185 protein-coding genes, 2 tRNA genes, 1 pseudogene and 1 CRISPR repeat array (2 of these 189 cut by a window edge) are annotated in these 230,686 nt (G+C 70.8%); of the genes and pseudogenes, 73 read left to right on the top strand and 115 right to left on the bottom strand.

The window, feature by feature from the left end; all coding sequences use genetic code 11:
* Positions 1 to 1,472, top strand: the 3' portion of a protein-coding gene (locus PYR91_RS14355; protein WP_279780256.1) for an MDR family MFS transporter. The gene continues 49 nt to the left of window position 1, outside the view; 1,472 of the gene's 1,521 nt are visible here — the last part of the coding sequence; its start codon lies off the left edge, out of view; its stop codon occupies positions 1,470 to 1,472.
* A gap of 13 nt (positions 1,473 to 1,485) precedes the next feature.
* Here PYR91_RS14355 and PYR91_RS14350 read toward each other — a convergent pair whose 3' ends face one another.
* The 5 genes from PYR91_RS14350 to PYR91_RS14330 all read right to left on the bottom strand — a co-directional run bounded on the left by PYR91_RS14350 (position 1,486) and on the right by PYR91_RS14330 (position 8,072).
* The gene (locus PYR91_RS14350) at positions 1,486 to 2,199 is read right to left on the bottom strand and encodes a TetR/AcrR family transcriptional regulator (RefSeq protein ID WP_279780255.1); all 714 of its coding nucleotides are present in this window, start codon (positions 2,197 to 2,199) and stop codon (positions 1,486 to 1,488) included.
* Between the two features lie 117 nt (positions 2,200 to 2,316).
* A complete protein-coding gene (gene nrfD / locus PYR91_RS14345) occupies positions 2,317 to 3,285 on the bottom strand; it encodes an NrfD/PsrC family molybdoenzyme membrane anchor subunit (RefSeq protein ID WP_279780254.1) in 969 nt (322 codons plus the stop codon).
* Positions 3,282 to 4,070, bottom strand: a complete 789-nt coding sequence (locus tag PYR91_RS14340; RefSeq protein ID WP_279780380.1) for a 4Fe-4S dicluster domain-containing protein — start codon at positions 4,068 to 4,070, stop codon at positions 3,282 to 3,284. Before PYR91_RS14340 ends, nrfD begins: the two co-directional genes overlap by 4 nt.
* An 86-nt stretch (positions 4,071 to 4,156) precedes the next feature.
* Positions 4,157 to 7,378: a formate dehydrogenase gene (fdh, locus tag PYR91_RS14335; RefSeq protein ID WP_279780253.1), complete on the bottom strand. Its 3,222-nt coding sequence runs from the start codon at positions 7,376 to 7,378 to the stop codon at positions 4,157 to 4,159.
* A 187-nt stretch (positions 7,379 to 7,565) separates the two neighbouring features.
* Positions 7,566 to 8,072, bottom strand: coding sequence for a carboxymuconolactone decarboxylase family protein (locus PYR91_RS14330; RefSeq protein ID WP_279780252.1), 507 nt, complete (start codon positions 8,070 to 8,072; stop codon positions 7,566 to 7,568).
* A gap of 135 nt (positions 8,073 to 8,207) precedes the next feature.
* Here PYR91_RS14330 and PYR91_RS14325 point away from each other — a divergent pair, with 135 nt between their 5' ends.
* On the top strand, positions 8,208 to 9,665 hold the full coding sequence (locus PYR91_RS14325; RefSeq protein ID WP_279780251.1) for a PLP-dependent aminotransferase family protein: 1,458 nt from the start codon (positions 8,208 to 8,210) through the stop codon (positions 9,663 to 9,665).
* 872 nt (positions 9,666 to 10,537) lie between these two features.
* Here PYR91_RS14325 and PYR91_RS14320 read toward each other — a convergent pair.
* Entirely contained in the window at positions 10,538 to 12,043 is a 1,506-nt protein-coding gene (locus PYR91_RS14320; protein WP_279780379.1) for a flotillin family protein, read from the bottom strand.
* A 46-nt stretch (positions 12,044 to 12,089) separates the two neighbouring features.
* A complete protein-coding gene (locus PYR91_RS14315; protein WP_279780249.1) occupies positions 12,090 to 12,269 on the bottom strand; it encodes a hypothetical protein in 180 nt (59 codons plus the stop codon).
* A 370-nt stretch (positions 12,270 to 12,639) separates the two neighbouring features.
* Between PYR91_RS14315 and PYR91_RS14310 the strand changes: the two genes are divergently transcribed.
* Positions 12,640 to 14,529, top strand: a complete 1,890-nt coding sequence (locus PYR91_RS14310; RefSeq protein WP_279780248.1) for an NAD(P)-binding protein — start codon at positions 12,640 to 12,642, stop codon at positions 14,527 to 14,529.
* 7 nt (positions 14,530 to 14,536) lie between these two features.
* Here the strand turns inward: PYR91_RS14310 and PYR91_RS14305 are convergent, their stop codons facing one another.
* The gene (locus tag PYR91_RS14305) at positions 14,537 to 15,766 is read right to left on the bottom strand and encodes an acyltransferase family protein (protein ID WP_279780246.1); all 1,230 of its coding nucleotides are present in this window, start codon (positions 15,764 to 15,766) and stop codon (positions 14,537 to 14,539) included.
* Positions 15,767 to 15,934: 168 nt separating this feature from the next.
* Entirely contained in the window at positions 15,935 to 16,771 is an 837-nt protein-coding gene (locus tag PYR91_RS14300; RefSeq protein ID WP_279780245.1) for an SDR family NAD(P)-dependent oxidoreductase, read from the bottom strand.
* Positions 16,772 to 16,922: 151 nt separating this feature from the next.
* Between PYR91_RS14300 and PYR91_RS14295 the strand changes: the two genes are divergently transcribed.
* The 4 genes from PYR91_RS14295 to PYR91_RS14280 are packed head-to-tail and all read left to right on the top strand — an operon-like array spanning position 16,923 to position 20,950.
* Positions 16,923 to 19,622 (top strand): nitrate- and nitrite sensing domain-containing protein, encoded by a 2,700-nt coding sequence (locus PYR91_RS14295; RefSeq protein ID WP_279780243.1) that lies wholly within the window; start codon positions 16,923 to 16,925, stop codon positions 19,620 to 19,622.
* Positions 19,619 to 20,023, top strand: coding sequence for a roadblock/LC7 domain-containing protein (locus PYR91_RS14290; RefSeq protein WP_279780242.1), 405 nt, complete (start codon positions 19,619 to 19,621; stop codon positions 20,021 to 20,023). The genes PYR91_RS14295 and PYR91_RS14290 overlap by 4 nt, the downstream gene beginning before the upstream one ends.
* Positions 20,020 to 20,394 carry a DUF742 domain-containing protein gene (locus tag PYR91_RS14285; RefSeq protein WP_279780241.1) on the top strand — a complete coding sequence of 125 codons (375 nt, stop codon included), beginning with the start codon at positions 20,020 to 20,022 and terminating at the stop codon, positions 20,392 to 20,394. The genes PYR91_RS14290 and PYR91_RS14285 overlap by 4 nt, the downstream gene beginning before the upstream one ends.
* Positions 20,375 to 20,950, top strand: a complete 576-nt coding sequence (locus PYR91_RS14280) for an ATP/GTP-binding protein (RefSeq protein ID WP_279780240.1) — start codon at positions 20,375 to 20,377, stop codon at positions 20,948 to 20,950. The genes PYR91_RS14285 and PYR91_RS14280 overlap by 20 nt, the downstream gene beginning before the upstream one ends.
* A gap of 27 nt (positions 20,951 to 20,977) precedes the next feature.
* Here PYR91_RS14280 and PYR91_RS14275 read toward each other — a convergent pair whose 3' ends face one another.
* The 4 genes from PYR91_RS14275 to PYR91_RS14260 form a co-directional block, all read right to left on the bottom strand.
* Positions 20,978 to 21,538, bottom strand: coding sequence for a hypothetical protein (locus PYR91_RS14275; RefSeq protein WP_279780239.1), 561 nt, complete (start codon positions 21,536 to 21,538; stop codon positions 20,978 to 20,980).
* A gap of 1 nt (position 21,539) precedes the next feature.
* Positions 21,540 to 21,860, bottom strand: a complete 321-nt coding sequence (locus PYR91_RS14270) for a PadR family transcriptional regulator (protein ID WP_279780238.1) — start codon at positions 21,858 to 21,860, stop codon at positions 21,540 to 21,542.
* A 106-nt stretch (positions 21,861 to 21,966) separates the two neighbouring features.
* Positions 21,967 to 22,149 (bottom strand): DUF397 domain-containing protein, encoded by a 183-nt coding sequence (locus tag PYR91_RS14265; protein ID WP_347943124.1) that lies wholly within the window; start codon positions 22,147 to 22,149, stop codon positions 21,967 to 21,969.
* Positions 22,146 to 22,949 carry a helix-turn-helix transcriptional regulator gene (locus tag PYR91_RS14260; RefSeq protein WP_279780236.1) on the bottom strand — a complete coding sequence of 268 codons (804 nt, stop codon included), beginning with the start codon at positions 22,947 to 22,949 and terminating at the stop codon, positions 22,146 to 22,148. Before PYR91_RS14260 ends, PYR91_RS14265 begins: the two co-directional genes overlap by 4 nt.
* A 255-nt stretch (positions 22,950 to 23,204) precedes the next feature.
* On the opposite strand from PYR91_RS14260, the gene PYR91_RS14255 reads away from it, so the two are divergent.
* Together PYR91_RS14255 and PYR91_RS14250 are read left to right on the top strand one after the other, a co-directional pair.
* On the top strand, positions 23,205 to 23,651 hold the full coding sequence (locus PYR91_RS14255) for an ATP-binding protein (RefSeq protein WP_279780235.1): 447 nt from the start codon (positions 23,205 to 23,207) through the stop codon (positions 23,649 to 23,651).
* A 482-nt stretch (positions 23,652 to 24,133) separates the two neighbouring features.
* A complete protein-coding gene (locus PYR91_RS14250) occupies positions 24,134 to 25,795 on the top strand; it encodes a TROVE domain-containing protein (protein WP_279780234.1) in 1,662 nt (553 codons plus the stop codon).
* Positions 25,796 to 25,895: 100 nt separating this feature from the next.
* Here the strand turns inward: PYR91_RS14250 and PYR91_RS14245 are convergent, their stop codons facing one another.
* Both PYR91_RS14245 and PYR91_RS14240 read right to left on the bottom strand, forming a co-directional pair.
* Positions 25,896 to 26,693, bottom strand: a complete 798-nt coding sequence (locus tag PYR91_RS14245; protein WP_279780233.1) for a DUF998 domain-containing protein — start codon at positions 26,691 to 26,693, stop codon at positions 25,896 to 25,898.
* A 173-nt stretch (positions 26,694 to 26,866) separates the two neighbouring features.
* A complete protein-coding gene (locus PYR91_RS14240; protein ID WP_279780232.1) occupies positions 26,867 to 27,544 on the bottom strand; it encodes a helix-turn-helix domain containing protein in 678 nt (225 codons plus the stop codon).
* Positions 27,545 to 27,695: 151 nt separating this feature from the next.
* Here PYR91_RS14240 and PYR91_RS14235 point away from each other — a divergent pair, with 151 nt between their 5' ends.
* Positions 27,696 to 28,658: an NAD(P)-dependent alcohol dehydrogenase gene (locus tag PYR91_RS14235; RefSeq protein WP_279780378.1), complete on the top strand. Its 963-nt coding sequence runs from the start codon at positions 27,696 to 27,698 to the stop codon at positions 28,656 to 28,658.
* A gap of 339 nt (positions 28,659 to 28,997) precedes the next feature.
* Here the strand turns inward: PYR91_RS14235 and xylB are convergent, their stop codons facing one another.
* On the bottom strand, positions 28,998 to 30,440 hold the full coding sequence (gene xylB / locus PYR91_RS14230; RefSeq protein WP_279780231.1) for a xylulokinase: 1,443 nt from the start codon (positions 30,438 to 30,440) through the stop codon (positions 28,998 to 29,000).
* Entirely contained in the window at positions 30,437 to 31,588 is a 1,152-nt protein-coding gene (gene xylA, locus PYR91_RS14225) for a xylose isomerase (RefSeq protein WP_279780230.1), read from the bottom strand. Before xylA ends, xylB begins: the two co-directional genes overlap by 4 nt.
* Positions 31,589 to 31,721: 133 nt before the next feature.
* Here xylA and PYR91_RS14220 point away from each other — a divergent pair, with 133 nt between their 5' ends.
* On the top strand, positions 31,722 to 32,909 hold the full coding sequence (locus PYR91_RS14220) for an ROK family transcriptional regulator (protein WP_279780229.1): 1,188 nt from the start codon (positions 31,722 to 31,724) through the stop codon (positions 32,907 to 32,909).
* A gap of 45 nt (positions 32,910 to 32,954) precedes the next feature.
* Entirely contained in the window at positions 32,955 to 33,491 is a 537-nt protein-coding gene (locus PYR91_RS14215; RefSeq protein WP_279780228.1) for a VOC family protein, read from the top strand.
* 48 nt (positions 33,492 to 33,539) lie between these two features.
* On the opposite strand, the gene PYR91_RS14210 is transcribed toward PYR91_RS14215, so the two are convergent.
* The 4 genes from PYR91_RS14210 to PYR91_RS14195 all read right to left on the bottom strand — a co-directional run bounded on the left by PYR91_RS14210 (position 33,540) and on the right by PYR91_RS14195 (position 36,654).
* Positions 33,540 to 33,911, bottom strand: a complete 372-nt coding sequence (locus PYR91_RS14210; RefSeq protein ID WP_279780227.1) for an STAS domain-containing protein — start codon at positions 33,909 to 33,911, stop codon at positions 33,540 to 33,542.
* Between the two features lie 229 nt (positions 33,912 to 34,140).
* Positions 34,141 to 34,722, bottom strand: coding sequence for a thioredoxin domain-containing protein (locus PYR91_RS14205; RefSeq protein ID WP_279780226.1), 582 nt, complete (start codon positions 34,720 to 34,722; stop codon positions 34,141 to 34,143).
* A 139-nt stretch (positions 34,723 to 34,861) separates the two neighbouring features.
* The gene (locus PYR91_RS14200; RefSeq protein WP_279780225.1) at positions 34,862 to 35,527 is read right to left on the bottom strand and encodes a response regulator transcription factor; all 666 of its coding nucleotides are present in this window, start codon (positions 35,525 to 35,527) and stop codon (positions 34,862 to 34,864) included.
* Positions 35,524 to 36,654 (bottom strand): histidine kinase, encoded by a 1,131-nt coding sequence (locus tag PYR91_RS14195; RefSeq protein WP_279780224.1) that lies wholly within the window; start codon positions 36,652 to 36,654, stop codon positions 35,524 to 35,526. Before PYR91_RS14195 ends, PYR91_RS14200 begins: the two co-directional genes overlap by 4 nt.
* Before the next feature lie 354 nt (positions 36,655 to 37,008).
* Here PYR91_RS14195 and PYR91_RS14190 point away from each other — a divergent pair, with 354 nt between their 5' ends.
* Complete coding sequence (locus PYR91_RS14190; RefSeq protein WP_279780223.1) at positions 37,009 to 37,569, top strand: DUF2269 family protein; 561 nt, start codon at positions 37,009 to 37,011, stop codon at positions 37,567 to 37,569.
* A gap of 153 nt (positions 37,570 to 37,722) precedes the next feature.
* On the opposite strand, the gene PYR91_RS14185 is transcribed toward PYR91_RS14190, so the two are convergent.
* Positions 37,723 to 38,310, bottom strand: coding sequence for a disulfide bond formation protein DsbA (locus tag PYR91_RS14185; RefSeq protein ID WP_279780377.1), 588 nt, complete (start codon positions 38,308 to 38,310; stop codon positions 37,723 to 37,725).
* 240 nt (positions 38,311 to 38,550) lie between these two features.
* On the opposite strand from PYR91_RS14185, the gene PYR91_RS14180 reads away from it, so the two are divergent.
* Positions 38,551 to 39,057, top strand: a complete 507-nt coding sequence (locus tag PYR91_RS14180) for a helix-turn-helix transcriptional regulator (protein WP_279780222.1) — start codon at positions 38,551 to 38,553, stop codon at positions 39,055 to 39,057.
* A gap of 39 nt (positions 39,058 to 39,096) precedes the next feature.
* Here the strand turns inward: PYR91_RS14180 and PYR91_RS14175 are convergent, their stop codons facing one another.
* Positions 39,097 to 40,560, bottom strand: a complete 1,464-nt coding sequence (locus PYR91_RS14175) for a DUF1996 domain-containing protein (RefSeq protein ID WP_279780221.1) — start codon at positions 40,558 to 40,560, stop codon at positions 39,097 to 39,099.
* A gap of 259 nt (positions 40,561 to 40,819) precedes the next feature.
* Here PYR91_RS14175 and PYR91_RS14170 point away from each other — a divergent pair, with 259 nt between their 5' ends.
* Together PYR91_RS14170 and PYR91_RS14165 are read left to right on the top strand one after the other, a co-directional pair.
* Complete coding sequence (locus PYR91_RS14170; protein ID WP_279780376.1) at positions 40,820 to 42,721, top strand: sigma-70 family RNA polymerase sigma factor; 1,902 nt, start codon at positions 40,820 to 40,822, stop codon at positions 42,719 to 42,721.
* Between the two features lie 83 nt (positions 42,722 to 42,804).
* Positions 42,805 to 43,869: a cobalamin-independent methionine synthase II family protein gene (locus tag PYR91_RS14165; RefSeq protein ID WP_279780220.1), complete on the top strand. Its 1,065-nt coding sequence runs from the start codon at positions 42,805 to 42,807 to the stop codon at positions 43,867 to 43,869.
* Positions 43,870 to 43,989: 120 nt separating this feature from the next.
* Here PYR91_RS14165 and PYR91_RS14160 read toward each other — a convergent pair whose 3' ends face one another.
* Positions 43,990 to 44,445, bottom strand: coding sequence for a hypothetical protein (locus PYR91_RS14160; protein WP_279780219.1), 456 nt, complete (start codon positions 44,443 to 44,445; stop codon positions 43,990 to 43,992).
* A 283-nt stretch (positions 44,446 to 44,728) separates the two neighbouring features.
* Between PYR91_RS14160 and PYR91_RS14155 the strand changes: the two genes are divergently transcribed.
* Complete coding sequence (locus PYR91_RS14155) at positions 44,729 to 45,871, top strand: M20/M25/M40 family metallo-hydrolase (protein ID WP_279780218.1); 1,143 nt, start codon at positions 44,729 to 44,731, stop codon at positions 45,869 to 45,871.
* Between the two features lie 118 nt (positions 45,872 to 45,989).
* On the opposite strand, the gene PYR91_RS14150 is transcribed toward PYR91_RS14155, so the two are convergent.
* Both PYR91_RS14150 and PYR91_RS14145 read right to left on the bottom strand, forming a co-directional pair.
* A complete protein-coding gene (locus tag PYR91_RS14150; protein WP_279780375.1) occupies positions 45,990 to 46,649 on the bottom strand; it encodes a response regulator transcription factor in 660 nt (219 codons plus the stop codon).
* A 320-nt stretch (positions 46,650 to 46,969) separates the two neighbouring features.
* Positions 46,970 to 48,274 carry a histidine kinase gene (locus tag PYR91_RS14145; RefSeq protein WP_279780216.1) on the bottom strand — a complete coding sequence of 435 codons (1,305 nt, stop codon included), beginning with the start codon at positions 48,272 to 48,274 and terminating at the stop codon, positions 46,970 to 46,972.
* 176 nt (positions 48,275 to 48,450) lie between these two features.
* On the opposite strand from PYR91_RS14145, the gene PYR91_RS14140 reads away from it, so the two are divergent.
* From PYR91_RS14140 to PYR91_RS14125, 4 genes are all read left to right on the top strand, one after another.
* Positions 48,451 to 48,957, top strand: a complete 507-nt coding sequence (locus tag PYR91_RS14140) for a DUF1772 domain-containing protein (RefSeq protein ID WP_279780214.1) — start codon at positions 48,451 to 48,453, stop codon at positions 48,955 to 48,957.
* 39 nt (positions 48,958 to 48,996) lie between these two features.
* Positions 48,997 to 50,019, top strand: a complete 1,023-nt coding sequence (locus PYR91_RS14135) for a LacI family DNA-binding transcriptional regulator (protein ID WP_279780213.1) — start codon at positions 48,997 to 48,999, stop codon at positions 50,017 to 50,019.
* 234 nt (positions 50,020 to 50,253) lie between these two features.
* Positions 50,254 to 52,143: a ricin-type beta-trefoil lectin domain protein gene (locus PYR91_RS14130; protein ID WP_279780212.1), complete on the top strand. Its 1,890-nt coding sequence runs from the start codon at positions 50,254 to 50,256 to the stop codon at positions 52,141 to 52,143.
* A gap of 143 nt (positions 52,144 to 52,286) precedes the next feature.
* The gene (locus PYR91_RS14125) at positions 52,287 to 53,054 is read left to right on the top strand and encodes an endonuclease/exonuclease/phosphatase family protein (protein ID WP_279780211.1); all 768 of its coding nucleotides are present in this window, start codon (positions 52,287 to 52,289) and stop codon (positions 53,052 to 53,054) included.
* A gap of 63 nt (positions 53,055 to 53,117) precedes the next feature.
* Here PYR91_RS14125 and PYR91_RS14120 read toward each other — a convergent pair whose 3' ends face one another.
* Entirely contained in the window at positions 53,118 to 54,479 is a 1,362-nt protein-coding gene (locus tag PYR91_RS14120; protein WP_279780210.1) for a carbohydrate-binding domain-containing protein, read from the bottom strand.
* A 228-nt stretch (positions 54,480 to 54,707) separates the two neighbouring features.
* Here PYR91_RS14120 and PYR91_RS14115 point away from each other — a divergent pair, with 228 nt between their 5' ends.
* The 4 genes from PYR91_RS14115 (at position 54,708) to PYR91_RS14100 (ending at position 57,951) form a co-directional block, all read left to right on the top strand.
* Complete coding sequence (locus tag PYR91_RS14115) at positions 54,708 to 55,493, top strand: maleylpyruvate isomerase family mycothiol-dependent enzyme (protein ID WP_279780209.1); 786 nt, start codon at positions 54,708 to 54,710, stop codon at positions 55,491 to 55,493.
* Between the two features lie 142 nt (positions 55,494 to 55,635).
* Positions 55,636 to 55,971: a PadR family transcriptional regulator gene (locus tag PYR91_RS14110; protein WP_279780207.1), complete on the top strand. Its 336-nt coding sequence runs from the start codon at positions 55,636 to 55,638 to the stop codon at positions 55,969 to 55,971.
* Positions 55,968 to 57,020: a hypothetical protein gene (locus PYR91_RS14105; protein WP_279780206.1), complete on the top strand. Its 1,053-nt coding sequence runs from the start codon at positions 55,968 to 55,970 to the stop codon at positions 57,018 to 57,020. The genes PYR91_RS14110 and PYR91_RS14105 overlap by 4 nt, the downstream gene beginning before the upstream one ends.
* Positions 57,021 to 57,081: 61 nt before the next feature.
* The gene (locus tag PYR91_RS14100) at positions 57,082 to 57,951 is read left to right on the top strand and encodes an LLM class F420-dependent oxidoreductase (RefSeq protein ID WP_279780205.1); all 870 of its coding nucleotides are present in this window, start codon (positions 57,082 to 57,084) and stop codon (positions 57,949 to 57,951) included.
* A gap of 188 nt (positions 57,952 to 58,139) precedes the next feature.
* On the opposite strand, the gene PYR91_RS14095 is transcribed toward PYR91_RS14100, so the two are convergent.
* The 4 genes from PYR91_RS14095 to PYR91_RS14080 all read right to left on the bottom strand — a co-directional run bounded on the left by PYR91_RS14095 (position 58,140) and on the right by PYR91_RS14080 (position 65,033).
* A complete protein-coding gene (locus tag PYR91_RS14095) occupies positions 58,140 to 58,319 on the bottom strand; it encodes a transposase (RefSeq protein WP_279780203.1) in 180 nt (59 codons plus the stop codon).
* Positions 58,320 to 58,704: 385 nt separating this feature from the next.
* Complete coding sequence (locus tag PYR91_RS14090) at positions 58,705 to 62,340, bottom strand: CARDB domain-containing protein (RefSeq protein ID WP_279780201.1); 3,636 nt, start codon at positions 62,338 to 62,340, stop codon at positions 58,705 to 58,707.
* 318 nt (positions 62,341 to 62,658) lie between these two features.
* Positions 62,659 to 64,218 (bottom strand): FAD-dependent monooxygenase, encoded by a 1,560-nt coding sequence (locus tag PYR91_RS14085; protein ID WP_279780199.1) that lies wholly within the window; start codon positions 64,216 to 64,218, stop codon positions 62,659 to 62,661.
* A 185-nt stretch (positions 64,219 to 64,403) separates the two neighbouring features.
* A complete protein-coding gene (locus PYR91_RS14080; RefSeq protein WP_279780197.1) occupies positions 64,404 to 65,033 on the bottom strand; it encodes a TetR family transcriptional regulator in 630 nt (209 codons plus the stop codon).
* 166 nt (positions 65,034 to 65,199) lie between these two features.
* On the opposite strand from PYR91_RS14080, the gene PYR91_RS14075 reads away from it, so the two are divergent.
* The 4 genes from PYR91_RS14075 to PYR91_RS14060 all read left to right on the top strand — a co-directional run bounded on the left by PYR91_RS14075 (position 65,200) and on the right by PYR91_RS14060 (position 69,132).
* Positions 65,200 to 65,580, top strand: coding sequence for a VOC family protein (locus tag PYR91_RS14075; RefSeq protein ID WP_279780195.1), 381 nt, complete (start codon positions 65,200 to 65,202; stop codon positions 65,578 to 65,580).
* A gap of 184 nt (positions 65,581 to 65,764) precedes the next feature.
* Positions 65,765 to 67,687, top strand: coding sequence for a TRAP transporter fused permease subunit (locus PYR91_RS14070; RefSeq protein ID WP_279780194.1), 1,923 nt, complete (start codon positions 65,765 to 65,767; stop codon positions 67,685 to 67,687).
* Entirely contained in the window at positions 67,684 to 68,655 is a 972-nt protein-coding gene (locus PYR91_RS14065) for a TAXI family TRAP transporter solute-binding subunit (RefSeq protein WP_279780192.1), read from the top strand. The genes PYR91_RS14070 and PYR91_RS14065 overlap by 4 nt, the downstream gene beginning before the upstream one ends.
* An 81-nt stretch (positions 68,656 to 68,736) precedes the next feature.
* Complete coding sequence (locus PYR91_RS14060; RefSeq protein WP_279780190.1) at positions 68,737 to 69,132, top strand: GNAT family N-acetyltransferase; 396 nt, start codon at positions 68,737 to 68,739, stop codon at positions 69,130 to 69,132.
* A 181-nt stretch (positions 69,133 to 69,313) separates the two neighbouring features.
* Here PYR91_RS14060 and PYR91_RS14055 read toward each other — a convergent pair whose 3' ends face one another.
* The 16 genes from PYR91_RS14055 to PYR91_RS13980 form a co-directional block, all read right to left on the bottom strand.
* Positions 69,314 to 69,769, bottom strand: a complete 456-nt coding sequence (locus tag PYR91_RS14055) for a GNAT family N-acetyltransferase (RefSeq protein WP_279780188.1) — start codon at positions 69,767 to 69,769, stop codon at positions 69,314 to 69,316.
* Positions 69,770 to 69,847: 78 nt separating this feature from the next.
* The gene (locus tag PYR91_RS14050; RefSeq protein WP_279780187.1) at positions 69,848 to 71,107 is read right to left on the bottom strand and encodes a GTP-binding protein; all 1,260 of its coding nucleotides are present in this window, start codon (positions 71,105 to 71,107) and stop codon (positions 69,848 to 69,850) included.
* Positions 71,108 to 71,109: 2 nt separating this feature from the next.
* The gene (gene cysD / locus PYR91_RS14045; RefSeq protein WP_279780186.1) at positions 71,110 to 72,021 is read right to left on the bottom strand and encodes a sulfate adenylyltransferase subunit CysD; all 912 of its coding nucleotides are present in this window, start codon (positions 72,019 to 72,021) and stop codon (positions 71,110 to 71,112) included.
* Positions 72,022 to 72,032: 11 nt separating this feature from the next.
* Complete coding sequence (locus PYR91_RS14040) at positions 72,033 to 73,244, bottom strand: MFS transporter (RefSeq protein WP_279780185.1); 1,212 nt, start codon at positions 73,242 to 73,244, stop codon at positions 72,033 to 72,035.
* A 9-nt stretch (positions 73,245 to 73,253) separates the two neighbouring features.
* Complete coding sequence (locus PYR91_RS14035) at positions 73,254 to 74,510, bottom strand: FAD-binding protein (protein WP_279780184.1); 1,257 nt, start codon at positions 74,508 to 74,510, stop codon at positions 73,254 to 73,256.
* Positions 74,507 to 76,084 carry an alpha-amylase family glycosyl hydrolase gene (locus PYR91_RS14030; protein ID WP_279780182.1) on the bottom strand — a complete coding sequence of 526 codons (1,578 nt, stop codon included), beginning with the start codon at positions 76,082 to 76,084 and terminating at the stop codon, positions 74,507 to 74,509. The genes PYR91_RS14035 and PYR91_RS14030 overlap by 4 nt, the downstream gene beginning before the upstream one ends.
* An 11-nt stretch (positions 76,085 to 76,095) precedes the next feature.
* Positions 76,096 to 77,073, bottom strand: coding sequence for an aldo/keto reductase (locus tag PYR91_RS14025; protein ID WP_279780180.1), 978 nt, complete (start codon positions 77,071 to 77,073; stop codon positions 76,096 to 76,098).
* Entirely contained in the window at positions 77,070 to 78,479 is a 1,410-nt protein-coding gene (locus PYR91_RS14020) for a glycosyltransferase (RefSeq protein ID WP_279780178.1), read from the bottom strand. The genes PYR91_RS14025 and PYR91_RS14020 overlap by 4 nt, the downstream gene beginning before the upstream one ends.
* Positions 78,472 to 81,903: a DUF4915 domain-containing protein gene (locus PYR91_RS14015; RefSeq protein WP_279780176.1), complete on the bottom strand. Its 3,432-nt coding sequence runs from the start codon at positions 81,901 to 81,903 to the stop codon at positions 78,472 to 78,474. Before PYR91_RS14015 ends, PYR91_RS14020 begins: the two co-directional genes overlap by 8 nt.
* Positions 81,893 to 83,761, bottom strand: coding sequence for a class II aldolase/adducin family protein (locus PYR91_RS14010; protein WP_279780175.1), 1,869 nt, complete (start codon positions 83,759 to 83,761; stop codon positions 81,893 to 81,895). Before PYR91_RS14010 ends, PYR91_RS14015 begins: the two co-directional genes overlap by 11 nt.
* A gap of 28 nt (positions 83,762 to 83,789) precedes the next feature.
* Positions 83,790 to 84,497 carry an HAD family phosphatase gene (locus PYR91_RS14005; RefSeq protein ID WP_279780174.1) on the bottom strand — a complete coding sequence of 236 codons (708 nt, stop codon included), beginning with the start codon at positions 84,495 to 84,497 and terminating at the stop codon, positions 83,790 to 83,792.
* Between the two features lies 1 nt (position 84,498).
* The gene (locus PYR91_RS14000; RefSeq protein ID WP_279780173.1) at positions 84,499 to 85,134 is read right to left on the bottom strand and encodes a transaldolase family protein; all 636 of its coding nucleotides are present in this window, start codon (positions 85,132 to 85,134) and stop codon (positions 84,499 to 84,501) included.
* A gap of 120 nt (positions 85,135 to 85,254) precedes the next feature.
* On the bottom strand, positions 85,255 to 85,914 hold the full coding sequence (locus tag PYR91_RS13995; RefSeq protein WP_279780172.1) for a response regulator transcription factor: 660 nt from the start codon (positions 85,912 to 85,914) through the stop codon (positions 85,255 to 85,257).
* A complete protein-coding gene (locus PYR91_RS13990) occupies positions 85,911 to 86,579 on the bottom strand; it encodes a histidine kinase (protein ID WP_279780170.1) in 669 nt (222 codons plus the stop codon). Before PYR91_RS13990 ends, PYR91_RS13995 begins: the two co-directional genes overlap by 4 nt.
* 65 nt (positions 86,580 to 86,644) lie before the next feature.
* Complete coding sequence (locus PYR91_RS13985; RefSeq protein WP_279780168.1) at positions 86,645 to 87,280, bottom strand: TetR/AcrR family transcriptional regulator; 636 nt, start codon at positions 87,278 to 87,280, stop codon at positions 86,645 to 86,647.
* A gap of 43 nt (positions 87,281 to 87,323) precedes the next feature.
* Positions 87,324 to 90,317, bottom strand: a complete 2,994-nt coding sequence (locus tag PYR91_RS13980) for an acyltransferase domain-containing protein (RefSeq protein ID WP_279780166.1) — start codon at positions 90,315 to 90,317, stop codon at positions 87,324 to 87,326.
* A gap of 462 nt (positions 90,318 to 90,779) precedes the next feature.
* Here PYR91_RS13980 and PYR91_RS13975 point away from each other — a divergent pair, with 462 nt between their 5' ends.
* Positions 90,780 to 91,370 (top strand): DsbA family protein, encoded by a 591-nt coding sequence (locus tag PYR91_RS13975; protein WP_279780164.1) that lies wholly within the window; start codon positions 90,780 to 90,782, stop codon positions 91,368 to 91,370.
* Positions 91,371 to 91,612: 242 nt separating this feature from the next.
* On the opposite strand, the gene PYR91_RS13970 is transcribed toward PYR91_RS13975, so the two are convergent.
* From PYR91_RS13970 to PYR91_RS13955, 4 genes are all read right to left on the bottom strand, one after another.
* Positions 91,613 to 92,851 (bottom strand): MFS transporter, encoded by a 1,239-nt coding sequence (locus PYR91_RS13970; RefSeq protein ID WP_279780163.1) that lies wholly within the window; start codon positions 92,849 to 92,851, stop codon positions 91,613 to 91,615.
* A gap of 400 nt (positions 92,852 to 93,251) precedes the next feature.
* The gene (locus PYR91_RS13965; protein WP_279780161.1) at positions 93,252 to 94,457 is read right to left on the bottom strand and encodes a peptidogalycan biosysnthesis protein; all 1,206 of its coding nucleotides are present in this window, start codon (positions 94,455 to 94,457) and stop codon (positions 93,252 to 93,254) included.
* A complete protein-coding gene (locus tag PYR91_RS13960) occupies positions 94,454 to 95,812 on the bottom strand; it encodes an ATP-grasp domain-containing protein (RefSeq protein WP_279780159.1) in 1,359 nt (452 codons plus the stop codon). Before PYR91_RS13960 ends, PYR91_RS13965 begins: the two co-directional genes overlap by 4 nt.
* Complete coding sequence (locus PYR91_RS13955) at positions 95,805 to 96,140, bottom strand: hypothetical protein (protein WP_279780158.1); 336 nt, start codon at positions 96,138 to 96,140, stop codon at positions 95,805 to 95,807. The genes PYR91_RS13960 and PYR91_RS13955 overlap by 8 nt, the downstream gene beginning before the upstream one ends.
* Before the next feature lie 206 nt (positions 96,141 to 96,346).
* On the opposite strand from PYR91_RS13955, the gene PYR91_RS13950 reads away from it, so the two are divergent.
* On the top strand, positions 96,347 to 97,396 hold the full coding sequence (locus tag PYR91_RS13950; protein ID WP_279780157.1) for a questin oxidase family protein: 1,050 nt from the start codon (positions 96,347 to 96,349) through the stop codon (positions 97,394 to 97,396).
* Between the two features lie 327 nt (positions 97,397 to 97,723).
* Positions 97,724 to 99,688: an FAD/NAD(P)-binding protein gene (locus PYR91_RS13945; RefSeq protein WP_279780156.1), complete on the top strand. Its 1,965-nt coding sequence runs from the start codon at positions 97,724 to 97,726 to the stop codon at positions 99,686 to 99,688.
* A 63-nt stretch (positions 99,689 to 99,751) separates the two neighbouring features.
* Here the strand turns inward: PYR91_RS13945 and PYR91_RS13940 are convergent, their stop codons facing one another.
* The 5 genes from PYR91_RS13940 to PYR91_RS13920 all read right to left on the bottom strand — a co-directional run bounded on the left by PYR91_RS13940 (position 99,752) and on the right by PYR91_RS13920 (position 105,736).
* Positions 99,752 to 100,726, bottom strand: coding sequence for a TauD/TfdA family dioxygenase (locus tag PYR91_RS13940; RefSeq protein WP_279780155.1), 975 nt, complete (start codon positions 100,724 to 100,726; stop codon positions 99,752 to 99,754).
* A gap of 42 nt (positions 100,727 to 100,768) precedes the next feature.
* Positions 100,769 to 102,394: a class I tRNA ligase family protein gene (locus PYR91_RS13935; RefSeq protein ID WP_279780154.1), complete on the bottom strand. Its 1,626-nt coding sequence runs from the start codon at positions 102,392 to 102,394 to the stop codon at positions 100,769 to 100,771.
* 4 nt (positions 102,395 to 102,398) lie between these two features.
* On the bottom strand, positions 102,399 to 102,782 hold the full coding sequence (locus PYR91_RS13930; protein WP_279780153.1) for a cupin domain-containing protein: 384 nt from the start codon (positions 102,780 to 102,782) through the stop codon (positions 102,399 to 102,401).
* A gap of 18 nt (positions 102,783 to 102,800) precedes the next feature.
* On the bottom strand, positions 102,801 to 104,153 hold the full coding sequence (locus PYR91_RS13925; protein WP_279780152.1) for a SidA/IucD/PvdA family monooxygenase: 1,353 nt from the start codon (positions 104,151 to 104,153) through the stop codon (positions 102,801 to 102,803).
* 728 nt (positions 104,154 to 104,881) lie between these two features.
* On the bottom strand, positions 104,882 to 105,736 hold the full coding sequence (locus PYR91_RS13920; RefSeq protein ID WP_279780150.1) for a cellulose-binding domain-containing protein: 855 nt from the start codon (positions 105,734 to 105,736) through the stop codon (positions 104,882 to 104,884).
* A 597-nt stretch (positions 105,737 to 106,333) separates the two neighbouring features.
* On the opposite strand from PYR91_RS13920, the gene PYR91_RS13915 reads away from it, so the two are divergent.
* The 3 genes from PYR91_RS13915 (at position 106,334) to PYR91_RS13905 (ending at position 112,352) form a co-directional block, all read left to right on the top strand.
* Positions 106,334 to 106,762 carry a hypothetical protein gene (locus tag PYR91_RS13915; protein WP_279780148.1) on the top strand — a complete coding sequence of 143 codons (429 nt, stop codon included), beginning with the start codon at positions 106,334 to 106,336 and terminating at the stop codon, positions 106,760 to 106,762.
* A gap of 197 nt (positions 106,763 to 106,959) precedes the next feature.
* Positions 106,960 to 110,985 carry a Pls/PosA family non-ribosomal peptide synthetase gene (locus PYR91_RS13910; RefSeq protein WP_279780147.1) on the top strand — a complete coding sequence of 1,342 codons (4,026 nt, stop codon included), beginning with the start codon at positions 106,960 to 106,962 and terminating at the stop codon, positions 110,983 to 110,985.
* A gap of 20 nt (positions 110,986 to 111,005) precedes the next feature.
* Complete coding sequence (locus PYR91_RS13905; protein ID WP_279780146.1) at positions 111,006 to 112,352, top strand: M1 family metallopeptidase; 1,347 nt, start codon at positions 111,006 to 111,008, stop codon at positions 112,350 to 112,352.
* Positions 112,353 to 112,389: 37 nt separating this feature from the next.
* Here PYR91_RS13905 and PYR91_RS13900 read toward each other — a convergent pair whose 3' ends face one another.
* Positions 112,390 to 112,989, bottom strand: coding sequence for a helix-turn-helix domain containing protein (locus PYR91_RS13900; protein ID WP_279780145.1), 600 nt, complete (start codon positions 112,987 to 112,989; stop codon positions 112,390 to 112,392).
* A gap of 90 nt (positions 112,990 to 113,079) precedes the next feature.
* Between PYR91_RS13900 and PYR91_RS13895 the strand changes: the two genes are divergently transcribed.
* Entirely contained in the window at positions 113,080 to 114,048 is a 969-nt protein-coding gene (locus PYR91_RS13895; protein WP_279780144.1) for an NADP-dependent oxidoreductase, read from the top strand.
* Positions 114,049 to 114,199: 151 nt separating this feature from the next.
* Here the strand turns inward: PYR91_RS13895 and cpt are convergent, their stop codons facing one another.
* Positions 114,200 to 114,736, bottom strand: a complete 537-nt coding sequence (gene cpt, locus PYR91_RS13890; RefSeq protein ID WP_279780143.1) for a chloramphenicol phosphotransferase CPT — start codon at positions 114,734 to 114,736, stop codon at positions 114,200 to 114,202.
* A gap of 192 nt (positions 114,737 to 114,928) precedes the next feature.
* Between cpt and PYR91_RS13885 the strand changes: the two genes are divergently transcribed.
* Entirely contained in the window at positions 114,929 to 116,128 is a 1,200-nt protein-coding gene (locus tag PYR91_RS13885; RefSeq protein ID WP_279780142.1) for a histidine kinase, read from the top strand.
* Positions 116,125 to 116,940 carry a response regulator transcription factor gene (locus PYR91_RS13880; protein WP_279780140.1) on the top strand — a complete coding sequence of 272 codons (816 nt, stop codon included), beginning with the start codon at positions 116,125 to 116,127 and terminating at the stop codon, positions 116,938 to 116,940. The genes PYR91_RS13885 and PYR91_RS13880 overlap by 4 nt, the downstream gene beginning before the upstream one ends.
* Before the next feature lie 6 nt (positions 116,941 to 116,946).
* Here PYR91_RS13880 and PYR91_RS13875 read toward each other — a convergent pair whose 3' ends face one another.
* On the bottom strand, positions 116,947 to 117,786 hold the full coding sequence (locus tag PYR91_RS13875; RefSeq protein ID WP_279780138.1) for an LLM class flavin-dependent oxidoreductase: 840 nt from the start codon (positions 117,784 to 117,786) through the stop codon (positions 116,947 to 116,949).
* Positions 117,787 to 117,873: 87 nt separating this feature from the next.
* On the opposite strand from PYR91_RS13875, the gene PYR91_RS13870 reads away from it, so the two are divergent.
* From PYR91_RS13870 to PYR91_RS13860, 3 genes are all read left to right on the top strand, one after another.
* Positions 117,874 to 118,773, top strand: a complete 900-nt coding sequence (locus tag PYR91_RS13870; RefSeq protein WP_279780137.1) for a LysR family transcriptional regulator — start codon at positions 117,874 to 117,876, stop codon at positions 118,771 to 118,773.
* A gap of 124 nt (positions 118,774 to 118,897) precedes the next feature.
* A complete protein-coding gene (locus PYR91_RS13865; RefSeq protein ID WP_279780136.1) occupies positions 118,898 to 119,542 on the top strand; it encodes a dihydrofolate reductase family protein in 645 nt (214 codons plus the stop codon).
* Positions 119,543 to 119,687: 145 nt separating this feature from the next.
* Complete coding sequence (locus PYR91_RS13860; RefSeq protein WP_279780135.1) at positions 119,688 to 120,701, top strand: LacI family DNA-binding transcriptional regulator; 1,014 nt, start codon at positions 119,688 to 119,690, stop codon at positions 120,699 to 120,701.
* Here PYR91_RS13860 and PYR91_RS13855 read toward each other — a convergent pair.
* The 4 genes from PYR91_RS13855 to PYR91_RS13840 all read right to left on the bottom strand — a co-directional run bounded on the left by PYR91_RS13855 (position 120,698) and on the right by PYR91_RS13840 (position 126,075).
* Positions 120,698 to 122,872, bottom strand: coding sequence for a discoidin domain-containing protein (locus PYR91_RS13855; protein WP_279780134.1), 2,175 nt, complete (start codon positions 122,870 to 122,872; stop codon positions 120,698 to 120,700). The two genes, PYR91_RS13860 and PYR91_RS13855, sit on opposite strands and share 4 nt — an antisense overlap.
* A gap of 117 nt (positions 122,873 to 122,989) precedes the next feature.
* Complete coding sequence (locus PYR91_RS13850) at positions 122,990 to 123,844, bottom strand: DUF1996 domain-containing protein (RefSeq protein WP_279780133.1); 855 nt, start codon at positions 123,842 to 123,844, stop codon at positions 122,990 to 122,992.
* A 339-nt stretch (positions 123,845 to 124,183) separates the two neighbouring features.
* Positions 124,184 to 124,852 (bottom strand): response regulator transcription factor, encoded by a 669-nt coding sequence (locus tag PYR91_RS13845; protein WP_279780131.1) that lies wholly within the window; start codon positions 124,850 to 124,852, stop codon positions 124,184 to 124,186.
* The gene (locus PYR91_RS13840; RefSeq protein WP_279780130.1) at positions 124,849 to 126,075 is read right to left on the bottom strand and encodes a histidine kinase; all 1,227 of its coding nucleotides are present in this window, start codon (positions 126,073 to 126,075) and stop codon (positions 124,849 to 124,851) included. The genes PYR91_RS13845 and PYR91_RS13840 overlap by 4 nt, the downstream gene beginning before the upstream one ends.
* 265 nt (positions 126,076 to 126,340) lie before the next feature.
* Here PYR91_RS13840 and PYR91_RS13835 point away from each other — a divergent pair, with 265 nt between their 5' ends.
* Positions 126,341 to 127,345 carry a hypothetical protein gene (locus PYR91_RS13835; RefSeq protein ID WP_279780129.1) on the top strand — a complete coding sequence of 335 codons (1,005 nt, stop codon included), beginning with the start codon at positions 126,341 to 126,343 and terminating at the stop codon, positions 127,343 to 127,345.
* A 98-nt stretch (positions 127,346 to 127,443) separates the two neighbouring features.
* On the top strand, positions 127,444 to 128,082 hold the full coding sequence (locus PYR91_RS13830) for a DUF1707 domain-containing protein (protein ID WP_279780127.1): 639 nt from the start codon (positions 127,444 to 127,446) through the stop codon (positions 128,080 to 128,082).
* Positions 128,083 to 128,216: 134 nt separating this feature from the next.
* Here the strand turns inward: PYR91_RS13830 and PYR91_RS13825 are convergent, their stop codons facing one another.
* From PYR91_RS13825 to PYR91_RS13800, 6 genes are all read right to left on the bottom strand, one after another.
* Positions 128,217 to 129,068, bottom strand: coding sequence for a helix-turn-helix transcriptional regulator (locus tag PYR91_RS13825; protein WP_279780125.1), 852 nt, complete (start codon positions 129,066 to 129,068; stop codon positions 128,217 to 128,219).
* A 226-nt stretch (positions 129,069 to 129,294) separates the two neighbouring features.
* Positions 129,295 to 133,071, bottom strand: coding sequence for a beta-ketoacyl synthase N-terminal-like domain-containing protein (locus tag PYR91_RS13820; protein ID WP_279780123.1), 3,777 nt, complete (start codon positions 133,069 to 133,071; stop codon positions 129,295 to 129,297).
* 48 nt (positions 133,072 to 133,119) lie between these two features.
* Positions 133,120 to 134,163, bottom strand: coding sequence for a ketoacyl-ACP synthase III family protein (locus tag PYR91_RS13815; RefSeq protein ID WP_279780121.1), 1,044 nt, complete (start codon positions 134,161 to 134,163; stop codon positions 133,120 to 133,122).
* Positions 134,164 to 134,182: 19 nt separating this feature from the next.
* The gene (locus PYR91_RS13810; RefSeq protein WP_279780119.1) at positions 134,183 to 134,434 is read right to left on the bottom strand and encodes an acyl carrier protein; all 252 of its coding nucleotides are present in this window, start codon (positions 134,432 to 134,434) and stop codon (positions 134,183 to 134,185) included.
* On the bottom strand, positions 134,431 to 135,441 hold the full coding sequence (locus PYR91_RS13805; protein WP_279780117.1) for a ketoacyl-ACP synthase III family protein: 1,011 nt from the start codon (positions 135,439 to 135,441) through the stop codon (positions 134,431 to 134,433). Before PYR91_RS13805 ends, PYR91_RS13810 begins: the two co-directional genes overlap by 4 nt.
* Before the next feature lie 398 nt (positions 135,442 to 135,839).
* Positions 135,840 to 137,156 (bottom strand): cellulose binding domain-containing protein, encoded by a 1,317-nt coding sequence (locus PYR91_RS13800; RefSeq protein WP_279780115.1) that lies wholly within the window; start codon positions 137,154 to 137,156, stop codon positions 135,840 to 135,842.
* Between the two features lie 544 nt (positions 137,157 to 137,700).
* Between PYR91_RS13800 and PYR91_RS13795 the strand changes: the two genes are divergently transcribed.
* Together PYR91_RS13795 and PYR91_RS36395 are read left to right on the top strand one after the other, a co-directional pair.
* Positions 137,701 to 137,919: a hypothetical protein gene (locus tag PYR91_RS13795; RefSeq protein ID WP_279780114.1), complete on the top strand. Its 219-nt coding sequence runs from the start codon at positions 137,701 to 137,703 to the stop codon at positions 137,917 to 137,919.
* A gap of 30 nt (positions 137,920 to 137,949) precedes the next feature.
* Complete coding sequence (locus PYR91_RS36395) at positions 137,950 to 138,264, top strand: methyltransferase domain-containing protein (RefSeq protein ID WP_347943123.1); 315 nt, start codon at positions 137,950 to 137,952, stop codon at positions 138,262 to 138,264.
* 64 nt (positions 138,265 to 138,328) lie between these two features.
* On the opposite strand, the gene PYR91_RS13785 is transcribed toward PYR91_RS36395, so the two are convergent.
* Together PYR91_RS13785 and PYR91_RS13780 are read right to left on the bottom strand one after the other, a co-directional pair.
* Entirely contained in the window at positions 138,329 to 138,820 is a 492-nt protein-coding gene (locus PYR91_RS13785) for an SRPBCC family protein (RefSeq protein WP_279780113.1), read from the bottom strand.
* A gap of 125 nt (positions 138,821 to 138,945) precedes the next feature.
* Complete coding sequence (locus PYR91_RS13780) at positions 138,946 to 139,590, bottom strand: SRPBCC domain-containing protein (protein WP_279780112.1); 645 nt, start codon at positions 139,588 to 139,590, stop codon at positions 138,946 to 138,948.
* A gap of 909 nt (positions 139,591 to 140,499) precedes the next feature.
* On the opposite strand from PYR91_RS13780, the gene PYR91_RS13775 reads away from it, so the two are divergent.
* The 3 genes from PYR91_RS13775 to PYR91_RS13765 all read left to right on the top strand — a co-directional run bounded on the left by PYR91_RS13775 (position 140,500) and on the right by PYR91_RS13765 (position 145,616).
* Positions 140,500 to 142,101 (top strand): FG-GAP-like repeat-containing protein, encoded by a 1,602-nt coding sequence (locus tag PYR91_RS13775; protein ID WP_279780373.1) that lies wholly within the window; start codon positions 140,500 to 140,502, stop codon positions 142,099 to 142,101.
* A gap of 128 nt (positions 142,102 to 142,229) precedes the next feature.
* On the top strand, positions 142,230 to 143,837 hold the full coding sequence (locus tag PYR91_RS13770; protein WP_279780111.1) for an FG-GAP-like repeat-containing protein: 1,608 nt from the start codon (positions 142,230 to 142,232) through the stop codon (positions 143,835 to 143,837).
* Positions 143,838 to 144,458: 621 nt separating this feature from the next.
* Positions 144,459 to 145,616 carry a hypothetical protein gene (locus PYR91_RS13765; protein ID WP_279780110.1) on the top strand — a complete coding sequence of 386 codons (1,158 nt, stop codon included), beginning with the start codon at positions 144,459 to 144,461 and terminating at the stop codon, positions 145,614 to 145,616.
* Between the two features lie 1,217 nt (positions 145,617 to 146,833).
* Here PYR91_RS13765 and PYR91_RS13755 read toward each other — a convergent pair.
* Both PYR91_RS13755 and PYR91_RS13750 read right to left on the bottom strand, forming a co-directional pair.
* Positions 146,834 to 147,244 carry an organic hydroperoxide resistance protein gene (locus tag PYR91_RS13755; protein WP_279780109.1) on the bottom strand — a complete coding sequence of 137 codons (411 nt, stop codon included), beginning with the start codon at positions 147,242 to 147,244 and terminating at the stop codon, positions 146,834 to 146,836.
* Between the two features lie 77 nt (positions 147,245 to 147,321).
* Complete coding sequence (locus tag PYR91_RS13750; protein ID WP_279780108.1) at positions 147,322 to 147,465, bottom strand: hypothetical protein; 144 nt, start codon at positions 147,463 to 147,465, stop codon at positions 147,322 to 147,324.
* Positions 147,466 to 148,109: 644 nt separating this feature from the next.
* On the opposite strand from PYR91_RS13750, the gene PYR91_RS13745 reads away from it, so the two are divergent.
* Positions 148,110 to 148,703, top strand: a complete 594-nt coding sequence (locus tag PYR91_RS13745; RefSeq protein ID WP_279780106.1) for a TetR/AcrR family transcriptional regulator — start codon at positions 148,110 to 148,112, stop codon at positions 148,701 to 148,703.
* A gap of 63 nt (positions 148,704 to 148,766) precedes the next feature.
* Complete coding sequence (locus PYR91_RS13740; protein WP_279780104.1) at positions 148,767 to 149,090, top strand: SDR family oxidoreductase; 324 nt, start codon at positions 148,767 to 148,769, stop codon at positions 149,088 to 149,090.
* A gap of 2,097 nt (positions 149,091 to 151,187) precedes the next feature.
* On the opposite strand, the gene PYR91_RS13735 is transcribed toward PYR91_RS13740, so the two are convergent.
* From PYR91_RS13735 to tmk, 5 genes are all read right to left on the bottom strand, one after another.
* A tRNA-Thr gene (locus PYR91_RS13735) sits at positions 151,188 to 151,264 on the bottom strand.
* A gap of 82 nt (positions 151,265 to 151,346) precedes the next feature.
* Entirely contained in the window at positions 151,347 to 152,924 is a 1,578-nt protein-coding gene (locus PYR91_RS13730; RefSeq protein ID WP_279780103.1) for an alpha/beta fold hydrolase, read from the bottom strand.
* A 104-nt stretch (positions 152,925 to 153,028) separates the two neighbouring features.
* Entirely contained in the window at positions 153,029 to 153,865 is an 837-nt protein-coding gene (ricT, locus tag PYR91_RS13725) for a regulatory iron-sulfur-containing complex subunit RicT (RefSeq protein ID WP_279780371.1), read from the bottom strand.
* A gap of 118 nt (positions 153,866 to 153,983) precedes the next feature.
* Positions 153,984 to 155,165: a DNA polymerase III subunit delta' gene (locus PYR91_RS13720; protein WP_279780102.1), complete on the bottom strand. Its 1,182-nt coding sequence runs from the start codon at positions 155,163 to 155,165 to the stop codon at positions 153,984 to 153,986.
* 30 nt (positions 155,166 to 155,195) lie between these two features.
* The gene (gene tmk / locus PYR91_RS13715) at positions 155,196 to 157,256 is read right to left on the bottom strand and encodes a dTMP kinase (RefSeq protein ID WP_279780101.1); all 2,061 of its coding nucleotides are present in this window, start codon (positions 157,254 to 157,256) and stop codon (positions 155,196 to 155,198) included.
* A 303-nt stretch (positions 157,257 to 157,559) separates the two neighbouring features.
* On the opposite strand from tmk, the gene efeU reads away from it, so the two are divergent.
* The 3 genes from efeU to efeB are packed head-to-tail and all read left to right on the top strand — an operon-like array spanning position 157,560 to position 160,850.
* The gene (gene efeU, locus PYR91_RS13710) at positions 157,560 to 158,411 is read left to right on the top strand and encodes an iron uptake transporter permease EfeU (RefSeq protein WP_279780100.1); all 852 of its coding nucleotides are present in this window, start codon (positions 157,560 to 157,562) and stop codon (positions 158,409 to 158,411) included.
* 29 nt (positions 158,412 to 158,440) lie between these two features.
* On the top strand, positions 158,441 to 159,577 hold the full coding sequence (gene efeO, locus PYR91_RS13705; protein WP_279780099.1) for an iron uptake system protein EfeO: 1,137 nt from the start codon (positions 158,441 to 158,443) through the stop codon (positions 159,575 to 159,577).
* A gap of 22 nt (positions 159,578 to 159,599) precedes the next feature.
* Positions 159,600 to 160,850, top strand: coding sequence for an iron uptake transporter deferrochelatase/peroxidase subunit (efeB, locus tag PYR91_RS13700; protein WP_279780097.1), 1,251 nt, complete (start codon positions 159,600 to 159,602; stop codon positions 160,848 to 160,850).
* Positions 160,851 to 161,172: 322 nt separating this feature from the next.
* On the opposite strand, the gene topA is transcribed toward efeB, so the two are convergent.
* Positions 161,173 to 163,818: a type I DNA topoisomerase gene (gene topA, locus PYR91_RS13695; protein ID WP_279780096.1), complete on the bottom strand. Its 2,646-nt coding sequence runs from the start codon at positions 163,816 to 163,818 to the stop codon at positions 161,173 to 161,175.
* 242 nt (positions 163,819 to 164,060) lie between these two features.
* On the opposite strand from topA, the gene PYR91_RS13690 reads away from it, so the two are divergent.
* Positions 164,061 to 164,246, top strand: a complete 186-nt coding sequence (locus tag PYR91_RS13690; RefSeq protein WP_279780095.1) for a DUF5703 family protein — start codon at positions 164,061 to 164,063, stop codon at positions 164,244 to 164,246.
* A gap of 969 nt (positions 164,247 to 165,215) precedes the next feature.
* On the opposite strand, the gene PYR91_RS13685 is transcribed toward PYR91_RS13690, so the two are convergent.
* The 3 genes from PYR91_RS13685 to PYR91_RS13675 all read right to left on the bottom strand — a co-directional run bounded on the left by PYR91_RS13685 (position 165,216) and on the right by PYR91_RS13675 (position 169,716).
* Positions 165,216 to 166,928: a chaplin family protein gene (locus tag PYR91_RS13685; RefSeq protein WP_279780094.1), complete on the bottom strand. Its 1,713-nt coding sequence runs from the start codon at positions 166,926 to 166,928 to the stop codon at positions 165,216 to 165,218.
* A gap of 672 nt (positions 166,929 to 167,600) precedes the next feature.
* Positions 167,601 to 168,239, bottom strand: a complete 639-nt coding sequence (locus tag PYR91_RS13680) for a hypothetical protein (RefSeq protein ID WP_279780093.1) — start codon at positions 168,237 to 168,239, stop codon at positions 167,601 to 167,603.
* A 178-nt stretch (positions 168,240 to 168,417) separates the two neighbouring features.
* Positions 168,418 to 169,716, bottom strand: coding sequence for a M20/M25/M40 family metallo-hydrolase (locus tag PYR91_RS13675; RefSeq protein WP_279780092.1), 1,299 nt, complete (start codon positions 169,714 to 169,716; stop codon positions 168,418 to 168,420).
* Positions 169,717 to 169,893: 177 nt separating this feature from the next.
* Between PYR91_RS13675 and PYR91_RS13670 the strand changes: the two genes are divergently transcribed.
* A tRNA-Leu gene (locus tag PYR91_RS13670) sits at positions 169,894 to 169,979 on the top strand.
* Here PYR91_RS13670 and PYR91_RS13665 read toward each other — a convergent pair.
* From PYR91_RS13665 to PYR91_RS13655, 3 genes are all read right to left on the bottom strand, one after another.
* Positions 169,944 to 171,611: a recombinase family protein gene (locus PYR91_RS13665; RefSeq protein ID WP_279780091.1), complete on the bottom strand. Its 1,668-nt coding sequence runs from the start codon at positions 171,609 to 171,611 to the stop codon at positions 169,944 to 169,946. The two genes, PYR91_RS13670 and PYR91_RS13665, sit on opposite strands and share 36 nt — an antisense overlap.
* Positions 171,612 to 171,817: 206 nt before the next feature.
* On the bottom strand, positions 171,818 to 172,846 hold the full coding sequence (locus tag PYR91_RS13660) for a site-specific DNA-methyltransferase (protein ID WP_279780090.1): 1,029 nt from the start codon (positions 172,844 to 172,846) through the stop codon (positions 171,818 to 171,820).
* Positions 172,843 to 173,727 (bottom strand): hypothetical protein, encoded by an 885-nt coding sequence (locus tag PYR91_RS13655; RefSeq protein WP_279780088.1) that lies wholly within the window; start codon positions 173,725 to 173,727, stop codon positions 172,843 to 172,845. The genes PYR91_RS13660 and PYR91_RS13655 overlap by 4 nt, the downstream gene beginning before the upstream one ends.
* A gap of 498 nt (positions 173,728 to 174,225) precedes the next feature.
* Here PYR91_RS13655 and PYR91_RS36390 point away from each other — a divergent pair, with 498 nt between their 5' ends.
* The 5 genes from PYR91_RS36390 (at position 174,226) to PYR91_RS13630 (ending at position 179,437) form a co-directional block, all read left to right on the top strand.
* Positions 174,226 to 175,080 (top strand): pilin, encoded by an 855-nt coding sequence (locus PYR91_RS36390; RefSeq protein ID WP_347943077.1) that lies wholly within the window; start codon positions 174,226 to 174,228, stop codon positions 175,078 to 175,080.
* 5 nt (positions 175,081 to 175,085) lie between these two features.
* A complete protein-coding gene (locus PYR91_RS13645) occupies positions 175,086 to 176,765 on the top strand; it encodes a conjugal transfer protein TrbL family protein (protein WP_279780085.1) in 1,680 nt (559 codons plus the stop codon).
* Positions 176,762 to 177,700 carry a PrgI family protein gene (locus PYR91_RS13640; protein WP_279780084.1) on the top strand — a complete coding sequence of 313 codons (939 nt, stop codon included), beginning with the start codon at positions 176,762 to 176,764 and terminating at the stop codon, positions 177,698 to 177,700. Before PYR91_RS13645 ends, PYR91_RS13640 begins: the two co-directional genes overlap by 4 nt.
* 478 nt (positions 177,701 to 178,178) lie before the next feature.
* A complete protein-coding gene (locus PYR91_RS13635) occupies positions 178,179 to 179,189 on the top strand; it encodes a hypothetical protein (RefSeq protein WP_279780082.1) in 1,011 nt (336 codons plus the stop codon).
* On the top strand, positions 179,087 to 179,437 hold the full coding sequence (locus PYR91_RS13630; protein ID WP_279780370.1) for a hypothetical protein: 351 nt from the start codon (positions 179,087 to 179,089) through the stop codon (positions 179,435 to 179,437). Before PYR91_RS13635 ends, PYR91_RS13630 begins: the two co-directional genes overlap by 103 nt.
* Positions 179,438 to 179,574: 137 nt before the next feature.
* Here the strand turns inward: PYR91_RS13630 and PYR91_RS13625 are convergent, their stop codons facing one another.
* Positions 179,575 to 180,006 carry a hypothetical protein gene (locus tag PYR91_RS13625; RefSeq protein WP_279780081.1) on the bottom strand — a complete coding sequence of 144 codons (432 nt, stop codon included), beginning with the start codon at positions 180,004 to 180,006 and terminating at the stop codon, positions 179,575 to 179,577.
* 139 nt (positions 180,007 to 180,145) lie between these two features.
* On the opposite strand from PYR91_RS13625, the gene PYR91_RS13620 reads away from it, so the two are divergent.
* The 3 genes from PYR91_RS13620 to PYR91_RS13610 all read left to right on the top strand — a co-directional run bounded on the left by PYR91_RS13620 (position 180,146) and on the right by PYR91_RS13610 (position 184,093).
* Positions 180,146 to 182,707, top strand: a complete 2,562-nt coding sequence (locus tag PYR91_RS13620; RefSeq protein WP_279780079.1) for a replication-relaxation family protein — start codon at positions 180,146 to 180,148, stop codon at positions 182,705 to 182,707.
* A 560-nt stretch (positions 182,708 to 183,267) separates the two neighbouring features.
* Positions 183,268 to 183,675 carry a C40 family peptidase gene (locus PYR91_RS13615; RefSeq protein ID WP_279780077.1) on the top strand — a complete coding sequence of 136 codons (408 nt, stop codon included), beginning with the start codon at positions 183,268 to 183,270 and terminating at the stop codon, positions 183,673 to 183,675.
* Between the two features lie 61 nt (positions 183,676 to 183,736).
* Positions 183,737 to 184,093, top strand: a complete 357-nt coding sequence (locus PYR91_RS13610) for a hypothetical protein (RefSeq protein ID WP_279780076.1) — start codon at positions 183,737 to 183,739, stop codon at positions 184,091 to 184,093.
* A 151-nt stretch (positions 184,094 to 184,244) separates the two neighbouring features.
* On the opposite strand, the gene PYR91_RS13605 is transcribed toward PYR91_RS13610, so the two are convergent.
* Entirely contained in the window at positions 184,245 to 184,730 is a 486-nt protein-coding gene (locus tag PYR91_RS13605) for a hypothetical protein (protein ID WP_279780074.1), read from the bottom strand.
* Between the two features lie 159 nt (positions 184,731 to 184,889).
* On the opposite strand from PYR91_RS13605, the pseudogene PYR91_RS13600 reads away from it, so the two are divergent.
* Positions 184,890 to 185,240: pseudogene (locus PYR91_RS13600) on the top strand (IS5/IS1182 family transposase); the annotation flags it as partial.
* 1,392 nt (positions 185,241 to 186,632) lie between these two features.
* Here PYR91_RS13600 and PYR91_RS13595 read toward each other — a convergent pair.
* The 8 genes from PYR91_RS13595 to PYR91_RS13560 form a co-directional block, all read right to left on the bottom strand.
* The gene (locus tag PYR91_RS13595) at positions 186,633 to 186,785 is read right to left on the bottom strand and encodes a GntR family transcriptional regulator (RefSeq protein ID WP_279780072.1); all 153 of its coding nucleotides are present in this window, start codon (positions 186,783 to 186,785) and stop codon (positions 186,633 to 186,635) included.
* Positions 186,786 to 187,364: 579 nt separating this feature from the next.
* Positions 187,365 to 188,372, bottom strand: a complete 1,008-nt coding sequence (locus PYR91_RS13590) for a DUF932 domain-containing protein (protein ID WP_279780070.1) — start codon at positions 188,370 to 188,372, stop codon at positions 187,365 to 187,367.
* A gap of 89 nt (positions 188,373 to 188,461) precedes the next feature.
* Positions 188,462 to 189,937: an ATP-binding protein gene (locus PYR91_RS13585; RefSeq protein WP_279780069.1), complete on the bottom strand. Its 1,476-nt coding sequence runs from the start codon at positions 189,935 to 189,937 to the stop codon at positions 188,462 to 188,464.
* A gap of 20 nt (positions 189,938 to 189,957) precedes the next feature.
* Complete coding sequence (locus tag PYR91_RS13580; protein WP_279780068.1) at positions 189,958 to 191,037, bottom strand: DUF4192 domain-containing protein; 1,080 nt, start codon at positions 191,035 to 191,037, stop codon at positions 189,958 to 189,960.
* Between the two features lie 142 nt (positions 191,038 to 191,179).
* The gene (locus tag PYR91_RS13575) at positions 191,180 to 191,608 is read right to left on the bottom strand and encodes a hypothetical protein (RefSeq protein WP_279780066.1); all 429 of its coding nucleotides are present in this window, start codon (positions 191,606 to 191,608) and stop codon (positions 191,180 to 191,182) included.
* Between the two features lie 206 nt (positions 191,609 to 191,814).
* On the bottom strand, positions 191,815 to 192,765 hold the full coding sequence (locus PYR91_RS13570) for a hypothetical protein (RefSeq protein ID WP_279780065.1): 951 nt from the start codon (positions 192,763 to 192,765) through the stop codon (positions 191,815 to 191,817).
* Between the two features lie 513 nt (positions 192,766 to 193,278).
* Positions 193,279 to 193,735: a CRISPR direct-repeat array (repeat unit 29 nt; unit sequence CGGCTCACCCCCACGGGCGTGGGGAGGAC).
* A 563-nt stretch (positions 193,736 to 194,298) separates the two neighbouring features.
* Positions 194,299 to 195,483: an XRE family transcriptional regulator gene (locus PYR91_RS13565; protein WP_279780063.1), complete on the bottom strand. Its 1,185-nt coding sequence runs from the start codon at positions 195,481 to 195,483 to the stop codon at positions 194,299 to 194,301.
* A 29-nt stretch (positions 195,484 to 195,512) separates the two neighbouring features.
* Complete coding sequence (locus PYR91_RS13560) at positions 195,513 to 196,316, bottom strand: hypothetical protein (protein WP_279780062.1); 804 nt, start codon at positions 196,314 to 196,316, stop codon at positions 195,513 to 195,515.
* Between the two features lie 259 nt (positions 196,317 to 196,575).
* On the opposite strand from PYR91_RS13560, the gene PYR91_RS13555 reads away from it, so the two are divergent.
* Positions 196,576 to 200,232, top strand: a complete 3,657-nt coding sequence (locus tag PYR91_RS13555; RefSeq protein ID WP_279780061.1) for a hypothetical protein — start codon at positions 196,576 to 196,578, stop codon at positions 200,230 to 200,232.
* 88 nt (positions 200,233 to 200,320) lie between these two features.
* Here PYR91_RS13555 and PYR91_RS13550 read toward each other — a convergent pair whose 3' ends face one another.
* The gene (locus PYR91_RS13550) at positions 200,321 to 203,227 is read right to left on the bottom strand and encodes a hypothetical protein (protein WP_279780060.1); all 2,907 of its coding nucleotides are present in this window, start codon (positions 203,225 to 203,227) and stop codon (positions 200,321 to 200,323) included.
* Positions 203,228 to 203,459: 232 nt separating this feature from the next.
* Between PYR91_RS13550 and PYR91_RS13545 the strand changes: the two genes are divergently transcribed.
* From PYR91_RS13545 to PYR91_RS13535, 3 genes are all read left to right on the top strand, one after another.
* On the top strand, positions 203,460 to 203,846 hold the full coding sequence (locus PYR91_RS13545; protein ID WP_279780059.1) for a hypothetical protein: 387 nt from the start codon (positions 203,460 to 203,462) through the stop codon (positions 203,844 to 203,846).
* A 160-nt stretch (positions 203,847 to 204,006) separates the two neighbouring features.
* A complete protein-coding gene (locus PYR91_RS13540) occupies positions 204,007 to 204,534 on the top strand; it encodes a hypothetical protein (protein WP_279780058.1) in 528 nt (175 codons plus the stop codon).
* A 193-nt stretch (positions 204,535 to 204,727) separates the two neighbouring features.
* On the top strand, positions 204,728 to 208,510 hold the full coding sequence (locus PYR91_RS13535) for a tetratricopeptide repeat protein (RefSeq protein WP_279780057.1): 3,783 nt from the start codon (positions 204,728 to 204,730) through the stop codon (positions 208,508 to 208,510).
* 23 nt (positions 208,511 to 208,533) lie between these two features.
* Here PYR91_RS13535 and PYR91_RS13530 read toward each other — a convergent pair whose 3' ends face one another.
* The gene (locus PYR91_RS13530) at positions 208,534 to 208,704 is read right to left on the bottom strand and encodes a hypothetical protein (RefSeq protein ID WP_279780056.1); all 171 of its coding nucleotides are present in this window, start codon (positions 208,702 to 208,704) and stop codon (positions 208,534 to 208,536) included.
* Positions 208,705 to 208,860: 156 nt separating this feature from the next.
* Here PYR91_RS13530 and PYR91_RS13525 point away from each other — a divergent pair, with 156 nt between their 5' ends.
* Positions 208,861 to 209,421 (top strand): hypothetical protein, encoded by a 561-nt coding sequence (locus tag PYR91_RS13525; protein ID WP_279780055.1) that lies wholly within the window; start codon positions 208,861 to 208,863, stop codon positions 209,419 to 209,421.
* A 54-nt stretch (positions 209,422 to 209,475) separates the two neighbouring features.
* On the opposite strand, the gene PYR91_RS13520 is transcribed toward PYR91_RS13525, so the two are convergent.
* The 8 genes from PYR91_RS13520 to PYR91_RS13485 form a co-directional block, all read right to left on the bottom strand.
* Entirely contained in the window at positions 209,476 to 211,203 is a 1,728-nt protein-coding gene (locus PYR91_RS13520) for an NB-ARC domain-containing protein (protein ID WP_279780054.1), read from the bottom strand.
* Entirely contained in the window at positions 211,193 to 211,537 is a 345-nt protein-coding gene (locus PYR91_RS13515; protein ID WP_279780053.1) for a hypothetical protein, read from the bottom strand. The genes PYR91_RS13520 and PYR91_RS13515 overlap by 11 nt, the downstream gene beginning before the upstream one ends.
* A gap of 38 nt (positions 211,538 to 211,575) precedes the next feature.
* Positions 211,576 to 211,764: a hypothetical protein gene (locus PYR91_RS13510; protein ID WP_279780052.1), complete on the bottom strand. Its 189-nt coding sequence runs from the start codon at positions 211,762 to 211,764 to the stop codon at positions 211,576 to 211,578.
* A 1,267-nt stretch (positions 211,765 to 213,031) separates the two neighbouring features.
* Entirely contained in the window at positions 213,032 to 213,700 is a 669-nt protein-coding gene (locus tag PYR91_RS13505) for a DUF2637 domain-containing protein (RefSeq protein WP_279780051.1), read from the bottom strand.
* An 18-nt stretch (positions 213,701 to 213,718) separates the two neighbouring features.
* On the bottom strand, positions 213,719 to 215,065 hold the full coding sequence (locus tag PYR91_RS13500) for a recombinase family protein (RefSeq protein WP_279780050.1): 1,347 nt from the start codon (positions 215,063 to 215,065) through the stop codon (positions 213,719 to 213,721).
* A gap of 1,328 nt (positions 215,066 to 216,393) precedes the next feature.
* The gene (locus PYR91_RS13495) at positions 216,394 to 216,810 is read right to left on the bottom strand and encodes a hypothetical protein (protein ID WP_279780049.1); all 417 of its coding nucleotides are present in this window, start codon (positions 216,808 to 216,810) and stop codon (positions 216,394 to 216,396) included.
* Complete coding sequence (locus PYR91_RS13490; RefSeq protein ID WP_279780048.1) at positions 216,807 to 218,882, bottom strand: hypothetical protein; 2,076 nt, start codon at positions 218,880 to 218,882, stop codon at positions 216,807 to 216,809. Before PYR91_RS13490 ends, PYR91_RS13495 begins: the two co-directional genes overlap by 4 nt.
* A 343-nt stretch (positions 218,883 to 219,225) precedes the next feature.
* Positions 219,226 to 219,666 carry a hypothetical protein gene (locus PYR91_RS13485; protein WP_279780047.1) on the bottom strand — a complete coding sequence of 147 codons (441 nt, stop codon included), beginning with the start codon at positions 219,664 to 219,666 and terminating at the stop codon, positions 219,226 to 219,228.
* 127 nt (positions 219,667 to 219,793) lie between these two features.
* On the opposite strand from PYR91_RS13485, the gene PYR91_RS13480 reads away from it, so the two are divergent.
* Positions 219,794 to 220,267: a hypothetical protein gene (locus PYR91_RS13480; RefSeq protein WP_279780046.1), complete on the top strand. Its 474-nt coding sequence runs from the start codon at positions 219,794 to 219,796 to the stop codon at positions 220,265 to 220,267.
* Between the two features lie 90 nt (positions 220,268 to 220,357).
* Here the strand turns inward: PYR91_RS13480 and PYR91_RS13475 are convergent, their stop codons facing one another.
* Positions 220,358 to 221,266: a hypothetical protein gene (locus PYR91_RS13475; protein ID WP_279780045.1), complete on the bottom strand. Its 909-nt coding sequence runs from the start codon at positions 221,264 to 221,266 to the stop codon at positions 220,358 to 220,360.
* A gap of 330 nt (positions 221,267 to 221,596) precedes the next feature.
* On the opposite strand from PYR91_RS13475, the gene PYR91_RS13470 reads away from it, so the two are divergent.
* Positions 221,597 to 221,836: a hypothetical protein gene (locus PYR91_RS13470; RefSeq protein WP_279780044.1), complete on the top strand. Its 240-nt coding sequence runs from the start codon at positions 221,597 to 221,599 to the stop codon at positions 221,834 to 221,836.
* A 50-nt stretch (positions 221,837 to 221,886) separates the two neighbouring features.
* On the top strand, positions 221,887 to 222,630 hold the full coding sequence (locus PYR91_RS13465; protein WP_279780043.1) for a zeta toxin family protein: 744 nt from the start codon (positions 221,887 to 221,889) through the stop codon (positions 222,628 to 222,630).
* A gap of 237 nt (positions 222,631 to 222,867) precedes the next feature.
* Here the strand turns inward: PYR91_RS13465 and PYR91_RS13460 are convergent, their stop codons facing one another.
* Positions 222,868 to 222,990, bottom strand: coding sequence for a hypothetical protein (locus tag PYR91_RS13460; RefSeq protein ID WP_279780042.1), 123 nt, complete (start codon positions 222,988 to 222,990; stop codon positions 222,868 to 222,870).
* Positions 222,991 to 223,877: 887 nt separating this feature from the next.
* Here PYR91_RS13460 and PYR91_RS13455 point away from each other — a divergent pair.
* The gene (locus tag PYR91_RS13455; protein WP_279780041.1) at positions 223,878 to 225,257 is read left to right on the top strand and encodes a hypothetical protein; all 1,380 of its coding nucleotides are present in this window, start codon (positions 223,878 to 223,880) and stop codon (positions 225,255 to 225,257) included.
* A gap of 1,259 nt (positions 225,258 to 226,516) precedes the next feature.
* Here the strand turns inward: PYR91_RS13455 and PYR91_RS13450 are convergent.
* The 8 genes from PYR91_RS13450 to PYR91_RS13415 all read right to left on the bottom strand — a co-directional run.
* Complete coding sequence (locus PYR91_RS13450) at positions 226,517 to 227,326, bottom strand: hypothetical protein (RefSeq protein WP_279780040.1); 810 nt, start codon at positions 227,324 to 227,326, stop codon at positions 226,517 to 226,519.
* The gene (locus tag PYR91_RS13445) at positions 227,323 to 227,841 is read right to left on the bottom strand and encodes a sigma-70 family RNA polymerase sigma factor (protein WP_279780039.1); all 519 of its coding nucleotides are present in this window, start codon (positions 227,839 to 227,841) and stop codon (positions 227,323 to 227,325) included. The genes PYR91_RS13450 and PYR91_RS13445 overlap by 4 nt, the downstream gene beginning before the upstream one ends.
* Complete coding sequence (locus PYR91_RS13440) at positions 227,838 to 228,176, bottom strand: hypothetical protein (protein ID WP_279780038.1); 339 nt, start codon at positions 228,174 to 228,176, stop codon at positions 227,838 to 227,840. Before PYR91_RS13440 ends, PYR91_RS13445 begins: the two co-directional genes overlap by 4 nt.
* Before the next feature lie 183 nt (positions 228,177 to 228,359).
* Complete coding sequence (locus PYR91_RS13435; protein ID WP_279780037.1) at positions 228,360 to 228,620, bottom strand: hypothetical protein; 261 nt, start codon at positions 228,618 to 228,620, stop codon at positions 228,360 to 228,362.
* Positions 228,617 to 229,261 carry a hypothetical protein gene (locus PYR91_RS13430; protein ID WP_279780036.1) on the bottom strand — a complete coding sequence of 215 codons (645 nt, stop codon included), beginning with the start codon at positions 229,259 to 229,261 and terminating at the stop codon, positions 228,617 to 228,619. Before PYR91_RS13430 ends, PYR91_RS13435 begins: the two co-directional genes overlap by 4 nt.
* Positions 229,258 to 229,554 carry a hypothetical protein gene (locus tag PYR91_RS13425; RefSeq protein WP_279780035.1) on the bottom strand — a complete coding sequence of 99 codons (297 nt, stop codon included), beginning with the start codon at positions 229,552 to 229,554 and terminating at the stop codon, positions 229,258 to 229,260. The genes PYR91_RS13430 and PYR91_RS13425 overlap by 4 nt, the downstream gene beginning before the upstream one ends.
* 404 nt (positions 229,555 to 229,958) lie before the next feature.
* Complete coding sequence (locus PYR91_RS13420) at positions 229,959 to 230,546, bottom strand: DUF2637 domain-containing protein (protein ID WP_279780034.1); 588 nt, start codon at positions 230,544 to 230,546, stop codon at positions 229,959 to 229,961.
* On the bottom strand, positions 230,528 to 230,686 hold the 3' portion of the coding sequence (locus PYR91_RS13415; RefSeq protein WP_279780033.1) for a hypothetical protein. Its footprint extends 582 nt past the window's final position; 159 of the gene's 741 nt are visible here — the last part of the coding sequence; the start codon falls outside the window, past its right edge — the gene reads right to left on this strand; its stop codon occupies positions 230,528 to 230,530. The genes PYR91_RS13420 and PYR91_RS13415 overlap by 19 nt, the downstream gene beginning before the upstream one ends.

Below are 230,686 nucleotides of genomic sequence, written 5' to 3'. Positions count from 1 at the left end.
GGCCGGTCCTGGCGGCGATCATGCTCTGCACCAGCCTGGTGGCGCTCGACAGCACGATCATCGCGACGGCGGTGCCGTCGATCGTCAGCGACCTCGGCGGCTTCTCGCAGTTCCCGTGGCTGTTCTCCGTCTACCTGCTCACCCAGGCCGTCACCGTCCCGCTGTACGGCAAGTTCGCCGACCTGTTCGGGCGCAAGCCGGTCATGTTCTTCGGCATCGCGGCCTTCCTGCTCGGGTCGATCCTGTGCGGCTTCGCCTGGAGCATGCCCGCGCTGATCGTCGCGCGCGCCATCCAGGGCATCGGCGCCGGCGCCGTCCAGCCCATGAGCATCACGATGGTCGGCGACCTGTACTCGGTGGAGGAGCGCGCCCGCGTGCAGGGCTACGTCGCCAGCGTGTGGGGCATCTCCGCCGTCATCGGCCCCACCCTGGGCGGCCTGTTCTCCGAGTACCTGAGCTGGCGGTGGATCTTCTACATCAACCTGCCGCTCGGCGCGCTGGCCGCCTGGATGCTGGCCCGCCGCTTCAAGGAGCGGGTGGAGCCCAGCAAGCACCACATCGACTACACCGGGGCCGTGCTGCTCACCGGCGGCTCCAGCCTGCTCATCCTCGGCCTGCTCGAAGGCGGCGTCGCCTGGGCGTGGGACTCCGTGCCCAGCTTGGCGATCTTCGCCGTCGGCGTCGTGCTCATCGTGGCGTTCGTGCTCGTCGAACGCAGGGCCGCCGAGCCCATCCTGCCGCTGTGGGTCTTCCGGCACCGCACGCTCACCGGCGGCAACCTGGTCGGCCTCACCGTCGGCGCGCTCATGATCGGCCTCAGCTCGTACGTGCCGACGTACGCCCAGGGCGTGCTCGGCACCGGCGCCCTGGTGGCCGGCTTCGCCCTGGCCGCCCTCACCATCGGCTGGCCCATCGCCGCGACGCTCTCCGGCCGCGTCTACATGCGCATCGGCTTCCGCGACACCGCCCTCATCGGCGGCGTGCTGGTGGTGGCGGGCGCCCTGATGGGCTTCCTGCTCACCCAGCAGGCGAACGTCTGGCAGGTCGCGGGCGCCTGCTTCGTCGTCGGCGCGGGCCTGGGCCTGGCGTCCAGCCCGACGATGGTCGCCATCCAGTCGGTGGTGGGCTGGGAGCGCCGCGGCGTCGTCACCGCGACCAACATGTTCTCCCGCTCCATCGGCAGCGCCGTGGGCGCGGCCGTCCTCGGCGCCATCTCCAACGCCACCCTCGCCGACCGCTTCGCCCACCCGCCGGCCCAGCTCGCCGGGCAGCTCCCCACCACCCTCGACGCCACCAGCCTCGTCCTCGGCGCCCAGGGCGCCGCCGCCCACACGCCCGCCGCCACCTACATCCGCGGAGCCCTCTACGAGGCCACCCACCACGTCTTCCTGGCCCTGCTGGTCGTCGCCGTCCTCAGCGTCGCCGCCATGCTCCTGATGCCCCGCCACACCAGAGAACTCACGTTCGACTGACCGTCCCCGTCGGCTAGGTGAGGGAGAAGGTGTCGGCGAGGGTGTGGAGTTCGGTTTCCATGAGGGTGGCGGGGTCGTGGCCCATGCCGGCGAACTGGCCTTCCACCTCCAGGGTGAGGACGCCGTGCAGGCGGGTCCAGGCCTGGAGGGCGCCCGCCAGGGCCACTCCGGCGGTGTCGTCGCCGGTGGGGGTGGTGTGCTCGGCCACCCACGCGGCGACCTGGGGTTCGCGGGCGGCCCAGGCGCGCATCTGCTCGACCAGGGACTGGACGGCGGGGGCGGGCTTGCCCTCGGCGAAGATGCGGACGAAGGGGCCCAGGGCGGCGCGTGCGCTGGTGACGGTGTCCGGCGGGGCGGCGTAGCCGGGGAGCGGGGAGCCGAACAGGAGCAGGTAACGGTGCGGCTGGGTCACGGCCCAGGTTCGGTAGGCGCCGGCCAGCTCCCGGAGCCGCTCGCGGGCAGGCCGCGCGGCCGACCGCCCGGCCGCGGCGCGCAGGATGGTGGCGATGTCGTCGTAGGCGTCGAGGATCAGCGCGCTCAGCAGATCGTCGCGGCTCGCGAAGTAGCGGTAGAGGGCCGGGCCGGACAGGCCCAGGTCCTTGGCGATGCGGGTGAGCGCGATGGCGCCGATGCCGCCCTCGGCGAGCTGGCGGAGCGCGATCTCCTTGATCTCCCCGCGCGTCTGCTCCCGGTAGCGGGCCCGAGGGCCTCCCGCCGTCTGCGCCACAGTCGTGTCCTTCCTTCCGCCCTGCCGTCGATCCCAACGGCGCGACCTACCCTAGCGAAAGTTAGACGATATAACCTTCCGGCCGGACTCGCTGTCCGGCGGACGGCCCGGTGGGCCTCAGCCCGGGTGGTGGGGCGGGGCCGAGGCGCGGGCGCGCTGGGGGACGACGGTGTAGCGCGGGTCCTCGGTGGAGGCCACGCCCGCCGCGAAGACGCCGAAGCGCACGAAGGCGGAGGCGGCCATCAGGGCGGCTCCCGAGGCGACGGCCAGAGCCCGCCTGCGGCGCGACAGGAGCGTACCGGCGGCGCCGGCGACGGCCAGGGTCTCGGCGGCGCGCATCAGGGCGCCCGCGCTGCCCAGCTCGTAGGCATCGGCGATCATGCCCATCCGGCGGCGCATCAGCCGTCCGGCGACCAGCTCCACCGCGGTGCCGGCCAGCGCGGCGCGGCGCGCGGGACCGTTCTCCGCCAGGGGCGTCGCGATCAGGGCGAAGCCCGCCGCCGTGGCCGCGGCCGAGCCGGCGAACAGGAACGGCAGCTCGCGGTGCCCCTCGTGCCAGGCCGGCACGGCGGTGTCGCTGAGCAGCGCCGCCGTGTACGTCGTGACGGCCGGCCCGAGCAGCGCGGCGCCGTAGCCCGCCGCCCGGCCCAGCGCGGGGCAGCGGCCGGTGAGGTCGGAGGCCAGGCCCGCCACCGCCAGCGGGGTGTACGCGGAGAGCAGCCAGGTGCCGACGCTCATCGGCGAGGTGGGCTTGAACGTGCGCAGCATGTTCACGAAGCGCTCCGGCCGGCCCAGGTCCTCGATGAGGGCGGCGAGCGACAGGGAGACGCCGGCGACCGCCGCGACCCTGCTCGCCCGGGCCAGGCGCGGCCGTCCGGTGAGCTCACCGCCCGCCGCGAGCACCGAGGAGGCGCCCGCCAGGCCGCCGAGGTAGAGGTAGCCGGCGATGTTGGAGGCCTTCCACGTCGGCGGCTTCAGGATGGGCCGGTCGTAGTAGGAGGCGAACTCCTTCTCCGCCACCACGCCGTGCCCGCCGGCCCGGCCGTCGGCGCGCCCGTTCCCGGCGGCCGGGTACGGGGTGTTCATCGGCGCTCCAGGGCGAAGGCCGCGGCGACGCCGGCGGCGAGGGTCAGGGCGGCGGCGGCCGCGTGCCGCCAGATCGAGGGCAGGTCGCGGGTCGTGTCCATGGGGGCGGGCGGCAGGCCGTAGACCTCGGGCCTGTCCAGGAGCAGGAAGAAGGCGCCGTTGCCCCGGACGCCGTCGGCGGGGTCGTGGCCGTACAGGCGGGCGTCGGTGACGCCGTCCTCGTGCAGGTCGCGCACGCGGGCGGCGGCGCGTTCGAGCAGCTCGTCCAGCGGGCCGTACTGGATCGACTCGGTGGGGCACGCCTTGGCGCACGCCGGGGTGAGGTCGTCGACCAGGCGGTCGTAGCAGAGGGTGCACTTCCACACGCGGCCGTCGCGCTCACGCTTGTCCAGGACGCCGTACGGGCAGGCCGACACGCAGTAGCCGCAGCCGTTGCACACGTCCTCCTGCACCACCACGGTGCCGAACTCCGTGCGCAGCAGCGAGCCGGTGGGGCAGACGTCCAGGCAGGCCGCGTCGGTGCAGTGCTTGCACACGTCCGACGCCATCAGCAGCCGCAGGTCACCCGCGCCGTCGTCGCCCGCGCCGGTCGGCGCGCGCATGGGCTTGCGCTGCTCGATGAAGGCCACGTGCCGCCACGTGGACGCCGAGAGCTGCCCGGTGTTGTCGAAGGACATGCCGGTGAACTCCAGCGGGTCGTCGGCCGGGAGCTGGTTCCACTCCTTGCACGCGACCTCGCACGCTTTGCAGCCGATGCACACCGAGGTGTCGGTGAAGAACCCCATGCGCGGCGGATGGTCGGCGTAACCGGTCTCCTCCTGCACCTGCGGCAGCCGGGTGGCCGCCTCTGCCGTGCGTTCCGACATCGGTGTCAGACCTCCAGTCCGGTGCGCTCGCCGATGCCGGCCCTGCGCCGGAAGGTCTCCACCAGGCGCACCAGGCCCGGCCCGCGCGGACGGCGGCCCGGCTGGATGTCGGCGGTGGTCGCCTTGCTCTCCTGGATGTCGGCGTTGGGGTCCAGGACGATGGACGTCAGCTCGTTGGCCGGGTCGCCGATCGTGAGGCCGTTCGGGCCCCAGTGGTACGGCAGCCCGATCTGGTGGATGACGCGGCCGTTCATGCGTAGGGGCGGCACGCGGTCGGTGACCATCACCCTGGCCTCGATCGCCCCGCGCGCGGTGACGATGGTGGCCCAGCCGCCGTGCTCCAGCAGCCGTTCGTCGGCGAGCTGCGGGGAGACCTCGCAGAACATCTCCGGCTGCAGCTCGGCGAGGTAGGGCAGCCAGCGGCTCATCCCCCCGGCGGTGAAGTGCTCGGTGAGCCGGTAGGTGGTGACCACGTACGGGTACACCTCGTTGCCCGGCGGGTGGTAGAGGTTGCCCGGGTGCGAGTAGAGCAGCCGCGCCGGGTTGCTGCGGTGCGCCCGGTACAGCGGGTTCTCGCACGGCGTGTCCTGCGGCTCGTAGTGCGTGGGCAGCGGCCCGTCCATCAGCCCCGCGGGCGCGAACAGCCACGCCTTGCCGTCGCCCTGCATGATGAACGGGTCGATGCCGGACAGCGCGTCGACGCCCGACGCGTCGTCCGGGGGGCGGTAGTCCGGCGGCCGGTCGTCGACGAAGTCGGGGATGTCGTGCCCGGTCCACCTCCCCTGCTCGGCGTCCCACCAGACGTACGCCTTGCGCTCGCTCCACGGCCGGCCGTCCGGGTCGGCCGAGGCGCGGTTGTACAGCGTGCGCCGGTTCATCGGCCACGCCCAGCCCCATTCGGGCGACACCCAGCTCTGCTCGGTGTGCGGCCTGCGCCGCGCCGCCTGGTTCACCCCGTCGGCGAAGACGCCGCAGTAGATCCAGCAGCCGCAGGAGGTGGAGCCGTCGCCGCGCAGCTCGGTGTAGCCGCCCAGCAGGCGGCCGCCGGGCCCGTACCCGTTGACCTCCCGCAGGACGGCGTCCGCGCTCGGCTCGCGAAGCTCGCCCTCCTCGGGATAGTCCCAGGTCAGGTCGAGGATCGGCCGGTCGGCCGGGTCGGTGGAGCCGGCCAGGCGCTCCCTGATCTTCCGTCCCAGGTGGTAGACGAACCACAGGTCGCTGCGCCGGTCGCCGGCGGGCTCGACGGCCGCGTGGTGCCACTGGAGCAGCCGGTTGGTGTTGGTGAACGTGCCGCTCTTCTCGGTGTGCGAGGCGGCGGGGAAGAAGAACACCTCGGTGCCGATGTCGGCGGTGCGCATCTCGCCGGTGCGGATCTCCCGGCCGTCCTTCCACCAGGTGGCCGACTCGATCAGCGAGAGGTCGCGCACCACCAGCCATTCGAGGTTGGCCATCCCCTTGCGCTGCAGGGCGGCGTTGGCGTGGCCGACGGCCGGGTTCTCGCCGAACAGGAACATGCCCTTGCACTCGCCGGCGAGCTGCGCCATCACCGTGTCGTAGGTGCTGTGCGTGCCGGTCAGCCGGGGCAGGTGGCCGAAGCAGAACTCGTTGTCCGGCGTCGCCGCGCCCCCGTAGTAGGCCTTGAGCAGGCTGACCACGTAGTGCCGGGCGTCTGCCCAGAAGCCCTTGTGGGTGCTGACGACGTCGACGAAGGTGTCCAGGTTCTCGTCGGTGTGCGCGAACGGCATGGGGATGTACCCCGGCAGCAGGTTGTACAGGGTCGGGATGTCGCTGGAGCCCTGGATGCTCGCGTGGCCGCGCAGCGCCATGATGCCGCCGCCCGGGCGGCCGATGTTGCCGAGCAGCGACTGCAGGATGCTCGCCGTGCGGATGTACTGGGTGCCGACGGTGTGCTGCGTCCAGCCGACCGCGTAGGCGAAGGCGGTGGTGCGGTCGCGCCCGGAGTTGGACGTCACCGCGTCGCACACCCGGGCGAACAGCTCCGGCGGGATTCCGCACGTCTCCTCGACCAACGCGGGGGTGTAGCGCGCGAAGTGCCGCTTGAGTATCTGGTAGACGCACCGCGGGTGGGTGAGCGTCGGGTCCGACTCCGGCAGGCGGGTCACCGGCGCCCCGCCCGAGCCGTGCGACTCGCCGCGGCCGGGCGTGTGGTACTCGCCGATCCTGATGCGGTGCCCTGAGGCGGCCTGGACCTCCGGGCCCTTGTAGTGCCAGGTGGTGACGTCGTAGCCGCGCGTCTCGGGGTCGAAGCCGGAGAAGACGCCGTCGAGGTCCTCGGTGTCCTTGTAGTCGTCGTTCACGATGGTGGCGGCGTTGGTGTAGTTCAGGACGTACTCGCGGAAGTCCTTGCCCTCGCTCAGCACGTGGTTGACGATCGCGCCGAGGAAGGCGATGTCGGTGCCCGCGCGGATCGGCACGTACAGGTCGGCCATGGCGCTGGTGCGGCTGAAGCGCGGGTCGACGTGGATGATCGTCGCTCCGCGCAGCTTGGCCTCCACCACCCACTGGTAGCCGACCGGATGCGCCTCGGCGAAGTTGGAGCCCTCGATGACGATGCAGTCGGAGTGCTGCAGGTCCTGCAGGAACGTGGTGGAGCCGCCCCGGCCGAACGAGGTGCCGAGGCCGGTCACCGTCGAGCTGTGGCAGACCCGCGCCTGGTTCTCCACCTGCACCACGCCGAGGCCGGTCATCAGCTTCTTGATCAGGTAGTTCTCCTCGTTGTCCAGCGTCGCGCCGCCCAGGCTCGCGATGCCGAGCGTGCGGGCCACCCGTTTGCCCTGGTGGTGCTCCTGCCAGGTCGCGCGCCGGGTGCGCACCACGCGCTCGGCGACCATCTCCATCGCCGTCTCCAGCTCCAGCGGCTCCCACTCGGTGCCGTACGGCCGGCGGTACAGCACCATGCGCTCGCGGGCGTCCCCGGTGGTGAGCTGGAGGGTCGCCGAGCCCTTGGGGCAGAGCCTGCCCCGGCTGATCGGCGAGTCGGGGTCGCCCTCGATCTGCACGACCTCGCCGCCGGAGACGTAGACGTTCTGCCCGCAGCCCACCGCGCAGTACGGGCAGATGGACTTGACCACGCGGTCGGCCGTGGCCACGCGCCCGCGCAGCGTGTCGGTGCGGGGCGAGCGGACGGCGACGCCCAGCCCGTGCCGGTCGGGGCCGGTGAGCTGCCGGACGACCGGCCATCTGCCCAGCAGGCCACGCAAGCCCATAATCTCGCCCCCACCCTCTGCGACCGGACGAATCCGGACGGTCACCGCCGGGGGGCGCAACGCACTACCTCCCCCGAAGGGGACGCTCCCAATCTTTGCGGTCTCCGGCCCCCCGCGCCGGAACGGCGTGGCGTGCTCGCGCCGGGCGTACCGGGTGACCGCCATGCGGGACGGCGTCCGGGAACCCTCAGCCGGCGGGGCGCACGTAGGTGCCGGGGACCAGCCGGGCGGCGCCCGCGACCCGGTTCCACGCGTTGATCACCACGATGGCCCAGATGAGCTTGACCAGGTCACCCTCGGAGAAGTGCCGGGCGGTCCGCTCGTAGAGCTCGTCGCTCACGCCGTTCGCCGGGAGCAGGGTGGCGGCCTCGGTGAGCTCCAGCGCCGCGCGCTCGCGCGGGGTGAAGAACGGGGTCTCGTGCCAGGCCGTCAACGCGTAGACGCGCTGCTCGCTCTCACCGCCCGCGCGGGCGTCCCGGGTGTGCATGTCGATGCAGTACGCGCAGCCGTTGAGCTGCGACGCGCGGATCTTGACCAGCTCGATCAGCGAGGGTTCCAGCCCGGACCCCTCGACGGCGGCGTCCAGTGCCCGCATGGCCTGGTAGATCTCGGGTGCGGTGTCGCGCAGGGAGAACCGGGGCTTCATCGGCCCGGCGGCCTCGGCCGTCGCGCCGTCGGTCATCGTGTTCGTCATGGCCACGACGCTAGGGGGGCGGGTGGCCCAAGGTAAGGTCCATTTCCGCGCCGGGAGACTGGGCCACTTCCGGGGGCGGCCCGCCCGGAGAACTCCGCTGCCGCGCGGACCGGCGCGAAGGTAAGGTCCCTTTCCGTGTCGGGACACCGGGCCACTTTCGGGATCGACCTGCATGTGGAGCTGGACTCCGGCGCGGGCCGGCGCATCGGCCTGGAGCGCGCGCTGCGGGACGCCGTCCGCGACGGGCGGCTCGCGCCCGGCACCCGGCTGCCGTCCACGCGTGTCCTGGCCGCCGAGGCGGGCCTGTCGCGCAACACGGTCAGCGCGGCCTACGACCAGCTCGTCGCCGAGGGGTATCTGACCGCGCGCCGGGGGTCGGGGACGTCGGTGGCCGAGGTCGCGGCCCGTCGCCCGGACACCGCTCCCGCCGGGCGCGAGCCGGCCTCGCCGCGGCACGACCTGCGGCCCGGCCGCCCGGACGTCACCGCGTTCCCGAGGGCGGCGTGGCTGCGCTCCACCCGCCGGGTGCTGGCCACCACGCCGGCCGCGGCGTACGACTACGGGGCCGCGCAGGGCGCCGGGGAGCTGCGGCACGCGATCGCCGGCCACCTCGGGCGGACCCGCGGCGTGCTGGTCGCCCCCGGCCGCGTGGTGATCGTCTCCGGCTTCACCCAGGCCCTTTCCCTGCTCGCCCAGGTGGTGTCCGCCGGCCCCGCGCCCGCTATCGCGACCGAGGACCCGGGGTTCGCGTTCCACCGTGACGTGGTGCGCCGCGCGGGCGGGCGGGTGGCGCCGCTGCCGGTTGACGAGCGCGGCGCCCGCACCGACCTGCTGGCCGGGCCCGCGTACGAGGGGGTGGGCGCGGTGGTCGTCACGCCCGCCCACCAGTCCCCCACCGGGGTGACCATGCACCCGTCGCGCCGGCACGCCCTGGTCGAGTGGGCGCGCGCGACCGGCGGCCTGGTCGTCGAGGACGACTACGACGGGGAGTTCCGCTACGACCGCCAGCCCGTGGGGGCCGTCCAGGGCATGGCGCCCGACCACGTGGCCTACGTGGGAACCGCCTCCAAGACGCTGGGCCCGGGGCTGCGGCTGGCCTGGATGGCGCTGCCCGACCGGCTCGTCGGGCCCGTCGTGGACGCCAAGCTGCACGCCGACCACCACACCGAGACGCTCGGCCAGCTCGTGCTGGCCGACCTCATCGTGGGCCACGCGTACGACCGCCACGTGCGCGCCTGCCGCCTGCGCTACCGCCGCCGCCGCGACCTGCTGGTCGCCACGATCGGCCCGGGGCCGGGACGGCCGCGCGGCCCGGTCGTGCGGGGCATCGCCGCCGGTCTGCACGTTCTGATCGGCCTGCCGCCGGACGGCCCCGCCGAGCCCGAGGTGCTCGCCCGCGCCGCCGAGCACGGCCTGGCCCTCAGCGGCCTGGGCCCTTCCTGGCACCACCCCGGCGACCACCCCCAGGGTCTCGTCGTCGGCTACGCCACCCCACCCGAACACGCCTACCCGGCCGCCCTCGACGCCCTGACCGAAGTCCTGACCGAAGTCCTGGAAGCCGTCCACCCCCACCCACCCGCACGCCACCGATAGCGCCTCACGGCCCGGGGCCCCGGCGAGCCGCCGTACACGGCGCCGTCTTCGCCACACAAGCAAGCACCGCGTCGGCGCCGGATGAGCACAGCACTGCGGCCGAACGAACAAGACGACCGCCCACGGCACTCATGCCGCGCCCACTACCAACCGGCCACCGACCATGGAGCCGAAACCAGCCAACCGCCGTACACGGCGCCGTCTTCGCCATCCGGGGCAAGCCCCGTATCGGCGCCGGAACGAGCACTACCACCGCGCCCGTTCCGACAAGAACCGCTGCCTTCCCACAGGTCCCATCCCGCTGCCGACCACCAACCGGCCACCGTCTCGAAACGGTGTCTTCGGCGCAGCCTTCCCCAGGGCGACCCTCGGTCGCTCACTCCGCACCGTCGCGCACAGCAACCGCTCTCAGCCGATGAGGACCCGCGTCAGCACGACCCGGCCGGGTCGCCCTCCCTCCACCTGCCTAGTGCCCGATCCCGGCGCCGTGTCGGCCGGGAGTCGTACGGCGAAGGCGGCGCGGCCGTACGGCGCGCGGCGCGGTGAAGCTCGCGGACACCGCGCCGGCCTGTCGGCGTCATGACGCCGCCCCGGCCGACCCACAGCCAATCCCCGGCCACGGTCTGGCCGACGCGTTTCTCCGGGCCCGGGGTGGTTGTCCGCGCGACGGAGAGAGGTGACCGGCGGAGGGTCGCCCCTGATGAGGCTGTGCCGAAGGCGCCGTTTCGGAGACGGCCGCCGATCGGGGAGGGACACGGCGGCCGGTCAGAGGGGCGAGCGACGCGGTAGGGCGGGGGCATTGGCTGAAACAGGCCTTGGGCCTCCGGCGCCCCGCGACCCGGGCACCGGAGGCTGATCATGGGACGGCGGGGTCAGCCGCCGTCGGTGACGCGGGGCTTCGGGTGGTCGACGCCGTTCAGGACCGGGGCCGGAGCCGGGGCCGCGGCCGGGGGCGTGGCGCCGTTCAGCAGCGAGCGGGCCAGGCCCAGCCCGGTGCCGCCGAGCGTGAGCGCCTTGGCGAGCATCTCCTCGATGCCCTGGGCGCCGTTCAGCACGACCATGTGGTCGACGTTGCCGAACGCCTTGGACCCCGCCTCGACGATCGCGGGCCAGTTCTGCGCGAGCTGCTGCGCGATGACGGCCTCCTGGTTCTCGGCCAGAGCCTCGGAGCGGGCGCGGATGGCGTCGGCCTCGGCCAGGCCCTTCGCCTTGGCCGCCTCCGCCTCCGCCAGGCCCTTGGCCTTGGCGCCCTCGGCGTCGGCCAGCGCGCGCGCCTTGGCCGCCGCGGCCTCGCCCTCACCGGTCGCCCGGGAGGCCGCACCGGCGGCCTCGCCGCGCAGCCGCACCGACTCGGCCTCCGCGACCGCGGCCTGCTTCACCTGGGACGCCTGGGCGACGGCCCGCAGCTCGGTCTCCTTCGCCTCGGCCTGGGCCTGGGCGATGCGCGCGTCCCGCTCGGCCTGCGACAGCGTCACCGTCTCGTACGCCCGCGCGTCGGCGGGCTTGCGCACCTGCGACTGCAGCCGCTGCTCGGCGAGGTTGGCCTCCAGCTCGGCGGCCCGGGTCTCCTGGACGACGACCTCCTGCCGCGCGGTCGCCTCGGAAAGCGGCCCAGCCTGCCGCGACCTGGCGGCGGCCTCGTCCATCTCGGCCTGGTAGCCGGCCTGCTGGATCTGCGAGTCGCGGACGGCCGCCGCCTTCTTGGCCGCGGCGATCTGCTCGGCCTCGGTGGCCTCCTGGTCGCGCTGCGCCTCGGCGATGCGGGCGGAGGCGGCGATCCTGGCGGCGTGCGGCTTGCCGAGGTTGAGGATGTAGCCGGTCTCGTCGTCGATCTCCTGGATCTGCAGGGAGTCGACGACCAGCCCGAGCTTGCTCATCTCGTCGGCCGCGCTGCTGCGGGTCTCGCCGGTCAGCCGCTCGCGGTTGAGGATGAGGTCCTCGACGGTGAGGTTGCCGATGATCGAGCGCAGGTGGCCGGTGAACAGCTCGTGGATGGCCCCGTTCATGCTGTCCTGCTGGTCGAGGAAGCGCCGGGCGGCGTTGGCGATCGAGGCGAAGTCGTCGCCGACCTTGTAGATGATCACGCCGCGCACCTGCACCGGGATGCCCTGCTGGGTCACGCAGTTGACCTGGAGGTTGGTGGCGCGGCTGTCGAGCCGCAGCCGCCGCGCCGTCTGGAACCCGGGCAGCACGGCGGCGCCCTTACCAGTAATGATCTTGAAACCGAGGCTCTCGGCGAGCTCGTTCTTCGTGCGCGCGCCCAGGCCGGAGATGATCAGGGCCTCGTTGGGCTCGGCGACCCGCCAGACGGCCTTGAACAGCAGAACGGCGATGACGAGGAGGATGACGGCGCCGCCGGCCCAGACGGCCAGCTCCATGGTGGTCAATGCGACCTCCGCAAAAGAGGGGGGTGGGAGAGAGAGTTCAGACGGCCGCGCGGGCCACATACACCGTGCGGGGCGGGTAGTACTCGACGACGACGATGATCGACCCCACCAGGATCTCCTCGTCGGGAATCGACGGGTGGGCGTAGAAGGCCTCAACGCCCCCGCGTATCGGCACCATCACCTCGCCCACAAGGCCCGGCCCGATTCTGCCGGTCACCCTGCCCTGCCTGCCGACCACCGCACACCCCGTCGCCTCATACAACTGCAAACGCGAACGTTACCCCGTTTATCCCAGCACATCGATACTTCGGAAGAAACGGCAACTTCCCCGTGGCCGTCACCTTCGCGCGATACGCCTTCTCCCGGGCCAACGAGCGACCCGAAGGCCGCGTTCCCGTACCGGCATGAAAAAACGGCGAGAAGCCGGACACGTTCCCTGTACGGCGGGCGCAATAAACCCCAAAAGACTTGCTCCCCGCTCCCCGACACGCCCCATTCCGCTTGTGACCGGGGGTGATGATCGCGGAATGACCGCTCATTTCCCGCTTGGCGAAGATCATTACGGAAGTCGGGCACACGAGCTGGGAATGGACCGGCCGATCAGCCGCCGGGACTTCTTCGACGGGGTCACGATGGTGGCCGCCACCACGGCGCTCGGCTCCCTGGCCGGTCGCGGCGCGCCGTCCACGCCGCTCGAAGGCCCGGGGCGTACCCGCTCGGCGGCGCACCCCGCCGCGGCCCAGGGGCTGCGCGGGAACACGCCGGACGCGCTCGCCGTCCCGCACGCCCTGCGCGACGGCCGGTTCTGGGAGCGCGCCGGGGAGCCGGAGCCGACCGGCGAGCGTTACGACCTCGTCGTGGTCGGCGCCGGCGTCAGCGGCGTCACCGCGGCCTACGCCTGGACGCGGCGGCACCCCCGGGCGCGGGTGCTGGTGCTGGACAACCACGACGACATCGGCGGCCAGGCCCGGCGCAACGAGTTCCACCCGGCGGGCCGCGCGGGCCCGCTCGTCTCCCACGGCGGCTCCGGCGGCCTGTACGCGCCGTCGGAGTGGTCGCGGGACGGCAGGGAGCTGCTCGCCGACCTCGGCGTCGAGGTGAGCGGGGCGGGCGGGGCGGGCGGCGCCGACCCGGCCCTGTACCCCGGCCTCGGCATGCACGAGGCGGTGTTCTGCGACCGCGAGAGCTTCGGCGCCGACCGGCTGGTGCGGCTGGCGCCCGGGCGGGCCACGGCCGACTGGGTGGCGGAGCTGCCCGTCGCCGCCCGGGCGCGCGAGGAGCTGGCACTGCTCTACGACCATCCCCCCGACTGGTTCCCGGGCCTGTCCGGCGAGGAGAAGAAGCGGCGGCTGGCCGCGCTGACGTACACCCGGTTCCTGCGCGAGGTGTGCGGGGCGCATCCGGACGTCGTCCGCTTCTGCCAGACGATGCCGAGCGCCACGTGGGCGCACGGCGCCGACGCGCTCGGCGCGCTGGACGCGTGGCTGCTCGCCGGCCGCTTCACCTACCCCGGGTTCGCCGGGCTCGGCCTGGACGCCTCCCACCCCTCCCCGCTCGCCTCCACCAGGGCGGCGCGCGGCCGGGCCGCGGACGCCCACCCGTTCCCCGAGGGCAACCAGGCGCTGGTGCGCATGATGGTCGCCCGCATGGTGCCCGGCTTCGCCGGCGCCGCCTCGGCCGGGGAGATCACCACGACCCGGCTCGACCGCGGCGCGCTCGACCGGGCGGGCAACCGGGTGCGGGTGCGCCTGTCGAGCCCGGTGGTCCTGGTGCGCGCGGACGGCACCGTGGGCTACTTCGACGGCGCCCGCGTGCGCACGGTGCGCGGCGGCGCGGTGGTCATGGCCTGCGGGCACACGATGATCCCCTACCTCGTCCAGGACCTCCCGGCCGAGCAGAAGGACGCCATGCGCCAGGCGGTGCGCATGCCGCTGGTGCACGCGACGGTACAGCTGCGCGACTGGCGCGCCTGGCACGCGGCGGGCGTCCACCGCGTGCGCTTCACCGGCGCGTACTGGGCGTCGGCCGAGCTGGCCGTCCCGGTGAGCACCGGCTCCTACCGGTGCCCGCGCGAGCCGGGCGAGCCCGTCACCGCGCACCTGGTGCACGCCCCCGCCCCGCCGGGGGTCTCCCCCCGCGACGCCGCGGCGGCCGGGCGCCGCGCCCTGGCTGCCACGCCGTACAGCGCGCTGGAGTACGGCGTGCGGCAGCAGCTCGCGCGGCTGCTCGGCCCGTGGGGCTTCGACCCGGCCCGCGACGTCGAGGGCCTGACGGTCAACCGCTGGGGCCACGGCCACGCCCGCGAGTACACCCGGCCGTGGGACGCGTTCCACCCCGCCGGGCCGCTCCCGTCCGACACGGCGCGACGGCGCTTCGGGCGGGTGGCCATGGCCGGCGCGGACGCCGTGCCCGGCGGCGACGTCGACGCCGCCGTCACCGCCGCCTGCCAGGCCGTGCGCGACCTGGAAGACGCCTGACCGCCGGTCACCGCGACGGGCGCGACCGGGGCCGGCGGATCTTGGTGAAGGCCCAGGAGGTGTCGGGCTCGACCGCCCACCCGGTGAGGCGGCGGACCGCCGGCGAGCAGAGCAGCACGGTCAGCCCCACGCCCAGCACGATCACCAGCGCGACGCCCGCCGGGGTGCGCAGGCCGCCGTAGTACGGCTCGACGGCCTTCACGACGAAGCCGTGCAGCAGGTAGGCGTACATCGTCGCCGCACCGAGGCCGGAGTACCACGTGCGCCGCGACGGCGTGACGGCCAGGAACGCGAGCACGAGCGCGGCCCCGGCCGTCAGCAGGCCCAGGCGGATCGCGCTGCCGGCGAGGTCGTTCACCCCGATCGCGGTGTTGCTGCTCCGCCAGCGGATCCACTCGGTCGCGATGTCGGCGTGGAACCGGAACGCCAGCGCCAGGCCCGCCGCCAGCACCGCGGCGCCGGCCAGGCGGACCCACCGGCCCTTGAGGAACTCCAGGTCGGCCGGGCGGAGCATGAGGCCGAGGACGTAGAACGGCAGCAGGCCGAGCGTCCTGTTCATCGACAGCTCGTCGGGCAGGTCGCTCATGCCCGACAGCAGCGACAGCCCGACCGCGACCGCCAGCGGCCAGCGGAGCTGCTGCCACACCGGGGTCGACAGCCGCCACATGAACAGCGACATCAGGAACCACGTCAGGTAGTACGGTTCGAGCAGGCTGAACTCCAGCGTGCCGGTGGTGAGCCACCGCGACAGCGAGTAGGCCGCCTCGAAGACGGCGTACGGCACCGCGAGGCCGCTGATCAGCTTCCTGGCCTTGCCGGGCGAGAACGTCCAGTTCCGCGACAGGTAGCCGCTGAGCAGGATGAACAGCGGCATGTGGAACAGGTAGCCGAAGAAGTAGAGCGCGTGCGCGGCCGGCACGTCCCGCAGGTCCTCGATGAGGTGGCCGGTGACCACGAGGGTGATCGCCAGGAACTTCGCGTTGTCCAGGAACGGGTCCCTGACCCGCTCGCCGGAGCGCGGCGCGATGGGCTTCGGGGGCGCGGTGGCCCGCGTGCCGGCGTTCCTCGGGGCGGGGGCGGCGTCCGTGGGCGCGGCGACCCGCGGGGGCGCGGCGGTCTCCGGCGCCTGGGGCGGCGCGACATCCCGGGGCACGTCAGGCGGGGCGGCGGGCACCGGCGGGCGGGGAGCCGAAGGCGAGGGCACCGAGCCGGGGGACGCCGGAGTGGCGGAGGTCACGAGCCCGGGACCCTAACGCCGGGCGCTGGGAACCAGGGGAACGCCCGATGTCGGCGAGGCGAACATCACCGGACGAGCGCCCACCACACGCCCCGGCCGTGCCCCAAGATGGGTCCGCCCCGGACGGAGATCCGCCCACCGGGGCGCCCCGGCGGCTCGGGCGAGGGCTCAGGACTCCTCGCGGGACGGCTTCTCGGTGGACAGGCCGGTGAGGGCCGCGGTGGCCTCCCAAAGCGTCTCGGCCAGGCCGGGGTCGGTCATCAGCCGCGTGGCGGGGGCCGGCACGCCTCCGGCGAAGTAGCGCCCGGCGTGCCGGGTGCCGTCGATCGTGGTGGCGAGGTGCACAAGCGGGCGCGCGGCCTGCTCCGGCGGGATCGCCAGGCCGGGCACGGCCATCAGCAGCTTCATGTACAGACTGCCGGGCGCGAACGCCGTACGCACCACGCCGGGGTGGAAGCAGGTGGCCGCCACGCCGCGCCGAGCAAGGGCGGCGGTGATGAGCGTATTGGCCTGCTTGGTGTCGCAGTACTGCAACCAGGCCATCCAGCGCCTGCGCGACCGGTCGAGGTCGGCGGGGTCCAGCCGGCCGCTCCTCGCGGCGCCGGAGGCCGTCGTCACCACCCGGCCCTCGGACGCCTTGACGCGGTCGAGCAGCAGGCTGGTCAGCAGGAACGGCGACAGGTGGTTCACCTGCATCATCGTCTCGTGGCCGTCGGCGGTCATCCGCTTCTTGGTGCACATGACGCCGGCGTTGTTGGCGAGCACGTCGATGCGCTCGTAGCGGTCGAGCAGGTCGGCCGCGAGCCGGGTGACCTCCTCGAACGAGGTGAAGTCGGCGGTCGCGACGGCGGGGTGCCGGCCCGACGCGTGCGCGATGCGCTCGGCCACCGCGTCGAGCCGGGCACGGGCCCGGCCGACCAGGACGACCTCGTGCCCGTCGCGCGCCAGCCGCTCGGCCGCGGCGGCGCCGATCCCGGCACTGGCCCCCGTAATCACAGCAATCATCTGTCCTCCAGTACGCCGGAACTCTATCGGTGCTAGCCTTCTGTGCGATCTTCCGGAGGTGCATTCCGCTCAAATGCCACAAGAGCCTCCGAGCGCTGCAGGAGTGTCCATGGGTTCTCGAAAGCGGTCCATCCGCTTCAAGATCTTTACCTTGCTACTCCTGCCTCTGCTGTCTCTGAGCGCTCTGTGGGGATTCGTTCTTAACCTCACCATCGGTGATGGAATATCACTCCTGCGGGCCAACACGATCTACCAGAGCCTCGGCGTCACCTCCACCGACCTCGGCCTCAAGATCCAGGCCGAGCGCTCGCTCTCCGTCGCCGTCCTCAGCACCGGCACCGGCGACCCTGCGGCGCTGGCCACCCAGCGGGCCGCCACCGACACCTCCCTCGGGAAGTTCCGCGCCTCGGCCGAGTCCGGCGACACCCTCAGCGCGCTCAACGAGCCCATGAAGACCTCGCTGACCGGCCTGCTCAACGAGATCGAGCAGCTGCCCGGCATCCGCGCCAACGTCGACACCCGGCAGGCCGGCCGCCTGGAGACCGCCCAGGCCTACACCCGCGTCATGGACGCCCTCTTCCGCCTCTACGACCGCATGGTGTCGGTGCCCGACCTGTCGATCTACGAGCAGGCCGGCGCCATGCAGGCGATGGGCAACGCGAGAGAGATCATTTCCCGGCAGAACGCGCTGGTCAGCGGAGCCCTCACCAGCCAGGGCCTGTCGGACGCCGAGTACACCGCCTTCGCCGAGTGGGCGGCCAACCGGCGCTTCCAGTACTCCAAGGGCATGGCCATGCTCGACCCGGAGCTGCGCAGGCCGTACGAGGAGGTCTTCGCCTCCCCGACCTTCCGGCGCTTCGCGGCCATGGAGCAGGACCTGATCTCCAACGCCCGCTTGAGCGGCCCGCTGCCCGACTCGCTCGGCCGGTGGAAGGCGATCACCGACAACCTCTCGGCGACGCTCGACCAGGTCGGCGCCAAGGACTCCTCCCTGCTGGCCGACCGTGCCCGGACGGTGGCCACCGGCATCCTGGTCCGCATCGGCCTCGCCGGCGGGCTCGGCCTCGTCGCGGTGGTGGCCTCGATCGTCATCTCGGTGCGCTTCGGCCGCCGCCTCATCCGCGAGCTGGCCGGGCTGCGCAACTCCGCCCGCGAGCTGGCCGATGTCCGGCTGCCGCACGTCGTCGACCGCCTGCGCAAGGGGGAGCCGGTCGACGTCGCCGCCGAGGCGCCGGAGATCACCGCCGGGGAGTCCACCGAGATCGAGGACGTCGCGCGGGCGTTCGGCTCCGTGCAGCACACCGCCGTCCAGGCCGCCGTCGAGCAGGCCGACCTGCGCAGGGGCGTCAGCCAGGTGTTCCTCAACCTGGCCCGCAGGAAGCAGGGGCTGCTGCACCGGCAGCTCACGCTGCTGGACGCCATGCAGCGCCGCGCGGCCGAGCCCGAGGCGCTGGAGGACCTGTTCCACCTGGACCACCTCACCACCCGCATGCGCCGCCACGCGGAGAGCCTGATCATCCTGTCCGGCTCCGCGCCCGGCCGCGTCTGGCGCAAGCCGGTGCCCGCCGTCGACATCATCCGGGCCGCCGTCGCGGAGGTGGAGGGCTACACGCGGGTCAACGTGCTGCCCGTGCCGAACGCCTACCTGTCGGGCGCGGCGGTCGCCGACCTCATCCACCTGATCGCCGAGCTGGTCGAGAACGCGACGGTCTTCTCGCCGCCGCAGACCCGGGTGCTGGTGCGGGGCGAGTCGGTCGCCAACGGCTTCGTCGTCGAGATCGAGGACCGCGGGCTCGGCCTGCTGCCCGAGGAGTACGAGGCGGTCAACGACCGGCTCGCCCACCCGCCGGAGTTCGACCTGGCCGACAGCGACCGGCTCGGCCTGTTCGTCGTGAGCCAGCTCGCCGCGCGCAACGGCGTCAGCGTGCTGCTGCGCGGGTCGCCCTACGGGGGCACCACGGCCATCGTGCTCATCCCGAAGGCCCTGGTCGTCGACGACGGCTCCCCGTCCCCCATCCCGGGCTCGCTCGCGGACGACGTGCCGCACCGGCCGCGCGGGTCGCTGGCACGGGTCGCGCTCCAGCAGGGCGGCGGGGGCCACGAGCACCCGCCGGTGCCGCCCGAGGAGGACGACGACGACCCCCGCTTCACCACCTCGCCGTTCTTCACCCCCACGAACCCGCGGGGCGACGCGCCGTCGCTGACCGTGGTGCCGGCCATCCCGCACTCCGACGACCCGCCCGGCACCGACGTCCCCGACGCGGCCGGCAGCGCCTCCGACGACGGCGGGCCGGCGGCGACCGCCCCGCCCAGGCCGGCGGGGGCGGTGCCGTCCCCGCGCGGGCCGCTGACCGGCGGCACCCACAACGGCCTGCCGCGCCGCGTCCGCCAGGCCAACATGGCGCCGCAGCTGCGCGAGACCACCGGCCCGCTGGCCGCCCCCACCCCGCCCTACCCCGGCGAGCCCGGCGCGCCGGAAGCGGGCATGGCGCCGGCGGGGCCGGCGACCGGACCTGCCGGGCCGACGACCGGCTCCGGCCGCCCGGAGCGCTCGCCCGACGAGGCGCGCGCGATGTTCTCCGCCTTCCAGCAGGGCTCGCGCCGGGGCCGCGAGGACTCAGGCCCGGAGGACGGCGATCCGCCCGGCGACCCCGAGGGCGCGCGAGATTCCTCCAAGGAGACCCGAGATCCGTCCGAGGGGCGTCTGAGCAGGTCCCGAGGCGAGCACGACCCGTCCGGCGGGGGCGAGGACGGCGACGTCCGGCCCGACGAGGATGACCAACAGCCCGACCTGCGCGACCATAGTGAGGGTTACGTACATCTGACGACTGGCGAGAAGGGTGACGAATGACCGGCAAAGTCTCGTCAAACGGCGAACTCAACTGGCTTCTCGACGATCTCATCAGCAGGGTCGCCGCCGTACGCCAGGCGGTCATCCTGTCCACCGACGGCCTGGTCGTCGGTGCCTCCATGGGGTTCAGCCGTGAGGACGCCGAACACCTGTCCGCCGTCGCGTCCGGCTTCCAGAGCCTCGCCCGGGGTGCCGGACGGCACTTCGGCGGCGGCGAGGTCCGGCAGACCATCGTCGAGATGGAGAACGCCTTCCTGTTCGTCACGGCGGCGGGCACCGGCACCTGTCTCGCGGTGCTGAGCAGCGCGGACGCCGACGTGGGCCACATCGCGTACGAGATGGCGATGCTGGTCAAGCGGGTCGGCCAGCACATCTCCACCAACCCCCGGCGGTCGCCATGACGATTCGCGGCGAGCAGTGGCTCGATGAGGAGGCCGGGCCGATCGTCCGGCCGTACGCGCTCATCCGTGGCCGCACACGTTCGTCCGGTGACGATCTCGACCTGATCGCCATGGTGTCGGCGACCGGGTCTCCGTACACTGGCGAGGCCGGTCTCGGCCCCGAGGAGCAGCGCATCCTGGAGCTCGCCGACCGGCCGATGTCGGTCGCGGACATCGCCTCAGAGCTCGACCTGCCGCTCGGCGTGGTCCGCGTTCTACTTGGCGATCTCCAGGATCAGGGCATGATCAGCGTCCGGGCTCCCGCCCAACGTGGACCGCGCCCGAATGAGCGCCTTCTCAAGGAAGTGATCAATGGCCTACGAGCACTCTGAGGAGCCCGTCGCCCTCAAGATCTTGGTGGCGGGTGGCTTCGGCGTGGGCAAGACCACGCTGGTGGGCGCGATCAGCGAGATCCGGCCACTGCGCACCGAAGAGGTCCTCTCCGACCGTGGCATCGGCGTCGACGACCTCGACGGCGTGGAGGCCAAGACCACCACGACGGTCGCCATGGACTTCGGCCGCATCACCATCCGCGAGGGCCTGGTGGTGTACCTCTTCGGCACGCCCGGCCAGGAGCGCTTCTGGTTCATGTGGGACGAGCTGTCGTACGGCGCCCTCGGCGCGGTCGTCCTGGCCGACACCAGGCGCCTGACCGACTGCTTCCCCAGCATCGACTACTTCGAGCAGCGCGGCACCCCCTTCATCGTCGCCGTCAACTGCTTCGACGGCGCCGACCGGCACGAGGCCGAGGACGTCAGGATCGCGCTCGACCTGGACCCCGACATCCCGGTCATCATGTGCGACGTCCGCCGCCGAGCCTCGGCCAAGGTGGTCCTGGTGACCCTCGTGGAACACGCCCTCCGCACCCTCACCCCGGCCGCCGGCTAGGAGCCGTGATCCGGCTACGGCCGGTGTTCAGACGGTGTGGGTGACGGAGTCGGGGCGCCTGATTCGAGAGGTCAGCAGGCGCCAGAGCCGGCCCACGACGATGGTGCCGCCGATCCACAGCAGGTAGGTCAGCACGGTCCACGTGCCGGTCAGCTGGGTGGCGTAGCCGTCGGCGAAGGTGAACGTGGTGGGGGTCTGCAGATAGCTGACGCCGGGCCAGACGAAGGTGCCGTCGGCATGCGGATCGACGGCGAGGACGCCCTGCCGGTACGCGTCGGCCGCCTCGCCGAACACGAAGTTGAGCACGAACGGGGTCAGGCTTCCGAACCAGAAGGCGGCCACCCAGGAGTGGCGAGGACCTTCACCCAGCTGGGCAACCAGATACCGCTGGGCGAGCTGCCCGCTCCCACCGACGCGGCGCAGCGCCTCGGTGGTGCCGACGTCCGCGGCGGCCTCCAGCAGGTTGGCCCTGACCTCCCGGCGGATGGCGACTCGCGATCGTGTGGGCAGGTCGTACAGGCGCTGATCCAGCGTCCACACGAGACGCTCGATGCGTACCCGGTCCCACCAGCCGATGGTGTGCGACATGTCAGCTTCCCTCCTCGGGTGCCGTGGGCAGAGGCCGTGCCAGGACGGCGTCGACGCTGCTCGTGTGCCGGGCCCACGCGGTGGACCCCGCTCGCAGCGCATGCCATCCGGCCGGAGTCAGTCGGTAGTACTTGCGCGCGGGCCCGCTCGGCGAGGGCACCAGCCGGGTGGCGATCCGCTCCTCGCGCTCCAGGCGCGCCAGCGCCGGATAGACGCTGCCTTCGAGCACGTCAGCGAACCCGGCCTCCTGCAGACGCCGCACCACTTCGTACCCGTACGACTCCCGCTCGGCCAGCAGATGCAACAGCAGAAGCGACAACACGCCCTTCAGCAGCTGCGGATCATGGCTCGACGTCACACTCCTAGACTGTGCCCAGTACTAGTGACTGTCAAGTACCTCCCCCGAAGACGCCCCGAACCAACCGCCGTCACCGCCCGGCCTTCACCCCACCGACAAACGCCGACCACGCCCCCGAACTGACCGTCAACACGGGGCCGGAAGGGTTCTTACTGTCCCGAACAGCGACTCCGGCCGAAAAAGAGGCGATCTCCACACAGTCGCCACCGTTGCCGCTGCTGTACGAGGACTTGCGCCAGTGCAGCTCTGTCATATCCATGTCTCCGCCACCTTTGCCATCAACTCGATCGATTGCTTCATCGGCAGCGCCTCCGCCCGCAGAGACTCCCAAAGGCGTTTTAGGGTCGCCACGTCGGGTGCGTGCTCGATGACGTCTCCGCTCAGCGCATTATCGACATAGACCACTTCCCTTCCGGCCATATCGGCCACGACGAAGGGCCCCGCCAAGCCAGAATAAGCACCGGCTTCCAGCGGCACAATCTGTATGACGACCTCTGGACGCCTTACGGTGTCGAGCAAATGCAGTATCTGATCGTGCATGACCTGCGCCCCGCCGACGGGTCGGCGCAGGACGCACTCATCGAGGACGACGACCAGCATCGGCCTTCTGTCGCCGTCCAGGATGGACTGGCGTGCCAGACGAGCCGTCACCTGATCGTCGACATCGAAAGGTCTACCCGATGTGCCGATGACCTCTCGCGCGTACGACTCCGTCTGAAGTAGTCCAGGTACCAGGAGCGGCTGGTACGAAAGCAGTGCGGTCGCCGTGCTCTCTATCTGCAGCCATTTACCCAGCCACTCCGGGGGCATGGCTCGGCAGACCAGGTCTTCTGTCAGGCGGGCGAGGATGCCGCCGGTGTTCAGTGTGCGGTCGCAGCGTTCGGCGAAGTCGGGCTTGGGGAACCTTCGGCCGGTCTCGACCATGGCGACGAAGGACGGGGAGTAGCCGACGACGGCGGTGGCGAGCTGGGCCTGGCTCAGACCGGCCGCCTCGCGGGCCTGGCGCAGTTCCCTGGCGAAGAATTCGAGCGGTGTCATACCGGTGCCGTTCACGATCCCTCACAGACGCTCACGGGGTGAATGCCGCGCGCACAATCACCGGTGCACGCGGCGCGTTACGCCGGAGCCTACGACGATGGCTCTGAACGCCGGAAGCGTGAAATAAGAACTGTGGAATGCGGTCGGACACAGAGCAGCGAACAGATTCGACTCCAACCCACGGCGGCCACGCAGTGCCCTATATGCACTGACTCATACACATTTCCACTTCCGGGATATCGCCGCACGCGCCTATTCCCAGGAGAACCGATGCCCGAGACCCCGGACGGCATTCGCACCGTCCGATGGAACCTCCCCCACCACCTCGCCATGATCCCCAGAGCCCGGGCCACGACCGCCAGGCTTCTCACCGACTGGGGCCTTCACGACCTCCAGGACGACGTGATCCTGACCGTCGACGAACTACTGGCGAACGCGGTCAACTACGGGGACCCCCCGATCACCCTCGCGATGCAGGCCACCACCGAAGCTCTAACCGTCGAGGTAACCGACCACAGCCCCGGAAAGGTCCGCCACCTCGACCTAGGCCCGGAAGCCCTACACGGCCGAGGCCTGACCATAGTGACCGCCCTAACCCACGACCACGGCGTAACCCCACTCACCCCAGGCCCAGGCAAGACCGTATGGGCCCACTGGAAGCTCACACCCCCTGCCACTCCCCCGGGTGCGGCGCGCCTTGAAGCAGCGATCGGATGACGTTCCCAACGCGTGCCCGCGTTTTCCGAAATGGGAATGCGTCGGATGAAATCGCTCGGTAGCGTTGTATGCGGTTCACAGGGCTTGGAGTGGGCACCCGAGACGCCGGGGGCGACGCCACATCCGTGTCGGCTCCAGACCTGGTCGTTCGTCAGCACTGCCGGTGGTACGGGTCGAATCCGGCTGGTTATCACTGGTGATTCATTACAGGTTCGAGTCCTGTCGGGTCGTCTGGCGACCTGATGCTCCGGTCGGTACACCACATCCGTGCCGCCGGCAGAGCTGACGAGCATGGGGAGAGCGGGTCGAAGTACGTCGGTTATGGGGTGCCGGTCACGCGGGTTCGAATCCCGCCGCCCCTCGGGGTGTCGTCCAGCGGCCCAGGACGCCGGCTTAACCGGCGCACACACCACCACATCCGCTCTCCCCACCCCCCTCACACATCCGCCACCCGGCGGGTCGAACGGCACACGGAGGCCGACATGGCTCGTGACCCCCTGGCGTCCATCTCCACCGTCGCGACCCCGCAGAACCAGCCCATCCCCGGCCGCGCCGACCAGGTGAAGAACGCCGCCGGCGGCTACGTCCACGCCAAGGACACCTGGAACCGCCTGGAGGACTTCCTCCTTCTCGGCACCTCCGGCGGTACCTACTACGTCGGCCAGGACAAGCTGACCTCGGAGAACGCCGACGTGCTGTTCGAGGCCATCGCCGAGGACGGCCCGCGGGTCGTCGCCCTGCTCACCGACATCTCGACGGCGCGGCCGCCCCGCGCGCCCAAGAACCGGCCCGCGCTGTTCGCCCTCGCCGCCGCCTACGCCAAGGGAGACCCCGGCACCCGTCAGGCCGCCAAGCTCGCCCTGCCCAAGGTCGCCCGCACCACCGACCACCTGGCGACGTTCTTCGGCTACCACAAGAACCTGGGCGGCAAGTCCACGGGGCGGGGTACGGCGCCGGTAGTCGGCCGCAGCCTGCGCACCGCGCTCGGGTCGTGGTTCCTGGAGGGCGCTCCGGACGACGTCGCGTTCCGCGTGTGCAAGGCGGCCCAGCGCAGGACCCCGGCCAGGGAGGCGTTCGCGCTGCGCGACGTGCTCCGCATCGCCCACCCCTCCGCCGACACCCCCCAGCGCCGGACGCTGTTCGGATGGATCGCGGGGAACGTCTCCGACGACGAGGCCCGCGACGAGCTGCCCGCCGTCGACCGGTTCCTCACCGCCAAGGCCGTCACCACCCCCGCCGAGGCGGCCCGCGTGGTCGGCGAGGCGCGGGTGCCGTGGGAGTTCCTCCCCGACGCCATGCTCCGCGAGCCGTCCGTGTGGGAAGCCCTGGTCGACACCATCGGCATGACGGCGCTCATCCGCAACCTGGCTCGGATGACCCGCATCGGCACCCTCACTCCGATGGGGGACGCCACCGCGCGCGCCGCCGCCCGGCTCCGCGACCCCGCCGCCGTCGTCAGGGCACGCGTCCACCCCATGGACGCGTGGCTCGCGATGCGCGTCTACGCCTCCGGCCGCTCCCTGCCCAACCGGCGCGCCGAAGTCCAGAGGTGGAAGCCGCTGCCCGCGATCCTCGACGCCCTGGAGGAGACCTACGAGCACGCCTTCGGCACCGTGCGGCCGTCCGGCAGGCGGCTCCTGGTCGCGGTCGACTCCTCCGGCTCCATGGGGCACTCCCCTCTCACCGTCGGCGGCTCGCCCCTCGGCACCGCGTACGAGGTCGCGAGCGCGATGGCCGTCATGCTGGCCCGGATCGAGCGCGAGAACGTCCACCTCATCGACGTCGACACCAGCGTCCACGCCTCGCGCGTCACCCCGCGCACCAACCTGCGGGAGATCGCGACGTGGCGCCCCTCGGGCGGCGGCACCGACCTGTCGCTCCCGTTCACGTGGGCGAAGGACGTCAAGCTGAACGTGGACGGCATCGTGGTGTTCACCGACAACGAGACCTGGGCCGGCCGCTCGCACCCCTCCCAGGCGCTCACCGCCTACCGGCACGCGGTCAACCCCGCCACGCGGGTGGTCGTGTCGGCCATGACGGCGGCCGGCTACACGATCGCCGACCCGGGCGACCTCGGCGTGCTCAACGTCGTCGGCCTGGACGCGTCGCTGCCGCTCGTCGTCAACGGGTTCCTGCGCGGCTGACACCCCCACGCGTCAGACCCGGGCGCCCCGCCGACAGCGGGGCGCCCGGGCCTCCGCCCGAACGGAGTGGCAGATCGTTCCGGCCTGGGACGTGGATGCGTCAGTAGCGGGTGAGGAGGGCGGGGCCCCGGGTGTGGGCGAGGTGGGCGTCCTCGGGGTGGCTGGCGCTCATGGCCATGGTCATGGTGGGCAGGGCGTGGGGGGTGCGCAGGGCGGTCATCATGGCGGCGTTCGCGAGGGGGGCGGGGGCGCGCATACCCGTGTTCCGGAGCGGGAGGGCGGGGGTGGGCGCCGGCGCGGGCTGGGTGTCGGCGTCCTCGGAGGTCCAGGCGATACGGGTGAGCTGGGCGGTGATGACGCCGAGGACGGCGATCGCGATGCCGAGGAGCGTCCACTCGACGACGCCGACCATGACGCCGCGGCCGGGCAGGAGCACGTAGATCAGCGCGGCGATGGCGCCGCCCGCCGCCAGGGCGAGCCACTCCAGGGGGCGCGCCACCGGCCTCCAGCGCTCGTCGTCGCCGAAGAGACGGGCCAGCAGCGCCGCCGCCCCGGCCAGGGCCGCCATGGCGGTCACCATCAGGAACTCACCCACCCGGGTGCCCGGCAACATCGCCGCCCCGACGGCCGACCCCGCCCACACCAGCACAAGCCTCTCGGGCCACCCCTCCACGGGCGCACCCACCACCCGCATGCCCGCCAGCACCCCGAGCGACGACAGGCCGAGCAGCGCCAACGCGAGCTGAGTGGCTCCCCCAAGCTCCAGCGCCGCGTACTGACCGATGGTCAGCCCGACCCTGTCGTGACCGACACCGATCTGACCGGCGGCCACCATGACCAACGCGGCGAGCAATCCGGCGACGGCGAGGAGCGGATAAAGCCTTCTCAGGGGAAGCATGGATCAAGACTGCCTCCAAACGGCGCCTTCCAACATCCGTGTCACCCCTGACCCGTCCCTGATCCGCCCTACGGGTCCCTCAGGGTGGATCAGGGATGTCGACCCCTCGCACTCGGGCCGGAAGGTGCTCAGTCCATGGGAGATGCGTCCTTGAGCGCACCGGCCCCGCCACTTCAGCCGGTCGGGGGGCGGTGGATGTGGTGGAGGGTGAGTGGGGGGCTTGGGGGGAGGGGGGTGGCGGTGGCGGCGCGGAGGGCCTGGAGTTGGTAGGCGACGAAGCGTCTTGAGGCGGCCTGGGTGAGGTGGGGGGTGTCGGTGACGATGCCGGCGTTGGCCATGAGGAGCAGGATGAGGTCGGCCGGGACGAAGTCGGGGCGTAGCTTGCCGGCCTCCTGGGCGCGACGGGCCAGGTCGGCGAAGACCTTCTCCGCACGTACGCGTTCGCCCTCGTGGTCGAGGTTGTCGGGGTAGGCCGAGAGGAACGCGGCGGTGAACGCCCTGTCGTGGGCGTGCATGGCGCACAGGCGCTCGATCACCGTGCAGAAGCCGCGCCACGGGTCGGGGTCGCGGGCGGCGTCGTGGACGACGGCCGCGCAGGCCGCGACCTGGTCGGCGAAGGCCTCGGTGACCAGCGCCTCCTTGGTGGGGAAGCGGCGGTAGAGCGTCGCGGCGCCGACGCCCGCGCGCCGGGCGATCTCCGACATCGGCACGCCCAGGCCCAGCTCGGAGAACGTCTCGCGGGCGGCGTCCACGATTCGGTTGCGGTTGTGCCGCGCGTCGGCCCGCAGCGACGGAGCTTCACCCGGGGCGTCGCGCACCGGGACGGTCTTCCGAGAGGCCTCGACGGACATGTCTCTCACTTTACCCCTAAGTGGAAGACCTCCTTCACTTACCGCGTTGCGGTGGACGTAAGTGGAAGACCTCGTTCACTTAGACCCGGTGGGGCGGCGGTGCCGTCGTACGAACCCGCCGACGAACCGATGGAGGAATCCGATGAGTCAGATGCGCGCAGCCATGTACGACCGGTATGGGCCGCCCGACGTGCTGTACGTGGGAACGGCGGCCGTCCCCGTCCCCCGCCCCGGCGAGGTCCTCGTCCGCGTGCACGCCGTGAGCGTGAACGGAGGCGAGCTGCACCTGCGTTCGGGCGGGCTGCGGCTGATGTCGGGCCGCTCCTTCCCCAAGCGCATGGGCATCGACTTCGTGGGCGAGGTCGCCGAGGTGGGCGCCGAGGTGCGGGGACTGGCCGTCGGTGACCGGGTCTGGGGGATCCTGTCGCGCAAGGACAACTACCGCGGCAAAGCGGGCAGCGCGGCGGAGTTCGTGACCGTGCAGGCGCACCTGATGTCCCACACCCCGAAGGGTCTCGATCTCGTCCAGGCCGCGGCGCTGCCCGTCGGCACCACCGCCATCACCGCCCTGCGCGACAAGGCCCGCCTCCAGGCGGGTGAGCGGCTGCTGGTGCGCGGGGCCGCCGGCGGAGTCGGCAGCGTCGCCGTCCAGCTCGGCAAGGCCTTCGGCGCGCACGTCACCGCGCTGGCCGGCGGCAAGAACCTCGACCTCGTCCGGGAGTTGGGGGCCGACGAGGCCTTCGACTACGCGGTCACCGGCCCTGGCCACCTGGGAAGGTTCGACGTCGTCTTCGACACCGTCGGCAGCCGGCTCCCCGCCTACCGTCGTCTCCTCACCCCTCGGGGCAGGATGGTCACCATCGCCCCCGACACCGGCAACCTCGTCGGCTCGCTGTCGTACATCCTGGTGTCCACCGTGTACGGTCGCCGCCGCGTGCAGTTCTTCTCGGGCGCCCCGACCCGCGACCTCTTCTCCGACCTCACCGCCTACGTGGAGAGCGGCGCCATCCGCCCGGTCGTCGACACCGTGCACCCGCTGACCGCCATCGCCGAAGCCCACCGCGCCCTGGAAGCCGGCGGCGTCCGAGGCAAGCACGTCATCCAGATCGTGTGACCGCGCTTCCGCCTATCCGTGTCCAGGCCGATCGCGCTACGGACGGACGAACCCACCCGGCCGCCGCGCACGGCGCGATGCCTCCAGCACCGTGACAGGCGAGGTTCCCGGCCGAGACTCGATTCTCGTGGCGCCGCGGGGACGCGGTGGGGTTGTGGGGCGAAGCCCCTGGTCGGGGGTCGAAGGGGGCTTGCCACCTGGAAAACGGTCCGGAGCGAAGCGGAGCCCATTTGAGGGATCTGGGCGGGGATTCCTCCCATTTGCAGGGCGGGTATTCCCTCTCGTTCTTCGACGAAAAGGCCCCTGGCGCTGGGCGTCAGGGGCCTTTCGGGCGAGGGGTCAGGCTGACTTGGCCGCCACTTCCGCGTAACGGGGGCGGAGGCCGGGGGTTGCGGGGGCTTCGTAGGGTTCGGGGGTGGTGGCCTGCCAGGGCGGGGGGTCGGGGGTTTCCGACAGGAGCCAGGCCGCCTGGCGGGCGGCGCCGTCGGCCACGTACTCGCCCGGGTCGGGGACGAGGACGGGGTGGCCGAAGACGGTGGGGGCGATGCGCCGGACGGCCTCGGATCTGGCGCCGCCGCCGATCAGCAGGAGCCTCTCGGGGGTCAGGCCCATGGCGTCCAGGCCGTCGGCCAGGCCGCAGAGCATGCCCTCGACGGCCGCTCTCGCCAGGTGGGGCGCGGTCGAGTTGGCCAGGCGGAGGCCGTGCAGCGAGCCGGTGGCGTCCGGGCGGTTGGGGGTGCGCTCGCCTTCCAGGTACGGCACCAGGACGAGGCCGTCGGCTCCGGGCGGAGCCTGGAGGGCCAGGTCGGAGAGCTGGGCCGGGGTGACGCCCAGCATCGCCGCCGCCGCGTCGAGCACCCGCGCCGCGTTCAGCGTCGCCACCAGCGGCAGGAAGCGGCCGGTGGCGTCGGCGAAGCCGGCCACGGTGCCCGAGGCGTCGCGGCTGGGCTCGGCGGCGACGGCGAAGACGGTGCCCGAGGTGCCGATGGAGACGATCACGTCCCCCGGCAGGGCGCCGACCCCCAGGGCCGCGGCCATGTTGTCACCCGTGCCCGGCGCCAGCCGGGCACGGGTGACGGGGCCGCCCCGCCCCGCCGAGGACGACCCGGCTGGATCCGCCCCCCCGGGGCCCCAGGGGCGCAGGAGGCCCGCCTGGCCCGTGGGGGTCAGGACTTCCGGGAGGAGCGGGGTGTGGCCGAGGGCTTGTTTGAGCAGGTCGGTGCGGTAGGAGCCGGCGGACGGGGACCAGTAGCCGGTTCCCGAGGCGTCGCCACGGTCGGTGGTGAGCGCCGTGATGCCGGGGGAACCGGCCAGCCGCCAGGTCAGCCAGTCGTGCGGCAGGCAGACCGCCGCCGTGCGGGCCGCGCTCGAAGGCTCGTGCTCGGCCAGCCAGCGGAGCTTGGTGACGGTGAAGGACGCCACGGGGACGCTGCCGACGGCCTCGGCCCACGCGCCGGGGCCGCCCAGCTCGGCGATCAGGTCGGTGGCGGCCCGAGCCGAGCGGGTGTCGTTCCACAGCAGGGCCTCGCGCACCACGGCGCCGTTCTCGTCCAGGCACACCATGCCGTGCTGCTGCGCGCCCACCGAGACCGCCGCGACGTCGTCCAGCCCCCCGGCGGCCTCGACGGCCTGCCGGAGGGCGGTCCACCAGTGGTCGGGGTGGACCTCGGTGCCGGGCGGGTGCGGCGCCCGGCCCTCGCGGACCAGGGCGCCGGTGGCGGCGTCGCGGATGACGACCTTGCAGCTCTGCGTCGAGGAGTCGACCCCCGCGACCAGCGTCATCCCCGAACCCCGAGGAGGTGTTCGAGCGCGAGCTGGTTGAGGCGGGTGAAGTGGAACCCCCGCTCGGCGGCCTTGTCGGGGTTGAAGTCGTCGCGGGCCAGGTCCTCGAAGGTCTCCCCCGGGGCGAGCGTCGGCACGGCCAGCTCGGTGACGCGGGAGTCCTCCAGGGCTTGCTGAACCTCCGGGTCGGCGCGGAACGCCGCCGACTTGGCCTTGAGGATCAGGTACGTGCGCATGTTGGCCGCGGCCGACACCCAGACGTCCTCGGAGTCCTCGGTGCGCAGCGGCTTGTAGTCGAAGTGGCGCGGGCCGTCGTAGCCGCCGTTCTCCAGCAGGTCGACCAGGAAGAACGCGCTCTTCAGGTCGCCGTGGCCGAAGACCAGGTCCTGGTCGTACTTGGGGCCGTGCTGGCCGTTGAGGTCGATGTGGAAGAGCTTGCCGTGCCACAGCGCCTGCGCGATGCCGTGCACGAAGTTGAGCCCGGCCATCTGCTCGTGCCCGACCTCGGGGTTGAGCCCGACCATCTCGGGGTGCTCCAGCTCGCCGATCAGCGCCAGCGCGTGGCCGATCGTCGGCAGCAGGATGTCGCCGCGCGGCTCGTTGGGCTTGGGCTCCAGGGCGAACCTGATGTCGTAGCCCTTCTCGCGCACATAGGAGCACAGGATGTCCAGGCTCTCCTTGTACCGGTCGAGCGCGGCCCGGACGTCCTTGGCGGCGTCGGACTCGGCGCCCTCGCGCCCGCCCCAGCAGACGTACGTCGTCGCGCCCAGCTCGGCGGCGAGGTCGACGTTGCGCATGACCTTGCGCAGGGCGTACCTGCGGACGTCGCGGTCGTTGCTGGTGAAGCCGCCGTCCTTGAAGACGGGGTGGGTGAACAGGTTCGTGGTCGCCATCGGGACCTTCAGGCCCGTCTCGCTGAGCGCCTGCTTGAACGCGGCGACGGCCTTGTCGCGGTCGGGCTCGGTGGCGAGCAGGTCGTCGTCGTGGAAGGTGACGCCGTAGGCGCCGAGCTCGGCGAGGCGGTGCACCGACTCGACCGGGTCGAGCGGAGCGCGGCTGGCGTCGCCGAAGGGGTCCCTGGCTTGCCATCCGACCGTCCACAGGCCGAAGGTGAACCGGTCTTCTCTTTTGGGTGCGTACGCGTCCACCGCTGGTCTCTCCCGATTTAGTCTAAGTTGTGGACTAAATATCGAACGGTACGCGCCCCAGGTCAAGGGGGACGCGTCCGTGACTTCACCGGAAAGGTCTGACTGCTGTGATCGAGCCCGGGAACGGCCCCTGATGTCACCGGCGGTGCGGCACGGCGCCATGCGCGCGGGCAACCTCGCCGCCGTGCTGGGAGAGCTGGACCGCCGCGGCCCGCTGACCCGCGCCGCGCTGGCCGAGTTCACCGGCCTCACCAAGACCACGGTGTCGAAGCTGGTGGCGTACCTCATCGACGCCGGCATGGCCGTGGAGTCGGGCACGGTGCGCGACGGCGAGCGGGGCCGGCCGGGCGTCGTGGTGCGCCTGAGCGGGCACCGGGTGGCCGCGCTCGGCCTGGAGATCAACGTCGACTACCTGGCCGGATGCGTGGTCGACCTCAGCCGGACGGTGCGCCTGCTGCGCACACAGCCTGTGGACAACCGGGCGGCGACGCCCGAGGACGTGATCGCGCGGCTGCGGGAGCTGGCGTCCGCGCTGCTGGTCGACGCCGGTGAGCTGGGGCTGTCGGTGGCGGGCGGCATGGTGGCCCTTCCGGGCCCGGTCGACCGCGCGACGGGCGCGGTGCACCGCGCGCCCAACCTCGGGTGGCGGGACGTCGCCGTCACCGAGACGCTCGACCTGCCATTGCCGGTGGTGGTCGACAACGAGGCGAACCTCGCGGCCCTGGGCGAGCTGTGGTTCGGGTCGGGCGCCTCGCTCGGGGACTTCCTGCACGTCTCCGGGGAGATCGGCATCGGCGCGGGCCTGGTCGTCCAGGGCGAGCTGTTCCGCGGCGCGCACGGCTTCGCGGGCGAGCTGGGCCACGTCGTCGTCTCCCCCGAGGGGCCCGCGTGCCGGTGCGGCGGGTCCGGCTGCCTGGAGCGCTACGCCGGCCAGGACGCGCTGCTGGCGCCCGGGGAGGACCTCGCCGGCCTGGTGGCGCGACTGCGGGGCGGGGACGCGGCGGCGGCCGCGGCGTGCGAGCGCGCCGGCTCCGCGCTCGGGGTCGCGCTCACCTCCGCCGTCAACCTGATCGACCCCGACACGATCGTGCTTGGCGGCATCTTCGCGCCCCTGTACGGCTGGGTCTCCGCCCCCGCCGGGCGCGCCATGCGCGAGCGGCTCGGGCAGATGCGCCGGCGCGTCCCCACGCTGGTGGTGTCGCGGGTCGGCGCGGACGCCGCGACGCTGGGCGGCGCCGGGCAGGTCATCCAGCGGATCATCGCCGATCCCGGCGCCCACCTGGTCATGCTGGACGCCACGCCGTCGAGCCCGGCCCGCTGACCCCGCACGCGCGCGACACCGGAAAGAGAGCTAAGCTGGAAATAGTTGAGCATTCAACCTTTGGAGGACCCCATGCCCGTCCGCCGCCTCAACCACGCCGTGCTGTACGTCCGCGACGTCGAGCGTAGCGTCGCGTTCTACCGCGAGGCCCTCGGCTTCCGCGTCGTCATGTCCATGCCCGGCGCCGCCTTCCTGCAGGCGCCGGCGTCGTCCAACGACCACGACCTCGGGCTGTTCCAGATCGGGACCGGCGCCGGGCCGTCCCAGGCGGGGCGCGCCACCGTCGGCCTGTACCACCTGGCGTGGGAGGTGGAGACGCTGGACGACCTGGAGCAGGCGGCCGGGAAGCTGGCCGCGCTCGGCGCCCTGGCCGGTTCCTCCGACCACTCCACCACCAAGGCCCTGTACGCCAAGGACCCCGACGGCATCGAGTTCGAGGTGTCCTGGCTGGTGCCCGCGAGCCTGCTCACCGAGGAGACGCTGGCGGGACGCGCCCGCATCGAGCCGCTGGACATCGCCCGCGAGAAGCGGCGGTACGGCGCCGGGACCCCGGGCGGCGTGGGCGTCTCCATCCCGGGCTGACGGCCGCTCGGGCCGGCGGGGCGGGCGGGCCGACCGGCCCGGTACGGGTCAGGCGGCCCGGACGGCGACGACGGCCTCTTCGATGGTGTCGTGGAACTCGAAGTGGCTCTCCAGGCCGCTGATGCGCATGCGCCGCCGCAGATGGTCGGGGATCGCGACCAGGACGAGCCGCCCCCCGGCGTTCTTGGCCTTGTTGAAGATGTGGACGAGCGCCCCCAGGCCTGCGGAGTCGCAGAACCGGATGCCTGCCAGATCGATCACGAGCCTGAGAGCCGCGCCGTCACCCCACACCCGCTCGACATGCGCGTACAAGACGGGCGTACCGCGGAAGTCCAGCTCGCCGCCGACATGCAGCACGGTGCAGTCTTCGAGCTGTTCGTCGATGATTTCCACATTCTGGCCGTGCTGCGACGCGGACATGGGTATGCACCCCTTTACTGACTTACTTGTTGCCAGGAAGGCTATGCCCCGCGCGTCCCATCAGGCCAGCGACGCCGGTTACCGCCCCCTGCCCTCCACGTCCCGCTTGTACCAGCCGCCGCTGTAGAACTCCCACGTCGGCGCGGCGCCGGGCAGCGGGGACCGCCCCCCGCCCGGGCGCAGGCCGGCGAGGGCCAGGGCCGGCAGCCGCCGGCCGACCGCTCTCCGGCTAGCGCGGGCCGGGGCTCAGGGACGCGACGGCGGCGACGATCATCTGGGTGTTCGCCGGAACGGAGACGCCCTCCACGTAGACGGTCGGGGTGGCGTTCACGCCCTGGCGGATGGCGACGGCCGTCACGTAGGCCGCCCAGTCCAGGTAGGTGTGCCGGCGCACGCAGATGCCGAAGGCCGGTTCTGTCACGCCCACCGACTCGCCCAGCCGCGCCAGCTCGTCGTCGGGCAGGCCCGGGCCGCCCTCGGGGGGCTGGGCGGCGAACAGGGCGTAGGTGTACTCGGCGAACCTGCCCTGGTCGGCGGCGCATCCCGAGGCCGACGACGCCCGCGAGGAGTAGCGGTCGGTGGACGCGGCGTCCAGGAAGGCCACGGGATGGTGCACCAGGGTGATCATCCGGTCCTCGACCAGCCCGTCCAGGGTCGGGCCCGTCGTCAGCTCGAACTGCTTGCAGAACGGGCACTGGTAGTCGAAGTAGACGTCCACGCCGACCGGGCCGCCGCCGCGGGCGATGCCGTCGCCCAGCTCGGTGACGCCGTCCGGCACATGGGCCGGCATGATGCCTGGACCTGCTCGCATACTCATACGATCACCCCCGGAGGCCGGAGCCTCGACGTCCCGGAAGGGCGGCACGGCCGCACGCTGCCACTCCTCGCCAAATGGGGACGAACTCCCCTAAACCGTCATGCCCGCAGAACGCGGGTGGCACGCCCGGCGGTCACCAGGCGACCAGCCCCGACTGGTAGGCGAAGACCACGAGCTGCGCCCGGTCGCGCGCCCCCAGCTTGCTGATGGCCCGGCTGACGTGCGTGCGCGCCGTGGCCGGGCTGATCACCAGCCGGGCGGCGATCTCGTCGTTGGCCAGGCCCTCCGCCACCAGGGCCACGATCTCGCGCTCGCGTTCGGTGAGCGCCTCCAGGCGGGGGTGCGGCCGCGGCGTCCGGCTCGGGCGGCCGGCGAACGCGCGGACCACCCGCCTGGTCACCGAGGGGGACAGCAGCGCGTCGCCGCCCGCGACCACGCGCACGGCGCGCAGCAGTTCGGCGGGTTTGGTGTCCTTGATGAGGAAGCCGCTCGCGCCGACGCTCAGCGCCTCGAAGACGTACTCGTCGATCTCGAAGGTGGTGAGCACGATGATCCGGGTGGCTTCCGGGCCGCCGAGCGAGGGGTCGGCGACGATGCGCCGGGTCGCCTCGATGCCGTCGACGCCCGGCATCCGGACGTCCATCAGGATCACGTCCGGGCGCAGCCGCCGGGCCAGCTCCACCGCGCGCAGGCCGTCGGCCGCCTCGCCGACGGTCTCCAGGTCGTCCTCGCTGTCCAGCAGCGCCCGCAGCCCGATGCGCACCAGCTCCTGGTCGTCGGCGAGCAGTACCCGGATCATCGCGGCACCTCGGCCATCGGGAGGCGGGCGTGGACGCGGAAGCCGGCGCCCGGGCGCGGACCGGCCTCGAACCGGCCGCCCAGGGCGGTGACCCGTTCCCGCATGCCCGATATGCCCGACCCGCTTCCGGAGCCGGCGCCGCCCCGGCCCGCGTCGGTGACCTCCACCGTCAGCTCGGAGGCCCCGTAGGCCAGCCGCACGGAGGCGGCGTCGGTGCCGGCGTGGCGCATCACGTTCGTGAGCGACTCCTGCACCACGCGGTACGCCGCCAGGTCCACGGCCGGGGGCAGCTCGCGCGGAGCGCCCTGCGTGGTGACGGCGACCCGCACACCCGCGGCGGCCATGCGGGCGGCCAGGTCGTCCAGGCGCGCGAGGCCGGGGACGGGCCCTCGCCCGCCGGCGTCGGCGCCCTGACGGACCACCGCCAGGGTGGCCCGCAACTCGTCCAGGGCCTCCTTGCTGGTGCGGCTGATCGCCACGAGCGCGGTCTCGGCCTGGCCGGGGCGCCTGGCCAGCAGGTGCAGCGCGATCTCCGCCTGCATGTGGATCGCCGCGAGCCCGTGGCCGACAACGTCGTGCACCTCCTGCGCGACCCGCAGCCGCTCCTGGTAGGTGTGGCGCTCCACCTCCTCGGCGCGGGTGCGTGCCGCCGTCTCGCGCGACAGCAGGACCGTCCTGCCGAGCGCGTACGGGACGATCACCCAGGCCGAACCGGGGACCACGCCCACCAGCGCCTCCGCGCCGGCCGGGCCCGCCATCCGCACGACGATGTGCGCCAGCAGCACCCCCAGCGCCACCGCGCACGCGGCGGTCGCCTCGCGGGCCGGCAGCCGGGAGGCCGCCGTGTACACCGCGATCATCAGCGCCAGGAGGATCGGCCCGTACGGGTAGCTCAGCACCAGGTAGGCGGAGGTGGCCGCCGTCGTGAGCGCCAGCGTCACCAGCGGCCGCGCCCGGCGCGCCGCCAGCGGCAGGGCCGCCGCCACGATCAGCGCGAACCCCGGCGCGCCGATCGCGGACGTCCCCTGCTGCCAGTACCCGATGCGCGGGGTGACCACCACGCCCAGCACGGCCAGCGCCAGCGCCAGCCCCGCGTCGGCGAGCACCGCGCGCGCCCACGGCCGCACCGCCCCCCCGGGGGGCCCGGCCGGGCGCGGGGACGCAGGCGGGCCGGACGGGCCGGGCGCGGGCCCCGGCGAGGAGGGCGCCGGTCGCGGCGGATGCGGAGAGGGCACAGGTGGCGAGGGTGGACGCACCCTTCGATGGTGCCCCCCGGACGCCTTGATCGCCTCCCCCGCGGCCCGGATCACGGCGTACGGCGCGGAGCGTACGCCCCGGCCCTCGCGTACGGCGAGACGCGCACGGGGGTACCGGCGCGCCGGTACGCCGGCCGCCGCCCACGGCCCGACGACCCCGCCGGGCCGCGCGACCAGGATGAACCCAGACAGGTCGCCGCCACGAGCGACGGAAGGAAGGGCCCGATGGTGACGGTACAGAGACCAGGCACGGCACGGCCGGCCACGCCCGGGCGTGCCCGGAGCCGCCCCGGGTGGTTCACCCTGCCCCGGCGCGCCCGCCGCGCCCTGGTGGTGCTGCACGTGGCGGTGTCGGTGGCCTGGCTGGGGGTCTCGCTCGGCCTGCTGACGTTCTCGCTCACCGCCCGGCTGACGGACGACGCCGGCACGGTGGCCGTGGCCTACCGCGCCATGTCGATCCTCGCCGAGACGATCCTGGTGCCGATCGCGCTGACGGCGCTGGTCAGCGGTGTCGTGCTGGCCGCGGCCCGCCCGTGGGGGCTGACGCACCACTACTGGATCCTCGTGAAGCTCGTGCTCACCACCGTCACCGCCGGTTTGACGGTCTTCTCGCTCCGCCCCGCGATCTCCGGCGCCGTCGACGCGCTGGCCACCGGCGGCCCCGGCCCCGAGCTGGTCAACTCCCTCACGGCGGCGCCGATCGTGTCCACGGTGACGTACGCCTCGCTCGTCGCCGTCTCGGTGCTCAAGCCCTGGGGCCGCGTCCGCCGCGTCCGCCGCCGCTGACCGGCGCGCCGGGGCGCGCCCTTGGCGCGCAAGCGGGGGCCCCGGCGCGCCACCGGTCAGCGCGTGCGCCCGGCCCCGCGGGTCAGGGACGGGACGGCGGCCCCGCTCCCCGGCTTCGACCCGGTCTGAGTCGCGCGAGCGGCCCGTCCCGCCTCAGGCCACGTCCTCGGTGGTGGGCTCCTCCGGCGGGACGCCCTTGAGCTCGTGGAAGCCCGGCACTCCCGCCACCAGCAGCGTCCCGTCCCACAGCCGGCCCGCCCGCTCGCCGCGCGGGACGCGCGAGATGACGGGGCCGAAGAACGCGACCCGGCGGCCGTCCGGGTCGTCGGCGGCGATGATCGGGGTGCCGACGTGCGTGCCCACGAGGCCGATCCCCGCCTCGTGGGAGGCGCGCACCGCGTCGTCGTACTCGGCCGACCAGGCGAGCCCGGCCATCTCCGGCGGCAGGCCGGCGTCGGCCAGCGAGCCGGGCAGCACGTCCCAGTCCTCCGGGACACGATCGTGCACCCGGCGGCCGATGGCGGTGTAGAGCCGGAACAGCCCTTCGGGGCCGTACTCGCGCTCCACCGCGACGCAGACGCGCACGGGCCCCCACAGGTACCCCTCCGGGTCGCCCTCGGGATCGTCGTCACGGCCCTCGTTGAGCACCGACAGGCTCATCACGTGCCAGCGCACCCGCACCGGCCGGACCTTCTCCACTTCGAGCATCCACCGGGACGTGATCCAGGTGTACGGGCACATCGGGTCGAACCAGAAGTCGGCCGTGCTCTCCACCGGGCACACCCCTCAGCGGTTCCGCGGTCGCGATCTTCCTAGCGTAACGCCGCAGAACGGCGAAAAAGGGCGGAGAACGGCCGGAAACCGCGACGCGGGCGCCTGTTCTGGCACGGTGAAACGGTTTTACTTCGTCACTCCCGGGACAGGAAAAGGTGGCCGGTCCCGCTCTGGGGCGGCCCTCCGGCGGTTCGTACGGTCAGGGGGATGGCGAGGAGAGTGAGGGTCCGAGGTCACGTGCGCAGACTCGGCAGTGGCAGGCTGGTGGCGGTCAGGGAGCACGTGCGAAACCTGCCCACCCGCACCCTGGTCACGGCGACCGGGATCGCGGCGGTGCTGGCGGTGGTGCTGGTCGCCCTCGCCATCCTGCTCCCCAGCGGCGACGAGAGCACCCCCGCCGCCCCGGCGGCCACGACCGTCCCGGCGACCGATCCGCCGCCCGAGGCGGAGCCGCTCGTCGAGCCGCCCGCCGGCGAGGCGCTGCCCGCCACGCGGGCCGCGCTCACCCGGGCGCTGCGGCAGGCGCGGCTGGCCGCGGGCGTCACCCGCACCGACGCCGCGCGGCGGGCGGGCCTGGCGACGACCAGGATGGCCACGATCGAGGCCGGCCGCGTGACGCCGACGGCCAAGGAGGTCGACGCCCTCTGCGAGGTCTACCGGCTCACCCCGGAGCGGCGCAACGACGTCATGGAGATCCAGTGGACCATCGGGTGACGCCGCTCCGGGGCGGCCGCGCGGCTCAGGCGCGTGGCGTCACGGCTTGCCGTCCGGGCCGCACTTGACGACCGGCCGGATGCAGTCGCGCACCCGCCGCTCCAGCTCGGCGACAGGCCAGGCGTTGAAGAAGTCGCCGTGCATCGTGTACCCGGGCCCGGACGACAGGCGGAACCGGGAGGGGTCGCCGCTCACCGGGTAGCGCAGCACCATGCGCAGCTTGGGCACGGCCACCGGGTGCGTGGACGGGCAGGCGTTGCCCACGGGGTACGACATGTGGCTCTTGTGGTCGGCGGAGTCCAGGTCCTCGCCGTTCCAGCACTGCGGGAAGTCCAGGTAGGTCTCCAGCTTCGTGCCGGACGGGCACTCGACGAAGTTCTTGGACGCGCCCACGTGCCCGGCGTGCAGGCACGACCAGCGCGCGCGGCTGGTGTTGTCGGCCCCGGTGGCCTTGGCGTTGCCGGCGATGTACCGCAGCCCCAGCGGGAACGCCCGCGTCTTCGCCACCACGTCGTCCCGGACGCCCTCGCCCAGGTAGTAGAAGGTGGTGCCGGTCGGCTCGACCGGCTTGTCACCGTCGTACAGGGTCGGCACCCAGTACGACGACAGGTCCACCCTCGGGCTGCACGTGCTGTCGCCCTTCAGCAGGCTCGCCGCGGTGGAGGCGGCGTCGGTCGTGGTGTTGCCGAAGAAGCTGTGCATGTGCGACGCGCCCGGCAGGCCCGGGAACACGATCGGGTCGTCGGGCAGGCGGTGCGTGAACGGGCACTCGGCGACGAACTCCGCCACCCGCACCGCGCCGGGCGGAACCGGGCCCTTGCTCGGGGTGCCGCTGGGCTCGGGATCGGGGTCGGTGGTGCCGCTGGGCTGCGGCTTGGTCGGCGACGCGCTCGGCTGCGGCTTGGTCGGGCTCGCGCTGGGCTGGGGCTTGGTCGGGGACGCGCTGGGCGCCGGCTTGGTCGGCGACGCGCTGGGCGCGGGCCGGCCGTTCCGCTTGCCGTACACCTCGAACTCCCACAGCGAGACGCCCCACCGCGTGGCTCGCTCGGTGGCGTGCAGGCGCACGTACCGGCCGGTGGTTGAGACGTCGAGCTCCTGGAGGCCCTCCTCGCCCTGCGCGGTGCGGACCGTCTTCCACTGGCCGCCGCCGTCGGAGACGCGGATCGTGAAGGCGGACGCGTACGCGTTCTCCCAGTTCAGCACGACCTTGCTGATGGTGCTGGTGACGCCGAGGTCGACCTGGATCCACTGGGGGTCGGCGAACCTGCTCGACCAGCGGGTGCTCTCCTTGCCGTCGACCGCGGCCGAGGGCGCGAGGTCCGCGCGCTCGGACGACGAGGCGGTCACCGGGCGGCCCTGCGACAGCGGCGCCTCGGCGGCGCCGGCGGGGACGGCGCCGTTCACCAGGGAGGCTCCCAGAACGGCTGCGAGGGCGCCCGCCAGCACCACGCGGCGGGCAGCGCTGTGACCTGGCACGACGGCGCGCGGAACAGTCTGACTCATGATCGATGAAGTTCCTTAGTGCGGAGGAGCCGGGATTCGTCACGTCCGGCCGGACGCGTGCGCTCCTGAACAGGAGACCCGCGGGCCGGATCCGGACAACGAAAACCTCGGAAACCGGGCCGCGGATTTCCGTTGTCCGAGGCCGGCGCCGCCGGTCTCCTCTCAGAGAAGGGCTCATCAGACCGCCGATTTCGAGAGAATCGTCCCCGAACGACCCATATGGACGGCGGTGCAGGGCGGCGGAGAGGAGCGGAGCGTGATGTCCGGAACCGGCAGGGAGGGCCCCGACGCGGCGATGGTCACCGCCGCGCGCGACGGCGACCGGCGGGCGCTGGACGCCCTGGTGGCCGACTCCCTCCCGCTCGTCTACAACATCATCGGCCGCGCCCTGAACGGCCACACCGACGTGGACGACGTGGTCCAGGAGACGCTGCTCCGCGTCGTGCGCGCCCTGCCCGGCCTGCGGGACCCGAAGTCCTACCGCTCGTGGCTCGTGGCCATCGCCGTCCGCCAGGTGCGCGACCACGAGCAGGACCGCCGCAGCACGCAGCACCGCAGGGCCGACCTGGACGTCGCCGCCGAGATGCCCGACCCCGCCTCCGACTTCGCCGGAGTCACCATCCTGCGCCTCGGCCTGACCGACCAGCGCCGCGAGGTCGCCGAGGCCACCCGCTGGCTGGACGACGACGACCGCTCGCTGCTGGCGCTGTGGTGGCTGGAGGAGACCGGCGGGCTCGACCGCGCCGACCTCACCAGCGCCCTCGGCCTGTCGGGCCGGCACGCCGCCGTGCGCGTCCAGCGCATGAAGGAGCAGGTGCAGACCGCCCGCACCGTCGTACGGGCGCTCCGCGCCGACTCCGGCTGCTCCGAGCTGCGCACGCTCACGTGGAACTGGGACGGCGCGCCCAGCCCGCTGTGGCGCAAGCGCTTCGCCCGGCACGTCCGCGGCTGCGCCGTCTGCGGCCGCCGCACCGCCGGCATGCTGCCCATCGACCGCCTGCTCGGCGGGCTGCCGCTGCTGCCGGTGCCCGCCGGCTTCGCCCTGCCCGACCTGCCGTCGGTGGGCTCGGCCGCCGCCGAGGGGGTGCGGCAGGTCGTGTCGTCCCTGCCCTTCGGTGGCGGGGCGCACCGGGGAGCCCACGCCCTGCCGCCCCAGCCGCGCGGGCTGCTCACCGCCGTGTCCAGACACCCGGTCGCCGGGTCGCTCGCCGGCGCGGGGGTGGCGGCCATCGTGGTCGCCGTCCTGGTGACCGGCCCCTTCGCCACGCCTCCCGCCCCGGCGCCCGAGCGCACCGCCGGGCCGCTGGCCGCCTCGGCCGCGCCGTCGCCGTCCCCGCCGAGCGCCTCCCCCTCCCCCTCGCCCTCCACGCTCAGGCCGTCACGCACCCCGCGCCCCACCCGCTCGGCCGCGGCACCGGTGGTGACCTCGGCGAAGAAGGGCGTGAGCGCGTGGCGGGCGCCCGGCGCGAGCACGGCGCTCGCCAAGTCGGGCGCGAGCTGGTACTACACCTGGGCCGCGCACCGCGAGGGCATCACCGCGCCCCGGTCGGTGGAGTTCGTCCCGATGATCTGGGGGGCCGACAGCGTCACCTCCCGCAACCTCGCCCAGGCCAGGAGCGCGGGGCCCTACCTGCTCGGCTTCAACGAGCCGGACATGCCCGAGCAGGCCAACATGACGGTGGAGAAGGCGCTCTCGCTGTGGCCGAAGCTCATGTCGGCCGGGCGCGTGCTCGGCAGCCCCGGCGTCGCGTTCGGCGCGGACACCCCCGGCGGCTGGCTCGACCGCTTCATGGCGGGCGCGAAGGAGCGCGGCTACCGCGTCGACTTCGTCGCCCTGCACTGGTACGGCGCCGACTTCCGCACCGGGCCGGCGGTGAACCAGCTCAGGTCCTACATCGAGGCCGTGCACAAGCGCTACCGCAAGCCGATCTGGCTCACCGAGTACGCCCTGATCGACTTCTCGGACGGCACCCGGTACGCCTCCGACGCCCAGCAGGCCGCCTTCGTCACCGCGTCGTCGCGGATGCTGGCGTCCCTGCCGTACGTGCGCCGTTACGCGTGGTTCGGCCTGCCGTCCTCCGGCACCGAGCCGAACAGCGGCCTGTTCCGGGCCGACGGACGTCCCACGCTGACCGGCCGCGCCTTCCAGAAGGCCCGCTGAGCGCCGACGGTACCCGCCGCACACCAGGGGATGGCCACGATCGGATGATTGATCGCACACGGATCGTTATCTAGGCTTTCGGCATGGGCATCCCCACCGAACCTATCGGAAGCATCCCCCGACCCCCCGCTCTGCTCGCTCTGCTCGCCGACCACGCGGCGGGCAAGGCCGGCGCCGACGAGTTGGCCGCGGCGCAGGCCGAGGCGGTCGCCGACACGATCACCCGGCTGGAGGCGACCGGCTCCCCGGTCCTCGTCGACGGGGAGCAGTCGAAACCGAGCTTCGCCACCTATCCGATCGCCGGGCTGGCGGGCCTCGCGCCCGACGGCGCGGTCATCCCGTTCGCCGACGGGCACACCCGGCAGCTCCCGCGCCTCACGAGCGGCCCGTTCCGCTACCAGGTGCACGCCGAGACCTACCTGCGCGCCGCCCGCGAGCACACCGGGGCCCCCGTCAAGCAGGCCGTCATCGCCCCCTCGGCGCTGTCGCTGCTGTACCCGGCGGACGGCATCGACGACTACCCGCGCAAGGCGTTCCTGGACGACCTGGTCGCCGAGGCCGAGGCCGACATCCGCGGCTGCCTGGACGCCGGCGCGCACGTCGTCCAGCTCGACTTCACCGAGGGGCGGCTGTCGCTCAAGCTCGACCCCAGCGGCGGGCTGCTGGACGACTTCATCGCCCTCAACAACCAGGTGCTGGAGCGGTTCAGCGAGCGGGAGCGCGCCCGCATCGGCGTGCACACCTGCCCCGGCGGCGACCAGGACTCCACGCACAGCCTGGACGTCGACTACGCGGCGCTGCTGCCCAAGCTCTTCGGCCTGCGCGCGGGCAACTTCTACATCCAACTCGCCAGCGAGCCCGAGCCCGGCCGGGTGCTCGACGTCATCGGCACCCACCTGCCCGCGGACGCGCGGGTGTTCATCGGCGTCACCGACCCGATCGACCCGCGGGTGGAGACGCCCGAGCAGGTGCGCGACCGCGTGCTGGAGGCCGCCCGCCACATCCCCGCCGAGCGTCTCGGCACCTGTGACGACTGCGGCTTCTCCCCGTTCGCCGACGACACCTCCACCTCCCGCGACACCGCCTTCGCCAAGATCACCTCGCGCGTCCGGGGCACCGCCCTGGCCGCCGAGTCCCTGGGCGTCTGACCCCCACCCCGGCGGCGGGCCCGGCCGGCGGCACGCGACCCGAGACGGATCGTGTGCCCGCCGAGCCGCGGCCCGGCGTCGGCCCGCTGCCGGCTCGGCGCCTGGGCCGGCGCTCCCTGTTCAGTCGGCCCTGCGGGTGGACTCCATGATCCAGTTGGTCTCCCAGGTCTTCTCGCCGTCCACGGAGAACGCCTGCTCCCACCGGGCGGTCGTGGCGGTGATCCCGGACCACACGAAGCGCACCCTGACCGGCGTGCCCTCGTGGGTGTCGTCGCAGTAGAAGAGCCCGACGCCGCCGTGGAACCGGCCGACCACCGCGGGCTCGATGACCGTCGAGCGGCTGCTCGACCAGTACAGCGACCACTCCTCGCGCTCCGGGTCGTACAGCCGCAGCGTCAGGCCCGCGAAGCCGCGCGTGGGGAAGTCGATCTCGTCCATGTTGCCCGCGCCGCCGAAGATGCTCCTGGCGACCGAGACGCCGGGAAACTCATCCCATTCCGTGCACCCGGTGAGCCGCTCGCGAAGCCGGCGGTTCACGACGTCCCAGGTACCGGTGTAGAAGTCGAAATCGTTCATGCCCGCACACTAGGGGCGTACCACTGACATCCCCCGTCAGCGACCTCCACCGTCCCGTCCCGCCTCCACCGTCCCGTCCCGCCTCCACCGTCCCGTCCCGCCTCCGCCGCCCCGGCACGCCTCCGTCCTCCCGGCACGTCTCGACCGCCCGGCGACCGCCGGGCAGGCGGTCGGCTCGGATGACTGGACGAACGGAGCGGCCACGCTTCGGCGGACCGGACGAACACCGCGGCCCCCGCCTGTCATACGGTCGCGGTGAACCACCGATCGGAGGGGTGCCCCGGTGAAGCTCGACGCCATGCTCGAGGACCTGGAGGAGCTCGTCGTCTGCGAGTCGTTCTCCGCCGACCACCCGGCGGTGGCCCGCAGCGCCGCGGTGGTGGCCGGCCAGGGCGCCAGACGGCTCGGCGCCGTCCCCGAGACGATCGTGATCGACGGCGTCACCCATCTGCGCTGGAGCTTCGGCACCCCCCGCGTGCTGCTGCTGGGCCACCACGACACGGTGTGGCCGACCGGAACCCTGCGGGCCCGTCCGTGGTCGCTCGACGGCGGCGTCGCCCGGGGGCCGGGCGTGTTCGACATGAAGGCCGGGCTGGTCCAGATGTTCCACGCGCTGGCGGCCCTGCCGTCGCTCGACGGCGTGTGCGTTCTGGTCACCGGGGACGAGGAGCTGGGGTCGCGGACCTCGCGCGCGCTGGTCGAGACGACGGCACGCGACCTCGCGGCCACGTTCGTGCTGGAGGCGAGCGCCGACGGCGGCGCGCTCAAGACCGCGCGCAAGGGCATCTCGTCCTACGAGCTCGTGGTGCACGGCCGCGCCGCGCACGCCGGCCTGGACCCGGCCAAGGGCGTTAACGCCGGCGTCGAACTGGCCCACCAGGTGCTCGCCGTCACCGCGATCGCCGCCCAGGTCGAGACCGAGCGGCCGGACACCGGCCAGGCACCGCCCACCACCTCGCCCTCGGGGCTGGGGCCGACCACCGTCACGCCGACGGTGCTGTCCGCCGGGACCACGGTGAACACGGTGCCCGCGCTGGCGCGCCTGGCCGTGGACGTCCGGGTGCCCACCCTCACCGCCCAGCGGCGGGTGGACGAGCTGATCCGGGCGCTGTCCCCCCGGCTGGCGGGGGCGCGGCTTGAGGTTCTGGGCGGCCCGAACCGGCCTCCCATGGAGCACGCCTCGTCGGTCGCCCTGTTCGCCCTCGCCCAGCGGGTCGCCGCCGGCCTGGGCCTGGCCCCCCTGTCAGAGGCGGCCGTCGGCGGCGCGTCCGACGGCAACTTCACCGCCGGCGCCGGCTGCCCCACGCTCGACGGGCTTGGCGCCGTCGGCGGCGGCGCCCACGCCGACGGCGAGCACGTGGTCGTGGCCGAGATGCCCGCCCGCGCCGCGCTGTTGGCCGCGCTCGTCCAGGCGGTGCGCGAATGACCGGCCCGCTTCAGGCTCCGCGCGTCGCGAGGCGGATGTGCGGCCGGCTCTCGTCGGACCCGCGGCCGGCGGTCGTGCTTCCCGTCACCGACCGAGCACGGCTCGACGGATCACGGGATCAGGTGGCGCCGGGACGGACCAGGCCGCTCTCGTAGGCGATGACCACGAGCTGGGCGCGGTCGCGGGCGTCGAGCTTGGTGAGCAGCCGGCTGACGTAGGTGCGGGCCGTGGCCGGGCTGATGAACAACGCGGATCCGATCTCCTTGTTCGACCGGCCCGCCGCGATCTGGGCGAGCACCTCGCGTTCGCGCTCGGTCAGCCCCGCGACGCGGCCGGGGTCGAGCCGTCCCGACGCCGCCGCGACGGCGTTCAGGACCCGCCGGGTCACCGCCGGCGACAGCAGCGCGTCGCCCGACGCGACGGTGCGCACGGCGTCGCGCAGCTCGCCGGGCCGCGCGTCCTTCAGCAGGAACCCGGTGGCGCCCGCGCGGATCGCGTCGAACAGGTACTCGTCGGTGTCGAACGTCGTCAGCATGACCACCCGCACCTGGCGCAGCCGCTCGTCGGCGACGATCCGCCTGGTGGCCTCGATGCCGTCGACGCCCGGCATCCGCACGTCCATCAGCACGACGTCGGGCCGCTCGGCCCGGACCAGCGCCACCCCGGTCTCCCCGTCGGCCGCCTCCCCGGCGACGGTGATGTCGGGCGCGCGCTCCAGCAGCGCCCGCATCCCCGCGCGGACGAGGTGCTGGTCGTCCACGAGCACCACCCTGACCACCGTCTCCGGAGCGGTCGGGACCGCCTCGCCGCCCTCCGCCGCCTGGCCCGCGTCCAAGCGGCCGCCTTCCCCCACCGCCTCGCCCGCTCCCACCCGATCGCCGCCGCCCACCGGCTCAGCCCCGCCCACACGATCGCCGCCGCCCAGTTCATCGACGCCGCTCACAGCGCCGCCGCCCGGCGAATCGCCTTGGCCCACCGCCTCACCCGCGCCCACCCGGTCACCGCCGTCCACCGCCTTGACGCCGCTCACGGCGCCGCCGCCCGCAGGATCGCCTTCGCCCCCGCGATCGCCTCCGTGCCGCGCCGAGCGTCCGGCGCTCATCGGGCCGCCCCGCCCTCGCCGGTGAGGGCGCCGTTCGGCCGTGCCGTTCCGGAGCGGCCGGTGACCGCGCCGACCGGCGCCGTCATCGGGGCGTCGCCGTGCATCGCGCTCCTCTGCACCGCGAGCGGCAGCACGACGTCCACCCGGAAGCCGCCGGACGAGCCGTTCCCGGCCCATACGCCGCCCCCGAGCAGCGCCACCCGCTCGGCCATGCCCCGAAGGCCGTACCCGGCTTCCGGGGCGGCGTCGCCTGTGCCGTTCACGCCGCCGCCGGGCCCGTCGTCCCGGTCGACGGCGCCGCCCCGGCCGTCGTCGTTCACGGTGATCCGCAGATCGGCGCCGTACGTGAGAACGACCTCGGCCGTGGTGGCGCCGGCGTGGCGCAGCGTGTTGGTCAGCGCCTCCTGCACGACGCGGTAGGCCGTCGAGTCGACGACGTGCGGCAGCGCCACCGGCTCGCCCAGGACGGTGACCGTGACCGGCAGCCCGCTGCCGCCCATCGTGCGGGCCAGGCGCTCCAGATCGCTCAGCCCGCCGACCGGCGCGAGCGACGGCCGCCCCGCCTCGCCGTGGCGCAGCAGCCCGAGGGTCGCCCGCAGCTCCTTCATCGCGTCGGCGCCGGCCTGCCGGATCACCTCCAGCGCGGCCCCGGCCGCGGGCGGGTCGGCGGGGAGGGCCTCGGCGGCGACCGAGGCCTGCACCGAGATCACCGTGACGGTGTGGGCCAGCACGTCGTGCAGCTCACGCGCGATGCGCATCCGCTCCTCCTCGGTCCTGCGCGCCGCCTCCTGCTCCCGCTCGGCGGCGGCCCGCTCCTCGCGGCGGCGCATCTCGGCGCGCAGCAGCCGGCGGGCGCGGAGGCCGTCCCCGAGCGCGATCATGGCCACCATCAGCGCCACGGCCGACGTCAGCTCCAGCCCGAACAGGAACGAGGGGTCGTCCCCGTCGCGGAACCGGAAGACGCTGGACACCGTGATCATCATTCCGGCCACCCCGGCCGCCCAGCGCACCCGGCCGGCCTCCGCGGCGGAGTACAGGGCTCCGGACAGCGGGATCGCCAGGCCGATCGGGGGGAACCGCGCGGCGTAGTACGCCATCAGCCCCAGGGCCGTGGCCAGCAGCACGAGCACGGGAAACCGCCGGCGGACCGCCATCAGGGCGCCGAAGCACAGCGCGAACAGGTAGGCCCCCGGCGGGGGCGGCGCCCCGCCCCCGATGTCGGCCGCGACCGCCACGGCGGTCACCGTGGTGACGGCCGCTCCGATGCCGGCGTCGACCACTCCGGCGCGCACGCTTCGCATCCCGGCAGTCTACGAACGGCGTCCGGCCCGGCACCGTCGCCTGACGACGTACTTCACGAGAGCGGCGATACGTCCCGAGGCGACCCCGGCTCACGACCACGACCGGAAGACCGGCCCCCGGCCCGCGCCTAACGTCGTCCCCGGCCGCCACCTTCGATCCCCGACGGAGCACCCACATGATCCGCGAGTCCCGCATCACGACGGCGACACTGGTCGTGCTCGTCTGGACCTCGATGATCTCGCTGGGCGGTGTGCTGGCCGAGACCGTCATGCTCTACCCGAACATCTTCCGCGACCCGCCCGCCTCGCTGGCCCAGGCCCGCGAGTTCATCGTCGCCGGCGGGCCGTCCGACTTCTTCCCGCCGCTCGGGCTGAGCATCATCGTCTGCTCCGCGCTGGCCACGCTGCTCACCTGGCGGACGCCGGCGGTGCGCTGGTGGGCCGCCGGGGCCACCGTCGTGTTCATCTGCGCGGAGTTCCTGTTCTCCGCCGCCTTCTTCTGGCCGCGCAACACCGTCATGTTCGTGGACCCGGTCGGCACCCACCCCGCCGCCTACCTCCGCGCCGTCGCGGCGGAGTTCGAGACGGGCCACTGGGTGCGCGTCGCGGGCGGCGCGGCCACCGCCGCCCTGGCCTTCACCGGCCTGCTCCGCTGGCTCCGCGAACGGCCGCCGCGCCGGTAGTTATGCTGACGCCAGGGACACGGCGACCAGGGGGCACAGATGGCGAGGCCCGGGACGCGCGCGACCGTGCGCGACGTCGCGGCGGAGACGGGGCTGTCGATCGCCACCGTCTCGCGGGTCCTGAACGGGCAGGCCAACGTCGCGCCGCACACCCGGGAGCTGGTCCTGCGGGCCGTCGGCCGCCTCGGCGACCAGGCCCCACGCCCGCGCACCGGGGAGGGGCTGGCGCGCGGCGCCGTCTACGTGCGCTGCCCCTACCTGCTGACCGACTATTTCGGGCTCATCGTCTCCTCGGTCGGCGAGACCATCGAGCTGCACGGCGGGCAGATGATCCTCGGCACCGGCGAGTCGGCCCAGCACACGCCCGTGCTCGCCGGCCTTCCCGACCGGCCCGGAATCGCGGGGGCGATCCTGATCCTGCCGCCCGAGCCGGCCGGCGAGCTGGTGCGGCTGCGCGACCGGCAGTTCCCGTTCGTGGTGATCGACCCCAGCACCTCGCCGCCCAAGGACATCGTGGCGGTGTCGGCGGCGCACTTCGCGGGCGCGCGCAAGCTGATGGCGCACGTCGTCGAGCTGGGGCACCGCCGGGTCGGCATCATGGGCGGCCCGCCGGAGTGGCTGCCGAGCGAGGCCCGGCTGGCCGGGTACACCGCGTCGCTGGCCGACGCCGGCGTGCTGCCGTCGGCCGAGCTGCTGCGCAGCGCGCCGGAGCCCAACACCGAGCACGGCTACCGCGCGGCGTGCGAGCTGCTCGACCTGCCCGAGCGGCCGACCGCCCTGGTGGCGTTCAACGACAAGATGGCGGTCGGCGCGCTGTGGGCGGCGGCGGAGCGCGGCCTGAGCGTGCCCGGCGACCTGTCGGTGGCGGGCTTCGACGACATCGACCTCAGCCGGGCGACCCTGCCGATGCTGACCACGGTTCGCCAGCCGCTGCAGGAGATGGGCCGCATGGGCGTCACGCTGCTCATGCGGCTGCTCAGCCGGCACCGCCTGGAGGCGCTGCACGTCTCCCTGGGCACCGAGCTGATCGTCCGCGGCTCCACGGGGCCCGCCCCGCACTGAGCGTTTGTTTCATTTGTTTCAGCCAGCGGCGCAACCGGGCACGACCCGGACGACTGCCGTCATTTTCAGGTCTTGACAATGGATTTCCACCCGTGTTGTCCTGTCCTGAAACCGATAAGTTTCTTACCTGTTACATCGGTTACAGCAACGCTTCCCCGGGCGGCTCGTGTCGCCGGTGTTCGAGGAGCCCGGGGCGTCGCGGGCCCAATCGCGCCCCCCCGAAAGGACTCCGCCGTGTCTCGACCCCCTCGCCGGGCCCTCACCCTCGCCCTGGCCTTCGTCGCCGCCCTATGGATGTCGGGGCCCGTCGTCGCCCCGCCCGCCCTCGCCGCCGACGAGCCGGTGAACATCTGGCTCACCACCACCTCCGACGCGGGCGGCCGCAACGTCACGCGGGGGCTCCAGCAGCAGTCCCCGATCGCCTTCGGCACCGCCGGCGGCAGCGCGAACCACACCATCACCGTCAACGAGGGCACCACCTACCAGCAGTTCGAAGGCGGCGGGGCGTCGATCACCGACACCACGGCGCACCTGCTGCGCGGCGGCGCGGTCAGCGCCGCCACCCGCGACGCCGTGATGCGCAGGCTCTTCCACCCCACCGACGGCATCGGCCTGTCGTTCGTGCGCAACCCGATCGGCGCCTCCGACCTCTCCCGGCCCGGCCACGTCTCGCTGGACGACACCTGCTGCGACCTCAACGACTTCGGCGCCAACGGGTACGACACCAACGTGCGCCTGCTCACCCAGCAGGCGAAGTCGCTCAACCCGGCGCTGCGCGTGAAGGGCGTGCCGTGGAGCGCCCCCGGCTGGATGAAGGACAACGGCCGCATGGACCAGATGGGGTGGCTCAAGTTCGAGTACTACCCCATGTACGCCCAGTACCTGGTGAAGTACATCCAGAGCTACCAGGCCGCCGGCGTCCCGGTGAACTACATCTCGGTGCAGAACGAGCCCAACTGCTGCCAGGCGGGCAACCCGACCGCCATGAACTACCCCGGCATGAGCTGGAACTCCTCCGGGCTGGCCGAGTTCACCAAGAACCACGTCTACCCGGCGTTCCGGGCCGCCGGCATCACCACCAAGGTGCTCGTGCACGACTGGAACTACGGCGACTACGCCGGCATGGGCGCGGGCGTGCTGAACGACGCGGGCGTGCGCAACGACCCGCTGTTCGGCGGCATCGCGTGGCACGGCTACGGCGGCGACCCGGCGATCGGCACGCAGGTGCACAACCAGTACCCGTCGGTGCGCCAGTTCAGCACCGAGCACTCGGGCGGCACCTGGATCAGCAACCAGCACAACGAGGACCTCTCCGACATCGTCAACTACACGCGCAACTGGAGCGGCAGCGTCGTCAAGTGGAGCCTCGCCCTCAACCAGTACATGGGCCCGCACAACGGCGGCTGTGACGTCTGCACGGGCCTGGTCACCGTGCAGGAGGGCGGCGCCCGCGCCGGCCAGGTGGACAACACCATCGAGTACTACACGACCGGCCACCTCACGAAGTTCGTGAAGCCCGGCGCGTACCGCATCGACTCCACGGCCAACGGCACCATCCAGAACGTCGCCTGGCGCAACCCCGACGGCTCCAAGGCCCTGATCGCCCACAACCGCGGCACCTCGGCCCAGTCCGTCCGGGTCAACTGGGGCAACCAGTCGTTCGTCTACTCCCTCCCGGCCCGCACCACCGCGACCTTCACCTGGAGCGGCACCCCGGGCAGCGGCAACCCCGGCGGCGGCGACCCTGGCGCCATCACCGGCCTGGCCGGCAAGTGCGTGGACGTCGCGGGCGCCGGCAGCGCCGACGGCACCGCCGTCCAGCTCTACGCCTGCAACGGCACCGCCGCCCAGCAGTGGACCCGCCCCGGCGACGGCACCCTGCGCGTCCTCGGCAAGTGCCTGGACGTCGTGAACAACGGCACGGCCAACGGCAGCCAGCTCCAGTTGTGGACGTGCTTCGGCGGCGCCAACCAGCAGTGGAGCTACAACGCGACCACCAGGGACCTGGTCAACCCGGCCACGAACAGGTGCGTCGACGTGACCGGCAACAACAGCGCCGACGGCACCCGCCTGCAGCTGTGGGACTGCACCGGCGCCGCCAACCAGAAGTGGACGATGTCGTGACCTGACCAGATCTTCCGCTACCGCGGACGCGGGCCTTTTGAGGGGAGGCCCGCGTCCGCGTCTTCTTGCCAACGGGCCGGTGCCGTGGTGAGAAGGGAGGGACGAGACCGCAGACCGGCGCCGGACCACCGTTAGGAGAGCCCATGCGTCTCTTGCCGCCCCTCCGTCTCCTGCTCACCGTCCTGCTGGCCGCCGCCGGCCCGGCGGCGGCCGCCTCCCCCGCGAGCGCCGCGCAGGAGTACCGCGTCCTGCAGCTCAACCTGTGCCACAGCGGCGTCAACACCTCGTGTTACAACGGGGACGCCACCATGCGGGAGGCGCGTGACGTCATCGCCGCGCGACAGCCCCAGGTCGTCTCGCTCAACGAGATCTGCCGGAACGACGTGCCCGCGCTGGCCGCCGCCATGGGCGACGGTTTCTCCGCCTTCGCGCCGGCCCGGCGCCCCGACGGCACGCCCGTGCGCTGCACCAACGGCGACGAGTACGGCAACGGCCTGATCTTCCGGTCGGCGGCGGCGGGGAACGTCTTCTCGGGTCAGTACACCGCCCAGGACGGCGGGAGCGAGAAGCGGGTCTACGTGTGCGTGGACTTCGCCGACCTGACCGGGTGCGCCACGCACCTGTCGACCACCGGCGGCGTCGCCATGTCGCAGTGCAAGGCGGCCATCGCCCTGCTGCGCGACCGCGCGGCGTCCGGCAAGGCGACCTTCCTGGCCGGCGACCTCAACCTCAGGTACGCCCCGCTGTTCGGCCACAACGTGCAGGACTGCAACGTGGCGCCCTTCTTCCGCAAGGGGGACGGCTCCGTCCAGCACGTCTTCGCGGCCAACCTGGGCTTCACCCGCACCGAGGTGATCGGCATGAGGTACACCGACCATCCCGGCCTCCTGGTCGTGCTGACCCGGCCGTGACGCCCGTCGCGGCGCGAAGGCCCCCGCCGCGACGGCGGGGGCCTGCGGGGCGGCGGGTGACCGTCAGCGCACCAGGCCGAGGTCGCCGATCGAGCGGTCGTACTGGGTGTAGGACTCGTTGGTGTACGGCGCGTAGATCCAGGTGCGCAGCGCGTCGGCCGCGGTGTCGATCTCCACCAGGCGCACCGGGTTGGTGGTGCTGGAGTGGAACGTCTGCAGGAACGTGTAGATCTTGTTCCCGTGCACGCCGGTGTCCACCCGGTTGCCCGCGATGCCGACGTGTCCGGAGAAGACGAACTTGACGTTGGCGTACTGCTTGATCAGGTTGTCGAACAGGTACTGCGGGCTGGTGGCCCCGTACCCGGCGCTCCGCTCGATGTTGCCGTTCCCGTCGATGTAGTCGTGCGTGACGACGACGACGTTGTGGTCGGGGTGGGAGGCGACGACCTCCTTGGCCCAGTCGACGGCCTCGACCCGCGGCCACAGTTCGAGGGTCATCACCAGCCACCGCGTGCCGCCGGCCTCGTACGTCGAGAACGAGTTGTCCACCTTGCCGTCCTCGAACCACCCCTCCACGGCGCCGTACCGCTCCCGGGTGAAGTACCGGTTGAAGACGGTCGTGTCCCGCACCAGCTCACGGGTGCGGGAGGGGTCGCGCGCCGAGCCGCCGACGCCCGTCGCCTGGGTGTCGTGGTTGCCGATCGCCAGCGAGTACGGCACCTTCGCCTCTTCGAGCGGCCGCATCGCGTCCTGGGCGATCGCGTACTGGGAGTGGTCGGGGGTGTCCCAGTTGACGACGTCGCCGGAGTGCGTGACGAACCGCAGGTCCAGCTCCGACCTGTTGGCGGCCAGCCACTCGGAGCGGTGGCGGAAGCGGGTGTCGCGCGCGTTCAGCACCTCCTGCTGGGTGTCGGGCATGACGGCGAAGCTGAAGGTCGTGTCGTCGTCGGAGGTGGACGGCGACTCCATCCGCGCGTAGGCGAGGTGCACGTTGCGGTCGCACGCCGAGGTCTGCAGGTCGTTGATGAACTCGATCTTCACGGTGTGCCGGCCCTCGTCGAGCGCCGGGCCCACCGGGTAGGTGCCGTAGCTGGTGGGGCTGACGATCGTGCTGGCGCCGGCCACCTCGCCGTCCACCGTCACGCGGATCGTCGGCCGCGCCTCGCAGGTCTCGGCGATCGCGCCGATCAGCACCCGGCCGGAGCCGCTGATCGTCGTGGTGGCGTAGCTGGCGTTGCCCCACAGCGAGGCCTGCGTTCCCGACTCCGGAACCGGGGTGCCGGTCGCCGGGAGGATCGCGCCGTTCACCACGCTGAACTGCGACGGCGCGTCGGCGTTCGCGCTCGCGGCCGTGCCGGCCGCTCCCGCGACCGCCACCGCCGCGAGTACCGCGAGGATCGCGGATCTGGTTCTCCTCAGGCGCATTGCCGGTTTCCTCCGTGCGTGTCACATCTCGCCGCTGGATCTTATGGATGGTAGGCAACACCGGGGTCGTCAATGCAAATAGCGAAAACACATGACCGATACGGCCCGTGCACTTTCCCGGAAACCGACAAAACACCCGAACTACCACCCGTGCCGGCCCTTGGGCTGGTTGAGGCCCGTTTTCCGGCGAGGAGTACTGTCGGCGTCCTCTGCGGACAGGAGAGCATGATGACCGAACGAACGGATCAAACGATCAAGGTGCTCCGCTCGGAGCTCGACGGGCTCGGAGCGCTGGTGCGCAAGTTGACCGCCGACGACCTGGCACGGGTCTCGGGCGCCTCGGAATGGGACGTCTCCCAGGTGCTGAGCCACCTGGGCAGCGGCGCGGAGATCAACCTCGCCGCGCTGAACGGGGCGCTGGACGACTCCGGTCCGCCCTCTTTCGAGGCCATCAAGGGCATCTGGGCGCGGTGGGACGCCATGTCGCGCACCGACCGGGCCGAGGGTTTCGCCGTGGCGAACGAGGCACTCGTGAGCCGCTTCGAAAACCTGGAGCCCCAGGTGCGGAACGAGCTCCGGATCGCACTCTGGTTCCCCAGCGAGCCGTTGGACGTCGCGGGCCTGGGCGCCATGCGGCTCAGCGAGTTCGCCCTCCACAGGTGGGACGTCGAGGTCGCCTTCGACCCGTCGGCGACGCTCACCCCCGAGGCCGTCGAGCTGCTGGTCGACCGGGTGGCCGGTCTCGTCGGCTTCGCCGGCAAGCCCGGTGAGCGCGAGGCGACCGTCGCCGTGCGCGTCACCTCCCCCGAGCGGTCGCTCGGGCTCCGGATCGGCGAGGCGGTCGCCGTCGCCGACGACCCCGCCTCCCCGGACGCCGTGCTCACCGCTCCCGCGGAATGGTGGCTGCGCCTGGTCTCCGGCCGGCACGCCCCCGCGCACACCCCGGCCGGGGTCGAGCTCACCGGAGACTCCCTCACCCTGGACGACCTGCGCCGCACCTTCCCCGGCTTCTGACCCCCGGGCGCCCGCGCCCGCACACGACACGAGCCCCGGCCGCCGTCCCCACGGCCGCCGGGGCTCGCGCGTGGGGCCGCCTCCGCGCCGCGAAGGCGGACAGGTATGGCCAATATCCTGTCTAACAGTATATCTTGGCTGCGTGAGCCGAACCATGACGGAACCCGCGTTCCTCGTCCTCACGGCCCTGGTCGACCAGTCCCGGCACGGCTACGGCATCGTGCAGGAGGTCGAGAAGCTGTCGGGCGGGCGCGTGGCACTCAAGATCGGCACCCTCTACGGCGTGCTCGACCGCCTGGCCGCCGAGGAGCTGGTGTCGCTCGACCGCGAAGAGGTGTGGCAGGGGCGGCTGCGCCGTTACTACCGGCTCACCGAGGCCGGAGCCCTCGCCCTGGACGCCGAAGCCGCCCGGCTGGCCGAGAACGCGGAACACGCGCGCGAGCGGCTGCGCGCCCGGCACGCGGGAGGTCTGGCGTGAGTCTCCTGGAGGACCGCTACCGGTACGTCCTGCGCCTGCTGCCCGCCCCCTACCGCGCCGAGCGGGAGGAGGAGATGGTCAGCGCCTTCCTGGAGGGCGCGGGCGACCCCTCCGACGCGCAGAGCCCCCGGCCGCGCTGGTCGGAGGTCGCCAGCGTGGCCGCGCTGTCGGTGCGCGTGCGCCTGGGCGGGGCCGGCGCGGCGCCGAGGCCGTCCGCCTGGGGCCGGGCCGTGCGCCTGGTGGCCGTGCTCGGGCTCTTCTACCACGCGATGATGGGATGCGTCTGGTTCGCGGGCTTCGTGGAGACCTACGGCCTCTTCGGCGCGCCGTTCCCCGACTACCAGACCCGCCTGGCCCCGGCCGGCTCGCCGGAACGGCTGTGGGACATCGCGTTGGGCTTCGCCGGCCTGCCGTGGCTCGCGGCGTTCGTCGCCCTGGTGCGAGGCCGCCCGCGCGCCGCCAAGATCCTGGTGTCGTTCGCCCTGGTGGCACACTTCGGCTTCGCGCTCGAACTGGTGCGCGCCGTCCCCGAGGAGGCGCTACTGATCACGCTGCAGCGCGGCGTGCTGGCGGCGCTTCCGGCGCTGGCGCTGGCGGCCGGCTTCCACCGCGACGCGCCCCGCACGCGCCACCCCCTGTGGGTCGCCGCCCTCCCGGCCGGCGCGGGCGCCCTGGTCCACGTGATCCTCGGCCTGCTCGCCACCCGGTCGCCGCAGACGCCCGCCTGGTCGTGGATCTGGCCCTGGTTCGACGAGACCGGCCTGGCCTGCCTCGCGCTCCTGCTCGCCACCGCCTGGGCCGTCACCCGCCCGCGCCCCGGCGACGGGCCGGCCCCCGTCCTGCCGCTGGCGCTGGCCGTCCTCGTCGTCCCGGTGGCCCTTGGCCGCCTGCTCCGGCTGAACCTCCGGGCCGCCGACCCCATGTCGCAGGTCATGACGGCCGTGAACGTCGGCCAGCTCGTCGCCCTCCTGCTGTGCGGCGTCTCCCTGGCCGTCCTGGGCGCCAGAACCCTGCCCGCCCGTACGACCCTCGCCTCCCGGCAGGATTGAGCGGCTCCGGTACGCGGAATGACTCCCGACAAAATGATCTTCCGCTCGACAGGAGACTGAGATGCAGGTCGGGGCCCTGTTTCCGCAGACCGAGATCGGCCCGGACGCGGGCGCGGTGCGCGCCTACGGGCAGGGGGTGCAGGAGCTCGGTTTCCGGCACGTGATGGCCTACGAACACGTGCTCGGCGCGGATCCTGCGGTGCACGAGAACTGGCAGGGCCTCTACGACGTGCGCTCGGCGTTCCACGAGCCGATGGTGCTGTTCGGCTACCTGGCCGGGATCACCACGCTGGAGATGGTCTCGGCCATCGTCATCCTGCCCCAGCGGCAGACGGCGCTGGTGGCCAAACAGGCGGCCGAGGTCGACCTGCTCACCGGCGGCCACTTCCGGCTGGGCGTGGGGCTTGGGTGGAACGCGGTCGAGTACGAAGCCCTCGGCCAGGACTTCAGCACCCGAGGCAGACGCATCGAGGAGCAGGTGGAGCTGCTGCGCCGGCTGTGGACCGAGCCGTCGCTCACCTTCGAGGGCACCTACGACCGGGTGACCGGAGCCGGGCTGGCGCCCCTGCCCGTGCAGCGGCCGATCCCCGTCTGGTTCGGCGCCTGGTCACCCCCGGCGTACCGCCGCGCCGGGCGGCTGGCCGACGGCTGGTTCCCCGACGTCCCCCCGGGCCCGAAGCTGGAGGAGGCCAAGGCGATGGTCGAGCGGGCCGCCGTGGAGGCGGGACGCGACCCCGCCCATCTCGGCATGGAGGGCCGCGTCGCCTGGACCGGCGACGCCGAGGCGCTGGCCGGCCAGGCCCGTCGGTGGCGCGAGGCCGGCGCCACCCACCTGGCCGTCGACACCATGAAAGCGGGCCTGACCGGCGCGGACGAGCACCTGGCCGCCCTGGCGGTCGCGGCCGAGACCCTGGGACTGCGCGAGAACTGACCGGCGGACACCCCGGCCGCCGGGACCTCCCGGCCGAGACCCTGGGTTCGCGGGGGAACCGACCGGCGGCCACCTCGGCCGCCGGGACTTCGGCCGGGGGGGCCGCGCGTGAGACCGGACGCGAGGCCGGCCACGCCGGGGCGACAGGCAGAGCCTGGCCTCCGGTCGAACCGGACCGGAGATCTCGGTCACCGCTCCGGCAGTTCGATGACCTCCACGAGGTCGGCGAGGTCCACCAGCTCGGCCAGGCGGTGGATGCTGTGGCAGTACTCCACGAGGTAGCCCCGTCGCGTCACCTTGAACACGCGCCGCCCGTCCAGCATGACCTGCCGCACTTCGAGCCGCCCCGGCCCCACCCACTTCGCCACGCTAGGAAGGGTAAGAAACCGCAGGTCAAGGCGGTACAAAGCCCGTCACGCCCAAGCGCGAAGCCCGCCCGGGGCCCGCGAACCGGCCGCCACGCACCACGCGCCGCGCGCCGCGGACGATCACCGGCGGCGCGGGGACCGCGAACCCCTGGAACCGGACGAGGTGGAGGTGAGACCGGGGCCCCACCCGGCACGGGGGCCGCACGACGTCCGGAACGCGCGAGGCCGCACGACGTCGGGAACGCGCCAGAACCGCACGACTTCAGGAACGCGGAGGACCAGCCATGGGCGTGCTCCCCGTTCTCACGGGGAGCGCGCCACAGGGCTGGTCGTCGTTTCTCACGTCCTCGATCAGGGGATCACGCCGGAGCGCTCACCCCGGGCACTATCCTCCGTTGATCACGAAGGACGTTCCCGGCTGACGCACGATGTCTCCGTCGGCCGAGTTGGTGATGGTCACGTTGGTCAGCGTCGCGCTGCCGCGAGCGCCGCTCATGGCCAGGATGCCCGCACCGTTGTTCGATCTGTCGATGCGCACGTTGGTGATCGCGACCCCCGGGGTGGAGCCGCCGCCGTTCTTGAACTGGATTCCGTCGTAGGTCGAGTCGACGATGTCGGTGTCCCGGATCGTCACGCCGGGGATGTCCACCGTCGCCGCGAACAGCGTGATGGCTCCGAACTCCTGGTCCTCGTTCCAGAAGGCGCCGCCCGTGCGGTAGAGCCCGTTGTTCGCCAGCAGGGTCTGACCCGAGAACGGCAGCGGGTCGTGGTCGGTCGCCAGCATGATGCCGGGGTAGTTCATGGTGTCGTAGACGAGGTTGTTCTCGGCCCTGTTGCCGTAGCCGCCGTAGATCGCGATGCCGTTCGCGCGCCACGGGAGCTGGATGGTGTTGTTGACGAAGGCGTTGCTGTGCGCGATGTCCACCGACGGGTCCTTGACGTACCGGTTGGCCCAGACCGCCAGGGAGTCGTCGCCGGTGTAGCGGAACGAGGAGTTGAACACCCGCGAGTTACGCGTGCCGTTGGTGAAGTTGATGCCGTCCGCGTAGGTGTTGCGGATCCGCATGCCGGTGAACTCCAGGCCGTCACCCGGGCCCCACAGGGCCTGGATGTTGTCGTAGTCGCGGCCGACCCAGACGCCCACGTTGGCGTGCTCGATCCAGACGTTGCTGATCTTGGTGTCCTTGCCGAACCGGCCGTTCAGGCCGACTCCGCCTTCGGCGCCGCCCTCTCCGCCGCGGATCCGGCCGGATCCGAAGATCGCGATGTCCGAGATCTGCACGTTGTCGTCGATGTCGAAGCCGAAGTTGCCCTCGTGCGGGTGGTTGATGCTCCCCGTGGCCAGGTGCGGCTCGGTCAGCGTGTAGAGCTGGGAGTGCCACATGCCCGCGCCGCGGATGGTGACGTCGCTGATCCCGACCTGGTTGTACTGACCCCGGTTCAGCGGGTCGTCGGTGAGGATCTTCTTCTCCTGGCGCCACTGCCCCGCCGGGATCCACACGCAGCTGATGACGCCGTTCTGGTCGTCGGTCACCGCGCGCTGGATCGCCGCCGTGTCGTCGTTGCCGTCGTTGGGCACCGCGCCGTAGGTGGTGATCGAGGTGCATCCGGCGGGCTGGCTCGCCGGGGGCGCTACCTGCTCGAGGTCGATCAGGTCGATGATGTAGAACGAGGCCGTGTCGGTCGCGTCCCGCTGCAGCTTGAACCGCGTGCCCGCCGGGTAGCTCGACGCGAGCAGCGCGTGCGACTCGTCGAACATGCGCCGGGCGTCGGCCTGCGGGGTGTTCGACAGCGCCTCGGGGCCGTCGGTGTTGCCGTACAGCCAGCTGTGGCGTGACGACAGGGTCAGCTTCCTGGAGAAGGTGTCGTTGATGTAGAGGCTGATGGTGGCCTCGATGCCGCCGCCGCCGGGCGCGTCCGGGATGGAGTTGCGCACGACGATCGAGTTCGAGGGGGCGGTCGAGGTGAACTCGACGAACTGGCCCGTGCTGTTCAGCCGCACCGACTGCCGCCCGGAGGACTCGGTGGCGAAGTTGGTGTGCCCGAACGTGCGCAGCGGGTCGGTCGTGAGCAGGGTGCCCTGGTACCTGGCGGCCTCGGCCTCGTGCTCGACGTACGGGACCGCCGCCCCGCGCCCGACCACGATGGCGCGCGAGAAGGTGTTGTTGGTCTCGTTGGTCTCGGCGACGGTGTTGGTGGCGTCGGCGGTGGCGGTGATGGTCGCCCCGCCGCTGGTGGCGGTCCAGGTGCCGCTGACCGCCACGTTGACCGTGGCGCCCGCGGCGATCGAGGCGGTGGTGCCGTTGAGCGTGGTGCCGCCCACCGTCACGCGGGTCACCGAGGTCGTGCCCGAGGCGCTGATGCCGCGGTTGTTCACCGCGACGGTGAACGAGACCGCCGCGCCGACGGCCGGGTTCGGCGGGTTGGAGGTGACGCCGACGACCTGCAGGTCGGGGCCGGGAGCCTGCCCGACCACCAGCTGTGAGGACGCGGTGAGGGTGTTGTTGCCTTCGTTCTGCTCGAAGACCGTGTTGTCGGCGTCCACCGTGGCGCTGACCACGTAGCTGCCCGCGCCGCGGGTGCCGATGTTGTGGGTCACCGTGGCGGTGGCGTTGACGGCCAGGGCCGGGATCGCGACGGTGCCGGCCACCGAGCCCCCGACGTTGAGGTTGACGCTGTCCGCGGCGGAGGCGGCGGTGCCGGAGTTCCTGACCGTGGCCGACAGCGTGATCGCGCTGGTCTCGGTGGGCGAGGCCGGGGTCCACGACAGGTTGGTCACCGTTAGGTCGGGGTTCGGCGCGGGGACGCCGAAGACCTGGAACTCGGCCACCTGGCCGCCGGGCGCGCCGGTGTTGCTGGTGAACCTGAGCTGGACGTCGGCGACGCTCCCGGAGACCGGGATCGTGACCGTGTTGCCGCTCGCCGGGTTGAAGGTGTGGTTGGCCGCCGCCGCCAGGCTCTGGAAGGTCGTGGCGCTCTGCTCACGGCCCAGGACCTGGATGTTCTGCGTGCGGGTGCCCCACGCGGAGTCGGGGTTGAGCTTCACCACGACCGAGCTGACGCTGGAGTTGGCGCCGAGCTTGACGGTCAGCGTGTTCGGGAACGCGCCGGAGTTGGCCTCCCAGTAGGTGGCCAGGTTGCCGTCGTTCGCGTTGGCTGCGACGAACGAGTGCACGTGGCCGGAGGCGGTGATCTCCTTGCCGGTGGCGAGGTTCGTGCCGGGCTCGCCGGTGCCGGTGCGGGTCACCGAGTTGCTGTTGGACGACAGGTTGCCCGCCGCGTCCTTGGCACGCACGAAGTACGTGACGGTCGCCGAGGCCGGCTGGGTGTCGGTGTAGGTGGTGACGTTGCCGACGCTCGCCCGCAGCTGGTTGTTGGCGTAGACGTCGTACCCGGTAACGCCCGTGTTGTCGGTCGAGGCGTTCCAGGTCAGCCTGATCTGGCCGGAGGCCGGCTGCGTGTAGGCGAGGTTGGCGGGCGCCGAGGGGGCCGTGACGTCGCCGCCCGAGCTCGCGCCGTACACCTCGAACTCGGAGATCTGCGCGGCGGGCCAGCCGGTGTTGGCGGTGATGTTCACCCGCCAGTAGCGGTGGGTGGCGGCGCCGAAGTTGATGGTGACCGTGTTGCCGCTCGCCGGGTTGAACGTGTGGTTCGCCGACGCGACGACGGTGCTGTAGTTGGAGCCGTCCGCTCCGCCCTGCACCGAGAGCGTCTGGGTGCGGGTCTGCCAGGCGGAGGCCGGGGGAACCTTCAGGACGATCTGGTTGACGCTCGTGGCGGCGCCGAGGTCGATCCGCGCCCACTGCGGGAAGGCGTTGTTGGCGCTCTCCCAGTAGGTGTTCGGGTCGCCGTCGTTGAGCCGTGACACCACGTGCTCGGCGTTGGAGCTGCTGGCCTGGGTGGCCTTGCCCGGCGACAGGTTGGGTCCGGCGGCGGAGGCCGGGGCGACCATCCCCACGACGAACAGGCCGGCGGCGAGCATGGTCGCCACCAGCCGTAACGGTCCGTGCGGTTTTCTCATTCGTGTTCTTCTATCTCTCGTCAGGCACGACAGGGTCGGGCCGTGAAGGCGTGCGCCTTCACCGCACACGGATGGGGGGCAGGTGCACGGACGCAGTGCATCCCTGAAGAGTTGCGAGGAACAGCGAGAAAATGACATTGCTTTGCAAGATTCTTGCAGAGCGCTTGCCAAATGTTACATACGTGCTACGGACCCGTCAACGGGTGAGTAACCGGCTTTCTCCCCTGCGCGACCCCCGGCTGTGACAGAAGGTCAGGTCGGCCGTGAACGGCGCGCTCGCCGGGCCCCGCGCCCGGCGAGCGCTTCAGGACGAGCGCTTCAGGACGCGGCCCCGAACCACCGGGCCAGGGCGGCGCGAAGCTCGGCCAGCTCCGCCTCGTCCGGGCGGGGCGAGGCCGACGCCCACGCGACGTAGCAGTCCGGCCGCAGGAGCAGCGCGGTCGCCGGCGCGCCGGGATCGCCCGCTCGCGCGGTGACGGCGCGAACGCGGTCGTCCCATCCGGACGCCTCCTTGGCCGCCGACGCGTCCATCGTCAGGTCGAGCAGCAGCGGCCGGGCGTCCCTGGTCAGGTCGGCGAGCCGCGCGGGGCCGGCGTCGGTGTCCAGCGACAGGTCGGGGGCCCACCGGCCGACCAGCGGGTGCGCGGCGGCGACGTCCATGGGGTAGCGGACGTCGGCGCCGGCGATCATCTCGGCGACGTGCCGGGCGTTCCGCCGGTCCCCCAGCAGCTCGGAGAACAGCTCGCGCAGCGCGGTGACCTCGCGTCCGGGGGCGATCAGCGCGGACTGCGCCTGGGTGTGCATGACCACCCGCTCGGCCGCCGGGCGCCGCTCGGCCTCGTAGCTGTCCAGCAGCGTCGCCGGAACCCGGGCCTGGACCACGGCGGCGAGCTTCCAGCCCAGGTTCACCGCGTCCTGCAGCCCCAGGTTGAGCCCGGGGCCGCCGATCGCGCTGTGCACGTGGGCGGCGTCCCCGGCGAGCAGCACGCGCCCATCACGGAAGCGTTCCGCGAGCCGCGTGTTGCCGCCGGTCAGCCGGCGCAGCAGGTGCGGCCCCTCCCCCTCGGGCGGGCCGAGCGGCACATCGACCCCCAGCACCCGGCGTGCGCTCTCGCGCACCTCCTCCACGGTGAGCGGCGGCAGGTCGCCCGCGGCGCCCCACTCCGCGGTGCTCACCAGCGGCGGGCGGGAGGGGAAGGGGGCGTAGACGAACAACCCGTTCTCGGTGCGGTGGTGCATGAACGGCGGGATGTGCCCGTAACCGGGGACGTTCAGCCCGCCGGTGACGGGGTCGGCCAGCTCGGCCGGCACGGTGACGTGCGCCGTGCGGGAGACCATGTCGTCCCTCGTCACGCCGGGGAAGCCGATGCCGCGGAGCTTGCGCGTCAGGCTGTGCCCGCCGTCCGCCCCGACGAGATAGCCGGCCCGCAGACGGTAGGGGCCGGCGGGTCCCTCGACGTCGACGGTGACGGCGTCCTCGTCCTGGGCGAGGCCGGTGAGCGTGTGGCCGCGGCGGAGGTCGACGCCGAGCTCGCGGGCGCGCTCCTCCAGGACTTCCTCGACACGGTGTTGCGGGATCGGCAGCAGGTAGAGCGGGTTGTCGTCCACCTGCCCGAGGTCGAGCGGCAGCGCGCCGAACACGAACGACGGCGCGGGCCGCGGCGGCTCGGCGCCGCCGGTCAGGCGCTCGTGCAGGCCGCGGCGGTCGAGCATCCGGACCACCTGGCCGACCAGCCCGTTGGCCCGGTTCTCCCCGGTGCGCCCGGGCAGGCGCTCCAGCACCACCGGCCGCACCCCGGCCAGGCTCAGCTCGCAGGCCAGCATCAGCCCGTTGGGGCCGCCTCCGGCGATGACGACATCGGTCGACGTGACAGACATGGGATTCCTCCTGAGAAAACGGCATGACGGATCACCCTGCGGCGCGGGGGGCGCTCAGGGACGGAGATGGGGAATACGGATCACCCTGCGGCGCGGAGGCGCTCAGGGACGGAGATGGGATGGGAAGGGGGAGGGAAGCCGGCGGGCCGGGCGATCAGGGAGTGGGGAGGCCGGTGAACCGGGGGTCAGGGAGTGGGCAGGCCCGCGGCGAGCTGGCGCAGGGCGTCACGCAGCAGGGGCTCGAACGGGACGGGCGGCTCGGCGCGCAGCCAGTGCTCCATGGCGACGTCGAGGGCGCTCCCGACGGCGCCGGCGACCAGGCCGGGATACAGGTCGGCGGTGGGGTCGGTGCCGGTGCGCTCGGCGACCGCCCTGGCGAACTCGGCCTGGACGGCCGCGTTCACCTTGAGGAACTCGCCCTGCAGCGCGGGTTCGCTCAGCATCAGGCGCAGGCCGGTGATCCACTCACGCGTGCCCGTGCCGGACTCGTCCGTGCTCTGCCCCAGCGCGAAGCGGGCCACCACGGCGTTGGTGATCGCCTCCCACAGCGGCTCGGACGCCGGACGGGCGCGCAGCTCGGCCGCGATCTGCCGCGCCCGGTCGAGGTGCCGGGCGGTGATCGCCTCCGCCTTGCTGGAGAAGTAGTTGTTGAACGTGCGGGGCGAGACGCCGACCTCGGCGGCGATGTCCTCCACCCGGACGTCGTCGAACCCCCGCTCCACGGCGAGCCGGATCGCCGCCCAGCTCAGGGCGATGCGCGTCTCCTGCTTCTTGCGCTCGCGCAGCCCCGGGCGCCCGTCCCCCACACCTGCCATACGGCCAGCGTACCGAAAAGTGCGGGACAGGAAAAGATGCGTGCCCCGTAATTTTTGAGGCCGGCCCTCAGCGGACGTCGCCGGGCCGTCACCCGCCTACGTGGGTGCCCCGCTCGCCCCTGATCACGAGCCCGCGAACGCCTACGGCCCGGATAATGTGCCGCGCATGCACCGAAGCCGGCTGTACGCCATTCTGATCGACACCCCCGAAGCCGAGGCCGCCGAGGCCGCGGCCTTCTGGTCCGCCGCCCTCGGCGCCACCGCCAGGCCCGACCCCGGGGAGCCGCAGTACATCTCGCTGCACGGGGCCCTGCCCGGCCTGGTCGCCGCCGTCCAGGCGGTCGACGACGCCCCCCGCTACCACCTGGACATCGAGACCGACGACGTCGAGGCCGAGACCGCGCGCCTGATCGGCCTCGGCGCCACGGAGGTCTCACAGTGGCGGGAGTGCCACGTGCTGCGCGCCCCCGGCGGCCACCTGGTCTGCGTCCTGCCCGTGGAGAGCGACCCCGAGCTCTTCGCCGCCGAGGCCGACACCTGGCCGTGAGCCGCGCCTCCTCGGCCGCGAGCCGCGCCTCCTCGCCGTGGGCCGCCACCGAGGGCGGGCACGAACCGCAGGTGAGGACGCCGCACGGGAATCGCGACGAGAATGTGATCTCTTTCTGACGGGACACCGTCACCCGTCTGGGTAACGATCGGTCAGGGGCGGCGACTCACCCGTGGAGACGCGTTTGACCGAGACCAAGGCGCCTGAAGAGCTGATCGCGCGCTTCGACGCCGAGCGGCCGGCCCGGCGGCTGTCCGGCCCGGTGGCCGCGGCCGTCACCGTGGTCGCGCTCGGGCTCTCGGTCTACGTTCTCTACTCGGCGTTCCGCCCCGGCCCCGTGCTGCCGTACCGGATGATCTTTCTCGCGGTGGTGCTGCCGCTCACGTTCGTCTGCTACAAACCCGGCCGCCGCGGCGGCGACCGCCCCGGGGCCGTCGACTGGGCGCTGGCGGGGCTGTCGCTGGCGGTGTGCCTGTACCCGCTGACCGTCTTCGACGACTTCATCCGGCGGGCGTTCGACCCGGCGACCCTCGACGTCGTGGCGGGCGCGGCGATCGTACTGCTGGTGCTGGAGGCCTGCCGGCGCACCGTCGGCTGGATCCTGCCCGCCGTCTGCCTGGCCTTCCTCGCCTACGCCTACTACGGCGGCTACCTGCCCTTCGACTGGGTCCTCGGGCACCGCGGCTACGACGCCGAGCGCATCATCGCCTCGTCCGTGATGGGCACCGACGGCGTCTACGGTGTGCCGCTCGACGTGGCGGCCACCTACATCATCCTGTTCACCGTCTACGGCGCGGTCCTCGACCACTCCGGGGCGGGCAGGTTCTTCGTGGACATCTCCATGGCGGCCTTCCGCCGCTCGCGCTCGGCGCCCGGCCGCACGGTCACGCTCGCCGGGTTCCTGCTCGGCACGGTGAGCGGCTCGGGCGTCGCCACGACGGTCAGCGTGGGCAGCGTCGCCTGGCCGATCCTGCGCAGGGCGGGCTACCCGCCCGAGCAGGGCGGCGGCGTGCTCGCCGCGGCGGGCATCGGCGCGATCCTGTCGCCGCCCACGCTGGGCGCGGCGGCGTTCATCATCGCCGAGTACCTGCGGGTGAGCTACCTCACCGTGCTGGTCTACGCCGCCATCCCGACGGTGCTGTACTACCTCGGCATCTTCCTCGCCATCGAGATCGACGCCCGCAAGTACGGCACGCGCGAGGTCGAGGTGGACGCGCCCAGGTTCTGGCCGCTGCTGCGGCGGTTCGGGTACCACTTCAGCTCGCTCTTCGTGATCGTCATCCTGATGGCGCTCGGCCAGTCGCCGTTCCGGGCGGTGGTGTACGCCACGCTGCTGGCCTTCGCGCTCTCCTTCCTCGACCGCGACCACCGGCTCACCCCGCGCCGGGCGGCCCACGCGCTGGCGGCGGGCACGACGGGGGTGTTGCCGGTCGCGGCCACGTGCGCCGCCGCCGGTCTGATCGTCGCCGTCGTCACCCTGACCGGGCTGGGCCTGAAGGCCAGCTCGCTGATCGTCGGCGTCTCCGGCGGCATCCTCGCCGTCACCGCGGTGCTGTGCGCGGCGGCGGTGCTCGTGCTCGGCCTCGCCGTCCCGGTGACCGCGTCGTTCGTCATCGCGGCGATCATCATCGGGCCCGCGCTCATCGACCTCGGGGTCACCCCGGTCGAGACCTACATGTTCGTCTTCTACTACGCCGTGCTGTCGGAGGTCAGCCCACCCACGGCGCTGTCGGCCTTCGCGGCCTCGGCCATCACCGGCGGCAACGCCTACCGCACCATGATGGCCACCTGGAAGTACACGCTGCCGGCCTTCCTGGTGCCCTTCGCCTTCGTGCTGACCCCGGCGGGGTCGGCGCTGCTGGCCCAGGGGACGGCGGGCGAGATCCTCACGGCCGTCGCGGTGTCGGCGATCGCGGTGGCGGCCCTGGCCGCCGCCACCGGCGGGTGGCTGGCCGGCCCCGCCGGTCCCGTCGAGCGGGCACTGTGCGGGGCGGCGGCCGTCCTGCTGCTGTTCCTGTCGCCCGTCCCGGTGCTCGCCGGCGTGGGCGCCCTGCTCCTGGCCGTCGCACTGCATCTGGTCATCCGCAAACGGGAGGCAAGATCATGAAGATCGGACGCGTGACCGCCCTGCTGGTCATCGGCGCGCTGGCGCTCGGCGGCTGCGGCGGCGACCGGTCCGCCGACCGCGCCAGGGTCGGGGAGACGACCGCGGGCCAACGCCTGTCGATCGCCACCGGCAACACCACCGGCGTGTACTACGTCCTCGGCGGCGGCCTGGCCGACCAGATCGGCAAGAACATCCCCGGCTACCAGGCGACGGCCGAGGCGACCGGCGCCTCGGTGGAGAACATCCAGCGGGTGGTCCGGGGTGACTCCGACATCGCCTTCACGCTCGCCGACTCCGCGGCCGACGCCGTCACCGGCAAGGGCGCGTTCACCTCGGCCCAGCCGATCCGCGCCATCGCCCGCCTGTACGACAACTACACCCAGGTGGTCGCCACCACCGGCTCAGGCGTGAAGTCGATCGCCGACCTCAAGGGCAAGCGGGTCTCCACCGGATCGCCCAACTCCGGCACCGAGGTCATCGCCCTGCGCATGCTGAAGGCCGCGGGCCTCGACCCCGAGAAGGACGTCACCCGCCAGTCCCTGGGCCTGCCCGAGAGCGTGCAGGGCATCAAGGACGGCAACCTCGACGCCCTGATCTGGTCGGGAGGCCTGCCCACCCCCGGCATCACCGATCTGATCACCAGCCTGAAGGACGACGTCACGCTCGTCCCGCTGGACGGCGTCCTGGCGGCGATGCAGGCCGAGCACGGCCAGGTGTACGCCGCGGGCGAGATCACCAAGGACGTCTACACCACCAAGACCGACGTCCCCACCATCGCCGTCCCCAACCTGCTGGTCGTCAACGAGAAGATGCCCCCCGCCCTGGCCGAGAGCCTCACCAGACTCCTCTTCGACCACAAGCCCGACCTGGAGAAGGTCCACCCCGCCGCCAAGAACATCACCCGAGAGAACGCCGTGAAGACCGACCCCGTCCCCCTCCACGACGGCGCCACCAAGTACTACGGCTGACCCCGCCGCACCTGCCAACCGACGTCCTGCGCCGACGTAAACACGTTGCCGATGGTGTGTGGCTCTTCCTACGGTCGCTCCGTGACAGTCGCGTACGAGTGGCGAGGCCGCTTCGACAATACGGTGATCAACGCACTACACGCGGAGGGCTTCGGCCATGCGCCCATGGAGGACGACTGGTGGGCTCGGGTCAACCGGCACAGTCTCGGGTGGGTCTGCGCCACGGAGAACGGCGAACTCGTCGGCTTCGTCAACGTGGCGTGGGACGGCGCCGTCCACGCCTTCATCCTCGACACCCTCGTGACGAGGAGAGCCCGGCGGCACGGTGTCGGGACCGAACTCATCGCCGTCGCCGTCAGAGAGGCCCGCGCGGCCGACTGTGAATGGCTCCACGTCGACTTCGACGATGACATGAAGGACTTCTACCTCGGGGCCTGCGGGTTTCAGCCGACACACGCCGGCATCATCGCTCTGTAGCCATCCAGCCGGTCCCCTGCCCCAGTGCGTGAGCTCGATGACGAGTGTCTTTTCTGCGACCGAGGACGATAGCCCGCGCGACGGCGGTGGTGGGCCGGGTGAGGGTCGCCCTTGGAAGGCTGCGCCGAAGGCACCATTTGGGGGCGGCAGCGGCAAAGAGCGAGCTGAGCGCGGCAGCCGGTCAGAGGGTTCGTGTCATGTAGACGCTGTGCGGGTCGTGACGGTAGTCGGCGAAGGGTTCGCAGTAGGCGAAGCCGTGGCGCTCGTAGAGGGTTCTGGCGGGCAGGAAGAAGTCGGTCGAGCCGGTCTCCAGGCTCAGGCGGGTGCAACCCATCGTCGTCGCCTCGTTGATCATGTGCTTCAGCAGCATGGACGCGACGCCGCTGCGCTTGCGTGCCGGCGCGGTGCGCATGGACTTCACCTCGCCGTGGGCCGCGTCCAGCCTCTTGACGGCCCCGCACCCCACCAGGACGCCCCCGTCCATGACCGACCAGAACGTGACCTCCGGCCTGCGCAGGCCGTCGAGGTCAAGGGCGTGCACACTCTCGGGAGGCGTGATGGCTCGCATCTCCTGCAGATGCTCCTCCAGGAACGCGACGATCCGCGACCCCGAGAGGTCGTCCACGACGATCCGCACCCTGATCCCCTCTCGGCCGTGGGCGCCACCGATGTGCTGGCAGCATAGGCCGCGCCCGGACGGCCGATCACGCGGGTCTCAGGGGGTGGGATCGGTGATCATGCCGGCGGCGACCGTGGCGTTGGTGGTCTCGTCTACGAGGATGAAGCCGCCGGTCATGCGGTTGCGGGTGTAGGGGTCCACGAACAGGGGGCGGCTTGTTCGGAGGGTGACGCCGCCGATCTCGTTGAGGTGCAGGGTCTCCGGGTGTTCGTCGCGGTGCAGGGTGGTGACGTCCACGCGGTGGCGCAGGTGCTCGACGACGGCCGTGGCGGTGCGGGTGGTGTGTTTGATCAGCAGCTTCGTGCCCGGGGACAGGGGGCGGTCGGCGGTCATCCAGCAGATCGTGGCGGTGAGGTCCCGCGTGGTGCCGGGGCGGTCGGCGGGGTGGGCGATCATGTCGCCTCGGGAGACGTCGAGGTCGGCGGCGAGGCGGAGGACGACGGACATCGGGGGGAACGCCTCGCGCACCGGGCCGTCCGGGCCGTCGATGTGGGTGATCGTGGTGGTTCGACCGGACGGGAGGTGGATCACCTCGTCGCCGGGCCTGAGCGTGCCGCCCGCGACCTGGCCCGCGTAGCCGAGGTAGTCGTGCGACCGGTCGGGGCGGATCACGTGCTGTACGGGGAGGCGGGGGTCGGTGAGGTTGTGGTCGGAGGTCAGGGGGACGTGTTCCAGGTGGTGGAGGAGGGACGGGCCCTCGTACCAGGGCATGGTGGGGGTGCGTTCCACCACGTTGTCGCCGTGCAGGGCGGAGATGGGGATGAACGTCGGGGCGGTGATGTCGAGCTTGGCGGCGAAGGCGGTGAACTCGTCGCGGACGCGTTCGTAGGCGGCCCGGTCGTAGCCCACCAAATCCATCTTGTTGACCGCTACGACCAGGTGGGGCACGCGGAGCAGGGTGGCGAGGAAGGCGTGGCGGCGCGACTGCTCGACGACGCCCTTGCGCGCGTCGACGAGGATGACGGCCAGGGCGGCGGTGGAGGCGCCGGTCACCATGTTGCGGGTGTACTGGATGTGGCCCGGGGTGTCGGCGATGATGAACGCGCGGCGGGGCGTGGCGAAGTAGCGGTAGGCCACGTCGATGGTGATGCCCTGTTCGCGCTCGGCGCGCAGCCCGTCGGTGAGCAGCGCCAGGTTGGTCTGCTGTTCTCCTCGGTCGGCGCTGGCCCGCTCGATGGCTTCGAGCTGGTCCTCGAAGATCGATTTGGAGTCGTACAGCAGGCGGCCGATCAGCGTGGACTTGCCGTCGTCGACCGAGCCGGCGGTCGCGAGACGCAGGATGTCCGGGGAGGTCATGGCTAGAAGTACCCCTCTTTCTTACGGTCCTCCATCGCGGCCTCGCTGGTGCGGTCGTCGGCCCGGGTCTGGCCGCGTTCGGTGACCCGGGTGGCCTTGATCTCCTCGATGACCTCGTCCAGAGTGGCGGCGGCGGACTCGACGGCGCCGGTGCACGAGGCGTCTCCGACGGTGCGGTAGCGGACCGTCGTCTCGAAGGCCGGCTCGTGGTCCTCGCGGCGGGTGTGCGGGTTGTCGTCCAGCAGCATCCCCGCCCGCTCGAACACCCTGCGGCGGTGCGCGAAGTAGATGGAGGGCAGCTCCAGCCCCTCCCGCAGGACGTACTGCCAGATGTCGACCTCCGTCCAGTTCGACAGGGGGAACACCCGCACGTGCTCGCCCTCGTGGATCCGGGTGTTGTACAGGTTCCACAGCTCCGGCCGCTGGTTCTTCGGATCCCACTGGCCGAAGTCGTCGCGGAAGGACACCACGCGCTCCTTGGCGCGGGCCTTCTCCTCATCGCGCCGCGCGCCGCCGAAGGCCGCGTCGAACCGGTGCGCGTCGATGGCGTCCAGCAGCGTGGTGGTCTGCAGCCGGTTGCGGGACGCCCACCGGCCGGTGTCCTGCGCCACCCGGCCCGTGTCGATCGACTCCTGCACCGAGGCGACGATCAGCTCAAGGCCGCTCGCCGCCATGCGGCGGTCGCGAAAGTCGATCACTTCGGGGAAGTTGTGCCCGGTGTCCACGTGCATCACCGGGAACGGCGGCGGGGCCGGTTGGAACGCCTTCTCCGCCAGCCGCAGCAGGACCACGCTGTCCTTGCCGCCGGAGAACAGCAGGACCGGCCGCTCGAACTCGGCCGCGATCTCACGGATGATCTGGATGGACTCGGCCTGAAGGATCTCGATCTGGGAGAGCGATGTGGATGTCGGCATGAGGGCTCCGGTCACGTACGCAGGGGAAGTCGCTCCGCTCGCGGCCTGATCGCGTAGGCGATCGCGGCGGCCACGGCCGCCGACAGCGGGATCAGGGTCAGCGCGGACGGCAGACCGACGACGTCGGCCAGCAGGCCGATGGACGGGGGCGCGGCCAGGATGCCGCAGTAGCCGAGGGTCGCCGCCAGGGCGATCCCGCCCGGCCCGCCGGCGGCCCCGGCCTGCGCCATCGCGATGGGGAAGATGTTGGCCAGGCCGACCCCGGTGGCGACCAGGCCGGCGAACACCAGCGGTACGGACGGCGCCAGCGCGGCCGTCAGCCCGCCCGCGCAGGCGATCACGCCGCCGAAGACCGTCACGCGCGTGGCGCCCAGCCGTTCCACCAGGGCGATGCCGGACAGCCGCATCAGGCCCATGGTGAGCTGGACGAGCGCGTACCCGGTGGCGGCCAGGGTCTCGCCGCTGCCCAGGTCCTCCTTGATGTGCAGCGGGACCCAGTTGTCGAGCGCGCCCTGGCAGTAGGCGGCGCACAGGCCGATGAGCCCGAAGAACAGCACGGTGCCCCACAGGCCGCGCCGGGGCGCCGACCCGGGGGCCCGCTCCGTCGCCGCCCCCGCGCCCGGCAGCGGGTACGCCAGCAGCATCCGCGCGCCGACCGCGCTGGCGGCCAGGCCGGCGGGCACCATCAGGAGCATGTGCTGGGCGGGTGAGAGCTGCGCCGCGAGCAGCCCGCCGAGGGCGGCGCCGGCGAGGCTGCCGAAGCTGTTGGCGGCGTGGAAGCTCGGCATGACCGGGCGCCGCAGCACGGCGATCAGGTCGACGGCGAGGCTGTTGACCGCGACGTCGATGCCGCCGAACGCGACGCCGAAGGCGATCAGCGTCAGGCCGAGCGCGAGAGCGGAGTCGGTGAGTGTCGGGGGCACGACGGCGACCGAGAGCAGGACGGCCGCGACGATCGTCACCTGGCGGCTGCCGAACCGTTCACAGAGCCGCCCGGTCACGGCCATGGTGAGCACGGCCGAGCCGGTCAGGCACAGCAGCGCCAGCCCCAGCGACCCGGGCGACGCGTCGACCTGCTGTTTCAGGGCCGGGATGCGGACGGCCCACCCGGCGAACAGGAAGCCGCCGAGCGCGAAGAACAGCGTGACCGCGACGCGCAGCCGGACCAGCGCGGCGGCGGACAGCCCGCTGTCCGGGACCCCCATGTTCTTGATCACCGACACGGGTCTCTCCTAACTCAGATAGCGGTCCACGAACGCGTTGCCGAACGTGCCGGCGGGGTCGTACTCGCGTACGAGCCGGGCGAAGTCCGGCGAGCGCGGGTAACGCGACCGCAGGGTTTCCGGAGGGGTGGTGAACACCTTGGCCCAGTGCGGCGTGGCCCGGGACGGCTCCAGCCGCTCCTCCACCAGCCGGACGACCGGGAGCACGGCCTCGGTGTCCGCGATCCAGGTGAAGTGGATGCTCACCGAGTCCTCCCGGTAGAAGGGGCTCATCCAGAGCTCGTCGGCGGCGACGGTGCGCACCTCGCAGATCTGCAGCACCGGCTGGATCAGCGCGCGGATCCGGTCGAGCGAGCGCAGCGCGTTCACCGCTTCCCCGGCGGGCACCATGTATTCGGAGTGCAGCTCGTCCCCGGCGCTGCTGGGCTCGAAGTCGGGCCGGAAGTGCGGCAGCCGTTCGAACCAGCGGCCGGGGAGGCCGAGCTGCGGGGTGCAGGAGGCCGCGGAGAAGCCGGACACCGGGTGCAGCTCGACCGTCGCCGGCTCGGCGGTGAACCAGGGCTCCTTCACCACCGTGGTCTCCGCCTCGTCGGTGCGCTCGTTGATCCACACCTGGGTGAACCGCGGCGCCCGCCAGTCGGTGAACAGGCACACGCTGTAGGCGGCGGCGGTCAGCTCGGCGAAGTGCTCGTCCAGCGCCTCCAGCGGCAGCCCCTCGTAGACACGCTGCCGCGTCTCGAAGGCCGGCACCAGGTCGAGGGTCAGGGCGGTGACGACGCCGAGCGCGCCGAGCCCGACGACCATCCCGTCGAAGTGCCCGGTGCGGCGGTCCACGGTGACGAGGTCACCGTCCGCGGTGACCATCTCCAGCCCGGACACCGCCGTGGCCAGACACCCGTTGCGCACGCCCGACCCGTGGGTGGCCGTGGCGCAGGCGCCGGCGACCGAGATGTGCGGAAGCGAGCCCAGGTTGGGCAGGGCGTACCCCTCCCGGTCGAGGCGGGGGGCCAGCTCGGCGTACCGCATGCCCGCCGCGACGCGGACGGTGCGCGCGGCCGAGTCCACCTCGGTCTCCGGCGGCAGACCGGCCAGGGACACCAGCACCCCGGGCGTGTCGGCGAGGTCGTTGAACGAGTGCCGGGTGCCGATCGCGCGGACCCGCCTCTCGCGCGCCACCAGGCGCTGGAGCTCGGCGACGGACGACGGCGTCTCCATGCGCGCGCACCCGAAGGCGATGTTGCCCGCCCAGTTCCGCGGCGCCGTCATGGCGTGCCCCCGATCCGCACGATCACGCCCTCGTCGGGCGCGAGGGACAGCGAGCGCGGGTCCACCGGGGAGCCCGCCTCCCCCGTGCCGGTGGACAGCTCCAGCCGGCCGTGCGGCGGCAGCTCGGGCAGCGCGACCTCGGTGCGGTGCGGCGCGAAGTTCAGCGCGACGAGCAGGCGTTCGCCGGGGACCGACCGCAGGTAGGCGAAGACGTCGCCGCCGCAGTCCAGCGACCGGTACTCCCCCCGGCGCAAAGCCGGTGAGTCGCGCCGGAAGGCGATCAGGCGCCGGTACAGGCTGAGCAGTGAGTCGGGGTCGTCCAGCTGCTTGACGACGTTGACGTCGTGCTGGTCGCTCGCGAACGGCAGCCAGGGCGCCGCGCGTGAGAAGCCGGCCCCGGTCTCGTCCCACTGCATGGGGACGCGGGTGCCGTCCCTGCCGTCGACGTCGAGCAGCCCGTCGAGCGGGGGCGGGGCGTCGGCCATGCCGATCTCCTCGCCGTAGTAGACGCAGGGGATGCCGCGCAGGGTCGTCATCATCGCCGCGGCCACCCTCGGGCGCCCGCCGCCGCCGTACCGGGTGACGGTGCGGGAGATGTCGTGCGTGGCCAGCGCGTACGTGGGCAGCGCGCCCGGGCGCGCGTACGCGGCCAGCCGGTCGACGGTCTCGCGGAACGCCGCCGCGCGCCACGGCTGCTCCCAGAACGCGATGTGGAAGGCCGTGTGCATGCCGTCGCCGCCGAAGTACTCGGCCAGGCGCCTGTCGTCGCTGATCGGCACCTCGCCGAGGGCGAACGTGCCCTCGTAGGAGTCGAGGGTGCGCCGCAGGTCGCGCAGGACGTCGAACGTCTCGGGCAGGTCGAGGTGGCGCTGGCGCCCCAGGGGGTGCGACACGTGCCGCCTGGCGTGCGCCAGCTCGGCGATGTTGTCGCGCAGCTCGGCGTCCTTCATCAGGCGGTGCGCCACGTCCACGCGGAAGCCGTCGACGCCGCGGTCGAGCCAGAAGCGCCACACCTCCCGCATCGCGGCGCGGACCTCGGGGTTGCGCCAGTTCAGATCGGGTTGGCCCGGGGTGAAGCTGTGCAGGTAGCACTGGCCGGTCGGCTCGTCGAACGTCCAGGCCGGGCCGCACTTCTCGAAGGCGCTGAGCCAGTTGTTGGGCGGGCCGCCGTCGGGGCGGGAGTCGGCCCAGATGTACCAGTCGCGCTTCGGGCTGGTGCGGCTGGACCGGGACTCGGCGAACCAGGGGTGCTCGACCGAGGTGTGGTTCATGATCAGGTCGACCACCACGCGTATGCCGTGCTCGTGCGCCCGGCGCAGCAGCTCGTCGAAGTCCTCCAGCGTTCCGTACGACGGGTCCACCGCCTGGAAGTCGCTGACGTCGTACCCGAAGTCGGCCAGCGGGGAGGGGTAGAACGGCGACAGCCAGACGGCGTCGACGCCCAGCTCGGCGAGGTAGCCGAGCCGGTCGATGACTCCGGGCAGGTCGCCGACGCCGTCGCCGTCGGAGTCGGCGAAGCTTCGCGGGTAGATCTGGTAGAGGACGGCCTCTCGCCACCACTCGTCATGTTTCATGTCCGCCTCACCTATACGTCGACCCCGGACATGTCGGGGTAGCGGTCTCCGGCGGCGCATCCCGGCGGCGCCAGCTCCTCCAGTGCCGCCAGGTCCGACGGCGTCAGCTCCAGGCGGCGGGCCGCGAGGTTCTCCTCCAGCCGGGCCAGGCTCTTGGTGCCGGGGATCGGCACGACGTCGTCGCCCTGCGCCAGCACCCAGGCCAGCGCGAGCTGCGTGGGGGTGGCCCCGAACGACGCGGCGAGCCCGGCCACCCGTTCCGCCAGCTCGGCGTTGCGCCGCAGGTTGACCGGCTGGAATCGGGGCAGCGTGCGGCGGAAGTCGTCCCCGCCCAGGTCGCCGGGTGCGGCGATCCGGCCGGTCAGCAGCCCCCGGCCGAGCGGGGCGTAGGCGATGAACCCGATGCCGAGGGAGCGCAGCAACGGCAGCAGCTTCTCCTCGGGATCCCGGCTGACCAGCGAGTATTCGGTCTGCACGGCGCACACGGGGTGGACGGCGTGGGCGCGCCTCACGGTGTCGGGCGCGGCCTCGGAGATCGCCAGGTACCGCACCTTGCCCTGCCGCACCAGCTCGGCCATGGCCGTCCAGGTCTCCTCGACGGGCACCGAGCGGTCCACGCGGTGCTGGCAGTAGACGTCGATGGTCTCGACGCCCAGCCGGCGCAGCGACCCCTCGCAGGACCTCCGCACGTACGTAGGGCTGCCGTCGACGCCGATGACCCGCCCGTCCGGCCCCTTGACGTTGCCGAACTTGGTCGCGATCAGCACCTGGTCGCGACGGCCCCTGACCGCCCGGCCGATCAGCTCCTCGTTGGTGTACGGCCCGTACATGTCGGCGGTGTCCAGGAGGTGGACCCCGAGGTCGAGGGCGCGGTGGATCGTCCGGATCGACTCGGCGTCGTCCCAGGCGCCGTAGAACTGCGACATCCCCATGCAGCCCAGGCCGACGTCGAAGACCCGCGGCCCGTCTCGTCCCAGTGTGCGGGTCATGCCGCCCTCACCCCCGCGAGGCTCTCGATGAGCCGCGCCCAGTCGAGCAGCTGCCGGTCGGGCAGGTACTGGTCGTGAACCCGACGCCGGGCCGCCGCGCCCAGCCGTCCGGCCAGGGCGCGGTCGGTGGACAGCATCCGGATGCCGGTGGCGGCGGCCGCGAGGTCCGCCGGGTCCCCCAGCAGGAGGCCGGTCTCACCGTCGCGCACCTGGTCGCGCAGGCCGCCGGCCGCGGCGGCGAGCAGGGGGCGCGCCTTCCACATCGCCTCGGTGGCGGTGAGCCCGAACCCCTCGGCCAGGCTCTTCTGCACGACGACGGACGCGTGCCGCTGCAGCGCGTTGACGACGACGGCGTTCTCGCGCAGGTCGGCCATGGGCAGGCACACCAGCTGGCAGCGGCGGCGGTGCTCGGGCGGGAGGTCCTCCCAGGCCCGGCGGCATCGCTCGTACACCTCCGCGGCCTCGGGGTCGTCGGTCACGCCCGAAAGGTCGGCGCCGGCGAGGGTGAGGTAGCCGTCCACGCCCGAGTCGACGAACGCGCGCATGACGCCGCCCATGTCCTTGAGCCGGTCCCAGCGGGACACCTGGACCACCATCGGCACGTCGGCGGGCGGCGGGGGGCCGTCCCTGAGCACCTGGGCGGGCCGTCGCACCTCGACGTCGGGGCCGATCGGGACGGGCACCGTCAGCGGCCGGTGGCCGCCGGCCAGGATGCCGGTGGCACCCAGGACGGCGGCGACCTGCCCGGCGCTGAGCGCCATGTTCTTCGGCCCGCAGGGGTCGATCGACGGCGCGATGATCTGCGGCCGCGGCGCCCACCCGGTCACGTGCGCCGGGGTGGAGAACACCGTGGCGTCCGCCTGCGCGACGTACGGGCTCACGAACGCGCCGCCCTCCCGGGTGAACCGGTTGGGGGTGTCGCTTCCGATGTGGCTGCGCCACACCACGCTCGCCCCCAGGGCCCGGGCGGCCTCGATGAGCCCGGCCGGCTGCGCCTCGTGCACGATGACGACGTCGCCCGGGCGGACGTACTCGGCGAGCGCCTCGGCGTTGGAGTCCATCGCGCGCCGGTAGTGCCGCCGTTCCTCGGCGCCCAGGGCGCCGCCGTCGCCGGCGATGCCGTACAGCATGGACACCAGGCGCTTGGCGACGGTGTAGAACTCCGGGTCTCCGTCGACCACCAGCCACCGCGTGTTCAGGCCGGCGGCGCGGGCCAGCGGCCCGAGCGTGTGCAGCAGCTCAGCGACGCCGCCGCCCGCCGCGGTCGAGTTGACGTTCCAGACGGCGCCGTCGCCGAGCAGCCGGCCGGTGCGGCCGAGCTCGACCCTCAGCCGCGCGGTCCGCCGCTCGCCGAGCACCTGCTCGTAGGGGGCCAGGGGCACCTGGCGGAACGGCACCTCACGCATCGTGCCCACCCGCCTTCGCCGGCTCGCGCGCCTCGAACGGCTTCTCGAAGCCCTGGTTGATCCAGACCCCGGTCCAGAACTCGGGGTCGGCGGGCAGCACGAGCTCGATCAGCGTGGGCCCGGAGCCGTCCACCATGGCGTCCAGGGTGCGGGCGAACATCTCCAGCCGCATCGCGGCGTGGTCGCGGTCGAGCCAGCCGCTCAGGTCGACCCGCCGGCTGCGCACGCCCAGCGCCTCGGCGATCTGGACGTAGTCCATGCCCGCGGCGTTGTCGAGGTAGCGGTGGTGGCCGCCGTCCAGCCAGCCGGACGGGCCCGACTGCTTGCGCAGCGACACGCTGCCGCCGTTGTTGCAGACCAGGAAGGTGACGGGCGCCGACTCCTGCACGGCCGCGACCAGGCCCTGCATGCTGTTGGTGAAGCCCTGGTCGCCCAGGGAGCAGAGCACCTTCACCGAGGGCTCGCCGAGGGCCAGGCCGGTGGCCAGGGTGATGCCGCTGCCGACGAAGCCGCCGTGGCCGCCGGCCACCCGCAGCCCGGGCGGGAACTCGTCGTACTCCTCGGCGAGCATGCCGCCGAACATCTGGCTGTCGTCGACCAGTACGACCCGCCGGTTCAGCCGGCCCGCCACCTCGCCGACGCGGCGGGCGATGCCGTTGCGCAGCGCGGCGGCCTCCTCGGGCACCCGCGGTCCCGGGGTCTTCTCACCGGACGCGACGCCGGCGTACCAGGGGACCGAGGAGCCGGGGCGGGGGCGTGCCGCGTCCGTCAGCTCGCGCAGGGCCGCCACCACGTCGCCGCCCACCAGGACGTCCCCGGTGGTCAGGTAGCCGTTCTTCTCCGTCGCGCCCGGGTTGGACGTCAGCGCGATCTTCGGGCAGCCGGGCAGCGGGCCGACCACGCGCGGGTACATGTTCCGGTCCTCCACGGTGACCAGGAGGTCGGCGGCCTCCAGCACCGCGCGGTGCTCGGGGTTCGCCGGGTCGTACCAGCCGAGGAACGCGGGGACGTCGCTCCTGTCGAGCCGCTCGAACAGCATGGGGCCGCGCCGGTACTTCACCTGGAGCACCGGGGCGCCGGCCCTGGCGGAGAACGCGGCGAGCGCCTCGCGGGCGCCCTCGTGCGGCAGCGCGTAGTCGTCGATGAGGATCACGGGCCTGCGCGCCTGCCCCAGGAACGACGCCGCCGCGGCCAGCGCGTCGCCGTCACGGTCGAGCCCGGCCGGTGCGCCGCCGGCCTTCGGCAGCGCGTCCAGCGGCACCCACGCGGCCTCGGCCACGTCCTGCGGCACGGCGACCAGCACCGGGCCGTACGGCGGCAGCGCCGCCTCCCTCGTCGCCTCCTGGACGGCGGTGACCAGGGCCTCCACGGCGGCCCGCCGCTCGGCCGGCTCCTCCGGCACCGCGCCCAGCTCGTGCCAGGCCTTGGCGAAGGCGCCGGAGACCGGGATCAGGTCCGGCTCGGCGTGCGGCGGCAGGAACGGCTGCGATCCCGTGGACGGCAGCCCGACGAGCGCGACCGTCCCCAGCTCGTTGCGGCGCAGGTCGGCCAGCGCGCCGAGCGCGTTGGTGAGCCCGCGCGCCCCGTGCAGGATGGCCGCCCCGTTGCCGGGCCGCAGGCGGCTCGCGCCGCCGGCCTGGAAGAGCGACTCGCGGTCCCCGCGCCCGTTCACCAGCAGCCCGAGCCGGGCCATCGCGTCGCACAGGGCCAGCTCCGAGGTGCCCGCGTAGGTGAAGGCGACCGTGACGCCGGCGCGCCGCAGGGCCAGCGCGACGGCTTCGGCGCCGGTGAGCAGCACGTCCCCCGCGTCGGGCACGACCTCGTTCACGACGTGCTCCAGCGAGGACGCCGAGCAGCGCAGCGCGGCGGCGAGCGCGGTGACGAACGCCTGCCTGCCGGCGTCCTCGATCAGGCCGACGACCAACCCGTTCACCCCGCCGGCCGGCCGGTTCAGCATGGCGCGCACCATGTCGTGCACGGTGCCGCCGGCTGTGCGGGCGGCACCGACCTCCGAGGGGTAGAGGCCGAACTCCCGCAGCGCCTCGTGGGACGCCCCGGCGGTCACCACCGTGACCGCGATGTCGGCGGCGCACGACTCGTCCAGCTCGTCGAACGGCACGCCGCCGTCCTGGAGCAGCGTGACGCGTAATCGGTAGTCACCGGCCTCGGCGGGGACACGCGCCCGCACGGGCACCCGGGCGACCGCCTCCGGCGGCAGCGACCGCGGCAGGGCCGCCTTGATCGGCTGGGTGACGACCTCCCGGCCGTCCAGGTCGTACCACCGGTGCAGCACCCGCACCGGGTACGGCGGGGCGGGGGTGAGCAGGCCGGCCCCGGTGTTGCGCACCAGGCACTCCACCGTCAGCAGGCTCTCGGCCTCGACCTCCCCCGCCACCGGCTCGGCCACGGTGACACGGGCCCGGCAGTCCTCCCTGGCCAGCGGGTCGCCGAGCGCCCACAGCCGGTTCGGCCGGTGGCCCAGGCGGTCGAACATCTGCCGCTGGCCCTGCTCGTGCGCCCGGGTGTGGTTGGCGTCGAACCCCTGCCGGGCGCCGTCGGCCAGCGGGGAGGGGGCGAGGGCCAACGCGTACACCTCGCGCGCGGGCAGCTCCACCAGCCCGACCACGCGCCATTCCGCGCGGTCGACCACGGCCACCCCGGCGGTCTCGACGGAGGTGGCCATGTGCCGGTGCGGGCTGACCCCGATGAACAGGTGGTCGTCGGTCACGGCCAGGCCGCGCGGCCATCCGGGCATGCCGAGCCGCCTGGTCTCCTGACGCGTGTCGTCGGAGATCTCCACCAGGTCGCCCGCCGCGGAGTCGCACACCAGCCAGTGGCCGTCGCCGTACCAGGGGTTGTGCGGGGCGCGCAGGCCTTGGAGCACCGGTTCGCCGGTCTCCAGGCTCACCACGCGGCCGGTGGTCGGCTTGCCGCTCTCGTCCCAGCCTCTGCGGCGCAGGAACGGCCCGAACCCGCACACCACGACCTGGTCGCCGGCGAGGGCCAGGCTGTTCAGGTGCCAGCTGTCCACCTCGCCGGGGGCGCGCCACCGCCACACGATCTCGCCGTCGGGCGCCACGCACTGCACCTCGTTCTGCGTGGTCGCCACCACCAGCACCCGGCCGTCCACGACGAGGATGTCGTGCGGCGTGGAGACGTCGTCGAGCCGGTGGTAGCGGCGGACCCCGGTCGCGTCGTAGGCGACGAGCTCGGCGGGGCTGCCCTCGGCACTCCACAGACATCGGAAGAGCATCCCGTCGGCCGTGGTCAGGCCGGTGCTGGACACCCGGTCGATCTCCTCGACCGAGCCGTTGATGGCGAACAGTCCGCCGCCGATCGTGTGGTGCGCGTCGAAGCAGGAGGCCAGCAGGTGCTGGCCCTTCGGTACGAATCTGTCCAGGCTGGCGAGTTTCTCAACGTTCATTGAGGATCACCTTCATGTCGGGATGGTCGTTGCCGGTTGCCCGGGCCCGTCTCGGGCGCAGCACGGTGCCCTTGTAGACGCCGTCGGAGCCGGTCAGGCAGGCGTGGAAGGCCGCGACCCTGGCCACCGCGCCCGGGCTCGACGCGGCGACGGCCTGCACGGACGCGCCGGACCCCCGGGTCTCCAGCGCGGCGACCTCCAGCCCCAGGCGGCCGGCGAGCCAGCCGTCGTTGGCGAGGAGTACCGAGCCTGGGGTGCCCTGGCGCGCGAAGACGGGCAGCGCGGCGAGGGCGAGGCCGCCGGAGCGGGTCATGTCGACCACGGCGTCGAACCCGCCGTAGGCGAGCACCGCGTCGCGCACGGCGCCGGGCGCGTCCGAGGCGGCGGACGAAAGCGCGACCGCGCGCCGTTCGCCGTACCGCCCGGAGATGTCCGCCGCCTCGGCGGCGAGTCCGGCCCGGTCGCCCGCGCGCTCCGGGCTGAGGGCCACGTGCGCCCCCGCGGCGGCGAGCAGATCGGCCACCTCGCCGGTACGCGTGTCGTCGCGGCCGGCGAGCAGGAAGACCTTGCCCGCCAGCGGGCCGTCGGGCGGCCGCAGCTGGGGCTTCAGCCGCATCAGCGGCCAGTACTCGTCGAGGGCTCCCTGGGCCTCGGTGAGCGACCGGTACCCGCCCGCGGCGTCGGCGGCGCGGATCACGGTCATGGTCTGGGCGATGTGGTCGGCGCACAGCCTGGCCTTGGCGGCGTCGGTCCCGCAGGACACGACCCCGAGGCCGGGCAGGACGATCGCGTGCGGCGCGTTGCTCCGCCTTCCCAGCGCGCGGGCGGACTCGGGCACGTGCCGCTCGTAGTAGTCGTCGTACCAGGCGCGGTAGCCCTCGATGGCGGAGAGCACGTCGGCGGCGCCGGTGGGCACGCCGTCGAGCACGAGCGGGCGGTACCCGACCGTGACCACGTGGTCGGGGCAGCTCGGCCCGTCCTGGCTCCACCGGGGGCCGCGGACCGAGGAGGCGAACCACAGGGCCTCGGCGCCGCGGTCCAGGTGGAGGACGAGCCCCTGCGTCCCGGCCGACAGGGCGGCGCGGGTCGCGGGCAGGATCTCGGCGAGCAGGTCGTGCGCGGTCTCCGCCTGCGGCGGGGTGACGGCCGGGCCGCCCAGGTCGGCCGCGCGGACGACCGCCTTGTTCACCGCCCGCGTGGCGCGCTCGACGGCCTCCAGCGAGTTCTCGTAGCACTCCCTGCTGGTGTCGGCCCAGGTGAACAGGCCGTGGTTGGCCAGCAGCACGAACCGGCAGCGCGGGTTCGCGGCGATGCGGGCCGCCAGCTCCCTGGCGACGCCGACGTCGAACTGGCGGTAGTCGAACCAGATCGCCTCGTCGCCGAACTCGGCGTCGGCCACCTCGCGTCCTCGCGGGAACGAGGTCATCGCGATCACCGCGTCGGGGTGGCAGTGGTCGACGTGCGCGGCCGGGATGAAGGCGTGGGTGAGGGTCTCGATGCCCGGCCGGCGCTGCTCGCCGTGCAGGCCGGAGCCGACCAGATGGCCGATCATGTCTATCTCGCTCATCGGCCCGGAGTCACGCAGCGGCAGCAGGTCGTCCAGGCGCAGGACGGGGAAGTCGTCGGGTGTGGTGGTCGCGCCGTCGCAGCCCCACGAGCTCATCCACAGCACCCTGGCGGGCCGCCCGAGGTGGTCGACGGTGACGCCCTTGGCGGAGAAGTTGCCCCCGCCCTCCTTGGTGAGCGCCGGATCGGATCCGACGAGGTGGGACCGGTAGAGAACCTCGTCCCTGCCCGAGGGGCCGCCCGCCTTCCCGGGCTCCCATCGGTCGATCGGTGGTACGAAGAACTGGTCCATGTCGGTGGACCTTTCGACTCGTTGCCGATCAGTAGGCCGGGAGGCGGTCGCCGCCCGGAACCGGCGCGAAGAGAAGCTCCTCGCGGCCGGCGCTCATGGTGCGCTCGCGCGGATCGAAGACGACCTCCGTGAAGTCGCGCACGACCGTCAGGGCCCCGGCGTCCAGCACCTGGCGGGCACGGTGCGGCGGGGCGAGGCCCACGCAGGCCGCGCCGGCGGCCACCGCGGAGGTCACGCCGCTCACCGCGTCCTCGAAGACCAGGCACCGCTCGATGTCGACGCACAGGCGTTCGGCGGCCAGCAGGTAGCAGGCGGGGTGCGGCTTCCCCAGCGCCGTGTCGTCCGCGCAGATCTGCGTGTCGAAGGTCTCGGTCAGCCCCAGCTGGCCGAGGACCGCGGCCGCCTTCCAGTCCTGCGCGCCGGTCACCAGGGCGACCGGGACCACCGCCTGACCGAGCCCCTCCAGCAGGGTGTGGACCCCGGGAACGGCGGCGTACAACAGGCTTTCCTGGTTCCTTCTCAGCCGCCCGTAGATCTCACCGTAACGGTCGGGGGATATGCGCGGGAACAGCTCGCGGAGCGTGTGGTCGGCGCGATTTCCGTACACGTGCCTTTCGAGGTCGGCGGTGCTCAGCGAGAATCCTTCCGACGCGGCGAGCTGCCGCCAGAATTCGGTGACGGAATGCTCGGTGTCGACGATCACGCCGTCCATGTCGAACAATACGGCCTCGTACATCTCACGCCCCTCCCGCGTACCGCTCGGCGAAATCCCGTTCGGCTTCCAGAGCCGCCGGGTGGTTCAGCACCTGCGCGAGGACGTCGAGCGGCGCGGTGACCGCGTCGGCCCCGTCGGTGAACGCCTTCGTGAACTGGCCGGCGTTCTTCACCGAGGCCGCGACGATGCGGGTGGTGCCGCGCCTCACCCGTGCGAGGCCGGCCACGAGCTCGCTGTCGACCCGGGGGTCGCGCCAGGCGCGGTCGACGTAGGGGATGACCGCGACGCACCCGACGGCCTCCGCGACGATCATCGCGTTCGGGGTCTGGGCCGCGGTCAGCGCGACCGGGACGCCGCGCGAGGTGAGGCTCTTGGCCAGGGCCGCTCCTGCGGTGGTGGCCGGCACCTTCACGATGACGCGGTCGGGGGCGAGGGACCAGGCCGACTCCGCCTCCTCCCGCAGGCCGGCGTAGGCCCCGGTGGGCTGGTAGTAGAACTCGGCGGGGGCCTCGTCGGCGAGAAGCTGTTTCGCGTGCTGGAGCGGATCGTCGGTCACGGTTCGCATCAGGGACGGATTCGTGGTGACGCCGGTCACGAAACCGAGTTGTGCCGCCGCGCGAATTTCCTTCCGGTCGGCGGAGTCCACGTATACGGTCATTTCCCCATCCGATTCAGGTCGCCTGCGCGTTGACATCTGTCAATTTAGGCGGCCGGTTGTCCCGGATTCATGGGAGTGCGGTCCCGATCGTGTCCCTGCCACCGGATATCGGCGCGGAATCTATGCCGGATCCAGGCCCAGTCCCGCGTTTCTCGCGCGCATCGCCGCCGTGGTCCTGTCGGTGACGTCCAGTTTCATGAAGATGTGCGTGATGTGATTCCGGATGGTCTTCTCCGCCAGCAGGAGCTGCCGGGAGATGCTCTGGTTGTTCCAGCCGCGGGCGAGCAGGTCGAGGATCTCCCGCTCCCGCTCGGTGAGGCCGGGGAACGCCATGCGGTCGGGCACCTCGCGTATGGCCGAGAAATAGGTGCTCAGCCTCACCGCGACGTTCGGGCTGAGCACCGCGCAGCCCTTCGCCACCAGGCTGACGCCGCACAGCAGGTCCTCCCGGGAGGTCGCCTTGTCGATGAAGCCGCTCGCGCCCGCGCGCAGCGCCCCGACCACGACGTCGTCGTCCTCGGCCGTGGAGATCACGAGCACGCGAGGCGCCCCGGCGCCGCGGGTGATCAGGCGGGTGGCCTCGATTCCCGAGCAACCGGGCAGCCTGATGTCCATGAGCACGACGTCGGCGCCCGGACGCGACTCGGCGAGCGCCCGGACCGCCTCCTCACCGCTTGAGCTCTCGCCGACGACCCTCATCCCGGGAGCCGACTCCAGCGCCACGCGCAGCCCGTCCCGGAACGTCGGGTGGTCGTCGACGAGAAACACGTGGATGGTCATCTCACCCTCCCGGGAAGCACGGCACGCACCTCGGTTCCCTGCCGTCCGTCACGGCGGGACAGCACCTCCAGGCGGCCGCCGGCCTCCCGGGCGCGCCTGGTCATGGACGGCAGGCCGCGTCCCTGGCGCCGCACGCCGGGCAGGCCCACGCCGTCGTCGGTCACCCGCAGGACGACCACGTCGCCCTCGTGCGCCAGCCGCAGGGTCACCCGGCTCGCCGCGGCGTGCCTGACGGTGTTGGTCAGGCACTCGGCGGCGATGCGGTAGACGGCCGACTCCACCACGGGGGGCAGCGGCGGCGGGCCCTCGGGCACGTCGAGCGTGATCGTGAGCCGGCCGCCGTCGCCGAGGCGGGCCGCCAGGCGGCGCAGCGCCCCGGGCAGGCCGGCGTGCAGGTCGACGGGCCCGAGATCGTCGATGAGCCGGCGCATCTCGGCCACGGCGCGGACCGTCTCCTCGGCGGCGTCCGCGACCAGCCTGCGGGCCTCCGGTTCGTGGGCCAGCAGCGCCGCGGCGGTGTCGAGCCTCAGCCTGATGCCGGCCAGCGCCGGGCCGAGGGTGTCGTGCAGGTCGCTCGACAGGCGGCAGCGCTCTTCGTGCCTGACCTGGCGGACGTCGTCCGACGGCTCTCCCGCCGACCGTTCGATCAGCTCACTGAGGCTCATGGCGCCCCCGGTCTCAGACTGTTCGTGAACTCCAGTCTAAGTTCGTACTGAGGACCATGTCCAGACTAGCGTCCAACGTTCGCCATGGGCGGCGACTCCGCGAGCATGCCGACGAAGGCCATGCGCAGCGCGTCGGCGAGGGCGTCCTGCAGGGAGAAGGGCGGCTGCTCGCTCGTGCCGACCCAGCGGTACAGGGTGCCCAGGTAGATGTCGCGCAGCAGGTAACCGGCCGTCAGCGGGTGCACCTCCGGCCGCACCTCGCCGTGCGCCTTACCCACGGTGAGGATCTCGGCGAAGATGTAGGCGCTGTGGGGCTCCTCCCGTACGGGAGCGCCGGTCTGCACCCACGCCAGCAAAAGCTCCCGCATGAGGGGCCGCTCCTGGGTGGTGATCTCGCCGAGGACGCGCATGCAGCGCACGAGCTGGTCTCGCACGTCGGTCGCGCGGGCGCTCTCCTGGATGAGGATGGTGTCCAGCCGCCGGCGACGTTCGTCGCCCCAGGCCTTGAGGAACTCCTCCTTGCGCTTGAAGTGGTTGAAGACCGTGGCGCGGGCGACATCGGCCAGCGCCGCGATGTCGTCGAAGGACGTCGCGGCGTAACCCTTCTCGGCGAACAGGGAGATCGCCGCCTCGTAGACGCGGCGGCGCATGATCTCGCGGTTGCGCTCCCGCCGCCCGGCGGTCTGGTTCAGAGGTGCCACGGTTAACACTTCCCCCGTCGCAGGTGTGAGCTTAGACTTGAGTCTACACTTCGGGGGCTGCGCCGGAAGAGACCCGGTCGAGGATATCGCCGAGCGGCAGGCCGCCCAGCAGAAGACTCGGCGAGACCACGACGCCGGGGTCGTCGCGCAGGCGGCCGCAGAGCTTGGCGGCCATCAGCGAGTCGAGCCCCATCGCGCCCAGCGGCCTGCGCAGGTTCAGCCTGCCGACCGGCAGACGGAGCTCCTGGGCGATCTGCTGGACGACCCGCAGCCCGACCTCGCCGGTGAGCCCGGCTTCGGCGACGAGCCCGGCCCGGGCGACGAGCTCGCGCCGTTCCCGCGTGCCGGCGGGCCCGGCGGGCCCGGCGGGGGAGGCCGCGGGCGGGGCGGCGGACTCGGTGAACCAGTAACGCTCGCGCTGCCAGGGATACGACGGCAACCGCACCGACCGACCGCTCGGGTAGTGCCGCCGCCAGTCGACCCGTCCGCCGGCGACGTGGACCGAAGCCAGCGCCCGGCGCAACGACGGCCAGGCGGCCTCCCCCCGCCGCATGGAAGCCGTCACCGTGCCGCGCAGGCCCCGGTCGCTCAGGCACTCGCGCATCGCACCCGTGAGGACGGCGTGCGGGCTGACCTCCACGAACACCGTGGGCGCGGCGTCGGCCACCCGGGTGACCGCGGACGCGAACCGCACGCGGTCGCGCAGGTTCCTGACCCAGTAGCCGGCGTCGAAGCCGGCGCCGTCGGTGAGCTCGTCCAGCACCGTCGACCAGATCGGGACCCGCGCGGCGGCGGGCCGCACCTCGCGCAGGGCCAGGCGGAGATCGTCCTTGAGCTCGTCCACCTGCGGGCTGTGCGAGGCGAAGACGACCGGGACCGCGCGGTGGAAGACGCCGCGCCGGTCGAACTCGCGCCCGATCTCGCGCAGCGCCGCCGGGTCGCCGGACAGGACGGTCGAGCTCGGACCATTGACCGCGCCCACGGCGACCCGATCCTCGTAGCCGTCCAGCGCCGACTCGGCCGCCGCCTCCCCGAGCCCCACGGACACCATGGCGCCCCTGCCGCCGATGCGCTGGGCCAGCCCGCTGCGACGGCAGATCACCGCGGCGGCGTCCGCCGGCTCCAGGGCGCCCGCCACGCAGGCCGCCGCCACCTCGCCCATGCTGTGCCCGATCATCAGGTCGGGCTCGACGCCGAGCGACCGCCACAGCGCCGCGAGCGCCACCTGCACCGCCCACAGAGCCGGCTGGATCTCGTCGACGCGGTCGGTCAGCGGAGCTCCCGTCTCCAGCCTCCGCAGCACCGACCAGCCGGTCTCGGCCTCGACCGCCTCCGAGCAGCGCCGCAGCGCCTCGCGGTAGACCTCGGAGGACGACAGCAGGTCGCGGGTCATGCCCGGCCACTGCGACCCCTGCCCGGGGAAGACGAAGGCGACGCGGGCCGGGACGCCCCGCTCCTCGTCGTCGCCGACGACGTCGGCGCAGGCCCCGGCCCGGCCGAACTCGCGCAGCGCGACGGCCAGGTCGTCGTGGGTGGAGCCGAGGGCGACCAGCCGGTTCTCGTGGTGCTTGCGGCGAAGCGCCGCCGTGTGGCAGATGTCGGAGAGGTCGGACTGCCGGCCGGCGCCGCCCGGCGACAGGAACCCGGCCGCCGCCGCCGCGGCTTCGCGCAGCGCCTCCGCCGACCGCGCCGAGAGCGTGAGCAGGTGCTCCCCGCCGGCGGGAAGACCCTGGTGAGACGCGGTCTCCCGCGGGCCCGCGTACTCCTCGAGCACGACGTGGACGTTCGTCCCCGAGATCCCGAACGAGCTGACCCCGGCCACGACCGGGCCGCGGTCGGTGAGCGGCCGTGGTTCGGTGGGAAGCCGCAGGGCCGAACGGGCGGACGCGACGGTCGGGTTGGGCTCGCGCACGTGCAGCGTCGGCGGCACGAGCCGGTGCTGGACGCAGAGCGCCGCCTTGATCAGCCCGGCGATGCCGGCGGCGGCCTCGGTGTGCCCGATGTTCGACTTCACCGACCCCACCAGGCAGGGACGGCCGGGGGGCCGCCTCTCGCCGAGGACGTTGCCGAGGGCGGTGAGCTCCACGTGGTCGCCCACCTTCGTGCCCGTGCCGTGCGCCTCGACGTAGTCGACCTCGGCCCCATCGACCTCGGCCGCCCGCAGCGCCTCGCGGAGCATGTGCTCCTGGCCGGCGACGCTCGGCGTCATCAGCAGCCCGTTGCTGCGCCCGTCGTTGTTCACCGCGCTGCCGCGGATGACCGCGTACACCGGGTCGCCGTCGGCGAGGGCGGCCTGCAGCGGCCTCAGGACGACGACGCCGACCCCGTCGGAGCGCACGAAGCCGTCGGCACCGGCGTCCCCGAACTTGCAGCGCCCGTCCGGCGCGAGCATGCCCGCCTCGGAGAACGCCGCTCCCTCGTGCGGCAGGAGCGCCAGGTTGACCCCGCCGACCAGGGCCGTGGTCGACTCTCCGAGCCGGATGCTCTGGCAGGCCAGGTGGACGGCGGTCAGCGAGGCGGAGCAGGCGGTGTCCACCGAGACGCTCGGGCCGCGCAGGTCGAGGTGGAAGGACACGCGGCCGGGCAGCGAGGCGCGGAACTCGCTGCCGACCAGTCCGTAGATGTCAGGATCGGCGTGCCGGCAGAGCAACTCCCAGTAGTTCGAGGTCGCCTGCCCGACGAACACGCCCGTGCGGCTGCCCGCGAGCCGCGAGGGGCTCAGGCCGGCGTCCTCGACGGCCTCCCAGGCGACCTCCAGGAAGAGCCTGAGCTGGGGGTCGGTCAGCCGCGCCTCCCGGGGCGCCATGTCGAAGAACGCGGCGTCGAATCCGTCGATCGGGCCGAGAAGCCCGCCGTGCCGGGCGGTCGCGGCGCCCGTGCCGGGAAGACGCTCGCCGGGGACCTCGCCGACGGCGTCCGTGCGCTCCATCAGCAGCCGCCAGAACTGTTCGGGGCCGTCGGCCCCCGGATACCTGCACGCGATGCCGGTGATCGCGATCGCCGGCGACTTCCGGGATCTTTCGTTGAGCCTTTCCATGGATACCCTCCCGTCGGCTCAACCCCTATTCCTTACGTCAAAAGTAAACTGGAGTCCAGAAGTGTGGCAAGCATTCACCCGCTGGCGCCGGCGCACCGATTTCGGGAAGAATTCCGCTGCGAGCTGGGATTATGTCGAAAGGCAGGGGCGCCGCCGCTCACGGAAAGCTAACCTTCCAGGCTTCCGATCATTCTGGACTCCAGTATGTTTCTGGATTGCGGGACACACTCCCGTAACAGAGCTTCACACGGACGCCGCGCCGCCGCCGGCCGGACGTGCCGTCCCGTCCCCACCGGCCGGGCGGCGTGAGTTCGCAGGTGGGCGGCATTCTGGAATAAGACAGGGGGGCGCACGGGTGGGACGATGAGGCCCGGGGTACCTCGCCGGGCCAGCCTGCGCCTGAGCCGGGCCGCGGCTGTGGTCGCCGACATCGACGGAACGCCGACGACAGGATGTGAAGCCGTGAGCATCACCCTCTGGTTCGACCCCATCTGCCCCTTCACCTGGCGCACCTCGCGATGGGTGCGTGACGTCGCCACCCGCCGCGGCGAGTCGGTGACCTGGCGGTTCATGAGCCTCGCCATCCTCAACGAGGGCAAGGACATCCCCGAGCGGCTGCACAAGGCGCACCAGAAGTCGACCGCGGCGCTGCGTGTGCTCGCCGCCGCCGAGCAGCGGTTCGGCCAGCCGGCCGTCGACCGCCTGTACTCCGCGATCGGGCACCGCGTGCACGTCCTGGACGACGACCTCACGACCGACACGCTCGCCGGCGCGCTCGGCGACGCCGGGCTGCCGGCCGACCTGCTGCGGGCCGCGGACGACGACGCCTACGACACGGTGCTCAGCGAGAGCCACCACCTCGGGCAGTCGCGGGTCGGCACCGAGAGCGGCAGCCCGGTGACCGCGATCGACGACGGACCCGGCTTCTTCGGCCCGGTGGTCGCGAGCGTTCCGGCGGCCGACGAGGCCGACCGGCTCATCGACGCCATGCGCCTGCTCTCCACGGTGCCGGTGTTCAGCGAGCTGAAGCGCGAGCGCGCCCCGCTGAGCTGAACGGCGCCGGACGGAACTCATGGAACCGGAGCCCCGCCGGATTCACCAGGACCGCAGCCCGTCCGGACACACGAGGAAACGCCGCGGGGGCGGAAGGATCTCCCTTCCGCCCCCGCGGCGTTTCCCTGCTCGGTTCCCGGTTTCCGTCCTCCTTCGCCGGATCCCCGGGATGTCGGGGTTCTTCCTGGTGGGTCTCTTCCTTTTCCGGGGGTCATCACCCTCCTGAGGGTCGTCGGCGGGGGTCAGACGGGCTGCGGCTCGTTCCGGGCGGCCTCGGCGGCGCGCTCGGACTCCTCGAACCGGCTGAGCGCGCTGGGCAGGAACCTGGCGAAGACGAGCCAGCCGGCGGCCAGCGCGATGATGCAGAAGAACATGGCGGGGCGCAGGCCGAGCCAGTCGCCCGCCAGGCCGCCGACGATGCCGCCGACGCCGATCGCGCCGAAGGCGAGGAACCGGTAGGTCGCCGAGACCCGGGCGAGCATGCCGTCGGGGGTGGCGCGCTGGCGCAGCGAGATGCCGTAGATGTTGAACACCGTCATGCCGACGCCGTAGATGGTGAAGGACAGCGTGGTGAGGACGATCAGCACGGCCTGCGAGCCGGCGGCGAAGGGGATGATGACCGGGGCGAGCGACGCCACGCCCATGCCGAGGATGAGCACGCGGGTCGTGCCGAGCTTGTCGCCGATGAGCCGGGCCACGGCCGAGCCGCTCAGCACGCCGATCGCGCCGAGGGACATCGTCAGACCGACGAGCTGGGGCGAGAAGCCGAGCACGCGGATGCCGTACAGCAGGTAGAGGGTGAGCACCGCCTGCTCGAAGAGGTTGAACCAGGCGCCCTGGAGGGTCAGCACCCGCAGCAGGGGCATCTTGGCGGTGAACTTCATGCCCTCGGCGATGCGCTTGAACGTGCCCTCGCCGCCGCGTGCCGGGAGCCGTACGTGCTTCTCGCGGGCCCGGATCGTCAGCACGCCGAGCGCGGCGAGCACGTACGCGACGACGGCCGCGACCATGGCGGTGGACCCGCCGAACGCGCCGATCAGCAGTCCGCCCAGGCCGGGGGCGCTCACCATGGCCAGCGAGAACGCGATCTCCAGCCGGCTGTTCGCCTGGACGAGCTGGTCGTTGCGCACGAGATTCGGTATGTAGGCCTGGTAGGCGACGTCGGAGAAGGCGATCAGCGATCCCATGCCGAAAGCGACGAAGAACAGCACGTATATGTGCACGAGGCCGAGCGAGGTGGCCAGCGGCAGGCTGGCGGCGAGTATCGCGTTGCCGATGTAGGCGGCGATGAGCGCGGGCCTGCGCGGGCGGCTGTCCAGCCACGCGCCGGCGAAGAGGGTGACGACGAAGACGGGGAAGAACTGCGCGGCGCTCAGCAGGCCGACCTGCGTCGGGGTGGCGGCGAAGGTGATGACCGCCATGAGCGGCAGCACGACGGCGAGGCTTTTCGAGGCGAACTGCGCGACGATCTGGGAGAGCAAAAATTTCGTGAAGTCCTGATTTATCAGAAGCTTGGACGCCCTATTCTCACGTGGCAGGGCCGCGGAATCGGCGTGGCGTTCCGGCGCTTCCAGGGTGGAAACCGTCATTGAAATAGTTCCTTTCGAATCGTGGCGGCCGGCCCCCGATGGGGTTGTCGGCCGGAGTTGTTCTGGTAGGAACAACTCTGCGCTTTCCACGATCCGCGGAACAGAAGAATCGAATGCAGCAAGCTGCCCCGCCGCTGCAGCTTCCTGCCATGCGCCGAAAAACGGGAACCCCGCGGCGGCGCGTGTGCGCCGCCCGGCACGCCCCCCGGACGCGAAGAAGTCCCACGGCCGCCCGGGCCATGGGACTTCCTCGACAAACGCGGTTCCCCGCGTCGTCAGCGACGCGAGGGGATCAGCAGAACGGATCCCACAGGTCGCGCACCAGCGCCTTGGCGACCGCCGGGGACGACTCGCCCCAGCCCGCCACGACGCTCGTGTTGTACGCGCGCACGTCGTCGTCGCGACCGGCGAGCACGCTGTCGCGCGACAGGTCCAGCATCCACAGCGGGCGCAGCTCGGCGCCGCGCAGCACCTTGGCCTCGGCGGCCTCGATGCCGGCGTGCAGCCAGCGCATGCCGTTCTCGGCGGCGATGATCACCGGGATGTAGTACACGAGGTTGAAGTACTCCGCGGCCCCGGCGAGCCGGTCGTAGTCGAACCCCGCCGCGCGCAGGTACAGGGTCTCGCCCCACATGTAGTAGAGGCAGTACCCGACCGGCTCCTCCCCCGGGCGGCCCAGCAGCAGCACGCGGGCGTTGTCGCCCAGCGCCTCCGACTGGATGCGGATGGACTCCGCGAGGTCGTCGACGTCGGCGTCGTGGCCGTACCGGCGCTCGGTGCACGCCAGCAGGCGGGCGGCCTGCCGGTAGCACTCGCCGAGCGTGGTGTGGACGACCTCGTAGCCGACCTCCAGGAAGTTCCTGCGGTCCCTGCGGACGATGTCGCGCCGCCGCTTGGAGGGCAGCGCGCGCATCCACTCGTCCCAGCCGCCCTCCTCGGGCAGCGGGATCCAGGCGTCCGGCTGGAGCGCCACCGGCATGGCCTGCACCCCGGCGGCGCGCAGCGCGACGACGTCCGGCGTGGACAGGAACATCGCCACGGCGGGGACGGCGTCCCGGCCGCCGGAGGCGCCGGCGGGCATGAGGCCCTCGTCGCCCGCGCGGGCCAGCTCGCCGGCGAGGTCCTCCACACCGGCCAGCAGCTCCTTGGCGGCCTGCTCACGCGAGATGCCGGGCGAGGCGAGGACGTTCGTCTGGTATCCCCGGTGCGCGCCGACGAGCAGCCCGCTCTGTCCCGGCGACGGCAGCCCGCCCTCGCCCAGGATGCGCTCCCACTGGTAGAAGGGGTTGCCGATCGAGCGCACGGCGGTCACCGGGACGCCGACCGTTCCGCCCGGCACGTCCAGGTGCAGGCCGCCGGTGGTGATGCCCCGGTCGCCCGCGCAGAAGCGCAGCCAGTCGACCGAGGAGTAGAACTGGTCCCGGGCGAGCGCGTCCCAGCGGGCGGGGTCCATGCCGCCCGTCACTCCCGCGAAGGCCGCGACCGAGGAGTCGCTCACGAACGGCTCCCGGCGTCGGCGAGCACCCGGCCGGCCTCGGCCTCGTCGGCGGCGGTCTCCTCCGCCACGCTGATCGTCACCGCGGCGGTGAACCGCTCGGCGAGGCCCTCCACCGGCGCGTCCAGGGGGGTGTCGAAGATGACGGAGACCGAACGCGCCTCGGAGTCGGTCTGCGGGCCGAGCACCGTTCCGGGCCGCTGGGTGACCAGGACGGCGTGGTCGCGCGGGGGCGCGTCGGCGGCGACCGGCTCGAAGACCGGCCAGTTGTTGTCGACCGACACCCAGGACGCCGGGGCGCCCGTGCTCGTCACGTCGCGCAGGCTGCCGTACGGGTGCTCCAGGTAGACCTGGTACGCCCGGCGGCGCGGGGCCGGGTAGGAGGTCGGCTCGCCGAGGGCGAGGTCGATCATGACGGGCTCCAGCGGCTGCCCGGTGGCGAGGTGCCACAGGAAGGTGATGCCGTCGCCGGGCAGGCGCGTGGCCACCTCCATCAGCACCGCGCGGCCCTCCGAGAGCCGGAACTCCGCGTGGGTGATGCCGTCGCCGAAGCCGATGCGGCGCAGCACCTCGGCGTTGGCGTCGAGCAGGGCCTTGACGCTCTCCTCCGGCAGCAGCGCGGGCGAGGAGTGGCCCATCTCGGTGAAGAAGATGCCGGTGGACTCGTTGGTCGCCTTGCCGGTGACGCCCGCCCAGATGACCTCGCCGTTCTGGGTGAGGGCCTCGACGGAGAACTCCGGCCCGACCACCCGGCTCTCGACGAGGACGGTCTCGTCCTCGGGGTAGGTCGCGAGGATCGCGGGAAGCTCCTCGGGGGTCTTCACCTGGCGCACGCCGAGGCTGGAGAAGCGCCCGACCGGCTTGACGACGACGGGGAACGAGATGCCGTCGGTGGAGAAGCCCGGGCGCTCCTCGGGGGTGACCACGCGGAAGTCCGGCGACAGGTGCGGCACGGTCGTGCGCTGCAGCAGCTTGTTGCGGCTGGTGCGGCTGGCGCCCGCCCCCGCGCCCGGCAGGTTGAGGCAGGCGGCGACCATGCCCACGGGCTCCACGAAGAAGTCGCCGATGCACAGCACGCCGCGCACGTCGTAGCGCCGCAGGAGCGGCTGGATGGCGGGCACCACCAGGTCGACCTTGGGCTCGGCGACGTTGACGACGTCCGCCAGCAGCGACAGGGGGTGCGCGGCGTCGGCGCGGCAGGCCGCGAGCTCGCCGGGGTCGGTGTCGGGCGTGACGACCAGCAGCGGGGCGTACCCCCGGCGGTGCGCCTCGGTGATCAGCCGGAGCTGCCTCGCGACGATCACCATGTCGCCCATGAACAGGATGGCGCGCGGGCGGGACGAATTCGTATCAGTCATGATGTCCGATTCCCTGAACAGGTGTCAGCCGGTGGTGGATGGTGCTCAGGGAGAGGGAATGTGCCGGTGATCGTCCCACGCCGATCCCGCCGGTCGTGTGCGACGGCCGGCGTAACGCACCGGTGCTCCGGCAGGAGAATTCCCCGGACGCGACCGGGACCAGAACCGGAAACGGAAAGGCGGGCGCGCACGCCGCGATACGAGGTCCGTGGTTCGCGGGCCCCCGCCACACGGAAATGAACGCGCCAATGGCGTGGCCGGCCTCGACGAATGGCGCCACCGAACGGGCCTCGCGAAATTCGATGCCATCGGTCACGCTGTCGAGCATCAAACCATCTCCTCTGCCCTACGCCCAGTCAATACGCTCCGGTCGCGGGTGTCTTCTTCGATTGTGCGGTGGTGGCCGCGGCGGGCCTCGGGAACATGCGTGTGAGTGGGGCCGCGCCAATGCGGCCGGGGTTAGGCTTTCCAGCGAACCGGGGCCGAGCGGCGCACTCCCGGTGGCGGCCCCGCACCATCCCTGGGGAGACGATGATGAGCAGCGGAATCCTGAACGAGGCCTACGAGCGCTTCCAGGGCACCGGCCCTGAATGGGGGGAGAGCAAGCTCACCAACCACGGGCCGATGGCCGTCGAGGTGCTGGTCAGGCGCGGCCACGAGGACGACGTGCACCGCTGGGTCGACGCCTACGCCCGCCGCCTGGACGACCTGCCGTCCGCCCGTCGGCCGATCGACGAGACCAACTGGCGCGAGGCGCTCGGCGACGGCGACCGCGTGGGCGACTGGGCCGAGTACTTCACCCGCCAGGTCGCCGAGCGGCCGTGGCGCGAGGTGCTGGCGGTCTGGTGGCCCCGGCTGCTCCCCGGCATCCTGGCGGGCGTCACCCACGCCGTCATCAGGGTCAGCCACGCCGTCCGCACCCTGCTGGCCGACGAGCACAACGCGACCGCCGCGGCCGAGCTGGCGCAGGGCCTGGCCTTCTGGGGGGCGCGCTCGCTCGGCATGCCGGTGACCGCCGAGCCGGGGGGCGACCTCGACCCCGGCGAGGCCATGGAGCGCGTCCCGCGGGTCCCCTCCCAGGACGGGCCGGTCAGGGTGCGCCTCGGCCAGCTTCCCGGCCTGCCCGGCTGGACGGGGTCGGTCGCCGCGCTGCGGCCCGCGCTCACCGCCGACGACGTCCCGGCGCGGCTGGAAGCCCTGGTGGACGCCGCCACGCTGCGGTATCTCACCCACGGGCACGCGAGCCCGGTGATCCTCGTGCACACCGCGACCGCGCCGAACGCCGTGCTGCACACGCTGCCCGCCCTGCCCCGCGAGCTGTGGGTGCCCAGCCTGTCGGCCATCTGGGCCGCCTGCGCCGGGGTCCAGGCCGCGTTCGAACCGGTGCTGGGCGCGCCGCGCGAGGCCCTGCCGGTCGCTCCGGCCGGGCCCGACGCCCTGAACGACGTGATGGAGGCGGCGATCGCCCACGGCGACGAGCACGTCATCAAGTTCACCGACACCGCGGCCGAGGTCTTCACCCGCACCGGCCACCCCGACGCGCTCGCCGCGGCGGTCCGCGTCCGGCTGTTGCTCACCGGCTGACCGTCCGCGCCCTCCGCCGGCGCGCCCCGCTTCCTGGCGACGCCGGAGGGACGCGCAATTGGGCGGGCCTTTCCCGCCCCACGTCATTACGCCCCCGCCGGGCCTCCGCAAAGGTGCCGGCGGGGGCTTTCCTCGTTCTGGGCTCCCTTTCCCCCTTTCCGCGCGCCGTGGCAGGAAGCTGTCGGCGCGGGGCAACTTGATGACTTTCACATCCCTGGCCCGCGGACCCCGCGGCGAGCAATGTTGTGAGCGGAACGAATTCACGTCCCGGTTTCCCGGGGCCGTGCGCCGCCATTACCCATTGCCTGTCGGAAAAGGGATGCATAAATGAGAGACACGCAGAACGATCCGCTTGTCGTCGTCATCGTGGGTGCGGGCCCCCGGGGGACGGGGGTGCTGGAGCGCCTGCTGGCCAACGCCGCCGAGACGCCGCCGTCCCGGCCGCTGTCCATCGAGCTCGTCGACCCCCACCCACCGGGCGCCGGGCGGGTGTGGCGCGAGCGGCAGTCGCCGTTGATGTGGATGAACGCCACCGCCGAGAACGTCACCATGTTCCCCGACGAGACGGTCACCTTCGAGGGGCCGATCCGGCCGGGGCCGTCCCTGAGCGAGTGGGCCGCCGCCGACGGCGCGTGCGCCGATGTCGGGTGCACGACGTTCGCCACCCGCCAGGTGCAGAGCCGCTATCTGCGCTGGGTCTTCGACAAGATCGTCGCCGAGCGCCCGCCGAACGTCTCCGTGCGCGTGCACACCACCCGTGCCACCCAGATCGAAGGGGGCACCCGCACCCGCCAGCGGGTGTGGCTGGAGGGGCGCGACGAGCCGCTGCGGGCGGACGCGGTGATCCTCGCCATGGGCCACCTGGACGCCGTCCCCGGCAAGGACCACCGGCTGCTCGCCGACTTCGCCGACCGTCACGACCTGCGTTACCTGCCGTGCGAGTACTCCGCCGACACCGACCTGTCGAGGTTCAGACCCGGCGAGGACGTGATCATGCGCGGCATGGGCGCCGCGTTCATCGACCTGATGGTGCTGCTGACCGAGGGTCGCGGCGGCCGCTACCTCGAACGCGACGACGGCCGCCTGCGTTACGTCCCCTCGGGCCAGGAACCCCGGCTGCACGTCGGCTCGCGACGCGGGGTGCCGTACCGCTCGAAGATCTCCTACCGGCTCGCGGGCGATCCCACGCCGCTGCCGCGCTTCTTCACGGCGTCCGACGTGGACGAACGGTTCGCCGACCGTGAACGCATCGAGTTCTGGCCCGACCTGTGGCCGCTGATGGCCAAGGAGATCGCCTACGGCTACTACCACGAGCTCTTCACGGCCCATCCGGACCGTGTCGCGATCCCCTGGGAACGGTTCGACGCCGCCTACGCCGGGCTCGACTGGGGCGGTGAGCCGATGCGCGAGCTGATCGAGGCGTCCGTCCCGGCCGAGGAGGACCGCCTGGACCTCGCCGCGCTCGACAAACCGCTGCGCGGGCTCGACTTCGACGACCCCGAACAGCTGCAGGAGAAGGTGCGCGACCACGTCAGGGCGGACATCGACCGGCGCTCGGACAGCCGGTACAGCGCCGACCTCGGGGCGTTCCTCGCCCTGCTCTCGGTGTACGGGCAGATGCCGCTGCTGAGGTCCGTCGCGAAACTGCCCGCCCGATCCCGTGTCGCGGACCTCAACGGCTGGTGGCAGGGCTTCTTCGAGTACTACGGCAGCGGCTCGCCCGGCGAGCGCACCCGGCAGCTCCTCGCGCTCGCGGAGGCCGGCGTCATCCGGTTCGTCGGCGCCGACATGTGGGTCGGCATCGACGAGGAGAAGGGGGTGTACCGAGCGGGCGGCACGAGCACGCCGCACGTCGTCGAGGCGACCGCCATGATCGAGGCACGGCTGCCCGACGCCAACCTGCACACCTGCACCGAGCCCCTGCTGCGGTCGTTGTACCGCCGCGGTGACGCGTCCGAGCACGTCCTGGTCGACGAGGACGGGTTCGTGCACCGCACCGGGCTGCTGAACGTCTCCCCCGAGGACTTCCGCGTCGTGTCCCGGAACGGGACCCCGCATCCTCGCCGTTTCGCGCTCGGCCCCTTCACCAACGTCCGGCAGTTCGCGACGTTCGCCCGGCCCCGCAGCAACGCGGTGTCGTTCCGGCAGAACGACCGGCTGGCCAGGGACGTGCTCAGCCTGCTCGACGCGCAGCGAAGCGTGCCGCGCCTGGTGCCCGACTACGAACGCGCCCCCGCACGCGGGTACGCGGCCGGTGAACGCGAGTACGCGGCCGGTGAACGCGCGGCGTAGGCCGGTCTCCTCGGGAGACCGGCCCTGCCGGACCGTCCCGGGCGGCGCCCGGGACGGCGGCGGCTAGCGCGACAGGACGTGACCGTCGGCGGGACGGTGGTCGCGCGACCGGCGCAGGTTGACGGCGACGAAGGTGCGCTGGAGCCAGCGGTCCTGGCCGTCGTAGCGCGGCCGGAAGGCGGTGCGCCCGTGCACGGTGACACGGTTGTCCACGATGGCGAGGTCCCCGGTGACCAGCCGCGCGCTGCGCGCGGTCCGGTCGAACACCTCGCCCAGCTCGGCCAGCGCCAGCTTGGCCCGCTGCGTCAGCGGCGTCGTGGCGGCGAGGTCGACCCGCATGTCGGGGTCCTCGGGGGCGCCGGACAGCACGCCGTGCGGGGTGGTGGCGTCGCCGTTCGCGCCGAACGAGGGAGGGGCCTCGGTGACGAACTCGGGCAGGAACAGCGTCCGCCGCGTCTCGACCGTCAGCAGGGGGAGCACCTCGCGCGAGCACGCCGTGCGCAGTCCCGCGACCCGCTCGTGGTCGGGCCGCAGGCACAGCAGCATGACGTAGTCGGGCCGGTGCTCGTGGAAGGCGTTCTCGTTGTGGAACGACAGCATGACCGACCCGGCGTTGCCCTGGAACTCCTCCTTGCCGGGCACGGGGACGACGTCCTGCACCAGCGCGCCCGACTTCTCGGCGCGGAACGCGATCGGGTCGCCCAACGCGCTCGCGACGAGCATGAGCACCGCGGCGGGGCCGGTCAGCGAGTGCTGAACGGAGCCGTCCACGGAGGGGGTCGCGGGCAGCAGGTCCTCCTCGACGGGCATGCCGCGCAGCAGCAGCGAGCCCGTGGGGCCCGAGTGCCTGCGGAACTCGCGCAGCGCCCGGCGCAGCGCGAGGGGCAGCGTGTCAGAGGCGTTCCGGGCCGCGGCCACCGTCGCGGGGTCGTTGACGATCTGGTCGCCGGACGTGCGCACCGCGAGCACCGCCCTGCGGACCGCGGCGGTGTCCGCCGCGTCCATCGCGATGTGGGACGCGGGCGTCTGCGTGATCATCGATAGCAATGTCTTCACCGTTCACTCGAGATCGGGCGGGTTTCAGCGCGCGTCCGCCGCGTCGCCGGGGGTGTCCAGCAGTGGCAGGGCGAAGGGTGCGATCCGCGCGGGACGGAACTCGCCGGCGTCCAGGCGGCTCGCGAACCCGCCCGCCTCGCCCGCGGCCCGCGCCAGGTCGATGAGGATCGGCGACGCGCAGGCCATCAGGACGCGCACGTCGAGGAAGAGGTCGCCGAGCCTGGCACGGTCGCCGCCCGCGCCCTCGTGGACGAGCCGCGCCTCGCGGACCATGCGGTCGAGCTGGCCGACGATCAGGTTGGCGGCGCGGGTGAGGCTGTAGCCGGACAGCTCGTAGCAGGCGCGGAACCGGGCCAGCACGGCCTCGGCGCGCCGGCGTCCCTCGTCGGACACCGGCAGCGACGTGTCCTCGGCGCCCGCGTCGGCGACGGCCTTGCCCAGCAGCCCGGCCAGCCGGTTCCACGGCCGCACCAGGCGGTCGCCGGCCACCTTGTTCAGCGCGTCGCGGCTGAAGTTGGTCTGCTGGTGCTCGGGGCAGCTGATCGCGAGGTAGAACCGCACCAGGTCCCTCGGCACCTCCCGCAGCAGGTCCTTGGTGTAGAGCACGTGGCCGAGGCTGGTGGAGAACTTGGCGTTCTCCAGCTCGTAGAACTCGTTGGAGATGAAGGTCTCCGGCAGCGCGTACCTGCCCTCGTGCGCCATCAGCGCCGCGATGTGGGTGAATCCCCAGAAGTAGACGTTGTCGAAGCCGATGAAGTAGACGATCTCCGGGTCGTGCTCGGCGCGCCACAGCTCGTCGTCGTCCGCGTGCCGCTCGCCGAGGCGCTCGGCGGCGTACGCGGTGGTGTACATGACGGCGGGCATGCCCTCGGCCCAGGCGTTGATCCGCTGGCCCGGGGTCTCGGGGAACGGCGCGGGGATGCCCCAGCCGATGGGGTAGGTGATCGGGAAGTCGGGCAGCGGCCGGGCCAGCACCTCGCGCACGAGCTGCATGGTGTGCGGCCGCAGCCGCGGCTCGCGCTCGCGGTAGTAGGCGGTGAGCCGCTCGCGGTACTCCTCCATCGGCAGCACCAGGATGCGGGCCTCGCGGTGCGTCACCACGTCATCGGGGTCGACGGTGGAGCGCGGGTCGACCAGCTCGTCGAAGTTGTTCTGGTGGCCGCAGGTCTCGCACAGCCCGCCCCGGCTCTCCACCATGCAGATCGGGCAGTAGCCGCAGACCAGGCCCTCGACGAGGTACTCGCCCGTGCGCTCGGAGTACGGCAGCCTGACCGTCTTCTCCCGGAACCTGCCGGCGAGGTGCAGCCTGGTCCAGAACTTCAGCACCGACGCCCGGTAGCGGTCGTCGTACGGCGCGAACCCGTCGAGCGAGACGCCCATGCCGGCGAGCGTGCTCCGGATCTCGTGCCAGGACCGGCCGCTCAGCTCCTCCGGCGTGAGCCCCTTGCGCCGGGCGCTGGCCAGCACGTACGTCTGGCTGTCGTCGGTGCCGCTGGAGAACACCACGGGGCGCCCGTTCGAGCGCAGGTAGCGTGCGTACACGTCGGCGGCCATGAACGGGCCCGCCAGGTGCCCCACGTGCAGGTCGCCGTTGGAGGTCGGCGGGGTGTCGATGATGATGGCCCGGCGGGCGGCGTCGCGCTCGTTCACGGGGTCAGCCTCCGTTCCGCGGGTCGAGGCTCGGGTCGCGGTCGCGGGCGACGAAGTTCTCGCTCATGGGGACGTCCCACCACACGGCGTACATCTGGAAGTCCTCGTCACCGTCGTTGACGACCTGGTGGTCGACGTGCGGCGGGAAGTGGACGATGTCGCCGGGCCTGAACGGGGTGCGCTCGCCCTTGGACGACAGGACGGCCTCGCCGGAGACCGCGATGAAGATCTCGTACTCGTGGTGGGCGTGCGCGGTGGTCGCCGTGCCCGCCTTGACGACGCACCAGGCGCCCTCGAAGGGGGCGTTGAGCGCGGCCCACGGCACGAGCCGCTGGGAGTGGTTGTTGGCGGGACCCAGCAGGTCCCGGTCCAGTCGGCGAACTTCCACGATGGCTCCTTCGCGCTCTCAGTTGGCGGAGACGGGGACGGGGACGGCCGGCACCGGCGCGTCGTCGGCCGGCTCGACCGGCACGCCCTCGCCGGACGCCTCGGGCCTGCCGGCCGCGCGGGCGGCCAGGACGTCGTTGGTGATCTCCCAGGCGCGCACGGCCTGCATGCTCAGCAGCGAGTCGGCGATGCCGTGCGTCGCCTCGTTCAGGCCCTGCAGGTAGCAGCCCGCGGTGGCGGGGCCGGGGATGTCGAGCTTGTAGGTGCGGTTCACCGTGACGCGCTCCAGGCCGAGCGCGTCGGCCATGCCGCGCACCAGGGCCGGCATGGCGCGCACGAAGCCCGTGCCGAGCAGCACCAGGTCACAGCGCAGCTCCTCGACCTCGCCCGTCCTGCGGTCGGTCAGCTCCAGGACGACCTCGTCGCTGTCCTCGCGCGCCGAGGTCACGTCGTGCATCGTGACCACGCGCAGCCGTCCCTTGCCGGTCAGCCGGTCGAGGTACAGCGAGTTGTACAGCTTCTCCAGCGTCGCCGGGTTGAGGCCGGAGTAGTTGGTGATGTGCATCTCCTTGAGGATCTGCTCGCGCGCCTCGGGCCGTGCGTCGAAGAAGCCGTCCACCGCCTTCGGGAAGTACAGCTCGTTGGTGAACTTGCTGTTCTCGTACGTCTTCAGGCCGATCGACCGCATCACCATGGTCGGCTGGCAGCCCGGCAGGTCGCTCTGGACGGCGTCGAACATCTCGGCCGCGCTCTGCGCGCCGCCGACCACCACCACCCGGTAGGGCACCGCCTTGGGCAGCTCGGCGATGCGCTGGATGTACTTCGTGCTGTGGATGACCCGCCGTGCCGGCAGGTTCGCGAACTCCTCGGGGACGTAGGCATCCCTGCCGATGCCCATGACGAGGTGGCGGCTGCCGATCGTCGAGCCGTCCGCCAGGCGGGTGAGCCAGCCGGTGAGCGTTCCGTCGGCGTCCCGCAGCGGCTCGATCGCCGTGCAGCGGCGGGCGTACTCCAGGCGCACCCTGGTCAGGGAGTCCGCGACCCACTTGAAGTAGTCGGAGATCTCGATGCGGTACGGCCAGAGGCTGCCCATGTTGATGAACTCGCTGAGCCGGCCGACCGAGTGCAGGTAGTTCACGAAGGAGAACCGGCTGCGTGGGTTGCGCAGGGTGACGAGGTCCTTGAGGAAGGAGACCTGGCTCTGTGCCTCCGGCAGCAGCATCCCCGGCTGCCAGGCCACGGTGTCGGCCTGTTCGATCACCAGCGATCCGGCCGCCAGGCCCGCGGGCGCCAGCTCTTCGAGGGCCACGGCCAGCGCCAGGTTCGCAGGCCCGGCACCGATCGCGAGCAGTTCCACATCCCTGTGTTTCATCGGATTCCTCGGGTTTCTGTCGGCTTGTCCGTGGCACGGTGGGGCGACCGCGTGTCACGTGGTCGCGTGACACGGCGTCGCGTAGGGCCTGCGGCTTGTTGGCGTTCGGCCACGTGGTCGGGGGGTCGAAGGCTTGGGGCGACGACCGGTGGCGCCGTCCCCGGGCCACCGCGCCCGCCGAGGGACCTGCGAGCAGACGACGTTCGCGGTCCGGATCCGCGGGGCCGGACCTAGGGGGTTCTCGCTTCGGCTGGGTGGCCGGGAGGCGAGCCATCCGGTCCCGGCCACTTCGCAGGCTGCCCGCAGGCGCTATCGAAGCCCTTTCACCCGCCTATTCACAGGGGTCACCCGAGACGGCGGGGAGCAGGCGCGCCGACTGTCCGCGCGGCCTCTCACCAGGGGCTGCCGGACGATTTCCGGCCGATAGATCCGGGGTCGCACGACCCCGACGGGGGTGCGCCGCGCCCGGCAGGAGCGGGGCGTCGACCCCTGAAACGGAAGAAGGTCACCGGTGACGGGCATGCCGGTGAGACCCGGCCGAGGTCACCGGCGAGGGGCGACCGGCGGCACCGAGGCACGCCGGTACGGCCCGGCTCAGGAGGTCACCGGCGACGGGCGACCGGCGGTGTCGAGAGGCATGCGGGTGCGGCCCGGCTCAGGAGGTCACCGGTGACGGGCGACCGGTGCGGTCGCGGGCATGCCGGTGAGACCCGGGGCCCGCGCGGGGGTCAGCCGCAGGTGGCGCCGTTCAGCTGGAAGACCGACGGGGTGGGGTTGGCGCCCTCGTGCGTGCCCCTGAACCCGATGGCGACGGTCGCGCCGGGGGCGATGTTCTGGTTCCACGACAGTGGCGTGGCCGTCACCACTGAACCGGTCTGCGTCCAGTTCGCCGACCACCCGGAGGTCAGCCGCTGCCCCGGGTCGGGATAGGTGAAGGTGAGCCGCCACCCGGCGATCGCGGTCGCGCCGGTGTTCTTGATCGACACCGACGCCGTCATGCCGCCGGGCCACCAGTGGGAGTCGTACGTCACCTGGCAGGCGCCCCGCGTCGGCGTGGGCGACGGCGTCACGACGTCGTTGTAGACCGTGACCTCGACCGTCTCCGAGGGCGGGCTGTCCGCGCCCCAGCGGTCGACGGCCACGACGTACAGGCGTGCGACGCGCGTCGCCGTCCCGTACGGCGGGTAGTCCACGTAGAGGTAGCCCTCCGTGACGCCGGGCCCGAACGTGGCGACCTTGATCCTGACCCCGTTGCGCTCCTCGTACACCTGGTAGCAGGCGAGCCCGTCCGCGTCGGTGGAGGCGCCCCACCGCAGGTGCACCATGTTGTTGGCGACCGTCCCCGCCTGCGGCGTCCCGGGTGCGGTCGGCGGCGTCAGCGGAGGCCGGCTGGGCGGCGGGGTCCGGGGGTCGTGACACGGCCACAGCAACGAGGGCGTCGGCCCCGGCGTGCGCGGCGGCAACGTGTCCATACCGGCCACGCCGCTCGTGACCTCGCCGGAGGCGCTTCCGACCGCCGGTACCAGGAAGACCGCGCCGGCCAGCGCCGCGACGGCCCACGACACAGCCCATCGTCCCTTCATGGCCCCGCCCTTCAACACGCCTCGATGCACTCCGAGCACGAGCATGGAAGCGGCCCGGCGCCCGGTCAACGGAAGGGCGCGCCCGGCGGGCGGAGCCGGCCGGGCTGACCAGGTGGCAGGGCACGGCGAGAGCGCCGCCCCCCGCGGCGCGATGAAAATTTCATCACGAGCGCGATACAAAATGCCTGATATGTAGCTGTCGCAATGCGCGGGGAAGCATCCTTCTTCTCGGAAACGACGCCGGATACCCGTCGCGGCCGGTCCGCTGCCTCCACCGGTATGGCGAATGAAATTTCCACGGGTCCCCAGCGTGTGCCCGAGAGTCGAGTATGCAGCATCGTCCCTGGTCAGAGGCAATTAGAAAAGGCATCGTCTTACCTCGTGGGATGCGCGGCGCCTGAAATCCCCCGCGACGGGAGATCACACTCGACAGCCTTCGACGGCCGACAATAATCTCCCGGTGCGGGCCGCTCCGGGTTCCGCGGCGGGCGAATACCCGGCGCGCGCATTTCGCGCCGTCGAGTCGAAGGAGATGGCGAGTTGCTGAAAGACAGTCGATGGCTTCGGGCGGCGAGATCTCTGGCCATCGCTCTTCTGATGGCGGTCGCGGCCCTCCTGCCGCTCACGCCGGCGAACGCCGCCTACGGCGCCCCCATCCCGGTGTCCATGGCCGTGTACGGCGGCGCCGGGGGCACCCAGCTGCTGGCCAGGGTGGACGGGACGCTGGCGTTCGACGACGCGAACACCAGGTACACCTACAGCCTGTCGCTGTGCCGCGTGTCCAGCTTCGTCTCGCCGCACGTCAAGGTCCTCGTCAACGGCGTGTACAAGGACTCGCTGTACTGGAACGGCGGCTCCTCGACGGCCCTGTGCCCGAGCTTCTACACCGCCACCGCGCTGAGCGCCGAGGTGGAGAACGGCGGCACGGTCGCCAACGTGACGCTCACCCTGGTGGGCTCCGACTTCAACAACAACGTCTACCGCGAGCGCACCAGGACCGGGACCTACGACAACCCGTTCAACTGAGCGCGACCCCGCCTTCACCGTCGCGGGAAGGGGAATAGGCGGCCGGGTGACCGGAGTTATGATCGGTCGATGTCCAAGGCGTCAGTCGGGCTGATTCGGGGCAGTAGAGCCGCACAAGGGTGACCCCCGCACGGCGGGTCACCCGATGCCCCTGACGAAGACCCAGGCGACCGTCCGGGCACGCACCAGGAGCCTTCTTGCGCCCATCACCGGTGGAGACCGAGCAGAGCCACCCTTCGCCGAACGGCGCGCTCACCGGCGCGCGACCCGAACCCGCCGGCGACCACCGTCACCCGGGCGCCTCCGGCCCCCGCCCGGCCGACCCCCGCCGCGCCACCGGCTCCGACGCCTCCGCGACGGAGCCGGCCGTCTTCCTGGCCGGGCCGGCCGCCGCGCCGGCCCGCACGCTGGTCGACATCCTCGCCGAGACCACCCGCCGCCACCCCCACGACCTCGCGCTCGACGACGGGGTGACCCGCCTGGACTACCAGGGCTTGGGCGAAGAGGTGGAGAGCCTGGCCCGGGAGCTGCGGGCGGCGGGCGTGCGCGCCGGCGCCCGCGTGGGCGTCCGCGTTCCGTCCGGCACCGCCGACCTCTACGTCGCGATCCTGGCCGTTCTGACGGCCGGCGCGGCGTACGTCCCGGTCGACGCCGACGATCCCGACGAACGGGCCGAGCTGGTCTTCGCCGAGGCCGCCGTCCGCGCGGTCGTCGGCGAGGGCCGCACGATCACCCCGCGCGGCGCCGGCGCCGGGCAGGAGGGCGACGCGGAACGGGACGGGCGGCCCGGGGTGGGGGACGACGCCTGGATCATCTTCACGTCGGGGTCCACGGGCAAGCCCAAGGGCGTGGCGGTGACGCATCGCGCCGCCGCCGCGTTCGTCGACGCCGAGGCCCGGCTCTTCCTCGCCGACGAGCCGATCGGCCCCGGCGACCGCGTCCTGGCCGGCCTGTCGGTGGCGTTCGACGCCTCGTGCGAGGAGATGTGGCTGGCGTGGCGGCACGGCGCGTGCCTGGTCCCGGCTCCGCGCGCGCTCGTGCGCACCGGCATGGACCTCGGCCCCTGGCTGGCCGACAAGGCCATCACGATCGTGTCGACGGTGCCCACCCTGGCGTCGCTGTGGCCGGTCGAGACCCTGGACGACGTCCGCCTGCTGATCTTCGGCGGCGAGGCGTGCCCGCCCGAGCTGGCCGAACGGCTGGCCGTGCCCGGGCGTGAGGTGTGGAACACCTACGGCCCGACCGAGGCCACCGTCGTCGCCTGCGCCGCCCCGCTGACCGGCCAGGGGCGGGTGCGCATCGGCCTGCCGCTCGCCGGCTGGGACCTCGCGGTGGTGGACGACGCGGGCGAGCCGGTCGCCATGGGCGAGACCGGCCAGCTCGTCATCGGCGGCGCCGGCCTGGCGCGCTACCTCGACGCGGCCAAGGACGCCGAGAAGTACGCCCCGCTGCCCTCCCTCGGCTGGGAGCGCGCCTACCGCAGCGGCGACCTGGTCAAGGCCGAGCGGCAGGGCCTGGTCTTCGTCGGGCGGGCGGACGAGCAGGTCAAGCTGGGTGGTCGCCGCATCGAGCTGGGAGAGGTCGACGCCGCGATGCAGGCCCTCGACGGCGTGCTCGGCGCGGCGGCCGCGGTCCGCGCGACCGCCTCCGGGCACCAGCTGCTGGTCGGCTACGTCGTCCCCGGCGAGGGCTTCGACCCCGAGGCCGCGCGCGAACGCCTCGCCGAGGCGCTGCCGGCCGCGCTGGTGCCGCGCATCGCGCTCGTCGAGCACCTGCCGACACGCACGTCCGGCAAGATCGACCGCAACGCCCTGCCGTGGCCCCTGCCCGGCGGCGCGTCCTCGGGCGCGCCCGGCGCGTCCGCCGGGCTGTCGGACGCCGAGCGGTGGGTGGCGGAGCGATGGGCCGAAATCCTCGGCGTGGACACCGCCGACCCCGACGCCGACTTCTTCGCCCTGGGCGGCACGAGCCTGGGCGCCGCCCTGCTGGTGTCGGCGCTGCGCACGCGCTACCCGGCGGTCGCGGTGGGCGACGTCTACGAGTATCCGACGCTGGGCGGCCTGGCGGCACGCCTGACCGCGCTGGCCGTCCCCGAGGTGACGGCCGCCGAGCGCGCCGTGACGCCGGTGCCGCGCCGTGCCGCGCTGACGCAGGCGGCGCTGATGGTGCCGCTGCTCACCGTCGGCGGCATGCGGTGGATCGTCGGCCTGGCCACGCTGAACAACGTCGTGTCGCTTCCCTGGGCTCCGGCCGTCTCGTGGTGGTGGGTGCTGGCCGGCTGGCTGCTGTTCATCGCGCCCTGGAGCCGCATCGGCGCCGCCGCCGCGGTCGCCCGGCTGCTGCTGCGCGGGCTGCGGCCCGGCGTCTACCCTCGCGGCGGCGGCACGCACCTGCGGCTGTGGTTCGCCGAGCAGTTCGCCCTCCAGATCGGGGTGGGGCAGCTGTCGGGCGCCCCGTGGATCACCCGCTACGCCCGGTTGCTCGGGGCGCAGGTCGGCGAGGACACCGACCTGCACACGCTGCCCCCGGTCACCGGCATGCTCAGGCTGGGGAAGAACGCCGCGATCGAGCCCGAGGTCGACCTGCACGGGTACTGGCTCGACGGCGACCTGCTGCGCGTCGGCGAGATCCGCGTCGGCGCCGCCGCCACGGTCGGCGCCCGCGCCACCCTGCTCCCCGGCACGCGCATCGGCAAGAACGCCCAGGTGGCCCCGGGCACCGTGGTCGAGGGCTCCGTCCCCTCGGGCGAGCGCTGGGCGGGCGCGCCCGCGACCCGGCAGGGCAAGGCGCGGCGGTTCCCGCCGTCCGAACGGCCGCCGCGGTCGCGCCGCTGGGAGGCGATGTACGGGCTGTCGGCGATGTTCTTCAGCCTGGTGCCGATCGTGGCCGCGCTGTGCGGCCTCGTCGTGCTCAGCACCTTCCTGCGCGGCGCGGCCACCCTCGCGGAGGCGCTGCCCGCCGCGCTCTACGGCGTCGCGCCCGCCACGGTGACCTCGCTGGCCGCCTTCGCGCTGATCGTCGTGGTGTGCGTGCGGCTGCTCGGCCTGGGCCTGCGCCCGGGACGCCACCCGGTGCACAGCCGCCAGGCGTGGCAGGCCTGGGCCACCGGCCGCCTGATGGCGGCGGCCCGCGTCTGGCTGTTCCCCCTGTACGCCAGCATCCTCACCCCCGCGTGGCTGCGCGCCCTCGGCATGAAGGTCGGCCGCGACGTCGAGCTGTCCACGGTGCTGGCCCTGCCCACGATGACCACCGTGGGCGACGGGGCCTTCCTGGCCGACGACACGATGGTCGCCCCGTACGAGCTGGTCAACGGCAGCCTGCGGGTCGACCAGGTGCGCATCGGCAAGCGCGCCTTCCTCGGTAACTCCGGGATGACGGCGCCCGGCCGCAAGGTGCCCAAGGACGGCCTGGTCGGCGTGCTGTCGGCCGCGCCGAAGAAGGCCAAGGCGGGGTCTTCCTACCTCGGCATGCCCCCCGTCGAGCTGCGCAGGACGGCCGAGGCCGGCGACCGGAGCCGCACCTACGACCCGCCGCGCCGGCTCAAGGCGGCGCGGGCCGTCGTGGAGATCTGCCGCGTCATCCCGGCGATGTCCACGGTGGCGCTCGCCGTGCTGGTCGCCGCGACGCTGGAGTTCCTCGCGGGCTCCTACGGCTTCGCCGTCGCCGCGCTGCTGGTGGGGTTCGTGCTCGCGGGCGCCGGGGCGGTGGCCGCCGCGGTCGCCACCGCGGCCAAGTGGGCGCTCGTCGGCAGGATCACCGCGGGCAGTCGTCCCCTGTGGAGCTCGTTCGTGTGGCGCAACGAGCTGGCCGACAACTTCGTCGAGGTGCTCGCCGCGCCGTGGTTCGCCGAGGGATGGCTCGGCACCGCCCCGCTCAACCTGTGGCTGCGGTCGCTGGGCGCGCGCATCGGCCGCGGGGTCTGGTGCGACACCTACTGGCTGCCCGAGGCCGACCTCGTCGAGGTGGGCGACGGCGCCAGCGTCAACCGCGGGTGCGTGTTGCAGACCCACCTGTTCCACGATCGGGTGATGAGCATCGATAAGGTCGTCCTGCGGAACGGGGCGACGCTCGGGCCGCACGGAGTCGTCCTTCCCGCGGCGACGATCGGGCGGGACACCACGATCGGACCGGCGTCCCTGGTGATGCGCGGCGAGACGGTGCCCGAGCGCACCCGCTGGTTCGGCAACCCGATCAGGCCGTGGGCCCCGCCCTCGTCGAAATGATCTGGAAGGCTAGACCGCACGTGAGCGTGGCACCCGGCACCTCCCGCCACCCCTACTTTCCGGAACGGGGCAACGAGGGCTACTGGGCCGAGCACTACGAGCTGACGCTCGACTACCGGGTGGGCGCCAACCGGCTGCGCGCGTCGGCCGTCGTCTCGGCGTTCGCCACCGCGCGCCTGGAGGCGTTCACGCTCGACCTGGCCGACGCCCTGCGCGTCACCGCGGTGACGGTCGACGGCGTGCCCGCGCGGTTCACGCACGGCCGTGACAAGCTGCGCGTCGTCCCGGCGCGGGGTCTGCACGAGGGCACGCTGTTCGTCGTGGAGGTCAGGTACGGCGGCAACCCGAGCCCGGTGCCGAGCCGCTGGGGCGGGCTGGGCTGGGAGCAGCTCACCGACGGCGTGATCGTCGCGAGCCAGCCGACCGGGGCGCCGTCGTGGTTCCCGTGCAACGACCATCCGGGCGACAAGTCGACCTACCGCGTGACGGTCACCACCGGGTCGGCGTACGCGGTCGCGGCCAACGGCCGCCTGGCCGCCCGCCGCCGCGGCGCGTCCACGACCACCTGGGTGTACGAGCAGGCCGAGCCGATGGCGACGTACCTGGCGAGTGTGCAGATCGGCCGCTACCAGGTGACGGAGGTCGCCGGCCCGGTGCCGCAGCGGCTGCTCCACCCCGCCCGGCTCGCGTCGCGTGTCCGGGCCGACTTCGCCCGCCAAGGCCAGATGATCGCCCTGTTCACCGAGCTCTTCGGCCCCTACCCGTTCGCGTCGTACACCGCGGTGGTGGCCGACGACGACCTGGAGATCCCGGTCGAGGCGCAGGGCATGTCGATCTTCGGCCGCAACCACGTGGACGGCCGCCGCGGCGAGGAGCGCCTGGTCGCGCACGAGCTGGCACACCAGTGGTTCGGCAACAGCCTGACGCTGGGGAGCTGGAGCGAGATCTGGCTGCACGAGGGGTTCGCCGCGTATGCGGAGTGGCTGTGGTCGGAGGCCTCGGGCGGCGAGACGGCCGACACGCTCGCCGGCCGCTGGCACCGCAGGCTGGCCGAGCTCCCCCAGGACTTCCCGCTGGCCGACCCCGGCCCCCGCCGCCTCTTCGACGACCGCGTGTACAAGCGCGGCGCCCTGACCCTGCACGCCCTCCGGCGCACCCTCGGCGACGACGCGTTCTTCGCCCTCCTGCGCGAGTGGACCACCACCTACCAGCACGGCACCGTCAGCACCGCCCAGTTCACCCGCCTGGCCGCCCGCCACGCCGCCACGCCGCTGACCCCCCTCTTCACCGCCTGGCTGCACGCCGACCGCCTGCCGCCCCTCCCCGCCCGGCGAGCCGGCGGCGGAGCCCGCCGCACCCGGCCCTGAACCGCACCCGGCCCGCACGCGGAACGGTCGCGCGGCGTCAGGGAGCCGGCGGCGGCGGGTGGGGCAGCGCGTGTGCGCCCTCCGGGCGCAGGCCGTCGAAGATGATGGCGAGGTAGCGCCGCCACAGGTCGGGCGGGGCGTCCGGCACGTAGCCGGCGACGTAGTTGGGCGCGCACATCAGCAGGATGACGTCCGCGCCGGTGACGTCGGCCCGCACGGCGCCGTGCTCGCGGGCCCGGTCGACCAGCGTGCGCACGATGTGGAACATGCGCGAGCGGACCCTGGTGACCTCCGGGCTCAGCTCGCCGGCCTCCTGCAGGAACGACAGGTCGCGCTGCTGCCGCTGATGCGCGGCGGCGGTGAGGAACTCCAGCAGCGCCGCGCCCGGATCGGCCGCGTCGAGCAGTCTCTCGCCGACCGCGTTGAGTGCCTCGACGCGGTCGAGCACGATCGCGGCGAGCAGGTCGTCCTTGGTGGCGAAGTGGCGGAAGACGGTGCCCTTGCCGACACCCGCCCGGCGGGCGATGTCGGCGACCGAGGCGTCCAGACCGCGCTCGGCGAACTCGTCCGCCGCCGCCGCCAGCAGCAGTTCGCGGTTGCGGGCGGCGTCGGCGCGCAGGGGCCGGGTCGGGGTCACGTCGTCACCCTAGCAAGTTGACCGCCCGGTCCGTTTATTGCTAGCTTGACGGCCCAGAACCTGACCACGCGGTCCGTTTTGGAGGACACCATGAAGGCAGTCGTCGCGACCGGCTACGGGCCCCCCGAGCAGTACACGGTGGCCGACGTGCCGGCGCCCCGGCCCGGTCCGGGGCAGATCCAGGTCCGCGTCGCCGCCGCCTCGATCAACCCGGCGGACGTCCGGCTGCCCAGCGGCGACTTCCGCGACGTCGTGCCGCTGGAGTTCCCGCACGTGCCCGGCAACGACTTCGCCGGAACCGTCAGCGAGGCCGGCCCCGGCGTGACGGCGTACCGGGTGGGCGACGAGATCTTCGGCCAGGCCGTCCCCCGTGCGCTGCGCGCGATGGCGGGCGCCACCCGCCCGTCCCTGAGCACCGGCTCGCTGGCCGAGTACGCGGTCTTCGAGGCCGACACGCCCTTCCTGGCGCACCGCCCGCCCCGCCTCGCCCTGGAGCACGCGGCGGCCCTGCCCACCACGGGCCTGACCGCCCGGGCCCTGATGACCACCGCCAGGGTGCGGCCCGGCGAGACCGTCCTGGTCATCGGCGCCACCGGCGGCGTCGGCACCGCGGTGATCCCGCTGCTCGCCGCCGCGAAGGCCCGCATCATCGCCACCGCGACCGAAGCCGACGCCGGCGTCCTGCGCCGCCTCGGCGCCCACGAGACCATCGGCTACCCGGAGGCGGAGTACCCCTCCGGCGTCGACGTCGCCCTCAACCTCACCCTGCCCAGCGACCACCTGACCGGCGTCGCGACCGCCGTCCGCCCCGGCGGGCGCCTGCTCACGATCACCTACCCCGTCCCCCGGCAGGAGTGGATCGGCCGCGACGACGTCGCCCTCCACTTCGTCCTGGACATGGACGGCGCCCTCGGCGGCATGCGCGAGGTGGCCGAGCTGGCGGCGACCGGCGGACTGCCGGCCACCATCGGCCGCCGCTACACCCTCGACGAGGGCCCCCGGGCCTGCGTCGACTTCGCCCGCCTCCACACCACCGGCAAGCTGGTCGTCACGATGTGACGCGCCCCTTCGTCACATCCCGCGAGTGCGTCACCACCCGGCCGGCGGAACCACCGCGCGACAGGCCGAGCGCGAGCTGCTGCTCGCCGCGGCATCGGCCGCAGGCGTCACGGAACCACGCGCGACAGGCCTAGCGCGAGGCGGCCGGCGGCTATCGCAGGACGTGGGCGGCGATGGCCCGCGCGCACACCAGGGACTCGGTGTGCGTGGTGTCCACCACCAGGTCGTAGACCACGCCCTGGTGGACCACCTCCGCCTGCAGCGCGGCCATCCCCGGGACCCGGTCTCCCCGGGCGAGCTCACGGCCCACGGCGACCGCGCTCTCGCACCTGACGCCGACCCACAGCACGCCCAGCCCGGTGAGGGCCTTCTGCCACCGTCGCTGGGATGCCGCTCCGCCGAGGAACACGTCGTCGATGATCACCCGAGCGCCCGCGTGGGCCATCGCCGCGACCCCCGCCGTCCACGCCGCGTCGAGCGCCTGGAACTGCGGCCCGACGCTCACCCCGCCGTCCGCGGCGAACTCGACCCCCGCGTCCGACGCCCGCAGGGACGCGGGCATCGCCTCGATCAGCGTGTCGACCCCGAGGGCGAGCCAGGCGTCCGGCAGGACCGCCTGCAGACACCGGGCGATCCCGGACTTGCCCGAGCTGGACCCGCCGTTCAGCACGATCACCTGAGTCGTCACCGCACCACAGTAGAGACGCCCCCCGCCCGCCCCCAACGCATTTCCGGCCGCCCCTCCCCGCCCGCGCGCCGAGCATGGCGTCTGCCCGTCGGCCAAGGGCATGCACCACGCGGGTGGTACGACCCCGGGCGGACGCGGATGTCTGACCGTGGGCAGATGCCGGACGATCCGGCGGAGCGGTAACTTCTGGGCATGAAGTGGGCTCGGCGACTCAGTAGGGGAGGCGTCGCCGACGCGGCGGTGGCGGTCGTGGTGGCGCTGATCGTCGGGTACGCCATCGTCGACCCACCGGGGCGGTCGTCGTGGTGGCCCGCGTGGTCGGCGTGGCCGGTGGCGGCGGTCGTGAGCTTCCCGGTCGCCGTCAGGCGGCACCGGCCGCGGGCCATGCTCGCCCTGGCGTGCGCCGTGGGCGTGCTGGTCACCGTGGCCGGCGCCGTCGCGGCGGGCGCGATCTGGCTGACGTTCGTGCCGACCGTGCTCGTGCTGTACCTGGTGGCCACCACCACCTCGATCAGGTGGTCGGCGGCGAGCCTGGCGGCCTGCCTGTCGGCCGCGACCACCGCGATCCTGATCTTCTACGCCCAGGTGTTCCCCGGCCTCACCCCCGCGGCCACGCCCAGCGAGCTGCCACCGGCCTGGCCGATCGAGATCGGCGTCATCACCGTGCTGCTGACCACCGGATGGGCCGTCGGGACGGCCGTGCGCTGGAAGCGGGACACGACCGCCCGCCTCGTCCACCACCTCTCCGAGGCCGCGGTGGCCGACGAACGCAGGCGCATCGCCCGGGAGCTGCACGACGTCATCGGCCACAGCATGAGCCTGATCGCCGTCAAGGCCACCGTCGCCAACCATGTCGCCGACGCCCGCCCGCAGGAGGTGCGCGCCGCGCTGGCCGTCATCGAGCAGACCAGCCGCAGCACGCTCACCGAGATCCACCGGGTGCTCGGCCTCCTGCGCTCGGACGAGGATCCCCAGCAGGCCCACCGGCCCGTTCCCGGCATGGCCGACCTGCCCGAACTTGCTGCCCACGCCCGCTCGGCCGGGGTCGAGGTCGACCTGACCGTCCGCGAGGAGGCCGCGCCGCCTCCCGCGGTAGCGCTCTCGGTGTACCGGATCGTGCAACAGGCCCTGACCAACGTCGTCACCCACGCCGGCCCCACCCGCTGCGCGGTCACCGTGGACACCGACGCCCGGCAAGCCGTGATCGAGGTCGTCGACGACGGCCCCCGCCACGGCCGTCCGCCGCGCCCGGGCCCCGGAGGTCACGGCCTCGTCGGCATGCGCGAACGGGCGAAGATGTACGCGGGCACGTTCAGCGCGGGCCCCCGGCCCGAGGGCGGCTTCCGCGTGTCGGCCCGCCTGCCCTACCACCCGAACGGCCGCACCCCATGAACCCCGCCCCCCCACCGAACACCGACGCCGCCCCGAACAACGACCCCACTGCGAACACCGACGCCGGCGTGGAGACCGACGCCACCCTGAACAACGACGTCACCTCGCAGGACCCGCCCCCGCCCATCCGGGTCCTGCTCGCCGAGGACGAGGTCCTGCTGCGCGACAGCCTCAAAGTCCTCATCGACGCCACCCCGGGCCTGACCACCGTCGGCGAGGCGGGCACCGGCGCCGAAGCCGTGCTCCTGGCCCGCAGGCAACGCCCCGACGTCGTCCTCATGGACGTCCGCATGCCCGACATGGACGGCATCGAGGCGACAAGACGCATCTGCGCCGACCCCGCCACCACCGGCACCCGCATCCTGATCCTCACCACCTTCGACCAGGACGAGTACGTCTACGCGTCCCTCAAGGCGGGCGCCAGCGGCTTCCTCATCAAGTCCGCGACGGCCACCGAACTCCTGGCCGCCATCCGAGTGGTCGCCTCCGGCGAAGCCCTGCTGGCCCCCACCGTCACCCGCCGCCTGATCACCCACTTCCTCCAACGCCCCCACCCCGCCCCGGCCCAGCGCCCCCTCGACAACATCACCCCCCGCGAACAGGAAGTCCTCACCCTCATCGCCAGGGGAATGTCCAACACCGAGATCGCCGCCCACCTCCACCTCACCGTAGGCACCGTCAAAACCCACATCAGCCGCCTCCTGTCCAAACTCCAAGCCCGCGACCGAGCCCAACTGGTGATCGCCGCGTACGCCGGCGCCCCCTTCACCCCTCCGGACGCCGGCAGCCACAGGCCGGGCCCCGACGGGTGACCCGGTTCACGAGGTGACCTCCTGCGCGGCCGGGAGGGCGGGGCCGTCCTGGAGTACTCCGCGTATGTGGTCGAGCGTCATCGCGTCCGGGTCGAACTCCGTCAGGCACCAGGTGGCGCCGGCGGCGGCGTACGCGGTGGGGTCGGTGCCGGGGGGTAGGGGCACGGCGAGGTCGTAGGGGGCCGTGGGGTCGGGGCGGAGGGCGTGGATCGTCTCGCCGATCTCCGCGAGCTGGTCGGGGTGCCGTAGCTCGACCGGGAAGAACCCGTCGAGGGTCGCCGCCCGGCGCAGCGGTCCGCGGCGGCCCGCGTAGCCCGCGGCCCAGATCGGCACGCGCGGCTGGACGGGCGTGGGCAGGAACGTGAGATCGTCGATCACGTAGTGCGGTCCGCGGTGGCGCACGGGCCGGCCCGACCAGGCGGACGTGAGGACGCCCAGCGCCTCGTCCAGCATCTCCGCCCTGACGCGGTCGTCGACCTGCTCTCCGGTGCGCGCGAGCTCCGCGCCGTAGAGGTCGCCGCCCAGCCCCACGCCCAGCGTCAGCCGGCCGCCGCTGAGCCGGTCCAGTGAGGCGGTCTCCCGGGCCAGCTTGGCGGGCCGGCGGCGCGCGACCGGCGTGACCATCGGGCCCAGCCGCAGTGACTCGGTCGCCGTCGCCGCCGCCGCCAGCGAGATCCACGGGTCGGCGATGCGCTCGACCGGCGCGGGCCAGGTGAGCCTGTCCCACACGAAGAACCCGTCCCAGCCCGCCTCCTCGGCCTCGGCCGCGAGCCGTGCCACCGCAAGAGGATCGGCCAGCTCGTCGAAGAGCGGGAACCACAACGCGGATCGGGGATTCTCAGCCATGTCTCCGACCCTAGGTTTCCTGACTCATCGTGAAAAGCGATGATCTACGATGGTGACGATCGGGCCTGACGATGTACCGTGGTCGGCGTGGCACACGCGGAGCTCCGGCATCTGGCCACCCTCACCGCCGTCGTCGTTGAGGGTTCGTTCGGCCGGGCGGCCTCGCGGCTCGGGTACACCCAGTCCACCGTCAGCCAGCACGTCGCCGCCCTTGAGCGCGCGGTCGGCGGCCGCCTCTTCGACCGTCCGGGCGGCCCGCGCCGGGTGCGGCTCACGCCGCTGGGCGAGGTGACGCTGGCCCACGCCGCGGAGCTGCTCGCCAAGGCCGACGCCATGCACACCGCCATCGAGAGGTTCAAAGCCGGCGAGGGCCGCATCACGATCGGCACCTTCCAGAGCGTGTCCACCACGCTCCTCCCGGTTCTCATCCGCCGGCTCCGCGACGAGTTCCCCGGCTGCGACATCCGGCTCTCCGAGGACGAGGTGGGGTTTGCGGACCCGTCAGCGGTCGACCTGCTCTTCTACGACCACCGGGTCCCCGGCGACGACGTCGAGTACCTCAAACTGCTCGACGACCCGTACCACCTGGTGGCACCCCGCGGGCGCTTTCCCGACGGGCCCGTCGACCTGGCACGGCTCGACGGGGCCCCGATGGTCGCCTGGCCACCCGACTGCGCACAGCCGGCGCTGGAGGAGGCCCTCGCCGCCGACGGCGTCCATCCCGAGATCGTCTTCCGCGCCGCCGGCAACGAGGTCGTGCTCTCGATGGTCCGCGCCGGTCTCGGCTCGGCGATCCTCCCCCGGCTCGTCCTTCACACCGCCGGCGCCATGGCCGACGAGGCGCTGAGCGTCCACGCGTTGCGACCGCCGATCGCCCCCCGGGAGATCTACCTGGTGCGCCGCGCCCACCGCACCCCCTCGCCCCTCGCCGCCCGCGCCGCACGGCTGGCCCAAGAGATCGCCGGCGAGCTCGAAAGCGATCGGTGAAGCGGCCTGAAAAGCCGACCGTGCGCCCGCGGCAAGAATCGCCTTCCTGTTCCGACCACCTCCCGAAGGGGCGCCCGCCTGGGCGTCCCGCTGGAAGTCGCCGGTCAGCTCCCAAGGAGGACGCATGTCGCAGTTGTTGAGGGTGCAGTGCTTCACCGTGTCGCGTGACGGGTTCGGCGCCGGTGAGGGGCAGAGCCTGGAGCGGCCCTTCGGCCACGCGGACCCAGCCGCCTTCGCGTCCTGGGCGGGCGCCACCGCCGGCTGGGTGAACCGCACCGACCCCGGCGGCACCCGCGGCCTGGACGACTACCTGACCCGCGACTTCCGCAACAACATGGGCGCGGAGATCATGGGGCGCAACAAGTTCGGCCCGCAGCGCGGCCCCTGGGAGAACCACGAGTGGCGGGGATGGTGGGGGGACACCCCGCCGTTCCGCACGCCGGTCTTCGTGCTCACCCACCACGAACGCCCGTCGTTCACCCTGGCCGACACCACCTTCCACTTCCTCGACGCGACACCGGCCGAGGCCCTCGCACGCGCGAAGCGGGCCGCCGACGGCCGGGACGTGCGCCTCGGCGGCGGAGTCGCCACCGTCCGCGAGTTCCTGGAGGCCGACCTGGTCGACACGATGCACATCGCCGTCGCCCCCGTCGACCTCGGCCGAGGCGAACGCCTGTGGAACAGCCACACCGACCTGCTCGACCGCTTCCACCTCGAAACCGTCCCCAGCCCCAGCGGGGTCACCCACCTGCTGTTCTGGAGACGCTGACCACCGCCCTCGCACGACGGCACGCACAGGCCGCGATGAGCGCGTCCCCGCCGTGGGACGCCGCTCATCGCCGCCCTCGCGAGCGCCTGACAGTCGAGGGCGGCAAACGGTTGCCATTCCTGTCATGCCGTGTTTTCGTCCGTGTATGGACAGTCGCGACAACGTGCAGCGATCACGTGTCACGATCAACGACATCGCGGAGGCGACGGGCTTCGCCGCGTCCACCGTGTCCCGCGCGCTGTCGCGGCCCGAGCGGGTGAACGCGGCCACCCGCGAGCGCATCGTCGCGATGGCCCGCGAGCTGTCCTACGTGCCCAACACCCACGCCCGCGCGCTGACCTCGGGACGCACCGAGACCGTCGCGGTGCTGGTGTCCGACGTGACCAACCCGTTCTACTTCGGGCTGATCCGGGGCACACAGCACCAGCTCAGAGCCGCGGGCTACACCCACCTGCTCATCGACACCGAGAACTCCGGCGAACTGGAGTCGCACACGCTGTCCAAGATGCGGCAGTCGATCGACGGGGCGATCATGGCCACCTCGCGGCTGTCCCGCCGTCTGCTCGCGGAGCTGGCCGCCGAGCTGCCGCTGGTGGCCGTCAACCGCATGGTGCGCGGTGTCGAGAGCGTGGTGCTCGACTCCCCGTCCGGTGTGGCGCAGGCGGCCGAGCACCTGATCTCACTGGGGCACAGGGAGATCGTCTACCTGTCCGGCCCGCAGAACTCCTGGGCCAACGAGGCCCGATGGCGTTCGCTGGTCACGACGGCGGCCCGGCACGGGCTGCCGGTACACCGTCTCGGCCCGTTCCCGGCCGGCCGGATGTCCGGATCGGCCGCCGCCGACGCGCTGATCAACACCCGCGCCACGGCGTGCATCGCCTTCAACGACCTGCTCGCCATCGGGATGCTCACCCGCCTGCGTGAGCGCGGCATCGGCGTGCCGGAGGAGATCAGCGTCGTCGGCTGTGACGACATGTTCGGAGCGGACTTCTGCCACCCCACCCTCACCACACTCGCCGCCCCGATCGAGCAGGCCGGGCGGGTGGCGGTGTCGATGCTGCTGGCCCGCCTCAACGACGGTGCGCCGGCGGCACGGCAGTCGGCCGTGCTGCCGACGCACCTGATCGTGCGCGAGTCGACGGGTCCCGCCCCGCGCTAGGGGTAGCTGACGATGTTCACCGGCTTGACGGTGGTACCGGTCGACGCGCCGGTGTCGTTGATGACGTGCTCGATCGAGCCCTTGCCCAGCGAGATGGTCAGGATGTTGTGGAACTTGACGTTCGCCCTGACGGGGGCCTCGAAGGCGCGTTCCGCCACGATGCTCGGATCGGCGGTGAACACGCAGTAGCTGCCCATGCCCCACGCCTCGTGCGACGTCACCGAGTCGGCCACCTTGTACGCGGCGTACCCGCGCCCGTCACTGCGCCACGCCGCCTGGCTCGGCGGGTCGTAGGGCATCTCGTTCTGGAAGAAGATCGTGCGCCCGCCCTGGCCGTTCCAGATCACCTCGTACTTGTTGAAGTGCTCCACGAACAGCCCGTACGCGGAGACGCGGGCGCCGTTGACGATCAGGCCCGTGTCGGCCGGATTGACCGTCCACCCGACGCCGCTGCCGTGGTCGGCGCGCCACGCCCAGATGTGGTCGATGATCGTGTCGGCGCTGTTCACGATCAGCGCCGTGGTCACCTTCCCCGGCCCGGCCCCGCCGACGCGGAAGAACACGTCCTGCAGCGTGGTCGGGTTCGCGGCGTGACTGGTGGTCGCGCCGCTCGGCCCGACCTGCAACAGGGACGGCGAGTTCACCGTGCCCGCGTCGAACAGCAGCCCGGCGAGCTTGACGCCGTCGACGTCGGCGACGGTCATCGCGGTGACGCCGTTGTCCGGGATCAGCGTCGGGTAGCCGACGCCCAGCACGACGGTGTCCGGCCGGGTCACCTTCAGCGTCTGGCTCAGATGGTAGACACCCGGGGTGAACAGCAGGTTCATGCCGCAGGCCAGGGCGTTGTTGAGGGTGGCCGCCGAGTCGGCCGGCCGTGCCACGTAGAACCGGGTGAGCGGCACGGGGGTGCCCGGCGTCGACCCGCCCGACCAGCTCGTGCCGGAGGCGTTGGTCCGCAGGCTGGGCACGAACACGTGGTAGGCGCCGCCGTCGAGGTACAGGTAGGGCTTGTCCCGCACGACCGGGGTGGTCGCCAGGGTCGTGTACGGCGGGCTGGGGAAGCTGTTGGCCGGGGCGCCCTTCACCCCGGAGAACACCATGTTCCACACGCCGTTGACCCAGCCGCCGATCTGGCTGTCGCGGGTGTACCACTGCTGCTGGGAGTAGGGGCCGACCCTCCCGTCGATCCTGCTGTCGGCGATGTAACCGCCGCTGGCCCAGCCGTACCCGTTGGGGGCCAGGTTGAGGTCGCCGCGGATGTGCACCCGGCGCATCGGCGCGGCCTGCGACACCGCCCACCGGTTGGTGCCGTTGCTGGGCACGATCGCCAGGTTCTCGACCGAGCGCCAGAAGTTCTGGGTGGCGTTGCCGCCGAACCAGCCGGCGTCCACCGTCACGTCGCCGTTGATCGTGACGTCGTCGGGGTTGCGGCCCAGGCCCAGCACGGAGGTGTAGAAGCCGGTGTTGGCGTTGATGCCGCTGTAGGTGCCCGGCTTGAACATCACCGCGTAGCGCTGGCTGCCGAACTGGGCGCTCTCGCTCTGGGCGAAGATGGCGTTCAGCCTGCTCTGGATGCTCGAACCGGACATCGACGGATCGAAGACGACCACGTTGGGCCCGAGGTCCTGGGACACCGGCGGCGGCGTCTGACACTCGCCGCCACCCGAGCCGGCGCCGTGGACGGTCAGCTCCTTGACGGAGTACCCGTATCCGGTGGCACGCTGCGTGCCGTACACGCGCAGGTAGCGGCCGGTGCCGGCGGCGTCGATGGTCTGCGTGCCGCCGGCGCCGGTGGTGGTGGAGTAGATCGTCGTCCAGTTCACGCCGTCGCCGGACAGCTCCAGGCGGAAGGCCCTGGCGTACGACGTCTGCCAGTCGACGACCACCTGGCAGACCGTGGTACCCGCCCCGAGGTCGACCTGGATCCACTGCGGATCGCTGAACTGGCTCGACCATCGGGTGGCGGCGTCGCCGTCGACGGCCCTGGCGGGCAGGTAGCCGTTGCCCTGCACGGAGGAGGCGGTCGCGGGCTTGTCGAGAGCGAGGTTCGTGGCGGTGTCGCACGCGGCCGCGCTCGCGGGGGCGGCGCTCGGCGTGACGGCCATGCCGGTGACGGCCAGCGCCATGGCGGCGATGCCGGCCGGCAAGCGGCGTAGGGGTGAGGCACGCATGGTTTCTCCTGGCGGGGGCCGCCGCGGGGAGCGGCGGCATGCTTGTACGGGCGGCGCCCGGGACGGGCGCCGCCGACGAACCACATGCGAGGTGAGGACCGGGGGTGTGGCCGGGTGTTACGGCTTGTGCGGGTCCTGCCCGTAGCCGTTGCACTGGCGTCCGCCGTTGATGCAGTAGCTCACGAGATACGCCTGGCGCGGCGCGTTCCACCCGTTCATGAAGTCGTAGTGGAAGGTGTACGCGGCGCCCGAGGACAGGGACAGGCCGCTGGTGTTCCCGCCGGGCAGCGGATACGGCACCTTGATCTCGAGCATGGGCAGAGGCACCGGGTGGCTCGCCGGGCAGACGCCGCGGTCCGGCCACGCCATGTGCGACTTGTGGTCGGCGCTGTCCAGGTGCACGCTGTCCCAGCAGCTCGGCGCCTTCAGCCGGGCGACCAGGGAGCTGCCGCTCGGGCACGAGCCAGGGAAGACGGTGCCCGTGTAACCGGGGCACTTCCAGGTGCCCTGGTAGGCGGCGGCGTCCGGCGTGCGGGCGTCGCCGACGACGAGCCGGAACCCGGGCGGGAACGGCCGGACGGTGCGGTAGTCCTTGACGCCGGCCTTGTAGTAGATCGTCGGCTTGTCCGGCAGCCGTACGGTGCCGTTCTGCAGCAACGTCGGGAACCAGTATCCCGACGCGTCGAGCTGGTCCTCGCAGGACGTCGCCCCACCGACCAGCGCCTGCGGGGTCGAGCTCGCGTTGGTGGCGGGGTTGCCGACGAAGGTGTGGTTGTGCGACGCGCCCGGCAGCCCCGGGAAGATGATCGGGTCGTCGCTGAGCCGATGGGTGACGGTGCAGTTCGCGTGCATCTCCTGGTACTGCGCGAACGGCGGATCGTCGGCCACTCGTACGCCGCCGGCCGCCTGCGCGGTGCCTGTGGCGGCGAGGACGAGCGCGGCCGTCATGGCCACGAGGGTGCGAATACTCATGACGCCTCCTGGGCGATTGAGCATCGGAAACGGGGGGTGGAGTTCGGACTTTATTACGGCGGTGTTGCGGCGGAAAGCGCTTGCCAAAAGTTGCCACCGGACACCCGGCCGGCCCCGGATGATCGCATCAAGGCAGGTCAGCGGGTGCGTCCACGGCTCGGCGACGGACCGTCACCAGCGGGAGAGCCGCGCACGGACGCAACAGGCGCGAAACACGCCGTGGGCGCCTGGCCGTGCTCCGTCAGGCCCGTCGACGGCCGCCGCGGCGCGACGGTCTCGCCGTCCGGCCCGAGCCCGGCTCGATCTCGGCCGCGCGGAGGGCCGTCCCGTGCCGCGGGGTCACGGCGTTTCCGGGCGGACCAGCCCGACCTCGTAGGCCATGATCACGGCGTGCACGCGGTCGCGCAGGTACAGCTTCGACAGGACGTTGCTCACGTGCGTCTTCACCGTCTGCTCGCCGATCACCAGGGTGGCCGCGATCTCGGCGTTCGACTGACCCCTGGCGATGAGGGACAGCACCTCGCGTTCCCGCGCGGTGAGCGAGCCGAGGGACGGCGGCGCACTCCGCGGCGGGCGCGGGCGGCGGGCGAACTCGCCGATGAGCCGCTTGGTGATCGAGGGGGCGAGCAGCGCCTCGCCGGCGGCCACCACGCGCACGGCGTTGACCAGCTCCTCGCGGCGCAGGTCCTTGAGCAGGAAGCCGCTGGCGCCGGCGCGCAGCGCCTCGTACACGTAGTCGTCGAGGTCGAACGTGGTCAGGACCAGCACCTTCACCGGGTCGGCCACATCAGGGCCGGCCAGCCGCCGGGTGGCCTGCAAGCCGTCCACACGCGGCATGCGGATGTCCATGAGCACGACGTCCGGCCGCAGCTCGCGGGCGAGGGACACCGCCTCGGCGCCGTCGGCCGCCTCGGCGATCACCTCCATGTCCGGCTGCGCGTCCAGGATCATGTGGAAGCCCGCCCGCAGCAGCTCCTGGTCGTCGGCGACCATGACCCTGATGCTCATCGCAGGCCTCCCACCGGCAGCCGCACCGCCACGGTGAAGCCCCCGTCCGGCCCCGGCCCCGCGGTCAGCTCTCCGCCGAACAACTGCACCCTCTCCCGCATGCCGATGAGCCCGTGCCCCGGCCGCCCGCCCGCGGCGGCGTCCACGGCCGTATCCGCGTTCCCGGACGCGCCCGCGTTCCCGGCCGGAGCCGGGGACCCGGGACGACCCGTTCGCGCCGCGCCATGGTCGCACACCTCGACGCGCACGTCCCGGTCCCCGTACCGGACCCGCACCCGCACCGCCACTTGGCCCGCGTGCTTGAGCACGTTGGTCAGCGCCTCCTGGACGATGCGGTACACCGACAGGTCGACGCCGGGCGGCAGCGGGACGGGCTCGCCCTCGACCTCCAGGCTCGCCCGCAGCCCGGCCTCGCGGACCTGTTCGACCAGCGCGGGCAACTGCGCCACGCCGGGTTGCGGCGCGAGGCTCGCCTCCGTACGGCCGGCCTCCTCGCGCAGCACCCCCAGCAGGCGGCGCATCTCGACGAGAGCCTGCCGTCCGATGCCGGAGATCGTGTCGAACGTCCGCACCACCCCGGCCCCGTCGCGCTCCGCCACCGCCGAACCCGCCTCCGCCTGCACCACCATCATGCTGACGTGGTGGGCGACCACGTCGTGCAGCTCGCGCGCGATGCGTGCCCGCTCGGCGGTCACGGCCCGCTGTGCCTCCAGCTCCCGCTCGCGCGCCAGCCACGACGCCCGTCTCTCCAGCTCGGCGGTGTACGCGCGACGAATCCGGGCGCTGTCGCCGAGCACCCAGGCGCCGCCCAGCAGCAGCGCGGTGAAGGTGAAGTCGAGCACGTCCGTCCTGGTCGCGGGCAGCGAGGCCAGGACCACCAGCGCGACCCCCGTGACGACGCCGACGACCACCGCCCGGCGGCGGCCGGACCACGCGACGAGGCCGTACATGGCGGCCACGCCGCCGAGGGGCACGGGGGTCACCAGGTCGGGAAAGGACGTCGCCCCGTAGACGGCGGACGCCGCGCCGACCCCGAGGTTGATCCAGAACGGGTGGCGCCGCCGCCAGGCGAGCGGCAGGCTGACCGCCAGCACGAGCGCCACCGCCGGGAGGCCCGGCGGCGGCATGTGCTCATTGCGCGCCTGGATGACGAGCGCGAGCGACGACACCAGGGCCAGCACTCCGGCGAGCACCCCGTCGACGGCCATCGGGCGATCTCTCACCCACGTCACCGGCCCCGACGACCGCCCCGTTCCCATGGCCCCCAGTATCCGGCCGCCGCCTCCGCGAGACCTCCCCCGCCGGAGGGATCACCGCCGCCTCTCTCCCCGGCACGTGCGGCGTCCCTCCCTAGAGGGACGCCGCTCGCCGGCTCCCCACCGCGGGTGAGCCGGACTTCGGGAAGCGCGGGGGATCCGTCCGTGACGGGCCGCGGCTTACGTTCATGGCACTGGAACGACCGACCGCACCTCTCCTTCGGAGGCACCGATGTCCGGCACGACCGCAGTACCGGCGCGTCCGCGACACGCGCCGCGATCCGCTCCCGCCTCCGGCCCGGCGAGGCCGGCGCCCGGCGGCGGACGAGGCGCGCTGAAACGTCACTGGGACCGGGCGCCGGGATACCAGCGCCTGGCGTATCTCGCCGGCGCGGCACTGATCGTCGTCGGCCTGGCGCACGCCGCGATCTGGGCGGTGGTCGGCGGATCGGCGGCGGGGCCGCTGTCGTGGCGCAAGCCGACGACCTTCGGGCTCTCGTTCGGCATGACCACCGTGACCCTGGCCTGGGTCGCCACCTACCTGCCGGTGCGGCGGTGGGTCGGCTGGGGCGCGTCCGTCCTCCTGTCCGCCTCGACCACCGCGGAGGTGGCGTGGGTCACGGTGCAGCACGCGCGCGGGGTCGCCTCCCACTTCAACGACACCACGCGGCTGGACGACGACCTGTTCACGCTGGGAGGGGCGTCCATCGGCTTCACCATCCTCGTCAGCACGGTCATGACGTTCGCCGCGTTCGCCCGCTGCACGGCACCGGCGCCGATGGCCTGGGCGATCCGCGCCGGACTGGTGGCGCTGCTGGCGGCGCAGGCCGTGGGCGCGTGGATGATCACGCACGGCCTGGCGCTGACGGAGGCCGGCGCCACCCCGCTCACCCGGTCGCTGAGCACGTACGGCGCCGAGGGCGCCATGAAGTTCGCCCACTCCGTCCCCATGCACGCGATCCAGGTGTTCGTCATCCAGGCCGGACTGCTGGCGGCGACCACCCTGACCCGGCGCACCCAGCTCCGGCTGGTCGTGTCGGCCATCGCCGGCTACGCCGCCCTGTCGGCGATCGTGGTGGCCCGCACCGCGTCCGGCCTCCCGCCCGCCGACCTCGGTGTCTCGACCCTGGCCTACCTGCCCCCCGGCGTCCTGCTGACCGCCTCCGCGGTCGTCACCCTGATCCACGCTCACCGCGCCGTCACCCGCGTCGACCGCCGCCGCACTGAACCCGCCTGATCTGCGACGACGCGTACCTGTTCCGTTCGTTGATTAGGCTTCTCCTCGCGACGCCGCCCGCGTCGCGCGGAGAGGTTCGACGGCACCAGGACGGAAGCATGTCGGGAGAGATCTCGCCCACCGAAAAGAGCTCCGGCCCCGGCTCGTCACCCGAGCTGCGAGCCTCTCACGCGAACCGCGACCGGGTGGTGGACATACTGCGCGTCGCGGCGGGTGACGGCCTGCTGACCGCGGAGGAGCTGGACGAACGCGTGGAGGCCGCCCTGTCGGCGCGGACCCTCAGCGACCTGACCGCGCTCACCGCCGACCTTCCCCCCGTCTCGGCCACGGCCGGCGCCATCGGAGCGGAGGTCAAGGACACGGTCCGCATCGAACGGGTCTTCAGCGGCGCGGTCGAGCGTGTGGGGCGCTGGGTGGTACCGCGGAGGCTGGAGCTCGCGGTGACGTACTGCGACGTGACGCTCGACTTCACCGACGCGGTGATCACGCACGACACCCTGCGGATCGACGTGGCCATGGCGGGAAAGACCCTGACGCTGGTCACGAGGCCGGGCATCGTGATCGACACCGACGGCCTCCAGTTGGTGCACAGCAGGGTCAAGCACCGTCACACTCCGGCGGACCCCGGCGCCCCGGTCACCCTGCGAGTGGAACTGGTCGGCCAGAAGGCACACGGCCGCGTGGTGGTGCGCCCCCCGCGCCGGACGCTCGGCCAGTGGCTGCTGGGAAAGCCCTAGTCCCTTTCCACCGGCGGTTGACTCGGTACACCACCGGCTCGCGAACGAGGTGACCTGGCCGCCGGGCCGGGCTGCGACCGGTGGGCTCCATCGTGATCATGCTCGACACGGGCGGGATCCTCCGCCCCGGCTCCTCACCCCCGGCCCGGTGAGCACGTCCCGACGCCGCTGGTCTGGTGGCGGGTGCCCGCGAGCCGGGTCAGAGCCTGTTCGGAGGCGCTGCCGGGCTCGGCCTGCCCTATGACGATGTACCGGCCCGGGGAACTGCTGACGGGGAGCGTCTCATAGTGCAGTGTGAGCTCGCCGACGTCGGGGTTGCGGTAGCGAATGGTCATGTGAGCGCGGAGCTGCACTTCGTGCATCGCCCAGAACCGGCGGAAGTCATCACTCTCGCGCGAGAGGTCCTTGACGAGTTCGCAGGCGAACGGGTCCCTGCCGCTTCCCTCCACCACGGCGCGCAGGTGGGCGACGAAGGCCCTGGCCTCTCGCTCCCAGTCCACGTAGAACTCGCGTGCCGCCGGATCGAGGAAGACCATCCGCAGCACGTTGTCGTTGTGGTCCAGCCCGTCGAAGTGAGCCAGCGCCAGCGGGTTCCTGACCAGCACGTCCATCCGGTGGTTGATCAGGAAGGCCACCACGTGGTCGCAGCCCTCCACCAGTCGCAGCACGCTCGGGCAGACCTGGTAGCCGTCCCCGAACCGCCCGCGCCTGGACGACCGGGGGTGGGCGAGTTCGTGAAGGTGCTCGGTGGCCTCGGGGCCGAGCTGGAAGACCCGCGCCAGCGCGTCGAGCACCTGCCCAGAGGGGTGATGATCCCTGCCCTGCTCCAACCGGGTGTAGTAGTCGACGCTGACCCCCGCCAGCACGGCCACCTCCTCCCGGCGAAGTCCCGGCGTCCGCCGGTCGCGGGATCCCACGAGCCCCACCTGCTCGATGGTCGTGACCTGACGCCGAGCGCGAAGGAACTCACCAAGTGGGCTCTTCATGCGAAGCAGGGTACAAAATCGCAGGTAAACGAGGCACAAAACCGTCGTAGCTGGACGCTTTCCGCATCTCCGGCGCAGCTGGATCGCGGTCCCGATGAACGTCCGCATCTCGGCGAGCGACTCGGACAGCCGTTCGTCCGGCACGCGGCGGGCGGTGCGGCCGGCTCCGGCCGGACGCGACCCGGGCGGCCCGGGGGATCACCCCCGGGCCGCCCGGGCGGCGGCCTCAGCCCCCGATCGCGGGCATGCTCTCGGGAGCGGTCACCGCCGCGTCCGGCCTCGGAGTCGCGAGAAGCCCCGCCAGGTGGTCCGCGATGGCGGAGATGGTGGGCTGCTGCCACAGCAGGGTCGCGGGGAGACGGCGGCCGAAGCGCTTCTCCAGGCGCCGCCGGACCATCACGGTCATCACCGAGTCCAGCCCTTGCTCGACGAGGGGACGCCGGATCGCCAGGTCCTCGGGGGCCAGCCTCATCACGGCCGCGATCTCCGCGCGGATCTCGGGCAGGACGCGCTCGCGCAGCTCCTCGGGCGCCACGCCGGCGAACGACTCCGCGGGCCCCCGCAGATCCTCCTCGGCCGGGGCCGGCGCGTCGATCACCGGGTAGCGGAGTCCGGTGAGGTGTCCCACCACCCTGCCGTCCACGTCGGCCAGGAGAGCCTGGACGGTGTCGTCGACGGCCGGGTCCACGGCCGCGTCGATGATCACCGTCGAGGGCGGGGAGCCGGTCAGCACCACCTCGTCGATGTGCACGACCATGCGCAGCACCGGATCGCCGGGGAACACGCAGGGGGCTATGGACATCACCGCGTCCAGCGCCGGCGCCCAGCTCTCCGGGTCCGCGGTGCGGACCGTGGCCCGCAGCTCGCCGTCCGCGCCCAGCAGCGTCTCGATCGTCCAGTCGAAGCCCGTCGAGGGCACGCCGACGGCGGCCAGCCGCTTGTGCACGAACCCGGGATCGATCGGGGCCAGAGCGCCGGCGTCCGGCAGCACGTCGGGCTTGACCTGGCCCGGAGCGGCCACGTCCGCGGTGACGTGCACCAGCCAGGCGGGTTCCGGCTCGCCGGGCCCCGCCGGTGTACGGGCCGCGAGCCGTACCGCCGGAGGTTCGTGCACGACCTGGATCTGCCTGCGTTGCGCGGTCATCAGCGGATGCGACATCTCCACGTCGGTGAGCGTGACGTCCTCCTCCTCGGCCGCCCGCAGGAACGTGTTGACCAGCACGGCGGCGGGCACGATCTCGACCCCGTTGAGGGTGTGGCTGCCCGGGTAGGGCCGGTTGGCGTCCTCCAGGCTGGTCCGCCACACCCGGGTCCGGCTGCCCGCCAGGCCGGTCCCGGCTCCGAGCAGGGTGTGGGAGCCCACGTCGTGTCCTCGGTTGCCGTCCTCGGTGTACACCTCGCGCCAGTGGCGGCGGTGCTGCCAGGCGTACGGCGGCAGATCGGCCAGGCCGCCGGACGGCTGCAGCCGGCTCCAGTCCACGTCGACGCCGTGACAGTGCGCCGTGCCCAGCGCGACGAGGAAGGTCCGCGGCTCCGGCTGGTTCCGGCGCAGCGACGTGCCGACGAACACGTCCTCGAACCCGTTCTCCGAGAGCGTCTCGGTCACCGAGTGCGCTACCACGGGGTGCGGGGAGATCTCCAGGAACACGCGGTGGCCGTCCTGCGCCGCGGCCGTCGTCGCCGCGACCAGCCGTACGGGGGCCCGGAGGTTCGCCGCCCAGTAGGCGCCGTCCAGGACGGGCGTCGACCGGGGGTCCGCCAGCGCGGTCGTGTACATGGGGATGCGAGGCGCCCCGAACGAGAGATCGGCGGTGGCGGCGGCCAGTTCGACGGCCAGGGGGTCCATGTGGGGGCTGTGGAAGGCGACGTCCGACGCCACCCGCCGCACCACGATGCCCTCGACCGGCCACTCGTTCACCACCTCCTCGACCGCGGCGACGTCGCCGGACAGCACGGTCGAGCCGGGTGCCGACGAGATCGCCGCCACGAGGTCGGTACGGCCGGCCAGCCTCTGCGCCGCCTCCTCGAAGGACATGTCGACCATCACCATGGCTCCCTTGCCCTCGGCCTGGCGCAGCAGCCGGGAGCGGCGGCAGATCAGGCGGGCGCCGTCGGCGACGGTCATCGCGCCGGCCGTCACCGCCGCCGCGATCTCGCCGACGGAGTGGCCGATGACGGCCTTCGGAGCGACCCCGTAGGCGTTCCAGAGCCGGGCGAGGCCCAGCTGCATCACGAAGATCATGGTCTGCACGCGGTCGATGGTGTCGAGATCGCCGTCGGCCAGGACCTGCCGGGGGCTGAAGCCGATCTCCTCCACGAAGATCGGCTCCACCTCGTCGACCAGGGACGCGAACTCCGGCACGGCGAGCAGCTCCCGCCCCATCCCGCGCCACTGGCAGCCCTGCCCGGAGAAGACCCAGACCGGTCCGGGGCCGGGCTCGGGCAGCACGTCACCGGTGAGGACGGCCTCGGCCGGCACGTCCTGCGCGAGCCTGCGCAGGCCGGCCGCCAGCTCGGCCTCGTCCGCCGCGACCACGACGGCGCGACGGGCCAGATGGGTGCGCCGGAGCGCCAGCGTGTGCCCCGCCGACGCCAGGTCCAGCCCGTCGCCGAGGTGATCGGCGAGCGTGCCCGCGTACTGCCGCAGAGCCCGCTCCGACGCGGCCGACAGCGGGAACAGCCGCTCCCCCGTCCCCCGGCCCCGGGGCGTCTCCGGGGCCGCGGGAGCCTGCTCGAGCACGATGTGCGCGACCGTGCCGCCGTACCCGAAGCTGGAGACGCCCGCCCTGCGGGGGTGGTCGCGCTCCGGCCAGGCCGATCGGCCGGTCACCACGCGCAGGCCCGAGGTCTCCCACGGGACGGCCGGGTTGAGGGTGGTCAGCACGGTCGGAGGGATCTCACCGCGGTCGAGGGCGAGCACCGCCTTGATGACGCCGGCGATGCCGGCGGCGCCTTCGAGGTGACCGATGTTGGACTTGACCGAGCCGATGAGGCACGGGTCGCCGGCGGGTCGCCGCGCGCCGTACACGGAGGAGAGTGCCCCCGCCTCAAGCGGGTCGCCGAGCCGGGTGCCGGTGCCGTGCGCCTCGATGTAGTCGACGGTGGACGGCGCGACGCCCGCCTGCCGGCAGGCCCGTGCCATCACGTGTGCCTGGGCCTCGCCGCACGGGGCCATGATGCCGTTGGTGTGCCCGTCCTGGTTCACGGCGCTGCCGATGACGAGCGCGAGGATCCGGTCGCCGTCACGCCGCGCGTCGGACAGCCGCTTGAGCACGACCACGCCGCAGCCCTCGCCGCGTCCGTAGCCGTCGGCCGACGCGTCGAACGACTTGGACCGGCCGTCGGGGGCCAGGGCTCCGGCCGTGCCGAGCGTGAGGGTCTGGCCCGGGGTGACCAGCAGGTTGACGCCGCCGGCGAGGGCGACGTCGCTCTCGCCGAGCCGCAGGCTCTGCGCGGCCAGGTGCAGCGCGACCAGCGACGCCGAGCAGGCCGTGTCGATCGCCATGCTGGGGCCGCGCAGGTCCAGGGAGTAGGAGATGCGGTTGGCGACGGCGCAGGTCGCCGCCCCGATCCCGGTCCACGCCTCGATCTGGGGCAGGTCCTCCAGGAGGCTGCCTCCGTAGTCGGCGGTGCAGACCCCCATGAACACCCCGGCGTCGGTGCCGGCCAGCTCGTGCGGCGGCAGGCCGGCGTTCTCCAGGGCCTCCCACGTGGTCTCCATCAGGATCCGCTGCTGCGGGTCCATCAGCTCGGCCTCGCGGGGCGACAGGCCGAAGAACTCCGCGTCGAAGCCCTCGATGTCGCTCAGGAAGCTGCCGTGACGCACGGCGTCGCGCAGCGCGGCGGCGTGTTCCGGGCTCCGGTTCTCGTACTGGCGCCAGCGTTCGGCGGGCAGCGGCCGGGTCGTGTTCCGGCCGGCGCGCAGCAGGTCCCAGAACTCGTCCGGTGAGCGGACGTCACCGGGAAGGCGGCATCCGACCCCGATCACCGCCACTGGTTCCACCCGGACTCCGCGCGGACTGTCGACCATCTGCGTTCGTTTCCCTTCGGTTCAGGCCCACTGAGGATTGTCGATGATCTTGATCACGGCGCTGGAGACGGTCACTCCCGGCCCGGTGCCGAGCATCAGCATGTGGTCGCCGGGACCCAGTTGCCCGGTCATGAGCAGGTGGTCGAGGGAAAGGACCTGGTCGCTGGCCCCGCAGTGGCCGATGGTGCGGCCGTAGGCCCAGGTCGAGCGGGACATGGGCAGGTCGAGCATGGCCATGCACCGCTGTTCGACGATCTCTTCGGAGTAGTTCATGAACGCCACCCGGGCGAGGGCGCGGGCCTCGATCCCGCTCTCGCTCAGCGCGCGCTCGACGACCTCCATCAGCGCCCGCTGGATGGTGAACAGCGCCGCCGTGGCCTCGCCCCTGGGCATGACCTGCTGCCGGAACTGCTCGTTCCTGGCCGCGAAGCTCATCCGGCGCCCGACCGTGACGCCCGGGGGGAACAGGGGCTCGCTGCCCCGGTGCAGTTCCTCGGCCTCGACCACCGTCGTCGTGCAGACCGACATCAGGCGCGCGAACCCCGTCTCCCTGGTGAGCACGAGCGCGCTGGCGGCGTCCCCGCCGATGTAGCCGGGGCCCATCCGCCACCGGTCCATCAGCGGGGTGCCGTAGTTGTCGGCGGCGACCAGCAGGGCGGCCCGCCGTCCGGGATCGGCGCCCAGGTGACCGGCCGCGAGTTCCAGGGCGATGAACATCCCGTTGCAGCCCTGCCGGATCTCGGTGGCCAGGACGTCCCCGCCGGCGAGATGCCGCTGCAGGTAGGCGTGCGGCGGCCAGCCGTCCGGTCCCTGGTGCCACGTCGAGGCGTACAGGAGCAGATTCAGCTCGCCCGGCGCCCGTCCGCTGCGCTTGAGCGCGCTCCGCGCCGCGTGCAGGGCCATCTCCGGAGCCGGTACGTCACCGGCCACCGCCGCCCCGGCCAGGTTGTGCAGCTCCGCCTCTTCGGCCGGATACCAGCCCTTGGCGACGGCCTTCTCGACGCTGACGACGTTCCTGGGGAGGAAGGCTCCCACTCCGCTGATGTACGTGTCCGCGTACCGCATGACTCTGCCCTCGCCCCGGCTAGACGGATTCGAGTTCTCTGACCATCGCCACGATGGTCAGGACGTCGCGGAAGTTCCCGGGGTCGAGCTTCGCGGCGGGGATCTTGACGCCGACGTCCTTCCGGAGGAAGTTCAGCAGCCGCGCCGTCCGCAGGGAGTCAAGGAGGCCCGACACCAGGAGCGGGGTCGTCTCGTCGACCTTGACGTCGTCGCCGTCCTCGACGAGGTTCTCCTGGATGAAGTCGACCAGCCTCTGCGCGAGCTCGGTCATGCGCGTGCCCCTCTGGTGACGGGAGAGGTGGACAGCACCCTGAACGCCGCCGCGGCGACGGACGTGCCGGAGCCGAATCCGACCATCAGCAGGTGATCGCCGGCCACGAGCCCGCCGGTCGCGATGAGATGCTCGAAGGCGATGAACTGGTCCACCGCGCCGCAGTGGCCCACACGCCTGCCGTAGTCCCAGGTCGTCTGATCCTCCTCGATGCCCAGCCAGGACATCTGCCCGTCCAGGTCCTCGCGGCGGCCGTGCGGCAACGCCACCCGCGTGATGTCGTCGAGTCCGATCCCGGCCTCGTCCAGGGTCCGTTCGACCTGCTGCATCATCGTCTTCTGGATCGTCAGGTGGATCCCGGTCCCCTGCGCCTTGAGCAGCTTCCGGCGGAACTCCTCGTGCCGGTCCGCGAAGCTCAGCCCTCTGCCGACGGTGGCGTCCGGCGGGAACAGGGGGTAGGCGCCGTCGTTGACCGCGTCGGCCTCCGGGATCACCGTCACGTTCACCGACAGGAGCTCGGCCATGCCGTACCCCTTGCCGAGCACGAGCGCGGCCGCGGCGTCGCCGATCAACGCCCCGGGGGTCATCCGCCAGCGGTCCACCAGCGGGGTGCCGTGGTTGTCCGAGGAGACGACCACGGCCGTCTCCCGCTCCGCGTCGGCCTGCAGGTAGCTCGCCGCCAGTTCGAGCGAGCTGATCATCCCTACGCAGCCGCTCCGGATCTCGAACGCCGGCACGTCTCCGCCGAGCAGGTGCATCTGCAGGTAGTGCTGGGGCTGCCAGCCGTTCGGGCCCTGGTGCCAGACCGACGGGTAGAGCAGAAGGTCGAGGTCCCGCGGGGAGGACTCACCCCAGCGGTCGTACGCGTCCAGGAGCGCGAGCCGCGCCATCTCGGGGGCGGGCATGTCGCCGGCCACCGCCGCGCCGATCTGCTGGAACCTCTCGGCCTCCTCGGCCGGGTACCAGCCCTCACGGACCGCCTGCTCGACGCTCACACTGTCGGGCACATAAACGCCGAGACTCCTGACGAACATGTTGGATGTACGCACACGTCCCCTTACTAATCGACGATCCCGGACAACGGCCTTCGGGCAGCGGAAGGCGCCTCATCCGATTCATTCGGGCGCCGGGACATCAGGCGACCCCCGGCCGGGCGATGAAAGCAACGGAAATGGGCCGGCGAGCCGCCAGGGGCAACAATAGGGGCGGCCCATCGGAGAAAGCAATATAAACGCGAGCGATCCGGTCGGTGACCTTCCGTGATCGCATTCAGACAGAACGAACACGCTCCGCGCGTGCGCTTTCAGTTCACGTCACGGTTTCTCCGAGGTGATGATTCGGCGTCAGGAGACGTGAGAACGGCGCCGGGCCGTCGCCATTCCGCTCAGGCCCGGCGCGTCGCGTCTCAGGCGGGCACTCTCGTGCAGACGATGTTGTTGAGTTTGAACTGGGCCGGAATACCGTTCGTCCCCGTGGCGGTCGCCGAGAAGCCGAAGCTCTGGCTGGAGCCGGGGCCGATATAGGAGTTGTGGCCGGCGTCACGGGCGGTCACCTGGGTGCCGGCCTGGGTCACCGTGGCGTTCCAGGCGCTCGTGACCTGCTGGTTGCCCGGCCAGGTCCACGTCAGCGTCCAGTCGTCGACGGGGGTCGTGCCCGTGTTCCTGATGGTCGCGCTGCCGTTAAAAGCGCCGTTCCAGGCGCCGGTGGCGTAGGTGACCTCGCAGGAGTTGCCCATCTTGAGCCCGGCGCGCAGGAAGGTCGTGAAGTTGGCCCAGGTCGGGTTCAACGTGCCGGTGCCGACGGTCTCGCCGCAGTCGGTGGTGGTGCGGACGGTCTGCGCACCGTACTGGGCGGGGTCCATGATCTGGGGCATCATGTGATCCGCGCCGGGCACCGAGACGAAGGTGGCGTCGCCGCACTGAGCCTTGATCCTGTTGTAGAGCAGCACACTCTGCCCGTGCGGCACCAGGAAGTCGGCCTGGCCGTGCAGGAACATCAGCGGCGGGTCGTTGGCGTCCACGTAGGTCATCGGGTTGGCCTGGGCCACCGTGGCGGGGCAGGTCTGGATCGGGCAGCCGACCAGGAGGGACTCGGGCGAGGCGGGAGAGTTGTGGTCGAGCCCGCCGCTCGGCAGGTTCTGCGCGTTCATCTGCAGGAAGTCGGTCGGGCTGAAGAAGGCGATCCCCACCTGCACGGCGCTGGAGACGCCGGTCGTGCCGACGGTGCCCTCCAGCGCCGCCACCCCGCCGGACAGGGTGGCCATCTCCGTCAGCCAGCCGCCCGAGGAGTCGCCCATGATCGCGAAGCGGGCGGGGTCGAGCTGGTACGTGGCGGCGTTGGCACGCAGCCAGCGGATGGCCGCCTTGATGTCGTGCACCTGGGCCGGGAAGATCCCCTGGGCGCTGGACCGGACGCTGACGCCGGCCACGGCGAACCCCAGGGGGTTGAAGACGGCCGCGACCGCGTCCGCGCCGGCCTTGCCGTCGTCGCTCGTCCACGCCGAGCCGGTGTGCCAGATGATCAGCGGCCGGGGCGTGATTCCGGTGGACGGCAGGTAGAGGTCCAGCAGATGTCCCCTGCTGCCGGCCGGTTGCGCGGGGGCGTAGGCGATGTCGGTGATCACCGCGGCATGGGCCGGCGGCGCGGCGGCCGACATGCCGACGGCGGCCAGCATGGTCACCGCCATGCCGACGATCATGGCCATACGGATTCGAACTTGCATGGGGCGACTCCGGTCTTCGGATGATCGCCGCTTCCCCGGTGACCGTCCGTGTCTTCTCCCCTGCCGGGCAACCCTGATCGGCACGCCGACCGTAGCGCCTGCGAGAACAACGTCCTGTTCGAGTGTCGCGACTTACATCGATATGGGCGGGGAGACGATATGACACATAAGTGGCTATGGTCAAAGGTTTCTTCATCTCGTTTCGACCACCAGAAAGAGCGGCATAAACAGTACGTTAGAGAACATATAGCGCGAAGAAGGCACAGATCATCCATGGCATGCACAGGCGGCGGGATACGCACCTGCGAGGCCTTTCACGGCCGTCGGCGCCTGGAATAGGCAGCATCCGGAACCCGAGGGGAAAGGCGCCCGGGAAGCGACACCGTCTTCGCCGACGGTGAATACCCCGCGAAACACGTACCACTCACGGCGACGTCGATGAAAGTTTCATCTCCCCCGAGCCCGATTCGGACATGACAATCCTCCTGGCTCGCGGTGAGTGATAATGTCCACCTTCATGATCTCCCCAGTCACAGGAGGACGAATGCGAAAGGCACGCGCTGTTCTCGTCTCGGCCGTCATGATCCTGGGAGTGTCGCTGACGATCGGCGCCGCCCCGGCGCACGCCGACAGGCTGGCCGGTGTCTTCAAGGACCGATCGGAGTGCGAGCGCATCGGAACCCACGGCACCGCCCAGGGCTGGTGGGACGACTATTCATGCCAGTGGGAGAGCCGGTACCGCTATTACTTCCTGTACGCGTGACCACGTGAAACGCACGCGCCCCCGGCTCCGATAGACCGAGCCGGGGGCGCGTGCCCTTCTCCACGGCGAGAAGGACCACACCGGCTTGGTCCAGAGCTTCCACGAGCGGCTGGGCACCAGCGCCTCCCTCGCGGTCACGACCGTGTCGCCTGGAATCGCCTGCTGCGAGCGTGGGCGCCCGCGGATCCGGCCGACATCCTGGACGTCGGTTGCGGCACCGGCTCACTGTCTGCGTTGCCGGCCGCGGCCGGGCATCGGGTGACCGGTGTGGACCTGGCACCGCAGACGATCAAGCAGGCCCGGGCCAGGCTCGCGGACGCCGGGCTCGCCGGACATTTGCGGTGAGCCTGGACAGGCCGGACCGCCCCATGTGCCGGGAGCCGAAACGCTGCTGACCGGTTACGGCAGATCAGTCCGTCGCTTCGCGGACGTCCTTTCCCTGCTCGGCGAACGCCTTGAAGTCCTGCATGTGCTGTCGCGACTGCTTGCGGAAGGCACCGGGCATCAGAAGTCCCACCAGCTTCAGCAGAAAACCACTGAACCGGTACTCGTTCTCGCTCTCCCAGAGCGTGGTTTCCGGGCCGGCTTCGGTCAGCCGGTCGCGCGCGGCGCTCCATATGCCCTCGCCGACGATCTCGCGGTCGAAGTGGACGACGCTCGTTTTCGGGATCTCGCGCAGGTCCGCCGGTTCCCGGCGTGTGATGGTCTCGCTGTACTCGATCTTCCGCCGGCCCGCCTGCATCACGACCCGTGACTTGGTGCCGAACTGCCCGTGCTCCCCACTCAGCGGCTCGTGCAGCACCAGGCCCCGCAGCCATTTCGGCAGGTGTGCCGGGTCGGCGAGCAGCTGGACCGTCTTCTCCCGCGGCAGGGCGATCTCGATGGAGACGGTGTATCTCATGGGCGCATCATCGTTTTCCTTCTATGTGGGACGCAGTGTGGAGGTCGGCCCTCCACCTGGCGATTCGTCATCCCATCGTGGGTGCGAGCGCCGAGGGCGCCGGGCAGGCCACGGCGGTAGGAATGTCAGGCCGGGTCGGGTGCGTAGAACTTGGTGGTGGCATCGACCGCGGCCGCGACGTGCTCCGGTTCGCCACCGGCGGCCAGATGAGCCTGGCCCCAGGCTGCGGCGCTGCGCCGGCTGAACTCGCGTCCCTCGGGCGACTTCTCGAACTCCTCGTGGTCGGCGATCTCACCATCGGCCAGGAGCCGGGCCAGGACGAGCAGAGCCAGGTCCCACCCGACGCCCCCGGCGCCTGGGCCGTAGGTGGGGAAGGAGGGCTCTCCGACGAACGCCGCGTGGATCAGCTCGAGCTCCGTGTCGCCGGCCGGGCCCGGGGCCAGGCGCACTTCCACCTCGCTCGTGCCGGGCCAGGCGTCGGCGTCCGGTCCGTAGAGCCAGGACACCTTGAGCAGACGCGGCGGCTCGCACCGGAGGATGTCGCCGTGCTCGCCACCGGCCAACTCGAACTCTCCACCAAGCCGAAGGTCCCCGGTGACCGGCTTCAACCAGCGGCGCAGCCGCTCGGGCTTGGTGATGGCGTCCCAGACGTCGTCGATCTCCGCGTCGTATCGACGCCGCAGCTCCACGGTGTACGCCTCGCCGGCGGGCACTCTGCCGTTGCCCATCGCCCGGTGCACGGCGGCCAGCTCGTCCAGTATGTCTTTCATCTCAGGCCTCTGTCGGTGGTGGATCATGGTGCCCGTATCGGTGCCGGACCCGGCCTGCCGGGCGGCTTCCCACTGACCCGGGAAAGCGTGCACGCCTGCCCCGGGCGGCTCGACGGAGACCGTACCGGCCTGAACTTATATAAGTCAAGTCTGATATTTTGCCGCCGCATCGGCGGCCCCGCATAGGTTGACCTGCGGAACTCCATGAACATCGTCAAGCGGCCGGACAAACGGGCCGAGCGGTCACGCCGCACCCGCGAGAAGATCATCGAGGCCTCCTCCTGGTCGCGTTCGGTACCGACCCGGTCGGCGTCCGTCCGCTGAGCAGTGTTCGACTGCTCCATGGCTGCTCAGCCCGCAGCTGTACCTGCTCTTCGTCCAGGACCGCGGCTGGTCGCCGGAAAGGTGGGAAGAATGGGCCCGCGCCACTTTGACCGCCCAGCTCTGCGCCGGCGCCGCGTCGGGCACGGGTTGCCCGGACAGGTGTGGCCACGGCGATCATGCCCCGGAAGCCCGCGAGTCCCCCACCTTGGGATACGGCGACCCCCTGGCTCAAAGCGGAGCTTGATCACATTGGGTCACCGGTACCACGGCGGCCGGCGGCCCGCCGAGGACGACGGCCAGGACCACGCGCACCTCGACCACCACGGCGGCCGGCGGCCCTCTGCTGTTCCTGGGCTCGGGCGGCGCGGACCTCCAGCACCGTACGGCCCGAACAGGACTCCAGCTCGCCCATGATGACGGTGACCGTGGCACCGGACGCGGCGCGCACCCCGCGGCCGCCACGGGCTGACGTCCCGGCCCGGCGGCCGCGGTACGCCGCGGTTTTAACTTCATTAGAGGCTTTTTGGAGAGCTCGCGACCAGGCTTCCGCTCCGTAAGCACTTGGAGAGAGGAAGCGCCGTGAAAATGTCCTTCGGCCGCCTGGTCGCGAGTTCCGTCGCCCTGATGGTGCCGGCCGCGGCGGTGGTGGCGATGACGAGCACGCCCGCCGCCGCGGCGACGCGGTCCAGCATCGTCGCCGTCGCGGAGCGGGAGCTGGCGGACGGCCAGCGCAACGTCGAGCGGCCCGCCGGGAGCAACTGCAACTACTACACGGGCGTCTTCCGTACGTGGAAGTCGTCGAGCGGATGTGGAACCGGGGACGGTGTCCAGTTCCGGGAGAGCGAATGGTGCGCCGACTTCTCCAAGTTCGTCTGGAGGGCGGCGGGCGTCACTCACGCGGACATCGCCGAAACGAGCGGTGGCGTGCTGACGGGGTGGGCCGCGTCCTTCAAGGACTACGGCACGAAGTACGGCACCTGGCACACCAGGAGCAGCGGCTACACCCCGTTGCCCGGCGACGCCGTCGTCTTCGACTGGGACCAGAGCGGCGACATCGACCATGTCGGCATCGTCACGTCGGCCAACGCGAGCACCGTCACCACGATCGAGGGCAACAGCGGCGACCGGGTCCAGGCGAACAGCTACTCCCGCGGGAACGTCGACATCGTGGGCTACACCGCCCCCGTCGGGATCACCCCTGACCTCCCTGCCGAGCCTGAGGACGCGACGGGTGAGGCGGCGGACTTCGACGCGGACGGCCGGGTCGACCTGGTGGGCACGCTGGCCGACGGGACGCTGCGAGCGTATCTGGGGACCGGTACGCCGGGCGCACCAGGTGTGACGGGGCGGCCGGTGGAGTTCGGCACCGGGTGGACGGGGATCACCCGGATCTCGGTGGCCGACGTGGACAACGACGGCAAGAGCGATGTGCTCGGCCGGCACACCGACGGCACGTTGTACGCGTTCCTGAACTCCGGAACCCCGGGTGTGCCGAACATCGCCAACCGTAAGACGATCGGGACCGGGTGGAACGCGATCACACGGGTGAACGTGGCCGACATCGACAACGACGGCAAGACCGACGTGATCGGCCGCAGCAGCGACGGCACCCTGTACGCCTACCTGAACTCCGGAACCCCCGGCGCGCCGAACATCTCCACCCGCGTCACGATCGGCACCGGCTGGAACTCCGTCACCGATGTCGTCACCGCCGACCTGGACAACGACGGCAAGGTCGACGTGATCGGCCGCAGCACTGACGGCACCTTCTACGCCTACCTGAACAGCGGCACACCCGGTACGCCGAACATCTCCAATCGCAAGACGATCGGCAGCAGCTGGAACGGGGTGAGCCTGATCAGCGTGGTGGACATCGACAACGACGGCAAAACCGACGTGACCGCGCGTGGCGGCGACGGCAACCTGTACGCCTACCTCAACAAGGGCACCACAGGCGCACCCAACATCTCGACCAAGGTGCTGATCGGCTCAAGCTGGAACGGGATCAACCGACTCACGATCGCCGACATCGACCACGACGGCAAGAAGGACGTGGTCGGCCGGATGACCGACGGCGACCTGTACGCCTACCTCAACAAGGGCACCACAGGCGCGCCCAACATCAACACCAAGATCCTCATCGGCACCGGGTGGAGCGCCATCACCCGCCTCGCCGTCATCAACTGACCCGTCCGCTCATCAACGCCGTGCCGGCACGGCGGCCAGGAATCCCCACCTGGCGACCCACGCCAAGGGTCCTCCCCTTCATGCCCGGTGACGGGCGTCCACTTCATCACCCCCGCAAAGGAACGATCATGCCCAAGAACATCGCCTTCCGCCTCGCCTTCGCCACCACCGCCGTCACCGCCCTCGCGCTGACCGCCACGGCCACCCCTGCTACGGCCGATCCGGACCCGGGTCCCACGACCGCGTCGGACGTGCGAGCCGCCTACCAGCTCGCGGCCTGTGACTCGCAGGGCACGACGTCGACCGACACCGAGCTGGCGAACCAGCTCAACAGCTCCCTGCAGGCCAAGATGCGGGGCTACATGTCGGCTTACCGGGTGTCGTGCGCCCGAATGGTGATCAAGGCGGTGCACGACCGCGGGCTGGACCCGCGTGCGGCCGTCATCGCGATCACGACCACGATCGTGGAGACCAGCATCCAGAACATCAGCGAGGAGGTCGACCACGACAGCCTGGGCCTGTTCCAGCAACGGGCCTCGTGGGGCAGCGCCGCCCAGCGGCTCAACCCCGTCTGGGCGACCAACGCGTTCCTCGACAAGATGATCAGCAAGTATCCGAACAACGCCTGGAAGACGGCGCCTGTGGGCGAGGTGTGCCAGACGGTGCAGGTGTCGGCGTTCCCCGAGCGCTACCAGCCGCAGGCCGCCGACGCCCAGATCATCGTCAACACCATCCTGCCCTACGTCAGGGGCAACCCTGCCGAGCCTGAGGACGCGACGGGTGAGGCGGCGGACTTCGACGCGGACGGCCGGGTCGACCTGGTGGGCACGCTGGCCGACGGGACGCTGCGAGCGTATCTGGGGACCGGTACGCCGGGCGCACCAGGTGTGACGGGGCGGCCGGTGGAGTTCGGCACCGGGTGGACGGGGATCACCCGGATCTCGGTGGCCGACGTGGACAACGACGGCAAGAGCGATGTGCTCGGCCGGCACACCGACGGCACGTTGTACGCGTTCCTGAACTCCGGAACCCCGGGTGTGCCGAACATCGCCAACCGTAAGACGATCGGGACCGGGTGGAACGCGATCACACGGGTGAACGTGGCCGACATCGACAACGACGGCAAGACCGACGTGATCGGCCGCAGCAGCGACGGCACCCTGTACGCCTACCTGAACTCCGGAACCCCCGGCGCGCCGAACATCTCCACCCGCGTCACGATCGGCACCGGCTGGAACTCCGTCACCGATGTCGTCACCGCCGACCTGGACAACGACGGCAAGGTCGACGTGATCGGCCGCAGCACTGACGGCACCTTCTACGCCTACCTGAACAGCGGCACACCCGGTACGCCGAACATCTCCAATCGCAAGACGATCGGCAGCAGCTGGAACGGGGTGAGCCTGATCAGCGTGGTGGACATCGACAACGACGGCAAAACCGACGTGACCGCGCGTGGCGGCGACGGCAACCTGTACGCCTACCTCAACAAGGGCACCACAGGCGCACCCAACATCTCGACCAAGGTGCTGATCGGCTCAAGCTGGAACGGGATCAACCGACTCACGATCGCCGACATCGACCACGACGGCAAGAAGGACGTGGTCGGCCGGATGACCGACGGCGACCTGTACGCCTACCTCAACAAGGGCACCACAGGCGCGCCCAACATCAACACCAAGATCCTCATCGGCACCGGGTGGAGCGCCATCACCCGCCTCGCCGTCATCAACTGATCTCGCACCTCGACGCCGGCCCCTCTACGTGAGGGGCCGGCCGCATGCGTCCGCGGCGGCCGCTCGGGAGACCAGAGCCGTGTGCGCGTCAGGTTGGGTGTCGACGCCGGACTGCCGGCGTGCGAAGCGGGAGGCCGGCGGCCCGCCGACGACGACGGCCAGGACGCCCCGTCCGGCGAGGCGCCCTGGCGCGGTGTCAGTCGATGAAGCACCCGGCGCCGCGCCGGCCCGCGCACTCGTCCGTGCAGGGAAGCTCCTCAAGCCGGGCGGCCAACGAGTCAAAACGTGGTCGTCTACCGGCATCTCTCGGGGCCTCTTCGCCCCTGGTGGGACGGCATATCTCTGTGATCGACTTCTGCGGATGTCCACGGTTGTCTGGTCATGCTGTTAGCGTCCGCGTTGGCAAGATCAGACTACGCCGACCAATCAACCGCCTCGCGCCCAAGAGCATGCTCGTCGGCGAATTCCACGACCCACACCTGGGAAAGCCTCATCCAAGCTCACGAGCGTGTTGTCCAGCTCGAAGAGCGCGCGCGCCGCTCCGCGTCCGGGGGGGCGTCCGCCACCTTCGCTCAGTAGGTGGCGAATACTGGTCGGAGGGACCAGCGACGGGGGCGACGCATGATCACTACAGAGACGATCGGCCGGATCATCCGGTACAACGGGGGCGATCTGCCCGTGGTCTCCTTGTACGCCGGTGTGGGACAGGACGGCCCCACCGCCCTGCGCACCCAGGTCAACAGCCTGCTCCACGAGATCCGCCCGCTCGAGGAGGACGACTCGCTCGGACGCCGGGCGCGCCTGTCGATACGCGGCGACATCGAGCGCATCGAGAATCTGGAGGGTCTCGAACGGGTGGAGACCGGCGCGGTGGCCGTCATCTCCTGCAGCGAGGACGACTTCTTCGAGCAGGTCATCCTGCCGCGCACCGTGAGAGACCGGATCATGGTCGGCACGACGCCGTGGGTCCGCCCGATGCTGGCGGTGCTGGACGAGTTCCACCGCTGCTGCGTCCTGGTGGTCGACCGGCGGTCGGCGCAGGCCTTCGAGCTCTACCAGGACGAGATGCGGGAGATCGGCGAGGTGCAGGATTCCGCCCTGCGCAAGCCGAACTATGCCGGCTGGTACGGGCTGGAAGAGCCCCAGGTGCGCAACCGCGCCGAAGATCTAGCCAAACGTCACTACCGCAACGTCGTCCGGGTGCTCGACGAGCTGTTCCGCACCGGTCACTACGAGCTGCTGATCGTCGGCGGTCACCCCGAGGAGGTGCCGAACTTCCTGGAGTTCCTCCCCCACGATCTGCGGCCCAAGGTCGCCGGGACCTTCACGATCGATCCCCGGACGGCTACGCCGGCCGACATCCGGCACAACGCCGGGCGCATCGCCGAACGGTACGAGCGCGACGAGGAGCGCCGGTGGGTCGCCGAGGTCATGGAGCGGGCGGCGACGCGTAAGCCGGCCGCGCTCGGCCTGGACGACTGCCTGTGGGCCGGGTCGGTCGGCGCGGTGGGGATGCTTCTGGTCCAGGAGGGCGCGACGGCCCCGGGAGTGGTGTGCGACGAGTCGAGCTGGCTGGCGACCGCGGGCGAGACCTGCCCGCTGTGCGGCCGCGCCACCCGGAGAACGCCGGACGTCATCGACGAACTGGCCCAGGTCGTGATCAACGAGAGCGGGTCGGTCGAGCACGTGCTCGCCGACACCCAGCTCAAGGACAACGTCGTGGCCGCCTCGCTCCGCTTTCCGCTCCCCCCGCGACCGCCGCTGGACGGGCCCGCCTGAAGGTCCCGCCCTCCGGTCTCCTCCGGATCGTCAAGCGGCGGTGGCGATGGAGACGTTCAGTCGAGGCCGGGCTTGAGCGTGACCTTTTCCATCTGGGCTCACGCTTGCCGAGGTGCGCGTAGGCGTCCGGCGCCTCCCGCAGCGGCAGTTCGTGCGACAGGATGTACGACGGTTCGACCATCCCGGTGTGGCGATCCGCGGGTGAACCGGGAGGAGTGGCCGGCATCGTGAGAGCAGCCGGGCTCCCCCATCACAAGCTCCACGCCCAAACGGCAAACGGCGGCCACCTTGGCGCTGGAGGCCGGGATCGCCTTGGCGGTGGTCCAGGAGATGCTCGGGCACTCCGACATCCGAGTCACCCGCGGTTACAGTCACGTAGCGTCGCCGCCGGCCCAGGACGCCCTACAGAAGATGGGAAGGGCTCTTTGGGGGATCTGAGACGTAAGATCAAAAGGGCGCCCATTATGATCAAGGAACGCTTTGGTCAAACGATGAGCCGCCTAAGGGAATCGAACCCTTGAACTACGCATTAGGAGAGGCGCGTGCAACTGCCCCACCTCTCCTACCTGCACTTCTCACACACCTGGAACCTGCTAACCACCGAATGCCCTGTTCGCCCAGGCGGTGGATTCCACGAGAGATTCCGGAGATCGTGACCTCAGATCACGTCGACCGCTGCGGCAGCCGGACTTCGACGTAACATGCCAACGGATCCGGCTCAGACCCGACGGCGGACCGGTCACCGGTGCTCCCCATCGTCTCGGGCAGTGGCATGACACGCGCGCGATGTAGTGCCCCTCAGCGCCGGTCTCCGGTTGCATCCACCTGGGACCGCCAGCCGAACGCGCGGCATCTGACCTCGACCCCGGGTCGGCCCGGAGCCGGCGTGGGGATCCGGGCACCAGCGCAGTGGCGGCGAGGGATCGGCGGCGTGAAGGCACCCTTCCGGGCGGCCGAACTCACCGGACCGCCCCCATGATGTACCGGATGACGTGCCAGAGTCGCGCACCGGCCGGGTGCGTGAATCGCCTGGTCGGCCTCGGCTGCCTGACGTTCATGTGCGTGATATCAGTACAGGTGTCCTTTCTCCTCCCAGCTCTCCGTCCGTTGCCAACCAAACGGACGGAGCCAGGCGGGACACCACACAGCGGACAATCGGCTGGGTTGCACTCTTACTTTCGTCAGGCATCAGCCCTTTGGGGCGGGCGTCATACTCGTTAGTCGAGGAGCAGTTCGACGGGCATGTTGCCGCGGGTGGCATTGGAGTAGGGGCACACCCGGTGGGTGGTGTCCAGGAGGGTTCGTGCCTGCTCCGCGGTGAGGGTGCCGGGCAGTTTCACGCGCAGGACGGCATCCAGCTCGTAGCCGCCCTTGCCGTTGGGTGACAGGCCGACCTCTGCGGTGACCGAGGCGTCGGCCACGTCGAGGCCCTGCTGGCCCGCCACGAGTTTCATGGACGTGGCGAAGCAGGCGGCGTACCCGGCGGCGAAGAGCTGCTCGGGATTGGTGCCGGCGCCGTCGCCGCCCAGCTCTTTCTGCAGGGCGAGCCGGACGTCCAGCCGGCCGTCCGAGGAGACCGCCCGGCTGTCGCGGCCTTCGGAGATGGCGCTGGCAGTGTAGATGCGCATGGGATTTCCCTTCATGGTTGTGGAGTTCTCGCGCCCAGGGCCGACAGCAGTGTGATGACCACGGACACGACGACTGTTCACAGGCCCGCCCGGTAGCCGCCCACGATCGCGCCGCCGCTGGCGACGAGCACGGTGGCGGTGACGGCGGTGACCAGGCTGGTACCGAGTCGAGCGCTAGCGTTGAACAGGCCCGACGCCAGGCCCTGCTCCTCCTGTCCCACGCCCGCTACGGCGGCGATGTTGAGCGCGCAGTAGGCGGCGGCGAACCCGGACCCCGCCCAGCACTTGCCGGATGAGCAGGACCGTCAGCGGTTCGGCTTGGCCGATCAGCACGGCCCAGACCTAGTAGCCGGCGGCGAGCAGGAACAGCCCGGCGGTGGCACCGGCCAGGGGCCGACAAGGAGCAGGGCGAGCAGCAGGGGGTCACGCCGACCGCCGCCGGCAGCAGTAAGGCCGGCCGCCAGTGGAGTTGCGCCAGCGCCCCGCCGAACACCAGGCCCAGCGAGAAACCGGAGGAGGAGATGGCCAGGAAGGTCCCCAGGGGCATTGCTGCTCCGGGTGCCGGCTGCGGTCTCGGTCATAAAAGAACTCACCCCATTTCATATCGGACCGGGGGGGGGGGGGGGGAGGGGGGGGGGGGCCCCCGGGCCGCCACGGGGGGGGGGGGGGGCCGGGGGGAGCCCGGGGGGGGGGGGGGCCGGGGGGGGGGGGGGGGCGCCCCCCCCCACACACCCCCCCCCCCCCCCCCCGCCCCCGCCCCGCGGGCCCCCCCCGCCCCCCCCCCCCCCCCCCCCGGTCCAATCCTGGGGGTAAGGCGCTACGCTGTCAACGACGATTCTTGGACTCCTCGTGAAGGGACCCGACGGTGACGCGCAGACCGGTTCCCGGCACCCGCCGGCGCATCCTCCAGACGGCCGCCCGCCTGTTCGACGCGCAGGGCGCACGGGCCGTAGGCATGCAGCAGGTCGTCGAGGAGACGGGGCTCGGCAAGAGCGCGCTCTACCGCGAGTTCACCAGCAAGGACGAGCTTGTGAGGGCTTGGGTGGGTGAGCTGCACGACCGGGCCTGGGCGCAGATCGGCAGCGCGATCGCCCGGCACGAGGGCGACCCCGCCCGCCAACTCCTGGCCATCGTGGAGCACGCCGAGGAGAGCGCCCAGGGCTCCGATGCCCACGGCTGCACCTTCTACAACACCTCGGCGGAGTTCCGCGACCCCGGCCACCCCGGCCGCCGGGAGGCCGTCGACCACCTCAGGCGGCTACGCGAGCGGCTGTGCGCCCTCGCCGCCGCAGCACGTGCCACCGATCCCAACGCTCTGGCCGACATGCTGATGCTGATCATCTCCGGCCTCTACGCCAACGCGGCCACGCTCGGCTCCGCCGGTCCCGCCGCCCGATCCGTCGCCGCCGCGCGCATCCTCATCGACCAGCACGTCCCCGCGCACGTCCCCACCCCCTGAGGGAGGTAGGTCGCATGGGAACTCGGTGGGACACGCCATCGCCGAGCACGACGACCCGCCCCTTTGAATCAAGGGCGTGGTACGCCGCCCGCGGCGGACTGCCGGACGGCTGCTGCAGAACCTCGCCGAACGCGGGTCCGGAGCAGCGAGATCGCGTTTTCGAGCGGCACACCCATCCTGCTGCGGCGCAGCGGCAAGGCCGACGAGATCGCCTACACCGCCCTGTTCCTGGCCAGCGACGAATCGTCCTACATCACCGGGACCGACATCGTGGTCGACGAGGCTGGTTCAGCGCCGCCTCGTATCTCGGCAACGAGAGGCTCCGGCCAGGCGCGCAACGTCCCATCCGACCGCGAGATCGAGATTGACCGTGCCCTGCGGCGCTGACCCGCCGCAGATCCGCTCACGCCGCGGTCAGGTCGAGCCGAGTTTCCTCTGAGGGCCGCGGCTGTCGTGCGGGGACGGAGCCAAGGGCGAGCGACGCTATGACTGGGCGCTGGTCGCCACCAGCAGTCCTGTTCACCGCGTACTGATTCGCCGCTCGATCGGCAAGCCGTCTGAGCCGGCTTTCTATCTGTGCCACACACCCATCCCCGTCCCGCTGGCTCGCCTGGTCAGGGTGGCCGGAATCCGCTGGACCATCGAGGAGTGCTTCCAGGCCGGCAAGGACGAGGCCGCCTTCGACCACTAACAGGTGCGGCTCTATCCGGCGTGGTACCGGTACATGACGCTGGCCATGCTCGACCTGGCCTTCCTCGCCGTCACCCGAGCCGCTCTCATCGACCAGCCCGCCCCACCGAATCCCCAGGCGCCCATCAGACCGCGCGCCCGCCGGCCGCGGTCGAGAGGGGGCCCACCGCCGACGACACAGTGATCAACTCATCGCGATCTCCGCCAACGAGATCCGCCGCCTGTTCGCACTGCTCACCCGGCCACCGATCAACGAGCGCCACGTCCTCCACTGGTCTTGGTGGCGCCGCCGTCACCAGACCCGCGCCCAGCGAAGCCACTACCAGCGACAACAACTCCTACATCGGTAAGTGCGGCTGGAGTACTAGTGGTCCTGGCAGGTCGCTTGCAGTTCCCATGCGTCATTTCGCGAGTATTGCCAGCCCTACATCCATGACGTATGTTCAGCGTAATCGTCATTGCCGTTCCATATAACCTTCTCGCTGACTGACTCCGAGTTTCATGCCGGAGGCGCTACTAGCGCAGTCGTGCTCGACGGAAGGAGAGGCACTTCTAGGAGACCGAGCGGGCGTCCACGACCCAGTCACCATCATGTTGGCCGCTGAGCCGACTGAGTTGGGCCCGCTTGCGCGGTGTGCCTGGCCCGCCGCCCGTGCGGATGTACTGCATACGCGCACGGCAATGGCGGGTGCCTGCCGATATCGAACGTTGACCGGCCCGGCTCATGAGAAACCGGCGTGATCGCTGGCCCTTCCCGGACGTCGTCCTTGGAAAGGAGAAAGCATCGTGATAAAAAGGCACAGCCTGCGCGTCGCGCTCGTAGCCACGACTCTTGCGGTACCACTCGGGGTCGTCAGCTCAGCTTCCGCCGCCTCGACCGCGCTAGCCATAGAGATCCAGCAGCTCAATTGCGAGTCTGGCGCGGGTCGGTACGAATGCGCGGTCACCTTCACCGGGGGCACAGCACCCTATACTGTCCGATGGTACTTTGATGATTCGCCCCGAAACCACGCCGATGACAAGTTCCAAATCAGCGGCTGCTGCAGACCCGACACCGTTTTTACCATGAAGGTCGGCATACGGGACGCAAGCAGTGTTGATACTGCAGGCGGGACCTTCCGCTGTCACAGAGAGCCGCCATTTTCCCCGGCTGCTGGGCGTTTGACTGCCGACTCGCTAGTTCACCGCTGGCCCGGCGCTGACCACCGAGGTTGACCCGCTGGCGGAAAAGGCATGCGGGTAAGTAACCCTCATTTGCCGGAGCCTCTGATACTCCAGCCGCACTTACCCGATGTAGGAGTTGTTGTCGCTGGTAGTGGCTTCGCTGGGCGCGGGTCTGGTGACGGCGGCGCCACGGATTCCGGCCGCCCTGACCAGTCGAGCCTGCGGGACGGGGCGTGCGGTGGTCCTTCAGCGGGCCGCACAGCGCGTCGCAGACGTGTTCGTCCTCAGTTCGGTGGTCGATCTTCAGCAGGCGGTCGCAGAGCCGCGAGCACCGCCTGAGGTGGGTGTAGAGGGAGTCCAGCATGTCGGGCCGGAGCTTGCCGATTCTCACGACGCCGAGCACGGGGCGGATGGTGCGGCGGATGTAGCCCTCGTGGGCCTCGCGGGTGGAGATCTCCAGGTTGGCCACTTCGAGGTAGCGCGTCAGGACGTAGTCGAGGGTCGCGGCCCCTTGGGGCACGCGTTCCGCCTCGACGTCTCGGAGGAGCTTCGCGAGAGCGATACGGCCCGTGATCGGTCAGAGAAACTAAGAAGCCCCAGCTCAGACGTACCGAGCTGGGGGTCTTACGGTGGAGCCGCCTAAGGGAATCGAACCCTTGACCTACGCATTACGAGTGCGTCGCTCTGGCCGACTGAGCTAAGGCGGCGTGCTGGGCGGGTTGGCCGCAGCGTGTGGAAGTCTACAGGTTTCCCGGTGTTCTTGCGTCTTCGTGGGGGGTGGGGCGGGGGTCAGGTGACCTTGGGGCAGAGGGTGTTGGGTTTGGGGGGGGTTCGGGTGATCAAGTAGCGGTCTACGGCCTCGTCTATGCAGTTGGAGCCGGTTCGGTAGGCGGTGTGGCCGTCGCCGTCGAAGCTGAGCAGGACGCCGGAGGAGAGCTGGGAGGCCAGGGCCTTGGCCCACTCGTACGGGGTGGCGGGGTCGCGTTCGGTGCCCACCACCAGGATGGGCGGGGCGCCGGGGGCCTTGAGGGCCTGGTCGGTGGTGGTGGGCTTGACGGGCCAGTACTCGCAGGGCAGGGAGCCCCACATCACGTAGGAGCCGAAGCGGGGGGACTCGCGCTGGGCGGTCTCGGCGGCCTCCTCGTAGGCCGACGTGCTGGTGGGGTACGGGTGATCGACGCAGTTGATGGCCATGTTGGCCTCGGTCTGGTTGGAGTACGTGCCGTCCTTCTTGCGGTCGACCAGGATGTCGCCGAGCCTCAGCAGCGTGGTGCCGTCGCCCTGGAACGCCTGGTCGAGCGCCATGCGCAGCACCGGCCACGAGCGCCGGTCGTACAGGGCGGTGACGATGCCGAGCGTCGTCCAGGACTCGTCGATCTTGCGGCTGTCGCCGGTGCCGTTGCGCAGCGGGTGCTGGTCGGCGGTCTTGAGCAGGGCGGATATGCGGTCGAGCGCGGCGTCGGTGGTCTTGACCGGGAACGGGCAGGACGTCTGCTTGAAGCAGTCGGTGATGAACGAGCGCAGGGCGACCTCGAAGCCGCGTGCCTGGGCCGAGTTGATCGCGGGGACGGGGGCCAGGGCGGGGTCCAGCGCGCCGTCGAGCACCAGGGCGCGGACCTTGGTGGGGAACAGGTCGGCGTAGACGGCGCCGAGGTAGGTGCCGTAGGACTTGCCGAGGTAGGTAAGGCCCTGGTCGCCGAGGGCGGCTCGCATGACGTCCATGTCGCGGGCGGCGTTCACCGTGCCCACGTGCGGGAGCAGCTTGGCCGACTTGGCCTCGCAGCCCTGGGCGAACTCCTCCGCGCCCGCGGCCAGGGCGTCGACCTCGGCCGGCGAGTCGGGGGTGCCGTCCAGGCCGATGAACTTGTCGAGCTGCGCACCGCTCAGGCAGCGGACGGGCGCCGACTGGCCGACGCCGCGCGGGTCGAAGCCCACGGTGTCGAACCGTGCCAGGACGTCGGGGCTCAGGACGGTCTTGGCGGCCCGCGCGTACTCGATGCCCGAGCCGCCGGGGCCGCCCGGGTTGAGCACGATGGACCCGATGCGCTCGCCCGTCGCCGGCAGCCGCACCAGGCTGATCTCGATGCGCTCGCCCTCCGGGGCCGCGTAGTCGAGCGGGACGCTGACCTTGCCGCACTCGAAGCCGTCCTTGCATGCCGTCCAGGCGATCTTCTGCGTGTAGTACGGGGCCAGCGCCGCGGAGGGCGCCTGCGTGGCCGCCCCGTCGGCGGCCGGCGGGACCGGCGAGGCGCCGTCGGCGGGCAGCCGCACCTCCCCCTTGGCCGAGCAGGCCGAACCGGCCGAGGCGAGCAGGGCCGCCGCGAGAAGGGCCGCCCCCGTACGGTTGCCGCCTGAACAGCGCATCATGCGCCGACCACCTTTATCCCCGTTGGAACGCTCCCCCGAATGGAACGCCCGCAGAGAGCGATCATCCCCGCGGCGCTCTGGTTGTACCCCGCCCACGTGGGGTTTCACTCCTCGGCGGCCTCCGGGCCACCGTATCTTTGGTCGTGCTGCCTGCGCGGCGCGCACACGCTCGCGCGCGAGCACGCGCAGCGGCGGCCGCCGTCCTCCAGGCGCACGACCAGCGAGTCGGACGGCACGTTGTGCGCGACGACCGTCCCCGGCCCTTCCGGAGTGTCCACGGCCACCCCGACGCGGGGCGCCGACGCCCGGAACTCCTGGTACAACGGGTGCTCGTACTTCAGGCAGCACATCAGCCTCCCGCACGCGCCCGCGATGCGCAGCGGGTTGACCGGAAGGTCCTGGTCCTTGGCCATGCGCACCGACACCGGCTCGAAGTCCTTCAGGAACGTGGCGCAGCACAGGTCGCGCCCGCAGGGGCCGATGCCGCCCTGCAGCCGCGCCTCGTCGCGCGGCCCGATCTGCCGCAGCTCCACCCGGGCCCGCAGGTTGCGCGCGAGGTCGCGCACGAGCGCCCGGAAGTCGACCCGGTGCGGGGCCGAGAAGTAGACGGTGTACACGTTGTCGGCGTCGAGGTAGTCGATGCCGACGACCTTCATCGGCAGCTCGTGCCGCCGGATGAGGCGCTTGGCAACGCTGCGGGACTCCGCACGCCTGCGGCGGTTCTCCTCGTCGCGCCCCAGGTGGCTCTCGTCGGCGATGCCCGCGCACGTCGGGAGGCCGTCGATGTCGTCGCTGACCCACTGCGGGGCCCACACGCACTCGGCCACCTCGGGCCCGGAGTCGGTCGGCACCAGCACCTTGTCGCCGACCTTCGGGCTGTGGCCGCCGGGGTCGAGATAGTACAGCCGCCCGTACCGGGCAAAGCTCACGGCCATGACCATGCCCATGGAACGCCTCCGCTCCTAGCCCGCCCCTGTGCGCGTGCTCCCGCCACATTACGCGCACGCCGGTCGAGTGGCGCAATATCAACCTCGCGCGGGATCCGTCCCCAAATAGGGGTCAGGAGCGCGGGCGCCACAGGGAGACGGTCATGGCCTCGACGGCGATCTGCGGGTTGACGTTCGCGGCCAGCCGCTCGCGGCAGAGCATGACGGCGTCGATGCGTCTGAGGGTGTCCTCCGGCGTGCTGAGCACCGCGATCTCGTCGAGGTCGGCCCGGTGGTCCTCGGCGGACAGCTCGACGTCGGCCCTGAACTGGATGGCGAGCACGTCACGGTAGAAGGCGGCCAGGTCGAGCAGCGCCTGGTCGAGCGAGTCGCGTTTGATGCGGGTTGCGCGGGACTTCTGCCGGTCCTCCAGCTCCTTGATCGCGCCGGCCCCGCCGCGGACGAGGCCCTTGTTGAGGCCCTTGCCCGTGGAGCCCTCGCCGTAGATCTTGCGCAGCTCGGAGGTCTCCGACTCGTTCAGGTGGCCGGTGGCCTCCTGCGCGTCCTCGGCGGAGGTCTTCACCAGGCGCTCGGCCGCCTCCACGCAGTGCCCGAGGGTGGTCAGCGACCGCGGCAGCGACAGGACGGAGTCGCGGCGCCGCCGCGTCTCCTCGTCCTGGGCCAGCCGCCGCGCCCGGGCGATGTGGCCCTGGGTGGCGCGCGCCGCGAACCCGGCCATGATCTCGGGCACGCCGTCGCGGGTGGTGAGCATGTGCGCGACCGCCGCCGTGGAGGGCGTGCCCAGGGTGACGACGCGGCACCGCGACCTGATGGTGGTCACCATGTCGTCCGGGGACGGCGAGCACAGCAGCCAGACCGTGCGCGGCGGGGGCTCCTCGATGGCCTTGAGCAGGGCGTTGGCGGCGGCCTCCGTGGCCCGGTGGGCGTTCTCGAAGAGGATCACGCGCCAGCGTCCGAGCGTGGAGGCGCCCGACGCCCGCAGCACGAGCTCCCGGGTCTCCTTGACGCTGTACGACAGCCCCTGGGGGCGTACGACCTCGACGTCGGGGTGGGAGCCGATGCTCACCTGGTGGCACAGGTCGCAGTGGCCGCAGCCCTGGTCGGGGCAGAGCAGGGCCGCGGCGAAGGCCCGCGCGGCGCTGGTGCGGCCCGCCCCGGGCGGCCCGGTGAACAGCCAGGCGTGGGTCATGCCCGTGCCGGGCCCGCCCGCGAGGGCTTCGGCGCCGGCCGCCGCGGCTTGGCGCAGCACGGCGACCGCGCGGTCTTGGCCCACCAGGTCGTCGAAGACTGTCACGCTCGCCAGATTAGCCCCGTCGGCGAGCCGTCAGTCGCGGATGACCGGCATGGTGCCGGTGATCGCCTCGGTCTCCTGCGGGACGGGGTCGGGCAGCACCTCGCGGACGCGGTCCTGGATCAGCACGGCGATCTCCGCCGGCGTCTGCAGGCCGTCCACGACGAAGTAGCGGTCGGGGTCGGCGGCCGCCAGGGCGCGGAACTCGCGGCGGACCCGCTCGTGGAACTCCAGCGGCTCGGACTCGATGCGGTCGGCCGGGGAGGCGAAGCGGGTGAGCCCGACCGACGGCGGCACGTCGATCAGCACGGTGAGATCGGGCACCAGCCCGCCGGTGGCCCACAGGTTGACCTTGGCGACGTCCTGCGGCTCCAGCTCCCGTCCCGCGCCCTGGTAGGCCAGCGTGGAGTCGACGTAACGGTCGGAGACCACCATCGCACCCTGGTCGAGCGCCGGACGGATGACCTTCTCGACGTGCTCGGCGCGGTCGGCGGCGTACAGCAGCGTCTCGGAGCGGGCGGACAGGCCCTGGTGCGCGGAGTCCAGCAGGATGGCCCGCAGCCGCATGCCGATCTTGGTGGACCCCGGTTCCCGGGTCTGGACGACGTCGAACCCCTGGTCGCGCAGCCAGATCGCCAGCAGCCGCGACTGGGTGGTCTTGCCCGACCCCTCGCCTCCCTCGAAGGCGATGAACATGCCGCGGGAGTGCTCGACGCTCTCGGGCACGTAGCGCTCGCCGCGCAGGGCCGCCATGAGGTCGGACCTGATGGGCACGTCGCGCCGGTCGTCCATGTGCCGGAGCGCCAGGACGCCGACGACGATCGCGAGCAGCGCGCCGATCAGCATGACCAGGTTCGAGCCGTCGAAGCGGTAGACGATGCCGGCGCCGAGCGAGAAGGAGTGCTCGCCGAAGAGGCCGGCCAGGGCGGGGGCGATCGCCACCACGAGCAGCAGGGTGACGCGGGCCATCGACTGCAGGAAGGAGAAGGTGCGGCCGCGGATGGCGTCGTCGACCTCCAGGCCGATCAACGTGTACCCGATGATCCACGCGATGCCGGCGCAGGCGCCCAGCACCACGACGAGCAGGACGAGGATCACCAGGTTGTGGATGACCGCGGTCGCGGCCAGCACGACGCCGGCCGTGATGATCGCCAGCCCGAACAGCCGCCGCCGCGACAGCTCGCGCAGCAGGCGCGGCCCGAAGAAGATGCCGAGGGCCATGCCGACGAAGACGGCGGCGAACACCGTGCCGTACGCGGCGTCGCCGCCGCCCAGCGCGGCCACGTAGACCTTCGCGACGCCGATGACGGCACCGCCGGCGGCGAACGCGCCCAGCATGCCGATGACCAGGCCGCGCACCATGCGGTTGCCGCCGACGAACCGCCAGCCGTCCATGATTTGCCGGAGCACCGACGGGGTGGTGACCCGCACGGTGTGCTCCTTGGGGATGCTCTTCAACGTGAAGATCAGGAATGCGGAGACGAGGTAGGCGACGGCGTTGAGGACCAGCGCCGGGCGCGCGGGCTCCCACGCCAGGCTGGGCACGGCCTGGCCGAGCACCTCGATGATCACCGAGAGCACCGCGAAGAGGGCGGCGGCGATCGGCGCCGTGCCGTACGTCACCAGCAGGTTGAGCTGGTTGGCCTCCTCCAGCCGCTCCTTGGGCACCAGGTTGGGCACGGTGGCGTCCTTGGCGGGGACCCAGAAGAGGTTGACGCACTCCACGAGGAACGTCGCGATGATGATCCACTGGTAGCTGCCCACCAGCGGGATCGACAGCACCAGCGCGAACCGCGCCAGGTCGGACAGGAACATGGTGAGCCGGCGGTCGAACCGGTCGGCGAAGGCGCCGGCGAGCGGCCCGAGCAGGATCGCGGGCAGCATCTTGACCACGAAGACGCCGCCGATGGCCAGGCTCTGCGCCTTGTACCCGGAGCCTTCCGTCAGGTACGCGGCGAAAGCGGTGATCGCGATGATGTTCAGCCAGTCGCCGAGGCTGCAGATCGCCATGGCGGTCCAGAGCCGACGGAACGGAGCGTTCGCCAGCACGTGGGGGGGTTTACGGCGCGTAGCGGACCGGCCAGGCGTGGTCATGATGTCAGCGTATCCAGGTGTTCGCTGGGCTGGGGCAGATCCAGAGCAGCGTCGGATATGCCCGGCTACTCCTTTCCTGAGGGTATTACCTCGGCGCGGATCAGCGCAGCGGACACCGCGCGAAAAGTGGGTATGAGCCGGTTCCGTGACACTTCGCGGAGGGCCCCGGGGACCCCGTCCCCGCCCGTCCCCTCTGGCCCTGGCGAGCGATGACGTGCCCCCCTCGCAGGTCAGGGCACCTTGCCAGGCTAAGGTAAGCCTGCCCTGACCAAGAGGGCTGACTCACCGCCGCAGGGAGACCCCGTGTTCGCCAGCTATCTCATCGGTCTGCGGGAGGGCCTTGAGGCGACCCTCGTCGTGTCGATCCTCGTGGCCTTCCTCGTCAAGAGCGACCGTCGCGACCGGCTGCCGTACGTCTGGGGCGGCGTCGCCGCGGCCGTGGCGCTGTCCGTCGGCTTCGGCGCGCTGCTGACGTTCACCGCGGCACGGCTCGGCTTCCAGCAGCAGGAGCTCTTCGAGGCGGTCGCGTCCATTCTGGCCACGGCGTTCGTCACTTACATGATCTTCTGGATGCGCGGGGCGGCCCGCCGCCTCTCCGGCGAGCTGCGCGCGAGACTCGGCGAGGCGCTCAACCTGGGCGCCCCGGCCGTGGTCGTGATGGCCTTCCTCGCCGTCGCCCGCGAAGGGCTGGAGACCGCGCTCCTCTTCTTCGCCGCCGCCCAGGGCGCCACCGCCAGCACCGCTCCCCTCCTAGGCATCCTGCTCGGCCTCGCCACCTCGGTGGTGCTCGGCTGGGCCCTGTACGCCAGCGCGCTGCGCATCAACCTCACCAGGTTCTTCACCTGGACCGGCCTGATGCTGATCCTGGTCGCGGGCGGGATCCTCAAGTACGGCGTGCACGACCTGGTCGAAGCCGGCCTCGTCACCGTGCTGACCACGCCGGCGTTCGACCTGTCGGGCGCCCTGCCGCCCGATGCCTGGTACTCCGTGCTGCTCACCGGCGTCTTCAACATCACGGCGCAGCCGACGGTCGTCGAGACCATCGCCTGGGGCGTCTACCTCGTCCCCGTGCTGCTGCTGTTCCTGCTGCCCGGCCGCGGCGGCCCCGGCGCCTCCCGCGCCCCCTCCGCGACGACGGCGCCCGCCTCCTCATGAGCGTCACATCCACCTCGAACTGGAGAACCATGCGTACCGCCCTGACACTCGCCGCCGGCGCGCTGACCCTCGCGGCACTCGCCGCATGCTCGCCGGCGGACGGCGGAGGCGATGCGCCGAAGGCCGAGGGCAAGCCCGCGAAGATCGCCGTCTCGGCCTCCGACACCGACTGCGTGGTCGCCACGGCGTCCCTGCCCGCGGGGACGTCCACCTTCACCGTCACCAACACCGGCGCCAAGGTCACCGAGTTCTACGTCTACGCCGCGGGTGACCGCGTGATGGGCGAGGTCGAGAACATCGTCCCCGGCCTGACCCGCGACATGATCGTCGAGCTCCCGGCGGGAACGTACGAGACGGCGTGTAAGCCCGGCATGATCGGCAAGGGCATCCGCAACCCCCTGAAGGTCACCGGGTCGGCCGTGCCGCTGTCGGACGACGCCAAGCTGGCGCGGGCCGCCGAGGACTACGGGCGCTACGTCAAGAGCCAGACCGACGCGCTGCTCGTCAAGACGCGGGAGTTCGTGGACGCGGTCAAGGCCGGGGACGTCGGCAAGGCCAAAGCGCTGTACCCGATCTCGCGCACGTACTGGGAGCGCATCGAGCCGGTCGCCGAGACCTTCGGCGACCTCGACCCGGCCATCGACGCCCGCGAGGGCGACCTGGAGCCCGGCGCCGAGTGGACCGGCTTCCACAGGATCGAGAAGGACCTGTGGGTGGCGAAGGACGTCAGCCGGGACGGGCCCGTCGCCGACAAGCTGATGACCGACGTGAAGAAGATCGTCCAGCTCGCCACGACCGAGCGGCTCCAGCCCCTGAAGCTGGCCACCGGCGCCAAGGAGCTGCTGGACGAGGTCGCCACCGGCAAGATCACCGGCGAGGAGGACCGCTACTCGCACACCGACCTGTGGGACTTCGCCGCCAACCTCGAAGGCTCGCAGGCCGCGGTCGCCGCGCTGCGCCCGGTGCTGGACGAACGCGCCCCCGACCTGGCCAGGACGCTGGACGCGAAGTTCGCCGCCGCAGCGGAGACCCTGGGCAAGCACCGGGCCGGCGACGGCTGGAAGTCGCACACCGAGCTGTCCAAGGCCGACCTCAAGGAGCTGTCCGACGTGATCAACGCGCTGGCCGAGCCGATCAGCAAGGTCGCCGCCGTGGTGGCCCGGTGACCGCCGCGGGCGGGGTGGCACGATGACGCCCATCAACCGCCGGCGCCTGTTCGAGCTGGGAGCGGCGGGCGTGGCCGCCGCCGGCGCCGGCGCGCTCGCCACCCGCGCCCTGACGGACGACCCCGCGCCCGCCGCCGTCCCGTCCACCTCCGACCCCGTCCCCTTCTACGGCGAGCGCCAGGCCGGCATCGTCACCCCCGCGCAGGACCGCCTGCACTTCGTCAGCCTCGACGTCGTCACGAAGGACCGCGCCGAGCTGACGGAGCTGCTGCAGGAGTGGACGGCCGCGGCCGCCCGCATGACCCAGGGCAAGGACGCGGGCACGTTCGGCGCGACCGGCGGCTCGGCCGAGGCGCCGCCGGACGACACCGGCGAGGCGCTCGGCCTGCCCGCGTCCGGGCTGACGCTGACCATCGGCTTCGGGCCCTCGCTGTTCGACGACCGGTTCGGCCTGGCGGCCAGGAAGCCCGCAGCCCTGGCCGAGCTCCCGAAGTTCCCCGGCGACGACCTGCGGCCGGAGATCTCCGGCGGCGACATCTGCGTCCAGGCCTGCGCCCACGACCCCCAGGTGGCCGTGCACGCGGTGCGCAACCTGGCGCGCATCGGGTTCGGCCGGGTCTCCGTGCGCTGGTCCCAGCTCGGCTTCGGCCGCACGTCCTCCACCTCGCGCGCCCAGGCGACGCCGCGCAACCTGATGGGGTTCAAGGACGGCACCGACAACCTCAAACTGGAGGACGCCGCGATGCTCCGCGAGCACCTGTGGGTGGCCCCCGGGGACGGCCCCGCGTGGATGGCCGGCGGCGCCTACATGGTCACCCGCAAGATTCGCATGAACATCGAGACCTGGGACCGTACCTCGCTGTCGGAGCAGCAGCAGATCTTCGGCCGCGACAAGGGTGAGGGCGCGCCGCTCGGCGCGATGCGGGAGTTCGACCAGTTGGACTTCGCCAAGAAGAACGCCGACGGCACGCCGGCGATCGCGATGGACGCCCACGTGCGGCTCGCACACCCCTCCTCCCACGGGGGCGCGCACCTGCTGCGCCGGGGATACAACTTCGTGGACGGCTCCGACGGGCTCGGACGGCTGGACGCCGGGCTGTTCTTCATCAGCTACCAGCGCGACCCGGGAAAGCAGTTCGTCCCCGTGCAGATGGAGCTCGCGCGGCGAGACCCGCTCAACGAGTACATCAAGCACGTCAGCAGCGCCGTTTTCGCCTGCCCTCCGGGGCTGCGGGACGCCGGCGACTACTGGGGACGCGCGCTCTTCGCCTGATGGGCCGCGCGTTTTCCCGGCGCCGGACGCCTGCGGGATAGACGCTGCCGGTCACGCGCGTTCGGGCGGCAATATAACGGCACCGATACGCCTATTCCGATACGGCAGTAATCTCGCCATCTTTACGATATGTAATTAAGTGCCCCCGCTTTGATGCACGTTGCCGTCCGGGTGGCTGGTGCGTCAAAGCGGGTGGTTACGACGTCTCAGCGCACGGTCCGTCTCCTCGGGGACGTCCGCGCGTCTGACCCGTCAACGCGTAGAGGCGGGCGCCGAGGCCCCCTGAGGGAACCTCGGCACCCGCCTCTACCGGCGGAAACGATCAGGACTTGGCGCCGGCCTTGGCGCGGGTGCGCTTCGGCGCCGGGCCGCGCGCGCGGCGCTCGGCCAGCAGTTCGGTGGCACGCGCGTCGGTGATCTGCTCGACCGAGTCCTCCTTGCGGAGCGACGCGTTGGTCTCGCCGTCCGTCACGTAGGGCCCGAAACGACCTTCCTTGATCACCATGGGCTTGCCGGACGCCGGGTCGACCCCGAGCTCCCGCAGCGGAGGAGCCGCGGCCGCCCGGCCGCGCCCACGCTGCTTCGGCTGCGCGAACAGCTCCTTGGCCTGCTCGATCGTCACCGTGAACAGCTCGTCCTCGGAGGCCAGCGACCGGGAGTCTGTGCCCTTCTTGATGTACGGGCCGAAGCGCCCGTTCTGCGCGGTCACCTGCTCGCCGTCGAGCTCACCCAGCGGCCGCGGCAGCGACAGCAGCTTGAGCGCGTCCTCCAGGGTGACGGTGTCCATCGCCATCGACTTGAACAGCGAGCTCGTACGGGGCTTCGAGGTGTCCTTCTTGGCCCGCTTCTTGCCGTCCGGCGGAGGCTGCTCCTCGGGCAGGATCTCGGTCACGTACGGCCCGAACCGCCCGGTCTTGACCACGATCATGCGAGTGGTGGCGGGGTCGACGCCCAGCTCACGCTCGCCGCTGGGCTGGTTGAACAGCTCCTCGGCACGCTCGTCGGTCAGCTCGTCGGGCGCCAGGTCCTCGGGCACGTTGACCCGCTGGCCATCGCGGTCGAGGTACGGGCCGTACCGCCCGACACGCAGCACGATGTCGGTTCCCTTGATCGCGAACGAGCTGATCTCCCGCGCGTCGATGTCACCGAGGTCGCTGACCAGCTCCTTGAGCCCGTCCCCCTGCTCGCCGAAGTAGAACCGGCGCAGCTCGGGCACGCGCTCGGCCCTCGCGTTGGCGATGTCGTCGAGCACCTTCTCCATCTCGGCGGTGAAGTCGTAGTCGACCAGGTTGCCGAAGTGACGTTCGAGCAGGTTGACGACGGCGAACGCCAGGAAGGACGGCACCAGCGCGGTGCCCTTCTTGAAGACGTACCCGCGGTCGAGGATCGTGCCGATGATCGACGCGTACGTCGACGGGCGGCCGATCTCGCGGTCCTCTAGATCCTTGACCAGCGAGGCCTCGGTGAAGCGCGCCGGAGGCCGTGTCGCGTGCCCCTCGGCGTCCAGCTCCAGGGCCGTGAGGGCGTCACCCTCGCGCAGGTTGGGCAGGCGGCTCACGGAGTCGTCACGGTCGGTCGAGGGGTCGTCGGAACCCTCGACGTACGCCTTGAGGAACCCGTAGAAGGTGATCGTGCGGCCCGACGCGCCGAACTCGGCCTTCTCGCCCGTGCTGGAGGTGCCGGCGATGCGCACGCTGACCGACTCGCCGAGGGCGTCCTTCATCTGGGACGCCACCGTGCGCTGCCAGATCAGCTCGTACAGCCGCACGAGGTCGCCGCCGAGGCCGGTCTCGCCGGGCGTGCGGAAGGAGTCGCCGGAGGGCCTGATGGCCTCGTGCGCCTCCTGGGCGTTCTTCACCTTGCTCTGGTACACGCGGGGCTTGTCGGGCACGTACTCGGCGCCGTAGAGCCGCACGGCCTGGTCTCTGGCCGCGGCCAGCGCGGTCTCCGACAGCGTGGTGCTGTCGGTACGCATGTAGGTGATGTAGCCGTTCTCGTACAGCTTCTGCGCCACCTGCATCGTGTACTTGGCGGAGAAGCCGAGCTTGCGGCTGGCCTCCTGCTGCAGCGTGGTCGTGCGGAACGGCGCGTACGGCCGGCGGGTGTACGGCTTGCTCTCGACCGACGTCACCGCGTAGGCGGCGTTCTCCAGCCGCTGGGCGAGCGCGCGGGCGGCCTGCTCGTCGAGGTGCAGCATGCGCGCCTCTTTGAGCTCGCCGGTGCTGGCGAAGTCACGGCCCTTGGCGACCTTGCGGCCGTCCACGGCGGTCAGCGTCGCGCCGAAGCTGCGGGGGTCCTCGTCGCGGCCGATGTCGAGCAGGGCCTTGAGGTCCCAGTAGGAGGCGGAGTTGAACGCGATGCGCTCGCGCTCGCGCTCCACGACCAGCCGGGTCGCGACGGACTGCACGCGGCCCGCCGACAGGCGGGGCTTGACCTTCTTCCACAGGACGGGGCTGACCTCGTAGCCGTAGAGACGGTCGAGGATGCGACGGGTCTCCTGGGCGTCCACCAGGCGCAGGTTGAGGTTGCGCGGGTTGGACACCGCGTCCTGGATGGCCTGCGGCGTGATCTCGTGGAACACCATGCGGTGCACGGGCACCTTGGGCTTGAGGACCTCCTGCAGGTGCCAGGCGATCGCCTCGCCCTCGCGGTCCTCGTCGGTGGCGAGGTAGAGCTCGTCGGCGTCCTTCAGGAGCTGCTTGAGCTTGGAGACCTGGGACTTCTTGTCGTGGTTCACCACGTACAACGGCTCGAAGTCGTGGTCCACGTTCACCCCGAGGCGGGCCCATGCCTTGCCCTTGTACTTCTCGGGGATGTCGTCGGCCCTTTCGGGAAGGTCCCGGATGTGGCCGATGCTGGACTCCACGATGTAACCACGCCCGAGGTACCCCGCGATCGTCTTCGCCTTCGCAGGCGACTCGACGATCACCAGGCGGGTTCCGCCGGCGTTGCCGTTGTTGGCTGGCACGCTGCTTCCTACCTCGCTGTTCGCTGTCGTTCCCCTGCCGGTCGATCCCGGCCTGCCGTGGGAGGCGTGCCGGGCGATCCGTTACAGGCATGAAGGTAACCCGTCGCCGGAATCTTCTCCCCGTCGGACTACCCGGTCACTTACCGGTGTTCCACCTACCTGGACCCGATACCCACGAGGACGCAGAATAGAGCCCAGAGAGTGCCAGCGTCCCCTTGCATACCCTTCGGAGACTAATCGCAGTGCTCGAGTACTCCTATTTGAACCTGTATCTGCCGCGCGGAACCTCGCGAGAGGCCGCCAGGCGGGTACTCACGGAGCATGCCGAATACGGACACTGGGAGCTGGACCTTCTTAGGCTGTATCCCGATGGTCGCCGTTACATACGGCTGCGCCGCAAGATCCTGAGAGTGGCCCGCACCCTGTGACGCTCGCCGCCCCCACTGTAACCCGGCTTCGCCACCCGCTTCAGCCACCGTCTCACCTCAGCGCCCCCGGGCTCACCGTAGATGACGCCGTCCACCCCCACCGCGCGCCCCCTGACCGCCCCCCGCCGGCGGCCCGCCGAGGCGGCTTCCACCAGGGGTGGCACGCTTTCTGACGGTGCCCGTCAGACCCACCCGGGCCTGGTCCGCCCCCCTCCGCCCAATTTGGGACGCCGGGAGCGTGCCGTGCAACCGACACGGTCGAATCTTCATGCCCAGCCGTGCGTCGCCCGGGCAAGCATCGGCCACCGCCCCTGGAAGCCGCCGTCTCCGTACGCCGGGGAGCACTCCGTGCGACCTTGGCGGCCCGGCCTCCTGCCTGGACGCCCACGTCGTCCCGGGCAAGCGCCTGGCGATCGCCGTCAGAGATCACCATTTCGGACTCCGGGAGTCCCCCCGCGACCTGGCGGCCCAACCTTTCACCTCGTCGCCCCGGGCAAGCACCCGGCCATGACCGCCAAAGATCACCGTCTCTGGGGCCGGGGCGCCTTTCAACCCCACGGCCCGACTTCCGTGACCGGGGCTCCGCGGCCCGACTTCCGCGACCGAGGCCCCGCGGCCGTCCGGGCGAGCGGCCAGCCGTCACCGGCCGTCTCACGGCGCCCTCGCGCCCTCGTCGCCGGCGGCGACCTCCCCGATGCCCCACCTCGCCCGCCGGGCGGGACAGGCGCTCCGGCGTATCCGCTCGCCGTTCTTTCCCCGCTTCACGGACAAGGCTTTGCCCGCTCCGGGCCGCGCCCCCGGAACGGGCAAAGCTTTCATGCCTCGCCGCGCGGGCCGGCTGAGCGGCCCAGTCCGGCGGCCGTCCTCGCGGCGGCGAGGCGTGTGCGGCTCCCGGCACGGCCGGTGAGCGGTCTGTGGAGTTCTCGCGCCGGAGCCGGGCGGCGGCCGGGTGCCGCCGCCCGGCTCAGCTCACCTGCGGCGGAGGCGGCGGGTGCCGGCGAGCACGGTCGCCAAGGCGGCGAACAGCGCACCGACGATCAACGTGGCGAGCGAGCCGGAGTTCATGCCGGTCAGCCCGGCGGGCCGCTCCGCGCTCATCAGGCCGATGGCCTCGACGGGCAGGCCACCCGTCGCCTGGCCGTTGACGATGCCACCCGCAGGGGTGCCCTTCACCACGTCCTGGACCAGCCCCGCCGGGGCGTCGGCCGCGGACGCGGCCGGCGGCAGCGCACCACTGGCAGCGGCAGGAGCCGGCAGAACCGGGAGCGGCGGGAGGGCGGTGGCCTTCTCCCGGCTGCCGGCGGACGGGCCTGCCTGGTGCGGCCGCGCCGACTGTGACGTCTCCCGCTGCCCAGGGGCCTCGGGCAGGAGCGGCAGCCCGCGCAGGAGGCCGGGAACGCTGGACGCCTTTCCCGGGGCCTCGGGCGCGGGGGCGGCTCCGAACTGCCGCAGCACGCCGGCGTTCCGGCTCACGTGCGCGCCACCGAGGCATCCGGCGGCGGCGTCGCCCAGCACGGCGACGGCGTTGCCGCAGACGTTGATCGGAGCGGTGATCGGCGCGACGAGCTGGTTGCCGCCCAGGACGCTGTAGCGGCCGTCGGTCCTGTTGCCGCCGGCGCCCCCGCCACCGCCGCCGTGTACCGCGGCGCCGCCGCGACACCCCGCGAACGCCTGCCCGATCAGCGCGACGGCGTTGCCGCACACGTTGACCGGAGCGGTGATCGGCGCGACGAGCTGGTTGCCGCCGAGGATGGACGAACGCCCGGAGGTGCGGTTGCCGCCCGCGCCGCCGCGACCGCCGGCGGGCGGGACGCTGATGCCGCCTTCACACCTGGCGGCGCCGTTGCCCACCGAGTTGCCGCAGACGTTGACGGGGGCGAGGATCGGGGCGACGAGCTGGTTGCCGCCGCCGACGCTGAACCGCCCGTCGGTGTCGTTGCCGCCCGCGCCGAACCCCGGGCGTGGGGGGCCTCCCCGGTAGCCGTTGCCGCCGTTGCCGCCGCCGCCCTTCACCACGGCGCCGCCGCGGCAGCCCGAGAACGCCTCGCCGATCACGGCGACGGAGTTGCCGCAGATGTTGATCGGCGCGGTGATCGGCGCGACGAGCTGGTTGCCGCCGAGCACCGAGGAACGCCCGGAGGTCTGGTTCCCGCCGGCGCCCTGCCCGCCGCCGTTCTTGACGGAGGCGCCGCCCCGGCAGCCGGAGTTCGCCTGGCCGATCACGGCCACCGAGTTGCCGCAGGCGTTGACGGGGGCCGTGATCGGGGCGTTGATCTGGTTGCCGCCCAGGACGCTGTGGCGGCCGTCCGTCCGGTTGCGCCCCGCGCCGTTGCCGGCGCCGGGGTTCTTCACCGCGGCCCCGCCCTCGCAGCCCGCGTCGGACCGCCCGACCAGGGACACCGCGTTGCCGCAGGCGTTGATCGGGGCGGTGATGGGCGCGTTGATCTGGTTGCCGCCCAGGACGCTGTGGCGCCCGGAGGTGTCGCCCTGCAGGGCGCCGGAGCCGTTTCGGCCCTGGACGGACGCGCCGCCCCGGGACGAGGCGGACGCCTCGCCGACGGCGGCCACCGAGTTGCCGCTGATGTCGACCGGGAGGGTGATGGGGAGGTTGATCTGGTTGCCGCCACCCACCGAACCGGTTCCGGAGGTGTCGGCCAGAGCCGTGCCACTGCTGAGGGCCATGACACCCACCGCGAGGAAAGCGGCGGGGGCGGAGCCCTTCGCCCACGTACGCACCATTATTCGCTCCTTGATCACTTTGGGGGAAGTTCCTGATGGACCCGCGAAGCCAGGGCGGGGGACGTCACCGCGAATCAGTCGGCTTCGGCCCAGCCCCGAGAGCTCGTCTCCATGCCGGGGACGGCTCACGTGGGCCGGCCAAGACCCGAAGCGCGCATCGAGCACCCGCCCGACCATGGGCACCGGCTCGACGGCACCAGGCCGGGCACCGCGTCGGTGCCATGACCGGCACCGCGTCGGCGCCCTGCCGAGGCCGTCGCCCAGGACCGCGTGGGGAACCGCGGCCCTGCGGGCGAACAGCCGGCCGGGCCGGGTCAGCGAGGAACCGCCCTCGATCGGATCATCGGCCTGGTGCCCGATCCCATTCCGGGGGGGTACGGGATAAGGGGACCGACCGGGCCCGCGACCAAAGGCTCGACTGAACCCTGGTCTTGGGACTTGACCCACTGAGTGCTGAACCGCGTGACGCCCTGGAGCCCTGAACCATCGCGAGATCCGATGACGTATCGCCCTGGCGGAGAGCGCCCACACATCCGGCTCCTGACGAACGGGATGCTCGGCGGCGCGCTCCGCAGCCGACCGGACCGTTTCGGGTCAGGGCCGGCTCGGCGGGGATCAGTCGGGGGAGAAAGAAGGGTCGTCCGCTGTCGTGCGGACGACGGGGAGACGCGCGCCCACCGGCTCGGCGGCCATGACCGCGAGCCGAGGGTCGAAGACCGACCCGGCGACGTCCCCGAAACCCGGCCCATACGGACCGGAGCCGCTACCGCGCGGCACGAACCCGTTCGCCCCCGCCGAATGCTCGGCGGAGGATGGTGCGGGAAGGGCGGGCTTCGACTGGCTGGTGAGCCCGTCGACCGTCCGCCCCGCCATGGCCCCGGCATCGGCCGGGGGGCTGTCGCTCATCGTGGGGAAACCGCCGGCCGAGGCCGGCCCGAGAGCGGCATGAGGGGTTGTGGAGAGGGCACGACGCACGTCCCTGGTCTCGACGGTCTCGACGACCTCTTCAGGAGGCGTGACCGCTTCGACAACCTTGACGGGGGCGAGGTGACCCGCGGGGAAGTGGACGTCCGCAGCCGCGGGAGCGGCACCGGCGAGACCGAGGATCACACCCATGAGCCAGCCCACGGCGATGAGACCGCCGACGGCGAACAGACGCACCAGCCGGGAGCCGGCCGCGAACCGCGCCATCCGGGCTTCCCGCGTCAGGACCGTCCGCGCCTGGGCCTCGTCACCGGAGATGGTCACGGGCACGTGCCGGACCACGGCGGGCGAGCCAGCCCTCCGCCGCCTTTCTGGCATGCGTGCCACGTGACCTCCCCGAACTCCTCGACCGGCCCTACCTTCGCAGGGCCGGTCTCGGACCAACCCCTCAACGCTCAGTCACGTTAGCAGCACACCGCGTGACGGCAAAGCGTTTTCGAGGAACGGGTCAGCAGGCGCCCAGGAAACGGTCAAGAACACGGACGCCGAATCGCAGCGAATCCACCGGAACCCGCTCGTCGATCCCATGGAACATCCCGGAGAAGTCCAGATCGGCGGGCAGCCTGAGCGGGGCGAACCCGAATCCGCGTATCCCCAGGCGGCTGAAGGCCTTCAGGTCGGTGCCGCCCGACAGCGTGTACGGCACGGCGCGGGCGTCCGGGTCCTCGGCGAGCAGGGAGTCGGCCATCGCGCGGACGAGCGGCCCGTCGAAGGACGTCTCCACCGCGATGTCGTGGTAGATGAACTCCCTGGTCACGTTGGGCCCCAGCAGCTCGTCGACGGTCGTGAAGAACTCCTCCTCGTACCCGGGCAGGAAACGCCCGTCCACGTGGGCCGTCGCCGTCTGCGGGATCACGTTGGCCTTGTAGCCGGCATCCAGCATGGTCGGGTTCGCCGTGTTCCGCAGCGTCGCGCCGATCATGCGGGCCAGCGACCCCAGCTTGGCGACGGTCGCCTCGGCGTCGTCGGCGTCGAGCTCCAGGTCGAAGGCCTCCTTGAAGAACGCGCGCACCGTCGGCGTGAGCCGCACCGGCCACTCGTGACGGCCGATGCGCCCGATGGCCTCGGCCAGCTCGGTCACGGCGTTCTCACTGTTGAGCATCGACCCGTGACCCGCGCGCCCGGCGGCCGTGAGCTTCATCCAGGCGATGCCCTTCTCCGCCGCCTCGATGAGGTACAGCCGCCGCCCCTCCTCGATGGAGACGCTGAACCCGCCGACCTCCCCGATCGCCTCGGTGCACCCCTCGAACAGATCTCTGTGCTCAGTGGCGAGCCACTGCGCCCCGTACGTGCCCCCCGCCTCCTCATCGGCGGTGAACGCCAGCACCACGTCCCGAGGCGGCCTGCGCCCCTCGCTCAGCCGCTGCCGGACGACGGCGAGGATCATCGCGTCCATGTTCTTCATGTCCACGGCCCCACGACCCCAGATGCACCCGTCCGCGACCTCCCCGCTCAGCGGGTGATGCGTCCAGTCGCCGGCGTTGAACGGGACCACGTCCAGATGCCCGTGCAGCAGCAAAGCCCCCCGGCTGGAGTCCTCCCCCGAGATCCGGGCCACCACGTTGGCCCGCTTGTCATCGCTCTCGAGAATCCGCGGCTCCAGCCCCACCTCGGCCAGCTTGCCGGCGACATACTCCGCGGCCCCCCGCTCCCCAGGACCCGCGTTGTCGCCAGCGTTGGTCGTGTCGATGCGGATGAGCTCCCGGCACAGCTCGACGACCTCTTCTTCGCCGTTCAACGGGGTCATACCTACTCCTTCGCTTGCCAACCACCCATGCCTAACATCCTGCCGCCCAGCACCCCCCACCCACATCCTCAGCACTGCTGACCCCCACCGCCCCCGCATCCCGGTATGAAGCACCCCTCGGAGTTTGCTAACCTAGTGCAGCCGAAGCAGGGACCACCTCCCAGCCAGGCAACCCAAGTCCGGGTGGCGGAATAGGCAGACGCGCTAGCTTGAGGTGCTAGTGCCCTTTACGGGGCATGGGGGTTCAAGTCCCCCCTCGGACACGCACTCTGGTACATGCTGGGCCTGGCCTCGACTAGGACGACCCTTTCCGAAGGGTTGTACACGAGGTGCAGGCCCATCTGCGTGTAGAGATCGTTCTTGTCGACGGGGTCCGCCCTCTGCAGGATCCTCACCATCTCGGTCGCTTTCGGGATCATCTCCTTGACCTCCTTCTCTGTGATCTCGTGTGTTCTCGTGATCGTCCGCATGCGTCCTTCTGCCTGCAGGCGTTCGGCCCTCGTCTCGGCCATCCACTTGCCGACCTCTTGGGGATCGCCGCCGGCGTCAATCGTGGAGCGGTACCGGATCATCCGCCGGTCACAGTCATCGATCGCTTTCTCGGCCGCATGAATCGCTGCGCGGTCGACCTCGTTGTTCTGCACATCCAGTAGCTTCTCGACGGTCCGCTTCACGTTGGCCGGAGCGAACACCTGACAGATCCACGGGTCGAGTTCGGCGACGATGTGGTCCTCCCGGACGTAGACCGTGCGCGGGTGCTCGATCTTGTTGGCGAGGGCGTATTCGACGGGGAACTTGCACCGGTAGTGGGCTCGTCCGTTGTTCCAGGTGCCTTCCATGCGGCGGGTGCACACGTCGCAGCGCAGCAGGCCACGGAAAATGTAGGGCCGACGGGTGCTGCGCGGCTTACGCTCGGTGGCCGGTCGGCCGTTGGCCGAGAGCAGCAGCGTCGCTCTCTGGAAGGACTCGGTGTCGATGAGGGGTTCGTGGACGACCGTGTCCGACCAGACCCACTGATCCTGGGTGTTCCATTTCAGCTTGGTCACATGCCCCTGGGTGACGTCGTTGACGTCCAGCAGTTCTTCCTGCTTGTGCTGCTTGTTCCAGACCTGCCGGCCGGTGTACCGGGGGTTGAGCAGGATGGCGCGGACAGCCGACTTGGACCAGGCGATTCCGCTGCGGTGCCGGTTGCGTGCCTTGTCGTAGGCGGATGGGCTGGGGATGTCCTCGCGGGTCAGTCCTTCGGCGATCAGGTAGAGACCTTGACCGTGCAGGAACTCCCAGAAGATCCTCCCCACGATGGGAGCGGTGAGCGGGTCGGGCTCCAGACGGTGAAGCCGCTTTCCGTCGGCCGCCTTGCTCGGGTTGGGATGAGGACCGGCGTCCACAAGACGGTAGCCGTACGGCGGACGTCCCCCCAGAAACCGTCCCTCGATCTTCGCCTGGGCCTCCATGGTGGTGCGCACCCGGATCCTGATGCGGTTGCGCTCGCCCTTGCTGATCCCACCGAACATCAACATGATCAGCTCGTGGGCCTCGTTGACGGGATCGATCGGCCCGCCGACCTCGGGGACCCACAACTGCACCCCGTAGTGGTTGAACAGCTCGAAGGTATTGCCGAACTGGTTGCCGTAGAAGGCCCGCTGAGGCTCACCCACCACCACCGCATCGAACCCCCGGTGGGGATTACGCAGTTCAGCCAGCAGCGCGGCCGCCTCTGGCCGGCGCTGCGGCGGGATCGAGCGTGATTTGTCCACGTCGAAGAACTCCGCGACGATCACCCCGCCCCTGGGCTCGACCAGAGCTTTGGAGCGGGCCAGCTGCCAGTTACGTGACGAGGCCGGGTCCTGGTTGTCCTCGGTAGACACCCGGCCCCAGAACGCGAACAAGACCACCTCGTGCTTCCTCCTATTCCACCGACGTTTCGCGGGACTTGAGCAGGATGCGGAGCAGCACCCGCGCCACGCTCACGGAGAGGACCGGCGGTTCGTCCGGCACCTGCACCCTCACTTCCTTCGGGCCCGCGCCATGTGTTTCAGGGCCTGGAGCGTACGGGAGTGAACTCGATTCGTGAGGCCCCGAGCAGGCCCTTTGTGGCTCTTCAGTCACTGTCGCCTCCCCGTGCTGAGTCGCTGGGGAAGGCGCGCTGGAGCCGGGTGATGGCGAGGTCGCAGAAGGCGGGGTTCAGTTCGATGCCGATGAACTTGCGTTCGTGTTGCCGCGCGGCGAGGGCGGTGGTTGCCGCTCCGGCGAAGGGGTCCAGGACGGTGCCGCCGGGGCGGCAGCCGGCGGCAATGCAGCGCAGCGGGATGTCGATGGGGAAGACGGCGAAGTGCGCGCCTTGGTAGGGGCGGGTGGAGATGGTCCACACGTCGCCGGGGTTGCTGCCGTCGGGGTGGCCGGCGTCGTGCCGCTTTCCGGTCGGCAGCATTGCCGCTCCTGGCGAGCGGCCACCGAAGGGCTGTTCGCTGTCGCTGTACTTGCCGCGCGGCGGCCATGGGGTGGCAATGGTGTTGGGCTTGGTGCCGCCTTTGCGTGAGCGGTGCGGCAGCGAGCGGTCGCCGGTGTAGGGCTGCCGGACGGCGTCCAGGTCGAACCAGTAACGGCGTTGTTTGACCAGCAGGAAGATGAGCTCGTAGCGGTTGGTGAGGCGGTCGCGGACCGGGTGCGGCATGGCGTTGGGTTTGGCCCACACGACGGCGTTGCGCAGGATCCAGCCGTCGTGTTGTAGGGCGAAGGCGAGGCGCCAGGGCATGCCGAGCAGGTTCTTGGGCGGCACGGTGAGCCGGGATCGCGGGCGGATGAGCGGCTGGCGGGGGTTGAAGTCGCCGCCGCGGGCCCAGCCGTCGGAGTTGGCGGCATAGCGGTCACCGATGGTGATCCACATGGTGCCGTCGTCGGCCAGCACGCGGTGGGCTTCGGTGAACACCTGGCGCAGCGCGTCGATGTAGGCGTCGGGGGTGGGTTCGTGGCCGATCTGCCCGGGGACGCCGTAGTCGCGCAGCCTGTAGTAGGGCGGGCTGGTCACCAGGCAGTCGACCGACGTGGTTGGCAACGCCTGCAGGACCGTCTTGGCGTCTCCGGCGTAGAAGACGGCGTGCTCGTCACGCCAGTACGCCTCTGGCGTCATGGCCGCCTCCGCTGAGCGGCATCCGCGTCCGGCACGGCAGGGCCGCTGCGGCAAGCCCACGGTGAGCAGCCCTCTGGTTCTGTGACGTGCGGGTCCTGGCCGAGGTCCGCTTGAGCGAGAGGACGACGCGAGTGGTGCAGGTAATAGGTGCCGCGTAGTGGCTGCCCCGCGGCCAAGCCGCGTGGGTGGCCGTGGCGGATGGCCTCATCGAAGGCGATCGCTTCGGCCCATGCCTGAGGGTCGGTGTCGCGGATGCGTCGCCACTCGGTGTTGCTGTGGTACGGGCATCCCACGCAGGCAGATCGCGGGGTGTCGGGCAGCCCTCGGTAGGTCAGGTAGGCCATGCAGTCAGCGCGGGTCCAGCCCAGGTCGATCAGCGGGAACACGTTGCGCAGGTAGGCGACGTCGGCGTCTTTGGCGCGATGGAACTCCTCGGTACTAATCCCGATCGCCTGCTCGACGTAGACCCCTTTGGGCACGCGGCGCGGGTGGGGGTAACCGAGCAAGGCGCGATCGGTCGCCTTTATCGGGCCGATCTTGTACTCGCTCGTGCACTGGCGCCGGGCCATGCCGCGTTCGCCACCGGGCCCCAGGACGAACAGCGGCATGGACACGAACCGGTGGTGGGGATCGAGCGCGTCTCGGCGGATGTCGCCGGCGCGGACGCGTAGCACGGGGATGTCGGCTGTGGCGGCGAGCTGCTCCAGTCGGCGCAGGTGTGCGTAGACCTCCGCGGGCTCCCACCCGGTGTCGGCGAAGACGGCCGCGTCATAGCGCGGCAGTGCGCGATCCACGGCGAGCACCAGCAGCGTGCTCGATTGGACGCCCGCTCCCAGTGACAGGACGCGCAGGGCCGGTGCGGTGTACGGCTGGAGGCTCATCGCGGCCTCCGGTCGCACACCGGACCGGTTGAGAAACACGCTCGATAAGAGCGATTCCTGTTTACAGGAATCGCGCCAATCACGTTGCCGGTGACTGGCTCATATCGATACGCATTCGGGGTTGAGGTGCATGATGGCGCAGCGGCCTGCGTCTTCTGCATTCGGCGTTCGGGCGAGCCTCAGATGCGTGACGCCTTCGGAAGTCCTGTGCGAGCTCCTAGCGGCGCACTTCCACTGGAGCAAGGCGTTCTGGCGTCCTTCTGGCATGAACCGACTCGCGATCTCGTGCAGGTAGGAGCCGCTCTAGCGTCGTCACGGAACGGGTTGGCAGGAACTGTGGCGCGGCATTGGCACGTGGCGGACGCCAGTGCGCCGCCCTATGGCGCATCAATGGCGGGCGCGTTTGATTCGCCCAATCGAGCGTGCGCCAGAGCAATGCCATAGCGGGCCCGTAAACCAGGTTGCAGCCGCGAAACCCCTCCCGTTTGGAGCAACCTGATGGCACCCGAATATGCCGAACTTGTCGGCCGCCGAGCGCCACTAAAGGCGATCAGAGACATCTTCCGATTGGTGCCCCGTAAGTACGACGGGGTCTTGCATGGCACGCCCCTTTCGACCGACCCTCCGCAGCCCTCCATCACGCGCGGGGTCACGGCCAGTGCGGAGCTGCGGGGTCGGGTCCACGGGGCGGAGCCTCGGTCGATCACCTCTCACGCCCCTACGGCCATGGGGCCCTCAACGTCCGTGCGGAGCCGGAACACCTCAGATGCGCACTTCCAAGCCGACGACACGAAGGGAGGTCCGGGCGACCTTCCCGGCTCCGCACGGCGCATCGCGCCCCCACCTTCCCGGACGACAGGCGGTGCGGAATGCGGCACGGCGCGCATGCGGCAAAGCCGCCTGCCGACTGCGCCGGCAGCACTGCCGTCGTCACCGTCCCGGCTCTCTGTTTCCCCCTCCTCGGCAGAGGCGGCGGCAAGCGGCGACCCTCCTCACCGGGCCAGGTGCCATCGCGCTCTCGGGCTCCTGATCGTCCTCACCCCCGCCGTCTTCGCCATCATCAGTGCTGCCGTGACGGCACCCGCTCACGCCGGCGCGATTGCCGCTCCACCGAGTGACCCAGACCAGCTCGACAGGGTCTTCGACAACCTGCGGAACTGGCTGGTGGGTCTGCTGGCCGCGTTGGCCACGCTCATGTTCACCGTCGGCGGGGTGCGCTACCTCCTGGCAGGCGGCGACCCGGGCGAGGCGCAGAAGGCCAAGGCGGCGTGGAAGGGCGCAGCGCTCGGCTACGGCCTTGCCATGCTGGCCCCGCTGCTGGTCAACGTGCTCAAGCGCGTGGTCGGTGGATGAGCGCCATGCCGCTTCAGATCATTCGCCGCCCAGGGTGGCCGCGTGCCGCCGTCGCAGTCACCGTTGCCACATTGATTGCCGTGGCTGCCGCGGTGCTTGCCGCTTCTGCCGCATGGGCTGACCCCGTGCCCGCGCCGAGCCCTCCGCCGACCGATAACCCTGAAGCCCCGAGTCGGCCATGGCTTCCCCCGATCCCTGGCATCGGCCTCACGGTCGGAGGTTGGGTCGGGAGCGCGATCACCGCCTGGTTCGCCGATCTGGTCGCGCTCGCCATCCATCCTCTTCTGGCCGTGCTGGCCTCCACCCTGCTGACCACTCCGAGCCCTGCCGGCCAGGCGCGCGTGTACGACCTGTGGCGGGCCAGCGTCCTGATGGCCGACAGCGCCTTCGCGCTGCTGATCGTGGCCGGCGGCATCGTGGCGATGGGCCACCAGACCGTACAGACCCGGTACGCCGCCAAGGAACTGCTGCCCCGCCTGGTGACGGCCTTCATCGCCACGAATTTCAGCTTCGTGATCACAAGCCGGCTGATCGAGCTGGCCAACGCCGTCGCCGGTGCACTGCTGAGGCAGGGATTCGACGCACGGCGTGCCGCCAACGCCATCCGCACCATGATCGTCCCGCCGGGAAACTCACAGATCTTCTACATCCTGCTGGCCCTGGTCGCCACCATGCTGCTGGTCCTGCTGCTGATCACCTTCGTGCTGCGCCTGGCGCTGACGACGCTGCTCGTCGTCGCCGCGCCGCTGGCCCTCATCTGTCTGGGACTGCCGCAGACCGAAGGACTGGCCCGGCTGTGGTGGCGGGCCTTCGCAGGCACGCTGTTGATCCAGGTCGGCCAGTCGCTGACCCTCACCTCGGCGGTGAGGATCTTCTTCAACCAGGACGGCCGAGAAGCCGCGGGGCTGGCCGGCCCCGGTCAGCTGTACGACCTGCTGCTCGCCCTGTGCCTGCTCATCATCCTGGTGCGCATTCCGGGCTGGGTGTCCCGTGCCGTTTTCACCAGCCGTGGCCCGGGCTCGGCGATCGGCCGGATGGTCAAGTACGCCATTCTCTACAAGCTCACCGCACCCGTACTGAACGCAGTGCATCTCGGCCGTGGCAGCCGCGCGGCAGGAAGCCGCACTGCCGCCACGGCGCCAAGAGCTTCCATCCCCACACTGAACGGCAAGATGATCACCGGCGGTCCCGCCGGTGCCATCACACCGCGACCCGCGACAGCGGCCTCGGCCGCGCGCGGCGGCCCCGGTCCCCTCAAGCACGCCCCGGCGGCTGCCCGACGGCCGATCCGCGCGGACGACTGGGAGGCCGCCCCCGTCAAGCACGCTCCCTCGGCGCCGCCGGTAGCCGGCAAGTACCAGCCGACTCCACGACCCCGGCCCCCGATCTCCCCCGGCACACCGGTGTACGGCTACCCGCGCGAGACCCGCTACGCCGACGGCCCAGCCGGGCTGGCCCAGATGCACCGGCTGAAGTACCAGCCCGTCACTCCGGCTTCCCCCTCCCAGCGTGTGGTCGCCCCACCACCCGTGCCTCGCGGGCCGGTGACGCCCATCGTCTCGCCGAACGCGCCGATCCCCGGCAGCCCTGAGTGGCCCGAGAATCCCGGCGCTCGCCGTACCCCACCCCCGACCCCGACTCCGCGGACGCGGAGCCGCAAGCCTGGTGGAGGTAAGCGGACATGACCTGGTCTCAGCCGATCAGGATCCCGGCCGATGTCGAGCAGGCCGACAAGATCATGGCCAATTTCACCGCCCGCCAGCTCGGCATCCTCACCGGCACGGGAGCCATCCTCTACGGGGGATACCTGGGCTTCGGCGAAACACTGCCTCCGCTTGTCTTCCTGGCGGTAGCTCTCCCGATCGCGGTCACCGGAATCCTGCTCGCCATCGGCCGTCACGACGGAATCAGCCTGGATCGGTACGTGCTGGCGGCGATCAGCTTCCACTACCGCCCGAAGCGGTTCGTGACCGGATCCGTGGACGCCCCCCGGCCTCCGGCCTGGATGGCAGCCAGTGCGAGCCTCATCCCATCGCCGCTCCGGCTTCCCGCTCGGGGCGTGAGCGTCGACGGGTTGATCGACCTGGGACCGGACGGCGTCGCCGCCCTGGCCGAAGTCTCCACGGTGAGCTTCGCCCTGCGAACGCCCGATGAGCAGGACGCCTTGGTGGCGGTGTTCGGACGCTGGCTCAACTCCCTGCCGGGCCCAGTGCAGATCCTGGTTCGCGCGGAACGCGTCGACCTGACCACCACCGTGGCCGCGCTGCAGGAGACCGCTCCTGATCTTCCCCATCCCGCACTGGAGCAGGCGGCCCGCGAGCACGCCGCGTTCCTGCGCGAGCTGACCGACCGGCACGAACTCCTTCGCCGTCAGGTCCTGCTCGTCGCCCGCGAACCCTCCGCCAACGCCGGCAGCCGGGCCACATCCGCAGCCCGAGCCCTTCGCCGTCTGGAGGAGGCATCTCGCGTCCTCGGCGCATGCGGTCTCGACGTGCGGCTTCTGGACGCCCGCGCGGTCGCCGCGTTGCTGGCCTCCTGTTTCGACCCCACCGCCCCGCCGATCCACGGCGACCGGGTCTCGTCGCCGGGCGAGGTAATCACCCGAGGAGAGCACCGATGAGACTCCTGGCCAGAACTCCCACTCCCGCCTCTAGCCTCGGCCCGGACGCCGTCGAGGTCCACCCCCATCATCTGCGGGCCGGCAGCTCCCTGTGCCGCACCCTGGCCATCTCCGGCTATCCGCGAGAGGTCGCACCCGGCTGGATGGAGCCGCTGCTGACGTACCCCGGGCGCCTGGACGTCTCGCTGCACATCGAGCCGGTCCCCTCACTCGTCGCCGCCGACCGGCTGCGCAAGCAACTGGCCCGCCTGGAGTCGGGCCTGCGATCGGACCACCAGCATGGCCGCCTCCTGGACCCGGCGCGGAGGCCGCCGCCGAAGACGCCCAGGAGCTGGCCTCCCGGCTGGCCCGAGGCCAGGCCAAGCTGTTCCGCGCCTGCATCTATCTCACCGTCCACGCCACAGCGGCCGATGAGCTGGAGGAGGCCTCCGCGCAGGTCCGCGCGCTCGCCGCGTCCCTGCTCCTGGATGCCCGCGAGGTGACATTCCGGCAGCTCCAGGGCTGGGTGTCCTCCCTGCCTCTCGCCTACGACAACCTGGCGATACGGCGCACGTTCGACACTCCGGCGCTCGCCGCCGCGTTCCCCTTCACCAGTCCAGACCTCACCGCCGAACTCGGGGCTACTGCAGTGCTGTACGGGGCGAACCTGTCCTCCGCCTCGATCGTCGCCTGGGACCGCTTCGCACAGGACAACCACAACTCCGTCATCCTGGCCCGCTCCGGCGCCGGCAAGTCCTACCTCGCCAAGCTGGAAGCCCTGAGGTCGCTGTACACAGGGGTCGAGGTCGCCGTCGTCGATCCCGAAGACGAATACGCCCGCCTCTGTCACGCGGTCGGTGGCGCCTATCTCCACCTGGGCGCGCCCGGCGTCCGGCTGAACCCTTTCGACCTCCCGCCCGCGGGCGACGGCGACCCGCTGACACGGCGAGCCCTCTTCCTGCACACCCTCGTCAGCGTCATGCTCGGTGAACCGCTAGGCCACGCGGGGAAGGCCGCGCTCGATCGCGCCATCCTCGCCGCCTACCGTCAAGCCGGGATCAGCTACGAGCGGCGCACCTGGAACCGGCCGCCACCGCTGCTACGCGATCTGGCCGAGGCCTTGGCGGAGGACCCCGATCCCAAGGCCAAGGAGCTGGCCGCAGGGCTCGCTCCCTACGTCACCGGGACCCACCGGCAGCTCTTCGACGGCCCGACCACCACCCGCCCCGACTCGCACCTCGTCGTCTTCTCGCTCCGCGACCTGCCCGAGGAACTCAAGGCCGTCGGCACCCTGCTCACCCTGGACACGATCTGGGACGCGTCACCGACCCCGGCAACGCCAGGCCCCGCCTGGTCGTCGTGGACGAAGCCTGGCTGCTCATGCGGGATCCCGAAGGCGCCCGCTTCCTGCTGCGCATGGCCAAGGCGGCTCGCAAGCACTGGGCCGGCCTGTCGGTGGTCACGCAGGATGCCGCCGATCTGCTCGCTTCCGACACCGGCCAGGCGGTGATCGCGAACTCCACCACCCAGATCCTGCTCCGCCAGGCGCCCCAAGCCATCGACGCGGTGGCCGGCGCTTTCCAGTTGTCGGACGGCGAGCGGCAGTTGCTGCTCTCCGCCGAGAGGGGCGTCGGCCTGCTGGCGGCGGGCCGGCAGCGGGTGGCCTTCCAGGTGATCGCCAGCGCTCTCGAACACGAACGCTGCACAAGCAGCCCCGAGGAGATCGCCGAACTCCCCGCGCTGGGTGGCGAGCGATGATTCGCGACCTGCTCGAAGACCCCGAGGCGATCACCGACCGCATCCTCACCTGGCTCCCGGCTCATCTGTGGCAGGTGCTCGCCATCTTGCTCACCGGACAGATCACCGGCTTGGCCATCCGCCTGGTCACCATGCGCCTACGTCACCGGCGACTGGCTCGCGGGGCACGGTGCGTCGAGATCCTCGCCCCGCCGGTCGCGGAGTTGCCCGGTGCCGAAGCGCTGTGGGCCAATCTGATCGGCCTGCTTCACCCGAGATGGAAGCGAATCCTCGTCGGCCAGCCACACCTGGCCTTCGAGTACGTCTTCGGCGGCGACGGAGTGCACGTCCGCCTGTGGGTGCCGGGCGTGGTCCCCCAGCAACTGGTGGAGCACGCGATCGAAGCGGCCTGGCCCTCCTCGCGCACGGCGGTACTGCAGCCGGCCCCTCCCGTGCCGCTCGACGGTCAGGCCACCGGCGGAAGGCTGGTGCTGGCGCGTGAAGAGCGGCTGCCGATCAGATACGAGCACAAGGCAGACGCGCTGCGGGCTCTGGTCGGCGCGGCCACCGGAATGCCGACGTGGCAGCACGCAGCCGTGCAGATCCTCGCCAGGCCTGCCACCGGCTCCCGGCTGTCCCCGCGTGGCGTCACCTGGCCGGTACGACTTATCCGACTGGCGCTCGACCAGATCTCGCCTGGCCCCACGCCCAAGCGAGCCTCACAGCGGGATGCGACGGCCCGCCTGGAGGAGTCGACGGACCCGGGCCGCCCGAGACAAGGCCCAGCGTTCCCGCTACGAAGTCGCCATCCGTTACGCAATACAGGCCGATCCCCCGAGATCGATCGAGCGGCGCGACGTAGAGACCGCCCTGGCCGTACGCCGCAACGGCAACAAAGGCAGAGCTCAGGCGATCGCCAGCGCGTTCGCCGTCTACAGCGGCCACAACCGCCTGGAGCGGCACCGCCTTGTGCATCCGGCGTTCAGCCTCGCCGCCCGACGCCTCGCGCGGGGATACCTGCTGTCGGTTCCGGAGCTGGCAGCGCTGGCGCACCTTCCGCTGGACGCCGCCGTGCCCGGTCTGCGCCGTGCCGGGGCCAACACCGTGGCGCCCTCACCCGCCGTCGTGCACGGAGGCCCCTACGCGAAGCCGCTCGGCTCCTCGGACGCCGGGCACGATCGGCCGGTCGCCCTCCGGGTGGCCGACTCCTGCCATCACGTGCACGTCCTCGGCCCCAACGGCAATGGGAAATCCACCCTGCTGGGGCAGATGATCCTTTCCGACATCACCGCCGGCCGGGGCACCGTCGTCATCGAGGCGAAGGGCGACCTCGTCCGCGATCTGCTCGGCCTGATCCCCGAAGACGCGGCCGACCGGGTGGTGCTGATCGACCCGGACGATCCGCACCCCCGGCCCGCGCTCAACGCCCTCGGCGGACGCGACATCGACATGGCGGTCGACAACCTCGTCGGCATCTTCCACAAGATCTACGCCGACTACTGGGGACCTCGCACCGACGACATCCTGCGCGGCTGCGCCCTCACCCTCGCCCGGACGAACGGCACCCTCGCCGACATCCCAGCCCTTCTGTCGGATCCGCTCCTCCGCCGCCGCCTCACCTCGAAGATCGACGACCCGCTGCTGCGCGGCTTCTGGGCCTGGTACGACGGCCTCTCCGAACAGGCCCAGGCCCATGTCACCGGGCCCATCATGAACAAGCTCCGGGCGTTCCTGCTCCGGCCGTTCGTCCGGGACATCCTCGGCTCGGCGAGCTCCACGTTCGACCTGGGCGACGTCCTGGACGGCGGCATATTGCTGGTCCGCCTGCCCAAAGGCGTACTCGGCGACGACACCGCCCGCCTGCTCGGCTCCGTCATCCTCGCCCAGGTCTGGCAGGCCGCGGCCCGTCGCGCCAAGATCGGCCGCTCTCGCTCCCACGCGGCTCTCTACATCGACGAGGCGCACAACTTCCTCACGCTCCCCCATGCCCTGTCCGACATGCTCGCCGAGGCCCGCGCCTATCGGCTCTCCCTGACCTTGGCCCACCAGCATCTGGCCCAGTTCCCACGCGAGCTGCGCCAAGCCGTGTCGTCCGACGCCCGCAACAAGATCTACTTCGCGCTCTCTCCCGAGGACGCCCGCGAGATCGAGCGCCATTTCCTCCCCTACTTGACGGCGCACGACCTCGCCAACTTCGACGCCTTCCAGGCCGCGGCCCGGCTCGTGGTCCGTGCCGCCGAGACGCCGCCGTTCACCCTGCGCACCCGGCCGTTGCCCGATGCCGACCGCGAGCGCGCGCGCCTGGTGCGCCTGGCCGCGTCCCGAGCGCATGGCCGCCTCGTCATTCCCGCAGCCCAAACCGGACGACCCGAGGTTGCAACCCGAAGGAGGCAGCACCAAATGACCGGTCCCCGCTTCTCAGCCGCCATCCTCACCTCGCTCGCCGCGCGCCTCACGCCTCGTGACCGAGACATGCTGCGGGCGGTGTGGGAGCAGCGAGTACTCACTTCGCACCAGCTCGCCAAGATGTTCTTCGACAGCGACACGGCGGCGCGTAAGAGGCTGCTCGTCCTGCACCACGCGGGCGTACTCGAACGTTTCCGTCCTCTGCAGCCCGTCGGGCAGGGCACGGCCCCGTTCCACTACGTGCTGGGCGCGCCCGGCGCGGCCGTGCTCGCCTCCGAGGCCGGCGTCGACTTCGCGGACTTCGGTTACCGGCGCGACCGCACGCTGAGCATCGCCCACAACCAGCGTCTGGCCCATACCGTCGGCGTCAACGGCTTCCACGCAGACCTCTGCGGGTTCGCCCGGCGCCGGTCGGCCGCCCGGGTATTGGCGTGGTGGCCCGAGCGCCGATGCACGCTGATGTGGGGCGACACCGTGCGCCCCGACGCCTACGGCCGCTGGACCGAAGACGAAAGCGTTCTCGACTTCTTCCTCGAGTACGACACCGGCAGCGAACCCCTCGATCGTGTCGTCGCCAAGCTGGCCGACTACGTGGCCTTGGCCGAGAAGACCACGATCGTCTCGCCGGTGCTCTTCTGGCTGCACAGCGAGCGCCGTGAGGCCAACCTCCGCAAACGAATGGCCGACCAGATCACCGCCACGTCGGTGCCGGTGGCCACCGGCTTTCGGCCGAGCCCCGGTGGCCTCGGCGACGACGGGCCGGCCGGTGACGCCTGGCTTCCGATCGGCGCATCGGCCCCCCGTCTCCGCCTTGCCGCGCTGAGCACGCACTGGCCCGGCCTCGGACGCCGGAGCCACTCCGATTCAGCGGAGGGCGACCGATGATCATAGAAGCGGGACTACTCAAACCCATCGCGGCCGGTGGCGGCCTCGTGTCCGGCATTGCCGTGCTCGCGGGCGTGGCGGGTGGAGCCCAGCAGACCACCATGTCTCCGGAGGTCACCGCCGCGGTCTGCGCCTACGCCTCACCAGCGGCGAGCACGAAGGATGCAGGAGCGGGTGCCAGCAAGAGAGACGCCCTGTCGCCCACCATGCCGACTCCCGCACCCTCGACCCGCGTCACGGCCACATCGTCCGCCATGCCGACGCGCCAACCCACCGCCGACGCGCAGGCCGCCGCCCAGATCATCATGCAGGCCGCCGCGTCCGGAGCTTCCCGGACGTCGGTGGTGGCCCATGTAGCGGCCGTTCTCGGTGCCACGGATACGCGGGCAGAACCAGGACAGCCACCGAAGCCCGCCCGACAGCACGTCCGCCGCGCGGGTGCCATCGTCACTAGGTCCGCCCGGGACTTATGCACCGAGCTATCCGCAACCATCGGCGATCCGACAACCCCCGCTGCGTCGGCAGTCGACAGTCAGGTTCCGGCGTCCGGGCGGGGAGCGGTGGCCTTACGCGCCGCGTTCAAGATGCTCGGGGTGCCCTACTCCTGGGGCGGCGGCGGTCCGAGCGGTCCGACCTTCGGCATCCGTCACGGAGCTAGCACCCGAGGCTTCGACTGCTCAGGGCTGGCGGAGTACGCCTGGGCCCGCGCCGGCGTCCGGATCGGCGGCCACACCTACGCCCAATGGCGCTCCGGAGCCCGCATCGCCCGCGCGCGAATCAAGCCCGGTGACCTGCTCTTCTTCGCCTCCAATCCGCGCGTTCCGGCGACCATCCACCACGTCGGCCTCAACATCGACGGCCGCCGAATGCTGCACGCGCCCAGGACCGGCGACGTCGTCAAGATCACCGTCTGGTCCGGCAGCACCTACTACGAGACCGAGTACGCCGGAGCCGTCCGGCCCGGCTGACCGCTCCCCACAGCCTCGCCCCTCAACACCCGTCCAGTAAGTCCTTCGAGAAAGGTGCGTCATGTCCAACCGTCTTCGCCGCTTCTCCATGGCCGTCCTCACCTCCGCCCTGATCGTCGCCGCCTCACCCGCCCAGGCCGCCACCGACTGGCAGGACGGTTACGCGGGGGTGGGGAGGGTCACCATCAGCGGCGGCCACAAGGACATCCTGCTCTGCGACACCAAGGCCGACCGCTTCCGCGTCGGCGTGGAATACAGCACCTCCATCGGCCGCAGGCTCACCCTCCAGACCGGACCGGGAGTCGGCTGCGTGAGCGACTCGATCTTCCTCGGATCGGTCACCGCGGCCAAGTTCTGCTACGGCCGTAGCCTCGCGCGCGGAGGCGTGCGCTCCTGCAACGCGCAAGCATGGTTCTGATCAGACCTCGTTGGGCCGGGATGGGGTCGCATCCAGCCTCCTGGCCGGCACTACGACGTAGGCTCGGCAGTGACCGAACTCATCCCTGTCTTGGTCGATCGGGTTGATGTAGGTCAGGGGTCGGCTCCGAAAGGGGCCGACCCTGTCCGTCTCACTCCCCCTGCGGCAGGAACTCCTGAAGCAGGACGTACCCCGGCATGATCGCGGAAGGGCGAACGCCCACGGTGAACATCTCCGGTTCACCGAACACCGGCTCGCCATTGGGGCGACGGGTGTATGCCACCCGGCCGTAGTCGACGCCGTCTTCGCCGTCGAAGGTCATCCAGGTGATCGCTTCCTGCTCCCCCTCCCGCAGGGGATGGTTCGATACAGCGCGCATCGCGACGCTCTCGGCAGTGACGGCCCACACCTGAGGGACCGCCAGAACCCATCGTGTGACGCCGAGCTCGCGAGCTTTGCGGGCGGCTCTCGTCTCGAAGGCGCCAGCCGTTTGATCATCCCGCAGGTAGTCGTAATCGCTGAGTGCCAACCTGCGTTCGCCATCGAGAAGAACGACCGCCGGGCAGTCGTGAGCGACAATGCTCCGTTCCAGGCGTTGCGTCACATCAAGGAGCAACGCCGCCGTCTTCTCGTTCATCTCGCCTCCGAGCCCCAGCCGCGCGTCTGATCCTTCCTCATCAGGCCGAGGACCGCTCGATACTGCCCCCTTCCCGCGGCTAAGACCGTGACTCATTTGGCGTTGGCTCGATCGTGGATGCCTTCCCTTTTCGGTGCCTCCTAGCAGACGGTGCACTGTCGCTTCGCCGAGTGAAGCGCTGCCCGAATGTGGGCCAAGCTGTACCGGAGCCTGCTGGCTGGGCTGGGTGCCCGAGAAGAGCTGGACTGGTCGCGGTGCGCGATCGACCGGTCAGTGTGCGAGCCGCCAAAGGAGGGAGCTGACAGGCCCGACCCCTGTCGATCGCGGCAAGAGGGGGGTCGAAGATCCACCTCATCACCGAACGGACCGCTCTGCCCATCTCTATCTCGATCAGCGCCGCCAACGTTCATGACAGCCTGGCGCTGGAACCGCTGGTGGGTGGCATCCCTCCGATCCGTCCTCGCCGCGGCCCCGCGACGACGGCGCCCCGGCAAGCTGCATGGCGCAAAAGTTATGACTATCCCACCTGCCTGTAGGGGGCGAGAGAGCGGGTCGTCGTCGCAGACGGCCAACGAGTCAAGCCAACGGGCGTACGCCGACTGGCAGGAGTGGGACACCGCCGACTAAACGCCGCAGGGGTCATCTGACCAGACGGCCAGGTTCATATCAGCATCCTTGGCTTGCTGGTCACACCAGCCGTGACCTGAGGGACCCTCCGCGCGTGCCCCCCCCAACTCGCTCCCAATGTCCAAGCGGCCCTATCAGCCATCGTGCCATGTTCGTCCGGCACGGGTGCGCTGCAACCTCTTTGCTTTACCGGCCAGCATGTGATCGGCGGGAGTGTATGAAGACAGCCGAAGATCATATGGCGGCCCGGAGGATAATACATTTTATTCCTTCGGCAGCTCCCAATACATTCGATACGATGCACTCAGTGGAGGATGGTTTCGTCCTAGCCGCATCACCCAGACTGGCTCGTTATCCAATATGGACCTGCTAACGGAGAATGCGCCATGCTGTCGAATATGCTCGACCTCGACAATGAAGTCGTTGTCTCGCCGAAGGACTTGTAACCCATGCCTACGGCTTCCAAGCCGCTCCGGTATTACGACTTCTTGCGTGAATTCGTCGATTGGACATGCAATGTCTGTGGTGCAACCCTCCGTCTCGCCGGGTGTGGCTATCTTGGCTGGCGGACGCATTCTTAGCGTGGTCAGCGTCGCGGGTATAAATCGAGGAACATCAAGATCGAAGGATATTTCGGCCTTCTCTCCAGGGCGAAGCATAGGTTCAAATTCCACTGCGAAGGTTAGGTTCGAGCTGAGCTTATGCGGCTGATTGAAGGCACAGAGGCCGTCACCCGAACGCGTAGCTCGCTGATTTGAGAGGGTCGGAGGATACTCCGAAAATGGCAAGTCTCCATCGGAACGGCGATTGATGTTCCATGTCCATGAGCGTATAGGGGCAAGTGCGACAAACTCTCGCTCCCCTCGATGCGTACCAGACCAATACCCCTCGACTTCTGCTTCACGCATGGTCCAACGCGTGAGCCATCGAGTGTATTTGCGATCGAAGTGATATACTTGATCCAGTTGCCTTTCGAGTAGCCTTGCCTTGTTCCGTTCATAGCCGACAGCGGTTCCAAGTGGAATGCCGACTATCAACGCACTCGAAAGCCATAACGGGAATTTCGACGCTAACGCACTTGATGCTGCAATCACCTCAGCGGCAGTGCCTGCGATTATCAGCGGCCTTGCACGTCGTCGCGTTTGGCTAACCAATAGATTCAATGGCGTTGCGGCAGATGACTGCGTTTGCCGATTCTTACGTGCACTGAACATATAAGGCAGCATAGTCGTAGCTTTATGCGTTGTCTCGACGTTGGTGCCGACTGGAGACTTGTCACCAGTCGTTAGCGCTCACAGTCGTGGCGAAGTGCCCGCGGCCATGTTTGCTCCGTACGCCCCCTTCCGTGGCCAGCTTCATGAGGATGAGCCGAACTGTCGTGGGGCGAGCGGCCAACTCGGCCGCAAGAGTCCGCTCAGAAGGCAGCACCCTCCGAGTGGGGGCAAGCTGTACCGGCTTGTGCGGGACGAGCTCGGTGCCTGAGGGTGATTGACTGGTCGCGGTGCGTGATCAACTCCGTCAGCGTGCGGCCGAAGGGGAAGCCGGCAGGCTCGAATTTTGACGATCGCAGCAAGAAGGGATCGGAGGACTAGCTCATTACCGAACGGACCGGTCTGCCGATATCTGTCGCGATCAGCGCAGCCAACGTCCACTACAGCCTGGCGGTAGAGCCGCTGGTCCGGGGTGCCCGCCGATCCACTCCCTGCGAAGATCGCGACGCCGCCAGCCGGCGAAGGTGCACGGCGACAAGGGCTACGACCACCCGAACCTGCGAACCTTCTTGCGCAGCCGCGGAATCATCCTGCGCATCGCCCGTTGAGGCATCGAGTCCAGTCAGCGGCTGAGACGCCACCGCTGGGTGGTCGAGAGAACACGTCTCCTGGCTGGCCGGCTGCCGACGCTACACCGCCATTACGAACGGCGGCCCGACCACTTCGCATCCTTCGTCGCCATCGCCACAGCTCTCGTTTGCTACCACCGACTCACCAGATGAGTCATTGTCGGGACTCACGCCACCGGCGACAGCATCGGCCGGTCGAGGATTCCGGCGAGGGTGCGGAGCGTCGACTGGTCGAGTTCGTCGACGTCCCCCGTGACCGCGCGGAGCATGTTGCGCTCGGCGCGCACCGCCCCACGTACGGCCTGCTCGTGGTGGGTGTAGGTGTTGACGCACTGGACGACGCCATAGGCGGTCCCGGCCCAGGGGGCGACCCGAGTGTCGTGCCGCCACAGACGGGTGAGTCCATCGCGCTTGCCCTCGGCGAGGGTGCGCGACCTTCCCACTTCGTCCGGCATCGGGACGTGGGCGTCTAGGAACGCCTGCCACTGCCGCTCGGAGACGGTGACGTCACACAGCCGTCTGACCTGTGTCGCGAAGTCGTCGGCCACCTGGTACACGATGTTGAGCGCCTCGCGGGCCTCGGCCAGCCGCAGCCGCGAGTGACGCGAGTGCTTGATCTTGATTTGCTGGCCCGCCTCGGCCATGCCCACTGCCATCGTGTTGTCGCACACGATGTTGGTCACCGCCCTTTTGAAGATCGTCGCCAGCGATCCGTCGAAGGAGGTGGCTCCGAACAGGTGGGGCCGGAACTCCACGCCCTCAGGCGTCCGGATGTTCTCGGGCACTTCGACGGAGACCCAAGCCACCGCACCGCCACGGAGAAGACCTGCAGAGCCGATGGACAGATCCGCGTCCAGCAGCCGACCGATGGTGCCGATCAGCCATTCGGAGTAGTCGTGTCTCTGGTAGGAGTCGGTGAAGATGCCCATGACGTGCGCCGTGTCGCTGCGCACGATGGCTTGCCTTCCGGGTATCTCGGTCCGCCCGCCGGTACCGGGTTCTCGACGTACATGGGCCGTGACAGGGCGTCCCACCCGAACAGGCGCCGCTCGACGTCTTTGACCGGCACGGGGCCTGCGTAGTGATTCGGCTCCTCTCCCTGCATGCTCCTCCGGTGGTGCCAGGCGGTACCGCGCTTCTCGGTGAAGCCGATCAGGGTGTTCCTGTTCAACCATTCGAGGGTTTCCTTCGACATCGCTCCTCCTCAGATGCGAAAGGCGCCGGGGTCACCCGGCGCCTTGACGGATCGGTTCGGTACTGGTTCTCATGGCGTTCGGTGCGGAGTCGGCGCCCACAGGGCCAAAGCGCCCTCCGCGTCCTGGCGTGCGGGGCGGTCGGCACCGCGCAGGTCGGCGAGCGTCCATGCCACGCGCAGGAGCCGGGCGAAGACGGTGGGGATCAGAAGCCCCGAATCCAGAGCGGCCCAGAGCGGGGCCAGCGCTCCACGCTCCGCCTTGAAACGGACGTGCAGTTCGAACGCGGGCACCTCTGCGTTGGTGCGCCAGGGAGTCCCGGCGAGGCGGGCCGCCGCTCGTTCGCGAGCCGCCTGGACGCGTGCGGCCACGGTCGCCGTGGACTCCCCCGGTCCCTCTTGTGGCGTCGCGCCATGGACATGGGCCCGAACCTCGACGAGATCGAGCAGCACTGCCAAACGGCTCAGGTATGCGCGCTTGACCCGCTCCGAGCACATGCACTGCTCTGGCCGGCACGGACAGGGGTGCGCCGCCATGGCGAGCATGAACCGAGCCGGCATCCGGACGACGTGGTCGGAGCCCGCGAGCATCACCATGCCCTTGCCCAGTGGAAGGCGTAGCCCGTGCAGGATCCTGCCGGGGAACTCGGGGGCATCGTCCAAGAACAGAACGCCCTGGTGAGCCAGGGAAACCGCCCCGGGACGCGTCGTGTCGGACCCGCCCCCGAACATCGCGGCAGGCGTGATCGTGTGGTGCGGGGCCGACAGTGGCGGGCGACCCGATCCGCCCGAGGGGGTGCCTGCGAGAGAGCGGATCTCCGCCACCTCTCGTGCCGCCTCGGCGTCCAGCGGCGGCAGGATCCCGGGCAACCCTTCGACGAGCATCGCGGCCGCTCCCTGCGGGCTCTTCAGCAGGAACAGGTGGTGCCCTCCCGCCGCGCACACCTCCAGGGCGTGGCGAGCGGCGTGATTACCGGTGACATCCGCCAGATCGAGAGGCGGGGGAGTCGCTGTGGAGTGCCCTCCCGCCGGAGGCCGCTTGCCGAGACAGCCACCGTTCAGCCGTTCTACGAGTTCGTCCAAACGTGAGGCGGGGATCACTACGACCCCCGAAACACGTTGGGCCTCCTCCGCGTTCTCCGCCGGGACGATGAGGGTTCTCATCCCGGCCCGGGCTGCCGCCAGAGTCAACGTCATGACGTCGCTGACCGGGCGAATGGCCCCGTCCAAACCGAGTTCACCCAGCACTACGGCGGAGGCGAGATCCTCCGGCGGGACGACCCCGCCTGCCGCGAGGATGACCAGGGCGACGGCCAGATCACGCCCGGCGCCCGGCTTGGGGATGTGGGCCGGGAACAGCTTCACCACGACCCTTTCCTCCGGCCATGGCAGGCGGCTGTTCAGAATCGCGGCACGGACGCGATCACGAAGGGGAGCCTCCGACGCCTCAGGCATCCCCAGCAGGTGCAGCCCCGACGGCCCCGGGCCAACTTCGGCCTCCACGCGGAGGAGATGTCCGGCCGTACCGGCCAGGACGACGGACGACACTGCCGCGTACCTCACGGTGATCACCGGTCCTTCGGCAACACGGGACGGATCGCGGCGGGAGTCCGCTCCACCTGTGCAGCGGTGGCCGCCAGCATGGCCGCCAAGTCCCACTCACGGAGGATCGTCGGCGCCAGACCACAGTCGAGCGCCTGGCGGACCAGGAGCGCCAGTCGGTATTCAGGGTCGATGGACAGGGCGCGATCTACGGCGATACGCGACAGCGGTCCGTTCCCGGCACCGAAGGCGGTGAAGGCGAGGATGGTGGCCGGAGCCGGGACATATCCCGGTTCCACCCGCCGGGTCAGTTGGGTCCAGAGCCGGGCGTTGACCTCCTCCGGATAATCGCCGACCCGAGCCGTGGCCATGTCCCGTACCGGGATCACGGTGAGCAGGATCCCCAGCCAGGCCACGTGCTCCGGCGTGAGGTCACCCCCCTCGCTGGTCACGTCGAAGGCTGCGGTGAGCTGCGCCGTGCCCTCGGCGTACCAGTAACGGCCGTCGACACCGGCCAACAGCCTCTCGGCGCGAGCGCGCGCCTTCCGCGTCGCGACTTTCACGACGTCGCGCTCTGGACCGTCGACCGGTCGAAGGGTCGCCTCCAGTGCCGCCCGATCGGGATAGGCCGCGTATCCGGCCATGACCGCACTGGCGGCGGCCTGGCTGATCATGCTGTCGTAGGGGACGCCCTCTGGCGGGCAGCACTCCAGCGACGTGCAGTGGTACGACCAGTAGCGTCCTCCGTCGACGCGCAGGACATCCATGATCTTCAGCCCGGCGGAGTCGATGGCCCGTCGAGACGCGTCGACAAGGGGAGTGACCTCGTGTCCGGGGCCGTACCCGACCATGGCGACGTGTCCGGCCCTGTTCCGGGTGAGAACGCTCCTCAGTTGATGCGCGAACTCCGGCGCGTCGTGTGGAGCGTCGGGCAGGTTCATTCGCATGGTGCCCAGCAGGGCGCCCCGGTCGTCGAACGCCACCACGACGACGCTACGAGATGGGTGGAAGCCCAGCAGGTAGGGCACCAGCGCGATGAGATCGGCCGGTCCCGTGAGCCGTATGACCTTGCGGTTCGAGCCGTCGCGGCGAGGGGGAGTGTCCATGGTGATCTCCTTTGGAAATGAGAAAGCCCCTGGCATCGCCGGGGGCTTGGTCAGTCGCGGTGTCGCCGATTCTCGGCCTGGGCGGCCCGCGCGTATGGGTGACCGCATGCGGGCATGCGTCCGCAGCGGAGACCTGCTGGGGTCAGCGGTTCGGGCAGCCGGGCGACATGTGGCCGTCGCTGCCGCAGTAACCGCACAGTCCTTCGAGGGCATAGACCGCCAGTTCTTCGGCGTAGCTGTCACGCCAGTTCAGCTGTGCCCTGGTGTAGCCGTCGAAGTAGCACGGGTCCGTACCCCCCGGACGGAGCGTCAAGTAGCTCAGCACGGTGCGTGCGGCGGAGATCAGTTCCTCGGTGGTCAGGCGTGCGCCCACCCCTGAACGGATGTCGGATCCACCGAAGATGGTCCGCCCTTTGCGGGACAACCGGTAGTTCCACCGGAGCCGTTGATCAGCGGTTCGCCCGGCCGGCCAGAGCTCCAGCATTTGATCATCGTCGATCGGCCAGGCCGCCATTAGGCGGGAAGAGATTCTCCAACCCGTGGGCAGCACGAGACCGGCAACAGCATCCAATCGTCCTCCTCTCGAATACCCAAGCGGCGTTCGAAGCGCGCACTTCAGCGGCGGCCGAGTAACGCAGCGCTGGCGCATGCTTCTCTATGACTCGTTCAACGAGACAGGCGGTCGCTGGTCTCACATAAATACGGTGGCCGGATTGCTTCGACCGTCCGCTAGGTACATGATTTCTTCTTGGAGCACCGACGCCGATCCGTGAGGCGTCAGGCACCCGAAGAGCTATCGCGTGGCTTCCGCGCCTCACGGTGGGCACGATTGCGCGCGGCGCGCGTAGCGACGTTTCTCGCTCTCACATAAATACGGGAGCAGCAGGGCGCCAACCGTCCAGAGTCGCATGATTTTTGTCCGCTCCATGCAACACGAAAGGCCCCGGGGATCCCGGGGCCTTTCGTGGAGAATTGAGTCACTCGCTCGCGTTTTCGGCCCCCCCGGTAGACCATCGCGTCACGAGTGTCGTCCAGACGCGCGGACAGCTCCTGCCATTCCGCCTTCGCCGCATCACGTGCACGGATGACGTTCCGCCGAGAGCCGTACGCGCCCCCGTGCAGCGACTGGGCGACCGCCGACAAGATGCCCGCCCGCCCCAGGTCATCAGCCTCCACAGCCCTGGTCAGGGCTTCACGAAGCACGGGGAACTCTCGGCCGTCCCCCCATGCCGAACGGAAGATCTCGGTGCTGTGCTGCGCGACGTAGAACCCCACGGCCACCCGCGTGATGCTCTCGGCATGCGGCAACCCACGCATGACCTGGGCGCCTGGAGTCGCGTCGATCTCGGCCGGGGGCACGTCGACCCGGTACCCATTGCGCGCAGCCGCATCGCGCACCGCCCAGCGCTGAAGGGTGGCACGGGTGATGACCATCTCTCCCCCGTCCCTGCGCACGTATACCCACGCCTGAGTCTCGCGCGTCGTCCCGCTCTCCGGACCCGGCCGACACTTCGCCGTGATGTCGCGGAGCCGTTGAGCGAACATCAGGACCGCGTCCTGATTGACGTCGTCCGACACGTCATCGGTCCCGTACGGCGCGTGCCCTTCTTTGACGACGGTCGCACTCCCGTCCATCCGCTTACGCGACCGCGTCGCATCGACGGTACGGCAGTAACCGCGCGCCAGCTTACGAATGTCCTCCCAGTCTTCCGGAGTAACCCGCCCCATGTCCTCCCGCGTAAGACTCTCCCCCGGCACGTTCGCGGGAACGTACTTCCCGAGAATCCCATTCGCCACGATGTCTCTCCGATCTCGCACGATGCCCGATCGAGCACCGCCCCTGTCTTGGTCAATTCAATTGAATCGCATATCAGAGATCGAATCAATCGAATACGAGATATTGCACGACTGTCTTCGTGGGACGAATTTAAGGTCACGACACCCACAAGACAATAAAGCGTTAGCCGTTCCGACAAGGCGGGAAGTGCAAAGGTATACGTCAGCACGGAATCTGTGACAGCCATTACCGCAGAACGCTTCTGAAGAAACGCTTCCATCCCTGTCTCTACTTATCCGCCGACGGCGTCCTTCAGTCGGGGTTTTCAGAGACGGGGCTATGTAGCCCCCACCCGGGGAGATGTCCCGCGAGCCCCTTGCCACTTAAGCGCTACAGCTACTGTCCCGTCTAACCCGCGCCCCAATGGGCTTTTCAACAGTGCCGGATCACCTCCTCGGACGGGAAGGCTCACCCCCACGGGCGCGGGGAGGACGTCCAGGTCGACCGAGTCAGTGACCGACGCGGCCGGCTCACCCCCACGGGCGTGGGGAGGACGTAGCGCAGCATCACGTTGTACGCGATGCCGTCGGCTCACCCTCACGGGCGTGGGGAGGACGGCCGGCGCAGCACGGCGTGACACACGGCGCGCGGCTCACCCCCACGGGCGTGGGGAGGACCCCGCCCCGATCGACCACCAGCACCGGGACGCCGGCTCACCCCCACGGGCGTGGGGAGGACGCCACCGACGTCGGCGGCATCATCGCCTCCGTCGGCTCACCCCCACGGGCGTGGGGAGGACCGAAGTGCCGGTCGTCATCGTGACCGCGGCGGCGGCTCACCCCCACGGGCGTGGGGAGGACTGGTTGGGCAGCGCGCCGAGCGCGTCGCGCTGGGGCTCACCCTCACGGGCGTGGGGAGGACTCCTGCACGACGAACGGCAGCAACCCCGAGATCGGCTCACCCCCACGTGGGGGTGAGCCGTCGTCGTCTCCACCGCCCCGGCGCGTGGCGGGGTCCTCCCCGCGCCCGGGCGCGGGGAGCACAAGGCGGTCGAGACCGACGTGCGGTCCATGCCGGGACCATCCCCGCACGCGTGGGGAGCACGACAACCCCGGCTGCTACAACCCCGGCCACATCGGCTCACCCCCACGGGCGTGGGGAGCACTGCCAGGCGCTGTGGAAGTACTCCGCCGCGTTCGGCTTACCCCCACGTGGAGGTGAGCCGTCGCTGGCCCTCGGCGGCCAAACCGAGCCAATGCCGGCCAGCACGAAGGGAACCGCCAGCAGGGTGATGGCGGGGTTGTTCACCGCGAGCAGCGCGGCTAACGCGAAGGCGACGCCCCGCAGGCCCGGACGCCGACCGGCCGCATGCTCCGAGCCGATCCGCCAGGTGTCCCGCTGGGGCCGAGGCGAGACGGCGGCGTTGTAGGCGACATAGAAGCCTGGATCGCCGACTTCACTGAGGTCGCCGTCTGGGGCCGCAATCATTCGCGCGCGGGCTCGAGAAATTGAGGCTTTTGCCTGCGTTCCAGCAGCGACACCACCCGACCACCCGCCTGCTGAGTGCTGGGCAATGGCGCTGCTGACGCAGATGAGTCGCTGTCCGGCGTACGGGCCGTTACGGTGCGGAACAGGTCCGGTGGCACACGGCACTGCTGGATCAACTGTGTCTCCTCAACGCCTTCTTGCGTCAGCAGTTCCACGGCCCTAGCTAGCAGCGACGGCTGTTCGATAGCGCTGACAAGACCAGGCTCGTCTCGGCGCCAGCCTCGGGCCGAGATGGTCATCATGGCGTTGCGGTATGAGACGTCACTGAGTCGCCCGAGCAATCGGGCGCGATACAGCAGAGCCTGGATGCTGACGCCCCACTGCTCTTTCAAGCGGGCGAGGGTCCGCCACACGTTGCCGCCCATGGTGGCTGGTAGCAAGTCGTGGATTTGGTCTACAGGCATCAGCAGTTCGGCGGCGAAGCGGTGTGCCTGGTCCTCAACGATCCTGCCGCCTGGCTCGGCATCGCTGTGCATTACGAGGTGGCCCAACTCGTGCGCGACGTCGAAGCGCTGGCGGTAGTAGTCGCGCTTGATCGAGTTAAGGATCACGGCTGGCCGTAGGCGGCTATCGAACGAGTAGGCGTCGACCGAGGCCGCCTGTGGTGGGCTGAACACCACCAGGATTCCGTGGTTTTCCAGCAACCGGACTAGGTGGCCAGCAGGTCCAGCCTCGATCCCCCATTGCTTTCGGACAAGCTGTGCGGCCCGCTCTGGGCCGTCGCCATTCCGGTCCTCCGTGGACACCGGGCAGCTCGGTACGTCGGGTTCGGGGAACTCGACGTGTCGTTCCAGGCTGGCTGCGATGTCCACGGCGAGTTGTCCGTAAGCGAACGCCTGGTCGCGGGCCAGCTGACTGGTGGAGCGCAGTGAGCGGAAGTGCGGCGTGCTACTGAGCGCGGCAATGTCATCAGGGCGAATTGCGAAGAACCCTGGATCGACAGACAGGCTGAGCGCCAGCTGCGCCACGGTGGCCGCAGTGGGCCGCTTGGCTCCGGATTCCCACGCCGCCACGGCAGTCGGGCTCTTGCCGACGAGGCTCGCCAGGTCGCTTTTACGCAGCCCGGCCAGATGCCGGGCCAGCGTGAGGCGAGCCCCATCGAAGAAGGCAGCGGCTTCCACCGTCCGGTCGGCTGGTGGCGTGCGAGGGCTCACTGTCCATCACCGGCACGGTCATTTCGTCGTTCTTCTGCCGGACGACGCAAGCGGACCGGGGCGTCCGGCACCGTGTTCGGATTGGTGGGTATCGGGGCGTCGTCGGTGCGACGTCCGCCGTCAGCGGGCGGGGTGCTTAGGAGGTTCTGGCGCCAGTGCCATGCCTGTCCGCCGCCGGAGTTCAGACGGGCACGGCCTAGGACCAGCTCGACCTGTCGGCTGAGCGGGTCGAGAGTGTGGGCGACGACGTAGGTCGTGAGATCGAGGTCGTGTGTTGCAGCTAATACGGCTTCCAGTCCTCCGATTTCGTCCAGCGCGAAGTCGTCGAACAGCGAGGGCTGCGGCGGCTCGGGGTTGCGCTGGCGGGCCACCCGCTGCTTCGTCGGGCTTTTTTGTGGCCAGGGCAGCTTGTCGAGTTTGCCGAAGACGCCGGATGCGAGGAGGAACCGGGTCGCGCCGTATGCCCAGCCGGGGCTGCCGTTGAGGTTGGAGCGGCGTACCAGATCGGCGTCCAGCCGTGGCATGGTGTCGATGTCCCGCTCGGAGAGCTGGTCGTACAACACGTCAAGGTCGGCGTCGTCGTTTCCGGAGCGTACGGCGTAGCGCTCGCAGGCGAAGACACGGTCCAGGCGATCGCGGAACAGCGTGAACCTGGTGTTACCCAGCCAGGCCGCATCGTGGCCGTCGGCCTCGGAGTAGGTCTCCAAGGATCGCGTGGTAGCCGACAGGTACGCCCAGCACACGCCAGCCAGGGCTCCAGCGTCACCGAGCTCCGCGATAACATCCTGCTGTTCGTTCACAGTGAGAAAGATACACCATGACCAGTAATTGATGTGACGGAATCAACCATCCCGGACGCATTGGGGCCGCCAACCACACCGTATGGTCCGAATGGAGACTCCCTGGGTATGCGCAACCAAAGCGATCTGGACGACACGGCCCACAGATTGTTGCTGTGCTTGCCCATGGATGACCGTTCCCGGGCCAAACCTGGCTGGTCGTCGAAGCTCCACTTCAGCTTGGTCATGTTCCGAGCTCTCCAGAGGAGAATCGACCCCGATGAGCGCCCCACCCGTGCAGCCCGCCTCGGCCGAGCGGCTGACGATCCTGGATCGGGCGCTGGCCCGGTTCTCCAGCGACTCGCTGTTGACGCTGTTGCGCGCCGCCCTCGACTCACCCGGCTGCGCGCGTTTCCACGACCATCTGCTGTTGGCATGGACGCGAGTCCTGCGTCGGCCGCACCGACGCGGGCGGACCGCCGCGGCCCGCGACCTGCCCACGCTGTTGACGGCCGCGCTGCGCGCAGCGCCCGGCCGTGAGGTGACAACCGAGCGGGAGCCGAACGATGCGCGCGCCCAAGTCCACGTGGATCTCGGCGGCCAACGGTGGCTGCTGCATCCCGGCGAGCTCGACCATCCGCTCATCTTCCTGCGCGCTCTGCAGGCTACGGCGCGCATCGTTGACGACGAACGGGCCGACTTTGCCCTGACCGACATCCTGAAGCTCGTGCTGCGCCACACCCACCACACCGTCACCTCCCTCGCGCCCACCTGGCCTGCGCCCGGCGCGCAGCAGTTGGAGGATTTGTTCACGTGCGCCGTGACCGACGCGGAGGTCGCTGCGGCGGGCGCGCTCGGTGTGGAACACCTAGCACCAACGGGTCTGCACCGGAAACGCGCCGCCAAAGCCCTGGCGTACCTGACGGCCGACATCCGTACCCTGCCGCTGCGCTACACGCCCGGTACGCCGCTGCTCGGGCCCGTCCTAGTCGTGTCCGCGCACGGCCGACATGTGCCGGTACCCGCCTCGGTGGCGCTGAACAGCCTCGCGGCCGCTGCTGGCAATCTCTTGGCGGTCGTCCCGGATCCGGGCACCGAGATGCGCCTTCACCAGCAGACCGTTGAGCGCGTTGCGCAGCTACTCAACTTAAGAGAGGCACCGGTTCGGCCCGAGTCGGTGTGCCGGATCCGATTGACCTCACACCGCCTGGAACTCGCCGTCGTCACCGCACTGGCTGGCGACGGCTTGCCCGGTCTCGTCGAGAGGGCTCGCACCAACCTGGCCGAGACTGCGGTGCCTGGCGCCGGACGGCTGGTGGTCTACGGCGGTCCGCGTGTGCTGGGACGCGAGGTGATTACCGACACCCTGTACCTGCATGTTGAGGAGTTCGCCGAGATCTTCGCCGACGCCAGCGGTGACCTGGCCACGCTGGCCTGGTGGGTTTTGGAGATGACGGAGCACCCCGGAGCGGAGGCGATCGCCTACTACGACGTCCTGGACGCCTGGGTGGCCTGGCACCGGGAGTGGACCCTACTGCCACCCGGCCCACCAGTAGAGGGCGTCGCCTTGGTTTCTCCGTACGGCCGGGACCTGTCCTGGGACCGGGCCGCCGCCTGGGCCCGCATTGACGACGTGCTCACCACCGCCGGCCTCCCACCGGCTCTGAGCTGGCGCACCGCCCGGCTAATTGCTGCCGAGAACGGCGAGGGGCACTGGGCCGACCTGTTTCGCCCCGGCGACGCCGGACCACTGATCGCGTGTGTAAGCACCAGTCCTCCGGTCGCGATACTCGCCACCACCTTGTCCGACGAGCACGCGCTGCTTGACACCGCGGCGCTCGCCGCTCTCGCCGACGGTATCCGTGCCACCCTGGCCGGGCACCCAGCACTCGCCGCGCACTTTATCGTTCTCGACGACACAGCCTGGCTCCTGCACCTGACCGAGGCCCTCGAAACGCGCCAGCCCCCACCGGACTCCGAGCGCTACGCATCCGATGAGATGCTGGCGCTGAGCGTCGGTATGGACGCCGACCACGCCCGGATCAGCATCGAGCTGGACCCGGCGTTCATAGCCCGCTTCACCGACGACGGGCACCAAATCCTTGGCCGGCTGTTGCACAACTGCGCCGACCATATTCGCCTCGCCCGTGACGCCGGTCCTGCGACCACCGTTGAGGCGTTCACCGCGGCGTGGGATCTGGCTGCACCGGTTTTGACCTCGCGCGCAGCCGAAGGCTACCAGCCAAATCCCGCACCGCCGTATGCCATTCCTCGCTCCCGCCACGTCCAAGCACGGGCGCTACGCATCGCCACCGCCGCCATCCGCCGCGCCCAGGTCCCGCACGGCGCCTTCACCGGTTCGGACGCTATACGCCCGGATGGGCCCGCCGATCGATTGCTAGCCGCTTTAGAGCAGGAGCTCGGCGAGCAGATCAGCACATACCGGCCTGACTTGACCACAGTGCTGGCGCGCGAGCTCAACGCCGCGCTGTGCGCACGGGCCCGCGGGCACCAAGAAGCGGCCGTGAATTTCACTGCGGTAGGCAGTGATGTGTGGGACGAAGAGGCCCGACGACGTGAAGCCCATGGAGGGGCAGCTACCACCGCCCTGCAACTGCTCCTGCAGCAGGCCATCGCCATCCCACCTGCAGGCGAGAAGCCTGTCGACGTCCTAGCTATCGCCGAACTCCTCGCCTTCGCCGAACTCCTACTGCGTACCGGGCTGACCGCAGTCACCGGCAGCCGGCGTCTGCACGACCTACGCCTCGAAGTTCACGACACTGGCTTGTTCACCCTCACCGGCACCCCCGACCTCGACGTTCCTGACTCGGACAGGCCTGGTGGTGCGGACCACCGGGGCTTCGACCACGAGGCCTACCACCAAGCCCGGGAGCAGCGCTGGATCAGTCAAGCCCGCGCCATGGTCCCGACTCCGGTCGCTCCTGAGACCCTCTTTGGGCTCCATCGACGCATCCCGGTGCCATTTGCCCCCCTCAACCCGCCACACGGCAGCCACCTGGCCCAAGCCGACCAGGTTTTGCACCAGCAGTGGGGCTGCGGTCTGGACGCCCTGGCCGCCGTCCTGGCCACCGCCGTCGACTGGCCCACCGACTCAGACGGCATCGCCATCAGCACCGAGACCGCGCTCGCCCAAAAGGCTGCTATTTGGTCATATCTGCCCGAACCTGACCTATACGCCGCCATCGGCCGCCTCCGCATGGACATGGGAAACGCCACCGATGACCGCGTCCACCCCTACACAGAAGTGGAACGCCGCGTCCGCCTGACCAGTCACCCTCTGATCGCCCACGACGGGCAGATCCTTGTATTGCCCTGGCTCATTCATACGGCGCAGCACTTGTACGCCACCTACCTCTCCGGCGCGCGCCTGCCCCGCCCGGACGTGCCAGCCGTGGCTACACAGCACCTCGAGCGGCACCGCCAGCAGCAAAACGACCAGCTCGAACTCGACCTCAAGACCATCGCCGAGCAAGTTGGACTGCCACACCGCTCCCGCCTGGATGCCGGGCGGGCAGCCCGGCTTGGCATTCCTGGCCTGCCCGGCGAGATCGACCTCCTGGTCGCCGACGATCAACATCAGCGGCTGTGGGTGATCGAGGCCAAGAACCCGCACGGCGCCATCGCCCCGCATAACCTGGCCCAGCACCTCGACCGGTTCAACACTTACCGCACCAAACTCCTGGCCAAGTCCAAGGTGATAGCCGCCCACCCCGGCTCAGCCGCCTGCGCCTGCGGCGTCTCCACCGAACGCGCTTGGCGCGTGATACCCCTGATCGTCACCCGAGACCTCGCCCCGGCCGCCTTCACCGCTTACCCGACGGTCCCATTCACCACCGCCGATCAGCTCGCACAGACCCTCACCGGTGAAGCCGACCCCCGCCCGGGATGGAACGCGGTGGGCTATGCCGAACGGTGAACCGAATCTCTAATCGGCGACCAGCGGTGACATGAACTTGACGCTGATCCCTCTGCCCCCGGTTAGCAAGCTGTACGAGTCTGCAAGCTCACCACGGATCTGCGATACGACCGTCACCCTCTAAGCCGAATCGCAATAATATGCCCCATTGGCCACCTGGCTCGAGCTTTTCTTGTAGTTCGGCCAGTTCCCATAGGGCCCAGGTATGTCCGGCGTCGGCGGCCATGCGGGCCAGTCGTTCAGCATCTTCCAGGTCTCCGGCCTGCTGTCGTAGTCGGGCCACCTCTGCTAGCGCGCCGGTGTTTCCGGCGTCGGCGGCTGCATGATATAGCCTCTTGGCCCCATCCCGGTCGCCTTGTTGCTCCAACGATAGGGCTAAATCCCTTAGCACCCATACGTTCCCGGCGTGAGCGGCCGCATGAGCGAGCTGTTCGGCCCCCTCCTGGTCTCCGACCTGTTGCCGTCGTCGAACCAAATCTGCCAGTGCGTGGCTGTCTTCGGCCTCTATGGCGACAAGGTCTGGCCCTTCGGCGTTTTCCTGGCCTCTGGCCTGCTGTCGCCGTCGGGCCCGTTCCAACAGCAGCTCACTGTTAATGTCGTCGGCGCCAGCCTGGACTAGCCGTTCGACCCCTTCCCGATCTCCCTTCTGTTCGCGTATCTCGGCCAGTTCTGCCAGCACGTCGCTATCGCCGGCTGTGGCGGCCACTTGGGCTAGCCGTTCGGCTCCTTCCTGGTCTCCGGCCCGTTCTCGCATTTCGGCCAGGTCTGCAAGTGCCCAAGTGTTTCCCGCCTCAGCTGCTACGCGGGCCAGTCGTTCGGCATCATCTCGTTCGCCAGCCTGTTCTCGCATCGCAGCGAGCTCACGCAGCGCCCAGGTGTTTCCAGAGTCGACGGCCGCTCGGGCGAACCGTTCGGCCCCTTTGTGGTCTCCGACCCTTTCCCGCATCTCGGCCAGTTCGCCCAGGATGTCACCGCTTCGGATTTGGACGGCCATGCTGTATAGCCGTTCGGCCCCTTCCTGGTCGCCGGCCTGTTCTCGCATCTCGGCTAGGTTACGCAACCCCCGAGTATTTCCCGCCTCAAGGGCCGCACGGGCTACCTGTTCGGCGCCTTCCCGATCTCCGGCCTGTTCTCGTATCTCGGCCAGATCTACTAATGCGTCGATATCTCCGTCGTCGGCGGCCGCACGGGCCAGCTGTTCGGCGTACCCTTGGTCGCTGACCTGCTCGCCTCGTCGAGCTAAGTCCTGCAGTGTGTTCCCAGTGTCCGCAGCCCCGGAATTTAACTCCTCGGTTTCCAGTTCGCCTCGGTCTCCGGCGTTGGCGATGGCGCGATATAGCTGTTCGGCTCCCTTTTGGTCGTTAAACTGCGCCCGAAGCCGGGCCAGATCGACGAGCGTAGCGGCGTAACCTATGCCCGCGACCGCCCACGCCAGCCGTTCAGCACCTTCCTGATCCCCAACTCGCTCTCGCCGTCGGACCAGTTTCTTCAGTGCACCGGCATCTCTGGCGTCGGAGCGTTCCCAGAGATGGAATGCATGTCGGTATCGGCCGCGCTGCTCGGCGGCGTGAGCCAGTGCAGTGCAGTCGTGAGGGCTGGCGTGCCGTGTAATGGCATCCCAGAAACCGGCCGGAGGGCAGATCCAACGGCGAGTTCGCCCCCCGTGATCTTCGAGGTAGTCAGCCAGCCGGTAACGCGGCTCATGGATCTGATAGCCATGCTGAGGTTGCTCTTGAGGGCGAGGGCGTATTCGTATCAGTGGAGGATAGGCCCCCCGGCACGGCAATGGGTCAGTAAGGTAGGAAAACGCTTTCTCCGGCCAATCGTCGTCCAGCAGGTCCCACTGATGGTCGCTAAGGTATGCGGCGGCGGCATCCTCCAGCAATCGACGCGGTAACTCTAGCCGGTGGCCTAGTCGCCGGGCGTCTATGGCCGCATGCAGCACTGCACGGGCGGCAAGGTCTGCCTGTTCGTAACGCTGAATGAGCGCCGGCCCGCCCGCCAGGTATTGGGTCAGTGCGCCGGAGGGGGCGCAGGCCAGGGCCTGCGCCAGTCGGGGGTCGGCGGCGGCTGCGGTGGTGGCGGTGCGCAGGTCGTCACCGGTGAAGGTGTCAGGTAGACGCACGGTAGCCCTCTTGAGTAACTCCCGCGCTTGATCATGCGGATCAGGTTCGCCTGGAGAAGGGACAGCCGTGAGAATGCCGGCGTACCGGGGCCATAGCGTGCCCACCACCAGCACCGGCCCACGCTCGGGAGAACGCAGGAGCTCACGCAGACCGGCGGCGACCTGCTCACCCTCGGGACCGGCGGTGAGCAGATATTGCTGGATCTCGTTCAGCCATACCACCGTGTGTGGCCTAAGCGCGCCCAGGTCAGCCAGCGCAGCCTCCGGTCGGCCGGGATTGATCGGGTGCCACAGTCGCCACGGGTCCCCCAGCCCCGAAACCGCCTCCCACAACGCCCGCGTTTTACCAGTGGAGGACCCGCCCACCAGAACCACGATCCGGCTCTCCCGCTCGGTGCGGACCGCGTTCACCACCGCGTCAAGGTGTTCATCATGCTGGCGGCGGACGTAAGCCGGCAGCGCGTCCAGACCGGCGGCCCGAGCTCCGGCATCGATCGCCGGATGCACCTCCAAATCCAACGGGTTCACCATCGCCACCAGCCACCCCGGCCCCTGCGGCGCACCTTGGCCCGGCGTCGGCTCCATGGTAGGCAGCGGGCAGACCGGCGTCTGGTTGGCCTCCACCTCGCCGTGAGCCCGCCGCCAGGCGCCCATGTTGCCAAGCATTGCGTCCGGGTCACGGCCATCGTCTTGGGCTTTACGTCGCAAGGCCGACAGCAAGGGCACCACTTGGTCGCTCCAGCCGGGCAGGCGACGACGCCTGGCGTAGACGATCTGCTCCAGGGTGCTCTGCGGGATCTGAGCACGCTCGCTGAGCCATTGCAGTCTGGGATTGCCCGCTGCGAGCCGCGCTTGCTGCAGATACCCCAAGAACACCGCTACGGGTTCGGGCCCCGACGGGGGCCGGGACGGCGGAACGGTCACCTGCTGCCCTCTCCGCTGCGGTCGGTCACGGCGCGCTCGCTGTTGCGACGCCTGGCAGTGGGCCACGGTGTACCGCCCGACGGACCGGCAACGTGGAGGTGCACACAGGGACCCCGGGTTGACCCGGAGTGACCCGGGAATCCAGACCCACGTGCGGCCACAGCGGTGAGATCGTGCCATGACCGCATCACCATCGCAATTAAAGCGCTACACCGCACTGGCGGCCGCCGTAATCGCACCCGCCGCAGGACTGGCCATCCATCCGGTGATCGGCATCATGCTGACCGCGGCACCTGCCACGGTCGTGGCGTGCGTCCTCACCACCGCCTTGTACGGCAGCGACCGCCTCAGCAAACGCGCCTTCCGCCTGCTACGCCTAGTCACCAACCGCTCTGAACCTCCCACTCGCCGCCGCGTGATCAGCGCTCAAGCGAACGCGCGGGTCCTGATGCGCGCCCTGACCCGCGAGCCCCGGGAAGACGGCGGACCCATCCCCCGGGCGTCATCCGGTTTCGTCCGCGACCTTCAACAGGCCGCCGCCCCCCGCTCCCATGGCCGACGATGATGGCCACCGTCGCCCAGGTGGCGCAGGAACGGAGTTCTCGCCCCGGCACCTGCGGCGCCTGGCCACCGCCGGCCGCGTGCGGGCACATCGCCTTGCACGCGCGCGGATGGCTCATCGACTCCGACTCGATCAAGGCCTACCGGCAGGGACCCCCGCCACCATGACCATGCGCTACTTCGAGATCCGCAGTCCTCGCACCGACTTCACCGGGTTGATCGGCACCGTGACGTTCGTCAAGGGCGTCGCCCAGGTCTCCTTCGCCGACATCCGGGACGAATCCGGCATGTGCCCCGCCGGCGAACGGTGTGCAAGTCAGCCACTCAGCCGGCGGCGGGCGTTGGAGAACGGTGGCCGCCAGGCGCTGGTGTCCAAAGGAGCGGGCGGGGCGGTGTTCAGGCTGGATGAGGTCCAGCTGGCGCACCCCGAGTTCGGCGCACACAAGGTAGGTCTCACCGGTCTTGCTACTGCCAGACTCGCAGGGTTCCAGCGACTGGGGTGGCAGGTGTACAAGCGCCTGCCAATGCCTAGGGGAGCCGCAGCCTACGCGGTCGAACAAGCCGTCCTCGTCCGGCTTCGGGAGGACGGTATTCCTTGCTCGTTCCTTAGCCGGGCTGACATGGGGAGGCTCGGGGGTTATCGCGAGACGATGGGCGCCGAAGCGATCTCCCTCGTCGAATTGGAATTCTGATCCGCGAGGAGATCGCGAAGCATCTTGACGATGATCCCGATTCGCCGTCCGCAGGAATCGCTGTCATGTTCTGCGCAAAACGTCGAATTTCCTTGCTCTGGCCGGTAGCCCCGAGTTGGCGTAGATATCCCAGCCGCAATGCCTTCTGGTGGTATTGCTAGCCAATCAGTTCGCTAAAGGTGATAATGCGCAGGTGCGCAGGCCCTCCTCAATCGTGGTGGTGCTGGTGACGACCGCCCTGGCCGCAGTGGTCAACCTGGTCACCGGCACCCTTGAGGTTCAGCAATCCTGGTGGCCGCCCATGCTTTGGGTGCTAGCCGGGATGCTGATCGTCGGTGCGGTCCTCATCGAGCTACGCGAGCGGCGCAGCCAGGCCAGCCAGGTCGGGGAACTGAGGCGGGTCGCGGACTGGGTGGCCAGACGAGTCGGCGAGCAGTGGGGGGACGAGGCGGCACTTCGGCGCCTGCAGGACCCGGTGCCGCTGCAGGTGCGCTGGTGCTCAACGCGACGACCGGTGGCTGCCGACCGAGCCCTAGTGCTGGATGGCCCGGCCGAGGCCAGCTGGGAACTGCTGCCGCTGCGCGGTCACGCAGAGGAGATCGTGCAGGCATTCCTGGACCTGCCGCACCGACGGCTGGTGGTGCTGGGTGAGCCTGGCGCAGGAAAGAGCGTACTGGCGATCTTGCTCACCCTAGGCCTGCTTGAGCATCGCCAGAGCCTGCCCGCAGAGCAGCGGGTCTCGGCGCCAGTGCCGACGCTGGTGCCGATCGCTTCCTGGAATCCCGCGGCCGAGCCCCTACGTACGTTCTTGGCCCGCCGCCTCGGTGAGGACTATCCGCGTCTTAGCCAGCATGGCGATGATGAGCCCACGCTGGCCGGGGCGCTGATCGCTGAGCGGTACTTGCTGCCGATTTTAGACGGCCTGGATGAGCTGCCCGAGCAGCTACGCCCACAGGCGCTCAGCGAGCTTAACGCCTACATCGGGACCGGCCGGGGCCTGGTAGTGACCTGCCGCAGCCGTGAATACCAGCAGGCCATCGTCGACGCCGGAACGGAGCTGGCCCGGGCTGCGGTAGTAGAACTGCAGCCGGTCACCGCTGAGCAGGCTATCAAGTTCCTGTCGCCAGCAGGGGCCCAAGCCCGCTGGCAGCAGCTCTTCGAGCACCTGCACGCCCACCCTGAGGACACCCTGGCAGCTGTGCTGTCCACCCCATTGATGGTCGCACTCGCACGGGACGCCTACACCAATCCCGACGCCAATCCCGGCGAATTGGTCACCCTCACCGACACCTCCGCCGTCGAGGCTGCCTTGATCGATGGCTTCATCAGCAACGCCTATAAGTCTGATCGGCCGGTCACGCAGGGAGGGCTGCCACACCGCTACGCGCCTCGGCAGGCTCGCTGGCTTGCCTGCCTTGCCTTCCAGCTCAACCACAAGGGCCGGGTGGACTGGTGGTGGTGGGAACTGTCCCCCGATCTGGTACGTCCCCGCATCGCGAAAGCTGCGAGCGTAGTCACGCTTATCCTCACCGCCGCTGGTGCGGGCCTCACAATGGGCCTACCTGCCACGGCGGCCGCCGCGCTACTGGTGGCCGTCAACACGCTGGACCTGTGGCGGCCACTGTGGCCCGAATCTTACCCACCCTCCTACCGTTCGACTTCCCGACGCCGACTACAGCTGCTGCGGATCGCCTTCACCGCGACCGGGCCCATACTGGCGGGACTGGCGCTGTCTGCACCGCTGTTCGGTCTGATCACCGCACTGTCAGCGGTCGCGCTACTGGTCTGGCCCGCCCTCCCACAGACCAGCAGAAGAGGGCTGGGCGGCTGGACATTCGACAGACGGTTGGCGCGATACCGGGTGGGACCCCGCGCAACACTGCGCGCCAACCATCGTGAGGCCACGAGGACCGCCATACAGTACGCCGCTGCGGGTGCGCTGATTGGGGGCCTAGCCATCGCTTTCATACCTGACGCGCTGGATGCGAGGGTGGCCGTCCTCGTCACGGCGCTTGTATCCGGTGCCAACGCCGGCTTAGCCGCTGGATGGCGGACCTGGATTCGGTACCGCTTAACCCATCTGTCACTTGTGGCCCGCGGCTTGTTGCCCTGGAGATTGTGGCGCTTCCTCGAGGATGCGCACCTGCGTGGTGTGCTGCGCCAAGCTGGGACTGGCTGGCAATTTCGTCACCTCCTCGTGCAAACCCACCTCGCTGCCGCCACACGCGCCGATTATCTCCGCGCTCGCGCCGATGCCGACGACTGGAAGGCCGCCGAGTATCTGGTCGATCTACTTGTTGGACAAGGGCGGGTAGATGAGGCCATCACCGTGCTGTACCCGCACGTTCGCCGCTGGATGGCCACCATGCGGCTGGTCGAATTGCTTGTCAGGCAGGAACGAGTGGAGGAGGCGATCACAGTGCTACGCCCCCGCGCCGACAACGGCGACGAAGCCGCCATCGAGTGGCTGGCGGAGTTGCTTGTCAGTCAAGGGCGAGTGGAGGAGGCGATCACAGTGCTACGCCCCCACGCCGAAGCTGGTGACGAGGAAGCCGCCGAGCAGTTGGTCGACCTGCTTGCTGACCAGGGTCGGGTGGACGAACTCCGCGATCGCGCCGACGGCGGCGACTGGCAGGCCGCTGAGCGACTGGTCGGGGTACTGGCCAAGCAGGGGCGGGGAGGTGAGGCCCTCACGCTGCTGCGCTCTCATGCCGACGCTGGCCACGCGTGGGCCGCCGAGCGACTGGCGGACTTGCTGGTCCGGCAGGGCCGGGTGGATGAGGCCATCGCGCTGCTGCGCCCCCACGCCGATGCTCGCGACAGCTGGTTAGGAAACGGGCAGCTGGTCAAGCTGCTTGTTGAGCAGGGCCGGGTGGATGAGCTGCGCCATCGCGCCGACGCGGGCGACAGGGAGGCCGCTAGGCGGCTGGTGGATCTGCTTGTTGAGCAGGGCCGGATAGATGAGCTGCGCCATCGCGCCCAGGCCGGCGACCGGGTGGCCGCCCGCCGGCTGGCGAACCTGCTGGCCGACCAGGGCCGGGTGGATGAGCTGCGCGCTCGCGCCCAGGCCGGCGACCGGGAGGCCGCTGGGCGGCTGGTGGATCTGCTTGTTGAGCAGGGCCGGATAGATGAGGTCATCAGGTTGCTGCATCCTCGCGCCGACGCCGGTGACAGGGTGGCCGCCAGCCGACTGGCGGATTTGCTGGCCGGGCAGGGCCGGGTGGAAGAGGCCATCACACTGCTACGCCCCCTCGCCGATGCCAAGCGTCAAGGCCAGGAAGCCGCAGAGCAGTTGGCGGAATTGCTGGCCGGGCAGGGCCGGGTAGAAGAGGCCATCACACTGCTACGCCCCCACGCTGATGCCAAGCGCCAGACGGCAACCGAGCGGCTGGCGGACCTGCTGGCCGACCAGGGCCGGGTGGATGAGCTGCGCGCTCGCGCCGAGGACGGCGACTGGCTGGCCGCCCGCCGGCTGGCGGACCTGCTGGCCGACCAGGGCCGGGTGGATGAACTGCGTGCTCGCGCCGAGGACGGCGACTGGCTGGCCGCCGGCCGACTGGCGGACCTGTTAGCCGACCAGGGCCGTGTAGAAGAGGCGATCACACTGCTACGCCCCCACGCCGACGACCGCGGCGCGTGGGCCCAAGAGCAGCTGGCGGTTCTGCTTATTCAGCAGGGTCGGGTGGACGAGCTCCGCTCTCGCGCCGCCGCTGGCGACTGGTCGGCTACTAGGTTGCTGGCGGACCTGCTGACCAGGCAGGGCCAGGTGGAGGAGGCCATCACACTGCTACGCCCCTTCGCCCACATCGGTTCAGAGTCGACCACCGGCAGGCTGGCGGACTTGCTGGCCAGGCAGGGCCGGGTGGAGGAGGCCATCACACTGCTGCACCCATGGGCTGCTATTCCCCTCAGAGACGAGGCATGGGCCCGCGAGCGACTGACGAACCTACGGGCTGCGAACCGAACGGATGAATGATGCAAGCGCCTGTGTGATGTTGTCTATTTGAAGAGCCTGGCGGCGAGGAGGACGAGCATGCCGCGTTCGCGGTCGGTGAGGGCGGCGACCTTCGTGCGGGCGTCGGGCACTCGCACCTGAGGCCGCCGGATCAGCAACCCAGCCGCATGCAGGAAACTGTGGACATTCATGCAGGCGACTTCGGAAATCGACAACGGCCGTGACCCTGATGTGGTGCTGGGGACGATGGCTGCCTGGCGGCGAGCGCATGGTGAGGTCGAACGCCACCGCCCCCCAGCCTGCCCGCTGCCCGGCGCCGAACCAGCGGCCCCCGCAGCCCAGATAGACGGCTGGGACGACCGATCAGTGAGGTGGATCCGATCGCGCTGGAGGTGCATCCGGCAATCGACGTCAGCATCGGCGCAGCCGGCCTCAGTAAGCTGCCCACCTACCTGCCCCGCGATCACGACCGGGCACTAGCCAGCATCGTCGCCGAAGCGCAGGCAGGGGCAAGCCGGATCGTGGTGCTGGTCGGTGGGTCCTCCACCGGCAAGACCCGCGCGCTGTGGGAGGCCGTCCAGGGGTTGGGTGAGCCGTGGCGGCTGCAGCACCCGATCACCCCCGGCCGGCCCGAGGCGGTGCTGGCCGGCTTGTATTGGATCGGCCCGTGCACCGTGGTGTGGCTGAATGAGACCCAGCACTACCTGGACACCTCCGGTGGTTCGGGCAGGTTCGACCGTTCAGCAGGGCAGGAAAGGAATCGGGCGGTGCCAGCAGTCGAATTGGCGTATTCGACTGCATGCCGCGACGCTCTCCCCCGGCCGTGCCGGCTGACGCGATCGCCGACAGATCCACGGTTCCTTGCGGGGTTCCGTGCGGCGACAACAACGCCTGGGCAGAGCGCGGCCGACCTGTTCTGGCGAGGCCCATGACTGCTCGGCAAGCGACCCTGTCGCTCAAGACCCCCTTCCAGTGGCGGCCGGGTATCACGACGCTTCTGTCCGGCTTGCGCACCGAGGGCGTGAGAGGGCAGCGAGAATTTCTTGGGCTCTGGCGTGTGCTTGTGGGTGGTCGATGGCACGGCACAAGGCCAGATATCGCTCGGCTTCACGCCGTACTTCGCCAGAGTTACTGGCGTAGCGGCCTAGGTCAAAGAGATCGTAGCCGGCGTCGGCGAGGTCCCAGGCGAGGCGGGACTGACCGAGTTCGTGGGTATGGATGATGATCGCGATGAGGTTGGGACGTTCCTTAACGATCCAGTCGAGGATCGGCCGTGGGCGGTTGCTCTCGCTCGTGAGAAGATCGCTGATCTCCCGACATTTGCTGAGATACCAGGTAGCCAGGCGTACGAGCGCAGCGGTTCGCGCGCGGTCATCGTCCTCGTCCAAGGTGAGCTTGTGGGCGTAAACGCGCACTAGATCGTTTAGGCAGTACCGATCTGGTGCGGTGGGTTGGATCAAGCTGGCGTCGGCGAGGTGAGTGAGGAGGCGGCGTGCGACTGGGAGTTCGACGGCCAGCAGGGCTGTGGCCGCCTCGGATGTAAAGGTGGAACCCTTGATCAGGCCGAGAAGCCGGAACGCCAGTCGCGATTCAGGAGTGAGCCCTGCGTAAGATCGGTCGAAAATGGTTTCGATCGCTTCGCCTAGCTCCTCTCCTTTGACCTCTTGGAGTGCGATGACAGCATCGGCGATGGTCTGCCGGTGGTGGCTTGTGTGGAGCCTAGCGGCGACGATCCGCAGCGCCAGGGGCAGCCGCCCGCACAACTTCACCAGTTCCTTGGACGCTTCGGGCTCGGCTGCGATTTCGTCAGGGCCGACGACTGCACGTAGCAGGTCGAGGGCTTCGGCTGGAGGGAGCGGGTCGAGGGCGAGAGCCCGGGCATCCTGGTGGACAACAAGGTCGTGCATCCCAGCGCGGGCGGTGACGAGTACTGTGCAGGTGGGCGTGCCAGGCAACAGTGGCCGGATCTGGTCGGGGTCAACGGCGTCGTCGAGCATGATCAGGACTCTTCTGTTGGCGAGGTGGGTCCGGAAGAGGGCGGCACGCTCGTCTTGTCCAGCGGGGATCCGTTCGTCGGGCACGTTGAGTGCTCGCAAGGCCTGGCCGAGGGCCTCAGTCGCTGACAGCCTTGCCCCTCGGCTGGAGTGACTGCCGAGGTTGATGAAGATCTGACCATCGGAGAATTCGTTTGTGCGGCGGTGCGCCCAGTGCAGCGCCAGGGCCGATTTCCCTACGCCAGGCATGCCCTGGATCACCATCACTGGATAACCGCCGTCAGCTAGAGCGTCGAGCTGGTCTAATTCGTGGTTGCGGCCGATGAAGCTGCTGACGCCGATCGGAAGCTGGCGGGGGGCCAAGAATTCGCGCGAAGCAAGGGCTGGCGAGTGCGCAATCTTACCGTGGGTGATCTGCTCCCATGCTCGCCTCCAGGGTTTGATCGCTTGATCATTGTCCAGGCCACAGGCCCGCAGGTAGGCCTCGATGATCGGCCATCGTTGCGGCACGGTACTGCGGGTGAGCATCGCCGAGAGTGTCGATCTGGGTAGCGATCCTCGCTTCCATCGGTTGGCCTGCGCTGTCAGATCGCGGAGCGAGGGGTTGCCGACGGAGATACGCAGTTCGTGCATGGCCTCCATGTACTGCGTCTCGGAGGTCACCGACGTCGGATCAGGCGTGTTGGCGAATGGGGTGCAGGGTGTGGTGTCAGTAGCCATCGCCGCCCCCGGTGGTGAGAGTCAGCGATGGGCGACCGTTGGAGACCTTGCGCCAGGCCGTGGTCCAGCGGCGCACTTCCTCCTCATCCCCTCCGCAGCCGCGGATGCAGCCTTGTACATATTCCAGTTTGAAGGGAGCTCGGCAAGATGGGCCAGCAAGCACTTTGCCAGCCGTTCCATTGGAGAAGGTGTTGCCGGAGGCCCTGGCGACGTCGCGGTATGACGGCCGTCCCGCCCATTCCCAGAAAGCGCGCAGTAGGTCCGCAAGTTCCTCAAGGGTGTTTGCCTGCAGGGGGTCGGGCTTGATGTCGTGCCCGTTGACGTCCGCGATCAACCGCCGGTCCGGTTCGCCTGGGGGCATCCTGACGGCCGTTAGCTGTGGCTCGCGGCGATGAACGTCGCGAGGTGTCCGTAAGCCGCGATGACGGCCAGTTCGATCGAGTCGGGCATGGCCACGTTGTGGCTGGCAGCGGCGTAGTACACGGCGGCCGCCGCGGTGCCCGCTTGAAGGAGGGCGCTTATTCGTGGGAGTTTGCCGTCCACGGACAGCGTGATCTTCATCATTTGGGGACTCACTCTCGGTGTTATGGGATCCGGCATCACGTGTTCGGCGGGTATCCGTGATGAAGATCGGCCTGCCAACCGAGTCTTCTGGACCTCACCGAGCGCACCTCTCATCATGAACTGGTGTACCAAGCAGGAAAAGCGACTGATCACTTTTCGCCGGATATGTTTCGTGTTGAACGGCTGTGGACAGTCCGCCAGAGTGCCCCGATGCGTCGAGGTGCCCATGCTTGGTTGTTGGTGATCAATGCTGATGCCATCAATGCGGTGTTGGCTGTAGGTGTCCCGGACTGTCCAGGCCCGTCCGGCCATCTAGCGGCCGTGGCCATGAGAGCCCATCCTGGGTGCCAGGAGATCCAACATGGTCTCCGCTCGCGATGATCTCGGGGAATGGGATCCGGTATCACGCGACTCGAGTCCGGCCCCGGCTGCCACCGGGGTCGACTCATACTGGTGCGAGGTCGCACGAGGCCACGCTGGCGAGTGTGACCAGTTCGCCGCCCTGCTACCCGTACGCCGTTGCGGAAGGCCAGCCTGTCGGGATGGTCACCGCCAAGCACCCGCTCACAGGCGGCCAGCGTGGCTTCATGCAGCGGGATGGCCCGCCGCTCCAGTCCCCCGCCGATTCATAGGCTTAGGGACCGTGGTCAGCGAACTGCGCGACCAGGAGTGAAGATCGTGTCCCGGACCGAGAACTTCGACCTGGACACCAAAAGGGCCGGTTCATGTTCGCCGTCCTGGCCGAGGCCGCCGAGTACGAGCTGGAACTGCGGGCCGAACGCTAGGCCGAGGGGATCACCGCCGCCAAGCGCCGTGAGGCCACCGGCGCCATGCTGCCCGGCAAGAAGACCGGCCGCCCCCGCGCCATCGGCCCCGCCGAACGAGCCACCCTGCTCGGCCTCATCGACGGCGGCATCTCAGTCACCGAAGCCGCCGCATCCTCACAATCGGCCGCTCCACCGCCTACGAAGCCCTCACGCAAAGCTAACCAGCGGCTACACCCCGCAGACGCCCACACCCTGAAGACCTCCCGCGCCGCCTACACCGCACTTACGGCTCAGCGGTAACCAGGCAACTTGTGAAAAACGCGCCCCCCCATTCACGTCTCTTACTCCAGATGGCCTACATGACCCTTCTCAGCGGTGCTCCTCATTCCGCGGGGAAGAGCCCTCCACCGTAGGAGGGATTATCGCATTGAAGAACGGGAGGGAGTATCCCGTTAGACGTGAACTCGCCAGAGCGTGGATTGGGCACGGGCGATCTGTCAGGCGGCAGCGGAGTGGTCTTGCTCTGCGAGCTTCCCTTCCATGCCTCTGCGTTTGATCCAGCGGCCCCACCGAGCGCTCCGCGCGAACTGCTCAGCGATGGCTCGACCAGATGGGAGCGCCCCGTCAGGAAGGCGGTTGGCCAGGGCCCATTGCCAAGCGGTTCGACGGAGATCTCCCGTTCCGCACTCATGAGGACCCGCCTGCTCTGAGGAATCGTGGTCATTGCCGCTGATAAGGTCCAAGTCCCCTGGCACCTCGTCCTGCACGACAGCGGATTTCCGACCGGAGGCTCGGCGAAGCTGGGACATCAGGAGCTCATAACTGCCGATCAAAGCCACACTCGGCCAGGCCGCGATGATGCGACCGATCACACTCGGTTCCGCGACGGCGATGTTGGCTCCGAGACTGGCCAAGCTGCCGACTAGCAACATGGCCCAGGCCAGGAACCCACCGCGGCAACCGTACCGGTTGGCCAGAAGGATGGACATCGAGGCGACGACAATCGCGCCGTCGACTGCGAGCGGGATGAGAACCGCCGCGAGCTGATCCTCACGATGGCGAAGACAGAGTTCGTGCATGTGGCGGAACGACACGACCGCCGCGATGCCCGCGAGGAGGAGAACCCCTGTGACCGTCGTGCACTGAATGCGACGCACCGCCCGCATGTTCGGCTCCATGGTTGCTCAGCCCTCCCAACCGGGGAGAACGAGCGTGGTGGAGGCGCTGAACGGCATGTACTTATCGAGGGTGTCGCCCCTTGGACACACTTTGCTACATGATCGCCCGACCTCGGTCCGGGCGATCACTGTTTTCCGGCCTGGTTCGTAGGTCATCCGTAGGCCCAGCTGGCGATATACCTGCATCTTGTCGTGCGGGTCAACGCTGCGAAGGAGTCTACGAAGGTCGCCGAGGGCGCTCACGATGTTGGCAATCTCCTGTTCAGAGAGTCGCTTCGGCATGGAGGCAGAGATCTCCTTAAGGCGACTCTGCTCGACCTTCCGGCGGGCTTCCGTTTCAGTGATCCAGCCGACGACCACGGCGGGGTCGGTTCCCGCATCCACAAGCGCGCGGTAGCCCGCGAGCTTGCGCTCACAGTCGGCGACGGCTTGGCGGGCGGACTCGACCGCAGCCAAGCGGTGATCGTCGGCGAGTTGAGCGGCAGCCATCGCACGGATCGTCTCCGGCAGCCGACCGGGGTCGAAGACAGTAGCAAGCCACTCGTCCAACGGCTCGACGATCAACTCCTCTCTGACATACACCGAGCGAGGATGCGGCACGCCGCTGGCCTGGGCGTACTCCTTGGGGAAGACGCAGCGATAGTGGGGCTTGCCGTTGTTCCAACTGCCCTGCATCCGCCGCTGGCACTCACCGCAGAAGAGCAGGCCACGGAAGACGTAAGGACGGGGTGTCGCCCGCGGCTTCTTACCTTGAGGAGTCCCGGGAGCCGTGAGGAGCGCCTGCACCGTCGCGAAGCACTCCGCATCGATCACAGCCTCGTGAGCCGGCCGCTCGGACCAGATCCAGTTCTCCGACCTGTTCCAGCGGAGCTTCGTCATGTGACCCAGGCCAACGTCATTCACGTCGATCAAGACCTCGTCCTTGTGCTGTCGGCTCCATACCTGTCGTCCCGTGTAGCGGGGGTTGAGCAGAATCGCGCGAATTGCATACTTTGACCACGCGACGCCGCTGCGATGGGAGTTTCGGGCGGGGTCGTACGCGGAGGGGCACAGGATGCCATCGCGGGTGAGTGCCTCAGCGATGGCAAGCAGGCCCTTGCCATTGAGGAACTCCCTGAAGATGCGTTGAACCACCGGAGCGGTGACCGGGTCCGGCTCCAGCCGATGCAACCGCTTGCCGTCGGCGGCCTTGCTCGGATTGGGATGGGGGCCGGCGTCCGCCAGGCGATAGCCGTAAGGCGGCCTGCCCCCGAGGTAGCGTCCCTCTACCTGCGCTTGAGCCGCCATCGCCGCGCGCACGCGTGTCTTGATCCGGTTCCGCTCTCCCTTACTGATCCCGCCGAACATGGACATGCCTCCGGTCACCCACCAGCCTGAGCATGGGGTGCTCCCGGTGGACGTTCCGCGCTCACTACGGCAAGTACCTCGTCGAGGTCAACTTCAGCGTCCAAGGTGCGGGACGGCCCGTCGAGCTGGACGGCAGCACCTTTGACGCGCTGATTTCCTCGGTCGATGGTCATGTCAGCGAGGTCCTACGGGGCTGAATGCAGGTTAGGTGCGGACGGACATGCGCTGCCACCTCACGCGGCAATGGCATGGCACCAGCGCCTGGCGGCGCTGGTGGGCACCGCCAGCACGAACGGCCGTCCGGCGTCAGCTCGGACGCCACCTACAACGCCATCCATCGCGGGCAGCTGCCCCCGATCCAGGTCAGCCGGGCGTTGCGTGTGCCGACCGCGAGCCTGGCGGCGATTCTCGGCCTGCCGCCCCCGGCTCCGGCGCCGAGGTGTGATGCGCCGGTGTCTGCGTGCCATGCCCTGGCGTGAGGCCGACCGCTGGGAGTGCCGCACCTGTGGCCGACCGCTCGCCATCGAAGGCGGTGCCCACCCGGCCGCTGCGTCACCGCGGCGAGCACCGCCCGCCGCGCGTCACCCCGGCGCCCGGAGACCTGGCCGCGTGGACGCGGACACTGGAGGTGGCCAGCCGCGCCGTCGCCGAGCTGCCCGCGGCGGTCAGCGACGTCGAGCTCGTGCGCGCGGTGGTGGAGGCTATCTACGCCGCCGGGCTGCTGCGCCGCACGCCCTCTACGGGCGCCAGGTCTTCCCCGCCGATGACGACCACCTGCTGGGAAAGAGGCTGGACTTCTTCTCCGAGCAGCGGACATCGCAGAGCGAGGATTGAAGACAAAGTCGTAACCGTCGCGGACATCGCCTCCTCCATGTCTCGGGGGTCGCCGGGATCGTGGTGCGGCCGGTGCCAAGCACCAGGCGGTGAACGCCGCTCAGCCGCTGGCGCCGCGGAGGTGAGTTCACGGTCGGCCCCGCTACCGTCTGCCGCCGCGGTGCTCTCCGCGCTGGTCGCCGGGCTAAGTGCACTGAGAGGAGGGTGGTGTCGCGTCGCGCGTTCCCACGGGGTGCCGCCAGCCCGTGGGGTGGCCCGGGTTTGAGGCCTACCGTTGGGACTACGGCAGCCGTCCGGTCGCTTCCAGCTGTGCCACGTGGCGCCCTGCACGAAGTAAGGCGGGCATCGGTCAACGATGCCCGCCGGTACTCCTCTTGGCCAGCTGCTTCTTCCAACTTGGCGTGTGGCCTGGGGCGTCAATAGCGCAGGTTTCCCTGCGAGAAGCCCATCATCTGCGGCCTTCGGCCGCCGGCCCGGAGGGGCCCGGCGGCCGAGGGTCATTAAGCCGCCCGCGTCCACCCTGCGGCGCGGATCCGGTTGTCTGGCGGTTGGAGCACAGCCCGTATCCACTCCTCGGCCGGACCCGCCACGGTCGGATCGACCTGCGCGACCAGAACCCAGCGCCATCGGTAGGCGACGTCTGGCCGGTCCAGCCGGTGCCGAGCGATTCGCCGGGCCAGCGGCTGGACCGTCCGCCCGACATACCTGAACTCGCCCGACCGCTGCAGCGTCAGGTAGACCAGCGGCCCGTGCGGCAGGTCTGGCGGGAGGACGACGGGCAGCGGCCAGGCCAGGGACCGGCTGCGCGCTCCCTCCGCGTCGGTGAGCGCCCTAGCGACCGGAGTCGAGGCGAGCAGCCGCTGCCACATGACCGCGGTGGGGTGGCCCGACGCCAGCGGACGCGGCCCGGCGCTCACTCCTCCTCCGAGTCATCGAACAGAGGCGGCTCGGGGTCGGCAGGCGGCACGACCGTGATCAAGGACTCGCCGAGATCATTGATCTTCTCCCGCATCAGCTTCCAGTCGGCGCGCCTTCCGAAGGGATGCTCGGACAGCCTGCCCGGATAGTCGGAGAGCTCGGCCTCCAACTGCCGGACGGCAGTCGCCGCGCGGCCGACGTGGTCGAGGACCGCGAAGCGCCACTGCTCGTTCCGCTGCTCCCGGGTGAGCTTGCGGCCCTTCTGCGCGGCGTGGACCTCCTCGCGTCCCTCCGCTGACTTCTCCGGGTCGGCCTGGTCGAAGAGATCTCCCTCGATGAGCACCCGGTAGCTCTCCCCGGACGGAACCCGATCGCCCTTCTCATCGACCAGCGGATAGGTGTAGTCGACGTTGAGGGACCGGCCGGTGCCCGTGCCGCCGGCGCGGTCGTGGTGGAAACCGCGGACGATCCGGACGGCCTGGAGCCGGCCGTGCTGGGTGCCGGCCCATGTAGCGAGCAGCACCGGCGGCGTGGCGCGGTAGAACACCCCATCTTCGCCGATCTTGCTGCCGCGGTCACGGGTGAGGATGCCGTCAGCGAGCAACGCCGTGCCTGCCAGCACCTGCAGGGTGAGCCGGGCCGAGACGTCGTCGGTGCCAGCGAGCCGGAGGAGTTCCTCGACCGGCGCGAACACCGGCTCCCAGCGGCCGGAGAGGATCTCCTCGGACAGGACACCGCCGTTGCGCCAGGCGTTGCGCGCGGTGTCGGTGGTCTGCGGCTTGGCCCACCGCCACGGCTGGTCCACCAGGACCCCGATGAACCCGGCGTAGCGGTGCGTATGGACCGCGCCGATACCCTGATCGCTGCGGATGAACCGCTTAGCCTCCGCGGAGACCTTGAGGTTGGTAAGGGTGTGCACGATGACCGCCGCCCGCCACAGCGGCCGGACCCGGCCGGTAGCCGGGTCGGTCACCAGTTTGAGGTCGGCTCCCGGGAACAGTTCTTCGACCTGCGACTCGTCGAGCGGGCGATCCTCGGTGAGGTCGACGAACGCCTCCGACACACGGCCGGCCTGGCGCAGGTGCAGCACCGTGCGCTGCGCGGTGACGGTGTCCTTGGCCGCCTCACGCCAGGGGTTGACACTGATGTGGCGGGTGCTCTGCGCCGCGGTGATCGCGGCGGGCAGCTCGTCGAGGTTGTCCTCATCGCTGAACTGCGCCCCGACGATCAGCCGGACGGGCAGCCGCCGGGCCTGCAACTGGCGCAGCACCGACATGGTCAGGCCGTCCCGTTCGTAGGCGAGGTTGGCCGCCTGGGCCTGCTTCAGGTACGCCGCCCGGCGCTTCCGCGAGGGCGTCGTCAGAGCACGCCGCAGTTCCTGTGCGGCGCGCGCCACCCTCTCCGGCGGGGTCAGCGTGGTGTCGTAGTAACGGACGAGTGCGGCGCTGGTGGCCCGTGATGTGCCGTCGTACAACGCGATGAGGTAGAGCGAGGGGCTGCCGTCGGCGAAGCGGACCTCGACCAGGACAGCCTCGACCGGAGTCATCACTCCATGTCCGAGGATGGAGTCGCTGTAGTTGGCGCCTGGGTCGTTAAGCGTTTCACGGACGGTGCTCTCCACCAGAGCTTCGGCGTCGGCAACCGAGTCGAACTCGACGACGAGCTGTGCCTGGAGGCGGCCGTTCTCGTTGCGGGCTCCGGTGATCCTCGGCCCCTTCGGCACCCCCTGGAGCAGATGGCCCAGCCGGGGGTTCCCCATGATGGGAAGCGGCGCCTCACCATCCACTTCGCCTTCGAGCATGAACAGATGGGTGCTGCCGGCGTACTGCGAACTCAGGCCGTCGATGCCTGACGCGTACGTCGCGATGCGGATGACCTTCGGGGGGTCGATGAATATTCCGACGGCGGTGTCGATCGCAGCATCGGTGAGATTGATGTTGGGATTGGCGCGCAAGCGGCGCTTCAGCGTGCCGAGGTCCTTCGGGTCGGGCAGCGGGAGCGGCCGGGGGGCCCGCTCGATCTGCACTTCGCTGCCGTCTTCGGTGACGACGGTCCTGGGGTATGCGGACATGGCAGGACTTCCTCGCCTGCTCAATACCGTCCAGTGATTGTCACGGGACGGCTACCCCGCCGTGCGGGGACATGGGCCTGTGCGCCCACGCGAAACCATCGGTGTGCGCAGGACAGGCGAGTCCGGTCATCAAGGGAGGTCGCGGTTCCACCCGCTCGTCCCAGGACCGCTGCTGGGTAGCCGTCGTGCTATCGGAGCACGGGCGCCCGCCACGTACACGTCATCGTTCTATAAAGGATGATATACCGAGCGTGCGCGTTCACGCAGAGTCGCCAGACGGTCGCGGCGAACTGAGCCGACAGGAGCCGACGCCCCGCCGTGTTCCGGTGCGGCGGGTCGAAGGTCAGACGTGCCGCTCGAAACGCGGCGTAGGCGCCGGCATCGGGCCGGTGATCGGGCGACGGCGGTCGTCGTCGAAGTGGGCGCAGCCGCCGCCGTACTCGAGGAAGGCCGTTCCGGTCTCCGCGGTCAGCGCCGGGAAGAACCGCTTGTCCTCCGGTGACTGGCCGGAGGTAGACCAGGTGTAGCTCGGACCTAAGGCGCGGCTGATCCGGCGGCGGCCCACACCGCGGCGCTGCCATTCGGGGGAGATGGAGATCTTGTTGATGCTGCCGCGGCCGCACTGGTCGCAGACCTGCCACACCAGCCGGGCGATGTCGTAGTCACGAGCGTCGTAGACGTACATCTGCCGAAGCCCCGCCGGCAGATCGGGCGGGTGATACACGAAGCGCAACGCGGTGCCCGGCGTGGTCATCCTGACCCACCACCAGCGGATCTTGCTCATGCCGGGCACCGGAACAGCACTTCTGCCTTTGGCCATCCGCTTCCCCTTTCGGTACTCGGCCAATCAACTAGACAGCACCCGGCTACCGGACTAGACGACCGTGTGCCGGTGGTTCAGAATCCTGGTCATGCGTATAGATCATGGGGCGATCTTTAACCAGCCTGACCTCCTGGAGACCAACGACGAACCCGAGGTCGAAACCGTCACCTACTTCGCGACCGCTACCCGGACCGGAAAGCAGTGGATCGCCACCGCCCGCGACCTCCCCGGCGGGCGCACCGTCCAAGCCCAAGGCGCGAGCTGGCGCGAGGTGAAACGGAACATGGCCGACCTCGTCTTCGAGATACACAACGACGATGCCAGCATCGGTGCCCTCCACCTTGTCCCCGCCGACCCGGACGCCGAAGCCGCCCTGAAGGACGTCGTCGCCGCCCGCTCGGCGCGCGTCCTCGCCGAACAGGCCGAGCGTGAAGCCGTCCGCCATGCCGTCCGCCTCCTCATCGACCAGGGGTGGAGCACCCGCGATATCGGCAGCGCCCTGCTGTTGTCACACCAGCGCGTCTCCCAAATCGCCCCCCGCGCCACTACGCAAAAGCTTTGACTGCTGCTGGTGCGGGCGCGGCGTCATGTCATGCCCGCAGAAGACCGACCGCTACGGCAGCCGTCAACTCGACGACGGCGGCCGCGGCGGTCAGGGGTACTTCCAGTCCACGGTGACGGTGCACCGCACCCCGGCCTCGAGCATCGCCTGGGCGCGGTGCTGGCCATTGATGTAGGAGGTCGTGCGCCAGCCGGCGAAGCGGGTGACCTGAATGGCGTCCGCCAGGCTGGCCAGGCTGGCCACCGCGTCGACTTCCCACTCAGACATGCCCTCGCCCTCGGCGGCGTCCAGGACGGCCTGGTGGACGTCTTCGACCGCCACCCCGTCGCGTTGGGCGCGGCGGACCAGGCGGATCACGGCTGCCGCGGCGCGGTGCCAGTTGCCGCCGTGATACCAGCAGCAGTCACGCACGATGGTTCGCGGGGCGAGCTGGCGGGCCAGGCGCTGCCAGCCCAGCCCGGCCGACATGCACTCGTCCTGGCGGAACGGCTCGGGGCGGGGAAGGCGGGCGACCCACATGAGCCGGTAGTAGGGCTGCGGCTCAGGCTCTGGCGGCCGCGGCCGGTAACCGACACCACGGTCGACGTCGACAGGCCCCCCAACGAGCTCGGCGAGCTGCAGGTCGCTCACCCGCTTCCATTTCGGGGTGTGGATGTTGAAAGCGCCGGTCTGGGTGAATGTGACCAGGGCCAGATGGTCCAACCGGCCGCAGGGCAGCAGCTGGTGCTGAATCCAGATGGGCGGCTCGGCCGACTCGGCGCAGTGCCGCCGCCACACCTCGGTGGCGTACTCCTCGGCGGCGTTGACCAACGTCGGGCCTTCCATGACGGTCTGGGTGGCCACGGCCACCGGCCGCAAGCCGGGCGCGGTGAACAGCTGCAGCCGGAACGTCGCCGGCGGCCGGCCAGGCTGGTCGACGGCGAACATGTGGTCATCGACGACCCGGGTCCGCACGGCGCCGTGCTCGGCGAGAAAGGCCTGCAGCGTCGAGGAACTCATCGGGCCATCCTGCGCCAAACGCCCCCGCGGCGCCCCCCGTTCGCGCTGTGCGATGCAGCAAGCTGTAAAGCGTGGGTGTGGGGACCTTGGACCGGTTCCGTCGGTCTGCGCGCCTGGTGCCGACTGGTGTCGCCATCGTACGGTGACAACTTCGCGGGCTCTTCGGCCGCGCCCTCGCCCTCGCCCGGCGCCCTGGAGTCTTCAGTGCGGCTATCCCCCGACTTCGGGTGATCTAGCGAACGAATATCTGAGCCTGCCAGACTCGCCTGATCGCAGAACACAACGTGCGTATAGAGAGGTCGTCCAGGCGAGAGTAGGAGGTCGTTCCAGATGGACGCCGACGAGCAGTATGAACTCGTTCGGGAAGGACTCGGCACACTGGTCGGAGCATGCTCGCAGGCGTCGGCCACCGAACGAGGCCGGCCAGCACCTGACGCTGAGCGCATCGCGCTGTTGACCGCCCGGCAGAGCAGGTACTGGAGCCTGCGGAGTGATCTACAGCCGGACCAGGTACCGCAACTACTGGAAGAGATCACCGCCGAGCTGGCTACCACCAGGGGGCGGCAGTGAGCGAACTTCCGTCTCCCCACCTTGAGATGGACCGACTGTGGGACCGGGGCGTGGGTGATCTGTTCTTTGAGGGCGTTCACCGTGCGGCGACGCCGACGGCGGTGCTGCTGGCCGGAGTGCCGGGTACTTCGCTGACCGCCGCACGGACTGAGCTTCGCGACCGTTTCAGCACCAAATCGGGGGCGGCGTTCTTCGACATCAACGGTCTGCGGGACCTGCACCCGGGGTATGCCCAGTTGCAGCAGAGAGGGCAGCATCGTTCAGCCGCGGAGAAGGTGCACGGTGAGGTGACCTACCTGTGGCGCAAGGCGCACCACGCGGCCCGGCAGGCGGGCTGCAACGTCGTGGCCGAGGGAGCGCTGCGCGATTCCGATGCGGTTGAGCAGTTGCTCAGGGACTACCGGCAGGCGGGTTACCGCGTCGAGGTCGCGATCGTGGCCGCCCATCCCTCCCGCACCTGGCTGGCCTGTCTGCGCCGCTATGAGCTGGAGAAACAGCACTACGGCGTGGGCAAGTACACCGAGCCCTCCGTTCATGCGGCTGCAGTGCGCAACATGCCAGGCATCGCCGAGGTGATCGAGCGGGAAGGGCTGGCCGACAGGGTCAGCGTCCTGCGGCAGGACGGCACCACGGTCTACTCCTCCATCCCGGCGCGCGAGGCCGGACAGGTCACTGGGGGCAGCCGCGGCCATCGATCGCGAGCGCAACCGGGCCTGGACACCCGCCGAGACTCAGTCCTTCGACTCCTCCATGCGACAACTGCAGGAGATGACCGGGACCAAGTAGGCGGCTGAGCTCGGCCGCATCACCCAAGCTGCGCAGCCGGTGCGCGCCGCCGAGCCGCGCACCGCTGCGGCTCGCGCCCGGTCCAGCACTGCGCCGACCGCCCGGCAGGCAGGCAGCGCCGGCTGCCACGCCGACTACAAAGCAACCTGCCAAGGCAACCGCGCGGCAGCGTCCTCGCTCTCGCTGAGTAGCTTTCGCCCGCCAGGGCCGGGAACCCAAGGGGGTCCCCGGCTCGCGGGGTGTCGTCAGGCCGCAGCGGCCGCCAGGGCGGGAGCGGGCTGCTCGGGGCGACCGGCCTCGATCGCGTCGGCGACGACCTCCAAGGTGGCCTTCGGGCCGTCCTGCCCCTTCCACGCCCGGGCGCGCATGTCCCGGCCGTAGATGGTGCCCAGTCGCCGTCGCGCAGACCGGCCTGCTGGATCTGCTCGGCCAGCTCGCCGAAGGCGACCACGGTAATGTAGCGCTTGGAGCCGGACTGCATCTGCCCGTCCCGCTCGTAGTCGTCGAGGCGGACGCCGACCCGCATCGAGACCCAGATCCCGTCGCCCTCCTTGACCGAGCGGATGCGGGGGTCGTCCTCGAGGCGGCCGACGAGGTGAGGATGAAGTTGCTCATGAGGTGTCCTCCTGGATGCTCTGCGGGAGGGGGAGGCCGTCTTGTCTGGCGGCCGGAGTCTGCTGCCCCGTCCCGGCAAGGCAGATCAGCGTCGACCGCAGCCGGGCGCGCAACCGGGTGGTGCGGGGTGGCCCAAGATGTTTGCGCTCTCCAGCAAAAGATCTTGGGCCACCCCGCACTCGCTTGCGAGAACCCGGTTGCGGGCCGGGCAAGGGAGCCGCAAGATCAGCCAGCCGGGAAGGGGGCACCGCAGGCGCCGCACGACAGACAGCACCGGCACACCCTTCCACTGGCCATCCAAAGGGGACACAGCCGGACGGGCATCAGCCCGGCTCGTGTGGACGGTGATGTGGGGGAGCATCTGACAGCTGGCGCCGGAGAGCAAAGGAGTGCGTCACGCCGCTGTCTTGTGGCACGCGAGGCAGAGTGAGTGCACCAGGCGCATGGTGCGTGCAGCGGTGCTGGGTCAGCCGGCCCGGGAACTATGGCTCAGCTCTGGCGAGTATTACCGGGTGCGGGTAGCGGCACACCCACAGGCCTCGCGCGCCGTCGTCGATAGCCTTGGCGGCGCTGAACCGCTGAGCGAGCAATCAGCAGCGCCCCACCACTAGTGTGACCTTCACCAAGTGCCACTCGGTGGGTGAAGGAGGATCCCCAGGACATGGCCTTGAATTTCGACCCCCGCACAGCTCCCCGCAACCATGCCGAGCTGAAGAAGCTGGTGCAGGCAGTGCGCGGAGCCAGCAAGGCCGATGAAACGTTCTGGCTGGAATGGAAGTCCGACCTCGAGCTGAACCCGGCCGACAGAGCTGACAAGAGCGGCCGCGCGCACGTCGCCCGGGCCATCATCGGGTTCGCCAACCGCATGCCCGATGAGGCCAGCCGTTTCGTCGAGGGCTTCGGGTTCCTCCTGGCTGGCGTGAGCCACGAGAACATCGGCGGCGTCAAACAGCACGACATCACCGAGTTGGTGCGCTGGATCCAGCCTTACGTCGGTGAAGAGATCCGCTGGCAACCGACTTACGTCGAAGCCGACGGTGATGACGGACCGGTCGCCATCCTCGTCATCACCGTCGACCCGCCGCGTTGGGGCGACCCGATCTTCTGCATGCGCAAGGAAGCACCTTCCTCCTCAAGGGACAAGAGCATCCCGGAGGGGGCGATCTTCATTCGCCGCCCCGACGGAACAACTTCCCGCGCAAGAGCAGTCGATCTTGACATGCTTGGTGAAAGGCTGGTTCGCCGAGCACCCGCCCTCGATTTGGCGCTGACGCTTCTACGTGGTTCCGTCATCCCGGTCACCTACCCGGAGTCCGACATCAGCAAGGTGATGGACCACTTGCGAGCAGAAGCGCTGAAACCCCTGGAAAAACACCTGGCTCAGAACCATCCCGTCCTTGGGAACATGGCAGGGTTGATCGGAGAGACACGTTCTCCAAACAGCTACCGCTCGGAGGTGGATCGTTACCTGGAGGAGTGCCGTGCCACGCTGCCCGAAGCCATCGATGCGGCGACAGCCGCCATCGTGGAACCCATCGAGTTGCGCTTGAGTAACCAGACTGACACCCCCCTCCTGAACGTCCAGGTTGTTCTTCACATCTACAGCGCCGTGCGAGCGCTGGAGAGTGAGGAGGGCGACGAGATGGGCTATGAGTACTTCGCTCGCGAGCTGCCCGAGCTTCACCCCTACGGAGCCGGCTTTCGACTCAGCGCCCCCGCGCTGCACAGCTTCGCCAACCTTCGGTCCGTTCATGCGGGAGCGCCTATTCGGATCGACAACTCAGGGCCTGTGATCATCCATCTGCCGCCCGTTGATCTCCGTCCAGGTCAAAATGTTGATCTTGAGCCCTTTGTCCTCATCGCAACTGAGGCAGCGGTTGAAGACGTAGCCGTCGAGTGGACCGCGACTTCGACCAACATGAACGGAAGTGTGAGCGGCCAACTGTCCCTCCCTTGTGATGAACCGCGCTCTTTCGTCAACCTGTTTGCCGCCGATCCAACATCCAAGCGGGACCGCTGACCCGAGCTTGCTGACTTGTCGCGCTTCCGGTTCTCCTGGTTCAAAGAAGCCACGCGACTTGCGTTGATGGTGCTGGCCAGCACGACGGCGGCTACCCAGCGGCCGTCCTCCATGATGAACGCCAGGCTGCCGAATAGCCGGGCAGGGCCGGCCGATGGGTTGTTCGTCATCGGGCAGCTGTAGCGGATGCCGCCAGGCGATCAGGAATTCCTCGACCTTCTGTCACATGCACTTCGTAGAACGCGACTGCAGGTGGCAGCCATAGGGCCGGCTTGCGGCTCATGGGACCGTTCCGCACAGGGCGATGCCCGGAACGGGGTTTGCCGTTTAGGGACATAGCTTCTCCTCACGCGGCTGCGGTGGGCCGTACTGTGGCAGTGAGGGTGTGCTTCCACGCCTGGTCGAAGGTGCGGTTGCGTTGGGCAGCACGGTGGCCGGTGCGGCGACCAGCAGCTGCTCGATACAGGGGAAGCGGCTTTGGCGGTGGTGCAGCCACACCCGGGCGAACCCGTCGTTGTGCTCGACGGGACGGCCCAGCCCGTGGGCTGTCTCCGCCAGGACGGCGAGTACGTGGTCCCGCTTGCCTTGGCTGAGCTGTGAAAGGCTTCGCACCGCGTTGGCCAGCTGGGCGGGATCGCCGGGGTGGGCGCGGAAAACCCGGCGGACGTCGTAGAGCGCCCATGGCAGAGTGGCCAGGTGGCGGTGGAAGGCCGCAAGGAGTTCGGGGCCGCCGTCTACGGTGGCCAGGATCTGGTGCAGGCGGTTGCCGGCGACCAGGCCCTAGTGTGCCAGCGAATTAACGACTCAGCACACTAGGTGGGATTGAGCGCCACGGCGACAGTCTCCATGAGTAGCGGCAGCATCGCCTCGTCTGGGTGGGCCAGGTAGCGCGGGAGCGTGCGCTGCAACGAGACGGTGCTGATGAGGGCGAAGGGGCAGAATGAGCAGGCGCTTTCTGCCAGGCGACCCCGAGCTGGGTGAGGATGTAGCGCTCGGCCGCGGCGCGGTCCCAGCCCCATTGCACGAGCGGATAGAACGGCCGGCGACCGGCCAAACCCAAGGGGCGGTCGCGCTGCACGCGTCGCATCTCGCCGACCTCGAATCCGATCGCGTGGCGGGTAGGGCCGCCCGCGGGTGAGGTCTTTCACGAACCGATCGAGTGCCCACCCCTTGGCCTTGATCGAACTTCTCTGCACCTTGTCAAGCCATGGCGATGGAACAGCCGTCCTGCGGACGAACTGTGGTGAACTGCGTGGCATCTAGTGCGCGGCTGTGTGTCCCTCCCCGTTGCGGGGGTGTCTAGGTCCTTTTTCAACTTCTTCGTCGACGTGTCGATCTCGGCCAAGCAATAGCCGTAGAACCCTCAGGGCGCTGGTCTGACTCCTGGAGGCTGCCTTGTGGCTCATCGCAACCATCAGAAGCGTGCTGACAGTGACGTGAACCACAGGCGCGAACAGAAGGATCCCGGCCTGCGATATGACCGCATCTCTTCCGATGAGCACGATCAAGGTGCCAAGTACGGCCATCAAGCCTGACAGCAGTGGCACCGCAGTCCATGAGCGCCGTGGTGGCTTCCGCTTGAGCTCTCGAGGCTTTCCGTTCTGGAGGACGGCATCTTCAGGCTTCGGGTGTTCGGCGTGCGCCAGCTTGACCGGCTCTGCTGCGGCTTCGATGTGGATGTTGGCCTTAGTAAGGTCACCGTGATGGATGGTCACACGCAGGCGCCGATTGTCCTTCATCGCGAGGCGCAGCGCCAGCGTAATGGCGCTAGTTTTACCGCTCCGGATCTGCATGTGAATCGTAGGGAGAGGTTCCTTGACGGCCTCGGGAGCAGTCGTCTCCCGGGACTCTCGAAGGTCGAGCTCTCCGCCCTCGATCAGGATGTCGAGTGTGCCACTGGTGGCGGCCACCTCGGCGTCGAGCTCATCGATGAGCGCATCGATGCGGGCCGTCTCCGCAGGATCATCGTGCATCTTGACGAGAGCAGCTCGGAAACCAGCGACCTGCCGTTCGACCTTGCTCTCAAGTAGAGAGTCCAAGTCGCGTGGTTCATCGTGATGATTGCTCATCGAGCCTCCTCCTCCCAAATCGGATTCTGCTGCACCAACCGACGAAGGTTCTTCAGGGCGGCGTTGGTGTTCGCCTGCACGGCTCTCGCGGAGATTCCCAGCGAGCCCGCCGTTTCGAGCACGCTGTAGTCACGCAGATAGCGGCGTTCGATGACCTGGCGCTGCCGCGTCGGAAGCTCGCGCAAAAGGCGACGAACGTCCTCGCGCAAGATGACCTGCTCGTCTTCCGAATCGATGGGACCCATCGAACTCTCGAGGTGCTCGGAGTCCGGCAGTTCCCTTCCGTACTGCTTCTTGTAGGCCTTGCGGACGCTGTGAACAGCGACCCTGCGCATGAAGGCAGCGGGGTGCTCGGGTGGTCGGCCTCTCTCTTTGAGACGGTGCAACACCTGGAACGCCTCGTAGGCGCCAGCCTCGGCCATGTCCTGCGGAGCACCGCATCCGATCAAGTAGGCGATCAACCTGACGCCGTGCTCGCGTATGAACGTCTCGATTTCATGATCTTCAGGGCTCACGAGCCGAGCTCACCCGCGCTCGCGGCATCGTCCTTGACGACCTCAGTGATCAGATCACCCGGCTGGATGATGATCACCTTGGGGGCTTCTGGAACCCCGAACGCTGGCGCCTTGCGGAACCAGATCTTGCGGTTGCCGTCTATCTCTTCGTTGACGTACTCGACGACGTTGTCAGGCAGCCGCTCGAAATGGTCGGTCAGAGCCCGCTCGCGCTGCTCGTCCCTTTGGAGCAGATACTCCCTGTTGTGCTTATTGTCGCGGTGATCGATCAAGGCAGCGATCGCCCGCCAGAAGCCGCGATACTCCCGCGGTCCCTCCGGCGTCCCGTTAACCATGTCGCCCTCCTGCCACTGGCGTTGTCGTAAACGCGCTAGCAGTAGAGAGAGGCCCCCAGTCGGCATATTGCACTGGGTCGATTTTCAAGATCTTTTGTCACGGAACCGTCGAACGCCGCTGACCAGCGATAACCATGGGAGCACTGAGACAAAAATCTTGAACTCGACGGGACCCGCCTGTCGTCACGTTCGCGTCGGCATGACTAGATCGACCTCAGTGGTCATCTTCGAGAGCCGACGTGCCTGTCGCTGCTTGTCTCGGAATCTCAGGGTGAGCTCGACGCCCTTGACCTCCCCAAGCCAGCCTTCTGCGACAGCGCGATCGCGACGTTGCTGAAGATCGCCTTCGAGCTCCTCCACGCGGGACAACATCTTCAGGAGCCAGCGCAGCAGCACCGCGGTGCTGTCGGTGCCGAGCCCGTAGGACAGCACGACCAGGCTCATCTTTGCCGCTTCCTTCCGGCGGGGGTGAGGCCGGTCTGGAGGCGCTCGGCACGGGCGTAGCGGTCGGGGTAGACCTCCAGCAGCGTGGCCCAGTGCCGCTGCCCGGCGCGCACGCACATGCCGGCGCAGTTGTTGTGGTCGAAATGCCGGTACAGGACCGGAACTTCGAGGCCCAGGGCGCGGGCCTGGTCGAGCATCTGCTGCTTGGTCAGGCGGGGCGGCTCGCATAGTGGGAAGCGCACCGGCCAGGGCGCCCAGCCGCGTTCAATGCCGGCGCATCGGTGCTTCTCGTTCCAGTCGATCCCCACGTAGATGATGGCGTGGGCGGGGTCGGTGTGCTGCTGCAGCCACCGCCGACAGGGGATCTGCTTCAGGTGCAGCGTGCAGGGCGCAATGCGGGCGTTGCCCAGGAACCGCTGGTCGGCGAACACCCCGAACGGCGTGCGGCCGTCGGCGACAGTGGTCAGCGGCACGCCGAGCTGGCAAGTGCTGTCAGCCAGGAAACGGTAGAGGTCCGGATCTTCGGCGCGGGTGTCGGCGAACAGCAGCACCAGTTGGTCCCTGCCGTGGCGGTCGGCCACGCACCGGGCTGTGGCCCAGCTTCCGATTCCTCCCGAGTACTGCACCACGTGCAGGGTCATTTCGCGCCGCCTGCACGCCGGGCCGCAGGCCGGGCCTCGATCGGAGGCGCGGCGGGTTCGGTGTCGATCCCGGCGACCGGCCACATGTGGTGGTGGGGGTCCAGCATGGGCTTGAGCTGCAGGTAGGCCGCCCGGGCGCGGTCGGCGCGGTCGAAGTCGTGGCACTGGCTGCACCAGGCCGTCTCAGCGGACACGGTGTGATGGGGGCAGTCGGCCAGCGGGTGACTTTCGCTCGCCCAGTAGTCGACGGCGTCGTCTAGGGCGGTCAGGATCTCGTGTGCATAACGGTGCACGACGTCGAGCACCTGTGAGGAAGGGAAGTCAGCGGCACGGGCGTGGGGAGGACGGCTCCCCGGGAGGCGGGCCGGGAGCGGCATCTGGCTCACCCCCGCGTGGGGGTGAGCTGAGGTCGGGGTTGGTGAGCGGGCCGAACGCGTTGCCCTCCCCACGCCCCTGCGAGTGAACCGCGAGGCGACAGCCTGTGGTCGATCGCCGTGAAGTCCTCCCCACGCCCGTGGGGTTGAGCCGTACGCCGAACCAGCGCCGCGCGCCTCCCCCACGCCCGTGGGGGTGAGCCAGGTTGCTTAGTCACACGGCGCTTGGTGGACGGCCTCACAGATGGCGTAGACGTCGCTACGAGCGGCGCACTGCTCGGATCCTGATCTCAGGGTCTTGGGCCAAGGCGTGTAACGCATGTCTACCGAAGCTCACCTGCCAGGCCTAATTTCTTGATCCAGCGTCCCCAGCGAGGACTACGCTCGAACTGCTCGGCAATTGCCCTCCCTGAGGGCAGCGCACCATCAGCCCTCCGGTTTGCCTGGGCCCAGCCCCACGCCTGGCGACGAAGATCGATGATAAGAGGGTCATGTGCTCGATGCCTCGAGTCTTCAAGATCGTCTTCACCATCATCAACGTTCGCGCTTTTCTCCTGCACAAGGGCCTGCTTTGCGACCCGTCGTACCTGTGCCATCAGCAGCTCGTAGCTGCCGATCAGTGCCGCTGAAGGCCAAGCAGCAATGACTCGGCCAATAAGGCTCGGGTCGGCAACCGCGACATTGGCGCCCAGGCTCGCGAGACTGCCGGCGATGAGGAGCGACCAGGCGAGGGCTCCACTACGGGCGCCGGACCGGTTGGCCAGAAGGATAGACATCGAGGCCACGACGATCGTGCCGTCCACCGCGAGAGGGATGAGTACGGCTGCGAGCTGATCTTCACCATGTCGTAGACACAACTCGCGCATATGCCTGAAGGAGACGATCGCCGCAATCATCGCCAGCAGCGACACGCTCGCAACGGTTGTTCGCTGAATACGGCGCACCGCACGGGTACCGGGCTGCATGACGGCCTACCTCTACCCCAGCAGGAACTGCCGGGTGAGGGTAAAGGCATGTGGAATTGGTGCGGCTCCCCCCTCGGACACACTGT

Origin of the sequence: Sphaerisporangium sp. TRM90804 (assembly GCF_029846175.1) — a bacterium.
GTDB lineage: Bacteria > Actinomycetota > Actinomycetes > Streptosporangiales > Streptosporangiaceae > Sphaerisporangium.
This window is presented reverse-complemented; position numbering and strand designations above follow the sequence as displayed.

Coding starts and splice junctions, on each gene's coding strand:
- cysD (WP_279780186.1), bottom strand. CDS start 72,021: ATGCCGACATCCACATCGCTCTCCCAGATCGAGATCCTTCAGGCCGAG.
- PYR91_RS13865 (WP_279780136.1), top strand. CDS start 118,898: ATGTCGCAGTTGTTGAGGGTGCAGTGCTTCACCGTGTCGCGTGACGGG.
- PYR91_RS13490 (WP_279780048.1), bottom strand. CDS start 218,882: ATGTCCGCATACCCCAGGACCGTCGTCACCGAAGACGGCAGCGAAGTG.
- PYR91_RS13860 (WP_279780135.1), top strand. CDS start 119,688: ATGGACAGTCGCGACAACGTGCAGCGATCACGTGTCACGATCAACGAC.
- PYR91_RS13770 (WP_279780111.1), top strand. CDS start 142,230: ATGCCCAAGAACATCGCCTTCCGCCTCGCCTTCGCCACCACCGCCGTC.
- PYR91_RS14255 (WP_279780235.1), top strand. CDS start 23,205: ATGCCCGAGACCCCGGACGGCATTCGCACCGTCCGATGGAACCTCCCC.
- PYR91_RS14080 (WP_279780197.1), bottom strand. CDS start 65,033: ATGGCAGGTGTGGGGGACGGGCGCCCGGGGCTGCGCGAGCGCAAGAAG.
- PYR91_RS13435 (WP_279780037.1), bottom strand. CDS start 228,620: ATGAGCCTGGTCGTGCTGTCCTACGGGCTCGGCACCGACAGCACCGCG.
- PYR91_RS13815 (WP_279780121.1), bottom strand. CDS start 134,163: ATGCGGTACGCGGACACGTACATCAGCGGAGTGGGAGCCTTCCTCCCC.
- PYR91_RS14145 (WP_279780216.1), bottom strand. CDS start 48,274: ATGCGAAGCGTGCGCGCCGGAGTGGTCGACGCCGGCATCGGAGCGGCC.
- PYR91_RS14000 (WP_279780173.1), bottom strand. CDS start 85,134: ATGACCGTATACGTGGACTCCGCCGACCGGAAGGAAATTCGCGCGGCG.
- PYR91_RS14125 (WP_279780211.1), top strand. CDS start 52,287: ATGCGTCTCTTGCCGCCCCTCCGTCTCCTGCTCACCGTCCTGCTGGCC.
- PYR91_RS13995 (WP_279780172.1), bottom strand. CDS start 85,914: ATGACCATCCACGTGTTTCTCGTCGACGACCACCCGACGTTCCGGGAC.
- PYR91_RS13500 (WP_279780050.1), bottom strand. CDS start 215,065: ATGTCCATGTTCGGCGGGATCAGTAAGGGAGAGCGGAACCGGATCAAG.
- PYR91_RS13730 (WP_279780103.1), bottom strand. CDS start 152,924: ATGATGCGCTGTTCAGGCGGCAACCGTACGGGGGCGGCCCTTCTCGCG.
- PYR91_RS13955 (WP_279780158.1), bottom strand. CDS start 96,140: ATGCTCGACAGCGTGACCGATGGCATCGAATTTCGCGAGGCCCGTTCG.
- PYR91_RS14340 (WP_279780380.1), bottom strand. CDS start 4,070: ATGGGGTTCTTCACCGACACCTCGGTGTGCATCGGCTGCAAAGCGTGC.
- PYR91_RS14180 (WP_279780222.1), top strand. CDS start 38,551: ATGGCGAGGAGAGTGAGGGTCCGAGGTCACGTGCGCAGACTCGGCAGT.
- PYR91_RS14160 (WP_279780219.1), bottom strand. CDS start 44,445: ATGAACGATTTCGACTTCTACACCGGTACCTGGGACGTCGTGAACCGC.
- PYR91_RS14220 (WP_279780229.1), top strand. CDS start 31,722: ATGTCACCGGCGGTGCGGCACGGCGCCATGCGCGCGGGCAACCTCGCC.
- PYR91_RS14200 (WP_279780225.1), bottom strand. CDS start 35,527: ATGATCCGGGTACTGCTCGCCGACGACCAGGAGCTGGTGCGCATCGGG.
- PYR91_RS14085 (WP_279780199.1), bottom strand. CDS start 64,218: ATGTCTGTCACGTCGACCGATGTCGTCATCGCCGGAGGCGGCCCCAAC.
- PYR91_RS14065 (WP_279780192.1), top strand. CDS start 67,684: ATGAAGATCGGACGCGTGACCGCCCTGCTGGTCATCGGCGCGCTGGCG.
- PYR91_RS13780 (WP_279780112.1), bottom strand. CDS start 139,590: ATGAAAGACATACTGGACGAGCTGGCCGCCGTGCACCGGGCGATGGGC.
- PYR91_RS14025 (WP_279780180.1), bottom strand. CDS start 77,073: ATGACCCGCACACTGGGACGAGACGGGCCGCGGGTCTTCGACGTCGGC.
- PYR91_RS14310 (WP_279780248.1), top strand. CDS start 12,640: ATGGACCGGCCGATCAGCCGCCGGGACTTCTTCGACGGGGTCACGATG.
- xylB (WP_279780231.1), bottom strand. CDS start 30,440: ATGACGCTGGTCGCGGGGGTCGACTCCTCGACGCAGAGCTGCAAGGTC.
- PYR91_RS13845 (WP_279780131.1), bottom strand. CDS start 124,852: ATGAGCATCAGGGTCATGGTCGCCGACGACCAGGAGCTGCTGCGGGCG.
- PYR91_RS13485 (WP_279780047.1), bottom strand. CDS start 219,666: ATGAGCAAGATCCGCTGGTGGTGGGTCAGGATGACCACGCCGGGCACC.
- PYR91_RS36390 (WP_347943077.1), top strand. CDS start 174,226: ATGGCACCCGAATATGCCGAACTTGTCGGCCGCCGAGCGCCACTAAAG.
- nrfD (WP_279780254.1), bottom strand. CDS start 3,285: ATGAACACCCCGTACCCGGCCGCCGGGAACGGGCGCGCCGACGGCCGG.
- PYR91_RS13795 (WP_279780114.1), top strand. CDS start 137,701: ATGCGAAAGGCACGCGCTGTTCTCGTCTCGGCCGTCATGATCCTGGGA.
- PYR91_RS14250 (WP_279780234.1), top strand. CDS start 24,134: ATGGCTCGTGACCCCCTGGCGTCCATCTCCACCGTCGCGACCCCGCAG.
- PYR91_RS13835 (WP_279780129.1), top strand. CDS start 126,341: ATGTCCGGCACGACCGCAGTACCGGCGCGTCCGCGACACGCGCCGCGA.
- PYR91_RS14135 (WP_279780213.1), top strand. CDS start 48,997: ATGGCGAGGCCCGGGACGCGCGCGACCGTGCGCGACGTCGCGGCGGAG.
- ricT (WP_279780371.1), bottom strand. CDS start 153,865: ATGGTCATGGCCGTGAGCTTTGCCCGGTACGGGCGGCTGTACTATCTC.
- PYR91_RS13925 (WP_279780152.1), bottom strand. CDS start 104,153: ATGAAACACAGGGATGTGGAACTGCTCGCGATCGGTGCCGGGCCTGCG.
- PYR91_RS13880 (WP_279780140.1), top strand. CDS start 116,125: ATGAACCCCGCCCCCCCACCGAACACCGACGCCGCCCCGAACAACGAC.
- PYR91_RS13785 (WP_279780113.1), bottom strand. CDS start 138,820: ATGAGATACACCGTCTCCATCGAGATCGCCCTGCCGCGGGAGAAGACG.
- PYR91_RS14205 (WP_279780226.1), bottom strand. CDS start 34,722: ATGCGAGCAGGTCCAGGCATCATGCCGGCCCATGTGCCGGACGGCGTC.
- PYR91_RS14075 (WP_279780195.1), top strand. CDS start 65,200: ATGCACCGAAGCCGGCTGTACGCCATTCTGATCGACACCCCCGAAGCC.
- PYR91_RS14005 (WP_279780174.1), bottom strand. CDS start 84,497: ATGTACGAGGCCGTATTGTTCGACATGGACGGCGTGATCGTCGACACC.
- PYR91_RS13675 (WP_279780092.1), bottom strand. CDS start 169,716: ATGACCCCGTTGAACGGCGAAGAAGAGGTCGTCGAGCTGTGCCGGGAG.
- efeO (WP_279780099.1), top strand. CDS start 158,441: ATGCGTACCGCCCTGACACTCGCCGCCGGCGCGCTGACCCTCGCGGCA.
- PYR91_RS13605 (WP_279780074.1), bottom strand. CDS start 184,730: ATGAACGAGAAGACGGCGGCGTTGCTCCTTGATGTGACGCAACGCCTG.
- PYR91_RS13885 (WP_279780142.1), top strand. CDS start 114,929: ATGAAGTGGGCTCGGCGACTCAGTAGGGGAGGCGTCGCCGACGCGGCG.
- PYR91_RS13430 (WP_279780036.1), bottom strand. CDS start 229,261: ATGACCCTGCACGTGGTGCAGTACTCGGGAGGAATCGGAAGCTGGGCC.
- PYR91_RS14140 (WP_279780214.1), top strand. CDS start 48,451: ATGATCCGCGAGTCCCGCATCACGACGGCGACACTGGTCGTGCTCGTC.
- PYR91_RS14030 (WP_279780182.1), bottom strand. CDS start 76,084: ATGAAACATGACGAGTGGTGGCGAGAGGCCGTCCTCTACCAGATCTAC.
- PYR91_RS14120 (WP_279780210.1), bottom strand. CDS start 54,479: ATGCGCCTGAGGAGAACCAGATCCGCGATCCTCGCGGTACTCGCGGCG.
- PYR91_RS13775 (WP_279780373.1), top strand. CDS start 140,500: ATGTCCTTCGGCCGCCTGGTCGCGAGTTCCGTCGCCCTGATGGTGCCG.
- PYR91_RS13505 (WP_279780051.1), bottom strand. CDS start 213,700: ATGCGGGCGGTGCGTCGCATTCAGTGCACGACGGTCACAGGGGTTCTC.
- PYR91_RS13475 (WP_279780045.1), bottom strand. CDS start 221,266: ATGAGTTCCTCGACGCTGCAGGCCTTTCTCGCCGAGCACGGCGCCGTG.
- PYR91_RS14190 (WP_279780223.1), top strand. CDS start 37,009: ATGGTGACGGTACAGAGACCAGGCACGGCACGGCCGGCCACGCCCGGG.
- fdh (WP_279780253.1), bottom strand. CDS start 7,378: ATGGGCTTGCGTGGCCTGCTGGGCAGATGGCCGGTCGTCCGGCAGCTC.
- PYR91_RS13460 (WP_279780042.1), bottom strand. CDS start 222,990: ATGCGCGCCCGGGCGTGGAAGGGGCAGGACGGCCCGAAGGCCACCTTG.
- PYR91_RS13765 (WP_279780110.1), top strand. CDS start 144,459: ATGATCACTACAGAGACGATCGGCCGGATCATCCGGTACAACGGGGGC.
- PYR91_RS13915 (WP_279780148.1), top strand. CDS start 106,334: ATGGCGGTCGCGGCCCTCCTGCCGCTCACGCCGGCGAACGCCGCCTAC.
- PYR91_RS14115 (WP_279780209.1), top strand. CDS start 54,708: ATGACCGAACGAACGGATCAAACGATCAAGGTGCTCCGCTCGGAGCTC.
- PYR91_RS14265 (WP_347943124.1), bottom strand. CDS start 22,149: ATGACAGAGCTGCACTGGCGCAAGTCCTCGTACAGCAGCGGCAACGGT.
- PYR91_RS14210 (WP_279780227.1), bottom strand. CDS start 33,911: ATGTCCGCGTCGCAGCACGGCCAGAATGTGGAAATCATCGACGAACAG.
- PYR91_RS14090 (WP_279780201.1), bottom strand. CDS start 62,340: ATGAGAAAACCGCACGGACCGTTACGGCTGGTGGCGACCATGCTCGCC.
- PYR91_RS14165 (WP_279780220.1), top strand. CDS start 42,805: ATGGGCATCCCCACCGAACCTATCGGAAGCATCCCCCGACCCCCCGCT.
- PYR91_RS14185 (WP_279780377.1), bottom strand. CDS start 38,310: ATGTGCCCGTACACCTGGATCACGTCCCGGTGGATGCTCGAAGTGGAG.
- PYR91_RS13555 (WP_279780061.1), top strand. CDS start 196,576: ATGAGCGCCCCACCCGTGCAGCCCGCCTCGGCCGAGCGGCTGACGATC.
- PYR91_RS13620 (WP_279780079.1), top strand. CDS start 180,146: ATGCGACGGCCCGCCTGGAGGAGTCGACGGACCCGGGCCGCCCGAGAC.
- PYR91_RS14320 (WP_279780379.1), bottom strand. CDS start 12,043: ATGGAGCTGGCCGTCTGGGCCGGCGGCGCCGTCATCCTCCTCGTCATC.
- PYR91_RS14240 (WP_279780232.1), bottom strand. CDS start 27,544: ATGTCCGTCGAGGCCTCTCGGAAGACCGTCCCGGTGCGCGACGCCCCG.
- PYR91_RS13640 (WP_279780084.1), top strand. CDS start 176,762: ATGACCTGGTCTCAGCCGATCAGGATCCCGGCCGATGTCGAGCAGGCC.
- PYR91_RS13875 (WP_279780138.1), bottom strand. CDS start 117,786: ATGGCTGAGAATCCCCGATCCGCGTTGTGGTTCCCGCTCTTCGACGAG.
- PYR91_RS13755 (WP_279780109.1), bottom strand. CDS start 147,244: ATGCGCATCTACACTGCCAGCGCCATCTCCGAAGGCCGCGACAGCCGG.
- PYR91_RS13895 (WP_279780144.1), top strand. CDS start 113,080: ATGAAGGCAGTCGTCGCGACCGGCTACGGGCCCCCCGAGCAGTACACG.
- PYR91_RS13800 (WP_279780115.1), bottom strand. CDS start 137,156: ATGCAAGTTCGAATCCGTATGGCCATGATCGTCGGCATGGCGGTGACC.
- PYR91_RS14285 (WP_279780241.1), top strand. CDS start 20,020: ATGACGATTCGCGGCGAGCAGTGGCTCGATGAGGAGGCCGGGCCGATC.
- PYR91_RS13570 (WP_279780065.1), bottom strand. CDS start 192,765: ATGGGGCGGGTTACTCCGGAAGACTGGGAGGACATTCGTAAGCTGGCG.
- PYR91_RS14020 (WP_279780178.1), bottom strand. CDS start 78,479: ATGCGTGAGGTGCCGTTCCGCCAGGTGCCCCTGGCCCCCTACGAGCAG.
- PYR91_RS13470 (WP_279780044.1), top strand. CDS start 221,597: ATGGACGCCGACGAGCAGTATGAACTCGTTCGGGAAGGACTCGGCACA.
- PYR91_RS14035 (WP_279780184.1), bottom strand. CDS start 74,510: ATGACGGCGCCGCGGAACTGGGCGGGCAACATCGCCTTCGGGTGCGCG.
- PYR91_RS14330 (WP_279780252.1), bottom strand. CDS start 8,072: ATGACGAACACGATGACCGACGGCGCGACGGCCGAGGCCGCCGGGCCG.
- PYR91_RS13645 (WP_279780085.1), top strand. CDS start 175,086: ATGCCGCTTCAGATCATTCGCCGCCCAGGGTGGCCGCGTGCCGCCGTC.
- PYR91_RS13580 (WP_279780068.1), bottom strand. CDS start 191,037: ATGGACACTCCCCCTCGCCGCGACGGCTCGAACCGCAAGGTCATACGG.
- PYR91_RS14015 (WP_279780176.1), bottom strand. CDS start 81,903: ATGAACGTTGAGAAACTCGCCAGCCTGGACAGATTCGTACCGAAGGGC.
- PYR91_RS13825 (WP_279780125.1), bottom strand. CDS start 129,068: ATGAAGAGCCCACTTGGTGAGTTCCTTCGCGCTCGGCGTCAGGTCACG.
- PYR91_RS13830 (WP_279780127.1), top strand. CDS start 127,444: ATGTCGGGAGAGATCTCGCCCACCGAAAAGAGCTCCGGCCCCGGCTCG.
- PYR91_RS13990 (WP_279780170.1), bottom strand. CDS start 86,579: ATGAGCCTCAGTGAGCTGATCGAACGGTCGGCGGGAGAGCCGTCGGAC.
- PYR91_RS13590 (WP_279780070.1), bottom strand. CDS start 188,372: ATGGTTGAACAGGAACACCCTGATCGGCTTCACCGAGAAGCGCGGTAC.
- PYR91_RS13510 (WP_279780052.1), bottom strand. CDS start 211,764: ATGAAGATCACGCTGTCCGTGGACGGCAAACTCCCACGAATAAGCGCC.
- PYR91_RS13945 (WP_279780156.1), top strand. CDS start 97,724: ATGAGAGACACGCAGAACGATCCGCTTGTCGTCGTCATCGTGGGTGCG.
- PYR91_RS13520 (WP_279780054.1), bottom strand. CDS start 211,203: ATGGCTACTGACACCACACCCTGCACCCCATTCGCCAACACGCCTGAT.
- PYR91_RS14050 (WP_279780187.1), bottom strand. CDS start 71,107: ATGACCTCCCCGGACATCCTGCGTCTCGCGACCGCCGGCTCGGTCGAC.
- PYR91_RS13940 (WP_279780155.1), bottom strand. CDS start 100,726: ATGATCACGCAGACGCCCGCGTCCCACATCGCGATGGACGCGGCGGAC.
- PYR91_RS13980 (WP_279780166.1), bottom strand. CDS start 90,317: ATGGAAAGGCTCAACGAAAGATCCCGGAAGTCGCCGGCGATCGCGATC.
- PYR91_RS13855 (WP_279780134.1), bottom strand. CDS start 122,872: ATGCGTGCCTCACCCCTACGCCGCTTGCCGGCCGGCATCGCCGCCATG.
- PYR91_RS14235 (WP_279780378.1), top strand. CDS start 27,696: ATGCGCGCAGCCATGTACGACCGGTATGGGCCGCCCGACGTGCTGTAC.
- efeB (WP_279780097.1), top strand. CDS start 159,600: ATGACGCCCATCAACCGCCGGCGCCTGTTCGAGCTGGGAGCGGCGGGC.
- PYR91_RS13660 (WP_279780090.1), bottom strand. CDS start 172,846: ATGACGCCAGAGGCGTACTGGCGTGACGAGCACGCCGTCTTCTACGCC.
- PYR91_RS14245 (WP_279780233.1), bottom strand. CDS start 26,693: ATGCTTCCCCTGAGAAGGCTTTATCCGCTCCTCGCCGTCGCCGGATTG.
- PYR91_RS13960 (WP_279780159.1), bottom strand. CDS start 95,812: ATGACTGATACGAATTCGTCCCGCCCGCGCGCCATCCTGTTCATGGGC.
- PYR91_RS14275 (WP_279780239.1), bottom strand. CDS start 21,538: ATGTCGCACACCATCGGCTGGTGGGACCGGGTACGCATCGAGCGTCTC.
- PYR91_RS13540 (WP_279780058.1), top strand. CDS start 204,007: ATGACCATGCGCTACTTCGAGATCCGCAGTCCTCGCACCGACTTCACC.
- PYR91_RS13850 (WP_279780133.1), bottom strand. CDS start 123,844: ATGAGTATTCGCACCCTCGTGGCCATGACGGCCGCGCTCGTCCTCGCC.
- PYR91_RS13810 (WP_279780119.1), bottom strand. CDS start 134,434: ATGACCGAGCTCGCGCAGAGGCTGGTCGACTTCATCCAGGAGAACCTC.
- PYR91_RS13685 (WP_279780094.1), bottom strand. CDS start 166,928: ATGGCCCTCAGCAGTGGCACGGCTCTGGCCGACACCTCCGGAACCGGT.
- PYR91_RS13950 (WP_279780157.1), top strand. CDS start 96,347: ATGAGCAGCGGAATCCTGAACGAGGCCTACGAGCGCTTCCAGGGCACC.
- PYR91_RS13450 (WP_279780040.1), bottom strand. CDS start 227,326: ATGAGCAATCATCACGATGAACCACGCGACTTGGACTCTCTACTTGAG.
- PYR91_RS14170 (WP_279780376.1), top strand. CDS start 40,820: ATGTCCGGAACCGGCAGGGAGGGCCCCGACGCGGCGATGGTCACCGCC.
- PYR91_RS14175 (WP_279780221.1), bottom strand. CDS start 40,560: ATGAGTCAGACTGTTCCGCGCGCCGTCGTGCCAGGTCACAGCGCTGCC.
- PYR91_RS13920 (WP_279780150.1), bottom strand. CDS start 105,736: ATGAAGGGACGATGGGCTGTGTCGTGGGCCGTCGCGGCGCTGGCCGGC.
- PYR91_RS13545 (WP_279780059.1), top strand. CDS start 203,460: ATGACCGCATCACCATCGCAATTAAAGCGCTACACCGCACTGGCGGCC.
- PYR91_RS14300 (WP_279780245.1), bottom strand. CDS start 16,771: ATGATTGCTGTGATTACGGGGGCCAGTGCCGGGATCGGCGCCGCCGCG.
- PYR91_RS14290 (WP_279780242.1), top strand. CDS start 19,619: ATGACCGGCAAAGTCTCGTCAAACGGCGAACTCAACTGGCTTCTCGAC.
- PYR91_RS13480 (WP_279780046.1), top strand. CDS start 219,794: ATGCGTATAGATCATGGGGCGATCTTTAACCAGCCTGACCTCCTGGAG.
- PYR91_RS14100 (WP_279780205.1), top strand. CDS start 57,082: ATGCAGGTCGGGGCCCTGTTTCCGCAGACCGAGATCGGCCCGGACGCG.
- PYR91_RS13655 (WP_279780088.1), bottom strand. CDS start 173,727: ATGAGCCTCCAGCCGTACACCGCACCGGCCCTGCGCGTCCTGTCACTG.
- PYR91_RS13610 (WP_279780076.1), top strand. CDS start 183,737: ATGTCCAACCGTCTTCGCCGCTTCTCCATGGCCGTCCTCACCTCCGCC.
- PYR91_RS14280 (WP_279780240.1), top strand. CDS start 20,375: ATGGCCTACGAGCACTCTGAGGAGCCCGTCGCCCTCAAGATCTTGGTG.
- tmk (WP_279780101.1), bottom strand. CDS start 157,256: ATGACCACGCCTGGCCGGTCCGCTACGCGCCGTAAACCCCCCCACGTG.
- PYR91_RS14010 (WP_279780175.1), bottom strand. CDS start 83,761: ATGGACCAGTTCTTCGTACCACCGATCGACCGATGGGAGCCCGGGAAG.
- PYR91_RS13440 (WP_279780038.1), bottom strand. CDS start 228,176: ATGGTTAACGGGACGCCGGAGGGACCGCGGGAGTATCGCGGCTTCTGG.